Source organism: Noviherbaspirillum massiliense JC206, from assembly GCF_000312045.1.
In the GTDB taxonomy this organism is placed as follows: Bacteria; Pseudomonadota; Gammaproteobacteria; order Burkholderiales; family Burkholderiaceae_D; genus Noviherbaspirillum; species Noviherbaspirillum massiliense.
In genome coordinates, this window is the sequence record NZ_HE978634.1 from 303192 (window position 1) to 530487 (window position 227296).

The 227296-nt window shown below is 59.9% G+C and carries 216 protein-coding genes, 7 tRNA genes and 1 other RNA gene (1 of these 224 running past the window's edge); 87 read left to right on the forward strand and 137 right to left on the reverse strand.

Annotation, left to right across the window (positions count from 1 at the left end; translation table 11 throughout):
- Positions 1-74: 74 nt before the first annotated feature.
- The 4 genes from HGHM_RS01525 to HGHM_RS01540 all read right to left on the reverse strand — a co-directional run bounded on the left by HGHM_RS01525 (position 75) and on the right by HGHM_RS01540 (position 1545).
- Positions 75-149, reverse strand: a tRNA-Thr gene (locus HGHM_RS01525).
- Positions 150-191: 42 nt separating this feature from the next.
- Positions 192-265, reverse strand: a tRNA-Gly gene (locus HGHM_RS01530).
- A gap of 52 nt (positions 266-317) precedes the next feature.
- Positions 318-403: transfer RNA gene (locus tag HGHM_RS01535), tRNA-Tyr, on the reverse strand.
- A gap of 155 nt (positions 404-558) precedes the next feature.
- Positions 559-1545 (reverse strand): gamma-glutamyl-gamma-aminobutyrate hydrolase family protein, encoded by a 987-nt coding sequence (locus tag HGHM_RS01540; protein WP_026075600.1) that lies wholly within the window; start codon positions 1543-1545, stop codon positions 559-561.
- 261 nt (positions 1546-1806) lie between these two features.
- On the opposite strand from HGHM_RS01540, the gene arsC reads away from it, so the two are divergent.
- Positions 1807-2166, forward strand: a complete 360-nt coding sequence (arsC, locus tag HGHM_RS01545; protein ID WP_019139738.1) for an arsenate reductase (glutaredoxin) — start codon at positions 1807-1809, stop codon at positions 2164-2166.
- Between the two features lie 11 nt (positions 2167-2177).
- Here the strand turns inward: arsC and HGHM_RS01550 are convergent, their stop codons facing one another.
- The 4 genes from HGHM_RS01550 to HGHM_RS01565 form a co-directional block, all read right to left on the reverse strand.
- Positions 2178-3608: a DHA2 family efflux MFS transporter permease subunit gene (locus HGHM_RS01550; protein WP_019139739.1), complete on the reverse strand. Its 1431-nt coding sequence runs from the start codon at positions 3606-3608 to the stop codon at positions 2178-2180.
- Between the two features lie 18 nt (positions 3609-3626).
- A complete protein-coding gene (locus HGHM_RS01555) occupies positions 3627-3824 on the reverse strand; it encodes a DUF2905 domain-containing protein (protein ID WP_019139740.1) in 198 nt (65 codons plus the stop codon).
- 40 nt (positions 3825-3864) lie between these two features.
- Entirely contained in the window at positions 3865-4062 is a 198-nt protein-coding gene (locus HGHM_RS01560) for a DUF2905 domain-containing protein (protein ID WP_026075601.1), read from the reverse strand.
- Between the two features lie 76 nt (positions 4063-4138).
- Complete coding sequence (locus HGHM_RS01565) at positions 4139-5296, reverse strand: class I SAM-dependent methyltransferase (protein ID WP_019139742.1); 1158 nt, start codon at positions 5294-5296, stop codon at positions 4139-4141.
- Between the two features lie 107 nt (positions 5297-5403).
- Here HGHM_RS01565 and HGHM_RS01570 point away from each other — a divergent pair, with 107 nt between their 5' ends.
- The 3 genes from HGHM_RS01570 to ttcA are packed head-to-tail and all read left to right on the forward strand — an operon-like array spanning position 5404 to position 7546.
- Complete coding sequence (locus tag HGHM_RS01570) at positions 5404-6177, forward strand: SDR family oxidoreductase (protein WP_026075602.1); 774 nt, start codon at positions 5404-5406, stop codon at positions 6175-6177.
- Between the two features lie 12 nt (positions 6178-6189).
- Positions 6190-6582 (forward strand): dihydroneopterin aldolase, encoded by a 393-nt coding sequence (locus tag HGHM_RS01575; protein ID WP_019139744.1) that lies wholly within the window; start codon positions 6190-6192, stop codon positions 6580-6582.
- 10 nt (positions 6583-6592) lie between these two features.
- Positions 6593-7546 (forward strand): tRNA 2-thiocytidine(32) synthetase TtcA, encoded by a 954-nt coding sequence (ttcA, locus tag HGHM_RS01580; protein WP_019139745.1) that lies wholly within the window; start codon positions 6593-6595, stop codon positions 7544-7546.
- Positions 7547-7605: 59 nt separating this feature from the next.
- Here ttcA and HGHM_RS01585 read toward each other — a convergent pair whose 3' ends face one another.
- Positions 7606-8442 carry a DUF6279 family lipoprotein gene (locus HGHM_RS01585; protein WP_019139746.1) on the reverse strand — a complete coding sequence of 279 codons (837 nt, stop codon included), beginning with the start codon at positions 8440-8442 and terminating at the stop codon, positions 7606-7608.
- Positions 8443-8517: 75 nt separating this feature from the next.
- Here HGHM_RS01585 and glmU point away from each other — a divergent pair, with 75 nt between their 5' ends.
- Positions 8518-9876 carry a bifunctional UDP-N-acetylglucosamine diphosphorylase/glucosamine-1-phosphate N-acetyltransferase GlmU gene (glmU, locus tag HGHM_RS01590; protein ID WP_019139747.1) on the forward strand — a complete coding sequence of 453 codons (1359 nt, stop codon included), beginning with the start codon at positions 8518-8520 and terminating at the stop codon, positions 9874-9876.
- Between the two features lie 78 nt (positions 9877-9954).
- On the opposite strand, the gene HGHM_RS01595 is transcribed toward glmU, so the two are convergent.
- Positions 9955-10428 (reverse strand): Lrp/AsnC family transcriptional regulator, encoded by a 474-nt coding sequence (locus HGHM_RS01595; RefSeq protein ID WP_026075604.1) that lies wholly within the window; start codon positions 10426-10428, stop codon positions 9955-9957.
- Positions 10429-10590: 162 nt separating this feature from the next.
- Between HGHM_RS01595 and glmS the strand changes: the two genes are divergently transcribed.
- The 4 genes from glmS to HGHM_RS20340 all read left to right on the forward strand — a co-directional run bounded on the left by glmS (position 10591) and on the right by HGHM_RS20340 (position 14481).
- On the forward strand, positions 10591-12408 hold the full coding sequence (gene glmS / locus HGHM_RS01600) for a glutamine--fructose-6-phosphate transaminase (isomerizing) (protein ID WP_019139749.1): 1818 nt from the start codon (positions 10591-10593) through the stop codon (positions 12406-12408).
- Between the two features lie 499 nt (positions 12409-12907).
- Positions 12908-13051, forward strand: a complete 144-nt coding sequence (locus HGHM_RS22985; protein WP_154652072.1) for a hypothetical protein — start codon at positions 12908-12910, stop codon at positions 13049-13051.
- Positions 13052-13118: 67 nt separating this feature from the next.
- On the forward strand, positions 13119-13757 hold the full coding sequence (locus tag HGHM_RS01615) for a hypothetical protein (protein ID WP_019139752.1): 639 nt from the start codon (positions 13119-13121) through the stop codon (positions 13755-13757).
- Positions 13758-13833: 76 nt separating this feature from the next.
- Positions 13834-14481, forward strand: coding sequence for a hypothetical protein (locus HGHM_RS20340; protein ID WP_034348354.1), 648 nt, complete (start codon positions 13834-13836; stop codon positions 14479-14481).
- Here the strand turns inward: HGHM_RS20340 and HGHM_RS01625 are convergent.
- A complete protein-coding gene (locus HGHM_RS01625; RefSeq protein ID WP_019139754.1) occupies positions 14474-15196 on the reverse strand; it encodes a Crp/Fnr family transcriptional regulator in 723 nt (240 codons plus the stop codon). The genes HGHM_RS20340 and HGHM_RS01625 overlap by 8 nt on opposite strands.
- A gap of 359 nt (positions 15197-15555) precedes the next feature.
- On the opposite strand from HGHM_RS01625, the gene HGHM_RS01630 reads away from it, so the two are divergent.
- Positions 15556-16683, forward strand: coding sequence for a sensor histidine kinase (locus HGHM_RS01630; RefSeq protein WP_019139755.1), 1128 nt, complete (start codon positions 15556-15558; stop codon positions 16681-16683).
- Here HGHM_RS01630 and cadR read toward each other — a convergent pair.
- Complete coding sequence (cadR, locus tag HGHM_RS01635) at positions 16680-17162, reverse strand: Cd(II)/Pb(II)-responsive transcriptional regulator (RefSeq protein WP_019139756.1); 483 nt, start codon at positions 17160-17162, stop codon at positions 16680-16682. The genes HGHM_RS01630 and cadR overlap by 4 nt on opposite strands.
- A gap of 79 nt (positions 17163-17241) precedes the next feature.
- Here cadR and HGHM_RS01640 point away from each other — a divergent pair, with 79 nt between their 5' ends.
- Positions 17242-17880, forward strand: a complete 639-nt coding sequence (locus HGHM_RS01640; protein WP_026075606.1) for a cation transporter — start codon at positions 17242-17244, stop codon at positions 17878-17880.
- Here HGHM_RS01640 and HGHM_RS20345 read toward each other — a convergent pair.
- The 3 genes from HGHM_RS20345 to HGHM_RS22100 form a co-directional block, all read right to left on the reverse strand.
- Positions 17877-20642: a bifunctional diguanylate cyclase/phosphodiesterase gene (locus tag HGHM_RS20345; RefSeq protein ID WP_081583509.1), complete on the reverse strand. Its 2766-nt coding sequence runs from the start codon at positions 20640-20642 to the stop codon at positions 17877-17879. The genes HGHM_RS01640 and HGHM_RS20345 overlap by 4 nt on opposite strands.
- Entirely contained in the window at positions 20629-23109 is a 2481-nt protein-coding gene (locus HGHM_RS20350; protein WP_019139759.1) for a sensor domain-containing protein, read from the reverse strand. The genes HGHM_RS20345 and HGHM_RS20350 overlap by 14 nt, the downstream gene beginning before the upstream one ends.
- A gap of 203 nt (positions 23110-23312) precedes the next feature.
- Complete coding sequence (locus HGHM_RS22100) at positions 23313-26252, reverse strand: sensor domain-containing protein (protein WP_019139760.1); 2940 nt, start codon at positions 26250-26252, stop codon at positions 23313-23315.
- Positions 26253-26531: 279 nt separating this feature from the next.
- On the opposite strand from HGHM_RS22100, the gene HGHM_RS01660 reads away from it, so the two are divergent.
- On the forward strand, positions 26532-27572 hold the full coding sequence (locus tag HGHM_RS01660; protein ID WP_019139761.1) for a GGDEF domain-containing protein: 1041 nt from the start codon (positions 26532-26534) through the stop codon (positions 27570-27572).
- Positions 27573-27595: 23 nt separating this feature from the next.
- On the opposite strand, the gene HGHM_RS01665 is transcribed toward HGHM_RS01660, so the two are convergent.
- Positions 27596-29194 (reverse strand): amidase, encoded by a 1599-nt coding sequence (locus HGHM_RS01665; RefSeq protein ID WP_019139762.1) that lies wholly within the window; start codon positions 29192-29194, stop codon positions 27596-27598.
- 126 nt (positions 29195-29320) lie between these two features.
- Here HGHM_RS01665 and icmF point away from each other — a divergent pair, with 126 nt between their 5' ends.
- The 8 genes from icmF (at position 29321) to HGHM_RS01705 (ending at position 40001) form a co-directional block, all read left to right on the forward strand.
- Entirely contained in the window at positions 29321-32599 is a 3279-nt protein-coding gene (icmF, locus tag HGHM_RS01670; RefSeq protein WP_019139763.1) for a fused isobutyryl-CoA mutase/GTPase IcmF, read from the forward strand.
- 227 nt (positions 32600-32826) lie between these two features.
- A complete protein-coding gene (locus tag HGHM_RS01675; RefSeq protein ID WP_026075608.1) occupies positions 32827-33867 on the forward strand; it encodes a glycosyltransferase family 9 protein in 1041 nt (346 codons plus the stop codon).
- On the forward strand, positions 33864-34967 hold the full coding sequence (locus tag HGHM_RS01680) for a glycosyltransferase (protein WP_019139765.1): 1104 nt from the start codon (positions 33864-33866) through the stop codon (positions 34965-34967). The genes HGHM_RS01675 and HGHM_RS01680 overlap by 4 nt, the downstream gene beginning before the upstream one ends.
- Positions 34951-35751 carry a hypothetical protein gene (locus HGHM_RS01685; protein ID WP_019139766.1) on the forward strand — a complete coding sequence of 267 codons (801 nt, stop codon included), beginning with the start codon at positions 34951-34953 and terminating at the stop codon, positions 35749-35751. The genes HGHM_RS01680 and HGHM_RS01685 overlap by 17 nt, the downstream gene beginning before the upstream one ends.
- A 4-nt stretch (positions 35752-35755) precedes the next feature.
- Positions 35756-36442 (forward strand): Dph6-related ATP pyrophosphatase, encoded by a 687-nt coding sequence (locus HGHM_RS20360; RefSeq protein ID WP_019139767.1) that lies wholly within the window; start codon positions 35756-35758, stop codon positions 36440-36442.
- A gap of 129 nt (positions 36443-36571) precedes the next feature.
- Positions 36572-37456, forward strand: coding sequence for an EamA family transporter RarD (rarD, locus tag HGHM_RS01695; protein WP_019139768.1), 885 nt, complete (start codon positions 36572-36574; stop codon positions 37454-37456).
- A gap of 65 nt (positions 37457-37521) precedes the next feature.
- Entirely contained in the window at positions 37522-39189 is a 1668-nt protein-coding gene (gene ettA, locus HGHM_RS01700) for an energy-dependent translational throttle protein EttA (protein WP_026075609.1), read from the forward strand.
- 188 nt (positions 39190-39377) lie between these two features.
- Positions 39378-40001 (forward strand): hypothetical protein, encoded by a 624-nt coding sequence (locus HGHM_RS01705; RefSeq protein ID WP_148415288.1) that lies wholly within the window; start codon positions 39378-39380, stop codon positions 39999-40001.
- A 35-nt stretch (positions 40002-40036) separates the two neighbouring features.
- Here HGHM_RS01705 and HGHM_RS01710 read toward each other — a convergent pair whose 3' ends face one another.
- The 4 genes from HGHM_RS01710 to HGHM_RS01730 all read right to left on the reverse strand — a co-directional run bounded on the left by HGHM_RS01710 (position 40037) and on the right by HGHM_RS01730 (position 43840).
- Positions 40037-40270 (reverse strand): hypothetical protein, encoded by a 234-nt coding sequence (locus tag HGHM_RS01710; protein WP_019139771.1) that lies wholly within the window; start codon positions 40268-40270, stop codon positions 40037-40039.
- 93 nt (positions 40271-40363) lie between these two features.
- Entirely contained in the window at positions 40364-41668 is a 1305-nt protein-coding gene (locus tag HGHM_RS01715) for an NCS2 family permease (protein ID WP_034348355.1), read from the reverse strand.
- A 392-nt stretch (positions 41669-42060) separates the two neighbouring features.
- On the reverse strand, positions 42061-43401 hold the full coding sequence (locus HGHM_RS01720; RefSeq protein WP_019139773.1) for an OmpP1/FadL family transporter: 1341 nt from the start codon (positions 43399-43401) through the stop codon (positions 42061-42063).
- A gap of 223 nt (positions 43402-43624) precedes the next feature.
- The gene (locus HGHM_RS01730; protein WP_019139775.1) at positions 43625-43840 is read right to left on the reverse strand and encodes a hypothetical protein; all 216 of its coding nucleotides are present in this window, start codon (positions 43838-43840) and stop codon (positions 43625-43627) included.
- Between the two features lie 285 nt (positions 43841-44125).
- On the opposite strand from HGHM_RS01730, the gene fusA reads away from it, so the two are divergent.
- The 4 genes from fusA (at position 44126) to HGHM_RS01750 (ending at position 47383) form a co-directional block, all read left to right on the forward strand.
- Positions 44126-46174, forward strand: coding sequence for an elongation factor G (fusA, locus tag HGHM_RS01735; protein ID WP_019139776.1), 2049 nt, complete (start codon positions 44126-44128; stop codon positions 46172-46174).
- Positions 46175-46296: 122 nt separating this feature from the next.
- A complete protein-coding gene (locus tag HGHM_RS01740; RefSeq protein WP_026075610.1) occupies positions 46297-46542 on the forward strand; it encodes a GlsB/YeaQ/YmgE family stress response membrane protein in 246 nt (81 codons plus the stop codon).
- A gap of 120 nt (positions 46543-46662) precedes the next feature.
- The gene (locus HGHM_RS01745) at positions 46663-46977 is read left to right on the forward strand and encodes a hypothetical protein (protein ID WP_026075611.1); all 315 of its coding nucleotides are present in this window, start codon (positions 46663-46665) and stop codon (positions 46975-46977) included.
- 166 nt (positions 46978-47143) lie between these two features.
- Positions 47144-47383 (forward strand): hypothetical protein, encoded by a 240-nt coding sequence (locus HGHM_RS01750; protein ID WP_019139779.1) that lies wholly within the window; start codon positions 47144-47146, stop codon positions 47381-47383.
- A gap of 18 nt (positions 47384-47401) precedes the next feature.
- On the opposite strand, the gene HGHM_RS22105 is transcribed toward HGHM_RS01750, so the two are convergent.
- Positions 47402-48721 (reverse strand): HD-GYP domain-containing protein, encoded by a 1320-nt coding sequence (locus HGHM_RS22105; protein ID WP_019139780.1) that lies wholly within the window; start codon positions 48719-48721, stop codon positions 47402-47404.
- A 230-nt stretch (positions 48722-48951) separates the two neighbouring features.
- On the opposite strand from HGHM_RS22105, the gene lpxO reads away from it, so the two are divergent.
- Positions 48952-49851: a lipid A hydroxylase LpxO gene (lpxO, locus tag HGHM_RS01760; protein WP_026075612.1), complete on the forward strand. Its 900-nt coding sequence runs from the start codon at positions 48952-48954 to the stop codon at positions 49849-49851.
- A gap of 171 nt (positions 49852-50022) precedes the next feature.
- On the opposite strand, the gene HGHM_RS01765 is transcribed toward lpxO, so the two are convergent.
- The 5 genes from HGHM_RS01765 to HGHM_RS01785 form a co-directional block, all read right to left on the reverse strand.
- A complete protein-coding gene (locus tag HGHM_RS01765) occupies positions 50023-51189 on the reverse strand; it encodes a zinc-dependent alcohol dehydrogenase (protein ID WP_026075613.1) in 1167 nt (388 codons plus the stop codon).
- Positions 51186-52217 carry an SRPBCC family protein gene (locus tag HGHM_RS01770; RefSeq protein WP_019139783.1) on the reverse strand — a complete coding sequence of 344 codons (1032 nt, stop codon included), beginning with the start codon at positions 52215-52217 and terminating at the stop codon, positions 51186-51188. The genes HGHM_RS01765 and HGHM_RS01770 overlap by 4 nt, the downstream gene beginning before the upstream one ends.
- Positions 52218-52420: 203 nt before the next feature.
- Positions 52421-53605 carry a DNA topoisomerase IB gene (locus HGHM_RS01775; RefSeq protein WP_019139784.1) on the reverse strand — a complete coding sequence of 395 codons (1185 nt, stop codon included), beginning with the start codon at positions 53603-53605 and terminating at the stop codon, positions 52421-52423.
- A gap of 59 nt (positions 53606-53664) precedes the next feature.
- A complete protein-coding gene (locus HGHM_RS01780; protein WP_019139785.1) occupies positions 53665-54204 on the reverse strand; it encodes a DUF421 domain-containing protein in 540 nt (179 codons plus the stop codon).
- 122 nt (positions 54205-54326) lie between these two features.
- Positions 54327-54629, reverse strand: coding sequence for an antibiotic biosynthesis monooxygenase family protein (locus HGHM_RS01785; RefSeq protein ID WP_019139786.1), 303 nt, complete (start codon positions 54627-54629; stop codon positions 54327-54329).
- Positions 54630-54798: 169 nt separating this feature from the next.
- On the opposite strand from HGHM_RS01785, the gene HGHM_RS01790 reads away from it, so the two are divergent.
- On the forward strand, positions 54799-55899 hold the full coding sequence (locus HGHM_RS01790) for a DUF748 domain-containing protein (protein ID WP_019139787.1): 1101 nt from the start codon (positions 54799-54801) through the stop codon (positions 55897-55899).
- 83 nt (positions 55900-55982) lie between these two features.
- A complete protein-coding gene (locus HGHM_RS01795; protein ID WP_019139788.1) occupies positions 55983-56750 on the forward strand; it encodes a phytanoyl-CoA dioxygenase family protein in 768 nt (255 codons plus the stop codon).
- 22 nt (positions 56751-56772) lie between these two features.
- Here HGHM_RS01795 and HGHM_RS01800 read toward each other — a convergent pair whose 3' ends face one another.
- Positions 56773-57075: a hypothetical protein gene (locus tag HGHM_RS01800; protein ID WP_148415290.1), complete on the reverse strand. Its 303-nt coding sequence runs from the start codon at positions 57073-57075 to the stop codon at positions 56773-56775.
- A complete protein-coding gene (gene lon, locus HGHM_RS01805) occupies positions 57059-59470 on the reverse strand; it encodes an endopeptidase La (RefSeq protein ID WP_019139790.1) in 2412 nt (803 codons plus the stop codon). Before lon ends, HGHM_RS01800 begins: the two co-directional genes overlap by 17 nt.
- 207 nt (positions 59471-59677) lie before the next feature.
- On the opposite strand from lon, the gene HGHM_RS01810 reads away from it, so the two are divergent.
- Positions 59678-60289, forward strand: a complete 612-nt coding sequence (locus HGHM_RS01810; RefSeq protein WP_019139791.1) for a type 1 glutamine amidotransferase domain-containing protein — start codon at positions 59678-59680, stop codon at positions 60287-60289.
- Positions 60290-60310: 21 nt separating this feature from the next.
- Here HGHM_RS01810 and HGHM_RS01815 read toward each other — a convergent pair whose 3' ends face one another.
- Together HGHM_RS01815 and HGHM_RS23445 are read right to left on the reverse strand one after the other, a co-directional pair.
- The gene (locus HGHM_RS01815; protein WP_019139792.1) at positions 60311-61054 is read right to left on the reverse strand and encodes an MgtC/SapB family protein; all 744 of its coding nucleotides are present in this window, start codon (positions 61052-61054) and stop codon (positions 60311-60313) included.
- 390 nt (positions 61055-61444) lie between these two features.
- Positions 61445-61738: a hypothetical protein gene (locus HGHM_RS23445; protein ID WP_019139793.1), complete on the reverse strand. Its 294-nt coding sequence runs from the start codon at positions 61736-61738 to the stop codon at positions 61445-61447.
- Between the two features lie 176 nt (positions 61739-61914).
- On the opposite strand from HGHM_RS23445, the gene HGHM_RS01825 reads away from it, so the two are divergent.
- Both HGHM_RS01825 and HGHM_RS01830 read left to right on the forward strand, forming a co-directional pair.
- Positions 61915-62436: a class IV adenylate cyclase gene (locus tag HGHM_RS01825; protein WP_019139794.1), complete on the forward strand. Its 522-nt coding sequence runs from the start codon at positions 61915-61917 to the stop codon at positions 62434-62436.
- 16 nt (positions 62437-62452) lie between these two features.
- A complete protein-coding gene (locus tag HGHM_RS01830; protein ID WP_019139795.1) occupies positions 62453-63052 on the forward strand; it encodes a DUF924 family protein in 600 nt (199 codons plus the stop codon).
- A gap of 15 nt (positions 63053-63067) precedes the next feature.
- Here HGHM_RS01830 and HGHM_RS01835 read toward each other — a convergent pair whose 3' ends face one another.
- Positions 63068-63370 (reverse strand): DUF1330 domain-containing protein, encoded by a 303-nt coding sequence (locus HGHM_RS01835; protein ID WP_026075616.1) that lies wholly within the window; start codon positions 63368-63370, stop codon positions 63068-63070.
- Positions 63371-63654: 284 nt separating this feature from the next.
- Here HGHM_RS01835 and HGHM_RS01840 point away from each other — a divergent pair, with 284 nt between their 5' ends.
- Complete coding sequence (locus tag HGHM_RS01840; protein WP_019139797.1) at positions 63655-64242, forward strand: hypoxanthine-guanine phosphoribosyltransferase; 588 nt, start codon at positions 63655-63657, stop codon at positions 64240-64242.
- Positions 64243-64389: 147 nt separating this feature from the next.
- On the opposite strand, the gene HGHM_RS01845 is transcribed toward HGHM_RS01840, so the two are convergent.
- Complete coding sequence (locus tag HGHM_RS01845; protein WP_019139798.1) at positions 64390-65352, reverse strand: NAD(P)H-dependent flavin oxidoreductase; 963 nt, start codon at positions 65350-65352, stop codon at positions 64390-64392.
- A 147-nt stretch (positions 65353-65499) separates the two neighbouring features.
- On the opposite strand from HGHM_RS01845, the gene HGHM_RS01850 reads away from it, so the two are divergent.
- Positions 65500-66357 (forward strand): enoyl-CoA hydratase-related protein, encoded by an 858-nt coding sequence (locus HGHM_RS01850; RefSeq protein ID WP_019139799.1) that lies wholly within the window; start codon positions 65500-65502, stop codon positions 66355-66357.
- A gap of 133 nt (positions 66358-66490) precedes the next feature.
- Positions 66491-67393 carry an SDR family oxidoreductase gene (locus HGHM_RS01855; protein WP_026075617.1) on the forward strand — a complete coding sequence of 301 codons (903 nt, stop codon included), beginning with the start codon at positions 66491-66493 and terminating at the stop codon, positions 67391-67393.
- Positions 67394-67485: 92 nt separating this feature from the next.
- On the opposite strand, the gene HGHM_RS01860 is transcribed toward HGHM_RS01855, so the two are convergent.
- Complete coding sequence (locus HGHM_RS01860; protein WP_019139801.1) at positions 67486-67827, reverse strand: YkgJ family cysteine cluster protein; 342 nt, start codon at positions 67825-67827, stop codon at positions 67486-67488.
- A 394-nt stretch (positions 67828-68221) separates the two neighbouring features.
- On the opposite strand from HGHM_RS01860, the gene HGHM_RS01870 reads away from it, so the two are divergent.
- Entirely contained in the window at positions 68222-68410 is a 189-nt protein-coding gene (locus tag HGHM_RS01870) for a hypothetical protein (RefSeq protein ID WP_019139803.1), read from the forward strand.
- A 220-nt stretch (positions 68411-68630) separates the two neighbouring features.
- Here the strand turns inward: HGHM_RS01870 and HGHM_RS01875 are convergent, their stop codons facing one another.
- The 26 genes from HGHM_RS01875 to HGHM_RS02000 all read right to left on the reverse strand — a co-directional run bounded on the left by HGHM_RS01875 (position 68631) and on the right by HGHM_RS02000 (position 92985).
- The gene (locus HGHM_RS01875) at positions 68631-69182 is read right to left on the reverse strand and encodes a hypothetical protein (protein WP_148415292.1); all 552 of its coding nucleotides are present in this window, start codon (positions 69180-69182) and stop codon (positions 68631-68633) included.
- A gap of 157 nt (positions 69183-69339) precedes the next feature.
- Positions 69340-70248 (reverse strand): MBL fold metallo-hydrolase, encoded by a 909-nt coding sequence (locus HGHM_RS01880; protein ID WP_019139805.1) that lies wholly within the window; start codon positions 70246-70248, stop codon positions 69340-69342.
- Entirely contained in the window at positions 70245-70694 is a 450-nt protein-coding gene (locus HGHM_RS01885; RefSeq protein ID WP_019139806.1) for a hypothetical protein, read from the reverse strand. The genes HGHM_RS01880 and HGHM_RS01885 overlap by 4 nt, the downstream gene beginning before the upstream one ends.
- A complete protein-coding gene (locus HGHM_RS01890) occupies positions 70691-71329 on the reverse strand; it encodes a 2-hydroxychromene-2-carboxylate isomerase (RefSeq protein WP_019139807.1) in 639 nt (212 codons plus the stop codon). The genes HGHM_RS01885 and HGHM_RS01890 overlap by 4 nt, the downstream gene beginning before the upstream one ends.
- Positions 71330-71440: 111 nt before the next feature.
- A complete protein-coding gene (locus HGHM_RS01895) occupies positions 71441-71641 on the reverse strand; it encodes a DUF1289 domain-containing protein (RefSeq protein ID WP_019139808.1) in 201 nt (66 codons plus the stop codon).
- Positions 71638-72066 carry a thioesterase family protein gene (locus HGHM_RS01900; protein WP_019139809.1) on the reverse strand — a complete coding sequence of 143 codons (429 nt, stop codon included), beginning with the start codon at positions 72064-72066 and terminating at the stop codon, positions 71638-71640. The genes HGHM_RS01895 and HGHM_RS01900 overlap by 4 nt, the downstream gene beginning before the upstream one ends.
- A 2-nt stretch (positions 72067-72068) precedes the next feature.
- Positions 72069-72566: a YbaK/EbsC family protein gene (locus tag HGHM_RS01905; RefSeq protein WP_026075619.1), complete on the reverse strand. Its 498-nt coding sequence runs from the start codon at positions 72564-72566 to the stop codon at positions 72069-72071.
- Positions 72567-72624: 58 nt separating this feature from the next.
- Positions 72625-73923 (reverse strand): TIGR03862 family flavoprotein, encoded by a 1299-nt coding sequence (locus HGHM_RS01910; protein WP_019139811.1) that lies wholly within the window; start codon positions 73921-73923, stop codon positions 72625-72627.
- Between the two features lie 5 nt (positions 73924-73928).
- Complete coding sequence (locus tag HGHM_RS01915; protein WP_019139812.1) at positions 73929-74519, reverse strand: uracil-DNA glycosylase family protein; 591 nt, start codon at positions 74517-74519, stop codon at positions 73929-73931.
- 63 nt (positions 74520-74582) lie between these two features.
- Entirely contained in the window at positions 74583-75491 is a 909-nt protein-coding gene (locus HGHM_RS01920; protein WP_019139813.1) for a hydroxymethylglutaryl-CoA lyase, read from the reverse strand.
- Positions 75492-75663: 172 nt separating this feature from the next.
- Entirely contained in the window at positions 75664-77670 is a 2007-nt protein-coding gene (locus HGHM_RS01925) for an acetyl/propionyl/methylcrotonyl-CoA carboxylase subunit alpha (protein WP_019139814.1), read from the reverse strand.
- A 153-nt stretch (positions 77671-77823) separates the two neighbouring features.
- Complete coding sequence (gene bioB, locus HGHM_RS01930; RefSeq protein WP_019139815.1) at positions 77824-78852, reverse strand: biotin synthase BioB; 1029 nt, start codon at positions 78850-78852, stop codon at positions 77824-77826.
- 22 nt (positions 78853-78874) lie between these two features.
- Entirely contained in the window at positions 78875-79591 is a 717-nt protein-coding gene (gene bioD, locus HGHM_RS01935) for a dethiobiotin synthase (RefSeq protein ID WP_019139816.1), read from the reverse strand.
- Between the two features lies 1 nt (position 79592).
- Positions 79593-80774, reverse strand: coding sequence for an 8-amino-7-oxononanoate synthase (gene bioF / locus HGHM_RS01940; protein WP_019139817.1), 1182 nt, complete (start codon positions 80772-80774; stop codon positions 79593-79595).
- Positions 80775-80776: 2 nt separating this feature from the next.
- Positions 80777-82117 carry an adenosylmethionine--8-amino-7-oxononanoate transaminase gene (bioA, locus tag HGHM_RS01945; protein WP_026075621.1) on the reverse strand — a complete coding sequence of 447 codons (1341 nt, stop codon included), beginning with the start codon at positions 82115-82117 and terminating at the stop codon, positions 80777-80779.
- Positions 82118-82184: 67 nt separating this feature from the next.
- Positions 82185-82970, reverse strand: a complete 786-nt coding sequence (locus tag HGHM_RS01950) for an enoyl-CoA hydratase/isomerase family protein (protein WP_026075622.1) — start codon at positions 82968-82970, stop codon at positions 82185-82187.
- A gap of 2 nt (positions 82971-82972) precedes the next feature.
- Entirely contained in the window at positions 82973-84580 is a 1608-nt protein-coding gene (locus HGHM_RS01955) for a carboxyl transferase domain-containing protein (protein ID WP_019139820.1), read from the reverse strand.
- Positions 84577-84987, reverse strand: coding sequence for a YchJ family protein (locus HGHM_RS01960; protein ID WP_019139821.1), 411 nt, complete (start codon positions 84985-84987; stop codon positions 84577-84579). Before HGHM_RS01960 ends, HGHM_RS01955 begins: the two co-directional genes overlap by 4 nt.
- Positions 84984-85634, reverse strand: a complete 651-nt coding sequence (locus HGHM_RS01965; protein ID WP_019139822.1) for an HAD family hydrolase — start codon at positions 85632-85634, stop codon at positions 84984-84986. The genes HGHM_RS01960 and HGHM_RS01965 overlap by 4 nt, the downstream gene beginning before the upstream one ends.
- Positions 85634-86029: a rhodanese-like domain-containing protein gene (locus tag HGHM_RS01970; RefSeq protein ID WP_019139823.1), complete on the reverse strand. Its 396-nt coding sequence runs from the start codon at positions 86027-86029 to the stop codon at positions 85634-85636. The genes HGHM_RS01965 and HGHM_RS01970 overlap by 1 nt, the downstream gene beginning before the upstream one ends.
- Positions 86030-86165: 136 nt before the next feature.
- A complete protein-coding gene (locus HGHM_RS01975) occupies positions 86166-87296 on the reverse strand; it encodes an acyl-CoA dehydrogenase family protein (RefSeq protein WP_019139824.1) in 1131 nt (376 codons plus the stop codon).
- A 22-nt stretch (positions 87297-87318) separates the two neighbouring features.
- Positions 87319-87987, reverse strand: a complete 669-nt coding sequence (locus tag HGHM_RS01980) for an SDR family oxidoreductase (protein WP_019139825.1) — start codon at positions 87985-87987, stop codon at positions 87319-87321.
- Between the two features lie 84 nt (positions 87988-88071).
- Positions 88072-89253 carry an acetyl-CoA C-acetyltransferase gene (locus HGHM_RS01985; protein ID WP_019139826.1) on the reverse strand — a complete coding sequence of 394 codons (1182 nt, stop codon included), beginning with the start codon at positions 89251-89253 and terminating at the stop codon, positions 88072-88074.
- 13 nt (positions 89254-89266) lie between these two features.
- Positions 89267-91072, reverse strand: a complete 1806-nt coding sequence (aceK, locus tag HGHM_RS01990) for a bifunctional isocitrate dehydrogenase kinase/phosphatase (protein ID WP_019139827.1) — start codon at positions 91070-91072, stop codon at positions 89267-89269.
- 142 nt (positions 91073-91214) lie between these two features.
- Positions 91215-92399: an isovaleryl-CoA dehydrogenase gene (locus HGHM_RS01995; RefSeq protein ID WP_019139828.1), complete on the reverse strand. Its 1185-nt coding sequence runs from the start codon at positions 92397-92399 to the stop codon at positions 91215-91217.
- A 124-nt stretch (positions 92400-92523) separates the two neighbouring features.
- Entirely contained in the window at positions 92524-92985 is a 462-nt protein-coding gene (locus tag HGHM_RS02000) for a MerR family transcriptional regulator (protein WP_019139829.1), read from the reverse strand.
- Positions 92986-93117: 132 nt separating this feature from the next.
- Between HGHM_RS02000 and HGHM_RS02005 the strand changes: the two genes are divergently transcribed.
- A complete protein-coding gene (locus HGHM_RS02005) occupies positions 93118-94182 on the forward strand; it encodes an MBL fold metallo-hydrolase (RefSeq protein ID WP_019139830.1) in 1065 nt (354 codons plus the stop codon).
- Between the two features lie 242 nt (positions 94183-94424).
- Positions 94425-94826: a hypothetical protein gene (locus HGHM_RS02010; protein WP_019139831.1), complete on the forward strand. Its 402-nt coding sequence runs from the start codon at positions 94425-94427 to the stop codon at positions 94824-94826.
- A gap of 26 nt (positions 94827-94852) precedes the next feature.
- Here the strand turns inward: HGHM_RS02010 and HGHM_RS02015 are convergent, their stop codons facing one another.
- The 8 genes from HGHM_RS02015 to HGHM_RS22990 all read right to left on the reverse strand — a co-directional run bounded on the left by HGHM_RS02015 (position 94853) and on the right by HGHM_RS22990 (position 103165).
- Positions 94853-95671, reverse strand: a complete 819-nt coding sequence (locus HGHM_RS02015) for a helical backbone metal receptor (protein ID WP_019139832.1) — start codon at positions 95669-95671, stop codon at positions 94853-94855.
- Positions 95672-95756: 85 nt separating this feature from the next.
- Positions 95757-96443, reverse strand: a complete 687-nt coding sequence (locus tag HGHM_RS02020; RefSeq protein ID WP_019139833.1) for a thiol:disulfide interchange protein DsbA/DsbL — start codon at positions 96441-96443, stop codon at positions 95757-95759.
- A gap of 12 nt (positions 96444-96455) precedes the next feature.
- Positions 96456-97091, reverse strand: a complete 636-nt coding sequence (locus tag HGHM_RS02025; RefSeq protein WP_019139834.1) for an SPOR domain-containing protein — start codon at positions 97089-97091, stop codon at positions 96456-96458.
- Positions 97091-98824, reverse strand: a complete 1734-nt coding sequence (gene argS / locus HGHM_RS02030) for an arginine--tRNA ligase (RefSeq protein WP_019139835.1) — start codon at positions 98822-98824, stop codon at positions 97091-97093. The genes HGHM_RS02025 and argS overlap by 1 nt, the downstream gene beginning before the upstream one ends.
- 95 nt (positions 98825-98919) lie before the next feature.
- The gene (locus HGHM_RS02035) at positions 98920-99315 is read right to left on the reverse strand and encodes a gamma-glutamylcyclotransferase family protein (protein WP_019139836.1); all 396 of its coding nucleotides are present in this window, start codon (positions 99313-99315) and stop codon (positions 98920-98922) included.
- A 31-nt stretch (positions 99316-99346) separates the two neighbouring features.
- Positions 99347-100606, reverse strand: coding sequence for a GGDEF domain-containing protein (locus HGHM_RS22110; protein WP_019139837.1), 1260 nt, complete (start codon positions 100604-100606; stop codon positions 99347-99349).
- A gap of 124 nt (positions 100607-100730) precedes the next feature.
- The gene (locus HGHM_RS22115) at positions 100731-103004 is read right to left on the reverse strand and encodes a S8 family peptidase (RefSeq protein WP_019139838.1); all 2274 of its coding nucleotides are present in this window, start codon (positions 103002-103004) and stop codon (positions 100731-100733) included.
- On the reverse strand, positions 103004-103165 hold the full coding sequence (locus HGHM_RS22990) for a hypothetical protein (protein WP_019139839.1): 162 nt from the start codon (positions 103163-103165) through the stop codon (positions 103004-103006). Before HGHM_RS22990 ends, HGHM_RS22115 begins: the two co-directional genes overlap by 1 nt.
- Positions 103166-103504: 339 nt before the next feature.
- On the opposite strand from HGHM_RS22990, the gene HGHM_RS02060 reads away from it, so the two are divergent.
- From HGHM_RS02060 to HGHM_RS02075, 4 genes are all read left to right on the forward strand, one after another.
- On the forward strand, positions 103505-104767 hold the full coding sequence (locus tag HGHM_RS02060; protein WP_019139840.1) for a PQQ-dependent sugar dehydrogenase: 1263 nt from the start codon (positions 103505-103507) through the stop codon (positions 104765-104767).
- Positions 104754-105101: a c-type cytochrome gene (locus tag HGHM_RS02065; RefSeq protein ID WP_019139841.1), complete on the forward strand. Its 348-nt coding sequence runs from the start codon at positions 104754-104756 to the stop codon at positions 105099-105101. Before HGHM_RS02060 ends, HGHM_RS02065 begins: the two co-directional genes overlap by 14 nt.
- 142 nt (positions 105102-105243) lie before the next feature.
- The gene (locus HGHM_RS22905) at positions 105244-105693 is read left to right on the forward strand and encodes a hypothetical protein (RefSeq protein WP_019139842.1); all 450 of its coding nucleotides are present in this window, start codon (positions 105244-105246) and stop codon (positions 105691-105693) included.
- Positions 105694-106054: 361 nt separating this feature from the next.
- A complete protein-coding gene (locus HGHM_RS02075; protein ID WP_019139843.1) occupies positions 106055-106732 on the forward strand; it encodes an SOS response-associated peptidase in 678 nt (225 codons plus the stop codon).
- A 97-nt stretch (positions 106733-106829) separates the two neighbouring features.
- Here HGHM_RS02075 and HGHM_RS02080 read toward each other — a convergent pair whose 3' ends face one another.
- From HGHM_RS02080 to ssrA, 3 genes are all read right to left on the reverse strand, one after another.
- Positions 106830-107108 carry a hypothetical protein gene (locus tag HGHM_RS02080; protein WP_019139844.1) on the reverse strand — a complete coding sequence of 93 codons (279 nt, stop codon included), beginning with the start codon at positions 107106-107108 and terminating at the stop codon, positions 106830-106832.
- 157 nt (positions 107109-107265) lie between these two features.
- Positions 107266-107517: a YkvA family protein gene (locus HGHM_RS02085; protein WP_019139845.1), complete on the reverse strand. Its 252-nt coding sequence runs from the start codon at positions 107515-107517 to the stop codon at positions 107266-107268.
- A 195-nt stretch (positions 107518-107712) separates the two neighbouring features.
- Positions 107713-108089: a transfer-messenger RNA gene (ssrA, locus tag HGHM_RS22535) on the reverse strand.
- A gap of 198 nt (positions 108090-108287) precedes the next feature.
- On the opposite strand from ssrA, the gene HGHM_RS02090 reads away from it, so the two are divergent.
- Both HGHM_RS02090 and HGHM_RS02095 read left to right on the forward strand, forming a co-directional pair.
- A tRNA-Ser gene (locus HGHM_RS02090) sits at positions 108288-108378 on the forward strand.
- Positions 108379-108783: 405 nt separating this feature from the next.
- Entirely contained in the window at positions 108784-109566 is a 783-nt protein-coding gene (locus tag HGHM_RS02095; RefSeq protein WP_019139846.1) for a helix-turn-helix transcriptional regulator, read from the forward strand.
- Positions 109567-109802: 236 nt separating this feature from the next.
- Here HGHM_RS02095 and HGHM_RS22995 read toward each other — a convergent pair whose 3' ends face one another.
- Entirely contained in the window at positions 109803-109943 is a 141-nt protein-coding gene (locus HGHM_RS22995; protein ID WP_154652073.1) for a hypothetical protein, read from the reverse strand.
- 39 nt (positions 109944-109982) lie between these two features.
- On the opposite strand from HGHM_RS22995, the gene HGHM_RS02105 reads away from it, so the two are divergent.
- The 3 genes from HGHM_RS02105 (at position 109983) to HGHM_RS02115 (ending at position 112126) form a co-directional block, all read left to right on the forward strand.
- Positions 109983-110447, forward strand: coding sequence for a FixH family protein (locus HGHM_RS02105; protein ID WP_019139848.1), 465 nt, complete (start codon positions 109983-109985; stop codon positions 110445-110447).
- Between the two features lie 12 nt (positions 110448-110459).
- Positions 110460-111713 (forward strand): cytochrome-c peroxidase, encoded by a 1254-nt coding sequence (locus tag HGHM_RS02110; protein WP_026075624.1) that lies wholly within the window; start codon positions 110460-110462, stop codon positions 111711-111713.
- 62 nt (positions 111714-111775) lie between these two features.
- A complete protein-coding gene (locus HGHM_RS02115) occupies positions 111776-112126 on the forward strand; it encodes a DUF3703 domain-containing protein (RefSeq protein ID WP_019139850.1) in 351 nt (116 codons plus the stop codon).
- A 175-nt stretch (positions 112127-112301) separates the two neighbouring features.
- Here the strand turns inward: HGHM_RS02115 and HGHM_RS02120 are convergent, their stop codons facing one another.
- Together HGHM_RS02120 and HGHM_RS20385 are read right to left on the reverse strand one after the other, a co-directional pair.
- Positions 112302-112919: a carboxymuconolactone decarboxylase family protein gene (locus tag HGHM_RS02120; protein ID WP_019139851.1), complete on the reverse strand. Its 618-nt coding sequence runs from the start codon at positions 112917-112919 to the stop codon at positions 112302-112304.
- Positions 112912-114138, reverse strand: a complete 1227-nt coding sequence (locus HGHM_RS20385) for a YbfB/YjiJ family MFS transporter (RefSeq protein ID WP_081583513.1) — start codon at positions 114136-114138, stop codon at positions 112912-112914. The genes HGHM_RS02120 and HGHM_RS20385 overlap by 8 nt, the downstream gene beginning before the upstream one ends.
- 65 nt (positions 114139-114203) lie before the next feature.
- On the opposite strand from HGHM_RS20385, the gene HGHM_RS02130 reads away from it, so the two are divergent.
- The 4 genes from HGHM_RS02130 (at position 114204) to HGHM_RS02145 (ending at position 117637) form a co-directional block, all read left to right on the forward strand.
- Complete coding sequence (locus tag HGHM_RS02130; protein WP_019139854.1) at positions 114204-115124, forward strand: LysR family transcriptional regulator; 921 nt, start codon at positions 114204-114206, stop codon at positions 115122-115124.
- A gap of 175 nt (positions 115125-115299) precedes the next feature.
- Positions 115300-115995 carry an RNA polymerase sigma factor gene (locus HGHM_RS02135; RefSeq protein WP_019139855.1) on the forward strand — a complete coding sequence of 232 codons (696 nt, stop codon included), beginning with the start codon at positions 115300-115302 and terminating at the stop codon, positions 115993-115995.
- 63 nt (positions 115996-116058) lie between these two features.
- Positions 116059-116853, forward strand: a complete 795-nt coding sequence (folE2, locus tag HGHM_RS02140) for a GTP cyclohydrolase FolE2 (RefSeq protein ID WP_019139856.1) — start codon at positions 116059-116061, stop codon at positions 116851-116853.
- A gap of 58 nt (positions 116854-116911) precedes the next feature.
- Positions 116912-117637 carry a ferredoxin--NADP reductase gene (locus tag HGHM_RS02145; RefSeq protein WP_019139857.1) on the forward strand — a complete coding sequence of 242 codons (726 nt, stop codon included), beginning with the start codon at positions 116912-116914 and terminating at the stop codon, positions 117635-117637.
- Here the strand turns inward: HGHM_RS02145 and HGHM_RS23000 are convergent.
- Positions 117628-117804, reverse strand: a complete 177-nt coding sequence (locus tag HGHM_RS23000; RefSeq protein ID WP_019139858.1) for a hypothetical protein — start codon at positions 117802-117804, stop codon at positions 117628-117630. The genes HGHM_RS02145 and HGHM_RS23000 overlap by 10 nt on opposite strands.
- On the opposite strand from HGHM_RS23000, the gene HGHM_RS02155 reads away from it, so the two are divergent.
- On the forward strand, positions 117803-119119 hold the full coding sequence (locus tag HGHM_RS02155) for a c-type cytochrome (RefSeq protein ID WP_019139859.1): 1317 nt from the start codon (positions 117803-117805) through the stop codon (positions 119117-119119). The genes HGHM_RS23000 and HGHM_RS02155 overlap by 2 nt on opposite strands.
- A 77-nt stretch (positions 119120-119196) precedes the next feature.
- Here the strand turns inward: HGHM_RS02155 and mctP are convergent, their stop codons facing one another.
- The 5 genes from mctP to HGHM_RS02180 form a co-directional block, all read right to left on the reverse strand.
- Positions 119197-120714: a monocarboxylate uptake permease MctP gene (gene mctP / locus HGHM_RS02160; RefSeq protein ID WP_034348636.1), complete on the reverse strand. Its 1518-nt coding sequence runs from the start codon at positions 120712-120714 to the stop codon at positions 119197-119199.
- The gene (locus tag HGHM_RS02165) at positions 120714-120893 is read right to left on the reverse strand and encodes a DUF3311 domain-containing protein (protein WP_026075625.1); all 180 of its coding nucleotides are present in this window, start codon (positions 120891-120893) and stop codon (positions 120714-120716) included. The genes mctP and HGHM_RS02165 overlap by 1 nt, the downstream gene beginning before the upstream one ends.
- A 589-nt stretch (positions 120894-121482) precedes the next feature.
- The gene (locus HGHM_RS02170) at positions 121483-123021 is read right to left on the reverse strand and encodes a fatty acyl-CoA reductase (RefSeq protein ID WP_019139862.1); all 1539 of its coding nucleotides are present in this window, start codon (positions 123019-123021) and stop codon (positions 121483-121485) included.
- 55 nt (positions 123022-123076) lie between these two features.
- Positions 123077-124084, reverse strand: coding sequence for a DUF2156 domain-containing protein (locus tag HGHM_RS02175; protein ID WP_026075626.1), 1008 nt, complete (start codon positions 124082-124084; stop codon positions 123077-123079).
- Between the two features lie 42 nt (positions 124085-124126).
- Positions 124127-124774 (reverse strand): class I SAM-dependent methyltransferase, encoded by a 648-nt coding sequence (locus HGHM_RS02180; RefSeq protein ID WP_019139864.1) that lies wholly within the window; start codon positions 124772-124774, stop codon positions 124127-124129.
- Positions 124775-125828: 1054 nt separating this feature from the next.
- Between HGHM_RS02180 and HGHM_RS02190 the strand changes: the two genes are divergently transcribed.
- From HGHM_RS02190 to HGHM_RS02215, 5 genes are read left to right on the forward strand one after another with little or no spacing between them, the layout of a single operon-like run.
- Positions 125829-127187: a tyrosine-type recombinase/integrase gene (locus HGHM_RS02190; protein WP_019139865.1), complete on the forward strand. Its 1359-nt coding sequence runs from the start codon at positions 125829-125831 to the stop codon at positions 127185-127187.
- A 3-nt stretch (positions 127188-127190) separates the two neighbouring features.
- Complete coding sequence (locus tag HGHM_RS02195) at positions 127191-127751, forward strand: ATP-binding domain-containing protein (protein WP_019139866.1); 561 nt, start codon at positions 127191-127193, stop codon at positions 127749-127751.
- Between the two features lie 11 nt (positions 127752-127762).
- On the forward strand, positions 127763-129025 hold the full coding sequence (locus HGHM_RS02205; protein WP_148415298.1) for a hypothetical protein: 1263 nt from the start codon (positions 127763-127765) through the stop codon (positions 129023-129025).
- Entirely contained in the window at positions 129022-131055 is a 2034-nt protein-coding gene (locus HGHM_RS02210; RefSeq protein WP_019139869.1) for a phospholipase D-like domain-containing protein, read from the forward strand. Before HGHM_RS02205 ends, HGHM_RS02210 begins: the two co-directional genes overlap by 4 nt.
- A complete protein-coding gene (locus HGHM_RS02215; RefSeq protein ID WP_019139870.1) occupies positions 131055-134528 on the forward strand; it encodes a DEAD/DEAH box helicase family protein in 3474 nt (1157 codons plus the stop codon). Before HGHM_RS02210 ends, HGHM_RS02215 begins: the two co-directional genes overlap by 1 nt.
- Before the next feature lie 181 nt (positions 134529-134709).
- On the opposite strand, the gene HGHM_RS20390 is transcribed toward HGHM_RS02215, so the two are convergent.
- Both HGHM_RS20390 and HGHM_RS23580 read right to left on the reverse strand, forming a co-directional pair.
- Positions 134710-135552 carry a hypothetical protein gene (locus HGHM_RS20390; RefSeq protein ID WP_218918028.1) on the reverse strand — a complete coding sequence of 281 codons (843 nt, stop codon included), beginning with the start codon at positions 135550-135552 and terminating at the stop codon, positions 134710-134712.
- On the reverse strand, positions 135540-135839 hold the full coding sequence (locus HGHM_RS23580; protein WP_218918029.1) for a hypothetical protein: 300 nt from the start codon (positions 135837-135839) through the stop codon (positions 135540-135542). The genes HGHM_RS20390 and HGHM_RS23580 overlap by 13 nt, the downstream gene beginning before the upstream one ends.
- 356 nt (positions 135840-136195) lie before the next feature.
- Here HGHM_RS23580 and HGHM_RS02225 point away from each other — a divergent pair, with 356 nt between their 5' ends.
- From HGHM_RS02225 to HGHM_RS02240, 4 genes are all read left to right on the forward strand, one after another.
- Entirely contained in the window at positions 136196-137062 is an 867-nt protein-coding gene (locus HGHM_RS02225; protein WP_019139871.1) for a hypothetical protein, read from the forward strand.
- A 202-nt stretch (positions 137063-137264) separates the two neighbouring features.
- On the forward strand, positions 137265-137483 hold the full coding sequence (locus HGHM_RS02230; RefSeq protein ID WP_019139872.1) for a hypothetical protein: 219 nt from the start codon (positions 137265-137267) through the stop codon (positions 137481-137483).
- On the forward strand, positions 137480-137896 hold the full coding sequence (locus HGHM_RS20395; RefSeq protein WP_019139873.1) for a hypothetical protein: 417 nt from the start codon (positions 137480-137482) through the stop codon (positions 137894-137896). Before HGHM_RS02230 ends, HGHM_RS20395 begins: the two co-directional genes overlap by 4 nt.
- A complete protein-coding gene (locus HGHM_RS02240) occupies positions 137896-139347 on the forward strand; it encodes a YfjI family protein (RefSeq protein ID WP_019139874.1) in 1452 nt (483 codons plus the stop codon). The genes HGHM_RS20395 and HGHM_RS02240 overlap by 1 nt, the downstream gene beginning before the upstream one ends.
- 678 nt (positions 139348-140025) lie before the next feature.
- On the opposite strand, the gene HGHM_RS02250 is transcribed toward HGHM_RS02240, so the two are convergent.
- Positions 140026-140736: a MobA/MobL family protein gene (locus tag HGHM_RS02250; RefSeq protein WP_019139876.1), complete on the reverse strand. Its 711-nt coding sequence runs from the start codon at positions 140734-140736 to the stop codon at positions 140026-140028.
- 647 nt (positions 140737-141383) lie between these two features.
- Here HGHM_RS02250 and HGHM_RS02255 point away from each other — a divergent pair.
- The 4 genes from HGHM_RS02255 to HGHM_RS20400 all read left to right on the forward strand — a co-directional run bounded on the left by HGHM_RS02255 (position 141384) and on the right by HGHM_RS20400 (position 144715).
- The gene (locus HGHM_RS02255) at positions 141384-142343 is read left to right on the forward strand and encodes a DUF932 domain-containing protein (protein ID WP_019139877.1); all 960 of its coding nucleotides are present in this window, start codon (positions 141384-141386) and stop codon (positions 142341-142343) included.
- Between the two features lie 75 nt (positions 142344-142418).
- A complete protein-coding gene (locus HGHM_RS02260; protein WP_019139878.1) occupies positions 142419-142811 on the forward strand; it encodes a hypothetical protein in 393 nt (130 codons plus the stop codon).
- A 365-nt stretch (positions 142812-143176) separates the two neighbouring features.
- Positions 143177-143398 (forward strand): helix-turn-helix transcriptional regulator, encoded by a 222-nt coding sequence (locus tag HGHM_RS22540; RefSeq protein ID WP_075111677.1) that lies wholly within the window; start codon positions 143177-143179, stop codon positions 143396-143398.
- 894 nt (positions 143399-144292) lie between these two features.
- Positions 144293-144715, forward strand: coding sequence for a hypothetical protein (locus HGHM_RS20400; protein WP_019139879.1), 423 nt, complete (start codon positions 144293-144295; stop codon positions 144713-144715).
- Positions 144716-145216: 501 nt separating this feature from the next.
- Here HGHM_RS20400 and HGHM_RS02270 read toward each other — a convergent pair.
- Both HGHM_RS02270 and HGHM_RS02275 read right to left on the reverse strand, forming a co-directional pair.
- Complete coding sequence (locus HGHM_RS02270; RefSeq protein WP_019139880.1) at positions 145217-150001, reverse strand: DUF3883 domain-containing protein; 4785 nt, start codon at positions 149999-150001, stop codon at positions 145217-145219.
- Positions 150002-150402: 401 nt separating this feature from the next.
- Positions 150403-150999, reverse strand: coding sequence for a helix-turn-helix domain-containing protein (locus tag HGHM_RS02275; protein ID WP_148415300.1), 597 nt, complete (start codon positions 150997-150999; stop codon positions 150403-150405).
- A 90-nt stretch (positions 151000-151089) separates the two neighbouring features.
- On the opposite strand from HGHM_RS02275, the gene HGHM_RS02280 reads away from it, so the two are divergent.
- Both HGHM_RS02280 and HGHM_RS02285 read left to right on the forward strand, forming a co-directional pair.
- Positions 151090-153456, forward strand: coding sequence for a DEAD/DEAH box helicase (locus HGHM_RS02280; protein WP_281004493.1), 2367 nt, complete (start codon positions 151090-151092; stop codon positions 153454-153456).
- Positions 153457-153458: 2 nt separating this feature from the next.
- A complete protein-coding gene (locus tag HGHM_RS02285; RefSeq protein ID WP_019139883.1) occupies positions 153459-154343 on the forward strand; it encodes a tRNA-guanine transglycosylase in 885 nt (294 codons plus the stop codon).
- A 79-nt stretch (positions 154344-154422) separates the two neighbouring features.
- Here the strand turns inward: HGHM_RS02285 and HGHM_RS20405 are convergent, their stop codons facing one another.
- The 11 genes from HGHM_RS20405 to HGHM_RS02340 all read right to left on the reverse strand — a co-directional run bounded on the left by HGHM_RS20405 (position 154423) and on the right by HGHM_RS02340 (position 170652).
- A complete protein-coding gene (locus HGHM_RS20405) occupies positions 154423-155628 on the reverse strand; it encodes a PD-(D/E)XK nuclease family protein (protein WP_161603760.1) in 1206 nt (401 codons plus the stop codon).
- Positions 155629-155635: 7 nt separating this feature from the next.
- Positions 155636-157969 (reverse strand): UvrD-helicase domain-containing protein, encoded by a 2334-nt coding sequence (locus HGHM_RS20410; RefSeq protein ID WP_019139885.1) that lies wholly within the window; start codon positions 157967-157969, stop codon positions 155636-155638.
- Between the two features lie 104 nt (positions 157970-158073).
- The gene (locus HGHM_RS02300) at positions 158074-160338 is read right to left on the reverse strand and encodes a DEAD/DEAH box helicase (RefSeq protein ID WP_081583514.1); all 2265 of its coding nucleotides are present in this window, start codon (positions 160336-160338) and stop codon (positions 158074-158076) included.
- A gap of 15 nt (positions 160339-160353) precedes the next feature.
- On the reverse strand, positions 160354-162177 hold the full coding sequence (locus HGHM_RS02305; protein ID WP_019139887.1) for a hypothetical protein: 1824 nt from the start codon (positions 162175-162177) through the stop codon (positions 160354-160356).
- A gap of 2 nt (positions 162178-162179) precedes the next feature.
- On the reverse strand, positions 162180-163994 hold the full coding sequence (locus HGHM_RS02310; protein ID WP_218918030.1) for an ATP-binding protein: 1815 nt from the start codon (positions 163992-163994) through the stop codon (positions 162180-162182).
- Between the two features lie 10 nt (positions 163995-164004).
- A complete protein-coding gene (locus HGHM_RS02315; protein WP_019139889.1) occupies positions 164005-165222 on the reverse strand; it encodes a hypothetical protein in 1218 nt (405 codons plus the stop codon).
- Positions 165222-167264: a tRNA-guanine transglycosylase DpdA gene (dpdA, locus tag HGHM_RS02320; RefSeq protein WP_019139890.1), complete on the reverse strand. Its 2043-nt coding sequence runs from the start codon at positions 167262-167264 to the stop codon at positions 165222-165224. The genes HGHM_RS02315 and dpdA overlap by 1 nt, the downstream gene beginning before the upstream one ends.
- Positions 167265-167567: 303 nt before the next feature.
- A complete protein-coding gene (gene queE / locus HGHM_RS02325; protein WP_026075628.1) occupies positions 167568-168203 on the reverse strand; it encodes a 7-carboxy-7-deazaguanine synthase in 636 nt (211 codons plus the stop codon).
- Positions 168200-169294, reverse strand: a complete 1095-nt coding sequence (locus HGHM_RS02330) for a 6-carboxytetrahydropterin synthase (RefSeq protein WP_026075629.1) — start codon at positions 169292-169294, stop codon at positions 168200-168202. Before HGHM_RS02330 ends, queE begins: the two co-directional genes overlap by 4 nt.
- 282 nt (positions 169295-169576) lie before the next feature.
- Positions 169577-170077: a VUT family protein gene (locus HGHM_RS02335; protein WP_019139895.1), complete on the reverse strand. Its 501-nt coding sequence runs from the start codon at positions 170075-170077 to the stop codon at positions 169577-169579.
- Positions 170078-170576: 499 nt separating this feature from the next.
- Positions 170577-170652: transfer RNA gene (locus tag HGHM_RS02340), tRNA-Arg, on the reverse strand.
- A gap of 189 nt (positions 170653-170841) precedes the next feature.
- On the opposite strand from HGHM_RS02340, the gene HGHM_RS02345 reads away from it, so the two are divergent.
- On the forward strand, positions 170842-171756 hold the full coding sequence (locus HGHM_RS02345; protein WP_026075630.1) for a c-type cytochrome: 915 nt from the start codon (positions 170842-170844) through the stop codon (positions 171754-171756).
- Between the two features lie 69 nt (positions 171757-171825).
- Here the strand turns inward: HGHM_RS02345 and HGHM_RS02350 are convergent, their stop codons facing one another.
- Together HGHM_RS02350 and HGHM_RS02355 are read right to left on the reverse strand one after the other, a co-directional pair.
- On the reverse strand, positions 171826-172554 hold the full coding sequence (locus HGHM_RS02350; protein WP_019139897.1) for an OmpA family protein: 729 nt from the start codon (positions 172552-172554) through the stop codon (positions 171826-171828).
- Between the two features lie 290 nt (positions 172555-172844).
- Entirely contained in the window at positions 172845-173156 is a 312-nt protein-coding gene (locus tag HGHM_RS02355) for a DUF883 family protein (protein WP_019139898.1), read from the reverse strand.
- A gap of 280 nt (positions 173157-173436) precedes the next feature.
- On the opposite strand from HGHM_RS02355, the gene HGHM_RS23450 reads away from it, so the two are divergent.
- From HGHM_RS23450 to HGHM_RS02375, 4 genes are all read left to right on the forward strand, one after another.
- Positions 173437-173646, forward strand: a complete 210-nt coding sequence (locus HGHM_RS23450) for a hypothetical protein (RefSeq protein WP_019139899.1) — start codon at positions 173437-173439, stop codon at positions 173644-173646.
- Between the two features lie 12 nt (positions 173647-173658).
- On the forward strand, positions 173659-174261 hold the full coding sequence (locus HGHM_RS23455; RefSeq protein WP_173390511.1) for a hypothetical protein: 603 nt from the start codon (positions 173659-173661) through the stop codon (positions 174259-174261).
- Between the two features lie 426 nt (positions 174262-174687).
- Positions 174688-174763 (forward strand) — tRNA-Val (locus tag HGHM_RS02370).
- A 30-nt stretch (positions 174764-174793) separates the two neighbouring features.
- Positions 174794-174870: transfer RNA gene (locus HGHM_RS02375), tRNA-Asp, on the forward strand.
- A 286-nt stretch (positions 174871-175156) separates the two neighbouring features.
- On the opposite strand, the gene HGHM_RS02380 is transcribed toward HGHM_RS02375, so the two are convergent.
- The 3 genes from HGHM_RS02380 to HGHM_RS02390 form a co-directional block, all read right to left on the reverse strand.
- Positions 175157-176062, reverse strand: a complete 906-nt coding sequence (locus tag HGHM_RS02380) for a recombination-associated protein RdgC (protein WP_019139901.1) — start codon at positions 176060-176062, stop codon at positions 175157-175159.
- A 39-nt stretch (positions 176063-176101) separates the two neighbouring features.
- Positions 176102-177187, reverse strand: a complete 1086-nt coding sequence (dinB, locus tag HGHM_RS02385) for a DNA polymerase IV (protein ID WP_051155304.1) — start codon at positions 177185-177187, stop codon at positions 176102-176104.
- A 169-nt stretch (positions 177188-177356) separates the two neighbouring features.
- Positions 177357-177755, reverse strand: coding sequence for a hypothetical protein (locus HGHM_RS02390; RefSeq protein WP_019139903.1), 399 nt, complete (start codon positions 177753-177755; stop codon positions 177357-177359).
- 82 nt (positions 177756-177837) lie between these two features.
- On the opposite strand from HGHM_RS02390, the gene HGHM_RS23010 reads away from it, so the two are divergent.
- The 3 genes from HGHM_RS23010 to HGHM_RS02400 all read left to right on the forward strand — a co-directional run bounded on the left by HGHM_RS23010 (position 177838) and on the right by HGHM_RS02400 (position 179560).
- Positions 177838-178044: a hypothetical protein gene (locus HGHM_RS23010; protein ID WP_148415306.1), complete on the forward strand. Its 207-nt coding sequence runs from the start codon at positions 177838-177840 to the stop codon at positions 178042-178044.
- 10 nt (positions 178045-178054) lie between these two features.
- Positions 178055-178489 (forward strand): hypothetical protein, encoded by a 435-nt coding sequence (locus tag HGHM_RS20420; protein ID WP_019139904.1) that lies wholly within the window; start codon positions 178055-178057, stop codon positions 178487-178489.
- 156 nt (positions 178490-178645) lie between these two features.
- Positions 178646-179560, forward strand: coding sequence for an NAD(P)/FAD-dependent oxidoreductase (locus HGHM_RS02400; RefSeq protein ID WP_019139905.1), 915 nt, complete (start codon positions 178646-178648; stop codon positions 179558-179560).
- A gap of 33 nt (positions 179561-179593) precedes the next feature.
- Here the strand turns inward: HGHM_RS02400 and HGHM_RS02405 are convergent, their stop codons facing one another.
- Both HGHM_RS02405 and HGHM_RS02410 read right to left on the reverse strand, forming a co-directional pair.
- Positions 179594-179902 (reverse strand): DUF2288 domain-containing protein, encoded by a 309-nt coding sequence (locus HGHM_RS02405; RefSeq protein WP_019139906.1) that lies wholly within the window; start codon positions 179900-179902, stop codon positions 179594-179596.
- A 55-nt stretch (positions 179903-179957) separates the two neighbouring features.
- Positions 179958-180167 (reverse strand): SlyX family protein, encoded by a 210-nt coding sequence (locus tag HGHM_RS02410; protein WP_034348654.1) that lies wholly within the window; start codon positions 180165-180167, stop codon positions 179958-179960.
- 185 nt (positions 180168-180352) lie between these two features.
- Between HGHM_RS02410 and HGHM_RS02415 the strand changes: the two genes are divergently transcribed.
- Positions 180353-180634: a hypothetical protein gene (locus HGHM_RS02415; protein WP_019139908.1), complete on the forward strand. Its 282-nt coding sequence runs from the start codon at positions 180353-180355 to the stop codon at positions 180632-180634.
- Between the two features lie 66 nt (positions 180635-180700).
- On the opposite strand, the gene HGHM_RS02420 is transcribed toward HGHM_RS02415, so the two are convergent.
- The 5 genes from HGHM_RS02420 to HGHM_RS23585 form a co-directional block, all read right to left on the reverse strand.
- Positions 180701-181498, reverse strand: a complete 798-nt coding sequence (locus HGHM_RS02420; protein WP_019139909.1) for a fumarylacetoacetate hydrolase family protein — start codon at positions 181496-181498, stop codon at positions 180701-180703.
- A 113-nt stretch (positions 181499-181611) separates the two neighbouring features.
- The gene (locus tag HGHM_RS02425; protein WP_020693807.1) at positions 181612-182079 is read right to left on the reverse strand and encodes a hypothetical protein; all 468 of its coding nucleotides are present in this window, start codon (positions 182077-182079) and stop codon (positions 181612-181614) included.
- 132 nt (positions 182080-182211) lie between these two features.
- Positions 182212-184236 carry a UvrD-helicase domain-containing protein gene (locus HGHM_RS02430; protein WP_019139911.1) on the reverse strand — a complete coding sequence of 675 codons (2025 nt, stop codon included), beginning with the start codon at positions 184234-184236 and terminating at the stop codon, positions 182212-182214.
- Between the two features lie 413 nt (positions 184237-184649).
- Positions 184650-185636 carry a Vgb family protein gene (locus HGHM_RS02440; RefSeq protein WP_148415308.1) on the reverse strand — a complete coding sequence of 329 codons (987 nt, stop codon included), beginning with the start codon at positions 185634-185636 and terminating at the stop codon, positions 184650-184652.
- A gap of 148 nt (positions 185637-185784) precedes the next feature.
- Positions 185785-186573, reverse strand: coding sequence for a CAP domain-containing protein (locus tag HGHM_RS23585; protein ID WP_218918031.1), 789 nt, complete (start codon positions 186571-186573; stop codon positions 185785-185787).
- A 389-nt stretch (positions 186574-186962) separates the two neighbouring features.
- Between HGHM_RS23585 and HGHM_RS02455 the strand changes: the two genes are divergently transcribed.
- Positions 186963-187436, forward strand: coding sequence for an SRPBCC family protein (locus tag HGHM_RS02455; protein ID WP_019139916.1), 474 nt, complete (start codon positions 186963-186965; stop codon positions 187434-187436).
- 88 nt (positions 187437-187524) lie between these two features.
- On the opposite strand, the gene HGHM_RS02460 is transcribed toward HGHM_RS02455, so the two are convergent.
- Both HGHM_RS02460 and HGHM_RS02465 read right to left on the reverse strand, forming a co-directional pair.
- The gene (locus HGHM_RS02460) at positions 187525-188802 is read right to left on the reverse strand and encodes a YsnF/AvaK domain-containing protein (protein ID WP_019139917.1); all 1278 of its coding nucleotides are present in this window, start codon (positions 188800-188802) and stop codon (positions 187525-187527) included.
- Positions 188803-188888: 86 nt separating this feature from the next.
- Entirely contained in the window at positions 188889-189518 is a 630-nt protein-coding gene (locus tag HGHM_RS02465) for a YsnF/AvaK domain-containing protein (RefSeq protein ID WP_019139918.1), read from the reverse strand.
- 227 nt (positions 189519-189745) lie between these two features.
- Here HGHM_RS02465 and HGHM_RS02470 point away from each other — a divergent pair, with 227 nt between their 5' ends.
- Complete coding sequence (locus HGHM_RS02470; protein ID WP_051155306.1) at positions 189746-190342, forward strand: hypothetical protein; 597 nt, start codon at positions 189746-189748, stop codon at positions 190340-190342.
- 72 nt (positions 190343-190414) lie between these two features.
- Here HGHM_RS02470 and HGHM_RS02475 read toward each other — a convergent pair whose 3' ends face one another.
- The 4 genes from HGHM_RS02475 to HGHM_RS02490 all read right to left on the reverse strand — a co-directional run bounded on the left by HGHM_RS02475 (position 190415) and on the right by HGHM_RS02490 (position 195209).
- Positions 190415-190651: a hypothetical protein gene (locus HGHM_RS02475; protein WP_019139920.1), complete on the reverse strand. Its 237-nt coding sequence runs from the start codon at positions 190649-190651 to the stop codon at positions 190415-190417.
- Between the two features lie 59 nt (positions 190652-190710).
- A complete protein-coding gene (locus tag HGHM_RS02480) occupies positions 190711-192753 on the reverse strand; it encodes a primosomal protein N' (RefSeq protein WP_019139921.1) in 2043 nt (680 codons plus the stop codon).
- Between the two features lie 774 nt (positions 192754-193527).
- Entirely contained in the window at positions 193528-194616 is a 1089-nt protein-coding gene (hemE, locus tag HGHM_RS02485) for a uroporphyrinogen decarboxylase (RefSeq protein ID WP_019139922.1), read from the reverse strand.
- Between the two features lie 92 nt (positions 194617-194708).
- The gene (locus tag HGHM_RS02490; protein ID WP_019139923.1) at positions 194709-195209 is read right to left on the reverse strand and encodes a hypothetical protein; all 501 of its coding nucleotides are present in this window, start codon (positions 195207-195209) and stop codon (positions 194709-194711) included.
- Positions 195210-195408: 199 nt separating this feature from the next.
- On the opposite strand from HGHM_RS02490, the gene glpK reads away from it, so the two are divergent.
- From glpK to HGHM_RS22545, 3 genes are all read left to right on the forward strand, one after another.
- Positions 195409-196905, forward strand: coding sequence for a glycerol kinase GlpK (glpK, locus tag HGHM_RS02495; RefSeq protein WP_019139924.1), 1497 nt, complete (start codon positions 195409-195411; stop codon positions 196903-196905).
- A 76-nt stretch (positions 196906-196981) separates the two neighbouring features.
- Complete coding sequence (locus HGHM_RS20430) at positions 196982-197230, forward strand: hypothetical protein (RefSeq protein WP_019139925.1); 249 nt, start codon at positions 196982-196984, stop codon at positions 197228-197230.
- Positions 197231-197421: 191 nt separating this feature from the next.
- Positions 197422-197919: a suppressor of fused domain protein gene (locus HGHM_RS22545; protein ID WP_245549234.1), complete on the forward strand. Its 498-nt coding sequence runs from the start codon at positions 197422-197424 to the stop codon at positions 197917-197919.
- Positions 197920-197969: 50 nt separating this feature from the next.
- Here the strand turns inward: HGHM_RS22545 and HGHM_RS20435 are convergent, their stop codons facing one another.
- Positions 197970-198761 carry a DeoR/GlpR family DNA-binding transcription regulator gene (locus HGHM_RS20435; protein ID WP_173390512.1) on the reverse strand — a complete coding sequence of 264 codons (792 nt, stop codon included), beginning with the start codon at positions 198759-198761 and terminating at the stop codon, positions 197970-197972.
- 134 nt (positions 198762-198895) lie between these two features.
- On the opposite strand from HGHM_RS20435, the gene glpD reads away from it, so the two are divergent.
- The 7 genes from glpD (at position 198896) to HGHM_RS02545 (ending at position 206448) form a co-directional block, all read left to right on the forward strand.
- On the forward strand, positions 198896-200452 hold the full coding sequence (gene glpD, locus HGHM_RS02515) for a glycerol-3-phosphate dehydrogenase (protein WP_019139927.1): 1557 nt from the start codon (positions 198896-198898) through the stop codon (positions 200450-200452).
- A gap of 35 nt (positions 200453-200487) precedes the next feature.
- Entirely contained in the window at positions 200488-201588 is a 1101-nt protein-coding gene (locus HGHM_RS02520; protein ID WP_026075635.1) for an ABC transporter ATP-binding protein, read from the forward strand.
- Positions 201589-201590: 2 nt separating this feature from the next.
- The gene (locus tag HGHM_RS02525; RefSeq protein ID WP_019139929.1) at positions 201591-202682 is read left to right on the forward strand and encodes an ABC transporter ATP-binding protein; all 1092 of its coding nucleotides are present in this window, start codon (positions 201591-201593) and stop codon (positions 202680-202682) included.
- A 1-nt stretch (position 202683) separates the two neighbouring features.
- Positions 202684-203553 carry a carbohydrate ABC transporter permease gene (locus tag HGHM_RS02530; protein WP_026075636.1) on the forward strand — a complete coding sequence of 290 codons (870 nt, stop codon included), beginning with the start codon at positions 202684-202686 and terminating at the stop codon, positions 203551-203553.
- The gene (locus tag HGHM_RS02535) at positions 203553-204356 is read left to right on the forward strand and encodes a carbohydrate ABC transporter permease (protein ID WP_020693809.1); all 804 of its coding nucleotides are present in this window, start codon (positions 203553-203555) and stop codon (positions 204354-204356) included. Before HGHM_RS02530 ends, HGHM_RS02535 begins: the two co-directional genes overlap by 1 nt.
- A gap of 1 nt (position 204357) precedes the next feature.
- Positions 204358-204642, forward strand: coding sequence for a DUF2160 domain-containing protein (locus HGHM_RS02540; protein WP_019139932.1), 285 nt, complete (start codon positions 204358-204360; stop codon positions 204640-204642).
- An 81-nt stretch (positions 204643-204723) separates the two neighbouring features.
- Entirely contained in the window at positions 204724-206448 is a 1725-nt protein-coding gene (locus tag HGHM_RS02545) for an ABC transporter substrate-binding protein (protein WP_026075637.1), read from the forward strand.
- 175 nt (positions 206449-206623) lie between these two features.
- Here HGHM_RS02545 and HGHM_RS02550 read toward each other — a convergent pair whose 3' ends face one another.
- From HGHM_RS02550 to HGHM_RS02635, 18 genes are all read right to left on the reverse strand, one after another.
- A complete protein-coding gene (locus HGHM_RS02550) occupies positions 206624-207394 on the reverse strand; it encodes an SGNH/GDSL hydrolase family protein (RefSeq protein ID WP_019139934.1) in 771 nt (256 codons plus the stop codon).
- A 79-nt stretch (positions 207395-207473) separates the two neighbouring features.
- Positions 207474-207908 (reverse strand): CoA-binding protein, encoded by a 435-nt coding sequence (locus HGHM_RS02555; protein WP_019139935.1) that lies wholly within the window; start codon positions 207906-207908, stop codon positions 207474-207476.
- A 64-nt stretch (positions 207909-207972) separates the two neighbouring features.
- Positions 207973-208395, reverse strand: a complete 423-nt coding sequence (locus HGHM_RS02560; protein ID WP_019139936.1) for a F0F1 ATP synthase subunit epsilon — start codon at positions 208393-208395, stop codon at positions 207973-207975.
- 66 nt (positions 208396-208461) lie between these two features.
- Positions 208462-209862, reverse strand: a complete 1401-nt coding sequence (gene atpD, locus HGHM_RS02565) for a F0F1 ATP synthase subunit beta (RefSeq protein ID WP_019139937.1) — start codon at positions 209860-209862, stop codon at positions 208462-208464.
- Between the two features lie 37 nt (positions 209863-209899).
- The gene (gene atpG / locus HGHM_RS02570) at positions 209900-210769 is read right to left on the reverse strand and encodes a F0F1 ATP synthase subunit gamma (protein ID WP_019139938.1); all 870 of its coding nucleotides are present in this window, start codon (positions 210767-210769) and stop codon (positions 209900-209902) included.
- 22 nt (positions 210770-210791) lie between these two features.
- On the reverse strand, positions 210792-212327 hold the full coding sequence (gene atpA, locus HGHM_RS02575; RefSeq protein ID WP_019139939.1) for a F0F1 ATP synthase subunit alpha: 1536 nt from the start codon (positions 212325-212327) through the stop codon (positions 210792-210794).
- A 61-nt stretch (positions 212328-212388) separates the two neighbouring features.
- The gene (locus HGHM_RS02580; protein WP_019139940.1) at positions 212389-212922 is read right to left on the reverse strand and encodes a F0F1 ATP synthase subunit delta; all 534 of its coding nucleotides are present in this window, start codon (positions 212920-212922) and stop codon (positions 212389-212391) included.
- A gap of 2 nt (positions 212923-212924) precedes the next feature.
- Positions 212925-213395, reverse strand: coding sequence for a F0F1 ATP synthase subunit B (locus HGHM_RS02585; RefSeq protein WP_026075638.1), 471 nt, complete (start codon positions 213393-213395; stop codon positions 212925-212927).
- Between the two features lie 84 nt (positions 213396-213479).
- The gene (gene atpE / locus HGHM_RS02590; RefSeq protein WP_019139942.1) at positions 213480-213725 is read right to left on the reverse strand and encodes a F0F1 ATP synthase subunit C; all 246 of its coding nucleotides are present in this window, start codon (positions 213723-213725) and stop codon (positions 213480-213482) included.
- A 91-nt stretch (positions 213726-213816) separates the two neighbouring features.
- Positions 213817-214644, reverse strand: coding sequence for a F0F1 ATP synthase subunit A (gene atpB, locus HGHM_RS02595; RefSeq protein ID WP_026075639.1), 828 nt, complete (start codon positions 214642-214644; stop codon positions 213817-213819).
- Between the two features lies 1 nt (position 214645).
- A complete protein-coding gene (locus tag HGHM_RS02600) occupies positions 214646-214984 on the reverse strand; it encodes an ATP synthase subunit I (RefSeq protein WP_026075640.1) in 339 nt (112 codons plus the stop codon).
- A gap of 187 nt (positions 214985-215171) precedes the next feature.
- On the reverse strand, positions 215172-215750 hold the full coding sequence (locus tag HGHM_RS02605; protein WP_019139945.1) for an RBBP9/YdeN family alpha/beta hydrolase: 579 nt from the start codon (positions 215748-215750) through the stop codon (positions 215172-215174).
- On the reverse strand, positions 215747-216631 hold the full coding sequence (locus HGHM_RS02610; protein WP_019139946.1) for a ParB/RepB/Spo0J family partition protein: 885 nt from the start codon (positions 216629-216631) through the stop codon (positions 215747-215749). Before HGHM_RS02610 ends, HGHM_RS02605 begins: the two co-directional genes overlap by 4 nt.
- A gap of 9 nt (positions 216632-216640) precedes the next feature.
- A complete protein-coding gene (locus HGHM_RS02615; RefSeq protein WP_019139947.1) occupies positions 216641-217411 on the reverse strand; it encodes a ParA family protein in 771 nt (256 codons plus the stop codon).
- A 6-nt stretch (positions 217412-217417) separates the two neighbouring features.
- Entirely contained in the window at positions 217418-218050 is a 633-nt protein-coding gene (gene leuE / locus HGHM_RS02620; RefSeq protein ID WP_019139948.1) for a leucine efflux protein LeuE, read from the reverse strand.
- A complete protein-coding gene (rsmG, locus tag HGHM_RS02625) occupies positions 218047-218715 on the reverse strand; it encodes a 16S rRNA (guanine(527)-N(7))-methyltransferase RsmG (RefSeq protein ID WP_019139949.1) in 669 nt (222 codons plus the stop codon). The genes leuE and rsmG overlap by 4 nt, the downstream gene beginning before the upstream one ends.
- A 13-nt stretch (positions 218716-218728) precedes the next feature.
- Complete coding sequence (gene mnmG / locus HGHM_RS02630; RefSeq protein WP_026075642.1) at positions 218729-220654, reverse strand: tRNA uridine-5-carboxymethylaminomethyl(34) synthesis enzyme MnmG; 1926 nt, start codon at positions 220652-220654, stop codon at positions 218729-218731.
- Between the two features lie 246 nt (positions 220655-220900).
- Positions 220901-221662 carry a TSUP family transporter gene (locus HGHM_RS02635; protein ID WP_019139951.1) on the reverse strand — a complete coding sequence of 254 codons (762 nt, stop codon included), beginning with the start codon at positions 221660-221662 and terminating at the stop codon, positions 220901-220903.
- A 238-nt stretch (positions 221663-221900) separates the two neighbouring features.
- On the opposite strand from HGHM_RS02635, the gene HGHM_RS02640 reads away from it, so the two are divergent.
- Positions 221901-223076: an iron-containing alcohol dehydrogenase gene (locus HGHM_RS02640; protein ID WP_019139952.1), complete on the forward strand. Its 1176-nt coding sequence runs from the start codon at positions 221901-221903 to the stop codon at positions 223074-223076.
- A 57-nt stretch (positions 223077-223133) separates the two neighbouring features.
- Here the strand turns inward: HGHM_RS02640 and HGHM_RS02645 are convergent, their stop codons facing one another.
- The 5 genes from HGHM_RS02645 to HGHM_RS02665 all read right to left on the reverse strand — a co-directional run.
- Positions 223134-224111: a branched-chain amino acid ABC transporter permease gene (locus tag HGHM_RS02645; protein WP_019139953.1), complete on the reverse strand. Its 978-nt coding sequence runs from the start codon at positions 224109-224111 to the stop codon at positions 223134-223136.
- A gap of 11 nt (positions 224112-224122) precedes the next feature.
- Positions 224123-225007 (reverse strand): branched-chain amino acid ABC transporter permease, encoded by an 885-nt coding sequence (locus HGHM_RS02650; RefSeq protein ID WP_019139954.1) that lies wholly within the window; start codon positions 225005-225007, stop codon positions 224123-224125.
- Positions 225008-225131: 124 nt separating this feature from the next.
- The gene (locus HGHM_RS02655) at positions 225132-226340 is read right to left on the reverse strand and encodes an ABC transporter substrate-binding protein (protein WP_019139955.1); all 1209 of its coding nucleotides are present in this window, start codon (positions 226338-226340) and stop codon (positions 225132-225134) included.
- Positions 226341-226392: 52 nt separating this feature from the next.
- Complete coding sequence (locus HGHM_RS02660) at positions 226393-227100, reverse strand: ABC transporter ATP-binding protein (RefSeq protein ID WP_019139956.1); 708 nt, start codon at positions 227098-227100, stop codon at positions 226393-226395.
- Positions 227100-227296, reverse strand: the 3' portion of a protein-coding gene (locus HGHM_RS02665) for an ABC transporter ATP-binding protein (RefSeq protein ID WP_019139957.1). It continues 574 nt past the right edge of the window; only the last 197 of its 771 coding nucleotides appear in the window; its start codon lies beyond the right edge, outside the window — the gene reads right to left on this strand; its stop codon occupies positions 227100-227102. The genes HGHM_RS02660 and HGHM_RS02665 overlap by 1 nt, the downstream gene beginning before the upstream one ends.

The window sequence follows — 227296 nt, forward strand, 5'->3', positions numbered from 1 at the left end:
CTCCTAACTATTTGATGAGAATGTCCAGGCACGCGCCCGACTGTCTAACTATTTGATAACAACTGATAAATCCATGGTGCCCTTGACGTGGATTGAACACGTGGCCTCTCCCTTACCAAGGGAGTGCTCTACCACTGAGCTACAAGGGCATATTGGCCGACCCGCAATGCGGATCACCCAATTCAAAAACCTGGAGCGGGTGAAGGGAATCGAACCCTCGTCATAAGCTTGGAAGGCTTCAGCTCTACCATTGAGCTACACCCGCAAAAGTAACTTCCATCCACCCTACAATCACTCGCCTGAACGACCAAGAAACTTGGTGGAGAGGGCTGGATTCGAACCAGCGTACTCGTTAGAGGGCAGATTTACAGTCTGCTGCCATTAACCACTCGGCCACCTCTCCGCAGGGAACCCCAAACTATAGTAGAACAAGTTCACCCTGTCAACCGGAAAATGCGATTGGACAGTATTTTTCTTGGGAAACGAGAGCGGGCAAGCAGCGGGGCGACAAAATCGGTTGTATTGCCGTCTGGGCAGTTAATTTCTTCTAGGAGAGATTCAGAACCGGGTCTCCCGGGCGGCGCCGAGAAATTCGTCCAGGATGGGAGTGCAGTCGAGCAATTTCGCCCCGCCGGCACGGTGAAATTCCGGATGCCATTGCAGTCCCATGACGAACCTTGCCTTGCGGTAACGGATTGCTTCGACAATATTGTCACTACCGGAATAGGCCTCTACCACGAGATCCCGGCCGAGATCCTTCACGGCCTGGTGGTGAATCGAATTGACCAGCGCCGTGGAATGATCAGGGAACAGGGACCGGAGGGAGGAGCGCTCCGGGAAGTGGATTTCATGGAAATGGCTATCGTACAAGTCGCTTACATGCTCGATTGCGGCGGGCACATCCGATGCGATGTCCTGGTAGAGCGTCCCACCCAAGGCAACATTGATCAGCTGACAGCCCCGGCAGATGCCAAGCACCGGCTTGTCGGCCTCGATGAATTCATGCAACAGTTCGAGCTCATAGACGTCACGCGCCCGGTCGCCGCTCCACTCGGGTCGAGTGGCCACTTGTGAATAGGTTTGCGGGGAGACGTCAGCACCGCCCTGCAACACCAATCCATCCAGATGCTTAGCATAATCCCGCAGGCGAATGCTGCTTGAATGGATCAAGCCATTGTTGTTGACCGTCGGGATCATGAATACCATCACATCGCGCGCCATGACCCACTGGGCGATCGACTCTTCCAAGTATTGCAGGGTCTTGCTGCGCAAGCCCGTAGCACCAGGCTCGGGATGGTAGATACGTGCCGAAATGCCGATTTTCAGTGTGCGCTGAGTCAGACGCCGCGCCGCCCTGTCGGAAATCGAGCGAAAGCGGGCGGAAACGATCCTCCATGTCTGCCCCCAGGGCGTTTCTTCGCGCCTAACACCCTGCGGAGGGGCAGCACCAGCCCCTGATGGGCTGATGGTTGATGCAGCAGGCTCTGGGGCTGGCACGGAGGAAGAATTAGGCGTGTTGGAATCTGGCTGTTGCGGCTCTGACATGATCGTAAGTATAAAAGGTCAACGCGGCGCGCCGCTCGGGACATCGCCAATTTCGGATATTACGTTGCTGCGTCGGATCAGGCTTGCGGGCGACGTTTTCCTGTCTGACACAAAGTCGCCCTGTCTGGTTCAATGAAGCAAGCCGCGCAGCTCCGTTGGCGCAGCATGTGACAACCTGCCAATTCCCCGCCTTAACGGGGTACTGGCGCATCAATGCTATTCTGCTGTCATTCCCGGTTTCGTCAGCCTTTTCCGAAAGTTATGATTACCATTTATCACAACCCGCGCTGTTCCAAGTCGCGCGCAGCCCTCGAACTGGTGCAGCAAGTTTCCCAGGAGCGGGGCTTGCCGCTGACTGTCGTTGATTACCTGAAAACACCTCTAACCGCAGCCCAGCTGACCGCGCTTCATCGCCAGCTCCGCACGCCGGCACGAGACATGGTGCGTGAGAACGAAGAAGAATATGCGGCGCTAAGCCTGGACGAAGCGGACGATGAAGCCCTGATGCAAGCCATCGCCCAGCACCCACGCCTGCTGCAGCGGCCTATCGTGGTGTACCAGGCGCGGGCCATGGTGGGCCGGCCACCCGAGAAATTGCACGCCCTGTTCGAAGCGAGCTGAAACTCTTCGCATCAGCCAGTCTTGGCCGGTGCTGCCCGCATGCGCCAGGCTGCCAGCACGGCAACGGCACACATCAGCGCCACCATCAGGAAAGTCTCGTTGAACGCGGCCGCTCGGCCGCCGCCCTCCTGCTCCGCCTGTGCCAGACCAGTGTGATGCGCCGCGAGACGCCACTCCAGCATAATGCCGACCAGACCGACGCCGATGGCACCGCCTAACTGGCGCAGGAAATTGATCGTACTCGCGCCCTGGGCAATCAGACTGGCATCCACGCCGCGCATGGCACCGAGGCTCAGCGCCGGCAACACGAAACCCAGGCCGATGCGGCCGACGATAGCCCACAGGATGAGGGTGGCATAGCCGGTAGCGGAAGAGCCCCGCCCCATCAGCGCGAACGATAGCGCCAGCAGGCTCAATCCGATCACCACCAGGATGTTCGGCGCGAATCTGTCGGCCAGCCTGCCGGCCCAGACAATCGTCAGTGCCAGCACGATTCCGGCTGGCAGCAGAACCAGGCCGGCTTGCGAAGGCGCGTAATGCATCGCCACCTGCATGTACACCGGCAGCAGATAAGTCGATCCGAACAGTCCGGCACCGTAGATGAAAGCGACGAGCGCCCCCATTGCAAACTGGCGGTAGCGGAACAGTGCCATGTTGATCAATCCATGCTTCGCACGCATCTGGTACAGCACAAAGACGACAAGGCTGGCCACGCCGACGAGCAGCATCATGGCTGCCGGCACCAGATCCCCATGCAAATGCACCAGGCCATTCAGCAGGCTGAGGGTGCACACACCTGCCAGCAGCAAGCCCTTCCAGTCCAGCGGCCTGGCCTCTCCCATCATGGAAGAATTCACAGGCAGCAGACGCCGCACCAGGGCCAGAACCACCAGGCAGAACGGCACTACCACGAAGAAAATCGAACGCCAGCCGAACTGCTCGACCAAAAAGCCGCCGACACTCGGGCCGATCGCCGGCGCCAGCACCACGCCGAAGCCGAAGATGCCCATCGCCCTGCCCTGCTCGCGCGGTTCAAAGGCGCGCAGTATGACGATCGCGGGAATCGGTTGCAGGATGCCGGCGGCCAGGCCTTCCGCCACCCGCATCGACAGCAGCATCGGGTAATTGAGACTGAACCCGCCGATCAGGCCGCCAGACAGAAGCAGCAGGATAGTGCCGGTATAGGTCCGGCGCAGGCCATAGCGCAGCAGCAGCCAGGGTGTCGTCAGCATCGACAAAGTCATGGCCAGCATGAATCCCGCCGACACCCATTGCGCCCGCTCCTGTCCGAGCGCGAAATCGCGGCTCAGGTCGAGTACCGCGACATTGACGATGGTCGATGAGAGGATCGACGCCATGCTGCCGATCATGACGGTCATCAGCACCAGCCACTTGTAGCGGCTGCCGTAGCGCTCGCGAAGTTGTTCCAGCGTGGGCTGCATGCGGAACGGTGGTGGGAATCAGCGGGTCAGGCCGGCGATCACGAAAGCGACCACCGACCACAGCACGGTCGAGCCGAAGGGCAAGCAGAATATCACGCCCCTCAGCCTGAACCGGATGTCGCCCGGCAGGCGTCCGACGAAGAGCCGGTCGAGCCAGGGCAGGAGCGGATAAAAGATCATCAAGCCGAGGAAGATGACGGCGGCCCAGCGGATCATGGATTGCCTTTCACGGAAATCGACACGGCAGCATGCCGGCTCAATGCAGCAAACGGCCCGCGAGGGCAACCAGCATCGACAGCAGCAGGGTCGAAGCGAATGGCAGGAAGAATTCCTTGCCGAAGATCTTGAAGCGCAGGTCGCCCGGCAAGCGCCCTATTCCCAGCTTTTGCAGCCAGGGCAGCAGCGCCGAGAACACGATCAGAGCAACGAAAATGGTCAGAACCCAGCGTATCATGGCGAGCCTTGCGAAATCCCTCGATGGTAGCGGCGCATGCACAAAGCCGTATCTGCATTCGGGCCGCCGGCCGCCATCATAGCCTGTGGCTGCGGTCATTGCGCGCAAATTTTTCAGGCAGTTGCACGCCGCTGCCGACGATCAGCACCTTGAACAGCTCACCCATCTCCGCCGGCGAAATCAGTTTTTGCAAGGCATTCGCCTGCGGCAGGTAGTGCAGCGGATCGGCCGGCGAAGCGCGCAACAGCAGGTCGCCGATGCCGGCAGCCAGAAGGAAGGAGGCCTGGCTGGTGTAGCCGAGCAGGTCCGTCCTTTCTTCCAGCGCGGCGCGCGCCGTCGCAGTGAAGTCGACATGCGCGGTAATGTCCTGCAGTCCCGGCAGGTAGAACGGATCGGGATGGGCGTGATGCCGGTAATGGCACATCAGCGTGCCCTGTGCGCGCTGGTCGAGGTAATACTCATGCGCGGGGAAGCCGTAATCGATCAGGATCGCGGCAGCGCCCTTGCCGCTCTCTTCACGGCCTTTGCGCAGCATCGCTGCCAGGGAATGCATGAAGCCGCTCGCCACCGGATGCACTTCGGTCAGGTATCCGTCCGGCAGGACATCGGCATCCGGGATCTGCTTCAGGAGTGCGTCGTCGCACGGCCGGTCTTCGAACACGAAGGCATCCGATGCGGACAGGCCGACGCCGCGCTCGCGCCAGCCCTGCCCGGTTTTATGCACGAGATGGACCGGCATCGCATCCAGCACTTCATTGCCGATCACGACGCCGGAAAAGGATTCGGGAAGCCGGTCGAGCCAGACGACTTGCGGAAAGTCGCGCAGCATCTGTTCCTGCCGCGCACGCAATTCGCCCGACAGTTCGACGATGCAATAACGATCGGGCTGTATGCCCATTGCCGCCAGTTCGGTCAGGAGGTCGTGCGCGAGCTTACCGCTGCCGGCGCCGAATTCGAGTATCTGCGGCGCAGTTTGCTGCATCACATCGACGGCGACATGGGCCAGTGCGGCGCCAAAAAGCGGCGTGATTTCAGGCGCGGTTGTAAAATCTCCGTCTTTACCAAGTTTCGCCGCCCCGCCGCTGTAGTAGCCCAGCCCAGGGGCATACAGCACCAGTTCCATATAGCGGGCGAAGGAAATCCAGCCGGAATTGCGCCGAATGTCATCGGCAATCAGCCTGTGCAGCGCATGCGACGCGGCCAGGGCGTCGGGAGTAGGTTGGGGCAATTGCATAGCCGGTATTGTATTTTGAAATCCGCCTCGGGGCGGAAAGCGCATTCACCCATAACGGTCCAGCAAGTACGGAGCATCTACGCCGCTTCGGCCGGAAAGCACGCACCATGACGACAGACACGCAAAAAGTTGCGCTGATCACCGGCGCTGCCAGGCGCATCGGGCGCGCGATTGCGCTCGCCATGGCGCAGCGCGGCTGGGACATCGTCGTGCATTACCGGCAATCGGCGGCCGAGGCGGAAGCCACCGTGCGCGAGATCCGGGCCCTTGGGCGTCGCGCCGTGGCGGTACAGTGCGACTTGGCAGATGAATCTGCGGTGAAGGCGCTGCTGCCGCAGGCCATGGGGACGATGGGTGCATCATCGATCTCCTGCGTGGTCAACAATGCCTCCCTGTTCGAACAGGACAGCGCTGCGGATTTCTCTCTCGCCAATCTGGATGCCCACATGCATGCGAACCTGGCTGCCCCGATTCTGCTGGCCCAAGCTTTGCACGCAATGACGCCGGAGGATGGGCAAGCCGTCGTGGTGAACCTGCTGGACCAGAAGCTGTTCAACCTGAATCCGGATTTCCTGTCCTACACCCTGTCCAAGGCGGCGTTGCAGACTGCGACAACCATGCTGGCGCAGGCGCTGGCACCAAAGGTGCGGGTGGTGGGTGTCGCGCCCGGCATCACGATGGTATCCGGCAATCAAAGCGCCGAAGGATTCGCCAAGGCGCATAAAAAAACGCCGCTTGGCCGTTCCAGCACGCCGGAAGATGTGGCGGCGAGCGTATGTTTTGTTGCAGAATGCCCGGCCATTACCGGCACCACCCTGCTGGTCGATGGCGGCCAGCATTTGATTCCCTTGCAGCGGGACGTGATGTTCCTTGCAAAATGACTTTTTGAAAACATGCTTTCCTTTCTCTCGCACCCCACTCTGTCCGACTGCCGTCGCCTGTTCCTGCGCAACTATGAAGTGCTGATCAACATCGGCGTGCATGAATTCGAAAAGAAGGGCGAGCAGCGGGTGCTGATCAATGTCGACCTGTTCATTCCGCTGGCGGAATCGACGCCGAAGGAAGACCATCTGGTCGAAGTGGTCGACTATGACTTCATGCGCGACACCATCGCGCGGCGCATGGCGCAAGGCCACATTCACCTGCAGGAAACCCTGTGCGACGACGTGGCGCGCGCCATGCTCGCGCATCCCAAGGTGCGCGCGGTGCGCGTCTCTACCGAAAAACCGGATGTCTATCCGGACTGTCAATCCGTCGGCGTGGAAGTGTTCCACACCAAGGCATGAGGATAGGACGATGAACGACTTTGCTTCTCAGACCGTGATGAGCGATACGGAAGTGGCGCCGCAGGACAACGCCGCCGTCAGCCTGAAGAAGGCGGAAAAAATCGCTTACGAAAACAACAAGCTGCACAAGCGGCTGTGCCGCCTGGTCGGGCAGGCGATCGGCGACTTCAACATGATCGAGGATGGCGACCGAGTGATGGTCTGCCTGTCCGGCGGCAAGGACAGCTACGGCTTGCTGGATATTCTGCTCACGCTGCGCGAACGCGCGCCGATCAAATTCGACATCATCGCCGTCAACCTCGACCAGAAGCAGCCGAATTTCCCGGCCCATGTCCTGCCGGAGTACCTGACGAAGATCGGCGTGCCCTTCCATATCGAAAACCAGGATACCTACAGCATCGTCAAGCGTGTGGTCCCGGAAGGCAAGACGACCTGCGCCCTGTGCTCCCGCCTGCGGCGCGGCATTTTGTACCGGGTCGCGAGCGAACTGGGCGCCACCAAGATCGCCCTCGGCCACCATCGCGATGACATCCTGGAAACCTTCTTCCTCAACATGTTCTTTGGCGCCAAGCTGAAGGGCATGCCGCCCAAGCTGCAATCCGACGACGGCAAGCACATCGTCATCCGCCCTCTGGCCTACGTAAAGGAAGCCGACATGGCGCGCTATGCCGAGGTCAAGCAATTTCCGATCATTCCCTGCGACTTGTGCGGCAGCCAGGAAAACCTGCAGCGCAAGCAGATCAAGGCCATGCTGCGCGAATGGGAAAGGAAATTCCCGGGCCGCGTCGAAAACATCTTTTCCGCGCTGTCGACCGTGACCCCCTCGCACCTGATGGACCGCCAACTGTTCAACTTTGCCGATCTGAAGACTGGCGAAGCCGTGCCCGATGGAGATATCGCTTTCGATGAAGAACCCTGCGCGCCTCCGGCAAATGTGGTGAAGTTTGAAGGCCTGTCGGATTGAATCGGATCAATTAAGCATAAACCCGGTGCCCGGCAAGTCCATGCCCGGGCGCCGAATGTCTAATGCTTCGGCGCGGACAGGCTGCGGCAATCCTCTATCCACTGCTGCATCTTTTTATAGGCATGCTCCTTTTGCGCCGGGGTGGCGATGTTGACGATCTGCGCCACCATCCGCGCCGCGCCATCCCGGGACGCATCGAGAAACGGCACTTGGTCGGGATTGCCGTAATGTTCGAAATTGGTGTCGACATACCGCCTGAGCAGCGAAATCGTTTCGTTCCTGCTCGGCTTTTCCCGCTGAATCTTCCTCAGTACGGCCAGCAGATCCTGCTGCCGCCGCACGCGGATGGCCATCCACACTTCATTGTTCAGCGGGCGGGCGTCGGATGCTGCACGGATCTGCCTTTCCTGGTCCCTGGAGAAATTGCCGAACCAGTATTCCGCCTGTTTCATTACTTTCTTGTAGCGGTTGAGTTGACGGTCCTCAAGATCACCACGCAGATTGTCCTTACGATAAGCCTCGTTGTTGGAAGCGAATTTCTTTTCGATGTTGGCAATCTGATGCGGCTGAAGCGTCAAGGCCAGGTCTGCGAAATAAGGCAGGGCTTGTTCGACCGATAACATGAAGCGCTTGCGGAAAGCTTCGTAATCGGCCAGCACGTCGGCCTGCGTGAGATTGCGCGGGAGCCGCTTCTGCTCACTCATCACCAGCTGCGCATATTCCGGCAACTGGTTCTGGCGGTGCCAGGCAAAAAAGTCGGCAATATGCTGCTTGACCATGGGCCGCTGGTCCTGCTCGAAGTCGATATAACTGTTCAACCACCAATACGCGACACTCTCACCATTGCTGTAGCCAAGCTTGAGCGCGCTGCAGCCGGCCAGCCAGCACATCATCATGAGAATGCATACTCTCGACGCAAAAGTACGGTAGGCTCGCATGTTAGAATTTTGCTCCACTTCAATTCGTTGCCTATGAACGTAGTCATTCTTGCAGCCGGCATGGGAAAGCGCATGCAATCCGCGCTGCCGAAAGTCCTCCACCCTCTCGCTGGCAAGCCCCTGCTCTCGCATGTCATCGATACCGCCCGCGGCCTGTCGCCTTCGCGCCTGTGCGTCATTTATGGCCATGGCGGCGAGATCGTGCCCGAGCGGATGCAGGCTTCCGATCTCGTCTTTGCCAAGCAGGAACCCCAGCTGGGTACCGGACATGCAGTCATGCAGGCGCTCCCGCATCTGGACGAGGAAGTGCCGACCCTGGTGCTGTATGGCGATGTGCCGTTGACCACAAGCAATTCGCTCCAGCAATTGTTGGACAGCGCCGGCAAGGATAAGTTGGCAATCCTGACCGTCGACCTCGACGACCCGACCGGTTATGGCCGGATCGTGCGTCAGGACGGCAGGATCGTGAGCATCGTCGAGCAAAAGGATGCGAGCGCCGAGCAGCGTGCCATCCGCGAAGTCAACACCGGCATTCTGGTGGCGCCCACCGCGAAACTGAAGAAATGGCTGGCGACGCTGTCGAACGACAATGCCCAGGGCGAGTATTACCTGACCGACATCGTGGCGCGCGCCGTTGCCGATGACGTGCCAGTGGTGTCGGCCCAGCCAAAGGCGGTATGGGAAACGCTGGGCGTCAACAGCAAGGTGCAGCTGGCGCAACTCGAACGCATCCACCAGCGCAACATCGCGGACACGTTGCTCGAACAGGGCGTGACCCTCGCCGACCCGGAACGCATCGATGTGCGCGGCAGCCTGTCCTGCGGACGCGATGTGAGCATTGACGTCAACTGCGTGTTCGAAGGGCGGGTGGAACTGGAAGACGGCGTGTCCATCGGGGCGAACTGCGTGATCAAGAATGCACGCATCGCCAGGGGCGCCAGCATCAAGCCCTTCTGCCACATCGAGGATGCCGTTATCGGCGCCGACGCCGAGATCGGCCCCTACGCGCGCCTGCGTCCGGGCACGGAGCTGGCTGAAGAAGTACACATCGGCAATTTCGTCGAAGTAAAGAACAGCAAGATCGCCGCCAAAAGCAAGGCCAATCACCTGGCCTATGTCGGCGATGCGACAGTCGGCTCGCGCGTCAACATCGGCGCCGGCACCATCACCTGCAACTATGACGGCGCCAACAAGTTTCGCACCATCATCGAAGACGATGCCTTCATCGGCAGCGATACCCAGCTGGTCGCCCCTGTGCGTGTCGGCAAGGGCGCGACTCTGGGTGCCGGCACCACCCTGACCAAGGATGCACCGGACGGCAAGCTGACCGTTTCGCGCGCCAGGCAAGTGACGATCGAAGGCTGGCAGCGGCCGGTGAAGATCAAGAAGTAATCCGGCCGGCCTGGCTGCTTTTTCCTGCGGGGCGCATTTCGATGCGCCCCGCTTCGTTTCTGGCCGATGTTCAATGAGTCACAGCGCGATCCGCGTTTCGAACTTGCTGCGATGCATGGAAAAGAAGCTGCGCACATTGCGCACGTTCGCATGCGAGGCGAACAGCCGGTGCGCCAGCGCATGATAGGCCGGCATGTCGGCCACCTGCACCACCAGTACGAAGTCCGGGCCGGGCGACACGCGGTAGCACTGCAGCACCGCCGGTTCATTCGCCACCAGCGCTTCGAATTCCGTCATTTTCTCTGCCGCCTGATGGTCGAGCGTGATTTCCACGATCGCAGTCAGCCCCGCCCCCACCTTGTCCGGAGCGACCAGCGCCACCTGCCGGGCGATCACGCCGGCATCGATCAGGCGCTTGACCCGTCGCAGGCAGGTCGGCGGCGAAGCATGCACCTTCGCCGCCAGCTCGTTGTTGGTCTGCGATGCATCCTCCTGCAAGGCGTTCAGAATGCGGCGATCCAGTTCGTCGAGTAGCAATTCCGTTTCTGTCATGAAATTGAATTTCAAAGTTCCTATGATTTTGAAATTGTATTTCGCATTTTCATTGCATGGAAATAATAATTCAATTTCTCTGAAATTTCGCAAACTTATTTCACGTCCGCTCTTCTACGATAGAGCCCTCTGTTAATCAGAATCAACGAACAAGGAGCTCCCATGTGTGGCATCGTCGGCGCAGTCGCGCAGCGCAATATCACCCCCATCCTGTTGCAAGGACTGAAACGGCTGGAATATCGCGGCTATGACTCCTGCGGCGTTGCGCTGCATGTTGACGGCCGGCTGCAGCGCTCGCGCAGCACTTCGCGCGTGGCCGACCTGGAAATGCAGGTCGAAAAGGCCGGGCTGTCCGGCTTCACCGGCATTGCCCACACGCGTTGGGCCACGCATGGCGCCCCGGCCTCGCACAATGCCCATCCGCACTTCTCGCGCGAACGCATCGCACTGGTCCACAACGGCATCATCGAAAACCACGACGAGCTGCGCGCCGAACTGCAGGCGGCCGGCTATGTCTTCGAGAGCCAGACCGACACCGAGGTGATCGCCCACCTGGTCGACCACATGTACAACGGCGACCTGTTCGACACCGTGCAGCAGGCCGTCAAGCGCCTGCACGGCGCCTACGCGATCGCGGTGTTCTGCCGCGACGAGCCGCACCGGGTGGTCGGTGCGCGCCAGGGTTCGCCGCTGATCGTCGGCGTCGGCGAAGGGGAGAATTTCCTGGCGTCGGACGCGATGGCGCTGGCCGGCACCACCGACCAGATCATCTATCTGGAAGAAGGCGACGTGGTCGACCTCCAGCTGCGGCGCTACTGGATCGTCGATGCCGACGGCCGGCCGGCCGAGCGCGAAGTGCGCACCGTGCACGCGCACAGCGGCGCCGCCGAGCTGGGACCCTACCGTCACTACATGCAGAAGGAAATCTTCGAGCAGCCGCGCGCCATCGGCGATACGCTCGAAGGCGTGACAGCGATCATGCCGGAACTGTTCGGCGACAAGGCTTACCAGGTCTTCAAGAAGATCGACTCGGTGCTGATCCTTGCCTGCGGCACCAGCTACTATGCCGGGCTGACCGCGAAATACTGGATCGAGTCAATCGCGCAAATCCCGGTCAATGTCGAGATCGCCAGCGAATACCGCTACCGTGACAGCGTGCCGAATCCGAATGCGCTGGTCGTCACCATCTCGCAAAGCGGCGAGACGGCCGACACGCTGGCCGCCCTCAAGCATGCCCGCGCCAAGGACATGGTCAACACCCTCACCATCTGCAACGTCGCCACCAGCGCCATGGTGCGCGAATGCATGCTGTCCTACATCACCCGCGCTGGCGTCGAGGTCGGCGTCGCTTCGACCAAGGCCTTCACCACGCAACTGGCCGCATTGTTCCTGCTGACGCTGGCGCTGGCGCAGGTGCGCGGCCGCCTGAGCGAGGAACAGGAAGCATGCTGCCTGAAGGAGCTGCGCCACCTGCCGGCCGCGATCACCGCAGTGCTGGCGCTGGAGCCGCAGATCATCGCCTGGTCCGAGGAATTCGCCCGCAAGGAAAATGCGCTCTTCCTCGGCCGCGGCCTGCACTATCCGATCGCACTCGAAGGCGCACTGAAGCTGAAGGAGATTTCCTACATCCACGCCGAAGCCTATCCGGCCGGCGAGTTGAAGCACGGCCCGCTGGCACTGGTGACGCAGGAAATGCCGGTGGTGACGGTGGCGCCGAATGACGCCTTGCTCGAAAAGCTGAAGTCGAACATGCAGGAAGTGCGCGCCCGCGGCGGCCAGCTGTACGTGTTCGCCGATGCCGACTCGCACATCACGTCCAGCGAAGGCGTCCATGTGATTCGCCTGCCGGAACACTATGGCAAGCTGTCGCCGATCCTGCACGTGATCCCGCTGCAGCTGCTCGCGTATCACACCGCACTGGCGCGCGGCACCGATGTCGACAAGCCGCGCAACCTGGCGAAATCAGTGACGGTGGAATAATCCACGACATGCGTGGCTCGTATCGGTGCCGATAGTGTTTGCAGGGCCGTGCGGCAGCCGGCCCGGACTTGCCGTTTCAACACTGTCGTACCGCGATCTTGAAGATGCGAGCCACGGCGCTACAGTTCCAGTGCATCGGGGTCTGAACTGGAAGCAGTGCGTCCCCCGCTCCTCTCCTCGCCCCGCATCAGTTTTCTCCAGTCTGCTGCCGGGCGTTGCGAATTGACAGACTTCATCGGATCACCTACATTTGCGGCCATGGCAATTCCCAATCAACTCGTCCGCATGTCCGCAACCGGCCAATCCCTGATGGCCGGCATGCTGTCGCACATGCTCCATCCGACGGACGCTGCGGGAGTCTGCCAGCCGGCTGCAGACTCCTGAGCCCGGCGATACTCCTCCCCTTCTCATTAGCGCAAATCATCTATCGCCGGGCCTGAATCAGGCGCGATAGCAGCCATACCTTTTTCGGGTCTGGTTGCGCTTTTGGGAGCATTTCATGCCCACGCTCATACACGGCAAGCCAGCGCCTGCCGACTTCGATTCCATCCGCTTGCCCATGCGGGGCTTCGGCCTGCTGTCCATTGATCTCGCCGACAGGTCGTGCCAGAAATCGCGCATGGGACGCCCATTTCCGCACTGAGCGCTCTCGCAGAACGCCGAGCTTGATTCGGGCGCACTCCGCTTTCCTTTCTCTCATCTGAATCGCCATGGACCTCACTCGAGACTTCGTCAAATCCAAGCGCCCCTGCTCCTCCGGCCTTCGCTGGTTTCTCCGCAATTATGAAAAAGGCAGCGACTATCAGCCTCTTCTGGATGCCCTGGTAAGCGCTGGCCGGGTCGATGATGCCTGCTGGCTCCTTACGCAGTTCGGCCCCACCGATGCGGTATTGAGCGTCGACTCGATCGATGTCGACGCCATTGTCTTCGCCGGGACGCTGGAAGTGCGCGGCAGTATCGAAGCCGATTCGATTGTGCGGGCGGGCCGCACCATACAGGCCGACGGCGCAATCCGCTGCGGCAAGAATCTCAGGGCCGGCGGATCGATCACCAGCCTGGACTGCATCTGCGCCGGCAATGGGATCGAAGCCGGTGCGACGATTCTCTCCCACAGGCACCTGGAAGCGAACTGGGGCATCAGAGCGGGCAAATCCATCATTGCCCACGGCGCCATCAAGGCTGGCGAAAGCCTGCAGGCGGAGGAAGACATTCGGTCGGGCGACGGCTACGGGATTTACGCCGGACTGGACGTTCAGTTTGATGCCTGGGAAGCAAGCGCCCGGGTACGCGCCCGGTCAAGGCCCGAACGCCTGATGAGCGGCTGGTGGACCGGCACTTGTCCAGCCTGATGGGCTCTTGCCGCCCTGGCAAACGAAACTCATTTGCGTGAAACCCTGACCGGAGATTGCCTTGCACAGTCTAGTCATGCCCTTTCCATACATTCCCTGGCAACCTCGTGCTGCAGAATTGCGTATCGATGTTGAGCACCCGCCATCCGAGCTCGAAAGCGAACTCGACGCACTGCATCGCCGTCTGAATCGCCCCGGCGATGCGCTTCACGGCCTTCCCGTGGTCTGCGTCAAGTTCCCGGGCCTGATCTTCCGCTATCGCGAGGCGGACGGAGAGCACTACATCTATGTCGAAGACCCGGCACGCCGCTGCCTGGCCGGCTACACCGTGTTGAATCGACTGGTCGAAGTCAATCGCCGCACCGATCCCCATCTGCGCGCGCCGCATTCCAAGTACGCTCCCGCGTATCAACGCCGCGGCATCGCGACAACGATCTACCGCTGGTGGCTGGAAGCCGGGCGCTGCCTGATCACCGGGGCACGCCAGTCCATGGGCGCCAACCTTCTATGGCATGCACTGGGCAAGCGCCATGATTTGATTTATGTCGATCTGCGCAACAAGAACCTGCGTTATCTCGGCCGTCAGGTCAGTCGGCAAACCCTGGAGGACCTGCACACGCGCATGATCCTGCTGGGCAGGGGCTGGGACAAGGAGCGGCTGGCAAATCAGGCTGGAATGCTGATGGCCGGGCATAAGCCGAGTCTTTTTGCCCGACTTAACTGACACTCTTGCCGATGGTCCGCTCGAACTGCTTCCTGACCACGCCATAGCATTCGCAGCAGGCTTCCTCGATGCCGGCCCGATCCAGAATGGTCACGACGCCACGGTTATATTTCAGGAGGCCCGCTCGCTGAAATGTCCGTGCGACCAGGCTGACGCTGGGGCGATGCACGCCCAGCATGTCGGCCAGGAATTCCTGGGTCAGCTGGAATTCGTCTCCCGGCGCGCGATCATGGCTCATCAATATCCAGCGGGCGAAGCGCTCTTCCGTGCTGTGCAGCCGGTTGCAGGCGACCGATTGCGATACCTGGGCGAGGTAAGCCTGCAGGTAGCGGTAGACCAGCCGGCGCAACTCGTTTTCCCCGTTCAGGATTTCCCGGAATTTGGCTGCGTCCATGCGCAGGCTTTCTCCCGGAATCTGGCAAATGGTGGTTTCGATCGCCAGCTCGCTGCCGGTCAGGATTTCCACGGTCGAAAATCCTTCATTGCCAAAGTTGCCCACCTCGACCATCGCCCCGCCTTCCATGATTGACAGCACGGAATGCGCGCCGCTGAGCGGAAAGTAGACATACTCAATCTTCTTGTCCCGCTCGAACAGGACCATCCTCAAGGGCGTGGGAACCCAGGTGAGATGCGGTTTCAATGCCTGGTACTCCTGCTCCGGCAAGCGGGAGAGCAGGTGGTTGGCGCACTCCTGCGCCGATGCGGGAACCGCCATGGCTTTTCCTCCTGATAAATCCGCCCGGAAAACGACAGGCGGACGTTCAATTCGGTGTGCTGCTTCTTTGCGATGAATTCATGTTCTTTTTGCATCCGTGCTGATCAGGGACAGCACCTCGCGACTGGAATTCCTGCACTCTGCTTGAGGGAGACCAAAGGAACTTTCGGTTTCCGCCAAATGCTGCCGAACCCGTTACGGAAATAAATGCAGGCCTCTGTAACAAACCATACAGACGACCAGCTTGCGAGGGACGTACATTCGCTGCCGTCTGGGAACTGCCGCATGTGCAGCCAGCAGGGAACGCTTCGTACTCCTGTCGATAAAAACGAGGCACTTCGAACCAAGCTGAAAAATTTATGCGCCTGGCAAGCTTTATCCTCGCCAACATGGAGCTGCTGCTCCAGGAATGGGATGATTTCGCCCGATCCATCCAACTGGTCAACCGGACCCTGAACCTCGCCGAACTGCGCGATCATGCAGAAGAAATGCTGCGCGAAATCGCGGAAGATCTCGGCAACGAACAAACCGAGCAGCAACGCCTTGAAAAGTCGAAGGGGCGCGCTCCCAAGAAAGACCAGGACTCGGCTGCCGAAATCCATGCCGAAGCCCGCCTCAGATGCGGATTCACCATCGACCAGCTGGTGTCGGAATACCGGGCGCTACGCACCAGCGTGTTGCACCTCTGGTCCCGCCGCACCAAGACGGCGACCTGGTTCGAGCTGGAAGACATGACCCGCTTCAATGAAGCGGTGGACCAGGCCCTTGCCGAATCGGTGGCACGCTATTCCAAAATGATCAGCCAGGCACAGGACATTTTCCTGGGCGTGCTCGGGCACGACATCCGCACTCCGTTAAACGCGATCAGCATCGGCGCCGAAGTCCTGATGCGGTCGGAGACGCTGGACAGCCTGAACATCAGAGTGGCATCGCGGATCTACGACAGCAGCGCGCGCATCGGAGAACTGGTCGACAACCTGCTTGACTTCACCCGCATGCGGTTTGGCATGACGATCTCGCCCACGCCGGGCAATCTCGGCATGATCGGCGAAAGAATCGTCGAGGAAATCCGCTCCGCCCATCCAGATAAAAAGATCGCGCTGAAAGCGTCCGGCAATCTCGATGGACATTGGGACAGCGGCAGGATCAGCCAGGTGTTTTCCAACCTGATCGTCAATGCCCTGCAACATGGCTCGCCTACCGAACCGGTCTCCGTCGTCCTGGCCGGCTCGAAGGACAGCGCAGTGCTGACCGTCCACAACGCCGGCGAGCCCATCCCCGCAGAAGAACTCGGGCATCTTTTCGAGCCGCTGCGGCGCTACGCCAGAAGCCCGGATAACAAGTACGGCGCGCATTCCAACCTCGGGCTGGGACTGTACATCGTGCGCGAAGTAGTCATGGCCCATGGCGGCACGGTCGAAGTCAGCTCGAACGAGGCAGACGGCACGATGTTTACCGTGACACTTCCCAGGAACGCGGACTGTTAAACCGGCTTCCGGCCGGCCACGCCGTGGACGTGGCCGACATGGGACTTTTCAGCGGGAGAGTCGGGCAGCGCCGGGGCTTCCGTCGCCAGCCCCTGCAGGATGCCGCAATCCCGCGCCGCCTGGGCTTGGCTGCACAGGCAGCGCAGCCGCCTCAACTGCTTTTCCAGCAACTTCAGCTCGGCAATGCGCGCCTCGACATGGCCGATATGCTCGTCCAGCAGTGCATTCACTTCGCCGCAATTCTGTTCCGGTGCATCGCGGAAGGCGAGCAGGGTGCGGATTTCATCCAGCGTCATGTCGAGCGAGCGGCAATGGCGAATGAATGTGAGCCGTTCGACATGCTCGCTGCCGTACAGGCGGTAATTGCCGTCGCTGCGCGCCGGTTCCGGCAGCAATCCTTCCCGCTCGTAATAGCGAATCGTTTCGATGTTGCAACCGGTGCGGGCGCCAAGTTCACCGATCTTCAATCCAGACGGCATGCCACTCCTTCCATGTTCCGCTTGACCCTGTAGCAGCTACAGGGCTTTTAATGCCGACTATAACGGAAAGGAGAAATGCATGTCTGCCTGCTGCAGTGGAGGGTGTTCCCCGGAAAAACCGCCAGTGGATGCGCGCTATCGCCGCATCCTGTGGATTGCCCTGCTCGTCAACGGCGGGATGTTCGGCGTGGAGTTGATATCGGGCTGGCATGCCGGGTCGGTCTCGCTGCTGGCCGATGCACTCGATTTTTTCGGCGACGCGGCCAACTACGGCCTGTCGTTGTTCGTGCTGGCGCTGGCACCGGTCTGGCGTTCGCGTGCCGCCCTGGTCAAGGGCCTGAGCATGGGCGGCTACGGCCTGTTCATCCTCGGCACGGCGGCCTGGAATTTTACGTATGGCACCGTGCCGGAAGCTTCCACCATGGGCAAGATCGGCTTGCTCGCCCTGGCCGCCAACCTGTCGGTCGCCGCCCTGCTGTATGCCTACCGGAATGGCGACGCCAACATGCGATCGGTCTGGCTGTGCACCCGCAATGATGCGATCGGCAATATTGCCGTGATGCTGGCGGCGCTCGGCGTGTTCGGTACCGGTTCGGGCTGGCCCGACATCGTGGTGGCGGGCATCATGGGCAGCCTGGGAGTGAGCGCCGCCGTGTCCGTGGTCCGGCATGCGCGCGAAGAAATCAGGGCCGGCGCATTCGTCCTGAAAAAAACCTAGGCGGTTCGCTCAGGTGCCTGCCGGTCGGCGCCTGCAGGCAGGATGAAGCGTTGCTGCAAAAGCCGGGGAATCTGGTCTGCGGGCAGCGGCCGCGAGATCAGGTAGCCCTGGATCTCGTTGCAGGAAATCGCCTGCAGGATGCGCAGCTGCTCCATGGTCTCGACGCCTTCCGCCACCACGCGCAGGCCGAGCACATGCGCCATCGACACGATGGCCATGAAGAACACTTCGCCTTCCCTGCCGTTGTCGAGCTGGGCGGTGAATGCCCGGTCCACCTTCAGCACATCCATGTCCAGCCGCTGCAACTGCGACAGCGAGGAATAGCCGGTGCCGAAGTCGTCGACCGCGAGCTTGAAACCTAGCGCTTCGATCGCAGCCAGTTCCGCCGTCACCTTGTCATCCTCGCCCATCATGCAGGATTCGGTGATCTCGATTTCGATCAGGGATGGCGCGATGCCGTGACGAGTCATGCATGAGGCGAACAAGTCGCTCAGCCCGCCTTCGTTGAACTGGCGCGGCGAGACATTGACCGACACCGTCACCACCGGCAGTCCCTGTTCCTGCCATTGCGCGATCTGGGCGCAGGCCTTCCGGATGACCAGTTCGCCCAGCTTCACGATCAGCCCGGTTTCCTCGGCGACGGGAATGAATTCCTGCGGCGGCACCAGCCCCTGCTCCGGGTGCATCCAGCGCACCAGCGCTTCCATGCCGCGCAATTCGCCGCTCAGCGTATCCACCCGCGGCTGGTAATGCAGCACGAATTCGTCGCGCTCGATCGCCTCGCGCAGCGCCTGCTCCTTGTTCAGGCGCACCATCAGCCTTTCCGAGAACAGCGGCTGGTAAAACTCGTAACCCCCCTTGCCGTTCGCCTTGGCCGCGTACATGGCGACGTCGGCATGCTTCAGCAGGGTCTCGCCATTGTCGCCATCTCGCGGATAGATGCTGATGCCGACCGAGGCCTGCACCATGTGGCGGCGATCGCCCGGCAGGATGAAAGGCACGGCAAACGACTTGATGATGCGCTGCGCCACCCGGGCGACATCCTCTTCGCCTTCGACCCGCTCCAGCACGATGTTGAATTCGTCACCGCCCAGGCGCACCACGCTGTCCTGCGGGCGGACCACCGATTTCAGCCGCAGCGCCACTTCCCGCAGCAGTCCGTCGCCGGCGGCGTGGCCGAGCGTGTCGTTGATGTTCTTGAAGTCGTCGAGGTCGACGAACAGCAGTGCCAGCATCGCCTTGCCTGCCTCTGCCTTGTCGATCGCGCCCGGCAGGTAATTCATCAGCCAGTGGCGGTTCGGCAGCGTCGTCACGGAATCCGCATTGGCCATCCTGTCGAGTGCCTGCGCATGCGCCTTGGCCTCGGAAATGTCGCGCAGGGTGACGGCCAGCCCTTCGCCGGAGCGCACCAGCCTGCGGTGGATCCACGTCGGTTCCAGCGGGCTCTGCGGCGAGACATTGAATTCGTCTTCGTGATACCCGTTTTCCAGCGCGCACCGGAAGATGTTCAGGACCTGTTCCAGGTAGGGCCCCGATGAAAAATCGGCAAACCGCCTGCCGATCAGGCCGGTGCGGGTCGTGCCGTAGTAGGAAGCGCCGCGTTCGTTGCAATCCTCCACCAGGAAATCGATGACTTCGTCATCCCTGCCGTACACCGGGCGGACCATGTAAAAGCCTTCGCGCGCGCCATCGGTCGCAAGGCGATAGGTGTTCTTGACTTCATCTTCCTGCTGCTTGCGCCATGCGAGCCGGGACGACACGTAGAGGATGATCAATGCGACGAACAGCAGCCCGACGCTGCCGGCGAGGGCAAAGCGGCGGTAATCCCCGGCTATCGCTTCGTACTGCGCAAAGACGTCCTCCTCCGACAGGCCGACGACCGACACCAGCGGATAGTTGTCCAATGCGTGCCAGGCAACGATGCGCGCCTTGCGGTCGATGAAGGCTTCCTCCGGGAAGAGCATGACGCCTTTGCTTGCCCCGAATTTCGGCGGCGCGCTCCACACCCTTGGATGCGCACGCACGGTCTCACCCATTTTCGTGGCGAGCAACGCGCCGTTGTTCATTCTGACCGAGAGGAAGTCGTTCTTGCCCAGGCTGGCTTCATCGGTGAACGAAGCCAGGTAAGCCGGCTCGACCGCAAGCGAAATGATGCCGCCGAACCTGCCATCGGACGCTTCCAGCCGGCGGGTGAAGCGGATGATGGTCTTGCCGATGCGCGGAGTTCTTTCGGGCGGAATGATGACTAAGCCACTGGCGCGGCCGGCCTTGTGCTCCTGGAACCATGCCCTGTCCCCGATGTTGAGCCGCTGCGCGCTCTCGAAGGTACTGCTGATCAGCTCTCCGCGGGGGTCCATGATGCCGACATGGAGCAGCGCCGTTTTCGAGTACAAGCCCTGCCTCAGCTGTTCCTCCAGGTGCAAGTCCCCGCGGTATTTCTGCCAGTAGTATTTCAGGTTCAGCGCTACGTAGTCGAGCTGCTCGACCGTGCGCGCCAGCTGGTTGGCATAGGCCTTGGACAGCGATTCCGCCTGCCTGAACGCGCCTTCCCGAAGCGCCGCCTTTTCCCCGCGCAGCCTGGATTCGGTCCCGCCCCACAACAGGGCGATCAGGAGCAGGCAGCCGCCGAGGCAGGCAATGACGCTCCTGCGCCGGTTGTGCTGCAAAATGCCGAACGCGCGCCGGCTCCTGAGCCGCCTTCTCCCCGGGCTACCCGGCACTGCCTGACGAACCGGCGCGCCCATCCTGTCAGGCGCCTTCATGGCTCAAGCGAAGCGGCAATGCGCGCGCTTCCCCTTGCAGCAGCGTTTCGAATTCGCCGGCGGGCAAGGGCTTGCTGATGCAAAAGCCCTGGATCTCGTCGCACCGGGCTTCCCGCAGGAAGTCGAGATGCTCGCGGGTTTCCACCCCTTCGGCCACCACCGACAGGTTCAGGGTATGCGCCAGGTTGATGATGGCTTCTGCCAGCTTCAGCGGGCTCACGTCTTCCGGATGCAGCTGCAGGAGGAAGGAGCGGTCCAGCTTCAGGCAGTCCAGCGGAAAGCGGCACAGATAGGCAAGCGATGAATAACCGGTGCCGAAGTCATCCACCGACAGGTGCAGGCCGAGAGCCTTGAGCTCCTTCAGCAGATCTGCCGCCAGTTCCGGATCTTCCATCAGGCCGGTCTCCGTCAGTTCCAGCTCCAGCATCCGCGCCGGCATTCCGCTCTTTTGCAACGCCTGCCGGACGGAGGCGACCAGCTTCTTGCTGCGCAACTGACGAGCCGAGAGGTTGACCGAGATCCGGAGCTCCCGACCGTAACGCACCATCCACTCCCAGGCCTGGCTGCTTGCCTGCTGCAGCACCCATTCGCCGATATCCTCGATCAGCCCGGATTCCTCGGCCAGCGGGATGAATTGCGCCGGGGAGACTGCTCCCATTTCCGGATGGGTCCAGCGCAGCAGCGCTTCCATGCCGGTCATCTCCAGGGTTGCGAGGTCCACCCGCGGCTGGTAATGCACGGTGAATTCATTGCGCTCGAGCGCATGGCGCAAGGCTACCTGCAGCATCATGCGCTGCCGGGAAGCCGCGCCCATTTCCAAGGTATAGAAGCGGTAGGTCTTGCCGCCGGCCGCCTTGGCGCGGTACAGCGCCGTGTCCGCATTCTGCAGCAGGCTTTCGCAGCTGTCGCCATCCTGCGGCGACAGGCTGATGCCGACGGAAGCGAGCGGATTGATTTCATGCCCGCCAAGCATCACCGACTCCTCGATCGCCGCGCACAGCTTCTCGGCGATCCTGGCGGCGGACGTGCTGCCGTACTTGCATTCGGCCACGATCACGAACTCGTCGCCTCCCAGGCGTGCCACGATATCGTCCGGCCGGACGGACCGCTTGAGCCGCCCGGCGATCTCCTTCAGCAAGGCATCGCCTGCCGGGTGGCCGAGGGAATCGTTGACTTCCTTGAAATTGTCGAGGTCGATGAAGAAAACGGCTTGCGCAACGCCTCCCCGCCGGTCGTTGAGCCGCTGTTTCAGACGGGCTTCCAGCCGAGCCCGATTGGGCAATTCGGTGAGGATGTCGCGCGTAGCCAGGCGTTCGAGCTCCTTGGCCTGCCGGACCTCCCGGGTGACATCGCGGGTGATGCCCCGATAACCGCAAAAGACGCCGTTCTCGCTGAAGGGCTCTCCCGAGACGCGCAAGAAACGGACGATGCCCGGATGGGTCAGCAGCTCGACCGGGTAAATGGCGTCACGGAACGGTTGCCGATTCTGCATGCAGTCAAGACAGGCGGCGAATCCGGGTTCTTCACGGTCAGTCACCGTGGCCTCGAACCGGAGTCCGAGCAGCTCCTGCGGATTCAGCCCGAGACGGTTCCGGATGCCTTCGGACAGGAAGGTGAAGCGCAGTTCGGCATCAGTTTCCCAGTACCAGTCGGAAGACAGGGAAGTCAGGCTGCGGAAGCGTTCCTCCCGCCGCGCCAGCTCGCGTTCGGCCATCAGTTGCGCAGTGATGTCCCGGGCAACCGAGACAAACCCGGTCCTCTCACCGGTCTGAGGATTCCTGATCGTGCTGGTCCGGGCGCCCAGCCAGACCCAACTGCCGTTCTTGTGCCGGAAGCGGAGATTGTCCAGGCCGGAGTGCCGTTCCCGGCCCGCGTGCTGCGTGCGGATCCTTTCCACGTCTTCCGGATGCAGGTAGTCAAGAATGCGCGTGCCGATGAGTTCCTGCGGCTCGTAGCCGAGGACATCCTTGTGGGAAGGCGAGGCATAGAGATAACGATTGTCGGCATCGCTGTGGGAGATCAGGTCGTGCGCATTCTCCGTGAGCAGCCGGTGTTCAGCCTCGCTGCGGGCCAGCCTGGCGCGGGACTGCTGGCGCTCGGTGATGTCGATGATCGTGCCGATGTAGCCGGCGAGGCTGCCATCGGCGGCAAGACGCGGCGCGCCGGTGCCCAGGAACCAGCGGGTTGATCTGTCGCTGCGCAGCACGCGGTATTCCACCTGGTATTCCTTCCGGGCGGCCCTGGCATCCTGGAAGATGCGCAGTGCTTCGGGAAAGTCTTCCGGATGGATGAAGCGGAACCAGTCGGCAATGTCGAACGCGAGCGGCGTCGGCACGTCCTGCATGGAAGCCGGATTCAGGTAAATGCAGCGGCCTTCGGCATCCAGTTCCCAGATGATGATCGATGCATGGTCGGCCAGGTGGCGCACCGCTTCGCGGGCAGTTTCGGCGCCGCTTGCCCGCGTCATGGCTTCCAACCCTTTCTGCGCGTCCGCAAACTGGGCAAGGCTATGGTGATCATGGCAGGGCGTCCGGGGTTTTCTTTGCAGGAGGGCTGATCTTACCTCAGACCTTAGCATTCTTAGTTGCCATTCAGCAACGTAATTCCCGGTCAATGACTCAATTTGACTGGCTTGCATGATCTCCAAGCCGGTACCGCTGAGTGCTCGCATCAGTGGAGATTTCCGAAGGTGTCGGACAGGTCGAAGGGTGGCAGCCGGTTGATGCGCGACCAGCTGCCGCTCATCACCAGCTCTTCGAATTTGTCGGCAGAAACCGGCGGGCTGAAAATGAAGCCCTGGGCGCTGGTGCAGTCGCGCGCCTTCAGGTAGGCCAGCTGCTCCGCGGTTTCCACGCCGCCGGCGATTACGCCCACCCCGAGGTCGCGCCCGAGGCTGATGATGGCGGAAGTGATGGCCGAATCCTCGCGCCGGTGCGGAAGGTGCTGGACGAAGGACTTGTCGATCTTCAGGGCATCGACCTCGAAATCGACCAGTTCCATCAATGCGGTATGGCCGGTGCCGAAATTATCGATCGTGATGCGGATGCCGAGCGTGCGCAGTTCCGACAGCTGTTGCTTGATTTCCGGGCGCTGCGCCAGCATGGTCTCCGACACTTCCAATTCCAGGAAGGCCGGCGCCAGTCCGGTGCTGGCGAGAATGGAAGGAATCACCGCGACGAAGCGCGGATCGCTGAACTGGCGTGCCGAGCAGTTGACGGAAATGCGCAGGTCCGGCAAGCCCTGCGCCTGCCATTTGCGCACCTGCTCGCACGCCTGGCGCAGGGCCCACTCCCCGATTTCCACGATCACGCCCGTCTCTTCGGCCACGTCGAGGAAATCCACCGGCAGCATCATCTCCAGTTCCGTCGCCTGCCAGCGCAGCAGGGCTTCCACCGTCGAGATCTTCCAGTTCGTCAGGCTGACCTGCGGCTGGTAGTACAGCTCGAACTGGTGGTCGCGCAGCGCGCGCCGCAGGGCTTGCGCCTGGTCCTTCTTCCAGTCGGTTTCCGCGCCTAGGTCCGGCGTGTAGAACTGGAAATTGTGTCGCCCCGTATGTTTGGCCCGGTACAGCGCGAGATCGGCCTTCTTCAGCAGCTCGACCGAGTTGTTCGCATCCTTCGGATAGATGCCGATGCCGATGCTGGTCCCGCTGAACACTTCCTGCGCATCCAGCTCGTAGGGCTGGCCGAGACGCTCCACCAGCTTGCGTGCCAGGGTTTCCGCCGCCTTCGGCTGGGCCACCTCGGACTGGATGATCACGAATTCGTCGCCGCCCAGGCGCGCCACGAAGTCGGTTTCCCGGATCGATGACAACAGGCGCAAGGCGACTTCCTTGAGCAGCAGGTCGCCGGTATGGTGGCCGAAGGTGTCGTTGACATGCTTGAACTTGTCCAGGTCCAGCAGCATCACTGCCAGCGGCATATGGGTGCGGTCGGACAAGGCGATGGCCTTGTGCAGCTGGTTGCTGAAGCTGATCCGGTTCGGCAGGCCGGTCAGCCCGTCATGATTGGCAAGGAAGTGGGTGCGCTCCTCCTCCATCCGCTGCGCGGTCTCGTCGCGCATGATCTTCACGTAGCCGCGCAGGCTGCCATCCTCGTTCCAGAGCGGCGTCACCACGCCACTCGCCCAGAAGCGGGTGCCATCCGGGCGGAGATGCCAGCGCTCGTCTTCCGAGCGGCCGAGGGTTCGCGCTTCGTTCAGTTCGCGCACCGGCTCGCCCATTTTCCGGTCTTCGCCGGTAAACAGGATGGCGCTGTCGGACCCGATCGCACTTTCGGCCGACCGTCCCAGAATCCGCTCGGCGCCGGAGTTCCAGCTCACGATTCTGCCCTGCGGATCCATCATGAAAATCGCATAGTCCGTCGCGCCTTCGACCAGCAGGCGGTAATTTTCCTGGGCAAGCATCAGGGCGCGCTCGGCCTGGACGCGCTGGGTGACGTCGGTATTGGTTTCGAGAAAGCGCAATGGCCGTCCCGCGTCATTGCGCTCGAGCACCCATTCGCTGAGCACCGTGAGCTTGTGCCCATCCCGGGTGGTATGCACCAGCTCTCCATTCCAGTAGCCATTGCGGAGAACCGCATCCTCGATCTGCTCCAGAGGCTGGCCGAGTTCGGTCTTGAGCAAGGAATGGCTGACCTGGCCGACTGCCTCTTCCCGGCTGTACCCGTACAGCCTCTCCGCGCCCCGGTTCCAGTAGGTGATGACGCTGTCTTCCACTTGGCGCACCAGGATCGCGTCATGGGTCAGGTCGAGCAGACTGGCCTGCTCCTTCAGCACACGGGACTGGCGCACCGCCGCTTCCTGCCTGTCCTTCAATTCCGTGATGTCGTGCAAAACCAGCACGGCACCGATCAGCCCGCCTTCGTTGTCCCGCAGCGGCCGTGCGTTGGTGCGTGCCCACATGCCACCGGATGCATCCGGGGAGCGCAGGAAAACCACCATCCCGTCCACGCTCTCGCCACGCAAGGCTCTCGGAATGGGTCGCTCCGCATCGGGATAAGGCGTCTGCCGGTCAGGCTTGAACAGGGTAAAGGAATGAAAGGACTGGCCGGGATCGGCTTCGACCGGCCTCAGGCCGAGCAGGCGCTGCGCGGCGGGATTGATCACGATCAGGCGCTCGAACCGGTCCGCGACCACCATCGCATCGGCCATGCTGTCGAGGATGGTCCGGTTGATGTTGGCCTGCCTTTGCAAGGCGGCTTCGATTTCCTTGCGCCTGGAAATGTCCTGGATCGAGGCAGCGAAAATCGTGCGGCCGACGGTGGGGATTGCGGTAATGGCGAGTTCGACCGACAGCTCGGCCCCGTCCTTGCGACGTGCAATCAGTTCGGAATGCCGGTTCAGCAGGCGGCCTTCGCCGGTTTGAAGAAATCGCCGCATTCCGGCGAAGTGCTGCGCGTGATAGCGCTCCGGGATGATGGTGTCCGTCAGGAGCTTGCCGAGCGCCTCTTGTTTGCTCCAGCCAAAGGTTTCCTCTGCCTTCCCGCTCCATTGGATGATCCGGCTGTTTTCATCGATTGCCACAAAGGAATCCAGCGCATTGTCGAGGATCAGTCGGTACAGATCACTGGCTTGAGCGAGTTCTTCCGGCAATAGTTGTATGGGCACCATCGAATTGCCAAAGGGCGAAAATGGAGGACGGAAGTCTGACAACATTCTTGACGGCTGGTTTCTTCCGCACGCTTGCTTTTGAACAGCATCTGCCGTGCTACCGTCTTGCATGCAAGCGAGGCCAGCCGGCAACAATGTCCGCAGCGGGAAATGCGAGGCCGGCGAACAAACCGCGCTAGAATGGCTTCCCGGCAATTTGCTCGCCGCAAGTCACGCGATGCGCGGTCTTCGTCCCGGCCGACTTTCCTTCAACCGGAAACAACCTGCAAGAAAGCGATAATGGAAGCCCTGTTCCGGCACCTGATCGACATTACCCGCCACCGCGACCACCATTTGCTGGATCGCTCGATCGTATCGGCCCTGCACGAACTGACAGGCGCCGGGCACGTCAGGATGCTCGAACTGTTCCAGTACCGGGATGCGCTCCTCGTCCGGCCGCGCGCCTGGACCCGCGACGGCAAGGTGGTGTCGATGGAAGAATCGCTGGAAGCCGAACGGCCCGGCGAGCCGGTGGCGGATTATCCCGGGCTGGTGGAGAGCATCCGCCAGCGCAAGAACTGTTTCGAGGAAATCACTGCAAGCGGGGAGCGCATTCTGTGGCTGCCGATCTGGCTGAACGACAAGGTGAGCGCCTGCTTCGAAGTGAAGGATGCCGCCCCTGACCGGTCGGACGGCATGCAGGTCATGGAAGGCATCGTGAATGTCTACCGCAATTACCTGACCCTGCTCGATGACAGCGAGCGCGATTCCCTGACCGGTTTGCTGAACCGGAAGACCTTCGATGAAAAGTTTTCCCGGATGCTCGCGCCTATGGCGCCGGCAGCACTACCGGCTGGCGGGCAGGAACGCCGCAGCCAGACCGCGGCCGGCCAGCACTGGCTGGCGGTGATCGACATCGATCATTTCAAGCGCATCAACGACCAGTTCGGCCATCTCTACGGCGATGAAGTGCTGATCCTGGTCGCCAACCTGCTGCGCTCGGCCTTCCGTTCGCAGGACCGGATATTCCGCTTCGGCGGCGAGGAATTCGTGATCCTGCTGCATTCGGCCACGCTGGAGAATGCTCACAAGATTTTCGAGCGCCTGCGCGCCAGCATCGAAAAGCATGATTTCCCGCAGGTCGGGCGAGTCACGGTCAGTCTCGGCTTCACTGCCATCAGCGCCGAATCCCCGGTAGTCAACCTCGGACATGCCGACCAGGCGCTGTATTACGCCAAAGCCCATGGGCGCAACCGCGTCTGCCATTACGAGGAACTGGTGGCCGGCGGCGAACTGCATTCCCAGGCGGTCAACGATTCCGCCGAGTTCTTCTTCGAGTAAGTCCGAGGTACAGGACGTGCCGTTCAGCACGGAACGCGCGGCGTGAACGGGAAATCCGGCTGCTGCCGCGCCACCCGTTCGATTTCCTGCATCGCCGCCAGCGCCACATGTTCGCGCCAGGGCCGCGCCACCACCTGCACACCGACCGGCAAGCCGGCACTGCCTTCTTCCGTCTTGCGCGCCGCCCGCTGCACCAGGTCGGCCGAGGCCGGCCGGTCCGATTCCTCGTTGGCGCGCACCCTTGTCACCGGCACCACGCCGGCGGGATAGCCGAGCAGGTTGTACAGGATGGAATAGGCGCCGCCCAGGGTCAGGTCGCGCGCCGCGCCATGCTTCCAGGCCGGCAGCGACATCGCCGGGCACAGGATCAGGTCGAAAGGTCCGCCCTCGTCCTGATCGAGCGCCGCCCGGAACCGCTCCTGGTAATCGATCTGCGCCTCGACCAGCTTCCAGTAATGCGCGGTATCGCCATGGCCGAATGCTTGCAGCCCGCCGGCCAATCCATGCTGGCCGAACAGACGCAGCAGCCCGCCCAGCGCACCGAGGGTGAAGCGCGAGCGCGCCGCCAGGGCGACCAGCATGGCAATGCGCGGATCGCGCTTGTTGCCGCCGAGGGTTTCGCGAAAGCCGGCGCCGCAGTCGGCGCTGAACAGGCCGAGGCTCAGCTGATAGGCATGCGGCACGGCGGGCGGCTGCCATGGCGTCACCCGGGCGCCGGCGTCGGAAAGGATGGTGGCCGCTTCCTGCACCGCGCGCCGCACGGCCGGCGCCACCGGGAACAGGCCGTCATCGAGATAGCAGGCCACGCGCAGGCGCGACACGTCGACTGCGGTCCAGTCATGCAGCGGCATGGGCGGCTCCGCCGCCGGCTCGCGCCCGCCGTTGGCGACTTCCAGACCAAGGGCAACGTCGGCCACGTGGCGCGCCAGCACGCCGACCTGGCTGACGATGGCGCGCTGGCCGAACGGCATGCTGTGGCGGCCGGCATCCGGCAGGCGGCCGGCGGTCGGCTTCATGCTGGCGATGCCGCAGAAGGCTGCCGGCGCGCGCACGCTGCCGCCGATATCGGTGCCCAGCCCGAGGGCCGCGCCGCCGGCGGCGATGATCGCGGCTTCCCCGCCGCTGCTGCCGCCCGGCGTGCGCTGCAAGTCCCAGGGATTGTTGCTGCGGCCGTAGAGCGGATTGTCGCTTTCGACGAACATCAGGAGCTGCGCCACATTGGTCTTGCCCAGCACGATCGCGCCGGCTGCGCGCAGGCGCGCCACATAGGCATCGTCCTGTTCCGCCCGCATGCTGGCGCGCGAAGGCAGGCCGAAGGTGGAAGGCGTGCCGGCCAGGTCCAGGCATTCCTTGACCGAGACCGGCACACCGTGCAAGGGGCCGAGCGCCTCGCCCTGCAATCGCCGCCGGTCCGCTTCCCGCGCCTCGGCGCGCGCTTCTTCATAACGCTTGACCACGACCGCGTTCAGGACCGGATTGACGGCTTCGATGCGCGCGATGTGGGCTTCCACCAGCTCCAGCGAAGATATCTTTCCCTGACGCACCAGGCTGGCCTGTTCGGTGGCGGACAGCGCGGTCAGATCCGTTTCAATCTGCTGCTGGGCGGAAGTGGCGGCTTGCATGACGGCGTCTCCTGAAGACTTGTAATTGGTAATTGGTCAATTGTAGAGCCGGAAAGGCTGATTTACGTTAACGTAAACGTTATATACTTTTCCCGACCCTTTCCGCCGCCCTGCCGAGGACCGACCATGACCGATCTCTCCATCGCCGACAAGCTCACCGGATACAAGCCTGCCAACAAGGTGCGCTTCGTCACCGCGGCCTCGCTGTTCGACGGCCACGATGCTTCGATCAACATCATGCGCCGCATCCTGATGGCGAATGGCGCGGAAGTCATCCACCTCGGGCACAACCGCTCGGTCGACGAAATCGTCACGGCGGCCCTGCAGGAAGACGTGCAGGGCATCGCGGTGTCCAGCTACCAGGGCGGGCATGTCGAGTATTTCAAGTACATGATCGACCTGCTGAAGGAGCGCGGCGGCGCGCATATCAAGGTCTTCGGCGGCGGCGGCGGCGTGATCGTTCCGCACGAGATCGAGGAACTGCATGCCTATGGCGTGGCCCGCATCTTCAGCCCGGAAGATGGCCAGCGCATGGGCCTGACCGGCATGATCCTGTCCATGATCGCGGCATGCGACAGCGATCTGTCGGCCCATGCACCGACGACGTTGGATGCGCTGAAGAGCGGCGACTTCCTTGCCCGCCAGGCCCCGCTTGCCCGGCTCATCACCGCGCTGGAAAACGGCAAGGCGGCGCCGGTACTGAAGACCGAACTGCACAAGGCAGCCGACGCCATCCGTACGCCGGTGCTCGGCATCACCGGCACCGGCGGCGCGGGCAAGTCCTCGCTCACGGATGAGCTGATCCGGCGCCTGCGGCTCGACCAGGACGATGCGCTCAATATCGCTGTCATTTCCATCGATCCGTCGCGCCGCAAGTCCGGCGGGGCCTTGCTGGGCGACCGCATTCGCATGAATGCGATCAATCCCTGGAACGGCCAGTCGCGCGTGTTCATGCGCTCGCTCGCCACCCGCGAAGCCGGCTCGGAAATCTCGCAAGCCTTGCCGGACGTGGTCGCCGCCTGCAAGGTCGCGGGATTCGACCTGGTGGTTGTCGAGACTTCGGGCATCGGCCAGGGCGACGCGGCGATCGTGCCGCATGTCGATGTGGCGATGTATGTCATGACGCCGGAATTCGGCGCGGCGTCCCAGCTGGAAAAGATCGACATGCTCGATTTCGCCGACTTCGTCGCCATCAACAAGTTCGACCGCAAGGGCGCGCAGGATGCGCTGCGCGACGTGGCAAAACAGGTGCAGCGCAACCGCGAACTGTGGAGCCAGCGGCCGGAAGACATGCCGGTGTACGGTACGCAGGCTTCGCGCTTCAACGACGATGGCGTAACCGCGCTCTACCAGGGCTTGCTGCCGAAGCTGCAGGAATTCGGACTGAAGGCGAAGCTGGGCAGGCTGGCGCCGGTGAACGTGCGCTGCTCGTCCGGCCGCAATGCCATCGTGCCGCCGGCAAGGTCGCGCTACCTGGCCGAGATCGCCGATACGGTGCGCGGCTATCACCAGCATGTAAGGAAGCAGGTCGCGCTCGCGCGCGAGCGCCAGCACCTGCAGGAAGCCCGACGCATGCTTGCGGCTGCAGGCAGGGTTGCCTCTTTCGACGACCTCATCCTGGAGCGCGACGGCGCGATGGATGCCGCTGCGAAGAAGTTGCTGGCGAACTGGCCCGACATGCAGGCCGCCTATGGCGGCGACGAATACGTGGTAAAAATCCGCGACAAGGAATTGCGCACCGGCCTCACCTACCGTACGCTGTCCGGCAACACCATTCGCAAGGTCGCGCTGCCGAAATTCGAGGACCACGGCGAAATCCTGCGTTGGCTGATGCTGGAAAACGTGCCGGGCTCCTTCCCCTATACCGCGGGCGTGTTTCCGTTCAAGCGCGAGAATGAAGACCCGACCCGCATGTTCGCCGGCGAAGGCGACCCGTTCCGCACCAACCGGCGCTTCAAGCTGCTGTCGCACGGCATGCCGGCCAAGCGCCTGTCGACCGCCTTCGATTCGGTCACGCTGTACGGCGCCGATCCGGCGCTGCGCCCCGACATCTACGGCAAGATCGGCAACTCCGGCGTATCGATCGCGACGCTGGATGACATGAAGGCGCTGTACGACGGCTTCGACCTGTGCGATCCCGCGACCTCGGTATCGATGACGATCAACGGCCCGGCGCCAACCATCCTCGCGATGTTCATGAATACCGCGATCGACCAGCAGATGGACAAGTTCCGCGCCGAGAACAAGCGCGAGCCGAGCGCCGAGGAGACTGCGCAGATCAAGGCATGGGTATTGCAGAACGTGCGCGGCACGGTGCAGGCCGACATCCTGAAGGAAGACCAGGGCCAGAACACCTGCATCTTCTCTACCGAGTTTTCGCTGAAAGTGATGGGCGACATCCAGGAATACTTCGTGCGGAACCAGGTGCGCAATTTCTACTCGGTGTCGATCTCCGGCTACCACATCGCCGAAGCCGGGGCCAATCCGATATCGCAGCTCGCCTTCACGCTGTCGAACGGCTTCACCTTCGTCGAAGCCTATCGGGCACGCGGCATGCACATTGACGATTTCGCGCCCAACCTGTCGTTCTTCTTTTCCAACGGGATGGACCCGGAATACACGGTGCTCGGCCGGGTGGCGCGCCGCATCTGGGCGGTGGCGATGCGCGACAAGTATGGCGCCAACGAGCGCAGCCAGAAACTCAAGTACCACATCCAGACTTCCGGCCGCTCACTGCACGCGCAGGAAATCGACTTCAACGACATCCGCACCACGCTGCAGGCGCTGATCGCAATCTACGACAACTGCAATTCGCTGCATACCAATGCCTATGATGAAGCGATCACCACGCCGACCGATGAATCGGTGCGCCGCGCGCTCGCGATCCAGCTGATCATCAATCGTGAATGGGGCCTGGCGAAGAACGAGAACCCGAACCAGGGCTCGTTCATCATCGAGGAACTGACCGATCTTGTCGAAGAAGCAGTGCTGCAGGAATTCGAGCGCATCGCCGAGCGCGGCGGCGTGCTGGGCGCGATGGAGACGGGTTATCAGCGCGGCAAGATCCAGGAAGAGTCGATGCATTACGAACACCTGAAGCACGACGGCACCGTGCCCATCATCGGCGTGAACACCTTCCGCAATCCGAAGGGACAAGCCACGCCGCCAATGCTGGAACTGGCGCGCTCGACCGAGGAAGAAAAGCAGTCGCAGCTGAAGCGCCTCGCCGATTTCCAGTCGCGCCACGCCGCCGAGGCGCCGAGCATGCTGGCTGCCCTGCAGCAGGCGGTGATCGAGGATGGCAACGTGTTCGCCGCCTTGATGGATGCGGTGCGCGTCTGCTCGCTCGGGCAGATCAGCAATGCGCTGTTCGAGGTCGGCGGGCAGTACCGCCGGAACATGTGAACCCGGGTTAAGCGGACAGCCAATCCCTCGTTCGCAGGCGCAAGCGATACGCTGTCGCCCTGCTTCCCTGTGGCCCCGGCGCCATTCCCCCAGGCGGCTTCCCGGCAGCCTCACGCGCGCGCGTTTATAATGTCCCCCCTCTGCACGGCACATTGCCCTGCCTGGCCGTATCGTCAATGCACGATTGCCAATACCGGCCGCGTATTTCCAATTCCGAAAGCATCCGCTTGAAACGTGTTCTGATCATCCGCCCGTCCGCGATCGGCGATGTGGTTTTCGCATCAGCTTTTCCGACCGCGATTCGGCGCAGCTATCCCGATGCCCATATTGCATGGCTGATCGAGCCGGGAATCGAGCAGCTCATCGCCCATGATCCCGACGTGGATGAACGCATCCTGCTGCCCAAGGCCGAATGGAAGGCACTGTGGAAATCCGGGCAGCGGATGGAAGTGCTGCGTCGTGTCGCGGCATTGCGCCGACGCCTGCGGGATGGACAGTTCGACACCGTGCTGGACTTGCAAGGCTTGCTCAAAAGCGGCCTCTTCGCCTACCTGACGGGCGCGCCGCGCCGCATCGGCCTCGGCTCGCGCGAGGGCAGCCAGTGGCTGATGAGCGAAGTAGTGCCGCGCGGCGGCGATGCGGCGCGCATCAGTTCGGAATACCTGCATCTTGCGCAACATCTCGGGCTGGATTGCAGCGATTTCCTGCCGCACCTGCACCTCGACCCGCAGGCGGAAGCGAAGGCGCTGGCGCGCCTCGCCGACCACGGCCTTGCGCCGGGACGCTATGCAGTGTTCGCCGCCTTTACCACGCGCCCGCAGAAGCACTGGTTCGCCGATGCCTGGCAGGAGCTGGCTTCGCTGGTGCAGCAGCAGACCGGCCTCGTGCCGCTGCTGCTGGGCGGCCCCTCGGACCGCGAAGCGGCCGCCTCCCTCAGCGCCGGCGCGCCCGGCCTGATCAATCTCGCCGGCCAGACCAGCCTCTCGGAAAGCGCGGCGCTGATCCGCCACGCCGGCGCGCTGGTCGGGGTGGATACCGGCCTGACTCACATGGGCATCGCGTTTTCCGTGCCGACGGTTGCAATCTTCGGTTCCACCTGCCCCTACACCAAGACCGGGCGCGACAATGCGCGCGTGATCTGGCTGGGCCTGTCCTGTTCGCCATGCCGGCGCAATCCGACCTGCGGCGGCGCCTGGACCTGCCTGCGCGACATCCGCCCGCAGCGGGTGATGGGTGAACTGAACGTGGCATTGAGGCAGGCAGCATGAAAATCTTGCACGTCGAAGCGGGAAAGCATTATTACGGCGGCGCGCGCCAGGTCGCCTACATCATCGAAGGCCTGGCCGCACGCGGCGTCGAGAATGTGCTGGCCTGCCCGGTCGGCGCCGACATCGCCACTGCCGTGGGTGCGAACGCGCAGGTGCATCAGCTGAAGATGCGCGGCGATGCCGATATCGGCATGACCTCGCGCCTCGCGCGCCTGATCCGCGCCGAGCGCCCGGACATCGTGCACCTGCACAGCCGGCGCGGCGCCGATCTCTGGGGCGGACTGGCGGCGCGCCTGACCGGCACGCCCTGCGTGCTGTCGCGGCGCGTCGACAATCCGGAAGCGCGCTGGCAGGTCGCCCTCAAGTACAGGCTGTACGACCACGTCATCACCATCTCGGAAGCGATCCGCCAGGTCCTGCTCTCGGAAGGGCTGGCGCCGGAAAAGGTGAGCTGCGTGCGCAGCGCGGTCGATGCCGCACCCTATCTTGCGCCGGTGGACCGCGCCGGCTTCCTGCGCGAGTTTGCGCTGCCCGATGCATCGCTGGTGATCGGCATGGTGGCGCAACTGATCCCGCGCAAGGGCCATCTTTACCTGATCGAGGCGGCCGACACGCTGCGCCACGACTACCCCGGCCTGCGCGTTCTGCTGTTCGGCAAGGGCCCGATGCAGGCCGAGCTCGAAGCCGAGATCGCGCGCCGCGGCCTGTCCGACATCATCCGCTTCGCCGGCTTCCGCACCGACCTGCCGAAATGGCTGGGCGGGCTCGACATCCTCGCGCATCCGGCCGACATGGAAGGCCTGGGCGTGTCGCTGCTGCAGGCCTCGGCTGCCGCCGTGCCGATCGTGACCAGCCGTGCCGGCGGTTTGCCGGAGGCGGTGATCGATGGCGTCAACGGCTTGCTGATTCCACGCGGCGATGTGGCGGCGCTCACCGCCGCCCTGCGCCGCCTGCTCGATGATCCCGGCCTGCGCCGCCGGATGGGCGAAACCGGCCGGGCGCGCATCCTGTCCGAATTTTCCGTTGACGCCATGGTCAACGGCAATCTTGCGATTTACAACACTCTATTGAAGGAACGTCGTTTTGAAGCTTCGACCTGATTCACTGCGCTTTACCCCCTCGGATGGCCGCGTCACACTGGCCATCTTCCTCTACATCCTGCTGCTCATGGCGCTTCCGCTGGTGCTGGCGGAACCGACTTTCCACTGGACCTTTTCGGAAGAAGGGCCGTTCGAGCAACTCTCGATCGTTGCCTGGCTGTTCACGGGAGCCTTGATCCTCCTGCGCATCCGCCCGCTCGGCGCGCGTGCAGGAGCCTTTGCGCTGCTGTGCGTGGTGTTCGCCGCCCGCGAAGCCGACCTGCACAAGGCATTCACCGCTGCCAGCATCCTGAAGACCAATTACTACCGGCACATTCCCGCGCCGTTTGCGGAAAAGCTGATCGCCGGCTGCGTGGCACTGGCAGCGATCGGTGTGGTGATCTATGTCGGACTCGTGGTGGCGCGCTTCCTGTTCCTCGAAGGCGGCTGGCGTTCGCGCTCCGGTATCTGGCTCATGCTCGGTACGGTGCTGGTATTGCTCGGCAAGGTGCTGGACCGGGCGCCGGCGGTCTTGTTCAACAATTACGGCATCACGCTGTCGCCGGTCATGAACCTGTATGCGGACGCCTTCGAGGAAGGGCTGGAAATGATCCACCCGCTGATCCTGGCATGGTCGGTATGGGTCAGCCAGACCGAGAGGCGTTATCTGTCGGTGGAACCTGTGCTGCGAAAGCTTGCAATCCCGGTGCCGCTGACCGTGCACACTCCGGCACCGGTGAGCGCGAAAAAGCCGGCCCCGGTCAAGGCGGCAAGCGCGAAGATCCTGGAAGAAGAGGTGCTATAGCATCATGCCGTCCCCCGCCGCGCCCTCCGCGCTCGTCTCCTGGAGCGGTGGCAAGGATTCCTGCCTTGCCATGTGGCGCGCGCGCCAGGCCGGCGTGGCGGTTCACCGCCTGATCACCGCCATGGATGAATCCGGCGCCAGTTCCCGCTCGCACGGCCTCGCGCCGGAGCTGCTGCGAGCGCAAGCCGGCGCGCTCGGGCTGGAACTGCAGTTCTATCAAGCTTCCTGGAAGACCTACGAAGAACGATTCATCGGCGCGCTGCGGGCGGCACGCGCGGATGGCTTCACCCATGCCATCTTCGGCGACATCGACCTGTTACCGCACCGCGAATGGGAAGAAAAGGTGTGCGCTGCGGCCAGCCTTGAAGCCAGCCTGCCGCTCTGGAACGAGCCGCGCGAAAAGCTGGTGCAAGAATTCCTCGCCAGCGGCTTCAAGGCGGTCGTGGCATGCGTCAACGGCAATCACCTCGGCGAAGAATTCTGCGGACGCGAATTCGACGACGCCTTCCTTGCCTCGCTGCCGCCGGGTGTCGATGCCTGCGGCGAGAACGGGGAATTCCACACCTTCGTCTACGACGGCCCGGCCTTTGCCCGGCCGCTTGCCTTGCGGCGCGGCGCAAAGCTGCGCTACCAGGCTCCGCCGGAACTGGGCGGCGCGGTGTATTACTTCCAATCGCTGCAAGCTGCATAGCGACATCGTTCCCTCCTGCCGCCATCGTCGAATGCTGAGATAATTGCCGCGCCGCAGCCTTGCGGCACGCAATCATTTTCCATTCCGATTCGATTTCCAACTCAAGCCTATTCCAGTCGATCACCTGCCATGCAAGCCGGAATCCTCTACGCCGCCCTCGCCTATGCCATGTGGGGCTTGTTCCCTGTCTATTTCAAAGCCTTGCAGGAAATACCGGCGCAGGAAATCCTGGTGCACCGGATGCTGTGGTCGCTCGCCTTCCTGCTGGTCGTGCTGACCTGGCGGCGGCAGTGGGCGTGGCTGGGCAAGGCGCTGCGCCAGCCGCGCGTGCTGGGCGGCTTCACCGCGAGCGCGCTTCTGCTGTCAGGCAACTGGTTCATTTACATCTGGGCCGTCAATGCCGGGCATGTGCTCGATGCCAGCCTGGGCTATTTCATCAATCCGTTGGTGAATGTGATGCTGGGTTTCATTGTCTTGAAGGAACGCCTGCGCCCGGGACAATGGCTGGCGATCGCGCTGGCAGCTTGCGGCGTTGCCTGGCTGACCTGGCAAAGCGGCCATCCGCCCTGGATCGCGCTCTCGCTGGCAGCCACCTTCGGCATCTACGGGCTGTTGCGCAAGACGGCGGCACTCGGGCCGCTGGAAGGCCTGGCGCTGGAGACACTGGTGCTGTTTCCGCTGGCGCTTGCCTATCTCGTCTACCTTACGCTTGCCGGCCACAATCATTTCGCCGGCGCCTCGCTTTCCGCGAAATGGCTCCTGGCTGCGGCCGGCCCGATCACCGCGATTCCGCTGCTGCTGTTTGCCGCCGGCGCGCGGCGCATTTCCCTGTCGCTGCTCGGCCTGTTGCAATACATCGGGCCGACGCTGCAGCTGCTGCTCGGCGTCTGGCTCTACAACGAGCCGTTCGGCGGCGCGCGACTGGCCGGATTCGCCCTGATCTGGGCGGCGCTGCTGGTGTATTCGCTGGAAGGCTTGTGGCAAGCCTGGTCGGGCAGGAAGAGCGCCGCCTGAACCGTCCGGCCTCCGATTCTGTCGTATCCTAGTCAACTTTTCTTTTCGATCCTCCAGGAGCATTCATGGCTCAGTACGTATACACAATGAACCGCGTGGGCAAGATCGTTCCGCCCAAGCGCCAGATCCTGAAAGACATTTCGCTCTCCTTCTTCCCGGGCGCCAAGATCGGCGTGCTCGGCCTGAATGGTTCCGGCAAATCGACGCTGCTGAAGATCATGGCCGGCGTCGACAAGGACATTGAAGGCGAAGCCGTGCCCATGCCCAACCTGAACATCGGCTACCTGCCGCAGGAACCGGAACTCGATCCCGAGCAGACGGTGCGCGAAGCGGTGGAATCGGGGCTGGGCGAAGTGGCGCAGGCACAGGCCAAGCTGGACGCGGTCTATGCCGCGTATGCCGAACCGGATGCCGACTTCGATGCACTGGCCGCCGAGCAGGCGCGGCTGGAAGCAATCATCGCCACCTCCGGCGGCGGCAACCTCGACCAGCAGCTGGAAATCGCGGCCGATGCACTGCGCCTGCCGCCCTGGGATGCGAAGATCGGCGTCTTGTCCGGCGGCGAAAAGCGCCGCGTGGCACTGTGCAAGCTGCTGCTGTCCAAGCCCGACATGCTGCTGCTCGACGAGCCGACCAACCACCTCGACGCGGAATCGGTGGAATGGCTGGAGCAGTTCCTGCAGCGCTTCCCCGGCACCGTGGTCGGCATCACCCACGACCGCTACTTCCTCGACAACGCCGCCGAATGGATCCTCGAACTCGACCGCGGCCACGGCATTCCCTGGAAGGGCAATTACAGCTCCTGGCTGGAACAGAAGGAAGCGCGCCTGAAGCAGGAAGAGGCGAGCGAATCGGCGCGGCAGAAGACGATCGCGAAGGAACTCGAATGGGTGCGCCAGAATCCGAAAGGCCGCCAGGCCAAGAGCAAGGCACGCCTGGCCCGCTTCAATGAACTGTCCGAATTCGAATATCAGAAGCGCAACGAGACGCAGGAAATCTTCATCCCGGTGGCCGAGCGCCTCGGCAATGAAGTGATCGAGTTCAAGAATGTTTCCAAAGCCTTTGGCGACCGGCTCCTGATCGACAACCTTTCCTTCAAGGTGCCGGCTGGCGCGATCGTCGGCATCATCGGCCCCAACGGCGCCGGCAAGTCGACGCTGTTCCGGATGATCGCGGGCAAGGAGAATCCGGACAGCGGCGAAGTCATCCTCGGGCCGACCGTGAAGCTGTCGCTGGTCGACCAGTCGCGTAACGAACTCGACAACAAGAAGACGGTGTGGGAAGACGTCTCCAACGGCGCCGACATCCTGACGGTGGGCCGCTTCGAGATGCCTTCGCGCGCTTATCTCGGCCGCTTCAACTTCAAGGGCGCCGACCAGCAGAAGATCGTCGGCAACCTGTCCGGCGGCGAGCGCGGTCGCCTCCACCTGGCGAAGACCCTGCTCATGGGCGGCAACGTGCTGCTGCTGGACGAACCGTCGAACGACCTCGACGTGGAAACCCTGCGCGCGCTGGAAGACGCCCTGCTGGAATTCGCCGGCAGCGTGATGGTGATCTCGCACGACCGCTGGTTCCTCGACCGGATCGCGACGCACATCCTCGCCTTCGAAGGCAATTCGCAGGTGGTGTTCTTCGACGGGAATTACCAGGAATACGAAGCGGACAAGAAGAAGCGCCTCGGCGAGGAAGGTGCCAAGCCGAAGCGCATCCGCTACAAGCCGATCACGCGCTGATGATGTAAAGCTGCTGCGGGCGGATGAGCACAGCCTCATCCGCCCGCCCTCCTCTTCTCTTCCCTTACGATTTTTCACACGATTCGGCATGGCGGTTTTGCAACACTGCCATCGCGCCTCCCTGGAAAGCCGATAGAATCCGCCGGGCACATGCCGCCCGGCATGTCGCATATTTTCAGGGAACGATAATGAAAAAAACCTTACTGTTGAGCCTGGCGGGCACCGCGCTTGCTGCGCCGTTTCTCGCGCATGCGGCCGACCCCAATCCCGGCGTGCACTTCATCCTGACCGGTGGCCTGACTGACGGCGGCGACACCATCCTCACAGCGCGCTACAGGAACGGCTATTCCGACAACATCAAGAGCGGCGGCCTGGTCCAGCTCGGCGCCGGCGTGCTGGTGCAGATGAAGGATGTGCCGCTCGCGACCTCGTTCACCGTCAATTACCACGTCGACGATGCTTCGGCGCGCAACGGCTCGCTGCGCTTCGAACGGGTGCCGCTGGAACTGCTCGCCTTTTATACCGGCGTCGAACGCTGGCGCTTCGGTGGCGGCGTGCGCTTCGTGCAGTCGCCGAAGGCGACCTCCGATGTGGACGACGAGAAGGAAACCCTGAAATTCAAGAACACGACCGGCGCGGTACTGGAAGCCGGCTTCGGCATCACGCCGAGCGCCTGGATCAATGTCCGCTATGTGTCGGAGAAATACCGGCCGAAGCGCTTCACGGCGGCCAATGGCGTCACCACCGATGTCAGCGGCGAGCCCTCGATCGACGGTTCTCACTTCGGCGTGAATTTCCTCTATCAGTTCTGAGCACGGCGGCGGGCCGGCTTGTTCAGCGCGAAGGCCTAATCCACCGCATCCTGATCGCGCAGCCATTGCACCAGGCGCTGCAGGTTGGATTGGTTGATGGAAATCGAGCTCGAAACCAGGCCGCTCCCCGGCACGTCTTCCCGGATTTCAATGTCCACGGAAGAGTCGCTTCCGGGATGCAGGGTCACGACGAGTTGCTCGGTGCCGGTTGCGGTCGCATTCCGGATGACGGCTTGCCCGGAATCGGATGCCTGGAATATCGATTGCATAGCGCCCTCCTGAAGTGTGCATACGCTTCAGATGCGACCCGGGCGCAAGCCGTTCCCGGGCCGCCATTGGCGGGCAGCCCGGGGATCGGTCCGTCAGCCGCCGGAACCGATGTAGATGAACTTGAAGATGAAGAGGGCGGCGATGATCCAGACCACCAGCGGCACCTGCTTGGCGCGGCCGGTGAAGAGTTTCAGGCCGGCATAGGAAATGAAGCCGAAGGCGATGCCGTTGGCAATCGAGTAAGTGAACGGCATCAGCAGCGCAGTCACGACTGCGGGCACGCTTTCCGTGGTGTCATCCCATGACACATCGGCCATTTCGCGCAGCATCAGGCAGGACACGTAGAACAGCGCGGGCGCGGTGGCATAGGCGGGAACGACGCCGGCCAGCGGAGCGATGAACAGGCAGGCCAGGAACAGGACGGCGACGGCGATCGCGGTCAGGCCGGTGCGGCCGCCCGCCTGCACGCCGGCAGCGCTTTCGATATAGGCGGTGGTGCTGGACGTGCCGAGGAAGGAACCGGCGACGATCGCGGTGCTGTCGGACATCAGAGCCTTGTTCAGGCGGTCCATCTTGCCGGATTTCAGCAGGCCGGCCCGATTGGCCACACCCATCAGGGTGCCGGTGGCGTCGAACACTTCCACCAGGAAGAACACCAGCACCACGTTCAGAATGCCGACCGACAGTGCAGCGGAAATATCGAGCTTGAACAGGGTCGGCTCAATCGAAGGCGGCGCGGACACGATGCCAGCGAACTTGTTGCCGGCGAAGAAGAAGCTCAGTACGGTGACGGCGACGATGCCAATCAGGATGGCGCCCTTGACCTTGAGCTTGTCGAGCGCAACGATCAGGAAGAAGCCGAGAACCGCCAGGATCGCCGGCGCCTGGTGCAGGTCGCCCAAGGTGATGAAGGTGGCGGGATGGGCGGCGACGATGCCGGCATTCTTCAGGGCGATGATGCCGAGGAACAGGCCGATACCGGCGGTGATCGCGGTGCGGATCGAGTGCGGAATGCCGTTGATGATCGCTTCGCGTATGCGCAGCACGCTGATGATGAGGAACAGGCAGCCGGAAATGAAGACTGCGCCCAGCGCCGCTTCCCAGGAATAACCCATGCCCTTGACCACACCATAGGCGAAATACGCGTTCAGACCCATGCCGGGTGCCAGCGCGATCGGATAATTCGCATACAGGCCCATGATCAGGGTACCGATGGCTGCTGCCAGACAGGTCGCCACGAACACCGAATCCTTGGGCATGCCGGCATCGCCGAGGATGGATGGGTTGACAAAGATGATGTACGCCATCGTCAGGAAGGTGGTCAGGCCGGCAAGCAGCTCGGTCCGCACATCCGTCCCCTGTTCCTTCAGTTTAAAAACCCTCTCCATCAAACTCATCTGCTTCCTCCGGTGTTTTATGTATGAATGGGTACTGCGTTAAAAAAAAGCAATTTTACAGAAACATGACGCAATTCTTTCCACTTAGCTATAGATAAACCGGTATATGAACATATCGAAATCCGGATAGGCGAAGTAGTTTGCAGGTTTCTGCCATGTGCAGGTCGGAAGTGTTGGTGACAAGGATCTTGCCCGGTGGCGGAAGGATTCAGGCGAAGCCCGGAATGGTCGCAGGTGCGCGGAACCGGACTTGAATTGAGGGAAGTACGGGGCCGGCGGCAAGCCGGAATGCGGCGCCAGGAAGCAAGCCTTCCTGCTTTGACCTGCGCTTGCGCCCCGGGTTGCAGCAGGAAGGCTTGCGCGGCCGGCCGTGCTGGCCGGCTGATCGATGCTCAGAAGGACTGGCTGTACTGCACGCTCAGGATGTTCACATCGCTGTCGTAATCGCCGATCAGGGTTCCGCCCACCGGCGGTTCGGACTTGTTGAGCGAGGCATTGTTGACGAACAGGTGGGCATAGCCGACGTCGATCGCGCTTTGACGCGAGAGTTTGTACTGGGCGCCAAAAGCCAGCCAGATACGGTTGGCATCCGGTACGCGCGGGGTGCGCAGATCATTTCTCACCGGCGACTGGTCATAGGCGACGCCGGCGCGCAGCTTCCACATGTCGTTGTAACGGTAGTTGGCCCCGAGCGACACCCGCCAGGTGTTGCGCCATTCCTCCGGCGTCACGCTGTCGGGCGCGCCATTGGCGAAGCGGACCCGCAGCTCCTTGAACCGGCTCCAGTGCAGCCACTGCAGGTCCGCCATGACTGACCACTTCGGATCGAGATCCACGTAGCCGCTGAGGTTCACCGATTCCGGCAGGTCGAGGCTGGCCCGGGCATCGGTATCGGTAAACGTTGGCGAGGCGGCGATCGCCCCGGGCAAGCCTGCCGGCTTGTCGAAATCCGCATCGCCGCGCAGAGTGTGGCTGATCTTGGAACGGTAGGTGACGCCGAAGCGCATGTCCGAGCGCGGCGTGAACATGGCGCCGAGGTTGTACCCGAAGCCCCAGTCATTGCCGCTCACCGTCACCCGGCCATCCCGCGTCTGCGGCAGGAAGCCGATCGCTCCGCACGTGCCGGCACCAGCGACACCCACGCACACGCTGCCGAAATCGATGGCGCGCGAAAGTTCGACGTCAATATATTGCGCGCTGACCCCGCCCCCAACGGATACGAGATCATTGACGCGGTAGGCGAGCACCGGATTGATGTTGACCGTCTTGAGGTCGGACTTGAGTGCCTGGTAGCGCCCCACCCAATCCCTGTCGTAGCTCGTCTTGAGCCCGAAGGGTGTCTGCACGCCAATGCCGAAGCGCATGTCGCGATTGATGTCCATGGCGTAGTACAGCGACGGCACGAAGGCCCAGCCGCCGGCGTCGCCGCCATTGCCGCCGGTCAGCGGACCGGATGTGGTACGCGAGCCGCGGTTGTCGAATTCCGCCGAGGGGCGGATGCCGGATGCGGAGGCCGCGAATTGCCGTCCCTGCATGCGCATCAGGCCGGCCGGGTTGTAGAAAATGGTGCTGGCGTCTTCTGCCAGGGCCGCGCCGCCAGCGTGGGCGTTGCCGAGGCTGCCGGCGCTCATCTCATTGAGCGCGAAACCGCCTGCAAGTACCTGGCCGGAGACAAGCAGCATGCCCAGCAGGGGCAGGGTGGAGGCGGTGCGGGTATGGCGGGGACGGGTCATGGATTTCCTCTTCTTCCTCTTCTTTATGTGGATGGAAATGCCCGATGCACAATGCGGGCAGTGCACATGCGAGCGGAAGAAGTGGACAAAGGTTCAACGCCATGCCCCTTGATTTGACGTAAGTTGATCCCCCTCAAGAGCGGCAATGCCGCGCGGTCCGGGTGGCTCAAACGATGTCAGGCCGAGCGTGATGGTCGCGGGAGAAGGACAGGAGGATGACCCATTACTCATCCATGCCGTTGAGCGCCTCGATATCGCCTATGGCCAGGCGCAGCATGAGATCGGGAGTGGCCTCGCGTGGAGAAATGCCCGTGGCCATGGCATCCGGCACCGACCTTTTCAGCTGGCCGTCGCGGAAGATGAAATATTCACCCTTGTCATATTCGATGGTGTAGGTGAGACGCTGCCCTGTCCGGCGTCTGTATTCCTGAATTGGCATTGTCGCTCCTGTGCAATGTTTCCCGTTTCCGGATCTTCCTGGCTCACTGCGGCACGGCAGCGGCGCATCCGCAAATGCCGCACCCGGATGTAATCCACACCTTAGCATGCATGCGCAAATCGCCATGCGGACTGCATCAAGTTTCGGAGCGCATGCACTTCAGCCCTGTGCTTTTGTGTTACCTCAATTTGCCGCCGACACTGGCACGGACAATAATGAAACCGGGGCATCAATACGATGCTTCCCACTCATATTTGTTCGATAGCTTTCGGAAAGGGGCTGCCGATGCCTTACAGCACCGAAGCGATCCGCACCGTCGCCCTGCTCGGGCATACCGCCAGCGGCAAGACGACCCTGGCCGAAGCATTGCTGGGCAGCGCCGGAATGATCGAAGCGCCGGGCAGCGTGGAGCGCGGCAACACCGTGTGTGACTATGATCCGCTCGAACGCAAGTACCAGCATTCCCTGCACTCCGCGCTCGCGCACCTCGATTACCGCGACACCCGTATTCACCTGATCGACACGCCCGGTTATCCCGACTTCATCGGCCAGGCCATCAGCGCCCTGCCGGCGGTGGAAAGCGCCGCCATCGTGATCAATGCCCAGACCGGCATCGAGATGATCACCGTGCGCATGATGGAGTTGGCGCAGCAGCGCAAGCTGTGCCGCATGATCATCGTCAACAAGATCGATGCGGAAAACATCGACCTTCCGGGACTGGTCAAGCGCATCCAGGAAAGCTTCGGCAAGGAATGCCTGCCGATCAACCTGCCGGCTGCCGGCGGCAGCAAGGTGGTCGACTGCTTTTTCAATCCTGCGGGGGAAGCCGATTTCTCTTCTGTCGAAGAAGCGCATCGCGCGCTGGTCGACCAGGTGGTGGAAGTCGATGCCGACCTGATGGCGCTCTATCTGGAACAGGGTGAAATCGCGCCGGAGCAATTGCATGCGCCCTTCGAGCAGGCACTGCGCGAAGGACATCTGGTGCCCATCTGTTTCGTGTCGGCGCGCAACGGCGCCGGCATCCGGGAATTGCTGGATGTGTTCGTGAAGCTGATGCCGAATCCGACGGAAGGCAATCCGCCGCTGTTCTACCGCGACGACATCAGCGGTTCCGAGGAGCAGCGCGAAATCCGCTCGGTGCCCGACCCGGCGCAGCATGTGCTGGCCCATGTGTTCAAGGTGACGGTCGATCCCTTCATCGGCAAGCTGGGCGTGTTCCGCATCCACCAGGGTACGGTGATGCGCGACAGCCTCTTATATGTCGGCGACGGCAGGAAGCCGTTCCGGGTCGGGCACCTTTTCCTGTTGCAGGGCAAGGAACAGGCGGAAGTGGCGCAGTGCGTGCCGGGCGACATCTGCGCCGTGGCCAAGGTGGAAGACATCGCCTTCGACGCGGTGCTGCACGATGCAGCGGAAGATGCGCATATCCATCTCCGCCCCCTGCCCTTCCCGCTGCCCATCTATGCCCTGGCGATCGAGCCGAAGCGGCGCGGCGACGAACAGCGGATGTGGGAAATACTGCACAAGCTGACGGCGGAAGACCCGTGCCTGAAGGTCGAGCACATGGCCAGCACCAATGAAACCGTGCTGCTCGGCCTGGGCGAACTGCACCTGCGCTGCGCGCTGGAGCGGATGACCGAGGTGTACAAGATCGACATCGCGACGCGGCCGCCGAAGATCGCCTATCGCGAAACCATTGCCGGCAAGGCCGAGGGCCATCACCGGCACAAGAAGCAGAGCGGCGGCGCCGGCCAGTTCGGCGAAGTGTTCCTGCGGGTGGAAGCGCTGCCGCGCGGCAGCGGCTTCGAATTCGTCGATGCCGTCAAGGGCGGCGCGATCCCCGGACAGTTCATTCCCGCCGTGGAAAAAGGCGTGCGGCAGGTGCTGGAAGCGGGACCGCTGGCCGGATTCCCGATGCAGGATGTGCGCGTCACCGTGTACGACGGCAAGAGCCACCCGGTCGACTCCAAGGAAGTCGCCTTCGCCACCGCCGGCCGCAAGGCTTTCATCGACGCGGTGTTGAAGGCGCGGCCCATCGTGCTGGAGCCCATCGTCAACGTCGAGATCGTCGCGCCGGAAGAAAACATGGGCGACATCACGGGCGACATTGCCGCCAAGCGCGGCCAGATCAGCGGCATGCAAACCGCGCAAAGCGATACCGTGGTGATTGCCGGGCAAGTGCCGCTGTCGGAACTGAACGGCTACCAGTCACGCCTGCACGCGGCAACCGGCGGACGCGGCAGCTACACCATGGAGTTCAGCCACTATGACCTGGTGCCGCCGGCCCTGCAGCAGAAAATGGCCAGCCAGCACCGGCCCATGCCGGAGGAGTAGAGAGAGCCATCGCTCCCGCCCGACGCGCCCTGTGGCTGCAGGGCGGCAACGAAAAACATTGACGAACTTTCATTGCCTGCATGGATCATATCCATCAAACGAACACGTTTGAGGAGAAGAAAATGGAATTGCTATGGTTCATCATCGTCGGTCTGATTGCGGGATGGCTGGCCGGCGCGCTTGTGGGCGGCGGTGGGTTCGGCGTTATCGGTGACATCATCATTGGCATTGTCGGTGCTTTCATTGGCGGCTACCTGTTCCGGTATTTCGGTCTTTCCGCAGGGGGCGGCTTGCTTGGCAGCATTGTGGTCGCGACCGTAGGCGCGGTGGTGCTGGTGCTGCTGCTGCGTCTCGTCCGGCGCGCCTGATCCAGGGCTGCCGGGGTGCGCGCATCCGGCGTGACCGGCTTTCGTGCATGGCACGTCGCATTGCCTCATCTTCGGCCGGAGCAAGGCGTCCCGAACCATCAACCCTTTGGCAAGAACATCATGACTGAACATCAACTGCTGTCAAACGGCGAATACGATCCGAACCGCCTGCTCGATGCACTGATCGAGAAGATGCAACTGAAAAACGATGCGGCCCTTTCGCGCGTGCTGGAAGTTGCGCCGCCGGTCATCAGCAAGATCAGGCACCGGCGCCTGCCCATCGGCGCGTCGCTGCTGATTCGCATGCATGAAGCAACCGACATGAGCATTCGCGAACTGCGCGACCTGATGGGCGACCGGCGCGGGAAATACCGTGTCAGCAGCACTTATGGCAAACCGACAACGTCGGAACAGCAACACAGCGGAACCGAATAAGGCCTTGCCGCGCGCAAGGAGTTGACAGCACATCATCAAGCTGTCGCTGGCTTGCCACGTCTTGCGCAAGAAACGCCTGCTTGCGCTTGCTTTTTACCCTTTTGGCATTTCATTCCGAAATAGGCCCCTCTTACAATCCAGAGACATAAGAGGGGGGCGGGGAATAATGAAAAAGGAAGATGCCATCGAAATCATGCATCATCTTGCAGCGAAGCTGGAAGATGTGCTGGCAGTGGAAGACCTGGTTTCCGCCTTCGCGGAATTCATGGTCCATATCCAGTCGGAAGTGAGCGAAGAAGACTTTGCCTTCCTGGCCACAGTCGGGGCCATGATCTACCAGAAAGGCGCGCGCCACTACGACTCCGGCGTGCAAACCGATCTGCTCCTGGAAAGGCTGCGCAAGTAGGTCGGAGGTTCCTGCGCATCAGGCTGCTGCGGCAGCCTCGGCCGGCGCTGCCGGGCTCGGGTCCCTGCGCAGCAGGCCGGTGAATTCATCCACCATGTGCCGGTTCTGATCGTCGAGCGCGAGGGTACGGCGCTCGATCTCGTTGGCGATGTCATTCATCAGCCAGCGCAACTCATCCAGCGTTGCCTGCAGTTCGTTCAGTACGCTGTCTTCTTCACGGGCAATCTCCAGCAGCGTCTTTGCGTCCTGCGGATCGATGCCCGCCTGCAGCAGCAGCGAACGCAGCCTCGCCATCCGTTCAGCCAGGAATTCGAGGCGGCCGGATGCGGCTGCCTGTTCTTCAAGCCGGCCGCGCAAGGCATCCCAGGCGTGCAGGACGTCGCCCAGGTGGCTCAGCTTCAGCATCGCGTCGGCATTGGCGGGCTCCGGGTGCGTCCGCGCGGCATCGGCGCGAAGCAGTTCGTGCAAGGCGCCGGCCGCGGCCGGGTCGAGGCGATGCCGGTTCAGGCGCAGCAGCACATCCAGCCGCTGCAGGTCGGCACGGCGCCCGACGGTTTCCATCAGTTCCGCCACGCAGAGAATGTTTGCCAGCGGGTGTATCTGTTCGCCGCCCAGGCCATAGGGATAACCGCTGCCGTCCAGACGCTCATGGTGGTGCAGCACCGCCTGCAGGACGGCCGGGGGAGCGGCATCGAGGTCACGCAGGAGCACATAGCTGGTGATCGGATGGACATGGACAAAGCGCCGCTCCTGCGGCGTGATGCGATGGCCGGGCGCAAGCAGGTCCGGGTCGGTATGCATCTCACCGAGGTCGTGGCAGATCGCAGCCAGCAGAAGTTCCTGCCGCTGCCGCTCCGGCAGGCCGAGCCGCACCGCGAGTGCATACGACACCAGCGCCGTGCGCAGGGAATGGGCAAACAGGCTGGCGCGCCGTTCGCGCATCACGGTCAGCCGGAAGGCAAGCGGCGTGGACAGGGATAACGCACCCAGCGCCGGCCTGAAGCCGAACGGATCGCCGGACCGCTCCACCAGGCGCGCGATCACCGGCTCGTCGGCGAGCAGCCTGCCGGCTTCGGAAGCGAGATGCGCGGCATCGACCGGCCGCTCGGTCGAAAGCACCATATCGAGCGGTGCGCACAGCTTGTGCAGGTTCAGGCGTTCGCACTGGCTTTTGTTGATGCGCGCGCCCCTGGCCAGCAGCTTCATCCCGTTGGCGGCGTAAATGTCTTCCTGCGCAAGAACCTCGCACTGCTCCCCCATTTCGGTGACGGCGTTGATGTAGTGGGGATTCTGGGGTGTCGCATCCGGGGAACCGGTTGGCGCAGGCGGGGGATGCATGAACGAGTGAGGCGAAGATAGGCTGAAAAGTTGTCTGATGGTAACAAAATCTTGCCACACCCACCACAGCACTTGGCGCAATTAGCCACAGCCTGACGCCTTGCAAAAGCCGGGAATAATTTGATCTAGCGTAAAATGCGGGACATTCCAATGCGGCGGCGCTTGCCTTTTTCATGACACGATGGCGAGAGGACAACAGCGACCGCTTACATCCCACACGAGGTAGCGTCATGAAATGGACCATAGTGGCCCTGTATTTCCTTTCCGTCTTCCATGTACATTTCCGCGGCCGGGTGCGGCTGCCCTTCTTCCGCCAGCTGTTCGACCATTCCTCGATCATGGCGCCGATCAACATGTTCATGCATGCCTTCTCCGGCGTGCGGAATTCCCCTTTCCTGCCCACCTCCGATTTCCGCGACCTGGAGCTGCTGGAAAAGAACTGGGAAATCATCCGCGAGGAAGCGGTCGGCCTGATCGAGCTGCAAAAGATCAAGGCGGCGGAAAAGAATGACGACGCCGGCTTCAATTCCTTCTTCAAGACCGGCTGGAAGCGCTTCTACCTGAAGTGGTACGACGCCAGCCATCCTTCGGCCGAACGCTTCTGCCCGAAGACGGTGGCGCTGCTGAAGAGCATCCCGAGCGTGAAGGCGGCGATGTTCGCCGAACTGCCGCCCGGCGGCAAACTCAACAAGCACCGCGATCCATTCGCCGGCTCGCTGCGCTACCACCTCGGCCTGGTCACGCCGAACGACGACCGCTGCTTCATCGATGTCGACGGCCAGCGCTACAGCTGGCGCGACGGCCAGGGCGTGGTATTCGACGAAACCTATATCCACTGGGCGCAGAATGCGAGCGACAGCAATCGCATCATCCTGTTCTGCGACATCGAGCGCCCGATGCGCTATCGCTGGGCGCAGACGATCAACAAGTGGCTCGGCCGCACCATGATGACGGCAGCCAGCTCGCCCAACGAAACCGGCGACCAGCTCGGCGGCATCAACAAGCTGTTCCGCTTCGTCTGGCAAGGCGGCCAGTACCGCCGCAAGTTCAAGGCCTGGAACAAGACGGCCTACAAACTGACGAAAGCTGCGCTGATCATTGGCGTCGCCGCGCTGATCATTTACGCGTAAGGGAAAAAGGCCGCCGCATCATGCGGCGCTCAACCCTGCCAGGTCAGCTTCCAGGGATTCCGGAAAACACTGTCCCCGCCCGGCGCAGCCTCATATGGCTGTACCCGGCGGGGACAGTGCCATTCAGGCAAGCCGTTTGCCCCTCCCGCCGCCGAACGACGGGGGGAAGATTCACGGCTTGAGCACCACCTTGACGCACTCGTCCTGCTTGTCCCGGAAGATGTGGTAGCCGTACGGCGCATCGTCCAGCGGCAGCCGGTGGGTGATCATGCAGGTGGTGTCGACCTCGCCCTTCTGGATGCGCTCCAGCAGCGGCCGCATGTAACGCTGCACATGGGCCTGGCCGGTCTTGATGGTGAGCGAGCGGTTCATCACGGAACCCATCGGGAACTTGTCGACGAAGCCGCCGTAGACGCCGACGATCGAGACAGTGCCGCCGTTGCGGCAAGCCATGAGCGCTTCGCGCAAGGCATAGGGCCGGTCGGTTTCCATCTTCATCGCCTGCTTGACCCGGTCGTATGCACCGATCATGCCCAGGCCGTGTGCTTCCATGCCGACTGCATCGATGCAGGCATTCGGCCCGCGGCCGCCGGTCATTTCCTTCAGGGCTTCGAGCACATTGACTTCTTCATAGTCGAGGGTTTCCGCCTTCAGGCCGCGCGCCATGCGCAGGCGCTCCGGGAAGCGGTCGATCGCAATCACCCGTTCCGCGCCAAGCAGGTAGGCACTCTGGATCGCGAACAGGCCGACCGGCCCGCAACCCCAGATCGCCACCACGTCGCCCTGCTTGATGTCGCAGTTCTCGGCCGCCATGTACCCGGTCGGCAGGATGTCCGACAAGAACAGCACCTGGTCGTCGGTCATGCCGTTCGGGATCTTGATCGGGCCGACATCGGCGAACGGCACCCGCACATATTCCGCCTGGCCGCCGGCATAGCCGCCGGTCAGGTGCGAATAGCCGAAGATGCCGGCCGGTGAATGGCCCCACATCTTTTCCGCCATCCAGGCATTCGGATTGGAATTCTCGCAAACCGAATACAGCTTCTCCTGGCAGAAGAAGCAGTTGCCGCAGGCGATCGGGAACGGCACCACCACCCGGTCGCCCACTGCCAGGTTCTTGACGTCGCGCCCGACTTCGACCACTTCGCCCATGAATTCATGGCCGAGGATGTCGCCCTTTTCCATGGTCGGTACATAGCCGTCCACGAGGTGCAGGTCCGAGCCGCAGATCGCGGTGGAGGTGATTTTCAGGATCGCGTCGCGCGGATTGAGGATTTCCGGGTCCGGGACGTTCTGGACGCGCACATCGTTTTTTCCCATCCAGCAAAGTGCTCTCATCCCGGTTCTCCTTTCCTCAGCAAGACTCGTGACATCATGTCGCGCGGCCCCGACGGCTGTCCGATCGTCGTCGGAATTTCACCGGTTTCGATCAGCCACTTGAAGCGGCGCAATGCCTGATCGATCTGCAGCGTCGGCTCTTCGCCGAACAGCTTGGCCACCATTGCGCCCGCCTTGCCGCCGGGCGGGTTGTATTCCATGTCCACCCGGACGATGGTGCCGTGGCCGCCGGGCGCACGCTCGAAGCGCACGCTGCCGATGTTGTCGACGTCCGCACCCTCCACCGAACGCCAGGACAGCATCTGGCCCGGCTGGTCAGTGGTGATTTCCGCATCCCATTCCACATGCATGCCCGCCGGCCCCTTGGCTTTCCAGTGCCAGCGGTTGCCTTCCTTCCTCTGCACCGAATCCAGGTGCTTCATGAAGCGCGGGAAGTTTTCGAAGTCGCGCCAGAAGCGGTAGCACTCGTCGGCCGAACGATTGACGGTGATCGTCTTCTCCACCCGCAATGCGCCGGTTTCCGACTCGCTGGTCCCGGCATTGCTTACCTTGCTGTTCTGCAGGCTCGACAGCAGGTCGAGCACGGTGATGCCGGCAACCGCCGCCGTGGCCAGGCTCATGCGCCGCCGTGCGCCATTGGCCGTGCGGCGCGATGCCATGCCCAGCATGGCGAGATCCATCGCATCGCCGGCCACGCGTGCCCACAGCCAGGGAGTCGCCTTGCGCTGGCTGAGCAGGCCGACGCCGGCTGCGATCTCGCGCGCGCCGACTGCGCGCATGAGCGTCGGATGGTCTTCCGCCGTGCCGACCATCCTCGACATTCTGCGCGGCGCCAGCAGCTGGGCGGCACCCAGGCCAATGCTGAACCAGCCAAGCGCTTTCACCAGCTTCGCATTGCGGTTGGCGTCATAGGATTTGTAGCGAGAAGAGCTTGTCTGACTGTCCGGGGAAAGTCCGGGGGAAGCGACGGGTGGTGCAGGACTGTGTGGCATGTCCTGCCGGCCGTGGCTTGCAACCTGTTCTTGCATATTGGTCTCCGTTGCACCGTCCCGCCTTCCGGCAGGACCGGCGCCTGATTGAACTGCATCACACCGGCAGGGCGTCCTGATTTCGTTCAGCGCAGCAAGTTCATCAGGAGCAGCAGCCGGCCACCAAACCGTAAAAGGACAAGTTAGTCGTGATTTTTATGCAAGTAGTTCCACTCCATCAGTGGCAGTCGGCGAAATTGCGGTCAGGCATGTGCCCGATGCCGCTGTTTCGACGCCGGGCGAGCCGGGCGGGCTTTCTTTGGCGCAGCTTTTTTCGGCTTCGGCGCGGCCTTCCGCGCCTCCCCCTTGGCCAGCCTTTGCTGCAGCAATGCAAGCACCGCCGCCTCTTCCGGGCTCAGCGCATGGATGTCGTTGACGAGTTCTTCCCGCGCACGCTGCTGCAAGGCATGCAGGATCGTGCCGTCGAGATAGGCCTCGATGACCGCGGGATGCACATAGCATTTGCGGCAGATGGTGGGCGTGTTTCCCAGCTTTTGTGCCACTGACTCGATCGCCTGGACGATGTTCTTCTTGGCTTGCGCTTCGGAATCGAATTTCTGGAATTCCTGCAGTGCCAGCGCGGCCAGCATGGTGCCGGCCCAGGTGCGGAAATCCTTGGCGGTGTAATCCTCGCCGGTGATCGAACGCAAGTAGTCATTCACATCCGCCGAATCGACGGTTCGCTGCTCGCCGTCTTCATCCACATACTGGAACAACTCCTGGCCCGGCAGATCGCGGGATTTCCTGATGATGCGCGCCAGCCGCGGATCGTCGACCTTGATCTCGTGCTGGACGCCGCTCTTGCCTCGGAAGCGGAACAGCACTTCGCTGCCGTCGATGCGCACATGGCGGTCGCGCAGGGTCGTCAGGCCGAAGGAGCGGTTGGTGCGGGCATATTCTTGGTTGCCGATGCGGATCATCGTGGCTTCCAGCAACTGGACGATGGTTGCAAGCACCTTTTCCCGCGGCAGGCCCGGCAGCTTCAGGGCGGCATCGACCTGCCTGCGGATCTCGGGCAAGGCCTTGCCGAAGCTGATCATCCGCTCGTACTTGGATTCGTCTCGCACATTGCGCCAGCGCGGATGGTAGCGGTATTGCTTGCGCCGCTTCGCGTCGCGCCCGGTGGCCTGGAGGTGTCCGTTCTCCCAGGGGCAGACCCAGACGTCGGTCCATGCCGGCGGAATGGCGAGGGACTTGATGCGGGCCAGCGTCGCCTCATCGCGGACAGGCTCGCCATCCGGGTCGAGATAGCGGAAGCCGTCCTTCCAGGGCTTGCGGGCAATGCCGGGCATGGCATCGCTGACGTAGCGCAAGCCGACCGCCTTCGCGCTGTTCAATGCATCGGCATCGGCGATTGGCGCTGCTGCCGGAGAAGCTTGCTTGTCCATCCTCTTCCCTTTTCCTGTGCCGCGAGCGGCAAACATGAGGGAACCTGAGGCTGCGGCAACTAGCGTTTCACGATGCTGAGCTTGCCGTCGGGTTCCAGATAGATATGTTTGACCAGGGAAAGGTCGTCCGTGTTCAGCACCTGGCGCAATGCGGAGTGCAAATCTTTTTCCGTGATGTCGTGCTTGCGCATTTCATCCCAATCGACCGTGCCATCCTCGACCAGCAGCTTGGGCTCGCCTTCCACGAAGGCCCTCCAGCGCCCGGAATGCATGCTCATCCACGCGACGAAGCGATGGATCAGGATCAGGGCAATGCTGGCGGCGAGCGTGGGCAGCATCGGTGCGGTGCCGTTGATCGCGCGGCTGATCACGGAGCCGAGGATGATGATCATCACGATGTCGAATGCGGACCCCCTGCCCATGAAGCGCCGCTTCGCGGCCTTGATCGCCAGCAAGCAGAACACGAAGACGACGCATGCGCGCAAGACCATTTGCAGGGCATCGAGATCCTGCACCTGCTGGTCCAGGCCGAGCGCGGTCGAGACCCCGCCCATCATGTCCATCACGGTTTGCCGGTAAGTGTCGAGCCAGGAAATCATGCGCCCATTATGGGCAAGGCAAGGCGGGGCCGTACTGATGCGTCCCCAATACGCGCGTGAGCCAGCTCAATCCGGAGGGAGATCCGGGTGCCGGCAGGGATGCGGAGACTGGCAGCGCGGTATCAGGCCGATTCGGCGAGCAGGTTGAAGTGTTCCACCACCGGCGGTACGGCGAAATGGGGACCGACGATGGCGCGCCATTCCTGGAAGGCCGGCGACTGGCGGAAATCGACGGTGTGATTTTCCAGCGTGTCCCAGTAAATCATCAGCACGTAACGCTCGGGCGACTCGATGCCCTTGTTGACCTTGAAGCCCTTGAAGCCCTTCGACTTCGAAATCACCTGGGCAATGCCGCGCTGGATGGCTTCGTCGAATTCGGCCTGCTTGCCGGGCTGGATGCGGATGTCTGCGAGTTCGAGAATCATGATGTTCGTTCCATGTATGCAATCGGTCGGCAATTATCCCATTTCACCCGGCGGCTTGCGCTGCCGGATTGGTCCGACAACTATTGCCGCAGACTCATTCATGCAATAAAGTCTCGAGCTCGCGGGCCGTCGCCATTGATGCGGTCCGCCACGAATCCTGACAGCACGCATGAAAAACATCACACTCGGGCGCAAAGCCAGGCTCGGGCTCGCAGCGCTTGGCATCATCATCGTCATTTCCTCGGCCGGCATGCATTTTGCCGCCAAGAGCCTCAAAACCCAGGTCGAACAGGCGCTCGGCGAGGAAAGTGCCGTGGGCAGCATGTCAGTCGGCTTTTCCTCCATCGAACTGCGCGATGTCGTCATCCGTGCGCCCAAGGGCTGGCCGGCGCAGGACACCCTGCGTGCGGAAAGGGTCGTGATCAAGCCCGACCTGCTCGGGCTGGCAACGGCCAAAATCCGGGTCGCGCGCATCACGGTCGAGCAACCCTACCTGTCGGTGCTGCGTACCCGCGACGGCCGCCTGCGTCTCTTGCCCAGCCTGCTGGAAAGGAAGAAGCCGGCCGGCGGCAAGAGCAGCAGCGCGCCCGAAGTCGGCATCGGCAGCGTGGAATTGCACGGCGGCGTGCTCGAATTCTTCGACGCCAGCGTCAAGCAGCCGGCGCACAAGCTGCGCCTGGAACAGCTCGAAGCCTCGGTCGAGGACTTGCATGTGCCGGACCTCGCCAGCCGCACCCGGTTGCAGATCGCAGGCGTGGTCAAGGGCGCGCAGCGCAACGGCCGCCTGTCGATCGACGGCTGGGCCGAAATCGCCACCAGGGATTCCGAGGTCACAACCCGGCTCTCCGGCGTCGACCTGACCGCCTTCGAGCCCTACCTCATCAAGGCGTCGGAAACCGGCGTGCGCAAGGGCACGCTCGACATGCAGATCAAGTCCACGGTGCGCCACAACCAGCTGCGCGCACCCGGCAACCTGTCGCTGACCGGGCTGGAACTGAGCGCGGGCGGCGGCGCGCTCGGCACCTTCATGGGCGTGCCGCGCCAGGCCGTCATCGCCTCGCTCCGTGACCGCGACAACAGGATCAGCATCGATTTCACGCTGGAAGGCAACCTGAACGATCCGAAGTTTTCGCTGAATGAAAGCTTTGCCAGGCGCATCGGCGCCTCGATCGCCGACAGCCTGGGCGTGAGCCTGGAAGGATTGACGCGCGGCGTGGGCAGCGCGGCGGGAGGCCTGGGCGGCGCGGTGCTGAAGATGTTCGGGAAATGAGCTTCGCCGCCCGCATGCCCGCAGCAAAACATGCGCGTTTCGGTTAAGGTATTCCCGGTACGCAGAGAAGGAACATCAAGCCAATGGAACTACCGCTTTCCGTCACCCAAATCGAAGAATTCCGCGACAGGGGCTACCTGGTATTCCGGAACATGGTACCGGCCCTGGCTTGCGAGCTGATGCTGTCGGTGACGCAGCAGCAGCTGCATGCTGCCCAGCCCCCGCTCGAATACGAGGCGGTACTCGGCTATCCCGGCGCGCCGGCTTCGCTCGATGCGCCCGGGGGCAGAACCGTGCGCCGGCTGCGCGATGCCTATCGCCGGCATGAATGCTTCCGGCTCTTTGCGGAAGACAGGCAGGTGGTGGCGCGGCTGGAGCAGCTGTTCGGCGAACCCGTGCGCCTGAACCTCGCGCATCACAACAGCGTGATGACCAAGCATCCCAACTTCGGCACCGCTACCGGCTGGCACCGGGACATCCGCTACTGGTCATTCGCCAGCTCCGACCTGATCTCGGTCTGGCTGGCGCTGGGAACCGAAAACGCGGCCAGCGGCGGGCTGAAAGTGATTCCGGGTTCGCACCGGATGACGATCCTGCCCGCGCAGCTCGACGAACTCGATTTCCTCAGGCCGGACAATGCCGACAACCAGAAGCTGTTTGCCCAGGGCATTCCCGTCGAGCTGAACAAGGGTGACGTGCTGTTCTTCCACAGCCGGCTGTTCCATTCCGCGGGGCGCAACACGACACCCGCGATCAAGACATCGGTGGTGTTTGCCTACCATGGCGAGAGCAACCAGCCGACAGCGGGAACCCGGTCGGCGGCGGCGGGAGAAGTGGCATTGCGCGCCTGAGGGATTTCGTTCTCCGGGCGCCTCAGAACAGTTTCAGGAAATTCGCGAGCCGGTTCAGGAAGTATCCCTGCACCTCGCGCACCATGCCGTCATAGGCAGTGCGGTCGAGCATGCCTTCGCTTTCTTCCGATGTCAGCTTGCCGTCCGCATAGCGGGTTTCCCTGCGCTTGACATGGATGCCAGTGCCCTGCGTGGAAATCTCGGTGCAGGAATAGCGGAAGGTGAACATCCCGCCCGTATTGTCCAGGCGCTGTGCGATGTCCGGCATCTGCTCGTCCCTCCGGGCGAGGCGGGAAGGCTTTACGGTATCAAGCTCTCTGCTCATGGGTGATCTCCTTGAACAAATGGGGAATGATCAGGCCGGGCGTATCGCCCAGCGCTTCCTGTACCGCATCGTCGACGGTGTCGAGCCAGATGAACTGCAGTTCGCGCCGGGCCTGCTCCGGAATGTCGTCCAGGTCCTTGCGGTTGCGCGCCGGCAGCAGCACCACCTTGATGCCCGCCTGCAGCGCAGCCAGCACTTTTTCCTTGATGCCGCCTACCGGCAGCACCAGGCCGCGCAGGCTGATTTCCCCGGTCATCGCGCAATCGTTGCGCACCGGAGTTTCGATCATCAGCGAGGTCAGCGCGACGAACATGGCGATGCCGGCGCTCGGGCCATCCTTGGGCAGCGCGCCGGCCGGGACATGGACATGGATGTCATGCTTGTCGAAGGCTTCCGGCTCGATCTGCAGCGGCGCGCAGTGCGACTTGACCAGGGTGAGGGCCGCCTGCGCGCTTTCCTTCATCACGTCGCCGAGCTGACCGGTCAGGATCAGCTTGCCGCTGCCGGCGGTGCGGCTGGCTTCGATGAACAGGATGTCGCCACCGATCGGCGTCCATGCCAGGCCGGTCGCCACGCCTGAAAGGCGGGTGCGCAGCGCGAGCTCGCTTTCGAACTTCTTCGGCCCGAGGATATCCGGCAGATCGCGCGCCTCCACCTGCATCTGCGCCATGCCTTCCTCGGCCACGCGCATGGCGACGTGGCGGAACACATTGCCGATCTCGCGCTCGAGATTGCGCACCCCGGCTTCGCGGGTGTAGTCGCGGATGATCGCGCGGATCGCCTCATCGCTGATGCCGCACTGCTGCGGTGTCAGGCCATCGGTCTCCAGCTGGCGCGCCACCAGGTAGCGGCGCGCGATCTGGGCCTTCTCTTCCTCGGTATAGCCGGGCAGGCGGATGACTTCCATGCGATCCAGCAGTGCGCCGGGCACGGTGTCGAGCATGTTGGCAGTACAGATGAACATCACTTTCGACAGGTCGAAGGGCACGCCGAGGTAATTGTCGCGAAAGGCGAAGTTCTGCTCCGGATCGAGCACTTCCAGCAGGGCGGCGGAAGGATCGCCGTGGATGCCGGCGCCGAGCTTGTCGATCTCGTCGAGCATCATCACGCAATTGCGCGAGCCGGCCTTGCGCAGCGCCTGCAGGATATTGCCGGGCAGCGCCCCCACGTAAGTCCGGCGATGGCCGCGGATCTCGGCTTCGTCATGCACGCCGCCCAGGCTCACGCGCGCGAACTTGCGGCCGGTGGCGCGCGCGATGCTCTGACCGAGCGACGTCTTGCCCACGCCCGGCGGGCCGACGAAGCACATGATCGGGCTCTTGCCGTTCGGGTTGAGCTTGCGCACCGCGAGGTGTTCGAGGATGCGGCGCTTGACCTTGTCCAGGCCGAAATGGTCTTCATCCAGGATGCGGCGCGCCTGCGCGATATCGATGCGGTCTTCGGTGGTGGACGACCAGGGCAGCTCGGCCAGCCATTCGAGGTAGGTGCACAGCATCGAATATTCGGCGGCCGCTTCCGGCATCCTTTGCAGCCGGTGCAGTTCCTTCTGGGCGTGGGCTTCGGCCTCGGGCGGCAGGTCCGCCTTGGCGATCGCTTCCGCCAGGTCCTCCAGCTCGCTGTTGCTGCCATCGAATTCGCCGAGCTCGTCCTGTATGGTCTTCAGCTGTTCACGCAGCAGGTACTCGCGCTGCTTGTCATCCATCCTTTCCTTGGTCTGCTCGTTGATCTCGTTCGACAGCTGCACCACCTCGATGCGGCGCACCAGCAGGCTCAGCACCTTGTCGAGCCGGCGCTGCAAGTCCAGGGTTTCCAGCACATCCTGCTTCTGCTGCGGCGTCAGTTCCAGCAGGCCCGCGACGAAGTCCGCCAGCGAGGCCGCGGAAGTGATGTTCTGCGTCGCGCCAACCAGTTCCGACGGGGCTTGCGGCAGCAGGTCAATGATTTCCGCGGTGCGCTCCTTGAGCTGGATGAAGCGCGCCTGGATGTCTGCAGAACGTTCATCCGGGTCGGGCAGCGACTGGACCCGGGCCGCGTAATACGGATAGCCGTCCAGGTATTCGATGATGCGAAAGCGGTGCTGTCCCTGGCACACGATGTAATGGGAACCGTCCTGGGCGGTGATGTAGCGCAGCACGCTGGCGGCGGTGCCGATGCCGTAGAGCTGTTCGCGCGCCGGCATGTCGTTTTCCGGATCGTGCTGCAGCAGCAGGCCGACATTGTGTTCCGCGTTCACCGCTTCCTGCGCGGCGGCAATCGAAATATCGCGCCCGAGGCTGATCGGCGCAATCATGCCCGGGAACAGGACAAGATTGCGCAACGGAATAATCGCCAGCGCGTCTTCCGGCAGCTTCTTCGCGCCAGCATCCTTGGCCTTGCCTGCTTCCCTCGTTTTCATTGCAGCACCGTCGTCGATGGAGTTCCGGGTTTTGCCTTCCCGCTTGGACAGGAGGCCTTCGGGGGCGTTCCGGCGGAATGACAGGAGCCGCCCCGGGCATGCGCAGCGTCCTCTTCGGGGCCGAAATATCGGCCGGCGTGCGAACTTTTGCCATGCAGTTCAATCAACCTTCTTTGTTGAAAGCTTACTTGGAAAAGGAGAGGGAACATGGTGGATTTCGGCCACACACTGACGGGAATGCAGGTGGCGATTCTGGTGATGGATGGCTTCGAACAGGTGGAATTCACCGGGCCGCGCGCAGCCCTGGAACAGGTGGATGCAAGCACCAAGGTGGTGTCTGCCGACAAGCATGGCAAGGTGCACGGCTACAACCATGATGTACAGGCCGACGAGTTCGATGTCGACCTGAGCTTCGCGGAAGTCGACACCAAGGACTTCGACGCGGTGCTGCTGCCGGGCGGCGCGCTGAATGCGGAGCGGATCCGCAACAACCCGGAAGCGCAGCAAATCGTGCGCGAGATGAGCGAGGACGGCAAGCCGATCGCGGCAATCTGCCACGGCGCCTTGCTGCTGGTATCGGCGGGACTGGTGGAAGGCCGCACCCTGACCAGCTGGCCGAGCCTGCAGGACGAGGTCCGGAAGGCGGGCGGCAACTGGGTGGACCAGGAAGTGGTGGTCGACGGCAACCTGATCAGCAGCCGCAAGCCGGACGACATTCCCGCCTTCTGCGACAAGATCAGGGAAGTGCTGCTCGAACGGCTGAATGCCAGCGCACGCGGCACGCGCGACGAGCAGAGAGGCGTCGGCCTCGCCGGCTAGGCGCCGGCGGAACCACGCGCCTTAATTGCGCGCGTGCGACAACTGGAAGCTTTCCACGCCTTCGAACTGCGACAGCTCGCGCGCCAGATCGCTGATGGGCGCGCCGCTGCGCTTGTTGTAGGCGACCGCGACGAAATGCCATTCTGCCTTGCCGCCCTGCATCGAGATGGTAATGGTGCCTCCGGCGATTTCATAACCGCGCTTCAGGGCTTCACGGCGCAAGGCATCTTCACTCGGCTTGAATTCCCGGGCAAAGCGCAGCACGACCGACACTGCCTGGCGCGAGGGCAGCCAGGCCGCCAGGCGCGGCACACCGATCATGCACACTGCCGACATCAGCGCCAGCAGCATCGCCGACAGGTAAAAGCCGACACCCACCATCACGCCGATCACCGAGGCGGCCCAGATCGAGGCGGCCGTGGTCAGGCCGCTGATGTTGAATCCTTCCTTCATGATCACGCCGGCGCCGAGGAAGCCGATGCCGGTCACGATCCCCTGCATCACCCGGGTCGGGTCCGCGCCCAGCCCGAAGGCGACATGGCCGCCATACCAGTCGGCCGGATAGCCTGCAATCACCGTCAGCGCGGCGGATGCCATGCAGACCAGGCCGTAGGTGCGCATGCCCGCCGCCCGGCCGCGGTAAGAGCGCTCGTACCCTACCAGCAATCCCAGCAGCAGCGCACCGAACAGGCTGAAGAACACGATCAGGTTGGTCGCGACGACCGGACCGGACCAGAAGGCTGCCAGGGATTCCAGTGTGGGCATGGGTATCCTTTGCAATCAAGGGAAGCGGCTCGGCATTGGCCGCGAAAAGATGATGCAAGCCATTGTAAGCGCAGATGCTTGGCGGATAGCAAATCCGTGCCGCAACAGGTGCTTTCCAGCACAGTGCGCGAGCCATCTGTCTCGGGAATGACGCACAGCAGCGGGATGAAGGACACGCAGGCCGGGCATGGGCGGTGCACGCATGTTTCTGCGGGTAGCGCTGACTGCCAACGAGGGAAGGCCGCAACCGCGACAACCCACGACTTCTGGCAGCTTGCAGCCTAGCCGCACTACGCTGCGGCGCGGCGGCAAGTCAGCCGAAGATGGGTACAGTGAGGAATGTGAATCGGAATGCGGTGCGCGGTGGCGCCTGCATCACCACGGTGATGGCTATTTCTTTTTCTTGTCCCCGCCCAGGGAAGTACGCTTCACGATCCGGTCCTGGAGGTTTTCCGGGACATCGTTCACCACCGCATCCACGCCGTGGGTTTCCCGCAGGTCGGTATCGACCTGTCCGTTCTGCAAGTCGTCGTAAGCTTGCTTGATGTCCCTGCGCACCGGATCGCCACCCGTGCGGTCGACGGATTCATCGCGTTCATGCGGCATGCGCGGGGCTGTCACGCCCGGTACCGGGCCCTTGGTCCGCACTTCTTTCTGCTTCAGTTTGCTGTCTTTCGCGGTCATTCTGCTCTCCGTGGCAATAGTCGTTCGAGCCGCCTCGGACTCAAAAATTCCCCGGCATTGGTATATTCCGGTCAACAAGCCGGATCCGCGCCATGTTCCCTTGCGCTCCTGCACGGGACGGCGACCAAGAAGCAGACTTGCGCGATACCACTGCGCCTCATCAACTACTCCCATCCATGGCACGCAATATCGAAATCAAGGCACGCATCGACAGCGTCGAAACCATCCTGCCACTGGCGGCCCGCATTGCCGATCAGGGACCGACCGAGATCCATCAGGACGATACGTTCTTTGCCTGTCCGAACGGCCGGCTGAAGCTGCGCGCCTTTTCCGCTCAGGAGGGCCAGCTGATCTTTTACCGGCGTCCCGATGCGGCCGGGCCCAAGGAATCGTTCTACGTGATTTCTCCCACCAACTCGCCCGATACCCTGCGCCAGGCATTGGCACTGGCTTATGGCGAAACCGGCCGGGTGCGCAAGCAGCGCACCCTGTTCCTGGCCGGGCGCACCCGCATCCACCTCGACCGGGTGGAAGGACTGGGGCATTTCCTTGAGCTGGAAGTCGTCCTGGCCGACAGCGAGCGGAGCGAGGATGGCATTGCCGAGGCCCACGCGCTGCTGGAGCAACTGGCGATCGGGCCCGGGCAGCTGATCGAAGGCGCCTATCTCGACCTGCTCCGGCAGGCCGGCACCCGCTGATCTCCAAAGGACAGCCATGGAAAGCATTGCCAGCATCCATCGATTCTGGTTTGGCGACCATCCGGACGATGCAGTCGTCGCACGCCAGCAGTCCCGGCTGTGGTGGAAGAAGCAGCCGGAAACCGACAGCATGATCCGGCAGCGCTTTGCACCATGGACGGCAAAGGCGGCCGCACGGGAACTCGATGACTGGCTGGCGACGCCGGCCGGGCGGCTCGCGCTGATCCTGCTGACCGACCAGTTCCCGAGGAACATGTATCGCGGCACGCCGCAAGCCTTCGCCTTCGACGAGCTGGCTCGCACATGGGCGAAGGAAGGGCTCGCGCTGGGCGTGCAGCACTCATTGCGCCCGATCGAGAGGGTCTTTCTCTACCTGCCGCTGGAACATTCGGAATCGCTAGAAGACCAGGACCGGTCGCTTGCCCTGTTCGAGGAACTGGCGGCGAATGCGGCGCCGGCGCAGAAGCCGGCGTTCGACGGCTTTCTGGATTTCGCGCGGCGGCATCGGCAAGTGATCGAACGCTTCGGCCGCTTCCCGCACCGCAACGCGATACTCGGTCGCGCCTCGACGCCGGAAGAACTCGCCTTCCTGAGGAAGAAAGGCTCCTCCTTCTGACCGGGCCCGGCGGGCTTACACGCCTTCCACGATGAACAGCCGCCCGATCGAATTGGCGACGCGGATTTCCTTCGCCTTCTGGTATTCGGCGGACTCGTACCAGTCCTGCGCCTGTTTCAGGGACGGGAATTCGATGATCACCGTGCGCCAGGCATCGCTGTGCGCAACATCGTGACCTTCGCGCTGGTCGCGCTTGCCGCCGCGCGCAATGAAATTGCCGCCATGCTGGGCGACGGAAGCAGTCGACAATGCGCGGTAACCTTCATAGGCGGCGGGATTGGATATCAGGACTTCGGCGACGACATAGGCTTTTGGCATTTTCGGACCCAGGGAAAAGTAGCGAGGAAAGCGGAGGCATTCGATAACGTTTTCCATTGTAGTCAATGCCGCCATCCGCGCACATCGGGCCGCCCGCATGCCGCGGGAAAACGATATCCCATTGCCGATCTGCCAAGATTCCCCATCGCGGGGATTGGGTTAGGATAGGCAAAGCATCTGCGTCAGGATGCGGAGCGCCTGCGGCTTGTGATATCTTCTTGCCCGCGCCGCGTCACCGCACCGGTCGCAAAGCCCGTCGAAATTTTTCCCCGAGGTCTGGCACCATGCCAAGCAGTGATTCCCTATCCCATCGCACCAAAGCCCAGGCTTTGCTCTCCGATGCAGAACAGATTTTTGATGCGGCGGCCGTGCAGCAGGCGGTCGACAAGGTCGCGCAACAGCTCAACCAGCGCTTCAATCAGGAAGCCGGCGCCGCCTTCCCGCTGGTGCTCGGCGTCATGGGCGGTGCGGTGGTCTTTTGCGGGCAGTTGCTCACCCGGCTGAAGTTCCCCCTCGAATTCGACTACATCCATGTCACCCGCTACGGCAGCAAGGACCATGGCGGCAAGATCGAATGGAAAGTGGAGCCGCGCGCCGACGTGAGAGGCCGCACGGTGATCGTGCTGGACGACATCCTCGACGAAGGCGAAACCCTCGCGCATGTGAAAGAGCGCCTGCTGGAAATGGGTGCGGATGAAGTCCTGCTGGCAGTGTTCGCCGACAAGGACATCGGCAAGACCAAGCCGGTCGCGCCGGATTACACCGGCCTGGTATTGCCGAACAAGTTCGTAGTCGGCTATGGCATGGATGCCTACGGCTACTGGCGCAACCTGCCGGATATCTGGGCGATAAAGACTACTTCCGGAGGTTGAGCAGTCACGAAGGGTCTGGAGCAGAACGGCGCCTTCCCCTTCAAGGGTGAAAGCTGGAATGGGAAGTAGGGTGCGCCGTGCGCACCGGAATTGCATGGCGCGCTCGGCGCACCCTACTTCCTTTCAGGCTTGTGGGAGCGCTCCAACTTACAGCGCCAGCCGCTTGCGGGCAGCCGCATACTCCGCCTTCAGCCGCTCCACCATTTCCGCCACGCTCGGCACGTCATCCATCAGGCCCACGCCCTGCCCCGCGCCCCAGATGTCGCGCCAGGCCTTGGCCTTGCTGCTGCCGCCGGAGCCGAAATTCATCTTCGACTTGTCGGCAGCCGGCAGGTTGTCGGGATCGAGGCCGGCAGCGACGATCGACTTCTTCAGGTAGTTGCCGTGCACGCCGGTGAACAGGTTGGTGTAGACCACGTCGGCGGCGCTCGATTCCACGATCGCCTGCCGGTAGCCGTCCTCGACATTCGATTCCTTCGTCGCCAGCCAGCGCGAGCCGATATAGGCGAAGTCCGCGCCCATTGCCTGCGCGGAGAGGATCGCGTCGCCGGTCGCGATCGATCCGGACAGCGCGACCGGCCCCTTGAAGAACTTGCGCACTTCGCCAACCAGCGCGAACGGCGACAGCGTGCCGGCATGGCCGCCCGCGCCCGCCGCAACCAGAATCAGGCCGTCGACGCCGGCTTCCAGCGCCTTCTGCGCATGGCGGATCGAGATCACGTCGTGCAGCACGATTCCGCCATAGCTGTGGACCGCATCCAGCATTTCCTTCGGCGGTGCGCGCAGGCTGGAAATGATGATTGGCACCTGGTGCTTGACGCAGACTTCCACGTCATGCGCGAGGCGGTCGTTCGACTGGTGCACGATCTGGTTGACCGCGATCGGGCCGACCTTGGCGCCCGGATGTTCCGCCTTGTAAGCTGCGAGGTCCGCCTGGATTTCGGTCAGCCAGGTATCGAGCATTTCCGCCGGGCGCGCATTCAAGGCCGGAAAGGAACCGACGATGCCCGCCTTGCATTGCGCCTTGACGAGCGCCGGGCCGCTGGCGATGAACATCGGCGATGCGATGACGGGGAGACTCAGATTCTGCAGCACCTGGGGCAATGCCATGTAGACCTCGCAATGACGGAAAAAAGGAAATCGATTATAGGGCATAAAAAGCACGGTCGTGCTAGATTGCGGCATCCAATCCTTCAACAAAGTGCTCGTTCATCCCCTCCGCTTCCAAGCGGGAAGAATTCATCCTGAGGAGACACCATGACCTACCAATGCTTCAGCCTCACCATCGAGAACAAGATCGCGCATCTGGTCCTGAACCGGCCGCAGGCGCTCAACACCATGCAGCCCGTGATGTGGCGCGAACTGGCCGCCATCCTGCAGCAGCTGCAGCGCGACGCGCCGGCGCGCGCCCTCGTGATCTCGTCCACCGGCAAGCATTTCACCGCCGGCATGGCACTCGATGTGTTCGGCAACGATGCCGGCATCACGCTCGATGAAGCCAGCGCGGGCGGCCGCGCCAACATCGCGGCCCAGCTCACGGACATGCAGCGCGCCTTCAGCCTGATCGAGCAGTTGCGCATGCCGGTCATCGCCGCGATCCAGGGCGGCTGCATCGGCGGCGGCGTGGACATAGTGGCGGCTTGCGACATCCGGCTGGCGACGGCCGATGCCTTCTTCTGCATCCAGGAAATCAACATCGGCATGACTGCCGACCTCGGCACCCTGCAGCGCCTGCCCAAGCTGATCCCGGAAGGCATCGTGCATGAGCTCGCCTACACCGGCCGCCGCCTGCCGGCGCAGCGTGCGCTCGCCGTCGGTCTGGTGAATGAAGTGTTCGAATCGCATGAAGCCATGCTGGCCGCCGCAATGCAGATGGGGCGCGAAATCGCGGACAAGCCGCCGGTCGCGATCTGGGGCAGCAAGCAGGCGATCCACTATGCGCGCGACCATTCGACGCAGGACGCGCTGCAGCAGATGGGCTGGTTGCAGTCCGGCATCTGGCAGTCCGGCAATCTGCTCGAAGCCTTCCAGGCCAAGCAGCAGGGACGTGCGCCGCAGTTTGACGACCTGCCGCCGCTGCGCTCATTCGAAGAATCGGATTACACGCTGAAGTAAGTTTTCCTGATTTCGCACAAGCGCCGGCCCTTCAGTGCTGGGATGCTTTAGCTTTCGAAACCAGCATGACGAGAACGCCTTCATCGAGTCGGCGCACGCTGTGATCGATGAAGCGATTTCCAAGGAGATGACCATGTTCCAGCCCAAACTGCTGCAAGGCAAACGCATCCTCGTCACCGGTGGCGGCACCGGCCTCGGCCGCGCCATGGCGGAAAAATATCTGTCGCTCGGCGCCGATATCTACATCTGCGGCCGGCGCAAGCCGGTGTGCGACGACACCGCCAAGGAATTGATGGCGAAGCATGGCGGCAGCGTGAAAACCTTCGGCATCGACATCCGCGATGCGGCAGCAGTGGACGACATGGTGGAACAGATCTTCGCCGAAGGGCCGCTGACCGGGCTGGTCAACAATGCCGCCGGCAACTTCATCTCGCCGACCTCCGCCCTGTCGCCGCGCGGCTTCGACGCGATCGCCAACATCGTTATGCATGGCACCTTCTACGTCACCCACGCCGTCGGCAAGCGCTGGGTCGAGATGGCGATGAAGGGCCAGTGGAAGCCGGAAGACGGCTACCGCAGCGTGATCTCCATCATCGTCACCTGGGTGCTCAACGGCGGCCCCTTCGTCGTGCCTTCGGCAATGAGCAAGTCGGCCATCCATGCAATGACCATGTCGCTCGCCACCGAATGGGCGCAGTACGGCGTGCGCCTGAACGCCATCGGCCCCGGCGAAATCCCGACCGAAGGCATGAGCAAGCGCCTGAACCCGGGCGAACAACCGGGGGCGCGCTCGGCCAAGGTCAACCCGATGGGCCGCGCCGGCAGGATGGAAGAGTTGCAGAACCTCGCTACCTTCCTGATGGCCGACGGCTGCGACTGGCTGACCGGACAGGCAATCATGATGGACGGCGGCAGCCACCTCGCCACCGGCGGCAATTTCTACGAACTGCGCTCCTGGACACCGGAGCAGTGGAAGGAAGCGCGCGACCGGATCGAAGCGCAGAACAAGAAGGATAGGGAGCAGCGCACGACGTGACGGTTAGGGTGCGTTTCATGCACCACGCGTTAATGCCTGCTGCGAAAGTATGGGAAGGCGGTGCCTGAATCGCACCTTGCTTGCTGCGCCCCCTATGCCGCCTGTGGTTCTGAATAAAGCGGTGGCAGCCCATGCCGGATCCGCGCCCTGTTGCACTTTTCGTCACCCGCCTGCAGCTCACGGCAAGGCGAGGGGCGATGCGCATAAACGCCGCAGACGACTTCTTCGCCCACTTTTCCATCCAGTGCCTGGCAACGCGGCGATGCCTTGTTGGTGCCGGCCATGCAGCTGTAAAACGGATTCAGTTTCTCGGTCAGGTGCTCCGCCAAGCCCTGCACTTCGGCTTCGGCCCAGTAGAAAGAAACCCGGAAAGTAACGCAGCAGGCGCCGCAGCTCAGGCAAGGATTGTCAGTGCTGGAATGAGGCATGCTCATCGGTAGTACTGCTTGTGGAATGGAAAGGAAACGGCTTGGAAGGATATCTATTGCGCGGCGATTTGAAAAGAATCGGCCGCTTGTTATGTCGGTTGCCGTCGTTGGGGTAGCACGCGGGAGGCGCTCTGCCCCACTGTCGGACGCCTGCTGACTTCAATGAGAATTGTGTTGGCCGCAAGCGAACAGTCCGACAAGGCCGTCGCCCGGGAAAATCGCCCGCCCGTCGCCGCAATCAAAGCAAAGCTCTATATTTTTCAATGAGTTGAAGCATAAGCTCAGAGCTCAAGCCGCACCTGGCACAGCCATTGCGATAGTAGGTGCGTAGAGCGAAAAGCTCACATCGCCGACAAGGCAACCTCACCCAACTCATCTTGATCATCGAAGGAGAATTGCAATGACTACCCTGACCATCAAAGAGCTGCCCATCACGGAAGAACTGGATTCGAAAGCAATGGCCGAAGTGCATGGCGGCGAGCGCAAGAGCATGAACCAAGTCATCGCCGAGACCGCCCAGATGCTGCAAGACATCGGCTCCGGCAAGTGCGAATTTTCGAACACCGGCAAGTCCTATGTTTGCTACTGATCGATTGGCACAGAAAGCAAAGGCCCTCAGATGTTATGAGGGCCTTTGCGTTTGCGATGGTGGTTATCGCTCTTGGATGTTTTGAAGAACTCGCTGGGTAGGGTGCGCTATGCGCACCGGTTGGAAACACATCTCAGAATACCGAGCCAATTGTAGAGATTGGATTGGCGCGCAGAGCGCACCTACGCTTGCTAAAACAGTGCAGCAGGGTTCGCGCCCTTCACATGGTTTTCAGTCCGGATACAAGTGCTGCGGCTGCAGTGATCGCGAGCAACGCTTCGCTTAAAACTAGCAGCGCCTGGGCCTGCGATAGTTTTGCAATCAAACGTGCGCTCGCAACAATATCACCGGACAGGGCCTTCTTCATTGTCCGCTGAGCCACCCACCGTTGGTAGGGAAATAGGCCTCGCTCAAATTCACTGATAAACCTAGCGACGTCGAACTTCTCGCCGGCTTGAACATGCTGTTTGAAGAGAGCGGTGCTTGCGTCATGACTACCAAGTGCAGACGAAACTATTGCGGAAAGCAATCGAGCAAAGATAGAAACAATAAGGCCTATGACAAGCAACAAAAGGGCAGCTTTGATGTTCGAAACACATACGAATCGGCTAACGGTTTCGTAGCTTCCAAGGAGAAGGGTGAATGCACCACCAACTCCCGCAATTAACCACCCAGAGAACGAACCAAGGGATTCATTAACTTTTCTAGCAGCGACGATAAGTCCTGCGATTGCCATAGTTTGTGCATTACGTACTTCTATCGATTCTTCCATCGAATGTCTCCCCCTAGTCGCCAAATCGCAGACTTAATGGCTAAGTTAGCTAACCTGCGCACGGCCGTTCACAGCTCTTGCTCGTACTGTAAGTTAAACGCATTCTTAATCTACTACTATCCACACTCCTGACGTATCACGATGTACCCTACCCGCATCAATTCTTGTTCATCAGGCGATCACAAGCAACCTCCGCCGCCCCCGCACGCACCAGCTGCGCCACTGCCCATTCCGCAAGCTCGGCCACAGACTTGTTCAGATACCGCCGGTTCGTCTCATGCACCAGAGGCAGCCCAGACAGCAGCGGCTCAACCTGCGGCAGCGGAATATCCTGCCTTTCCAGCAGCAGAAACTTAAGCAGCACCTTGATCGCATTCTGCGCATTGCGCACAGGATCGGCCTCGAAATAATCGATGCGGGAGAAGGCGGTGGCGAGGGCCTTGTCGACGTCTGTGAAGGGCGCGCCATGCCCGGGGATGACGAGCTTCACGTCGAGCCCGGCGATCAGTTCCAGCGTGGCGCGCACTTCGGCGAAGCCGGGCTCACCGGCCAGCTCCGGGAACACTACACCGAATCCGTTTTCCCACAGCGCGTCGGCGGAGATCAGGATGCGTTCTTCGGGGCAGTAGAGGATCAGTGAATGCGGGTCGTGGCCGGGGGCGGCGAGTGCCTGCCAGTGCAGGTCGCCGAGCGTGAGCGTGTCGCCGGGTGCGATCGTGCCGTCGAAGCCGAAGCGCTCGCACTGCTGGCCGGTGGCCTTGTAGCTGAGCGCATCCTCGTCCCATGCACGCACCTTGTCGGCTTCGGCGGCGGGGATCAGGGTGCGGCAGGAGAAGGTTCGCTGCAGCGTGGCATTGCCGCCGCAGTGATCGGAATGCAGGTGGGTATTCACCAGCAGGTCGAGCGGTCTGCCCTGCAGCGCATGCGACACCAGCGCGACGGTCTGCGGCGCATGGGTGAGGTAGCCGCTGTCGACCAGCGCGGTCTGCTCGCGGCCAAGGAACAGGATGTTGTTCGACGACAGCCAGCCGCGCTCGAACACGCGCATGATCGATGGAAGCTTCATGGCTTCATCTGGTAGGCGAGCGAGATCTTGGCGAACTCGATCAGCAGTTCGCGCGTGCCGCCGTTGAAGGTGGTGAAGGAATTCCCGGTGCGCACCACCAGCCGCGGCGGGAAAATCCATGACAGGAAGGGAATGCCGATCATCTTGGCGCTGCGGATGTCGCGCCACTCCACCTGCCGGTTGTAGAGCCCGGTCTGGACAATGCCTTTGTCGCCGATGCTGGTGACCGAGCGCAGGAACCAGAAATAACTCAATGCCAGCATCAGCGCCGAGCCGAAGACCAGCAGCTTCACGCCGAAGCTGTATTGCATCAGCGGGAAGCCCAGCCCGACCTTGACGGCATAGGCGGCCAGCGCGGCCGTGACGAGCGTGGCCAGCAGCTTGAACCACATGCCGTAGGCGGGGCCGCTGACCGGTTTTTCGGGCTTGTAGAACTGCAGTTTCATGTTGCCTTGTTCCTGTTCCTTTGTATGCCTTGCGGCAGATTTTGTGCCTGCCTGAACTGCTCCGACTGGAAGAATGGGTCGCCGCGCAGGCAGGCACTCAGCATGTCGGTCGCATCCACGCCCCAGAAGCGCTGATTGCCCACCACCGCCGTCGGCACGCCGAAGACGCCGGCGGCAATCGCCTGTTGTCCGTTGTCGATCAGCTGCTGCTTCACTTCCGGCCGGTCCAGCATGTCGCTCGTGGCGTTCAGTTCTTTCAACAGCGCCTGCCAGTGTTCTGTCTCGGTCGGCAGCCTGCCCTCGCGCCAGACATAACGGAACAGCCGATGCACCACCTCGGGCGTATTGCCGAGCGCGATGCACAGCCGCAGCAGGGGCAAGGAATTGAAAGGATGGTGTGCCGGCAACTTCAGCGGAATGCCGTATTTGTGCGCGAGCCAGGTGCAGTGCTCGAAGGTCCAGATCCGCTTCGGCTCGATTTCCGCCGGGCCGACATTCTCCCAGTGATTGAGCAGGCCCGCGAGCAGCACCGGCCTGAACCGGATTTCCGTTCCGGCAGGCAGCTTGCCGAGCAGGCCGCTTTGCAGGTAGGAGTAGGGGGAGACGAAATCGAAGTACCAGTCGATCTTGTTCATAGCGAAGCTCCGTTCTCACCTTCCCCTTTATGGGGGAGAAGCCTTCTTGAAAATTCCCTCCCCTTCAAGGGAAGGGGGCCATTCCTGTCATGGTATATCTTCCATGATTACTTAGAACAACTCATCCCGCCGCTTCCTGATCTCCATCCACACTTCCCGCTTCCGCTCCTCGCTCGCGGTGCTCCACTGCGCGATCTCTTCGATCGTGCGCAGGCATCCTTCGCACAGGCCCGTCCGCGGGTTCATGCTGCAGACGTTGATGCAGGGCGACGGCACCTTGCCTTCGTCATGCAGCGGGTCGAATTCCGTCATTGCGCAAGCTTCGCCTTTTTTTCCGCCAGCCGGGCATTGAATTTTTCCGGCTGGATGATGATGCGTTCATGCACGCCTTCCGTGATCTTGTCGATGCCATCCCATGCTTCCACCCGAAACTTCACGCGCCGCCCTTCGACTTCGATCACTTCGCCCCTGATCGTCAGTCGCATGCCGGGCGGCGTCGCAGCCAGGTGCGAGAAGCTGACATGCACGCCGAGGCTCTGCTCCCGCGGCCAGTCGACGTAGGGCATGATGCCGTTGACGCAGGCCAGTTCCATCATGCCGACCATGTAGCCGGTGGCGAGCACATCCGGCATCTCGCGGCAGAAAGCCGTGTCCTGATACAGGTTCGGCACGGTCGCGCGTTCGGGCACGACATAAGACCATTCAAAGACGAGGCCGGGCTTGAGATCAGGACTCATGGTCAATTCTCCCCGCGCAACGCCACGTCAGCCACCGGCGCGCCGGTCAGCGCGAGCAATTGCTGCGGCGTCAGGTTGAACACCGCATGCGGATGGCCGGCGGCGGCCCAGATGCTGTTCAGCTTCAGCAAGTCTTCATCCACCAGTATCACCGTCTGTTCCAGATGGCCGACCGGGCACACACCACCGATCGCATAGCCGATGCGCGTCTTGACGAATTTCGCATCGGCCTTGCCCAGCTCGCCAACGATGGCGGCAACCTTTTTCTCATCGACGCGATTGGCGCCGCTGGCAATGACCATCACCGGCGCATCGTCGGTCACGCGGCGGAACACGATCGACTTGGCGATTTCGGCAACGGTGCAGCCGAGGCCGGCAGCCGCTTCGGCGGAAGTCTTGCCGGTTTCCGGCAGCATGACGACCGGCTTGTCGTGGCCGAGGGACTTGAGAAGGTCGGCCACGCGCTGGGCGGTATCGGGGAGGCTGGTTTCTGTATGCATGGTTTTTATAAAGAATCGATCATTGTTGTTCGCGGTCGGCGCTTCATTCATTCTACGATCACTGCGTCTCCTGCAGCCAGTGTAACGCGCCGAGGCCGGCGGTGCGCCCGCTCGCAAAACAAGCGGTCAGCAGATAGCCGCCGGTCGGCGCTTCCCAGTCCAGCATCTCGCCGGCGCAGAATACTCCGGGCGTGTTCTGCAGCATCAGCCGTTCGTCGAGCGATTCGAAAGTGACGCCGCCCGCGCTGCTGATGGCTTCATCAATGGGGCGCGGCGCAACCAGCCGCAGCGGCAAGGCCTTGATCGCGGCGGCAAGCCTTGCCGGATCGGCGAAGTCGGACGCGGGCAGACATTCGCGCAAGAGGCCGGCCTTCACCCCGGCGATACCGACACGGCTTTGCAAATGGCTGGACATCGAACGCGACCCGCGCGGATGCGCGACTTCCTCGGTGATGCGCGACAGCGGTTTGCCGGGCGCGAGGTCGAGATGAATGACGGCTTCACCGGCGGCGGCGATTTCATCGCGCAGGCGCGCCGACAGCGCATAGATGAGGCTGCCTTCCACGCCGGTTTCGGTGATCACGAATTGCCCCTGACGCCAGCGCAGCGTGCCCTGCGGATCAGGCAGTCCGATTGCTACCGACTGCAGCGGATGGCCGGCGAAACGGGTGCGGAAGTGCTCGCTCCAGCCCACGTCGAAACCGCAGTTGGATGGCTGCAGCGGCGCGACCGCGACGTCGTGTTGCTGCAGCAGCGGCACCCAGGCACCATCGGAGCCCAGCCGTGCCCAACTCGCGCCGCCCAGTGCCAGCACGGTCGCGGCCGGCTGTGCGTGGATCTCGCCTTCAGGCGTGGCAAAGCGTAATTCTTGTCCGCCGTCGCACCAGCCGAGCCAGCGATGCCGCATATGAAAATGCACGCCGGCCTCCCGCAGGCGGTGCAGCCATGCGCGCAGCAGCGGCGCGGCTTTCATGTCGGTCGGGAAGACGCGGCCGGAAGTGCCGACAAACGTATCGATGCCGAGCCCGTGCACCCAGGCGCGCAAAGCGCCCGGGCCAAAATCCCTTAGCAGCGGCGCGATCTGCGCGCGGCGCGCGCCATAGCGCGACAGGAAAGGCTCGATCGGCTCGGAATGCGTGATATTCATGCCGCCCTTGCCCGCCAGCAGAAACTTGCGGCCGACCGAAGGCATGGCGTCATACACGTCCACCCGCGCACCGCCCCGGGACAGCACTTCCGCCGCCATCAGGCCGGCGGGACCGCCGCCGATGACGGCGACTGCGTGCTGCTGGGGACCGGGCGAGGAAGTCATGGATGAATCGTGCGACATGGATGGATACGGCATGTTGTCCGGCATGGCGTTCATGCCGCCAGCGCGGCTGCGGTCCGCTCGCGCAACACCGGCAGCACCTGCGCTTCGAACCACGGGTTCGCCTTCCACCATGACTGGTTGCGTGGGCTCGGGTGCGGCAAGGGCAGGTAATGCGGCAGGTACTCCCTGAACGCAGCGACGGTTTCGGTCAGCGTCGGCTTGCAGCGTTCGCCGAGGGCGAATTCCTGTGCATAGCGGCCGACCAGCAAAGTCAGCCGGATATCCGGCAATGCCTGCATCAGGCGCGGATGCCACAAGGGCGCGCATTCCGGGCGCGGCGGCAAGTCGCCGCTCTTTCCCTTGCCGGGATAACAGAATGCGGTGGGAATGATGGCAACGTGCCGCTCGTCATAGAACACGTCGCGCGATAGGTTCAGCCACTCGCGCAAGCGGTCGCCCGAGGGATCGTTCCAGGGAATGCCCGTTTCATGCACGCGCCGCCCCGGCGCCTGGCCGATGATCAGGAGCGTAGCCTGCTCGCTCGCCTGCACCACCGGCCTCGGGCCGTGCGGCAGATGCGCCTCGCACACCTGGCAGGCGCGGATTTCGGACAGCAACAGGGGAAAGCTTTGCTTCTTCACTATCGTTTCAATCGGGCAGGGAGAGCCGGAACTGCCGCCCCGCCTTGCTTTCAAATTCGCGACTTATGCCTGCCGCTTTGCCGCAATCGCATTCCCGGCACGGCTCACCGCCTTGCGGCCGAGGTGCTGCGAAATGAACTGGCCGGCATCCACCACCGCGTTCAGGTCGATGCCGGTTTCGATGCCGAGGCCCTGCATCATGTACAGCACGTCTTCGGTCGAGACATTGCCGGTTGCGCCTTTCGCATACGGGCAACCGCCGAGGCCGGCGACCGAGGAATGGAAGATTGAGATGCCGACTTCCAGGCTGGCGTAGATGTTCGCCAGCGCCTGGCCGTAGGTGTCGTGGAAATGCCCGGACAGGCGCTCGATCGGGAATTCCCTGGCCGCGCGCTCCATCACGGCTTTCACCTTCTGCGGCGTGGCGACGCCGATGGTGTCAGCGATATCGATTTCATCGCAGCCGAGGTCGCGCAGGCGGCGCACCACATCGGCCACGGCTTCCGGCTCGACTTCGCCCTGGTAGGGGCAGCCGAGCGCGCAGCTGATGCTGCCGCGCAGCCGGATCTTGTGCTGCTTGGCGGCCTGCGCCACTTCGCGGAAGCGCTCGATCGATTCCGCGATCGAGCAGTTGATGTTCTTCTGCGAAAACGCTTCCGACGCGGCGCCGAAGATCACCACCTCGTCGGCCTTCGCCGCGAGCGCAGCCTCGAACCCCTTCATGTTCGGCGTCAGGACCGAATAGACCACGCCCGGCTTGCGGCGGATCTTTTCCATCACTTCCGCCGAGGTGGCCATTTGCGGCACCCATTTCGGCGACACGAAGGAAGCCGCTTCGATATTGGCAAAGCCGGCATCGGTCAGGCGGTTCACCAGTTCGATCTTGATATCGGCGGGGATGGTTTCCTTCTCGTTCTGCAAGCCGTCGCGCGGACCGACTTCGACGATTTTGACTTTGTGAGGGAGAGTCATAGCTTCCTCTTTCGCTAAATCTTGCATATTCACGTTCCTTTCCCCTAACAGGGGGAAGGTTAGGATGGAGGTAGTGAGCCTGAATCAAATGCTGCGGCAGCACAAGCTCACCACCCCCTTCCTAGCCCTTCCCCTTGCAAGGGGGGGAACCACTTATTTCACCGCTACAAGCTTATGCCGCCTGGAACACCAGCAGCTGTGCGCCTTCCGCGACCTGGTCGCCGACTGCGTACAGGAAGTCTTCCACCGTGCCATTTGCCGGCGCCGCGATCGTGTGCTCCATCTTCATCGCTTCCATGATCAGGAGCGGCGCACCCTTGTCGACCTTGCTGCCCTTGTCGACAAGCATTGCGACGATCTTCCCCGGCATCGGCGCCGTCAGCCGGCCGCCTTCGGCTTCCGCTTCACCGGCGTGGGCGAGCGGATCGTTGTAGCTTAACGCAGCATGGCCGCCTTCGTGGAAGACATGGAACGTCTCGCCGTCGCGCACCACCGTGCCGCGCACCGTCTGCCCATCCAGCTTGACGACCAGGTCATTTCCTTTCTGGCTGACCAGAATCATCGTTGCCGCCGCCGTGCCCTGCTGCACGGTCCAGCCGTCCTGATGATAGCTGACCACGACCGGATAACTGCCGGCGTCGTCGGCGAATTCCAGTGTGCGCTTGAGCACGCCGTTCATGCGCCAGCCATTCGTCGATCCCCACGGGTCATTCGCAGCCGCCCTGCCCTCCGATGCGAGCAGGCTGGCCGCGGCCAGCGCCAGAACCGGCAGCGCTGCCGGTTGTACACGCGGAAACAGGGCATCCTGATGGCGCTCGATCAGGCCGGTATCCAGATTAGCCTGCGCGAAGGCCGGGCTCTCGACCACGCGCTTGAGGAAAGCGATATTGGTGGCCAGGCCGACGATCTGATATTCCGACAAGGCCTGGGCCATGCGCGCCAGGGCCTGCTCGCGATCCTTGCCCCAGACGATCAGCTTGGCGATCATCGGGTCGTAGAAGGGAGAGATGGCATCGCCTTCGCGTACGCCGGAGTCGATCCGGACAGCGGCCGCTTCATCCTGCTCGGCATGCCCCGTTTCGAATGCCGCTGCCTGCGGCGTACGCAAATGCTTCAGGGTGCCGATCGACGGCAGGAAGCCCTTTTCCGGATTTTCCGCATACACCCGGGCTTCGATCGCGTGGCCGTGAATCGCCAATTCTTCCTGCCGCAAAGGCAAGGGCTCGCCGGCCGCCACGCGCAACTGCCATTCCACCAGGTCCAGCCCGGTGATCATCTCCGTCACCGGATGCTCCACCTGCAGCCGGGTGTTCATTTCCATGAAGTAGAAACTGCCATCCTGATTGGCAATGAACTCTACCGTCCCGGCGCCGACGTAGCCAACGGCCTTTGCCGCCGCGACCGCCGCCTCGCCCATGGCGCGCCGGCGCTCTTGCGTCATCCCGGGCGCCGGCGCTTCTTCCAGCACTTTCTGGTGGCGCCGCTGCACCGAGCAATCGCGCTCGAACAGGTAGACGCAATTGCCCTGGGTATCGGCAAACACCTGGATCTCGATATGGCGCGGGCGCGTCAGATATTTCTCGACCAATACCTTGTCGTCGCCGAAGCTGCTGATCGCTTCGCGCTTGCAGGAGGCAAGCGCCGCCTTGAAATCCGCACTCTTGTCGACGATGCGCATGCCCTTGCCGCCGCCGCCGGCGCTGGCCTTCAGCAGCACCGGATAGCCGATGCGGTCAGCCTGTTCCTGCAGAAAATCCGGATCCTGGTCGTCGCCGTGATAGCCCGGCACCAGCGGCACCTTCGCCTTTTCCATCAGCGATTTTGCCGCCGACTTGGAACCCATGGCGCGGATGGCGGATGCGGGTGGACCGATGAACACCAGCCCTGCCTTCGCGCAGGCGTCGGCGAAATCCTCGTTCTCGGAGAGGAAGCCATAGCCGGGGTGAATCGCCTGCGCGCCCGTGGCCAGCGCGGCTTCGATGATGCGGTCGCCGCGCAGATAGCTTTCCTTGGCAGGCGCCGGCCCGAGATGCACCGACTCGTCGCATGCCGCCACATGCTTGGCATTGGCATCCGCGTCCGAATAGACGGCGACGGTCTTGATGCCGAGGCGGTGTGCAGTCGCAGCCACGCGGCAGGCGATTTCACCACGGTTGGCGATCAGGATTTTCTTGAACACGGGGTCTCCTTTATTGCGCGAGAGTTCTTGTAGTTTGCCACCTGCGCTGAGAATATCCTTGGCAAGTTCCCTCCCCCTCGCTGGGGGAAGGAATGTCCAGTAATCTTTCAAATTCGCTGAGCAAGCAGGACGACTCAATCAGCGCGATTTCCCTTACCCCGTCACCTCGCACTTTGCATCATGCGTCACATGCCTCGAGTGCATGCCCAGCTTGTCGAGCAGCGCGCGGTCCGCGTCGGCGTCCGGGTTGCCGGTGGTGAGCAGCTTGTCGCCGTAGAAGATCGAATTCGCGCCGGCGAGGAAGCACAGGGCCTGGATCGCTTCGCCGAGCTCGCGCCGGCCTGCCGACAAGCGTACCCGCGCCTTCGGCATGGTGATGCGCGCTACCGCAATGGTGCGCACGAATTCCAGCGGATCGAGCGGCTCGGTGCCGTGCAGCGGCGTGCCCTTGACCTGCACCAGGTGGTTGATCGGCACCGATTCCGGATAGGGATCGAGGTTGGCCACCTGCGCGATCAGGCCGGCGCGCTGCAGGCGCGATTCACCCATGCCGACGATGCCGCCCGAGCAGACCTTGATGCCGGCATTGCGCACGCGCCCCAGCGTGTCGAGGCGGTTCTGGTAGTCGCGGGTGGTGATGATATTGCCGTAGTATTCCGGCGAGGTATCGAGGTTGTGATTGTAGTAGTCGAGGCCGGCATCCTTGAGGCGCTGGGCCTGGCCTTCACCCAGCATGCCGAGCGTGGCGCAGGTTTCCAGGCCGAGCGCCTTGACTTCGCGCACCATTTCCTCGACATGCTCGAGGTCGCGGTCCTTCGGCTCGCGCCAGGCAGCACCCATGCAGAAACGGGTGGCACCATGCTCCTTGGCCTGGCGCGCCGCTTCCAGCACGGTATCGAGCGGCAGGATCTTCTGCGCCGTCACGCCGGTGTCGTAGCGCGCCGCCTGCGGGCAGTAGCCGCAATCTTCCGGGCAGCCGCCGGTCTTGATCGACAGGAGGGTGGCAAGTTCGACTTCGGTCGCGCTGAAGTTTTCGCGGTGCACCTGCTGGGCGCGGTACAGCAAATCGTTGAACGGAAGCTCGAACAGTGCATGCACGTCTTCCACGCTCCATCCGCCTGCGGCAGGTTTGGCTGCCGCCTTGGCGGACGAGGGGAAGAAGGAAATCGGTTGCGACGACATAGGCAAATCCTTTGTATCAGGGTCAGACAGAAAGTGTCGGGCGACCACTCGGCCAGCCCGGCAAAAGCGAAAAATCGATATGGGCTGCTGCCGCGGCAGCCGTCGGTTGCGGCAGGCGCGGCACGCAGCCGAGCAGCGGCGCCGGCAGACGTGCGCGCAAGGCATCGACGTTGCCTTGCATGTGCGCCATCGCCGGGTCGACCAGGTTGCCGACCCAGCCCGCCAGCTTGAGACCACGGACAGCCAGCGCTTCCGCGGTCAGCAAGGCATGGTTGATGCAGCCGAGCCGCAGGCCGACGACCATGATCACCGGCAACTGCAGCAAGCGCGCGAGGTCGGCGGTATCTGCTGCATCCGACAGCGGGACGCGAAAGCCACCTACACCTTCGACCACGACCGCATCGGCCATCTGCACGACCTGATCATAGCAGGCGCGGATGCGGTCCGTGTCGATGTGCACACCTTCAAGTTCGGCGGCGATATGCGGCGCGGCCGGTTCGCGCAGCAGGTAGGGCGTCATCAGTTCCAGCGGCAAGGAGGCACTCGCGGCTGCGGCAATCGCGTCGACATCTTCGTTGTGCAAGGCACCGTCGCGCATGACAGCGCCGGCCGCGACCGGCTTCATGCCGGCTGCGCGCAAACCGGCCTGCCCCAGCGCATGCAGCAGCGCGCTGGAGATCAGCGTCTTGCCGATTTCAGTATCGGTGCCAGTAATGAAATAAGCCAGTTGGGCGTTCATCTCAGTTCATCCTTTCCAGCCGGTTCAATGCTTCGGCCAGTTGCGTGACTTCCTCGGCGGTGTGCGCGGCAGACAGGGTCACGCGCAGCCGGGCCGTACCCACTGGCACGGTAGGCGGCCGGATCGCCGGCACCCAGAAGCCCTGCTCATGCAGGGCCGCGGCCGCCTTCAGCGCTTCATCATTGGGGCCGATCACCACCGGCTGTATCGCGGTATGCGAAGGCAGCAGCTTCCAGCGGCGCAGTGCCAGGGAATTATGGAATTGCGCGCGCAGTGCCTGCAGGCGCATGCGCCGCATCCTGCCTTCTTCGCCGTCGATCAGGTCCAGGCTGGCCAGCAAGGCATGAGCCAGCGCCGGCGCGCTGGCAGTCGTGTAGATGTAAGGCCGCGCGCGCTGCAGCAGCCAATCGATCACGGTCGCATGCGCGGCGACGAAGGCGCCGCCCACGCCGGCCGCCTTGCCCAGCGTGCCGATGTAGATCAGGTAAGGCGAGCGCAGGCCGAAGTGTTCGAGCGCGCCGCGCCCATGCGTGCCCAGCACGCCGAAGCCGTGCGCATCGTCGACCACCAGCCATGCGCCATGACGCTCGCACAGGGCAAGCAGATCCGGCAAGGGCGCAAGATCGCCGTCCATGCTGAACACGCTGTCGGTCACGACCAGCTTCGTCTTCGCGGTGCTGGCCGCCAGGCCGTCTTCCAGCAGGCGCAGGTCGGCATGCGGGTAGACCTTCACATTGGCGCGCGACATGCGCGCGCCGTCGATCAGCGAGGCATGGTTGAGTGATTCCGAAAAGATGTCGGCATCGCGGTCGGCCAGTGCGGTCAGCACGCCGACATTCGCCATGTAGCCGGTGCTGAAGTACATGGCGCGCGCGGCTTCCAGGTTGGGCGCGAGGAAGGCGGCGAGCCGCTCTTCCAGCAATTCATGCGCACGCGAATGGCCGCTGATCAGGTGCGAGCCGCCGCTGCCGACGCCATAGCGCGTGGCGCCCTCGCGCAGCGCTTCCACCAGTCGCGGATGGGCGGCGAGGCCGAGATAGTCATTGCTGCAGAAGGCGAGCATGGCGCGGCCGTCGACCTGCACCCGTGGCGCGCATGGCGTGTCGGCGGTGCGGCGGCGGCGGCGCAGGCTTTGCTCGTCCAGGCGGCGCAGTTCGCGATCGAGCGCTTCAATCAGTTCCACGTTCAGGCTCCGATCACTTCTTCGAATGCAGCGCGGGTCGCGGCAGCCAGCCGCACGGTCTCTTCCTCGTCAAGGACATACGGCGGCATCAGGTACACGGTGCGGCCGATGGGACGCAGCAGCAGTTCCCGCTGCAGCGCGGCGGCGAAGAAGCGCTGCGGGAAACTTGCTGCGGCGGCCGCGTCGCCGATCACCGCATCGAAGGCCCAGATCATGCCCCGGTTGCGGAAATGCCGCACCTTAGGATGTTCAGCCAGCGGAGCGAGTGCTTCAGTGATGCGCGCGGCGCGCTGGCGGTTGCGGTTCAGCACGTCGTCCTCGTCGAAAATCGCGAGGGTTGCCAGCGCCGCGCGGCAGGCGAGCGGATTGCCGGTATAGGAATGCGAGTGCAAGAAGCCGCGCCGCACGTCCGCATCGTAGAAGCCCTGATAGATGGCGTCGCGCGTCATTACCAGCGAAAGCGGCAGGTAACCGCCGCTGATGCCCTTCGACAGGCAGAGGAAATCGGGCCAGATGTTGGCCTGCTCACAGGCGAAGAAGGTGCCCGTGCGGCCGCAGCCGACCGCGATTTCATCGGCTATCAGGTGCACCTGATAGCGGTCGCACAGGGCGCGCACTTCGGACAAATAAAGGGGATCGTACATGGCCATGCCGGTGGCGCACTGCACCAGCGGCTCGACGATCACCGCGGCGATCTTGCCGGCACGCTCCTGCAGCAAGGCTTCCAGCTTGCCCGCAGCGCGGCGCGCCACGTCCGCAGCCGTCTCGCCTTCCCGGGCCTGGCGGAAATCGGGGGATTCAATCACATGCGCGCGCTGCAGCAGCGGGCCGTAGGCATCGCGAAACAATGCCACATCGGTCACCATCAGCGCGCCGATGGTTTCTCCGTGATAGCTGCCCTTCAGGCAAACGAATTCCTGCTTCTCGCCCTGCCCGCTGTTGCGCCAGAAATGGAAACTCATCTTCAGCGCGATTTCCACCGCCGAAGCACCGTCGGATGCGTAGAAGCAGTGCCCCAGCATATTCCCGGTGCGGGCTGCCAGCTGCTCCGACAGCCGGATCACCGGTTCATGGGTGAAGCCGGCCAGCATCGCATGCTCAAGCAGGTCGAGCTGGTCCTTCAGGGCCGCGTTGATGCGCGGATTCGCATGACCGAACAGGTTCACCCACCAGGAACTGATCCCGTCCAGGTAGCGCCGCCCCTCGGCATCGAACAGCCAGGCGCCTCGGCCATGGCTGACGGGTATCAGCGGCAGCGTTTCATGATGCTGCATCTGCGTGCACGGATGCCAGACGCTCTTCAGGCTGCGCGCTATCCATTCACTTTGGTTACTTGATTTCACAACTGCTCCAAAAATCTTTCAGCACGTGTCAATCCTTCCCCCTTCGGGGACGGAGTGCATTCTCGGATCAGCCCAGCCATCCCGGCTTGCGCTTCTCCAGAAACGCCCGCACGCCTTCCTTTCCTTCCTCCGACGCGCGAATATCCGCTATCCGCTGTGCCGTATCCGCAATCAGTTCGTCATCCAGCGGCGCACCGCCGATCTCGCGCACCAGGCGCTTGGCTTCCTTCACCGCGTTCGGGCTGTTTGCGACCAGTGTCTTCAGAATCCCGGCAACAGTCTCATCCAGCCCATCTGCCGGCGCCAGTGCATGGACAAAGCCGATGCGATGCGCTTCCTGTGCGGAAAAGCGTTCCGCCGTCAGAAAATAGCGGCGCGCGGCATTTTCGCCCATGGCCTTGATGACGTAAGGCGAGATTGTCGCAGGTATCAGGCCAAGCTTCACCTCGCTCAGGCAAAAATGTGCGGCATCCATTGCCACAGTGATATCACAGGCCGCCACGAGCCCCATGCCGCCGGCATAACAGTCTCCTTGCACTTTTGCCACGACCGGCTTCGGGCAGGCGTAGATGGTGCGCAGCATCTCGGCCAGCTGGGCCGCGTCCGCACGGTTTTCCTCGTGCGTGTAGCTTGCCATTTTCTTCATCCAGTTCAGGTCGGCGCCGGCACAGAAAGCCGGACCGCGCGCGGCAAGGACGACGGCACGGATACCGACATCGCCCCCCAGCACCCGGAAAGCCTGCGTGAGTTCCGCGATCATCGTTTCATTGAAGGCATTGCGCACATCGGGGCGGTTCAGCGTGAGCGTCGCCATGCCTTGCTCTTTTTGCAGCTCCAGTGTCTGATAAGTCATGATCACATCCGGAAAACGCCAAACTTCGTCTCGGGGATCGGCGCGTTCAGGGCCGCCGACAAGCCCAGGCCGAGCACCATGCGCGTGTCGGCGGGATCGATGATGCCGTCATCCCACAGGCGCGCCGTTGCGTAGTAGGGATGACCCTGGTGCTCATATTGTTCGCGGATCGGTTGCTTGAACGCTTCCTCTTCCTCTTTCGACCAGCTGCCGCCCTTGGCTTCGATGCCGTCGCGCTTGACGGTGGCCAGCACGCTCGCAGCCTGCTCGCCGCCCATCACCGAGATGCGCGCATTCGGCCACATCCACAGGAAGCGCGGCGAAAAGGCGCGGCCGCACATGCCGTAATTGCCGGCGCCGAAGCTGCCGCCGATGATCACGGTGAACTTCGGCACCGCCGCAGTCGAGACCGCAGTGACCATCTTCGCGCCGTTGCGCGCGATGCCTTCGTTCTCGTACTTGCGCCCCACCATGAAGCCGGTGATGTTCTGCAAAAACACCAATGGGATCTTGCGCTGGCAGCACAGCTCGATGAAATGCGTGCCTTTCAGGGCAGATTCCGAAAACAGGATGCCATTGTTGGCGATGATGCCGACCGGCATGCCGAAGATGTGCGCGAAGCCACACACCAGCGTGGTGCCGTAGCGCGCCTTGAATTCATCGAATTCGCTGCCGTCGACGATACGGGCGATGACTTCGCGCACATCGAAGGGTTTGCGGGTATCGGTCGGAATAACGCCATACAATTCGCGCGCATCGTATTTCGGCTCGACCGGCTCGCGCAGCACCAGGGAGTGCTCCTTCCTGCGGTTCAGGTTGGACACGATCTTGCGCGCCAGCGACAGGGCATGCATGTCGTTCTGTGCGAGGTGATCGACCACGCCGGACAGCCGCGTGTGCACGTCGCCGCCGCCCAGGTCTTCGGCGCTGACCACTTCGCCGGTGGCGGCCTTCACCAGCGGCGGGCCGCCAAGGAAGATCGTGCCCTGCTCCTTCACGATGATCGATTCGTCGCTCATCGCCGGCACATAGGCGCCGCCGGCCGTGCAGGAACCCATCACCACCGCGATCTGCGGAATGCCCCTGGCCGACAGATTCGCCTGGTTGTAGAAGATGCGGCCGAAATGATCGCGGTCGGGAAAGACGTCATCCTGGTTCGGCAGATTGGCGCCGCCGGAATCGACCAGATAGATGCAGGGCAGGTTGTTCTGCTCGGCGATTTCCTGGGCGCGCAAATGCTTCTTCACCGTGACCGGATAATAGGTGCCGCCCTTCACCGTCGCGTCATTGCAGACGATCACGCATTCCTGCCCGGCGACGCGGCCGATGCCGGTGATGATGCCGGCCGCGGGCGCGGCATTGTGGTACATCTCGTAAGCGGCGAGCTGCGAGAATTCGAGGAAGGGCGTGCCGGGATCGAGCAGCATCTGCACCCGGTCGCGCGGCAGCAGCTTGCCGCGGGTAGTGTGCTTCTTGCGCGCATCCTCGCCGCCGCCCAGTGCCGCTTTCTGCACCTTCGCCTTGAGGTCGTCGACCAGGGCCTGCATCGCGGCGGCATTGGCCTGGAAGTCGTCGGAGCGTGGATTCAGTTTTGATTCAAGTATGTTCATTGTTTTTCTGTCTCCGGAAAACTGCCATCTACGTAATACCAGCGCCCCTCTTCGCGCACGAAATTGCTGATTTCATGCAGCCGGTGCGCGCGCCCGCCGATCTTGAAGCGTGCAACGAATTCGACCGTCGCCCGCTCTCCCGCCGGCACATGGCGCCGCACTTCGAGGCCCAGCCATTTGGTGCTCTCTGTGCCGTCGTCCGCCGCCAGGTCTTCCACCGGGCGAGTGCTCGGATGCCAGGTCGCCTTCAGATAGTCCTCCTTGCGAAGAACGTAGGCGGTATAGCGCGAGCGCATCAATTGCTCGGCCGTCTGCGGCAATTCGCCGCCTTCGATATACCGTCCGCAGCAAGCGGCATAGCTGCTCCCGCCGCACGGGCAGGCCGCGGAGTGCGCCTTCGCCTTCACAGCACCAGCTCCGGCAATTGCGCCATGTCGTCGAATACCTGCACGGCGCCGGCGTCGAGCAGTGCCTGCGGTGCCATGCGCTCGGCATAGCCGAAGACAATCATGCCGGCTGCCACGCCTGCCGCCACCCCGGTCGGCGTGTCTTCCACCACGGCGCAGCGCTTCGGATCGACACCCATCGTCTCTGCCGCCAGCAGGTAGACATCGGGGGCTGGTTTGGTGCGCGCGACTTCCATGCCGGAAAACAGCTTGCCCTCGAACCAGCGCAACAGGCCGGTCTGACCGAGCGTGAGCCGCATCTTCGCGCGGTCGGCGCCGGACACCACGCAAAACGGCATTCCGCGCGCGGACAGCGTCTCGATAGCGGCACCGACATTGCGCACCGGCGCCACACCCTGTTCCAATGCCGCATTGCGGCGCGCGACGAATTGCAGATAGAAATCTTCCGGCACCGGGCGCGTGGCATGGCGTTTTATCATCGGCACTTCGTCGCGCACCAGTCGCCCGACGAACAGGCGCATGGTTTCTTCCAGGGAGACCTGCCAGCCGACTTCATTGAGCATGTCGGCCAGCACGCCGCAGGTGATCAACTCGGTATCGACCAGCACGCCGTCGCAATCGAATGCGACCAAATCGAAACGCGCCATCAGCTCTTCTTCGCCTTCTCTTCAACCGGCGCACCGCTCTTTTTCCATGCGCCAAAGCCGCCGTCGATGTGGGCGACCCGCTCAAGTCCCATGTCCTGCACCGTCTTGGTGGTCAGCGCGCTGCGCCAGCCGGCTGCGCAGAAGAAGACGAATTCCTTGTCCTCGCCGAACACCGGCTTGAAATACGGCGAATCGGGGTCGACCCAGAACTCGATCATGCCGCGCGGCGCATGAAAAGCGCCTGGAATGACGCCCTCCCGCTCCAGCTCGCGGATGTCGCGCACGTCGATGAATTGCACGCCCGGATCATTCAGCCTGGCCTGCGCCTCTTCGACGCTGTAAGTCTTCACCTGTGCCATCGCCTCGTCGACGAGTGCCTTGTATCCTTTTTTCATATGCTCCTCTGCAGGACTCTTCCCCCCTTGCAGGGGGAAGGTTGGGATGGGGGTAGGGTCTCCGAAAAAACTACTGTGTTCGATTAACCTCTCTACTCCCACCCTAACCCTCCCCCTGCAAGGGGGAGGGAATTTTTTATTGCAGCGCCCGTGCGATCAATATCTTCTGGATATCGCTGGTGCCTTCGTAAATCTGGCATACCCGCACGTCGCGATAAATCCGTTCCACCGGAAAATCGCTGACATAGCCGTATCCGCCGTGGATCTGGATCGCGTCGGAACAGACGCGCTCCGCCATTTCACTTGCAAACAGCTTCGCCATCGCCGCTTCCTTCAGGCAGGACTTGCCGGCATCCTTCAGACTCGCTGCATGCAGGATCAACTGGCGCGCCGCTTCGATCTGCGTTGCCATGTCGGACAGCCTGAACTGCACTGCCTGGTGTTCGAACAGGGGCTTGCCGAAGCTGGTGCGCTCCTTCGCATACGTCAGCGCCGCCTCGAATGCGGCGCGCGCCATGCCGACTGATTGCGCGGCGATGCCGATGCGCCCGCCTTCCAGCCCGGACAGGGCGATCCGGTAACCCTGGCCTTCCTCGCCGATCAGGTTAGCCGCAGGGATGCGGCAATCCTCGAACAGGATCTGCGCGGTGTCGGAGGAATGCTGGCCGAGCTTGTCTTCCAGCCGCGCAACCACATAGCCGGGCGTATTGGTCGGCACCCAGAAGGCGCTGATGCCTTTCTTGCCCGCCGCCTTGTCAGTGACCGCCATCACAATCGCAACGTCGGCGTGCTTGCCGCTGGTGATGAATTGCTTGACGCCGTTCAGCACGTAATGGTCGCCATCCCGAATCGCCGTGGTGCGCAGCTCGGCCGCATCGCTGCCCGCATGCGGCTCGGTCAGGCAGAAGGCGCCGAGCATCTCGCCGCGCGCCAGGGGCTTGAGCCACTGTTCCTTCTGGCGCTCGTTCGCGTAGGTCATGGCAATGCTGCATACCGGGCAGTTGTTGACCGAAATGATGGTCGAGGTGCCACCGTCGCCCGCGGCGATTTCCTCCAGCGCCAGCGCGAGCGAGACATAGTCGAGTCCGGCGCCACCCCATTCTTCCGGCACGGTGATGCCAAAAGCCCCGAGCGCAGCCAGGCCCGCCAGCTCTTCCTTCGGGAAATGATGCTCCCTGTCCCAGCGCGCCGCATGGGGAGCAAGTCGTTCCCGGGCGAAGCTGCGCACTGCATCGCGAATCATTTCATGCTGTTCGGACAGGACCATGTGTGTCGATTTCCTCTCTTGCTTACCAGGGCAGCTGGCGCCCGGCGTAATTGCGGAAGCTGCCGTTGTCGCTCTTGTCCAGGCCGCCGATGACGCGCAGCAGGCCGCTCACGCTTTCATCGACCGCGATCGAGGCATTCGGCCCGCCCATGTCGGTGCGTACCCAGCCGGGGCAGAGGGCGACGAAGGTCGCGCCCGGATAATCGAAGGAAGCGCTTTTCACTGCCATGTTGAGCGCAGCCTTGGACGCGCGGTACAACCAGCCGTAACTCGATTCCGCTTCGCCGATGCTGCCCATGCCGCTGCTGATGAAAGCGAATTTCCCCTGCGCCGCTTCCACCATCGGCGCCACCAGCGGAATGGCCTGCATCGCGCCGAGCACATTGGTATGCATCACGTGATCGAAATCCGCGACTGTCGGCGCTGTCCGCTGCTGGTGCTCCGGCCCGTAGACGCCGGCGACATAAACCGCCAGGTCCAGCTTTTCCCCGTCGAGCTGCCAGCCGAGCCCGGCCAGCGATTCGGGCCTGGCGACATCAGCCTTGAGCGCCTGGGCACCTTCGGAGCGCAATTGTGCGAGCGCCGCATCGTCACGGGCAGTCGCAAACACTTTCCAGCCTTGGGCGAGAAGCTGGCGCACGAATTCGCGGCCGATGCCGCGGGATGCGCCGATGATGAGTGCGGTGGGCATGATGAGAGTCGTTCAGGATTTTCTGTTAGTAGCTCCTTCTCCCTTGCAGGAGGAAGGAGCTTTCTAGCGATCGTTTTAAGTCATTCACACCAACTCAATCGCCATCGCCGTGCCTTCGCCGCCGCCGATGCACAGCGAGGCGACACCCTTCTTGCCGCCGGTTTTCTGTAATGCGCCGATCAGGGTCACGATGATGCGCGCACCGGAGGCGCCGATCGGGTGGCCGAGGGCGCAGGCGCCGCCGTGGATGTTGACCCTGCTGTGCTCGATGCCGTGTTCCTTCATCGCCGCCATCGGCACAGCCGCGAAGGCTTCGTTGATTTCGAACAGGTCCACATCCTTGGTGCTCCAGCCGACCTTCTTGTACAGCTTCTCGATCGCGCCGACCGGTGCGGTGGTGAACCAGTTCGGTTCCTGCGAATGCGTGGCGTGGCCGAGGACGCGGGCGATTGGTTTGCAGCCGAGCTTCTTCGCGGTCGATTCGCGCATCAGCACCAGCGCGGCGGCGCCGTCGTTGATCGAGGAAGAGGATGCGGCGGTGATCGTGCCATCCTTCTTGAAGGCCGGCTTCAATGCCGGGATCTTGTCCAGCTTGGCCTTGAGCGGACCTTCATCCTTGTCGATCACTACGTCGCCACCCTTGGCAGCCACCGTGACCGGCGCGATTTCCCACTTGAAGGAGCCGTCGTTGGTGGCGGCCTGCGCACGCTTGACTGACTCGATCGCGTATGCATCCTGGGCTTCGCGGGTGAACTGGTATTTCGCGGCGCACTCCTCGGCGAAGGTGCCCATCGAGCGGCCTTTTTCGTAAGCGTCTTCCAGGCCGTCGAGCATCATGTGGTCGTACATCATGGCATGCCCGATGCGGTAACCGCCGCGCGCCTTCGGGATCAGGTAAGGCGCATTGGTCATCGATTCCATGCCGCCAGCGACCACCACTTCATTGCTGCCGGCGATGAGCGAGTCGTAGCCGATCATGGCTGCCTTCATCGCGGAGCCGCACATCTTCGACAGGGTGACGGCGCCTGCGGAAACTGGCAGACCGGCCTTGATCGCGGCCTGGCGTGCAGGCGCTTGGCCCTGGCCTGCCATCAGGCAGTTGCCGAACAGGACTTCGTTGACATGCACCGGTTCCAGGCCGGCCCGCTCGACGGCGGCGCGGATCGCAACTGCGCCGAGGTCGTGCGCCGACAGCGCAGAAAAGTCGCCCTGGAAGGCGCCCATGGGAGTGCGGGCGGCACCGACGATGACAATGGGATCGTTCATTTCTCTCTCCAATTTATGCGGCTCGCGCCGCCGGGTTCAAAGGAATGGGCGCGACAGCCTTGTAGCTGAAGCGGACTTCTTGCGGATACGGGAACACGTCTTCGATCTGGCCGTCCAGGATGCGCTGCTTGGCGCTTTGCCAGTACTCGGGCGTCAGCAGGTCAGCATGATGTTTCAGGAAATATTTTTTCACCAGCGTATTGCCGAGCAGGAAAGTGCCGAACTGTTCCGGGAACACATCGTTCTTCGCCACCGGATACCAGGGTTCGGACGCCATTTCCTCTTCCTCGTTGCGCGGCGCGGGGATGCGGCGGAAATTGCAGTCGGTGATGTACTCGATTTCGTCGTAGTCGTAGAACACCACGCGGCCGTGGCGGGTCACGCCGAAGTTCTTGAACAGCATGTCGCCCGGGAAGATGTTGACGCCCACCAGTTCCTTGATCGCATTGCCGTATTCGCGCACGCCATGCTCCACCGCAGCCGTGTCGCCGCGCTGCTCGGCCTGCGCCAGCCAGATGTTGAGCGGCACCATGCGGCGCTCGATGTAGAGATGCCTGATGATGATTTCGTCGCCGTCCTCTTCCACCACGGACGGCGCGACTTCCTTCAGCTCCGCCAGCAGTTCTTCCGAGAAGCGCGCGCGCGGGAAGGCCACGTTCGAATATTCCAGCGTATCGGCCATGCGGCCGACGCGGTCGTGGTTTTTCACCAGCAGGTATTTTTCCTTGACGATGGCGCGCGTGGTGTCCTTCGGCGGCGGGAAGTAATCCTTGATCACCTTGAACACATAGGGGAAGGACGGCAGCGCGAATACCACCATCACCAGGCCGCGGATGCCGGGCGCCGGCTCGAAGCAGTCGGAGGAATGCCTCAGGTGATGCAGGAAGTCGCGGTAGAACGCCGCCTTGCCGAGCTTCTGCAGGCCGAGGATAGTGTAGATCTCGCTGCACGGCTTGTTCGGCAGCAGGGTGCGCAGGAAATGCACATAGGCCGACGGCACCTCCATGTCGACCATGAAGTAGGCCCGGGTGAAGGAGAACAGGATCACGATCAGGGTCGGATCGAACAGCACCGTGTCGAGCACCAGCTCGCCCTTGCGGTTGTAGAGGATGGGCACCACGAAGGGGTAGATGCGGTTGCCGTTGATGCCCTTGCCCACCACGTAGGCACCCTTGTTGCGGTAGAACAGGCTGGCCAGCACATGGATCTGGTGGTTCGGTTCCATCACCGCATTGCCGAACATCGCGTGCAGGCGGGTTTCGACATGGCCGATGTCGCGGTCGAGATCGGCAAAGCGCCCCTGAAGTTGGAAATTCGTGATGATGCGCTTCAGGGTGTAGCGCAAGCCGTCCTTGGCGGGATAGTAGACGCGGTAGGTCGGTTCGAGCTCGTCGGTCTCGATGTACTCGGTGGAGACTGCAGGCCGCACGAAGATGAAATCGTTGTGGAAGTAGGTGCGGTGCAGGATGTGGGTGCAGACCGAATTGAAAAAGGTTTCGGCCAGTTCCGGCTGCTTGTGATTGAGCAGGAGACCGATGTAATGCAGCTTGACCTCGCGCCAGACGTCGTCGCTCAGTTCATCCGGCGCGTATTCGTCTTCCAGGATCTGCACGCATTCCTGCACCCGCTGGTCGTAAAAGGCGATGCGTTCCCGCGCCTTGACCTGGGCCGTTTGCCAGTCGCGCGTTTCGAAGTAGCAGCGCGCATCCTGGCTGGCCTGGCGAAACAGCCGGTAATGCTTGTCGAATCCATCCAGGATCGTGCGTGCGATATCGAACGCGATCTGGGAAGACAGCAGTTTGGGGAAGGCTGTGCGCATGGTTGTCATCGGCCGGGGTCAGGCTCCAGTGTATCCAAATACGGAATAGGCAAAGAACGCCATTGTAAACGGCCGCATGCGCCACACGCCAACATGCCTGCCTTGCCAGGCTTCTCACCGGCAATGCAGGCAGCAGGCTTCATCAGCGGGTTTCGGCAAACAGTTCGCGGCCGATCAGCATGCGCCGGATTTCGCTGGTGCCGGCGCCGATTTCATACAGCTTGGCATCGCGCCACAGGCGCCCTGCCGGATAGTCGTTGATGTAGCCGTTGCCACCCAGCGCCTGGATGGTTTCGCCCGCCATCCAGGTGGCCTTTTCCGCCGAATAGAGAATCGCGCCGGCCGCGTCCTTGCGCAGCGCACGTACCGCATCCGGCGTCCTTGCGCGGTCGCAGGCCTGCCCGACTGCGTACACATAGGCCTTGCACGCCATCATGGTGGAATACATGTCGGCGAGTTTGCCCTGCATCAACTGGAATTCACCGATCGGCTGCCCGAACTGCTTGCGCTCGTGAACATAGGGCACGGCCACATCCATGCAGGCTTGCATGATGCCGAGCGGTCCGCCGGAGAGAACGGCGCGCTCATAATCGAGGCCGGACATCAGCACGTTCACGCCCTTGCCCAAGCCGCCAAGCACGTTTTCCGCCGGCACCTCGCAATCCTGGAACACCAGTTCACCGGTATGCGAGCCGCGCATGCCGAGCTTGTCGAGCTTTTGCGCCACCGAGAAGCCCTTGAAATGCTTTTCGATCAGGAAGGCCGTGATGCCGCGCGGGCCGGCTTCCAGGTCATTCTTCGCATACACCACCAGCACATCCGCGTCCGGGCCGTTGGTGATCCACATCTTGCTGCCGTTCAGCACCCAGCGGTCGCCCTTGAAGTCGGCGCGCAGGCGCATGCTCACCACATCGGAGCCGGCATTCGGCTCGGACATGGCGAGCGCGCCGACATACTCGCCGGAAACAAGTTTCGGCAGGTAGCGGGCTTTCTGTTCTTCCGTGCCATTGCGGCGGATCTGGTTGACGCACAGGTTGGAATGCGCCCCATAGGACAACCCAACCGAAGCCGACGCGCGCGAAATTTCTTCCATGGCGATGATGTGCGCGAGGTAACCCATCGCGGTGCCGCCGTATTGTTCCTCCACGGTCACGCCAAGCAGGCCGAGGTCGCCCATCTTCTTCCACAAGTCCATCGGGAACTGGTCGCTGCGGTCGATCTCGGCCGCACGCGGCGCAATTTCCGCCTGCGCGAACTCTTGCACGGTGGCGCGCAAGGCGGCGATGTCCTCGCCATGGTCAAAGCTCAGTCCGGGCAGATTCATCATAAGGTCCTCGCAATGGTGGACGCGCCACCTAGGTTCAGGGAAATTCCGGAAAAGGAAGCAAAATCATAGCCGCAGTTGCCGTTTACGTAAACGTAAAGCGCCGGCCGCGGCTGAGCTGGCTCAATCAGGCCGCGTCCTTCAGTGCCCGCGCGCCTTCCTTGCTCCGGCGCGCCGGCGCCTTGGCGGCGCCAGCCTTTGGCGTCTTGCCGCCATTGGCCAGCAGGCGCTGGCATTCGGCCTCGTGCGCGGCGATTTCCGCCAGCGTCACTTCGATGTCTTCGCGCTGCTGCTCCAGCGTTTCGCGCTGCTGCGCCAGCACCTGCAGGAAGCGCTTGAGCTGGGCGCTGGTGTCCTTCGGCGATTCATACATGTCGACCAGGTTCTTGATTTCCGCCAGGCTCAGGCCGAGGCGCTTGCCGCGCAGCGTGAGCTTCAGCCGGGTGCGCTCGCGTGCGCCATAGACGCGGACGCGGCCGCCGGCGCCTTCGCGTTTCGGACTGAGCAAGCCCTGGTCTTCGTAGAAGCGGATGGCGCGCGGCGTGATGTCGAATTCGCGCGCCAGTTCGGTGATGGTGTATGTCGGCATGGGGTCTCGCGTGCGCGGTCTTTCAGCAATGAAAGCCGATTGTGTTTAGAATTCCGAAGGAACAGTTTACGTTAACGTCAATCGCATTGTAGGTCCGTGCGCCGCAATTGTGAACCGCCTGAAAGCCTCCCGATGAATCCGTTCGAATCGCAACTCGCCTATCCCTTCGGCGACACCCTTCCGCAACCCGGCACTGTGCATGAAGTCGCGCCCGGACTCCTGTGGCTGCGCATGGGCCTGCCGTTCGCGCTCGACCATATCAACCTGTGGCTGGTGCGGGATGAATTCGTGACCGATACCGGCGTGCGCAAGGGCTGGACCGTGATCGATTGCGGCATCACGAGCGATGCGACCCGCGCTGCGTGGGAAAGCATTTTTTCGGATTGCCTGCAAGGCTTGCCGATTTGCCGGGTGATCGTGACCCATTGCCATCCCGACCATGTCGGACTGGCACACTGGCTGTGCGAGCGCTGGCAGGCGCCGCTGTGTATGACCACCGGCGAATACGGCTTTGCACGCATGATGTCGGCCGCCCTGCCCGGCGTGGATGGCACGGCGATGCTGCCGCATTTCCAGCAGCATGGCCTGATCGATCCGGCGATGTTGGAAAAGCTGCGGGGCCGCCGCAGCTATTATCCGACGCTGGTACCGGCGGTTCCGACAGCATACCGGCGCATGCAGGACGGACAGGTGCTGCGCATCGGCGGGCATGGCTGGCGCGTGATCACCGGCTTCGGCCATTCGCCGGAACATGCCTCGCTGTACTGCGAGGAGCTGAACGTGCTGGTTTCCGGGGATATGGTGCTGCCACGCATTTCCACCAATGTCTCGGTGTTCGCGGTCGAGCCGGAAGCGAACCCGGTCAAGCTGTATCTCGATTCGCTGGAAAAATTCCGCGGCTTGCCGGAAGACACTCTGGTATTGCCTTCGCACGGCAAGCCCTTCCGCGGCCTGCATACGCGCATTGCGCAATTGATCGATCATCACGAGGCACGCCTGGCGGAAGTGCTGGCCGCCTGCAGCACACCGCGCTCGGCAGCGGACATCGTGCCCATCATGTTCCGCCGCCCGCTCGATGCCCATCAGCTCACCTTCGCGCTCGGCGAAGCGCTCGCGCACCTGCACAAGCTCTGGCAGGATGGCGCACTGCGTCGCGTCACCGGCAGCGACGGCGTCATCCGCTTCAGCGTCGCATAGCCAGCTGCACTGCAGCGCAGTGCAAGGTTACCTGCAAGCGGAAACTATCGGTAATCCATCAACTCCAAGTTGTTTCTGGGTGTTTTCCGATGCAGCATTGTGAAACGGAATGTTTCATCGACTTTCATGTGCGCCTTGGAAGCAAGGACATGAAAGACATGAACCAGCCTTTGCAGTTCAATCACGAAAGTTTCCGCGGTAGAGACTGACTATCACGGCGCGACATGGAATAGTGCGCGGTCATGAACCCATCCATTGAACGAGAAGGTTTTAGCCAGCGGCTTCAGCAGGCGCTAAGAAACGCTGAATACTCGCCCGACAGTCCCACCCAGTTAGCAAGGGAATTCAATCTTCGCTTCGAAGGACGGCCGATCACAGTCCACGCAGCCCGCAAATGGATCGTCGGCGAAGCCATTCCCACTCAGGAAAAATTACGCACTCTCGCGCAGTGGCTGGGCGTGCCTGCCGACTGGCTGCGCTTTGGCGGCGAGCAAGCCGCGGGCGCGGAAGGCGGCGGCGTACCGAACCGCTTCGAATCCGCCGATGTGAAGCTGATCGCCGACCTGCAGCGGCTCGACGAGCATCATCAAGCCATCGCACGCGAATTCATCCGCTTGCTGGTGCGCATCAACCGCAAGAAGTAAAGCCCGCCGCGCTTTCGAAGCAGCGGTCAGGCGGATTCCGCAGCCAGCCGGCGCAGATAGCGCAAACCTTCAATGGCGCGGCTGCCGTACCAGGACAGCATTTCGCCATCGACCAATTGCACCGGCTTGCCGATCTGCCGCTCCAGCGCATCGGCATGTGCTTCAGTAAATCGGTAGGGCTCGGTCGACAGCAGCACGGTGTCGATGCCGTCCATCATATGATCCGACCAGGAAAATGCTGGATAGCGCAGCGGCGACCCGGCCGCATCTGCGGCCTCCCAATTGCGCCAGCCGATTTCCTCCAGCATGCGTGCGATATAGGTATTGCGCGAGATCGTCATCCACGGATCTTTCCAGATGCAGTACAGCACGGTGCGCGGCCGGGACGGCATGACTGACTGCTGCTGCAGCAGCGCAGCGTACTCGCGCTCGAATTCGGCGCACAGTGCTTCGGCCCTTTCCTGCACGCCGAAGATGCCGCCCAGCAGGCGATACAGGCCGGGATTGTCGCGTGGTGCGAGCGGGTGGGTAACGATGATGTGGGGAACGAATTGTGCCAGCGCATCGACGGTCGGCTTTTCGTTTTCATCGATGTTGACGATCAGATGCGTGGGCGCGAGCGCACGAACCTTGTCGAGCCGAACATCCTTGGTGCCGCCGACTTTCGGAATCGCGCGCACCTCCTCAGCCGGATGAATGCAAAACCCGGTGCGGCCGACGAGGTATTGCGCGAGGCCCAGGTCGCACAGCAATTCGGTAAGGGAAGGCACCAGGGACACGATGCGCGGCGCCTTGCCCGGCGCCACCGGCTGGTGTTCCTGACCAATCGCATCCAGCAGCTTCATGTTTTCAGTTCCGGTTGAAAAGCACGGCTGAAAAAAAAAGTCCGTCCTCTTGCGAGTGACGGACTCCTGGCGCAGGTGCGCCGGCTTACTTGGCGGGCTTGGCGCCGCTGCGCTCGGCTGCGGCCCTGGCCACCAGCGCATCCATCACCTGCAGCGTGGCCGACTGCAGCACCGGCTCCGGCTGGCGTCCCATGCTGGCGCCGACGATCGACGGCGATGTCAGGTAACGGCCATTGATGGCGATCAGCGGCACGCCGTCGACTTCATAGGCGGACTGCAGCTGGGTAGCGCGGCGGACCTTGCTCTGCACGCCGAAGGAGTTGTACAGCTCCAGGAATTTTTGCTTGTCCACGCCCTGGCTGGTCACGAAATCGGTGACCGCGGCATCGGTATCGAGACTTTTGCGCTCGACATGGATGGCATTGAAAATCTTCTTGTGCAGTTCATCGAGCTTGCCCATCGCTTCGAGCGCATAAAACATTTTCTGCTGCGGGATGAAGGACTCGCGGAAGTTCACCGGTACGCGCTTGAAGGCAATGCGGTCGCCCTGCTTCTTCACCCAGTCACTGAGCGCCGGATCGAAGGCATAGCAGTGCGGGCAGGCATACCAGAAGAATTCGATGACTTCGACCTTGCCGGTGGAATCGGTCTGCTGCGGCGTGGCGAGCGTGCGGTAATCGACGCCGTTCTGCGGATTGGCGGGCGTGGCGCTCGCGCTTGCTGCGATCAGGGTCAGGCTTACTGCGGCCAACAGGTGTTGAAACAAACGCATACTGTTCCTTTCTTATTTAGCAGTTCGTACGACAGCGGCATCTATCCCGTTTTCGGACAGCTTGCCGCGGACGCGGGTCATGGCGTCGAGTTGCGCGAAGGGGCCGATCCGCACGCGATAGAGTGTACCGTTTTCGGACTGGCGTTCCGTGATCTGGGCATCGACGCCCAGCAGCGCGAGTTTACCGCGAACAGCTTCGGCATCATTCTGCTCGCGGAAGGCGCCCGCCTGCAGAAAGTATTGCCACTTGTTGTCGCCACCCGCTGCCTTGCCAATCGCTTCCTTCGGATCAGGCTTGGCATTCGCCTTCTTCTGCTCTTCGACGGCGGCGAGCAAGTCCTGCTGTGCATTTCCCTTGCCCTTTCCAGCTGTGGCATCCGCAGGCGGCAGGGTTTTCTCGGGCTCCTTGATGAAGTCCTTCGGTGGCGCCTTGCCATACAGCGGCTTGTTCGGATCGGAAACCTGTCCAGGCGCCGCTGCCGCCGGCTTTTCGATGCGAGCCGACTTGACCGGGAACAGCATTGGATTCTTCGTGACCGCCAGTGCCACGACCAAAGCGATGCCGAGGCCGATGACCAGGCCGATGATGATGCCCAAGAGGGTGCCGCCGTGCTGCTTCTTCATTTGCTTGAAACCCATTTCTTTCATTACATCCTTGCCGGCGTGGAGACGCCGATCAGTGCCAGGCCATTGCGCAGCACCTGCCGTGTGGCCTGCAGCAGCGCCAGGCGCGCCATCTTCGTCGGCTCATCGTCGACCAGCACGCGCTCGGCGTTGTAGTAGCTGTGCAGTTCGGCAGCGAGGTCGCGCAGGTAGAAAGCTACCTGATGCGGGCCGAGTTCGTCGAGCGCTTTCTGCAGCATTTCCGGGTATTCGGCGAGCTTGGCCAGGAGCGTCGCCTCGCGCGGCGATGTCAATGGTGCAAGATCGACGCCTTGCAGGGCCGCTTCATCGCCGCCCCACTGCGCAAACACCGAGCAGATGCGGGCATGTGCATACTGCACGTAATACACGGGATTCTCGTCCGACTGCGACAGCGCGAGGTCGACGTCGAAGGTGAACTCGGTATCGGCCTTGCGCGAGATGAGGAAGAAGCGCACCGCGTCGCGGCCGCGCGTGAGGTCGCGCTCGCCGCTTTCACTTCTCGCGTCGCCCGCGGACCATTCGATCAGGTCGCGCAGCGTGACATAGGAACCGGCACGCTTGGAAATCTTCACTTCCTCGCCATTCTTCATGACGGTGACCATCTTGTGCAGCACGTAGTCGGGATAGCCTTGGGGAATGTCGAGGCCGACTGCCTGCAGGCCGGCGCGCACCCGCGCGATGGTGCCGTGGTGGTCGCTGCCCTGCACGTTGATGACCTTGCCAAAGCCGCGCCGCCACTTGGCGATGTGGTAAGCCACGTCCGGCACGAAATAGGTATAGCTGCCGTCGGACTTCTTCATCACGCGGTCCTTGTCGTCGCCGTACTCGGTGGTGCGCAGCCAGAGCGCGCCGTCCATTTCGTAGGTCTTGCCGGCCTTGACCAGCGCATCGACCGTGGCTTCCACCTTGCCGTCGTGGTACAGCGAGGATTCAAGGTAATAGTTGTCGAACTTCACGCCGAAGGCCTGCAGGTCGAGATCCTGCTCGCGGCGCAGGTAGGCGACCGCGAACATGCGGATCGATTCGAGGTCGTTGGGATCGCCGCTGGCGGTCACCGGGCCGCCGTCGCTGGCGGACACGGTTTTCTTCGCGAGGAAGTCGGCGGCGATGTCGGCGATGTAGTCGCCGTTGTAAGCCGATTCCGGCCAGTGCACATCGCCCGGCTTGAGGCCGCGGGCACGCGCCTGCACCGAATAGGCAAGGTTGCCGATCTGGGCGCCGGCGTCGTTGTAATAGAACTCGCGCGTGACATCGTAGCCCTGGGACTGCAGCAGTGCCGCCAGTGCATCGCCGAGCGCACCTTGGCGGCCGTGGCCGACATGCAGCGGGCCGGTCGGGTTGGCGGACACGAATTCCACCATCACCTTCTTGCCGGCGCCGATATTGCCTTTCCCGTAAGTCTCGCCCTGCTGCATGATGGCATGGACGACCGCCTGCTTGGCGGCAGTGGCTACGCGCAGATTGATGAAGCCGGGGCCGGCGACTTCGGCGGATTCGATCAGGCCTGCGCATGCCGGGCTGGCCAGCAGCGCGGTGACGAGGGATTGCGCGAGTTCGCGCGGATTCTTCTTCAGGGGCTTGGCCAGCTGCATTGCAATATTGCAGGCAATGTCGCCATGCGAGGGATCGCGCGGACGTTCGAGAACGACATTCGGTTGCAGGCCGGTTCCTGCCACGACAGGAGCAAGTGCCGCCTGGAACAGGTCGGCAATCTGTTGTTTTTGTGAAGCGAGCATGGGGTTATGGGATGTCGGCCAAGCGGCCTTGGATTGAAGTTGCAGAATAGCGGAATTATACCGGCTTGCCTGCCCCGGACTTGTTATCGACTGTTTCAGGCGCCAGGGCAATAAGCTTGCAGGAAACGGTGCAGCTGAAACGCTTCCGGATTCCAGGGCAATGCCGACAGGCGGCCTGGCAACAGGTAAATAAAGGCGCCGGCAGACAGGCTGGCGCCCGAGGCAAGCACCGCTTCCACCATGTCGCGCCGGTACTCGCTGCCTTCGAATGCATCGAGCACCGCGACATCGTCCGGTGCCACATCGAAATACACGATGCCCTCCACCCGGTCATCGGCATTGCGCACCATGCCGGGATAAGTCGCGCCGGCAACGGCGTAACGCGCATGCCCGGCAACGCTGGCCGGCGCAGAGCGATAGCGGCCACGCACCACGCGCTCCCATACTTCGGGAAACATCAGCGAGCCGTAGGTGAAGACATGGATGGTCATGCGAAATGCGAAGGATCTCGGACGGGAAGGCTCAGGCGCGCCGCGCCTGGTGTTCCCGGGGCACCTGCACGGCGACCTGATTGCGCCCGTTCAGCTTGGCCCGGTATAGCGCAGCGTCGGCGTCGGCCAGCAACTGCGCTGGTTCGGTCTGCAACGCGGGCAGCGCCGCAGCCACGCCGAAACTGGCGGACACCACCGGCGCCACCGTCGAGGCAGCATGCGGCATATTCAATTCCAGCACCGCCTGGCGCATGCGCTCGGCGACTTCCGCGGCGTCCTCGAGTGCAGTAGCCGGCAGCAGCACCACGAATTCCTCGCCGCCGAAGCGCGCCACCAGGTCGGACGAGCGCTGCGGCACCGCGCTCAGGGCGATTGCAATCTGCTGCAGGCAGCTGTCGCCGGCGGGATGGCCATAATGATCGTTGTAATTCTTGAAGCAGTCGACATCGATCAGGATCATCGCCAGCGGCTGCGACTCGCGGCGGGCGCGTCCCCATTCGAGCTTCAGGCGGTAATCGAGTTCGCGCCGGTTCGCAATCTGGGTCAGGGCATCTTCGGCGGAAAGTTTTTGCAGCAACTCGACCGCATGACTCAGTTCCTCGTTGCGCTCCCGCTCGCGCGCGCGTGCGAGATGGGCAAGCCGCCGGTCATGGTTCATCTGGTAATTGGCGAGCAGGCTGATCACCGCGGCCGCAAAAAATAACAGCCAGCTGTTGAAGCGAACTGGCGCAGCGCCTGGATTGAGTCTGATCAGATAAAAGCCATAGACGACGGATAGCGCAACGGAAGTGACCAACGCGCCGCGAAAGCGCTGGCCGAGGGCAATATTGCCGAACAAGACCACCAGGATGATGCCGGCATGGTAGTGAACGGCGTTCGGATGCCGGCTGAGTCCGGCGATCCACGCGACACTGACGCCGACGAGAACAATGGCCACCGATACGATGATTTCGCGCATCAGCTTGCCAGGCAGGCGGATTCCGCCGAGGATGCCAAGAACAAGCAGTGGCAGGACCGTCATGCGGATCTTCCAGGCTTGCCAGTACGCGTCAGGCATCATCATGAAATCGCTGATCGCGAACAGGCCATAGAGGAGCAGGGCCACCAGGCCGGAGCGCCGCAACTGGCGGACCTGCATTGCATCCATGTCCGCCTCGAAGGCGGCTTCCACGCGCGCGGAAAATCCGTCTGCCGGCGCCTGACCGCTCTGTGCTGCAGCCGGCTGCGCAGGGGCTGCCTCCTCTGGCGGGGAAGGTTCGTTAGCGATCAGGATTTCCGGCGTTCCGGCCATATATGCACTGCGTGAGGAATTGGTTGCGCAATGTTGGGATGATACCCGCAAGCGGCGCAAAATGTTTCCTCAGCGCAATCATTTTACCGATTCGATCCTCCCGAAGACCGCAACGAGTCAAGCCTCAGAACTGCCTCGTATACCGCAAGGCGAGCAGCGCTTCCGGGGGCGCATCGGCCAGGTTGTTGGGTTCGTGCCGCCACATCAAGGTCGTGCCGATCGAGGAATCATGGTCCAGGGGCGACTGGTAATTCAATTCCGCGCGCAATTCGCGCCCGGCCGGCGCCATGGGCAGCACCACGCGCTCGCGCACCGCGTTGCCTTCGCCGTCGACGCTGGCCACGGTATCGAGCACCATCCTTCCGGAATAGGTGCGCATCGGCTGCGACAGCGCGAAGCTGAAGCGGTCGCCTTCCGCCATCCGGTTGGAAGTGACCAGCGCCAGGGAAAACGCGTTGGTCCTGGTTTCACCGATTTCCGCAATCAGGCTGCCCGGGTTCGCGCTGCCCGGTGTGCTGCCGAAGGCTGCCTGCCCTGCCAGCGCCCAGTGCGGCGTCAGCAGCAGCGCGCCGGCCAGCTGCACCGAGCTGGTGGTCGCATGCGGGCTCAAGGCGAGCGCGCCGCTCGACTGCGAACCAAGGAATGCATTTTTTTCACTGGTCTGCAGGAAGGACATCGACAGCGCCGCGTGTTCAAAGGATTGCGACAATTCAAGCAGCGCGGAATCCGCTCTCGGTCGTGTGCTCGGCAGGCCGGGCGGCGTATAGGCAACATCCTGCGACTGCAGCATCTCATTCACGCCGGAACTGAGCATGCCGAACTTGATCTTGATGCCGCCCGCGCTGTAGGCCGCGGCGGCGTGCGCGGCAGAGGGAATCAGGCTGAAATAGGGGTTCGACAACGCGGAAACCATGCCCAGCCCCAGGCCCTGCGCAATCTCCAGGCCGCCCGCACCGAAATAATTCGCGGCCATGCCGCCGATGCCGAATGCCGCTTCCGCACCATCGGCGGTTTGCGAAACCAGCGAAAACGCCGCCAGCCGGTCGGCATAACTGCGTTCGCCGTACCCATATCCCTTGCCTGCGACCGGCAGAGCGTGCTCATAGGCCGCCATCAGCTGCGCACCGTTCGGCAGCACGGTTTCCGCCACTTCGATGCGGCGGTCGAGAGAGCCGAACACGTCCTGCACCGACAGGGTGGGCGGCCGGGACACCGACTGGCCGAGGTCGACCGAGTAATCGCGCTGGTAGTCGTCGAACCCCAAGGCGCGCAGCCGGCCCGACAGCGCCAGCCGCCACAACTGGCTGGTGGCGGCCGACGGCCGGGCAGAACCCAGCAGGATGCTGACGGTCGAGCCGTCGAAGGCCGTCGTGCTCAGCGTGCCGATCGGCTGCAGCGCTTTTTCGACGTTCAGCAGGCCGCGTCCGTACACCGCGTCGATGCCGGGCGCGCCGAGGTCGGTCGCGGTCGTGAATAGAATGTTGGCGATTTGATCGGCGCTCAGCCGCGGCCAGCATTGCTTGATCAATGCCGCCGCGCCGCTTACCACCGGCGTGGCCATCGACGTGCCGCTCATGTAGGCATACTGGCCGTTCAGGTAGGAGGACAGGATGCTGGTGCCGGGAGCGACCAGGTACCACTGTGCGGTATCGCCGGCCAGGTTGGAATACGGCGCGATCTGCTTGTTCGCATCGACTGCGCCGACGGCGATGATCTGGTTGTTCGCCCACGATTCCTTGGCAAAGCGCGCGGGCCAGTTCGGATTGGCTGCGCTCTCGTTGCCGGCGGCGGCGACGATCAGCATGCCCGCGGCAACTGCTTCCTGCATCGCGGCGGAGCTGTATCTGGCCTCCGCGCCGAGGCTCATGTTCACGATGGACGCGCGCCCGATGGCATAGCGCAGCCCGGCATCGAGGTAAGCGGTCGAACCCTTGCCGTCGTCGCCAAGTACCTTGATTGGCAGGAGTTGCGCATCGAATGCGAGGCCGAACGTGCCCTTGCCATCGCGCGCGGCGCCGATGATGCCGGCGACATGCGTGCCATGCCCGGCGTAATCGGTGACATCGGTGGAACCGTTCAGGGTATTGAAGCCGCGCAGCAGCTTGCCGGCTTCCCGGAATTCGTCATGGCCGGCCGTGATGCCGGTGTCCAGGATCGCGACCGTCACGCCTCTGCCGGTGATGCGATGCGCATAGGCGTAATCCGCATTGAGCGGTGTAACTGTGGCTGCCGAATTGACATGCTCGGGGTCGTATGCGCCATCGACGGGAAAGTACAGCTGGGCCGGGCGCACAACGATATCGCTGTTGGCGGCTTCATCGGCATGAACGGGAATACTGAAGACCGCAGCCAGCGCAAGCGCCATCAGGCTGGGTCGGAAACAATCAAGCTTGAACATCAAATGCCGTCTGGGTATTTCTTGAGCAGAAAGGGCGGCGCGATCACGGATACCTGCGCTGGAACCAGCGACAGCTGCGGCCCCGCTGCCTCGCGATGCTCAGTCGCGAAACCCGGAAGCTTTTCGTCCCCGCCCTTGTGGATTGGTAGTTGCGTTTCCATTGTGCATTTAAATTTTTCGCTTGGAAACTTTTTGAAGAGTAAATCGCGAGAGCCAGTCGCCACAGCGCGACAGCATGCCAATGTGGAAAGGCCGCCTGATGCCGAAGCGGCAAGAATTCGGCGTGTTGCGCGCCATGCCGAAGGCCACGCATGCGCCTGATGCATGAAAGGCACGGCAAGGAAGAACGGTGACCACTGTCACGTGATGTATCCGTGACGGACGCATCAGTACTGATGTAGAGCAAATCGCCTTGTGCGAACTGCGGTATTAGTGGACAGGCCGAGCGCAGTTCCCGCCCGCGCTTCCCACCCTTCCAAATAAAAGAAAAGGAGACAGAAATGCATGATTCCCACAGGCTGATTCCGGCCGCCGTCGCTGCTGCATGCATCGCCCTCGCAGGCACGGCCGCGGCGCAGGACAATCTCAAGAAACTGGAGGACTTCAAAAGCACCGGCACGTCGCTGAACCTGGAGACCATTCCCCAAACCGGTCCGAAAGCGGATGCATTGAAGGCCAATCTGCAAAAGATCAAGCTGCCGCCCGGCTTCAAGATCGACTTGTATGCAGTCGTGCCCGACGCGCGCCACATGGCGATCGGGCCATCCACCGGCATCGTCTTCGTCGGCACGCGCAAGACGAAGGTCTGGGCCGCCACTGACCGCACCAAAACCCGCGTGGCCGATGAAGTGAAAGTGTTTTCGCCTTCCATCAACTTCAAGGTGCCCAACGGCGTCTGCTTTTCTCCGGACGGCATCCTGTATGTGGTGGAACATAACCGGGTGCTGAGTTTTCCGGCCGCCGAATTTTTCTATGAAGGTCCGGATGTCGCCGCTGCGCCGGTCGTTCCGCAAGGCCAGCTGATACCGACAGAGGAAGAAAGCTTCAACCACGGCGCGCGCACCTGCCGCATAGGCCCGGACAACAAGCTGTACATCACCCTGGGCAATCCCTTCAACGTGCCGCCCAAGGAAAAACTCGCCCTGTACAACAAGGTCGGCATGATGGGCATCATCCGTATGGATCGCGACGGCAAGAACCGTGAAGTGTTTGCGCATGGCGTGCGCAATTCGGTCGGCATGGATTTCAATCCGAAGGACAAGACCTTGTGGTTCACCGACAACCAGGTGGATGGCATGGGCGACGACATCCCGCCGGGAGAAGTCAATCATGCAACCAAGGCCGGCCAGAATTTCGGTTTCCCCTGGTACGGCGGCGGCAAGATCCGCACCGAGGAATACAAGGCGGAAAAGCCGCCGGCGGACGTCGTGTTCCCGCAGGTGGAAATGGCGGCCCATGCTGCCGACCTCGGCATGGTCTTCTATAACGCGAAGATGTTCCCGGCGAAGTACCAGGGCGGCATCTTTGTCGCCGAGCATGGTTCCTGGAACAGGACCACGCCGATCGGTGCGCGCGTGATGTATGTGCCGGTGAAATCGGATGGCACGGCAGGCAAGGCGGAAGTGTTTGCCGAAGGCTGGCTCACTCCCACCAATGAATACCTTGGCCGCCCGGTGGACGTGGCCGTACTGCCTGACGGTTCGATGCTGGTTTCGGATGACTATGCCGGCGCCATCTACAGGATTTCCTATGCCGGACAATAAGCGCAGCAGCCTGCGCGACGGGATGGCAGCAGCGCTGCTGTCCCTGTCGCTGCTGAATGCCGCGCCGGGTTGGGCGGCGGATGGTCAGGCCGGCAAGTCGAAGGCGACCCAGTGCGCAGCCTGCCACGGCATGGATGGGATGGCCAAGGCGCCGGACGCGCCCAATCTCGCCGGCCAGAACGAAGCTTATCTGGTCAAGGCGCTGAAAGACTTCAAGTCCGGCGCGCGCAAGCATGAGGTCATGTCGATGATGGCACGCAACTTGTCGGATGCGGATATCGAGCAGCTTGCCGCTTACTACAACGGGATTGCAGTGACGGTGAAAGCGCCTTGATGCTTGGGTGCAAGGCGTTTCGGCATCGGCCCGGCGCAAGAGATGGCTTTCACATGGATTTCCCTTTGACCGGCATCAACCGAATCCTGCTTGTCCGGTCTAATGTGATTCGCTATATCCGAAGCATTGACTGGAGACCGAGATGATGAAGAGACTGATCACGCGAAAATCATGCAGCGCACTGGCACTGCTTGCCATCATGTCAGGCGCGGCACTGGCGCAGCAATCCTCGGGCGCAGGCTCCCCTGCCCCGGACGCCAATCAAACGCCCGGCACCGGCCAGGGCAATACCTTGACCGGCGGCTCCGAAGGCAACCCGACCGACAGCGCCACCAGTGGTTCCTCCACGGGCAGCGGTGCATCGTCCGGCACCAGCGGCACCGGGCAGGCCAATACCATGAGTGGCGGCGCCGAAAACAAGCCCACCAGCGAAACCAGCGGCGCGGCCGGCAGTTCGTCCAGCGGCGCCTCTTCCTCCGATGCCACCAAGCCCGCCGGCACCGGCCAGGGCAACACCTTGACCGGCGGCTCCGAAGGCAGCCCCACTTCCGGCGACAGCGGATCAACTCCGGACAAGAGCGCACCGAAATAGCCGGAACAACGACGCGTCCGGGAGATGCAAAACAAAAACCCGCGTAAACATGGTTGCTTACGTGGGTTTTGGGATTTCTACGGCTTCAAACAACCAGGTGAGCGGCGGGAAACGAACCATTTACCGGAAACCTTGTTCTTAGTCGTCATTACAGGCACAGGCGAGGTCTCATCATAAAACCAGGCACAACTTAGCCCCTCACCGCTCTGCCATCCCGATCCTGTTGAAGCACTTGTATAAATAAGCCGATAGGAAAGCTGCCGCCGGTCAGGGCTGACGGTCTGCCACTTAATATATGCAGCGCAATTCGGATATGCATCCTGGGCAAAGAAGCAACTTTCTTTTTACCGATCGCCCCCCCATGTGCTCGAACTACCGCCCCGCAAGCCGGAAACAGCTGGAACAGGATTTCGGTGTGGCTGCGCCCGATTCCGACTATAAGGCCGAAGCCTATCCCGGTTACATGGCGCCACTGATCCGCCTGCCGCGCGCCGACGCCGGCATGGGAGACCGGGCCTGCGCCCTGGGGATGTTCGGGATGGTCCCGCACTGGGCAGATCTCAAGCTCGCGCGCCAAACCTACAATGCCCGGACCGAGACGATCGCCACGAAGCCGAGTTTTCGCAGCGCCTACAAGCACGGCCAGTTCTGCATCATCCCCGTCGCTTCCTTTTACGAGCCTAGCTACGAGACCGGGAAAGCGGAGCGCTGGGAAATTGCGGACGCGGAGGGTTCCCCGCTGGGGATCGCCGGGATCTGGGAGCGCAAGCAGGACGGCCCGAACGGCTTGCCGCTCCTGTCTTTCTCGATGCTGACGGTGAATGCCGATGGCCACCCGCTGATGCAGCGCTTCCATAAGCCGACTGATGAAAAGCGCATGCTGGTCATTCTTGCCCCGGACCAGTACGACGGCTGGCTGCATTGCCCGGTGGAAGACGCGCCCGACTTCTTCGCGCAATACCCTGCCAGCCGCCTGGCTGCACATCCGGCACCGAAACCTGGCCGCTCAGGCGCGCAGAAATCGCTTCCGGATCTTTGAGAGTCCCATCGATATACAAGGGAATTGCCGATTCGACGCAAAAAAGCCAAGACGGCAATCCAGCCGTCCTGGCATTTTTTACAGTACTGAAGCCCCGTTATTTATTGTTATTGGTCGGCGCAGGTTGTTGAGACGGCGTGGATTGGGCAGGCGCAGCAGCATTGTTTTGGGCGCTCTGCTCCTCCTTAGCCTTTTTATTCGCCTTATGGTGACCAATTGCACAGCCTGCCGCAGCACCCGCAACGCCATGCTTGCCTGCGACATGGCCGGCGACGCCGCCAACGGCGGCCCCCTTCACACATCCTTTGGCGCTGGCGAAGCCAGATACCGATACCAATGAAACGAAAAGCGACACGGCAATCACATGATTTTTCATTGACGATTTCCTTAAAAAGAGGACCACTCTTCTAAGAAAGCTTGCCGTGCTATCAGTTCCCTTGCAGCCAGATCCTGAATGCGCTTGTGGTCTTCCCCGCCTGCCAGGCAATTGCGTTACAACAATTCAGCTTTAGCTCTGAATGCCACACGGCCTGTCACCTGAAACCATGCACGACTGTCGGTGGCAATAACTTCAACAGGAAATGCAGCGCCAAGGGCACTAGCACCATGTCATCAATAACGCCTAGAAGAGGAAGTGCCACGTTAAACGGGGACAGCGCATATAGCGCGAGACCTATGGCAGCCGGCAACAGCCATCGTGGCCGGTCTTTATGCTTGAGGGCAAACCATAACAGGCGCAGGTCTTCTTTACTCATGCGCCACAGGACATAGAAAAACTTTTTCACTCATCACTCCTTGCTGACATCAAGCGTCTGGATATAGCTATCGCGGATACCCCAGCCATGCTTATCCCCGTAGTGCGATTTTGGCTGCCGCGTTTTTACTGTAGAGCCAATTCTGGCTGTGCTGGACCAAAAGTGCGTGCCCGGAATGAAAAACGCCGTCACGTGGACGGCGTTGGATGAAACTGGGGGTATTGATGGTGGAGGCGGCGGGAATCGAACCCGCGTCCAGAAGCACTCTACAGACAGTTCTACATACTTAGTGCTGCCAATTGGTTTTAACCCAGCCGACGCGGACGCACACGCTTCGTCTAGGCGAGTCACCTAAATTTAACGTTACGCCAAGTGACCCGACGCAACGCGATTCCCTGTATATGACTCTGCTGCTGTTACCAGCCCACCCCAGGGAAGAGATGGTGCAGAGCTAGAAAGTTCTTAGGTTCCTAGTGGTTTACGCTGCGAGAGCGTAAGATTCATCGTTTGCATTTAAGCATTTCCGGTTGGATTTACGAGGTGATCGGTCCTCGGTATGCCCTGCGCTGCTTTGCAACCCCTGTCGAAACCAGGTCGCCCCCATAAGCAGATCAGCTATTGTAGCCGATAGATGCGGACAGGAGACCGGGTTTCAAGAGACCAGGCAAAGTATTTCGCTCGCAGTCAGCGAGTGATGACCGCCTTGCAATTCCTCAGGTTTCCGAACTAAAACTTCCCTTCTTCCGGCGAAATTTGCTATCATTCCGGGTTCCGCAGCGCCATAACGAATGGCAATTGCAGGAGAGATGGATGAGTGGTTTAAGTCGCACGCCTGGAAAGCGTGTATAGGTTAATAGCCTATCGGGGGTTCGAATCCCCCTCTCTCCGCCAGGAATCAAAAAGAAGGCCTCCAATCGGAGGCCTTTTCCAATTGCGCTCCAGATTTCGTTTGCGCTATTGGAGTTTAAGTCAGCAAGTCTTTGGTCAGAAGCTGCAATCTTGCAATGCTTGAAGTCCAAAGGGTTGACTTAAACTTAACGCCCTCTTATCTAACAGCGGTATTTGCCAAGCTAATTGCCCTATCAACCGAAGTCGAGCGATGAACGACCAATAGGTCACTCGGTCTTTGTCAGTTCAACTGCACGCTTCAAATCTTCAAACCAGTGTGAACCGATATAGCGAGATCTGAGCCTCTTGCAATATTATTCTCGCCACAAGAAGGCACTTGAATCCGAACGAGTCAAGCAAGGATCCTGACAATGTCGGCGTCAATAGCGAAATCAAAGAGGCGATACGATGACCGAGGCAGGAACGGGAGGCAGCAGGTCTTTCGGAACCGGAAGGATCGTGTTCTGGCGCGGCGGAAGCGTCTGGATCGGACATACGGTGGAAGAAACGGGATTCCACGACCATCATGCAATCCAGACCACGCTCTCGCTGTCGGGCGGCGCGGTGCGCTTCCGCCGTCCCGGGGAAGACTGGATTTCTTATGCGGCGGCCACCGTCGCTGCCCATCAATCGCATGCGTTTGAAGCGCGCGGCGAACTCGTTGCGCTGATCTTCGCCGAACCCGAGTCGCGCGAGGGAAGAGTGCTGCGCGCGCACTACCGCGAGGGCGTGGCGGCACTCGATGCTGCCACCCTGGCCAGCGAAGCCGCAGAACTCGCCTCCGCCTATGCACGCCGGGCTGCCGACGAAGAACTTGCCGCCTGCGCCCGGGCAGTGACGGCGAAGCTCACTTCTCTCCAGGCCTTGCCCGCCAAGCCTTTCGACAAGCGGATCGAGCGCGCCATCGACGCGTTGCGAGAACGGCTTGGCGAGTCGGTCACGATGGCCGAGATCGCCGACGCAGTCCATCTTTCTCCCGAACGCTTCCGCCATCTGTTTCTGGAAGAAACCGGCATTCGCTTCCGGCCCTATGTACTCTGGCTGCGCCTCGAAGTCGCAGTTGCTGCCTATGCAGCGGGCAACAGCCTGACCCACGCTGCGCATGCCGGCGGCTTTGCCGACTCTGCCCATTTTTCCCGCACCTTCAAGCGCATGTTCGGCGTGCCGGCAGTCGGCGTCCACCGCGCCTGACCGAACCTCACTTTTCCTTCGCGACCGCCGCACGGTCTGGCCCGGCTTACCTGTCACCGGCGTTCGGCATACGGCTTGTGCAGTTAGCCGTTTCATTCAAGTCGCGGCGGGGGCCACCCTCCTACACTGGCATCTCACTTCCATCCGAAAGGAGAAATGCCATGAACACCGCCATCCAGACCGAATGCACATGCAACACCTGCCCTGGTGCCGGCTGCGCCTGCGGCTGCCAGGACTCACAGCTTTTGCAGGGCCGACAGAAAGCCTGTGCCTGCGGCCCGCAGTGCCAGTGCGGCTCGCAATGCACCTGCGCGACGGCTGATGCCTGATCCGGCGCCGGGCCGCGTCACGATGAGCTGGCCCGGCATCTTACTCATTCCGTTATTCCCGAAACATTCCAACGAAGGAGCAATGCCATGCTTCGAAAATTTCTTTCCCCGCTTTCCTTTGCCGCACTCGCATCCGTAACGGCCTGCATGTCCCCGCCGTCCGGGCTGAACCTGTCGCTGGATCGCCCGAGCGCACACGACAAGTACGAGGCCTCGATCCATCCTTTGGCCGAGCCAGTTGCCATCAACAGGATGCACGCATGGGAAATCCAGCTGCGTACGCCCTCTGGCGAGCCGGTGACGGGTGCCCGCATTGCCGTCGGCGGTGGCATGCCGCAGCACGGCCACGGCTTTCCGACCCAACCCAGGGTCACGAAAGAACTCGGCGGTGGCCGCTATCTCATCGAGGGCATGAAATTCAGCATGCCGGGCTGGTGGGAAATCAAGCTGACAGTAGACGCGGCGCCCGGCATGGACGAGATCACCTTCAATACGATCATCCCATTGCGGTCCGATTCAAAGGTGGCGGCAAACAACTCCACCACGCATTGATTCCGGTCGATCATGAAACCCAAGACAGGACTGATGCCCTTCCTGCTGGCCGCAGCATTGCTTGCAGGCGCAGCACTGGCAGGACCATTCAGCATCAAGAGCTTTGACGGATGGGATGCGGAAGAGATCGCGGTTTTATCGTCGATGCGCTTGCGTGAACTGCCGCCCGCGCCGAACGATCCGTCAAACGCGTACGAGGCATCGCCGGCCGCAGTGAGCCTCGGACAGCGCATATTTTCCGACCGCCGCTTCAGCAGCAACGGCGCGGTCTCCTGTGCGAGCTGCCATCAGCCAGGCAAGCAGTTTCAGGATGGACTGCCCTTGGGGTTAGGCGTAGCCACCGGTGCCCGACGGACCATGCCAGTGGTCGCGGCCGGCCACAGTCCATTTTTGTTCTGGGACGGCCGCAAGGACAGCCTCTGGTCGCAAGCTCTCGGTCCCCTGGAAGACCCGGCCGAACATGGCGGCAATCGTCTGGCTTATGCGCATCTTCTCAAGGCGCATTATCGGGCTGAATATGAATCGATCTTCGGCGCCATGCCGGACTTGAGCCGGATGCCCAAAGCGGCAAGCCCGCTGGGAACGCCAGCGCAACAACTCGCCTGGAGCACGATGAGCGAAGATGCGCGCCGGGAAGTGTCGCGAGTGTTCGCCAACATGGGCAAGGCACTTGCGGCTTATCAGAAGACACTGGAGTACGGTGAGTCACGCATGGACCGGTATATCGAAGGTGTGGTCAGGCGCGATGCGGAAGCATCCCGAATCCTCAATGCAGTGGAAAAGAACGGACTGCGAATTTTCATTGGGAAGGGCCAGTGCATCACTTGCCATAACGGCCCGCTGTTGACGGACCAGCATTTTCACAATACCGGCATTGCCCCGCGCGAGGCCGGGCAGCCGGATCATGGCCGCCTTGCCGCCATTGCGAAGGTGCGCAGCGATGAATTCAATTGCCTTGGCCGCTTCAGCGATGCCAGGCCGGAGCAATGCGAAGAGCTGCGCTTTCTCGCCGCTGACGACCATGCCACGGAAGGCGCATTCAAGACGCCAAGCCTGCGCAATGTCGCCTTGCGTGCGCCCTATATGCATGCCGGCCAGCTCGCCACGCTGGCCGATGTGGTTCGGCACTACAGCAAGGCGCCTGCGGCAGCGACCGGACACAGCGAACTCAAGCCAGTCCAGCTGTCTGAAGCCGAAGTGCGGGATCTGGTCGCGTTTCTCGGCACCCTGTCCGGCCCCGTCGTTGAACGGGCCCAGCGAAAATGAACTGGGGCGATGCAAGGCCCATGCGCTTTTCCCTTACATAACTCTTTGGAAGAAATCTCACCATGAAGACTGAATTGATGCTCGCGTTCGAGGCGGAAATGACCGCAGCGTGGCGTCTGATTGATGCAGGGCGCCTGGATGGCGCAATGCGGCATCTGGAACGGGCCCACGTGCTGGGGCAGAACCATGTCGTGCCGCATGTCCGCTCCCATTGGGCCATGCTCTGCATTGCGTTCAAACGCCATTCGCTTGCTGAAAGTTTGGGACAAGCGATCCGGATCATTCTGGGAGCATTGGGCTCAGCCGTGGGAGTGGTCCCGACTGGCAATACCGGAGGCACGAACATCAGCATGTTTGCGCGCCTGCCGATCGATCATGATCTTGCGGCGATCATCAAGTGGGACCAGAGATGAGCTGAGTCCTCTGCTTTGGAAATTCACTGATACCTTGAATATCCTGCAGAAACGGATTCATGGCGAACTGCCAGCACCCCAAAGAATGAAAAAGGCCTCCGATGGGAGGCCTTTTTATTTGCATTTTCCCAATCGCAATACGTTGGGTGATTCGATATGCCTTGCCAGATGAGATTTATCGCGGAAACGCCGACAAGCCCGGCGCTTTGGCCTCGCTTGGTCCCGGCGTGCGAGCCACGTTCATGATCCAGCAGACCATGACAAAGTAGCCGACCAGGGCGGTGAGCTCCACCGTGCCCGCCTCTCCAAAGCGCGAAGCAGCGTCGGCATAAGTTTCATCGCTGACGCCATGCCGCCGCATCAATTCGTTCACAAAATCGAATATGCACGCTTCATCGCCTTCGAGGCTGCGCGGATGCCGGCCAGCGGCGAGCGCATCGATGGCGTCGGGCGGGACACCTGCCTTGATGGCCAGCGGGGCGTGGGTTTGCCATTCGAACTGGTTGTGCGTTTCCCGTGCCACGATGCAGATGGCGAGTTCCCGGACGCGATCGGACAGCGTGCCGCCGAAGCGCAAGGCTGCGCCGGTGTTGCCGATATGTTCCATGATGGCCGGGGTCTGCAACAGGGGAACGAAGGGGCCGAAGATGGCCTTGCGCGGGCCATTGATGATGGCGTCCGCCGCTGCGCGCTGGGCGTCGCTCATGGCGCTGCGCTCGGGAACCGGCAAGCGCTCCGATTGCGATGGGCCGAATCCTTGCGGTGCGGCCGTGACGGGTGTCGGGTTATCCATGCCGATGCTCCTTGATGAAGTGTTGATGATGTTCCTCGCGCCACAGGTAGATGGCGCTGATGATTAAACCGACGGCGGCAAGCTCCAGGGCATAGGTCAGGGCCGCAGAAAAATCGGCCGTCAGACGCCCGATGGCGGCGGAGACGACCGGGCCCATAAGCTGGCCCAGGGCAAAACCGGCAGTCATGCGGGCCAGGATGCCGGTGGCCTGTCCCTTCGCTCGTATCCGTCCTTCCTGCATGGCGACCATGGTGATGACCATGAAGGTTCCGCCTACCAGCAATGCGGCGATCACGATGCTGGGGAGGGACACCCAGATGGCCGGCAGCAATACGCCGGCCGCCATCAATAGATGGGATGTTGCCCACACCTGCACGCGATTGGCCTTTTTCAGCCCCCAGGAAACCAGGATTGTCGACAGCGCTGCTGCAATGCCAAACACTGGCCAGGCCCAGCCGAATACTTTCGGGTCGTCCACTAGTTGTCGTGCAAGAACCGGCAAATAGGTGGCGGGAAGAATGTAGCCGAATCCAAACAGGCTGTAGCAGGCAACCAGGCCGGCCGTGTTGCCGGGCGCGTTTCCCGCTGCGTCTTGCACAATCTCTGCCGTGGCCGGAGTGCCGGGATTGGGAAGCCGCCGGCCCACGAGCAAGGGAACAAGTGCCGCGACTGCCGCCAGGACAGCGAGTTCAACCCACATCCTGTCGGCAGAGACGTCGGGCCGCGCCTGGATGACGCAGAAGACGCCGACCGCCGCAATGCCGGTGCCGACGCCGGCAAAGATCACTCCGGCAAGATGTGGCCGCCCAAGAAAGGCCAGCCAGCCCAAACCCCATGCACTCGTCGCAACCAGTGCCCATGCGCTCAGCACGCCGGCCACAAAGCGCAGCAAGGCCCAGACCGGCAGCGAAGCCGTCCAGCCTACCGCCGCCGTCACGACGACCGTGCAGAGCAGGCTCAGCGCCAGGAGAGTCGCCGGCCGCAGGCGCACCCGGGCGGCGAACAAGGCTCCCAGCAAGTAGCCGAGGTAATTGCTTGCCGCAAGCCAAGCGCCGCCTTCGCTGTTGAGCTGTCCGTCCCGAACCATCAATGGAAATAGCGGGGTGAAGGCGAACCGCCCGATGCCCATGGCCACGGCCAGGGAAAGCAGTGCAGCGCAGCAAATCACTGCAGCCAAGGGGAGCGACCGGGCATTGGGGGAGGAGATCGAAGTCATCATGGACCTTATTACAACGCAAGCCGAGTTTGCTGACAAATGAATAAATGTGAACTACGATTCTCGATATGAGAACAATCGACTTGGAATCCCTGGCGATCTTCCGCGCCGTGGTCGAGGAAGGTGGCGTGGTCCGGGCCGCGGACAGGCTGCACCGCGTGCCTTCCAACGTGACCACCCGGATCAGGCAACTCGAAGAATACCTCGGCGTCCGCCTGTTCCGGCGGGAGGGCCGCATGCTCAGCCTGTCCGCGGAAGGCCGCACGCTGCTGAATTATTCCGTGCGGCTGCTTCGTCTTGCCGACGAAGCCGTCAACGAATTGCGCACCGGACGACCGCATGGGGCATTCCGCCTCGGTTCTCTGGAAAGCACCGCCGGGAGCCGGCTGGCGCCGATCCTGTCACGCTACCATGCCGAAAATCCGGGCGTCGTCGTGGAACTGGTTACCGGGACGACGGGCGCTCTCATCAACCGGGTTCTGAATTTCGAGATCGAAGCGGCGTTCGTTTCCGAACCCTTCACCCCCACGGGACTTGCCACCCTGCCTGTATTCCGCGAGGAACTGGTCCTCATTACCTCGAAACACGTTGAAAAGGTGCGAACGGCCAAGGACCTGGGGCGCAGCACGATGATTGCGTTCGCGCACGGATGTTCCTACCGCAAGCGGCTCGAAGACTGGCTGGGCGGCGAAAATGTCCTGCCTGCACGCGCGCTCGAGTTTTCGTCCTACCAGGGCATGATTGCCTGCGTCGCCGCCGGGACGGGATTTGCCATCGTTCCCAAATCCGTGCTGGTGGCATTGCATGCCACGGAAAAGGTGAACCAGCATGCGCTGCCCAAGCGCATTTCCGCAAACCGGACCCATCTCGTCTGGCGCGGCGAACCTTCTCTCGCCCTGGAGGGGCTGATCAACTTAGTGCAGGCTGAATCGCCGTTGCCGGCCGCCCTCCCGGAGCGCTCCCCGGTCGCAAAGAGCAGAGTTGCATAAGCCGCAGAAGCTGCAATGCGGAAACCATCTGGTGCTCGTACGGTCGATGCCTGACCGACGTCTATCATCACGAACGCCATTCTGTTCCTGGGCCTCGCTGACGCGGGAACGCGCCCGTTTGCCGTTTCATCTAATGTCGTGAAAACAATGCACAAGGACGATGGTCATGCACTCAATGACTCAACAGGCGGCCACGGCAGGCATGTCCGATACGGAACTCGCTTCCAGGATCGCAGCAGGCGACCAGCAAGCCTTCGTGCTGCTGATGCGGCGCCATAACCAGAGCCTCTATCGCACCGCGCGCAGCATTCTGAAAGACGATGCGGAGGCCGAGGATGTGGTCCAGGATGCGTATCTGCTGGCTTATCGCGGCATCGACAAATTCCGGGGCGATGCGAAGCTGTCGACCTGGCTGACGCGCATCGTGGTCAATGAAGCGATTGCGCGCGCGCGCAAGAGCAGCCGCAGGGCCGAGGTGATCCGATTGAACGATTCCCCGACAGGCATCGAGACAACGGAAGAAGCCATGACTGAAACCCCATCCGAACAGCCGGAGCAGTCTGCGGTGCGCGCCGAAATGCGCCGCATTCTGGAGCGAAAGATCGACGATCTTCCGGAAGCCTTCCGCACCGTGTTCGTGCTGCGCGCGCTGGAAGAGATGACGGTGGAGGAAGTCGCCACCTGCCTGTCGATTCCCGAAAACACGGTGCGCACACGCTTCTTCCGCGCCCGCGCCTTGCTGCGGGAAGCCTTGCTGAGCGAAGTCGACTTCGCCTTTGCAGATGCCTTTTCCTTTGCCGGCGCACGCTGCGACCGCATCGTCGCGGGCGTCCTGGCGCGGCTCGATTCCATGCAGGCGGGCGATTCCTGATTCCTTCGGCCGAGTGCCTTGCCGCGCCGGCCAACCATATCCATCAAAACCGGGAGGACCAGCATGAATGCGCCCGAGAGACTCGCGCTACCCGACATCCAGTCGCAACCTGACAGGCGCAACATCCACATCGACGCAGTCGGCGTGAAAGAGCTGCGCTATCCGGTGTCGATCCGAAGCCGTTGCAGGACGGTTGCCACCATTGGCACATTCACGATGACTGTGGGCTTGCCCGCCGCCGCCAAAGGCACGCACATGTCGCGCTTCATCGAAGCGCTCGAGGCGCAGGACGCGCCGCTGGACCAGGAACGATTCCGGGCAATGCTGTTCGCCATGCTGGAACGGCTGGATGCGCACAGCGGCGCCATCGAGATGCGGTTTCCCTATTTCGTCAATAAGGCCGCGCCGGTATCCGGCGTGCAGGGCATGCTGGATCACGAGGTGTGCTGGCGCGCCAGCAGAGCCCCTTCGGGGGAGTACGCATTCAGCATGCAAGTGACGGTCGCGGCGACCAGCCTGTGCCCGTGCTCGAAGGAGATATCCCGCTACGGCGCCCACAACCAGCGCTCGCACATCACGATCGAGGCCCGGCTGGGCGTCGCGATGGAGATCGAGGAGCTGATCGCCATCGCCGAGCAAAGCGCGTCCTGCGAGGTGTATGGATTGCTCAAGCGCGCGGATGAGAAATACGTGACCGAGCGTGCCTATGACAATCCGAAATTCGTGGAAGACCTGGTGCGCGACGCGGCGCTGGCGCTGAACCGGGATAAGCGCGTGCTTGCGTATGTGGTGGAAGCGGAGAATTTCGAATCGATCCACAACCACTCGGCCTTTGCCCGCATTGCCCGGGAAGCGTGAACGGCCGATCTCGCTATCAGCGTCGCCGCGAGCAGGCCATTCTTGCAAGGAGAGTCACATGGCCGCGCATGAAACCAACCTTGAGAAAAGCCGGGAAATCGCCGAGGGCACGATGGCATTTCATTTCAGGAAGCCGGCCGGCTTCCGCTTCAAGCCCGGCCAGGCGATCGATCTCGTGCTCCCCGACCGGGAAAATCCGGAAGCGGACAGCCTGCGTCATGCCTTTTCCATCGTCAGCGCGCCCCATGAGGAGGAACTGATCATTGCGACGCGCATGCGCGACAGTGCATTCAAGCGCGCACTGCGCGCCCTCCCCGTAGGCTCCCCGGCAGGGATCGAAGGTCCCTTCGGTTCGCTCGGCCTGCATGGCGATGCGGCACGGCCGGCAGTCTTCATCGCCGGCGGCATCGGCATTACGCCTTTCATGAGCATGCTGCGGCACGCTGCCCACGAACGCCTGCCGCATCGCCTGCTGCTGCTTTATGCAAACCGGCGGCCGGAAGATGCGGCATTCCTTGATGAACTGCTGCAGCTTGAAAAGCGCAACGGGCGATTCCGCCTGATTGCGGCGATGTCCCGGCTGCACAATTCCTCGCGGCCATGGGAAGGAAGGACGGGATATATCGATGAGACCCTCATCCGCTCTGTCAGCGCAGATCTGCCGGTGCCGGTGTATTACCTGGCCGGTCCGCCCGGCATGGTGGATGGCATGAACTCATTGCTGCTTCGCATGGACGTGGCGCCGGAGCATATCTGCAGCGAATCCTTTTACGGCTATCCGTGACTGCCCTGATCAATGCCACCCTGCGCCGGAACGCGCCAGATTCTCGATTCATCTAATGTGGCGAGGCGAAGGAAGATGGGCTGAACCTTCGCATTGACCAGAATTGCATCGAGGCCGGCGGGAAAGAATGCTGCCGCTGGCATGTCACGACCGGAGGCGGAGATCATGGAACATTCCCTTGTATCTTCAGAGACAGGCGCTGCGCAGGCAGTTCATCACCCCAAATACTGGTCACCGGCAGCATGCCGGGCGGCGCTATGCTGCTCCATCGCTGGCGCCCTGCTCTCGGCGTGCGGAAGCGGCGGGATCGAGGCAGGAGCAAACCTGGCAACGGCACCCGCGAACCAGGCGGCAAGCCCGGCACCCGACCCTGCCCTTGTCGCGCTGGGCAAGCAGATCTTCCGCTTCGATACCTTCGGCGATGAAACGCAATGGACCGACAAGCTGCGCATGCATGAAGTCATCCGCAGTGCGGTCGACCCGACGACGGCGTTGTCCGTCGGATTGAAAGTGGATTCGGAAGCCTTGCCACCGGCAGTGGTGCAGGGCATCAAGGATGGCACGATCGACCTGAAGAGCCCGGACACGACCGTCGCCCTGCTCAAGCTCAATGCGGTGGTCGGCCTGCAAGGCAAGGTCGAGGTCGTCAATGGCAAGGATACGCTTACCCGTGTCGGCGTCACCTGCGCCCTCTGCCATTCCACCGTCGACGATTCCTTCGCGCCCGGCATCGGCAAACGCCTCGACGGCTGGCCGAACCGCGACCTCAATCCGGGAGCGATCATCGCCCTGTCGCCGGCGCTGGATGCAGCAATGAAGAAGGTCTACAACTCTTGGGGCAAGGGCATGTACGATCCGCGCTTCAACCTCGACGGGAAGAACGGCCCGGTAGCGATTCCGCCCGCCTATGGCCTGGCCGGCATCCATCGCATCACCGTAACCGGTGACGGCGACGACATCGCCTACTGGAACCGTTATGTGGCAGTGACCCAAATGGGCGGACATGGCAGCTTTGACGAACCGCGCACGGGCGTCCACGTGGTCAACGGCACGGACGACCAGGTGAGCGCGAAACTGCCGGCGCTGCAGGCTTACCAGCTCACGCTGCAGGCGCCTCCGCCACCGCCCGGCAGTTTCGATGCGGCTGCAGCCACCCGCGGCAAGCTGCTCTTCAATGGCGCCGGCCGGTGCTTCACCTGCCATAGCGGCGCCGAGCTGACCGACGCCAACACACGCCTGCACTTTCCCGCGGAAGTGGTCAGCGAGCCGGAGCCGAACGGCGCGCCCAGCTATGCTTCCCGCAGCGCGACCGGGCAATACCGGACCGCACCGCTGCATGGGTTGTGGCAGCATCCGCCCTACTTCCACAATGGCACGGCCCCGACCTTGCAGGCCGTTGTCGAAACCTATAACAGCAAGCAGGCGCTTGGCCTGACACCGCAGGAAATTGCCGACCTGGCCGAATACCTGAAGGCCTTATGAAGGGAGCAGTCGTGCGCGTGCCGGCCCGCGCGCTCCCATCTGGGCCCGCCGCATTCATGTACTCAAGTATTTGGGGGTCAGGCCGATGGTCCGACGTCTTGTGCCTGCCTTCCGGGGTAACCGGCTCCGCGCTTCCCGAGCAGGACCTGCAGCACGACCGTTACCGCGATGTTGAGCACCAGTGCCACAAGCCCGGTATATATCGCATGACTGGCGCCGCCCAGCACGAAGGTATGTACCGGCTTGATGCCATCAGAAAACGCGAGCCAGCTGCCGCTGACCATGCCGACAGCCCAGCCTGCCAGCAGGGCGGGGGCGCGGAACCAGCGAGCAAACACGGCAAACACGACGGACGGAAACGTCTGCAGTATCCATACGCCTCCCAGCAGCTGCAGGTCGAGCGCGAACTTGGTGGGCAGGAACAGAATGAACCCCAGCGCACCGATCTTGACCACCAGCGACACCAGCTTCGCGACCTTTTCTTCCCCCGCATGCGTGATGTCCTGGTTGACGTAGGGTTTCCAGAAATTGCGCGTGAAGAGATTGGCGGCACCAATCGACATCACGGCAGCAGGTACCAGCGCGCCGATGGCGATGGCGGCGAAAGCGAATCCCGTGAACCAGCTCGGAAACAGCGCATTGAACAGCGCCGGCACCACATCGTTGTTGTTCTTCACGCTGAGCTTGGCGGCGTAAGCCATGAAACCGAGCATCGCGATCAGCCCGAGCAGCACGGTGTACGCCGGCAGGAAGATCGCGTTCTTGCGGATGGTGTCGGCGCTTCTTGCGGCAAAGATGCCGGTCAGGGTGTGCGGATACATGAATGCCGCGAGGGCCGATCCCAGCGCCAGGCTGGAGAACGCAAGCATCTGCTGCGGCTTCAGGACAAGACCGGTGGTGCCTCCCTTGGCAAGGAATGCCTGGTTCGCCGCCTCGAATACGGCGCCGTAGCCGCCCAGTTTCATCGGCACCAGGACGATCGCGACTAGCACGACGATATAGATCATGAGGTCCTTGACGAAGGCGATCAAGGCCGGTGCCCGCAAGCCTGCGGAATACGTGTAGAGCGCAAGGATGATGAAGGCCGCCGCCAATGGTACTTCCCCGGACAGGCCGAGCGCCTTAATGACGACCTGCATGCCGACCAGCTGCAGCGCGATGTACGGCATGGTGGCAACTACGCCTGTGAGCGCTACCGCAAATTCCAGCGGGCGCGAACCGTAGTTGCCGTAGACGACGTCGGCCGCTGTTACATAGCCGGCCCGGTGCGCGGCATGCCACAGTTTCGGCATGATGAGGAAAACGATCGGATAGACGATGATCGTATAAGGCAGAGCGAAGAAGCCATAGGCGCCGACCGCATACACCAGTGCCGGAACGGCGATGACGGTGTAAGCGGTGTAGAAGTCGCCGCCGATCAGGAACCAGGTGATCCAGGTGCCGAAACTCCTTCCCCCAAGGCCCCACTCATCCAGGTGCGCGCCCTTGTGCGCGCCGCCGCGCTGCCAGCGGGATGCGGCAAATCCCATGATCGTGACCAGGGCGAAGAAGAAGATGAAGATGGACAAGGCCATCCAGTTGATCGGAGCATCCATCATTCGACTCCCTTGCGCGCGTCCTGGCGATACACGATCCACACGAGCAACGATGTGACCGGCACCCAGAGCAGCTGGTACCAGTAGAAGAAGGGAAAGCCGAAGAGCTCGGGCAATTCGCGGTTATAGAAAGGCACCCAAAGCAAGCCGATGAAAGGCAGCAAGAGCAGGATCCGCATGATGACCTCCACAGGCGAGGCGTGCGCTGCAAGAAAACCGATTCAATAAAAGATATCCATCCAAAGACGGGCCAATCTCCCCGAGCCGGCTTTTCTTCCCGCAGCACATGGAAAGAGCCTTTCGCTATGGGACGGGACCGGCAGAGCACGTCGGTCCAGCGCTCCGCCATCCGTTGGCCGGGCCTGCCGATTCCATTGCTTGCCTTCATTTCCTTCGATGAGTGGCCGAATCAATGGAGGGCTCGGGTGGAGCTTCCTTTTCACATTCCGGTCCCGACGGTCCAAGCTTCAGTTGCGGGTTGGATCGTAGAAATGCGAACTCAGCAGCAATGCGTCCCATCAGCAAACGGGGTCGAGCCTGTCTCGAAGGCAGAATGATACGGAGCTGCGGATAGAAGGCATAGTCGGGAAAGTCTCAGACCTTCTTCATTGACTTTGGCAAGTCTTTTCTAAGCCGTATCGATATAAATCAATGCCAGTCGAATTCCCGAATCAATAGTCGGATTTGGCAGTTCCGAAGGGGCTCTCCTGTCCGGGTGCGTTGCCGAAAGTTGCCTTGCCCTAGTGGAAGGGATGCGTCCTGCGCCCTCTAACGCAGCACTTGCGGCGCGGGCAGTGCAGTCGTGGCGGCCACCTCAACCTTGGCTGCCTCCTTGCGACGCAATGCGTACCGATTGAGTCCAGCCATGTGGATGCGGCACAGGTAATCCTGCCAGTCGATCAGGCGCGCATCCACCGGGAACAGGGTGCTGTCCTGCGCCCGGAAGCGCCGCGCCAGTTCAAGCAGCTTCGCATTATGGAAGCGATAGCGCGGCAGGGTATAAAAGGAGAAGGTGATCGCCAGGGTTTGTGTGGTGCGCAGTGCTTCCAGTGATTTCGCTTCGCCGGTTACGCCGAGCAGCTTGCGCATGCCGAGCCAGAAGCCGACTCCAGCACGCATGGCGCCGAGCAGCAGCCGGAAGGTGCCGTGATCCACTACGCGGAAGTCGCGCTTGGGCTGGGTGTAGAACAGCTTGTCGTAGGCTTGCCAGTTGCGTTTTGCTTCATCCTGCAGCAGGCGGATTACCTCGCCCACCTGGATTGGATTTCCGGAGCCGCTGCAGCATTGATAAATACGATGTCTGTCCGGTTCCGCAAGGGCCTCGGCAGTTGCGAGCAGGATGCCGTTGGCCACCAGGTCAGCCGGGATGATGTCGATGATTTCGTCGACCTTGGCCGGGAAAAAGCTGGTTTTCCCACGGGCATAGGCAAGGATGATGGCATCGGCCACCTTGACGCCTTCGATCCAGCCCGGCGCCGGTTCCTGCAACGTGCTTTCAATGATGGACGGGCGGACGATGGTGAGCGGTCGCCCGTGCATGCCGCGCATGGCGAGCTGCTCGCCCATCCACTTGGTGAAGGTATAGGTATCGTTCCAGCCATAGCGGTTCGCCTCGCGGATGCCGAGTTCGGTCAGACGACGTTCGCGCAGCTTGGGATCGCTGGCATGGGCCTTCACCTGGTCGATCTTCTGCTGCAGGCGCGCGATCAGCGGCTCGACATCGTAGTAGCCGTCGCGATGACGTGGAATCGCCGAACTCGTTGGCTGCACGATCTCCTCGCGCATCTCGCCGCGGTTGTAGCCGTTGACGTAGCAGGTGGAGACCTGGATGAGCGGTGCATTTGCGGCGCGGGTGAGCGCAGTGAGATGCTGCAGGCTCAGGGCATTGATTGCCAGAGCCTGGTCCAGCGGCTCGCGGAAATTCACGCTGGCCGCGGCATTGATCACCACATCGACCCGGGAGGCGAGTTCGACGAACTGGGCGGCCGGAAGACCGAAGCCGGGCTCGGTGACTTCTCCGGCCAGGCATTCGATCTTCTCGGTGAACACATGCGCCAGGAAATCCGGCTGCTCCGCACGCAGCTTGTCAAAAACCGAGGAGGTGGCGACTTCCCGCTCGAATCGCTCCCGCACGCTCATGCCATCCCGGCCCGGGCGAATCAGGAGAATCAGCCGGCCGACATCCGGGACGGTCCTGATCAGCTTTTCCAGCACCACCTTTGCCAGAAAGCCGGTGGTTCCCGTCAGCAGAACGCGCTTTCCGGACAGTTCCGTCTGCACGCTCAGGTATTCGGCTGCTTGTTTCATCTTGTCTTCTCCCGCAAGGAAGTGCTGCTCGAATGCATTGCCCGACGACCTGCCTTCAGATGATGCGGGTCAGGCGGAACATGGCTGTCATCGCGAGAGCCGGTATGGCATTGCGGTGGCAGCAGTAAGTCTTCTCGACGACGCCCTGGAAGCGCGACTTGGCGAATTCCAGTCCCTTGAAGTTGTACAGAAAGTCCATGCGTTCGCGGATGACCGCCATCATGGTGCGCAGCAGGCGCGACTCTTGCGGCTCGACGCCATTCGCCAGCATCAGCGGCACCAGCCCGAGGTCGATGTATTCCACGCCTTCGGCCTTGAACACTTCCATCGCATGCGCCATCAGGGCATACCACAAGCCCTGGCGGAAGTTGGCGGACGAGCGCGAGATATTCGGCACATAGCTGACCAGCTTGCCATTCTGGTAGATCGGATCGAAGAAGATGAAGCCGACGGCTTCGCCATTGAGGTAGGCATAGAAATAGCGCGTGCCTTCCCGGTAATCGATGAGCATTGGCCGGATCAGGAAGCGGATCTCATTGTTCTTGCAGCGGCGCGTCTGGATCCAGGCTTGCGAAATCTTCTTGACGTCATGGTCGAAGCCGCTTTCCCGGATTTCGATGCCCTGGTTGCGCGCCTGGTTGACGGCAGTGCGGATGATCTGCTTCTTTGAGCCGCGCAGCGACCAGGTGGCGAGGTCGATTTTCGATTCGCTGCCGAACTGGGTGCCGTAATAGCCGTGCTTGTGGTGGAGATGGTCGACCACTGCCTTGCTGACCTGGACGAACAGCGCGCCCGGGTATTCGGCAAGAAAGCGGTCGAGCATCAGCTCGCGGTGGCGGGGATGGCAGACCGGATCGGCCAGCACGAAGCGCATGCCCCAATGCTTCGCATAGGCCACGTAGCCGATTCCCGGGATATCGAAATACGACATGTCCGGCTGCATCGTCGAGAAGGCCATGGAATGCGAGCCGAACTGCTTGAGGCAGGCGATCCGGCGCGCCGTTTCAATCTGGGTAGCGCCGGAACCGAGGACGCCATCCAGCGCAAAAGCGTGTTCACTCAAGTCAACCTCCATGTGTGGTGTAAGGCGGGAACAGCAATTGCGTCAGACGGGTTTTCTTCCGAGCACGGACCAGTAGCAGTTCAGCAGGAACAGCTGGTAGTACTTCTGGTCGTGAATATGCAAGCCGAGCTTCTTCATCGATTCCGGATAGTTGTAGATCTTGTGGACGGCGTTGCCCGCAAAGGCCCAGAAGAACAGGACCGCGCCATACCAATAGGCGACCTTGAAGGCTCGGCTGAGAAGATTCCCGGTGGGATAGGAAAAGTCACCGACGACCACATGTGCGCCGGGCTTGCCGAGCTTGATGAGATGCTCCAGCACGCGCACCATCATGGCTTCATCGAACACGTTGAGGAAGAAGTTCGCGACAACCATGTCGTACTGCTCGTATTCCTCCACCTTCATGATGTCGCTATGCACCTGGCGAATCTTGATGGTGATCCCTTCCTTATCCAGATTGGCCTGGAATTTCTTCAGCATGGTTTCGGAAAGATCGACCACCGTGACCTTGGCGCCGAGCTTGGCTGCATGCACCGCATCCTTGCCATGGCCAACGCCAGCAAACAGCACCTTGTCGCCCGGCTTGAGGCGGTCGAGCATGGCCACCTTGCAGCGATGAATCGATTTGCCGCTGTAGACGGCGCTCAGCCAATCGTAGATCGGGCCTACCAGCTTGTACTTGTCTTTCATTGCTTGTCCCCTTAGTTTTTCCACGCTCATGCTTGTCGCAGCCATCCGCAAACAAGACACCAGCGGGCCCCCTTGATATGAAGGCAACCACAAATTCCGAGAGAGCTTTTCAGAAGCTTCTTGTATGCCACTCATCCCTGCAGCGCGGCTCTTGGCGGCCTTGAATGCAGGATGAAGCCTTGCCGTACTACGCCGCGGTAAGTCGCATCAAAGCGCCGCGCGACGGGGATGGTTAGATTAGCCAATATCGAATTCGGGAATTGCCTTCGCTCTTGGCTTGGGAGTGCCAAATTTGTGACCTTGAAAGTCAAGTCGGAAGATTGTTCCCATGTGGAATTTTTATGCTCGCAAACGTTTCCGAATTGAAAGAGTCGGCTTGCGTGCTGCGGTGTTAATGTTTGATTTTCCGCAAGACAGTGATGCGGGAAAATAATTGAAGGAAGGGGTTGAACAAAGGGAGGGAAACGTTACGCTATTACGCGATTTCCCGCTACTGCATCGCAGGTGTTACATGTAGGACTCTGGAATTCCAGCGACCCTCTGATTCAACCAAAGTGTGCAGTCGGCACGGTGCGCGAATGGTCATATTGAAAGAAGATGCGGCTGCAGGGTAGTCCATTTCTTCCAGTCCCATCTCGCCGCCAAGCAAGCTGATGAGCTCAGGCCAAGTCAGGCTTGTGCGTCCTATGAATACGTCGAAGACCACATTTACTTTTTAAAGATACAAGCTTGCCATCTCCGGATAAGAATCCAGCATGACCGCATGCCGAAGGAGATTCTGCAAGACATATAGAAGCTGTCTTGCGCGGGAAAAACTGCTGAAGAGCAGCTTGGAATATGGCGCGGCTGGCGGGGATCGAACCCACGACCCTTGGCTTCGGAGGCCACGAAAAACCACGTTTCTCGGCGTTGACCAGCATCCCCACCAAGCTTAATTTCATATAAAAATCAATAACTTACGCAAAACCCGCTTTTCCTTGTGTTGACTGACATTGCCTGATATCCTCGCAAAAGGAGTACACAGCGGGTACACGGAGTCACGGGAAAGGTTCACATGGCAAAGGTCAGGTTCACGGCAGGACGGGTGCGCGACTTCCAGTGCGCGCCCGGCAACCGCCCCGCGTTCTTGTGGGATGCCGGCGCGCCCGGGCTGGGATTGCGCGCCACGCCGGGGGGCAGCAAGGCCTACATCTTCCAGGCGAAGCTGCGCGGCAACGTCATTCGGCTTACCATCGGCGACCCTGCCACCTGGGACATCGCGGCGGCGCAGGCCGAGGCCACGCGCCTGCGCATGATGATCGACAACGGGCAGGACCCTCGCCAAGTCAGGGCGGACGCACTGGCCGCCGAGCAAGCCACGCGCGAGGCGCGGCAGGCTGCCGAAGCTGCCGCGCAAGCCGAGCGGGCGCGCCTAGCGCAGCTGGAAATGCTCGAGAACAGGAAGCGCGCGCTCCTGGCCCGTGTCGCCTGGGACGCCTACCTGGCCGCGCGGCGCGGCAAGTGGGGCCAACAGCACTACGTTGACCACGTGATAGCTGCCAGTGAAGGCGGCACCCGGGCGAAGATCGGCGACCGGCAGACCAAGGCGGGCCCGCTCGCCACCCTGCTCGACCGGCCGCTGCATGCGATCACGGCACCTGTCGTGCGCGAGTGGCTGGCCGCCGAGTGCCAGCTACGACCGACCTTCGCCCATAACGCCTACCGGAAGTTCCGGACCTTCATCCAGTGGTGCACCCGGCAACCGTCCTACCAGGACATCGTCCACGTAGACTGCTGCGTGACCGAGGAAGTCAAGGACGTCGTCCCCACCAAGAAGACGAAGGACGGGGACTGCCTGCAGCGCGAGCAACTGCCGGCCTGGTTCAGCGCCGTGCGGCGCCTGTCCAACCCCGTAATCAGCGCTTACCTGCAGGGCTTGCTGATTACCGGGGCACGGCGGGAAGAACTGGCGCAGTTGCGCTGGACCGACGTCGACTTCCAGTGGCGCAGCCTGACAATCCACGACAAGGTCGAGGGGATGCGCACGATCCCGCTCACGCCCTACCTGGCCACCCTGCTGGACGCTCTGCCCCGCCGCAACGAGTGGGTATTCAGCAGCCCGACCGCCAGCACCGGCCGGCTGGCCGAGCCGCGCATTGCGCATACGAAGGCCCTGGCCGAAGCAGGACTGCCGCACGTGTCGCTGCATGGCTTGCGCCGCTCGTTCGGCACGCTCTGCGAGTGGATCGAGATGCCCAGCGGCGTGTCAGCCCAGATCATGGGCCACAAGCCGAGCGCGTTGGCCGAGAAGCACTACCGCCGCCGGCCGCTCGACCTGCTGCGCATGTGGCACGACAAGATCGAGGCATGGATGCTTCAGCAGGCGGGCATTGCATTTTGGGTCGACGGCACCTTGCAATCATTAAAAGGTTAGGACTTGAGCTATAACCCCTACACAGAGCCTTGCAAGGCTCTGCTCAAGAAGATAGAAGGCATTGACCTAGTACGGCGTACACGGGTTAACAAGCTCGACCAACACGACCAGTTCGACCTGGACGCGACGCATTCGGCAGTGTCCAACGCCTACTGCATAAAGCAATGCTTCGTTCAGGACTGGCTGCTGATTCTGGCCTGCACGCCACCATGCTCCGGAAACAGCGCTGGCGTAAAGTCCAAGCACAGTTCTCCCGGCATGGAAACCGGGATCCGGACGATTGCGCCGGCTGGACTCCCTGACCATGAAACCGCGTTTGCAATGACGATTCACAAATCTCAAGAATCGGAATTTGACCGCGTTATGCTCATCTTGCCCGACAAGCCCAGTCGTATTGTCACGCGCGAGCAGCTTTATACCGGCATTACCCGTACGCGCAAGCACCTCCGGATCGTCGCCTCAAATGCAGTACTTACCCAAGCGATCACCTGTGCGACTAAACGGCACTCCGGATTAATCGACCGTCTCAGGGAGATGGGCGATGTCGCAACGTCCCATCATTAACTTCCTTTCTCATGCCATATTTCTTTACGCTTCTTGATGAAAGCCTGCGTCCCCGGGGTAGTCGCGATCCCCTTGGCGCAGAGCTGATCTGGTCCGGCGCAGGCCGTGAATTGGTCGGCAACCTGACTACCGTCACTGCGCACCTGGACAACTTTGTTTTTGCGTTACTTGGTCTTCATTTGGCCAGCGATGATAGAAGCGCTCCGGAATGGCGCCACTTTCAGCGGTTTGAGCAAGTTACCGGGCATGTGCGCGTTCGTCTCGGCAAACCAGACGGCGTACTTGGGCGTCGCCGAATCCAAGAGCGCGTGTCGACCGATTCGATTGATCTTGGGCCCAGAGCGAAAATCCTTGAGAACCAACGTCAGGCAGGAATGTGGGGCTTGTATTCAAGTGCGCTGACGGTAACAGGATTGATCAAAGAAGACCGGAGTCTGACTGCGGCAGGTAGACGTCTCGCCGAGCAATTCCTGGCGAAAGGCACCGATCTCGCGTGGTTAAGCCGTTTATGGACGGCGCAAAGCATTGCAGGCAATGATCTAGAAGCAATTACACATTTTGTTCGCCAAATGCTAAGCAGCCATAAGGCGCGTCGCGAACTCGCGAATCAATTGCTTACCGGCGGAGAGAAGGCGCCGTTATGGCAAAAAGAAGTCTATGACCAGGCTCGGCAGTTTTTACAAAGCACGCCTGCCGGCGCCGGGGCAAGGCAATTCCTTATCCATCTTAAAAATCATTCAAGCGTAGTGGGAGAGTTCGCATCGCGCGTGGAAAAACTGGATAACGCATTGATCCTGGCGGACGTGATTTTTTCTATGTTGCTTGGCAAGCATGGGGTCGGTGAAGAGAAAATATTTCAGGCAATGGAAGGTTTACTCGACTGGCCGCAGCGCACAGAAATGCGCGTTCCACACTTCCCTGAAGTCCACAATAAAGAATTGCACACCCGCCTCGGCCGGCTTCGGGAGTTTGTCATGGCGTTTGCAGCGGGCGATCTTGCCAAGGCAACCGGATTACTCCTCAATCATCATGAAAAGGTGGCGATCCAGCGTGGCGGCGTAGCCTGGTGCTTCTGGGAGAACGGAAAACTCAAGGTGGTGACCAGCGAGCATGCGAAACCTTTGCCTGGCAAACAAGACCTGGAGCAACGATTCGGGGACTGGGCAGCTAAACGGACCAATGGGTTTTTCCTGACGTCTTTTCTGGCGGTATTGGCGCAATCAGGCATAACAAAACAGATCGCTGCACAAACTAACCCGGAGGCCGTAACATGACTCACCCGCGATGGGAAACACTGGCCGACGGACTGGCCAAGCAACTCGAAGGACAGGAAGTCACGCATGCGGTGTTCACTACCTACGCGTTCGAGCCCGAATTCTTCGAGTCCAGTATTTTCCCGCTACTCCTGGCAGAAAAGGCAGAAGGATTGTCGCTGCATTCTGCCATCCGGCGCTTGCAACTCGAGCAGATACTACGTGACGCACCCATTCCAACGGACGTCTATTTTGACGCTACCGTAGCTGTACCAGGGGTGCCGTGGTTACCGTACTCCTTGCACCCGGTTCGCCTCCAGGGCGAGTTCCACGGCAAGATTATCCTGCTGCGACTGAGGGAAGAAAAAAGCAGCAAAATCCGCTGGCTGCTTGGCGCAGGTTCAGCCAATTTAACCAAGGCCGGGTGGTGGGAAAACATCGAGGTCTGGCATTTCGCCCCCTTATTTGATCCGGGCTCGATCCCGCACGGAATCGAGCCCGGCTTAAGATCTCTGCTGAACTTCTTATCCAAAAGTCAGGCCAGGTTCAACAACGCTGCACGACAAGTCTCTGCAGTCCAATTCATGACCAAAGAAATTGCCAAGGCAAGCACTAGGCGGCGCCTTACTGGTGAAGCTAAATTCGGCGTATTCCTGCCCGGCGGCGAGCGGTTCCCTACCTGGATTCATTCGCAGTCGCCGGCGCATAACGAAACGACTGCGGAGGTCGTCTCCCCGTATTTCGCCGACAATGACCACGCCCGGCTGATCGATGAAACACAGTCGGCCTTGGGCACCTCCCAATTGCAAGTCTGGCTTCCCCATGATCCCTGGGAAGCAGGAAACGCTGTCTTGATGCGAGAGGACCAGTATCACGGAATTGAAAAAGGTGCCACATGGTGTCAGTTTTCAGAGGCGACTCTGGCCGCCAAAAGAAAGCCTTCCGAGGTACCGCGTTTTTTGCATGCCAAAGTGTTTCGCGTGCCCGGCGTATTTAGCTTTATCGGCTCGGTCAACTTTAGCTTCAAAGCGTTTTATCAGAACTATGAGGCTGGATTTTTAGTCAAGGATACCACTCCCTCATGGCTTGAACCTACGACGCTAAGGCCTGGCCAATTCATAGCGCCGCCGGACGCTGCGCTGCAACGCGAAGAAGCGACTTCTCTTGGCATCATTGGCCTTTTCGACTGGAAAACTTGTTCCCTTACGATTCAGTTTTCCAAAGCAGCGCTGAAACAATACGCGGGTCAGCGGGTTGCCATCCTCGATTCCAATGGTCAAAAAGCGACCGGGGCGACGATCCCCGAAGAGGGCAATCTGGATTTTTCCTTCAAGTGCCAGGAGCCGCTTTGCGAAGCCCTACGCCATTGCACCTGGATTACTCTTTCCTTCCCCGATGCTTCGTCTCTGGTTTGGGTACAGCAGATCGGCTTGGAATACCGTCCTCCGCCAGCCGAGCTCCGGCCCGATGCCTGGCGCATCCTCGATTTCTGGCGCAGCCTCATCGGTGGAAAACCCGGCTCGCATCCTGACGTATTTCACAACCTCGAATTTCAGCTGACAAAAGATGGAGACCGCGGCGAAGAGATACTGGCCGGATCGCTTTCCAAGGATGTCTTTACCAGCATGGCTGTGGCGCATGGAAGTTTCCATGCCCTCAGGGAAGCGCTGGCCCGTCTCAAACGAGAAGAGAACTTGCCACGCCGGCTGTATTACTTTGCCGCTGACCGCCCCGATACGCTCCATAGCCTCATTAGTCGTCTGCAGGAATACTCGATAGCCGCGGATGCCACTACCAACTCTGAAATTGATCCGGTTGATGCCTGGACCATGCTCAACTGGGTGCGGCAGTTATGCCTGGAGCATGCCGATCTTCCGGAAGCGAAAAAAATATTAAGGCAGGCGAAGCATGTAATGGACACGCTTGAATCCAGAGATCCCTTGGCTTCCGTCGAAAAAGAATGGCTAGCCTGGACGGCCGCCATGTTCATCTGCAAGCCCGGCAAAGAAAGCCTGACGACAAAACGTCTGTTAAATAAGACTATCCAATAATGTCACACGCATTCCCTAAACAACGATATTGGTCGAAAGAAGCTGCCGCAACTTTGCTTAATATGGCAGGAGACATCGAAGGCTTTGCAGAATTAGGGCAAAAGCAACTGGAAGCGGCAGTCGCACTTCAGCATATGCTCCTGGAGCATGGCGTAGCGTACCTGGCGGACGAAGTCGGCATGGGAAAAACCTATGTCGCTCTTGCCGTGGTGGCCATGATGCGCCATGTTCAACCGGACTTTAAAGTGTTGTACCTGGTCCCGTCGAAAAATGTCCAGAGCAAATGGCGCGATCGCGAGCTGCCTGCCTTTATTCGTGACAATATCCGAATTGACGGCCCGGCAAAGCGGTCAGGCAGCGCTGATCCCGCCAGTGCAGTTGCCTGCTCCAATGTCGAAGAGTGGGTTCACACCGCGCGGACGCAGCGCCATGTACGCGACACCTTTTTGCGCTTCTCGGCGCTGAGCTTTGAGCTAAGCGAAGACCAAGACAAGCAGCGCCAACGTGTGGCCAAGCTCGCTGAGATTGCAGGCATCGATATCAACCTGGGAAACACCACGAAAAAAGGCCGCTTCAAAGCCCGGGCAGCGGAAATCGTCAATGCCGTGCTTCCGCGCTACGACCTAATCGTCGTGGATGAAGCGCACCTCCTCAAAGACGGCACCGGATTAAACGCATCCGATCGCGCCCAATTCATGGCCCGCTCGCTTGGCGCGCTTGGAACAGGCGGCCGCAGGCGATTTCGGGGCGCCCTACTGCTTTCAGGCACGCCATTCGATCGCGACCTGAAGCAGTTCTCGCGACAGCTACAAGTATTTGCGCTTTCCGATAACCGCAACGCGCCATACAGGCAAATTGAAGATTTGGCGGACCAACGGCGCCAGGGAATGAAATGGCACGATATCCACAAAGGGTTGGCACCGTTCCTGGTTCGGCGGGTGCAAAAAATGTTAATCGGCGGGACACTCCTTAGCCGCAACCAATATCGCCGCGAACACCGTGAGACAGCGGCAATTTCTTTGCTCAAGTCCGCATCCGATCCCAAAGCCGCCAAGCAACGGCTCTTTACCGCCCTGGTGCAGAAACGCTTAATTGACTATCTCGGCAACGAGTGCGCCGGCCGTTTTCCCCAGGCCATGTTTGCTTCCTGGGAGGCTTATACGCCCCCTCAACATGCGTCTTCGAATGCTGAAACGAAAGCCGCAACGGACGAAGCCATGGACACGGACCATAAAGGGGTGCCGGCAAAAGAGACAAAAGCCATCGACAGCGCCTGGATCCAAACCCTGGTTGGTTGTCACAAAGATCGGTTCGACGGCGACTTACCCCCTCATCCTAAGCTCGAAAACGAAGCACTCAGGCTGGGAATGGACACGTTTTCAAAAGGCCATAAGCAGTTGGTGTTCGTCAGGCGACTGGCCAGCCTGGGCGATCTGTATTGGCGGATAAACCGCGAATACAACCGCCACCTTGCAACGTATCTTGAACAAGAAGGCGTGCTGACGGCAAAAAACTGGCACGAGGCAACGAAAAACTTTCTGAAGGGCGAACGAGAGCCCCATGCCACTCCGCCACCACCCCAGAAAAGCCCGGGCGAAGAACAGCATGCCCTAGACCAGGAAGAACTCGAAGCCACGAAGGATACCCTATTTAGCTGGTTTTTCAGAGGAAAGCTCGATGCTGCTGGCGTCCGGTTTGCCGACCGCCATAAATTGCCTCCGCCTTCGATCCTGCGAACCAGGCTGCGCACGCCGGAAGACTGGGAGTGCATGATTGGCGAATTAGACTGGCGAGGGTATTTGCTGCGACGCGTTGGCCTCGAGGTCGATATCGGCTTCGACGCTCTGGCCCGTGAAGCCTCTGCCATTAAGGGCCCTGACGATCGGGTTGACCGCTACCGCCGCCTGCAATATGCATTTTTGAAGCTGGCAAGTGAACAGTGCCAGGGTGCGCAAGCCAATGCATTAGCGTGCATCGCAACGTATTACCGCGACCATGTGATCGGAAAAACAGGCGCTCATTCTGCTGAAATGAAGGTCGGCACGGCCAAAGAGTTGCTTGAATGCCCAACGATTGCATTGTCGCTCGCGCTAGACGAAAAAGGCCGGGAGGCGATCTCCGACTGGGACGAGACCTGGAACGCGGTAATGGACATCGATAATCCGAAACGGTTGCGCCAGCTCCAGTCGCTGGATCTGCATGTCGAAGTACTCTTTTCTCTTTTACGGCTTGATCATCCATTTATCGATCTCTATATTGGCTGGCTCCCATTGGCAGGCGAGCATGGCACGCAAAAGGTGGCCGCTGCCTTAGTCCAACGAATCACCAGCCTTTTTCGGACCAGCATGTATGGGTTTGGAACGGTAAGGATTCTCCTGAATCTCGCCAGTGGTTGGCCCCAGGTGTTAAAAACCAATTTTGCAAACTTGATAAATAGTGATAAGCCGGCACAGCGCTTAGCGTGGCGCCAGCAGATTCAGCAACTCGTTGGAACCGAAGGGCCCGTCGAATGGGCCAGTGGCGACAAATCGGCCAGCCGCAATGCCGTGGCGCGCCGGTTCCGCATGCCAGGCTACCCAATGGTTCTGATTGCGACGAGCGTGCTGCAGGAGGGGGAGGACCTGCATGTATTTTGTGACCGCGTAACGCACTTTGGTATTACGGGCAGCCCCATAGGCATTGAACAAAAGAATGGCCGAGTCGATCGGATCGGGGCGCTCGCGCAGCGCAATCTGATGACAAATCCTTCCGTGGAGGACGCCGGGATCCAGATCTGGTTTCCCCATTTAGCAGAGAGCCTGGAGTGGTACCAGATCCGCGAGCTCTGCGCACGGCTAAATGAATATCTGCATTCCATGCACACCGTAATGCCCGCTGCGCGCGCTGGAAGCGATCAGCTTCTTAACGACGTCATTGCCAGCGGCTCGCCCATCCCGGCGCAATTAGACGAAACACTTCATTCGCCTTTCGAACCACTGATACAGGAAAAAGAAGGCGCGATAACCAGCAACGAACTGGCAGCATGGGGCGAAGAAACCAAACTACAACCTAACGCCATCTCAGGAGCAGGCAGTGCAATCGCCTGCTTAAACAATGCGTCGTCCCTGGTTTCTCATCTTGATGGAACGCCACGAATTTCCAGTATCTTGCACGCCCATTCTTTGCAACTTCGGCAAACCAAGTCCGGGAAATCAATCGCCGTTATTAACAATGAACCTGCTTTTAAAAAGCGGTTCAAGACGGACCGGATGGCAAAGTTAATCAATAACGAGCTCTATATCACGCTCCCTGCTCTTCATAAGGTGGCTCATCATCTTATAAACCAAGTACAGCAACCGCTGCTGACGATTACCTCATCAAACAGCAATCGGCTTGGCATGGAATATCCGGGCTTTGATACCACAAATTGTTCCGAGGAACAGTTAATCTACTTAGTTAAGGAACTGATGTCGGCGGCGAACCAGGCCAATTGATCCGGGCCGCGACAAGAATCCGCGCTACCAAAACCGTGGATTCTTGTCACTCTGGGAACGATGCGTCGTCGCAGCAAACGGCAGCGTTTTGGCGCCAAGCCACCGCTTCGCTTGCTGATGACGTACCTTGGCGGACCACTACAAGGGAAAAGGGACCGGTCTTCATTGCCCCTTGCTGCCGTCAGTCCGTGCAATTGATTTGGCTGAAGATGTCCATTGCCGCCTGCCGGGCCAGCGTATCCCGTTCGACATCGAGCGGCGCGAGCTTGACGCCGCCAAGGCCATCAACATAGACCGCCCCGCCGACGTCGTCATCGTAGGGCGAGCCGCCTTCATGGACGGCGTGATAATCATCCGCGGTCAGGTCGGTGCCTAGCAATTCAGCGAGATAGATCCACGTCCAGCAGCGAGACGAATCGCCGGCATCGTGGGTGTCGATCAACTCGCGCATGGCGTCCGTGTCTCCTGCTTGCGCTGCCAGAGTGAGCCACTTGCCTGCATCGCCTTTGCGCCCCAGGCGTTGGGCAAGGTCAGCCACCCAGGCCGGATCGGCATCGACGTCGGAATGTCCCTGCTCGAAGAATGCCGGATCACCGGACTGGTCCGCGAGGTCGAGCAACGCAAGGGGCTCGCCGAGGCGGGCTGCCTCAAGGAGATGGTGTGCATGCTTCGCGGTTCGGGCAAGATGCGCTGCGTGCGCCTCGGCCCATTCCTTGGGCACTCCGGTCAGCACCTGCCCTTGCTGTGCCCGGGCATACCAGTACGCGCTCCCGGCCTCGTGCGAATTTTCGTTGTGGTTCGGGTCATGGATCAGCGCTAAGGCGTAGTGTGCCAGCCCAATGCCTTTGTCTGCGGCGGCTTCCAAGCCCTCGAGCAGGATGGGATTGACCAAGTCGCGCGGAGCCGTCCAGCGACCCTGCGGCAACCCATCCCAGGTATTTTCATCGTTGCCGTCATCGGGATCATCATCCAAATCGACGAATACATCCCGTAATTTGCCGACCAACTCGGCTAGGCCCAGCACTGTAATCCGCCTGCCAGGAAGGTGGCTAATGCGGAACCGGCCTGGTCCGCAATGGCGGGTGGGTAACCGAGGTCGAGGTAGCGCTGGCGGACAGCCGCACTACTGGGCAACGTCCCGCCGCTGCCATGCGGCCGTTGCGCGAAGACGGCGTGGGTATTCAGCGCCGCGTAGGATTGGAAGCCGAACGAGGCGGCAATCAGTTCATAGAGGTGAGTCCGCTTGAAAGACTGGCCGGTGGCGGCTTGGAGATGCTGCTGGGCAGCGTAGGCGACGGCCTTGAGAGTCATGATCAACCTTTCTTTAACGTCGCGCCAGTATCAGGGCAAGCGCACACGTTTAAGACCCCCGTGACGCGGATCAAAGAGAAGTGGTCAATGACAGAAAATCGAAATGCCTATTTTTACTCGTGTGCAAGTAGGGTGGGCACCGTGCCGAATTCTAGCTTGCACGTATGGTTCTGTCCATGCACCCTTCCAGTAAGAAGGTGTCGAATGCGAAGTTGCTTATGAACAACATGCTGTATGCGATAAAATCGGAGTGGAATGCTGGAAAGAGTTTCGAACCGCCCCCGTCTAAATTTAGGAACAGGCACGTGTGCGTTGACTGTCTTCCCAGCTGCTGATGAAGAACTGGAGAAGCGCCAATGCAAATTAATTTTGTCTCACTATTTGACGCCGTTAGGGCGATCGCCCCCAGGATCGAAGTTTCGCAAGGCGAAGTGGACCTCTATGCAGATCTGCCTGGTGAAGACGACTCCTTTGGACGGCTACTTGCCCAAGCGTCGTTACGTCAATTCTTTCAGAAGTCAAGAGCAGCCTTCAGACTCTTGAATTGCCTTTTTAATACGCCGGCTGCAATTCGGTGGTTCGACATCGCCCTAACGGGATTCCCGCTGCAATCGGAGGACGCGCGGAAGGAAGGACGGGACGAATTGGTGCGCTGGACCAAACAAGAGCAAGAGTTCCAGGCGAACGTCGATCGCATGCGCCGTCTTTCCCCACGCTGGCGCGATGCCACTCCCGATACCACAAACGAAAAGTCGCTCAGCCTCAATCCGCCAAAGAGCCCCCGCTCCTGTTCCATTGGATTCGACCGGATCGAGTTGATCCGAATCCTGGACCAAAATACCATTCCTCACAACCTTGGCGAGCTCCCGCCTTTTATCAACGAGCATATCGACGACAGCATCGCCGTGCCGCTAGTCGCAGCAGATACTCCAACAGCGGCCGAACCCTCAGCCTCAACGCAAAAGAAGCGTCGGCAGTTCAGAGGCCCTCTGGCAGAAGTCTTGAAAATGGCGCAGGAAGCTGCCAAAGATCCCGACGACCCTCAGTCCGTCTGGATAGCACTTGTGAATATTGCCCGCCGCAAGGACCGTCCCCTTCCAATCCTTGGGTATGTGGATAACGAAAACGTAGTTCAGTGGGAGGATGAAGGCGCGAAGGCGGACGAAGAGAAAGTACGGTACTTCGGCAGAAGCGACATGACGCGGCGCTTTCGGCAATCGTAAAACGGGACTGCCATGGATCACCAATCCATAAATCACCATAACTATCCATAAATTGCCATAACAAACAACGGTAAATTCTGTGCCATTAGCCTTGCTTCCAGCGATTCGCATTGCATTGCTGTGAGCGAGGTAGACAGGCGTTGACCAACTCCCAGCCAATGCGGGGCGCGAAACCCCTTTTTTAATTAGCTTGGAGTTGAACATGAATTTCACTGGCAGTACTCCTCCACACACGTCCATCGGACGTCACCTCACCACTGAGGAACTTGCGCATTTCCTCTCGCTGAAGTCCCAGTCCATCCGCAAGCGCTATTCCCTGACCGGCAGCTACCACGGTGTGCGCCCGATTAAGCTGCCGAACCGCCGCCTGCTCTGGCCGGCGGATTCGCTGGAGCAGCTTGCTAAGGAGGGCCAACAATGAACGCCTTTCATAGTCAGGAGCACGCTGACGGCAAAAAGTTCGCCAGCGGCGCCGAAGATCTGCTGACTGCACTCGATGCGTTGCATCCCGCAGAGCAGCAACAGAAACATGATCTCTTTGCCAAGGCCTACCCGGGAATCATGCGGGCCATCGCCCGCAAAGTCCCGCAGAAGGACATCCTCGCCGCGCTGAGCCGCAGCGGCTTGAAGCTGCACCCGGTGCGCTACCGGGAGATGCTCGCGGAAGAACACAAGCACCGCGGTGAGAACGGCGAGCGCGTCTGCTGTGAAGCCTGCGGGGCCGCGCTGACTCCCGGCGAGCAGCCGACGCCGGCAAGCTCGGCCGAGGGCAATCCACCGGGCAACGGCACCACGATGAGTCAGGCTCTGGGCACGCTGAAAGGGGACAAATAATGAATGCAATTGTTACGCCCCCGTATCCGCTGGGTGCCTTCCACTTGATCATCCGAAATGCATTGGAAGAAGTATGCCGGCACGTGCAGGCACCGGATGCACTGGTCGGCATGGCATTTCTTACCACCCTGTCGGTGTCGTGCCAAGGACTGATCGATGTCCGCCTGCCGAGCGGTCAAGTGCGCCCTGTTTCGCTTAATATCAAGACGGTAGCGGACTCAGGCGAACGCAAGTCCGCAGTCGACAGCCTCGCTTCAGCACCGATCTATGCTTACGACGAGGCGCGCGCGAAGAAATACGAAGCCGACCTCGCAGAATACTACGTCGAGCTGCGATTCTGGAGGGCGGTGGACGCCGGCATCCGCCACCAGGTCACAAAGAGGACACAGAAAGGCGAGCCGGTGGATGACCTGCACCGACAACTGTCCGAGCACGCGGCAAAAGCACCGCGCAAGCCCCGCCTGCGTCGGATTATGCGCCACAACGCGACGGAGCGGTCCATCATGGAGGCGCTCGAAGGCGATGGCGAGTCAATCGCGTTCATGAGTGACGAAGGCGAAGTCATCCTGAAGGGTGGAGCAATGAATCAAACTGGCCTACGCAACAAGGGCTGGGACGGCGCACGACTGCTGGCATTCGACCGTGCCGATGCAGAAAGCATCATCGCGCGCAACCCGCGGGTGACGGTCGCATTCATGGTCCAGCAGGCGGTGCTCCGGGCGTTCGTCGAGCGCCATGGGGACGTGGCCCGCGGATCCGGCCACTGGGCAAGGTATCTCGTCGGCTGGCCATCTTCGACGCAGGGCATGCGCTTCATGTCGTATGCCGACCCCGTGTGGGTGCATCTTCCGGCATTCCATGCACGCGTGACCGAGATGCTCGAAGAGTACGGTCGCAGTATCGACGCGGGCAAAGTGGAGCGGACAGTCGTGGAATTCTCCGACGAGGCGAAGGCGCGCTGGATTGACATGGTCAACACGACGGAATCGATGGTGCAGCCCTGGGGCTACCTGAACGACATCAAGGACTTCGCCTCGAAGGCGATGGAGATCGTCGCGCGCGTCGCCGCCCTGCTCCACTGGTTTACGCAACAGGAAGGAAAGCTCTCGCTCGACACACTTAACCGCGCGCTGACGATTGTGGAATGGCATATCCACGAATTCAAGCGGATCTTTTCCCCACAATGCGCGATACCGCAGGTTCAGGTCGACGCGCAGGCACTGGAGCACTATCTTTATACGCATTATTGGTGCAACCACTTTACGATCGCACCGAAGAACGACGCGCTGAAGAATGGCCCAGTCCGGCCGAGTCAACGGTTTGAGACTGCACTCGAGTATCTCCGTGCGCTGGGTCGCGTCTGGATCACCGCGGATAACAAGCGCAAGCGGTACATTAATCTCCATGCGCAGCACTTCGGCAGCATGCCTGGTGCAATTCAAGTCGTGTAAGGGCAACCTGTATTAGATGCGGAACCGGCGGGAGCGATGACGCGTTGCTCCCGTATTATTTTTCAACGACGGGCGGCAAGCAAGAGAAATCAAAGACGGGCAACCAAGATGCAACTGCAGGGCAAGAGGATTCCGTCCTCAGGCAGCCATCAGCCCGGCCTAGGCCATCTTGCAGCCCATGTCGCGATTACCCTAGCATGCCGATGCGCTTCCTGTCAGCCAGGCACGGCGTCTCTGCAGTTCCCGCAGACAATCCTGCCGGAAACACGATAGTTTGCTCAAAAATCTTTCTAGGCCCGTCAATCTTGATGCGATTCATGCGACTAATCGCATGAATCGCCTTTCTCTGGCCTCGTTGTCCATCATTTTATTCCCCGAGACGTGACTGGACTCGCCCGAAGCGGGGACAGGGATCAGACAAACATGAGGCAATGATGGCAGGGAAAATTAGTGCGCAACCAAGAATGAGTATCCAGGCCAAAGTTTCTTCCTGCAACCGCCCCCCCGCTAGGCCGATTCCCATCGTAGACGGGAAAGAACGGTCCCCGTCGACAGGCGACCTTTGTCCACCGCGTTGTCGACACCGGCTCGCTTCAAATCGGCGTCAGCCTGACCTTCCTTTCATCCAGCATGTACTTACAGGGCCCCGTGTCGCCCTTCGTTGACACCGCCTCGCTATCATTCTTGGCTTTGTCGTGCTGCGACGTATCGCTCCTTGTCCGCGGGCGACATGTTCCTGATACGCGCCGGGCCTAGGTGCTGCTCCGGCATTCGGTTGATACTCTGCTGCTTGAGCGTGCGATGGTCGACGCGGGCGGCGTGCCCGTGCTTGGCCAGCGCGACGTTCTGTAGTTCAGCACACTTCCTGCGTGTCTCGATGACTTCATTCCGCAAGACCAACGAGTTCTTTCCACCACTATCCTTCCTGCATCCACCAAGATCGGGATGCTTTCCGTTATACCGGCTGAACGTTTGTTCAGGCGATCGTTCTATCCCATCCTGCATCCGGTCCGCATACATCAGGTGCAGGTGCGTATTGGAAGCGCCTCCAAGCGCGGAACTGGGCGCATGTATGGCGAACTGGAACGGCTTGTCGCCCACGAGCGCTGCAATAAGCTCGTCAACCAGTTCTTTCTGCTGATCGCGCGTGAGTTCGTCCGGAAGTGCAATTTCGTGTTCACGGTAGACCGCGCCATTGGCGCGCTCATGCCTGTCTGCTGTTTTCCAAAAAGAGGACGGAGCGTTCTCCGCCCACTTCGGCATGTTGCCGTAACCTGTGCAGACCAGGTCTTCTCGCTGGCTGTGCTTGCCCTGCCGGGCGATATAGGCCGCGTGGTCAGCAGCTGTTCCTTTCTTGCCGCTCTTGATACGATGATGGAAACTCGCCATGGTGCACTACCCTTTCTCTACGGTGCATAAAAAGTGCCAGTGAAACTAGTTTCACTGGCCATGGAAGAGACGTGTAATTCCGAGATTGCGTTGGCCGGAACAAGAAACGGTAAGTGCGCATTCCTTATTCTCCCCTTCTCTACAACTCTCAATCAATTACAAGGACATCTCTCCCACATAGCATGCGTAACGCAGTAAAAAAATATATCGATAACAGTAGACGAGGGGCAGTGCATACGGGAGAACGGCTTCAGGATCGAATTGCAGAGCGCTACGACCAGGTGGCGAAGTACGGTGTCATCCACCAAACAAGAGCTCCGATGCACTTGTTTCTGTACTCCGGCCGATTGCAAGAAATCTCAGCCCTATATTCTTGTAACGAGGCAGGGTAACGGCTGATTCCGCAGCCACGGAAATCTTTACTGGGCTTGAACGAGACTGAATTTCCTACGAAACGACGCCGCTTCGCTTTCTTCACGGCGATGCTTCCGCTTCGCCTCCATGTTAAGCACCTTGTGGCGCCTTTCGAAGGTGAGCACTTTCACCTTCCTACCCTTTCTTCACCTTCCCAGGACGCACGGATTCCTGCTGCGACCTCGTTCGCACCGGGGGCTGCCGTGTGCAACATAATTGTTAGGAGATTTTTTATGACACACCTGGTTGAAACCATGGCGTATGTCGGCGCCACACCATGGCATGGCTTGGGGAATGCGCTTCTTGCCGGTCAATCCATCGATCTCTGGGCCAGGCAAGCCGGCATGGATTGGGAAATCCACGAAGCACCGGTGCAGTTCATGATCGACAACACTGACCGCGTGGACACTGCTGCATCCTTTTCGGGGTACAAGGTCCTATACCGTTCCGACACGCACGCGCCGCTGTCGGTGGTCAGCCAGCGCTTCCAGGTCGTGCAGCCACGTGACATCCTGGAGTTCTACCGGGACCTGACAGAGCTGTCCGGCTTCGAGTTGGAAACGGCGGGAGTGCTGAAGGGCGGCCGCAAGATGTGGGCCTTGGCAAAAACGGGACAGTCGGCCGCATTGAAGGGCAACGACGTGACGAAGGGATACGTGTTGCTGGCCACCGCCTGCGATGGCACGCTGGCGACCACCGCGCAGTTCACGTCAATCCGGGTGGTGTGCAACAACACCCTGGCCATCGCCCTGGCAGGCAACCCCGGTGCCGTGAAAGTGCCCCACAGCACAGCCTTCGATCCACAAGCGGTCAAGCAGCAACTCGGCATCTCCGTTTCTGCCTGGGATACTTTCATGTACCGGATGAGGCAACTCAGCGAACGGCCGGTGACGTCGAAGGAAGCCATAAGTTACTTCGTGCGCGTCTTTACCTGTCCGTACGAAACTGCGAAGCGTCACGTGACCCAACGCAGCCTGTTGCAAGCCATGACCTTGTTTGACGCAGAGAACCGTGGAGCGCAACTGGCATCGGCAAAAGGCACGGCATATGGCTTGCTCAATGCCGTGACCACGTATGTCGACCATGAGCGGCGGGCAAAGAGTACCGACCATCGGCTGGACTCGGCGTGGTTCGGCCAGGGGGCGCGCCTGAAGCAAAGAGCCCTCGACCACGCGCTGCTGCTGGTCTCCTGAAAACTCTATTCCCTGTATCCAGGCCCGGACGAGCTGATCGCTTGCCGGGCCTTTTTCATTTTTGAGGAGCAAGACATGTCTTATGCCTGGAGTAAACTGCGGTTGGCTGTGCGCTGCCTTGCAGATGCCGGATCCCCACGGGAACGGCTGGCGTTGGCGATTGCAGAGCACCTGGTCTGCCTGCGGCCGAAGGACTTGCCGTCGGCTTGGCGCGCTGAATTCGCGTCGGTGATCAATCGCCTCTGCCTTCGCCGCGTAGTGGAGCAGGATGCCTCGGTCCAGCGGATGGTCGAGGTGCTTGACGATGCCGAAGTCGGTGCCATGATTGCTTCCATCCTCCGCCTCTACGATGCGGTGACGCGATATCAGCCGATGCAATCGACGATCGAAATACCGGAATCAGCCACCACTCCGCCCCCACCGTATAAAAACTCTATGGTGGCCTCTAGTAAAAAAATACTGGACTAGCCCATGATCTGTCAGTGGGAGGGGTCCGCACTGGCCACCCGGTAAAACGAGGCGAAAAATGGGGGCGGAGCCCTGTGTGTGTTATTACTCTTATTCTTAGGGAGGTATGGAATACCTCCCTCACTTCAGGAGTTGAAGCATAGCTTCATTAGACAACACGAGAGACGAAAACGAGAGAAAGATGACAAAGAAGAGTAGCCAGGAAACATTTAACCGCAGACTCCGTGTCGATAGCTGACTAAATTGGGTAGCAGCCCCTTAATCAATCCAGTATCTCAACCTGTCTTGCGCATTCCCCGTCGTGGTTCGTACCCAGACGAACCTGACGTTGTCCCCTATCTTCAAGAAAGAGAAAGCCAGGTACTATGTCTGAAAAACACTCAAAGGATGGTCTCCCGGTTACCGGATTTATCCGATTAGCCCAATTGGTCCCACACATTATCCCGATAGGCCGCTCAACACTGTGGCTGAAGGTGAAAACCGGGGAGTTTCCACAACCTGTCAAATTATCCGCGCGTATCACGGCTTGGCGCGTAGAAGATGTTCGGGCGTGGATGGATTCGCGTAAATCACACTCTGAAGGGTGACTTTGGCAAGAATTGATAGCATTGGTGCAGCGCAGTAAAATTCAGTAAGTGGCTAATGCACTAAGGAACGTGTTTGACATGAACTTCCCGGCAGGCAAACTTACTGCCCCGTTTTGCCAAGTTCTCAAAGCACTTACCCGTACTGGTGGATCCAGTTTTCCATAAACTTCGACAGAAAGGTGAAAAGACAACTTGTATAACGTCCATATAAAACTGATGAATAGAAAGTTGTGCGCCCACACCTAAGTGGCGGCAGTGAAATTGGTGCGCGGAGTACACTTGACGAGTTTATCCAGGCGATCGGATCCACAGCTTGAAATTGATTTTTCGACAGTCCCTTTTCTCTCTTGGGAACTTTTATTCGTGAAATATCGGATGCGAGCCCACTCCAGAAAGTAATACCGGCGTAGTTTCCAAGCTGCTAAAGCAAAGACGTAGCAATTCAGGGCATAGAGAATGAGGCAAATTGCCGCCGGCAGGCCGGACCAAAGCGGTAGGGCTGCAATGAAATCGCTGTCTAGTCGTAGATAACCGGCTTACATTCACAGAGACTGCACGGATGGTAACCGCTGCGTCAAAAGCGATCATATATGCCACAAGATGAGATAGTAAAGTATGCGTTGGGCGTACCGGCAATACTGACGGTACAGCATCTAGTCCCGTTGTCCAAACACTGGGATTCACCTACGAGTCGGTCTTAATCCCCGCTATAAAGAGGGTACTATGGCTGAGCCATGCGAGATCAACGCGCACGACTTGGGCTGAAGAATTTCAGCTGTAACATTGTTTCTGAGCACTGTAATCGCACGGGCTGGATTCAGTGATGATTATCCCAATTATCGGCCTTACTTTGCCGGCCGGGACAAACAGTTAACCATTAGCAAAAAGTACATCATGAAAGCACGCAGTGAAGACCAAGCGTTTTCTTCCGCAGAGAAAGTGGCGGCAGTTGCCACAAAAATTGTGTTTCTTCTAGACAAGGTCCACGAGGCGCTCAGACAGCTCTCGTCAAATAACGTAACAAGCCCCCTTATTACTCCATATGCGCTCTTAACCGAAGAATACGCCCTAAGATTTCGAGCGAATATTCTGAGAACGGATGCCGCAAGGTTTGTGATGTCAGATTTTGAAAAATCGCACGACGAGCTGATGAACTCTCTATCGGCGATTGAAGCGAAACTGAACAAGGTCACTAATCCCGACGATTTATCTGATCTCCTAAATAGTTTGATGCTATTTTCAAATTCCATTATCTCCAAGAAAAAGCAAATCATTTCTCTGCTATTTGAGAACTTGGTTGATGCGACAGCTCATTAACGTTGCGCTGTTCCTTAACGATTCAGGATAATGAAGCAAGACGAGCCAACATTACGTTCTTGGATCAAGAGGTCGTTGATAGTCACTTCTGATGATTTGGTTACGCAGTGCGGTGCAGGACATGTCCATGCGCCTTAAAAAGTGAGGTGGCGCTTTACATCCCGACGCAAGTTGACCTGTTTGACGCATGAGTGGAACTTGGGGCCCAAGCTGCCTGCCCTAGGGACTTTACTGAAAGAAAAGGCTTGAGGATTCGCGGTTTATAACAATACTGCGGTAGGATTGCAGAGGAGTGTGTGAGGCATGCTGCGCAGCTTCTTTTACTTCAAGATAACAGGCGACGAAATCAGTTTAGCCGCCCTTGGCCTGTTCTCCTCTTGCCACAAAATCCACCCGACCTGAAAGAAAACGACGAAGTCAGGTGGAAGGCCATCCTACAATGCGCAGTAGACCTTTGCTTCAGCCTACGGTGGCAGGTCAGCAAGCTGAGCGTCATTCAGTTCAGGAATGATAGTTCGCATCGTCTTCCTCAACCACCGCCATCGCCTGTAAATTCAAAGTCACTGTGCGTCGACCGATGGTCTCAAACTCGATTGACATGACACGTGTCGATCCTGTTATTTCCATCGATTCGATCTGACCAAAGCCATAATGCTGATGCTTCACCCTGGTGCCTGTGATGAAGGCAAGCGAAGGGTCAGCACGTTCATCAGTGGCTACATCGCGCCAATTGCCATCGAACATGAATGACGTAACTTGTGCTGCAGGATTGCGGATCGCATGAACGCGTGTGTGTTCTGGATCCGAAGCAAATTCAACCACATACAACCAGTAACGCTCACCGTACTCTTGGGCGTTGCTGAACTGGAGCCTCGACAGACCAACACCGGTCTGATTCCACTCCCCGTTGACACCTTTCACCTCAATGAACCGGTCTTCACCTGTCAATGGATTGCGGCTGATGATGTCATAACCAGGGTGCGTTTGGGCCATCTGCTCAGCAACACGACCTCGTGCCTTTTCATAGGTGCAGACAGCGGCGCGGGCCACCGCTTCAACAGCCAAATTGTGCTCCGAGCGGTTATCTTGTTCGTCAGCATGCGCAGCTTCTTCTCGCTTCTTCCGCACGTAGGAGAGCAGTCGCCGGTCCCACTGCTCTTTATACTTTGGGCGTGGCTTCTTCATGCGCTCTTCGCTCGCCAAAGTGCCCGTATTGTCACTGTGCCTTAAAGGTTGGCTATTTTCTACAGCCTGTTTCTCTTGCGTGCCCGCAGATTTTGTCTCAAGTCTTTTCTGATCTGAGGAAGCATTATTCTTAGTACTAACTGGAGCCTCACCAGGCGGTCGACTCGTGTTATGACGGTCCGATGAATGGTGTTGGCCGCTTTGCCCTTCGTCTAGCGTGCTCTCCGATTCGTTCTCGGGCTGGTGGGCTGAGTCGGTCGTGCTCCCTAGGTCATCGATACTCGAAGAGGTCAAATCACCTGTCTGTCCGTATTCGCTTTCGGTATCCATATAGGGAATGCCTGCCTCGGTCAGCTCGCGGTGAGCCTCTTCGATTGGCATACTCATCAGTGGGCGAAGCATGAGCGTCAGTTTCGAGATCTCGCTTCCTGGTTCCTCTGGCATCAATTGGTGAAAGATGGCATTTAAGACATGCGGCCAGCTCCGCTCGCTCACGGGACGCGCAAGGATCAATTGATGTTTACCGATATCGTAGAAGGCGTGAGCTGTCGTAGGTGGCGCCGATACACGGTCCCCACCGACGTGCACAGACGCTTGAATCCGCAACAGCTCGTAGCTGGTGGCCTCCAGTGCCGAAAGAGCCTTGCGGACCTTTCGTCTGACCATGGTCGGTTTGTCGTGGAGCAGTCGGGCAAGGATATCGATCCTTTCCATTAGCTTCTCGGCGATCTGCGGCTCTTCAGACCTGATGCCATCGACGAACTCGAGCGCAACTTCGGCACACTCGCTGAGGCGCCTAACGCCTAATTTTTCGATGAACGGCCAGAGTTCTGGAGCAGGTTTGCACAGCGCACTGTCGAGCTCGCCATTGAAAAATCCTACGTGCCATTCACTATCTTGGAGGAGTACTTCGTCCAGATGCGTCGGCTGTCCCAGGAGATTCAATATCGATGGAGCCTCCTGCAATTTTCGAATGTCAATAGCATGAATTTGCTCGTGGTCGTCTGCAATAGATGAGCCGATCAAGCAGGCGTCATAGACAGATCGATCCGATCCAGTAACGCGCTTGGACTGTTCGAAGTGTTCCCCAGCGATATCCAACAGGATATCAATGAAGTCTCGACCCTCGGGAGCGTTCTTCACACCAATTGCGGAGAACAGCGGTTTAAACCCTTCTAGATTCCCAGGAATGGTGAAGGCGTATCGACCAAGCTGCTGTGGCGACCAGTAAACCTGATTTGGCCGTACGAAAGTCTTCTGGCTCTCGGCGTAAATACATCTCGAGCCCGCCAATGTCGAGATCAGCGGATCGCCCCGCTGAGCCCGCTCATTCAGAACCTGATAGGTCGATACATGGGGTTGGACGCCCGTCTTGACACAGTACTGCAGATGGTCGATCACCAACTGCGTTTCCGGGTTGATGGTGACGCCGAGATCCTCCAATAGCTCCGTTTTCAAGCGTGCCGTGTTCCTGAAATCGAGGATGTTCGCCTGTGAACGGAATGCCTCCGCGCGATAGGGCGCATAGAGTGAATCCGCCGAGTGCCAGTTCTCCGCATCGCCTTCGGCTGGGAAGCACACCGCCCCTCGGAGTTCGGCGATAGCATCCTGAAAGAACGTCCTTTCCTTCCATTCCTCGTAGTGGTCGCAAAGGACATAGAAAGCCTCACTGCTTGCACGCTTTGCCTCGTCTGTCGGTAAATACTTTTCTGCGATGAAGAGCATCCGGTCCACCAGATGTCTCGCGATGGGCGAGCGACGAATCCCGAGGCTGTCGATGAAGGTGTGGACCGAACGGGCGCTCGGCATTCGACTGGCGTCCAGCCAAAGGTGCGTTGCGTCGCCGAGAACCTTCACCAAGTCCTCTGTACGTCTATAGGTATTGTTGGGGCTCGACCACCGTCCATCTTGCGTCGGTACGATGGGGAGTGCTCCTAACAGTCGTCGGATATCTTCATCGTTCACGAGCGCTGGGTGATTGGAAAGTTCACCGATGAGTCGGGCGTACTTTTTCTCATTCAGAGGTCCGGCTTCAGTGAAGAACCTCGGCAGCACGTTCTGTACGAACGTCTCGATCGTCTGAGTGTGAACACCAAGCTTGCTCACCATGAATTCTCGGACTGAATCGGTCAGGATGGACGTGTCTAGGAGATCGGCCAATCCGGTAGGATCGCTGAAGTTGCCAGGAATAAAAGCTTGGTTTGCTTTGATCAAACCTTCACTGGAGAGCCAGATCGGCAGGTTCCGAAGCGCTTGATACACCGCCTTTTCGACATTACCTTGGCGATCCAGCTCCGCGAACATGGCATACAGGTCGCGTAATTCGTGCTTTTCCACACCGATGATGTTTTCGATGCGCTCGGTGGTGCACATCGTGTTGATGTGATTGACGACGGCACCGAGTTCGAGTGGTTGGATCAGCCGCGCAATCTTTGGGAATCCCAGCATGTGCTGCGCCGCAATCGCCAGCCTTGGCACCAATGAAGCGACTTGACCAGCATCCAACGAGGCAGGCGACGCGAAGGACTCGTTGATCGTAACGACGTACCGATCCTCCGTGAGGATGAAGGGGATGGCCAGCAATCGCCGAATGGCCGCCTTTGCTCCTGCGTTCGGAGCAACCGCTTCCGGAAGCAAATCATTGACCATGCCCCAAAGTGGCTGGTAGAAGCTCTCGAGCTTTTCCTCTTCGACTTGCTGCGCTCCAGGAGCCTGTTGCGCCATGGCTTGCTCAAGCAGTGTTACCAACCGCTCAAATGTCAATAACGGCGCCCCCAGTTGGTTAATGGCCGTTCGGAACTGGCGTAACTCTTCAACGACAACACTTCCTCCCATTTCTTGCAGGGCCTTCACCTGGAATGGAGTCAGCGCCTTGTCTGGGAAAAAGACAGCGCTAGGGCATTGTAAACTTCCGTCCTGAGCAAGAGCAATCCGTGCTTGAGAGGCGCTCACCACCAAGCGTTCCCAGAAGCGCTTAAAACAAGCCGGGTGGTTCAATGGCTTCGAAAGGTCAAACGCACGCCCTAAGATCTGCCAGAGCTGCACGCTGCCGAGTATTTGCAACAAGCCCTCCGGGTCTCGCGAAAGTTCAGCGGCAGCGACGTCGATGAGCATTTCGTTCCACGCCTGCTCGTGCTGGTGGCCAGCAAAGATAACCGCTTTCCGATCGGATTCGGGAAAGAAGTCAGCATTGATATGGATCGGCAGCCCAGTCGACTGCTCCGTGGGCAGGAACGCGTAAAGTACCCCCTCAGTGAGAGGCATAGGGTCGATCCGCAGCCCGATACTGATCTTGGTCCCACGACCAAGCGACTCAAGACGAGGATGAGTAGCATACAATTGCGCGGCAGACTCCGCAGCATCAGCTCGCAAGATGTGCCAATGCTCGACCTCGCCGCTTGGTCGAAAACTGACGATCAAGTCGGATCCATCGCCGCGGTCTAGATCACATGCTAAGAGCAGCTCACCGTTTCGCCGAACTTCCGCCTTCTCGACGTGACGCAGGAACAGCAGGCTCTTTCGAAGGACCTTTTGAAAGTCCTCCGTGAGCTGATCGATATGAACGGCGCTGATGTGCGACGTCCCAAGTGCAAGCCGAGCTTCGGTATTAGGGTCGTTTGCCCAAGGCAAGAAGAAAGTGGTGCCGTTAGATTGATCAATTTGCTCGATGAACCATTGCCCTACTTCCGGGTGGAGTGTCAGCTTAACGCCAGAGGACCGGATCTCCGGATGGTCGGTAACTTGATACGTTGAAACGAAACCAATCCCGAAACGTCCGATGTTCTCCCCGCGAGAGAGCTTTCCTCCACTTCCTACGTCCGCAATGCGGTGGTAGTCACAGCTATAGTTGTGGCTGGTGAGGAAGCCACATGGGCGGGTGTGCAGGTCGCCGCAGTAGGTAAACGTGGCGCTGTTAGTGACAAACAGGCCGCGGTCGGTGATGTCGAAAACGATTGATTCTGCTTTGGCGTCATCCGCGTTCTGGATGAGTTCAAGGGCCATCACGTCGTAGCCTTGCAGTGCAGCGAGATGGCTTTTGATGTTTCCGAGTAGGTTTGCGGTGTACGAACCACTTCTGCGGAATGGGGTTTTCTCATCCATTGTAGTTATAAGCCTTATCCCTGTCGAACTGCTTCAAACGAAGCACTTGATCTACGACATAAATTCGCTATCCATCTACTCTACTTGGGCGCTATTCCTAAACCGTGATGCGGTTCAAACCGATGGAGCCATAACGAACATCACCTACTCAGATGTTGAGTCGTTATCATCGCATGTTGTCGGCAATAAGTGGAAACGGTGTATCTGCTTGGATCAGCCTAACCAGTTCGCATGAAGTGCTTGTTGGCGGTAGAGGTATCCTTGCCTTGCCCCCATAGCGTATCCATTGGGTTAAGTTCCGGTGCAGGGTCATCATGTCCGAAGATTGGTCACGCATTGCGCTTGCGGGACATGTTCATGCAGCCTCGCGATCAAAAACAAGATAGTTTGTCGCTTGAATGCTAGTCGAGAAGTTTTTTTAGAGCCGGAAAATATTTCGACAGAGATTCCTCCTCCATCGCGTCGATTTTCTGGCGCAACCAAAGCTTCTTTGCCTGAGTTCCAATGGGTTCACGGACCAAAAATAACGGATCAACCGCAAGATTAACTGAGGCATCCAGACCGAAGAAACGCAACAAACCTTCACTATGTTTGGCGGAGGGTCTTTGCTCGCCCCCCTTCCATTTATAGACAGTAATCGGTGTCACGCTTAGGTAAGCCGCAAGGCGTGATTTTCCTCCGTGCTCCAGCGAATTTAGGAGAAACTTAAGATTTTCCAGAAAGATATCTACTCCTTCCAGAAGATCTCCAAACACGATTTGTTCGGAATCGACCTGAGCGGCCGTCGCGATCAACTGCAGTTCGCGATCAGAGACTTGCTTGCCTCCAGACAATATCTGCCGGGCCCGATCCACCCCGCATTCACACCAATTTGCTAGATGGTTTTCCCACTGGTCGGGCACGACATTATCCCTCCACAGTAGGCATGCAAGGTTTCTCGGAATGTTTGCAAGTTGGGACATATCGCGCACGTTGCCATAAGCTAACAATTTCGTCAAAAGTATTCTGCAATCAGCACGTATTTTCTGGATTTCTTCTATACTGCTTATGGCGATTTCATTCCTTTTTTGGTTTATAACGGCATATTTGTGACAAGCTTTCTTCCTCGTGGCCTTACTCCGCCGCAGCAGCAGATCATGGACATGGGGCTATTGGACTCAGGGTTCAATTGTGTATTACAAATGAGCACTGGGAGCGGTAAGACATGGCTGGCCGACCGCACCATCGAGAAGACGCTAAATGACGGGCGGCGAGCGATCTACGTGTGTCCAACGCGCGCTCTTGCTGCAGAGCGATATGAACACTGGCATGAGCGGAGCCATGGGTACCAGGTTGGCATTTTTACCGGTGATTTTGGGAAGTCCGGATCTGCTTATCCGGTCAGCTTTTCAGAAGCGCACCTCCTACTTATGACACCGGAACGGCTCGACAGCTGTACTCGGAACTGGCGTAGCCATTGGGATTGGATTCCAGAAACTGACCTCGTCGTCATCGACGAATTCCATCTTATTGGCGATGGATATCGCGGTGCTCGCCTGGAAGGCGCGCTCATGCGACTCCGACGACTAAACCCATTTCTCCGTATCGTGGCGCTGTCCGCCACATTTGGGAATCGCGAGGAACTTGCCGAGTGGCTTGACGGCGTCGATTACGTCGCCAATTGGCGACCAGTACCTCTCACATGGAAATACGTTCACTACAAGCGCGCCGAAGAAAAGCCCGATTTACTGGTCCAAGAGGTTCACCAAACAACGCGTCACGGCGGAAAGAGCCTCGTCTTTGCCCAAAGCCGGCGACGCGCTGAAGCTCTGGCAGGTCATCTTAAATTGAACGGATTTCGAGCAAGTCATCATCATGCAGGATTGGAATATGACACGCGACGAAAGATAGAGCACCAATTCCGGGGGACAGACATCGACATTGTTGTCGCGACATCGACGCTGGAGGTCGGCCTGAATATGCCGGTAAGGCAAGTCGTGCTTTACGATGTTCAGCAGTTTGATGGATCAGATTTCGTACCATTATCCAAGACCAAAGTATGGCAAAGGGTGGGGCGAGCAGGACGCTTTGGCTTAGATACTAGAGGAGAAGCGGTTCTCTTCACGCCTTCGTGGGGAGGCAAAGGCACGGACTATGAACAACAAAGCTTTGAGCCATGCCAATCTTCATTGGCAAATCCTCGAGCGCTTGCCGAACAGATTGTCGCTGAGCTTGCGAGCGGACTTTCCCGCACAAGAACTGAACTGCGACGCACATTGAGCGAATCGCTAGCGTCCTTCCAAAATCGCTTAGCCAATGTAGAGTCGCTTTTGGACGACATGCTCAAAGGTGGGTTACTCACTGAGCACGACCGGACTAATCAGAATGAAAAGGAATTTCGGCTAAAGCTAACCAAAATTGGCCGGATCGCTTCGCGCCATATGCTTTCACCGCAAACGGTTCTGATGTTTCGAACGCTACTGGGCCGCTGTGAATCGCCGACCTTCTTCGACCTCCTGATCATAGCTTGCGTGTCCGATGATTGCGATCCAGTTCTTCCGGTTTCCTTTGAGGAAATTCCCTCACTTTCGGACCAATTGGCTTGCGAGAGGTCTTCATTACTGAACCGCGGTCCTCATGAACTCCCGGTCTTGTGCGGTATCTCGCCTCGCCGCTTTTTGGCAGCACTGAAGATGGCGCTCGCGGTTCGTGGATATACTCGTTGCGGTGAATGTGAAGACGTGGCGGAAGGGCTGGACTGTTATCCACTGGAGATTAAACGGGTCTGTGAATCGGTAGAACGACTCCTAACCGCGATGGCTTCGATCGCTGAACTGACCATCACGACCTCTAACGAGATCGATGTATTCACGAGCCCTGCGGAAGTGCCCAAAAAGATTAGGTTACTGACCCAAATGGTCGGGGCTGGCTTGAACGAAGAAGAAATTAGCCTGACTTTTGTACCGGGGATTGGTACCACATGGGCTAAACGGCTTGTCGGCGTAGGGGTCAGGCATGTTGAGGACTTGGCGCAATGCCGCGAAGACGATCTCATTGCACTTGGTGGTATTTCCAGGAATCGGGCAAAGCAGTGGGTCGAACAGGCAGCCCACTTAATGGCATCGGACGACATATATCTGCTGCGTGACGTTGGAGAAAAAATTGGCCAACGCATGTGTGATTGGCCAAGTGAAATTGATCCCTACCGGTTGAGGCGCGCGCGCTCGCTTGCTGTGAGACGAGCGGAACACCGAGAGTTTGTTGTTACAGGCGGCTCTGATCCACATAAAGTGGTTAGAGGCGCGGGGAACATTTACGAATGCGATTGCATTGACTTTGCAAAGGGATATCGCTGCAAACATCTTCTTGCCGTGCAGTCGCATGTAGGTGATAAGGAGGTTATGCGCGCATCATCGCTGATGTCGGACAGCAGCCAATCGCCGACGATCGATCTTTTCCAATTGTGGATGTCATAAGCATGGCAAGGTCAATAAATACTCGTAAGGGAGAAATACGTTTCCCCGCTTACGTCCCCGTGACAACGTTCGGGAAAAAATATCCGCTGGACGAATTGGTTCGCCCATACTTGACTCGGCTCGCATCTGCTGTGATGGTCTCGTATCACTACGCGAAGCAACAGAAAAGTGCGATCCGCCTCCCGATGATGATTGATTCGGGTGGCTTCGCCAGCCTCTTTGAGAATGCAAGAGTCGTTGAAGTCAATGGCCTGGGCATTATCGAGATTAAGACGGACACGGGCATCGAAACAATTACCCCGAGCGAACTGCTCGAATTTCAGGAGCAAAACGCGGAAATCGCCTTTACTCTCGACTTCCCGATTCCGCCATCACTCGACCTTGAACGGGCGAAAGAGAGGCAACGACTCACCATCGAAAATGCTTACTGGGCGATTGAGAATCGCAGACGCCGAGACATGCCTCTTTACGCTTGTATTCAAGGCTGGGATTTAGAATCGTTTCTTGCGTGTGCCAGGTCATTTGTTGACTGCAAATTCGATGGTGTAGCGATCGGTGGACTGGTTCCACGCGCGAAAGATAGAGATTTCCTGAGATCGGTTGTACGTCAAACCCGCGAGATCGTCGGCGAAACGCCGATACACGTCTTCGGAATCGGCAAGCCAGAACTCGCTGACCTCGTATTTCGCGCTGGCGCCGATTCGGTAGACTCTAGCTCATACTTGAAATTAGCTGCGGACGGTAAGCTCTGGGGGGCGGATACAGTGACTATAACTAATCCAACGCCGACGCAGCTTCTCCACCTAGCGCTATGTAACCTCGCAAACGCAACTCGAGGAAGCCTCCCTCTTTCCGTCTCACCGCATCTCCGGAGAAATTACTTTTGATTCATGGCCCCGACCTTGTGCATCAACACTTAAAACTTCACAAAGTGTAATAAAAAACTTCAGCCACCAAAGCCGTAGCTCAATCACGAGATGAGTGCCCCCAGCCTTCCTCTTTAGATTTAAAACCGGGCAGCTTCGGATGTGTTTCCCCAGTTTTCCTCCCAAACGTCTTCTGAAAATCCGGGCAATAGGTGCGCGAATCGCAAACGGTACAGGTGTTCTCATCCGACGCGTTCCGCTCCCACGCATCCATAACAGGCAACCCTTTTGCCTCTTTCCCCTTGCACGTTTCTATTCGCTTAACTACTTCGTCAAACGCATTCAACGCGTCCGCAATTGATTCATCGTTGATAGGTAAGGCGCGCAAAGAGCGCTGTAGCCGATAATCGAATGGTAGCAACGGTGCTTCCTTTTCCTTCGATGGCCAACTCTTGAGAATTGCTTCCGCCTCGCTTCCAAGTTTGGGCGGAATATCGGTCTTACCTCTTTTTACCTCGCGTCTGATAGTCTCAAAATCAGTCTTGGTCGGATAAAGTTCATTCAGGTAGACAAGCACACCCGCCGCGACTGGCAACGCGTCGGGCTGTCTTCGTCGCAACTCTCCATACGTCTGAAGTTGCCAAGCATACTGAGCCCAATAACTACCCCCACTTACCGGTGGCCGGCGCATTCCTTTGTAATCGATGATAACTTCAAAGTTTTCTACAGGCATCTTCGGCAGGGAAGCGAGGACCGCCCTGACGATGGGATTATCTTGATGCTTCGGGTCTTGCAATTCGACATGTGTCACGACATCGATAACTCCAACCATTTCGTAGCGGTCAGCCTCCCGGAATTCCCACGACTTGTCGATACTCGGTAGCGCACGAGCGCCGTACAGTCGGACTTCTGCGCGATGAATCAACGGAAAAAGGTGCGGCCCCATTTCCTGAATCGCTGCAGTAGCACGTAAATCACCAAGTCGCTCCAAGTCGTCGTCCCATGGCACCAATCCTCGAGCAGAAAGGCGCTTCTTGATGAGCTCAAAGATGCTATTCAATTCATCAGCCGCCCATGGTGGCAGAGCATGCTCACCCTTTTTGAATCGTTCTTGATAGCGACGAAACGCTTCTTCAAGCACCCCATGGATGAACTCACCGAACCATAGCTGTACAGGGCGAGAAGAAGGCAGCTTGCCGATTCTGGTGTAACGATACTGAAGTCCACACCTCAAATATCCCAGTAAATCTCCAGTTAGGCTATACGAAGGGAGGGAATAAACTTTCGGGCGCACTGATAGTTTCATAAGAGCCTCAAATCTTGGTAAACGGCAGATTCTTGCCCGCCCAATGGCACACGCCGATGCGATCCCACCCGGTCGCGACGTTCGCAACATTTCCACCGGGCAGGGTAGGATTTATGCCAACAAGAATCAAGACATCTTGTGGACGACTGAAAGCGACAAAAAACTGACGATACAAGTCGTCGAAGGCGCGATCACGCGGTGATCTCGTTGGCGGGCCAAGTGACGAATGACGACGAAGCATATCTTCCATCCGATGAGGCGGCCCGCCGTCACTCGGAAAACGCTTGAAACGTTGCGCCGCGTAGTTGCCTTTAAAGTCAGATCCCACATCGACAATCGTAAGAGGAAACTCCAACCCCTTGGACTGATGAATTGACAATACGCTAAGTTGATCTCGAGGAAAGGATTCGATTAATTCTTCATCTACTGACGTCGTTCCAGCCGCTATCGGGCCGAAAAAATCACGCAATAATTCTTTAATGGAAGCCTGGCCCAACCCTGGATCATCAGCGTTGTATGCCATTCGTCCTTTAAATTTCCCTGTTTGCTCACAAGCCGCTAACTGCCGCGTAAACACCTCCAGATAGACTTGCCCCTCGGCTGTGTTGTGAAGGGATGGGAAGTAATGAACAACCCCGTAGATCAGTTGGATGATCGAAATTGACTTGGGCCATTCGTATCCTGCTCGGCCCGGGTCACGGGCTGCCCATCCAGCGATGTATTCTGTCAGTCCCTTTGGCACTTCTCCCAAGCTCACCAAAGTATTTGCAGAGTCTACCCAGTCTCGCAATTTGTCTGAAACGTTCTGAGGAATCCCGGAAACACCGGCATTAAGCACCGTACAATCCGGATCAACTGCTTTCAGCAGAAACCCGCCGAAGTTCTGCACGAGCGGGATGCTCGCAATATCTTCCCCCCGCGGATTGAACACCTCGACTGGTCGTGGCTTCACTGCCAACGCTTGCCGCAAAAGAAGCGGCAAGCGCTCCTTACCGCCACTGGAATACTCAGCCGGACTACTACACAATAATGCACAATCCCCGATGTCTCCCCCGCTATCGCTGTCACAACTAATGTGGCCATGTCCCGGAACTGAGAACCCCTTTCCGCGAAAAACATCGTAAATCAAGTCGGCGAGGTCGTCGGCCAGTTCACCAACGGTCGGTCGAAACATGCCCAAAACCGGCACCCCGTCATTCGCGAACGAGGGATAAGCCAACTGCGGTTTGCCTTTGACGCGGACCGACTGGTAGCCTGCGTCAAGCCCAGCATAGGCATTGACGAAACTAATAATGGATTTCGTAGAACGATAGTTATTGGCCAGAAATTCCTTCTCCGCTGCTTTTCCGTAGGTCGTTCTATAACGCGATTCAAAGTCTCGAAAAAGATCGACTGTGGCACCGCGAAAGCGATAGAGGCTCTGGTCGTCGTCCCCAACAACGCAGAGCGCTCCATTGCAAGATTTCGCCAACTGAAAGTAAATCTGCTCTTGAAGCAGATTGGTATCCTGGTATTCGTCTACCAAGACAACCCGCAGACCTTGACGAAATTCATCCAGTTGCCCGTTACGCAGTCTCTGCAATACCTCGAACTCAAGGAGCGCAAAGTCCACCATTCCTCGATCCTGCAACGATTTGTGATAATCACTGACAATGTCGCCGAGGATTTGCCGCGCCTTAACTTGGTCGGCTGGGGATTGGGAAAGGAGGTGTTCCCAATCGACCAGATCATTAAAAAGTCGCCCCCAAAGCGATTGAACAAGATTTAACTTGGCGCTCAGGTTGTAGCCATACCCACCACCACCTTCTGAGTGCAGCGCACGGAGTAGCGCGTCGAGATCGTCATCGTCGTAGCGATGGCCTGCAAACATACCGTCGCGTAGTAGTAAGGTTCTTGCGACGAATTCATCTGCTAGCACGGGCGGTTGTGTTCCGGGCGGCCGATGGTCGCGTAACAACTGTTCGCAGAGACTGTCGATTGTTCCGGTCCAGACTTGGTTAATGTCGAGCCCAGCAAGTTTTTCGTGCGTTTCCGGCCCTATCCTGCTATCTGCAAGCAGACGGTCCAATATCTGAAACCCCCACCCTAGAACACGAGAACGTAATTCTTGCGCTGCCTTCTTGGTAAAAGTCGTCGCTACGATACCAGGAGGCGGGACGCCATCGACTAGTACCAGTTTCAAAATACGAAGCGTTAGTACTGTTGTCTTTCCAGATCCTGGACCTGCGACGATCATCAGCCCGCAATCAACAGGTTTCTCGATTGCACGCTTTTGTTCATCATCGGGTTCGTGACCACGGAACGCCTTAACAGCACGATAAAGCTCAGCAAGTTCAATCATGATTTCTTCTAGTTCTCCCCCTGAACTGAAGAATATAGCAGCAATTTAACTTCTGGCAACACGAAGCAACTACTGCTCACCTCCCTTTTATCTGATCGCGCCGCTTACATAAGTCGCTTCCTGGTAAACGACGCTATCCTCTTGGCAATATCACGTCGAATCCCTCTGGCGATCAATCCTTCATAACCTAGTTTTTGTAGCTCACTAAACGAGGTCACTCCTGCTTCTTCGAGCTTGCGTATGGATTGAATTCCGACTCCGGCGCGCCCGCCTGCGGAGCGTTTGAGTTGCTTGAGTAACGGACCTAATGCTGAGCAATACTTGATTTGCTCTTGCATATCGAATGTCTCGTGACGCATTTTTCCGAGTAAGCGTTTGACACGTTGGATCCGCTCTGGAGATGCTTCGCAAGTTTCTTTAAGATGGTAGAAAAACACCTTGATGTCCAGCATGCGGCTTACGCCACCAAGCAACCACAACAACCCGTCGCGCCATCCCTCTTCAATTCCTTCGAAATTTTTGATGCCGTACTGTTTCTCGATGGCGTCGTTGGAGGTTCCCATAGAACGCTCGTGTAACACGATCGCCAGAAAAGTTGCTTTGTACGCTTCCTTGCGTGCAGCTTCCTTTCGAGCATCGAGACTTTTACCTTCGACCGAAACACCTAACGACCCGAGGATTTCGTGAGCTGATGAGTAGCCCTTTCCGCCCCTCACCCACTTTTGAAATATGTGGGGCGCAAACTGCGCGTTGCGTTCGGCCCATCCATCGACAAATTTAGCGAGCGCTTCGCTGAACGGCCGCAATGATGGCGTACGGTCATAGAGAAGGTTAAGGCATATGAGATGATCCAGGGGCTTCCAGTTGGTGAGGATGTGATCTTCACAATCACCCTCCAACAAATCCCGAAGCAGACGGGCGTACCCTGCGGCTAATGCAGATGGTAAGACGCTGAGCGCTGTAGTTCGCCCAAGCGCCGTCAACTTATAATGCACACGCTCATCCGAGTATGCCAGCTTGCGTGTCTCCAACCAATTGAGAGCCTCACCTGTCAAGGCGGCTAGATGCTGCCCACCGAACGAGCGCAGGAAGAACGCCTCAATATCTGACCGGGATGCACCCGCATCACTCTTGCGTGAAAGCAGGGATAGCACCTGTGTGGTTCCGGCTGGCAGGTCGCCCCCCTGTTCTGCGCATATAGCAAATGCAGAGCGAAACTCCGGGAGCCGTTCCTCGTCCAGCATCCGCTGTAGTTCGCAGACCGCCCATCCATCACTGGGTTTACATATAGCGATTGCGGTACCGGATTGATCGCCGCGCCCAGCCCGTCCCATCATTTGCAACAGGTCCCCAACTTCTGGGGAGTCTGCGTTAGGATATGTGAGATCGCGGACTACTACGTGCGTTGCTGGAAGATTCACGCCCATCGCAAGCGCACTAGTTGTCACCACCACGCGACACGTCCTATTTAAGAACGCCTGCCGCGAAAGATCCCGTTGTGCGACACTCATCTTACCGTGATACACCATTGCGCCGGCTATTCCAGCCGATTCCCCGAGGGATGCCGTCAACTGCCTCGCCAACTTTTCTGTCGAGGCCGTCTGATACACAAACACCAAAGCTTGGTGCTGCTGTTCCTGCAAGACCGCTCTCAACCATCGCGTCACAGCGTCATCAGCTGTCTCACCGGCGCCGACTTCTACGACCTGTTTCGTTAGCGGTGGATAACGCTCTGACACCTGAACCACGTCGCACGGTTCCAGCCATGACTTGGCAGCCTCAACATTACCCAGCGTCGCGGACAATAGAAAAAGGCGGGGTGGCGCTGGCAACGCAAGAAAACTGGTGATCAGATACTCGAGTGTCGGCCCCCTTCGTGGGTTGGAAATCAGGTGTGCTTCATCGACACAAACGGCACCGATGGTGTCGAGCCAGGATGCGTGATCGGGATTGCGAAGGATCGCCTCCAGGCGTTCCGGCGTGGCGATGATCAACTCCCCCCCGGGGGCCGGGTCGGCGTACGACTCGTCGTCCAGACGATAGTCACCGGTCGTGACCTTGACGTTGAATGTCCAACCAAGAGACTTCTTGAGATCGGCAGCCAGACGTTCGATCTCTTCACCCTTTTCACGAGCCAGGGCGCGCAGCGGTTCGAGCAAGATTGCGCGCTTGCCCCGATGGACGGCCTGGAGCAACCCGATCAAACCCACCAAACTCTTGCCGCTGTTCGTCGGCGCAGCAACGACCATGTTTCGTCGTCCGGAACACAAACCGTTGGCAAATGCTCGTTGTTGAACGACGCGCTGGGCTCGCTCTCCAAGCAATTCAGTCTCTACTTTGTTCCAGTCAGGAAAGGCTGTCTGGGTCACAGGTCTACTAACCTTCTAAACAACAACCAGTGAGGTCGGAGCTCCTGTACTCGCCGACGTTTTCACATCGCTCAAGAAGGCAGCCAATTTATCTATCTCGTCGGGATAAAAAATCCCATCGGCGCCCGCTTCGACGAGACGCTGGATGTGTGCAGCAGACCAAGTGCCGTCGATCACCAGAGCAACCTTGCCTACATCACTCTTGGGGATCAACCCACCCTTGGCCGCCCGAGTCACGCGCAGCATGCCAATGCGCCCCATGAGCTCCTTTGTTTTGTGTGCAACCCCCTTGTCACTAGCGGATTGCCAAACAATCATCTTGTTCCCAGCGTGCATCACATCTGTCGTTGCGACTCCCTTCTTCCCAAGCACTTCAGTGAGCAGAGTTGGGGTCCGCTTGTTGCGAGTCCCACTGGCCTTGCCGAGATGCCGAACAATCAGTAACGCAAGCGGATCGAATGCTGCGATTTTGTAGATCTTGTCTTCAAATAGTCCGCGCAAATAAAACCCAGCAATATCTATGTAGGCTCCGGGAATCCAACCACTCAATCCGCCAATCCGCTTAGATAACGCCTTTGAAATTCCATCGAGGATGTCTTTTGGCAGTGGTTTGCGCCGCTGAAGATAAGGTGAGAGAACAACCCCGGCGGTTGCGGCAATCTCAAATCGGAAGCCGCTTTCATCCCCAAGACGGGTATACCCATACCCCTGTTGCTTACCTGTGCTTGCCTTGATTGCAACCATCAAGTATTCGAATAACCAATTACCTTGCTGAGCTGGGTTGCTCAGACCCAAATTCTCGCCGAGCACGTTGTCTGGATTCTTGTAGCAGTCTTCCAGCGCGGTTCTGAGTCCAGACATTGTTGAGAGCTTCGCGACATTCTTCGCAACGAACTGATGGAACTTTGGAAAATCATTTGACTGAGCTATCGAGAACGATGCTTGGCGTAGCGCCTGAGAAATTTTCTTGGTGTCGCGCCAGAGAGCAACCACCTCATCGTCAGTAATGATCTGGCACAACCCTACAATTTCTGGGTCCTCGATACGGTGCTTCTTCCCGCCAGCAACTGGGCTAGCGAGCCCAAGCGCGACCATATACGGCGGAACGTCAATCGGTGACTGAGAACGGATTGCCGCCAAAAGTTTGCGCAAGTCTGTCTCATCTGAGATCGGCAACAACCTTCCAAGGCCACGTCTGACCGACGTGATACGACGCGCCGGAATACGCGGCGTAGGTCGGGTCTTATGCATGGCCTGCGATGCACCGAACCAACCTGAAGACAACTTCGATGTCGCGGATAGTGTTTTCTCGAGCTCAGCAGCGAAAGACTGAACTGTTTTCTTCGCCTTCGGATTTGCCTTGAGTTCGCCCCGAACGAACGCAACGCGGTCGACCTTTGCAACCTTCCCCTTTTTGACGCGAGCGGTCAGATCCTCGCCAAGCTTGAGCAAATCATTCCCATAGGCTGCGCGATCCGCTTCGAGGAATCCGTCGAACAACGCCTCGCTTACGACCGCTAGCTGCCGCTTTTGACCGGAATCGAAAACGATGTTCGCAATAATGGTCTTGAAGCCAAGTGCCAGACGCGCATCGACGAACTCACCGATATTGCGCCAGAACTTCTTTTCAGATGCACGCTCAGCATTGGTGTGACTTATCTGAAGGATGATTCGTGGATGGTCTTTATCGACACCAATTGTGAGGTCGGGCTTGATCGTGATGCCCTTCGGCTTCTGTTCATAGAACGCCTGCTCGCCCTTCTTGAAAACCTTGGTGCTGTCCTCAAGGGCAATCTGTGTAATGACTTCGTAAATGTGTCCAAGAACTTCGTTAGCCATAGTTAATCACCAAGTAGATCGTAATCGGGAACTTGAATTGGCAATGGTACGTCTCGGTACGAAGCAGTAACGATCACTTGCCCCTTCCCCATCACCTGCAACTCTTTTTCGAATCCTGCAAGATCAGCGGACGCATTCCTAACCGCTTCGCGCCGTTCCTGCTCATTACCCAACGCCATGTTGAGTTCTGTATTGAGCTGTGTGAGCACCCCGGAATCGATTTCGGTCACCTGCTGCGAGACCACCGTTAGCCCAATGCCAAACTTCCGGCCTTGCCGCGAAATGTCCCTGAACACCGATCCAAACCGCATCCGTGCCGGGTTGAGGATGCTGGGCGCTTCCTCGACGACCACATTGACATAGGGCAGCTTGTCCTGGGCGATGGGTTTGCCGTCCTGGATGTACGGGAGTTCGCCAGATTCCATCTTGGCCAATAGCACCTCAACCAACGCCCGTTGTCCCGGGGAGATTTCAGAACCGTCTTCATGCAACTCATTGCCAAACGCGGCACGGATCGCAGTGGGCAGTTCGGCCACGGTCTCGACGCTGCGCAATGCTCGCCTCAGGGTGAATAGGGTCCGAGCAACGATGGTTGTCACCAGGAACTGCTCCAACTCGCTCATCAACGTGGTATCGACGACCAAAATACGGCCACGCTCTAGCGCGCAGATGATCTCGGGCAGCAAGGATTCGTAGTCGTAACCCTTTTCAGGGAAATAGGCGGAGAAGACCCGCGTCGAACCCGTGGCTAGGAACCCCAAACGACGCTGAACTGCGCCCACGGTGCCTTCCATATAGTCGGGTCCGTCGCCATCGTCATCTTCGCGACGCAGTTCATTGTTGAGGACACGCGTCACCCATTCGTGGCCCCAGTTGCCGAACTGCTGGTTGGCAAAGGCTGTTTGCTGCTCGCTGAACTCGGTTATGCTGACGAGGTCTTGCGGCAGAACATCCGCGCGGGACAGCACTATCTGCCGTGCCATGTCTTCGTCAGTAATCGTCCTTGCGGTGAGGTAGTAGAACGGTTCGACCAGGGCGTTCTTTTCGTCCTGGCTCATCGCGCCGACCATGCCCGCCATGCCGTCTGCGCCGCCGGTCCGGTTGGCATGCCAACGCCGGAACTCATCGTGAGGGTCGATGGCGAAGAGACTGGCCGCCGGTTCGCTATTGTCTTTAGTCACCCAACGCTGCCGGTTGTAGTCGAGCACGGCGCGGATCAGCACCATCATAAGGTTGCTCTTACCAACGCCGGTACGTCCGAAGGCTCCAATGTGATGAGAGAGAGCGTATGCCGGCAGAAACACCTTGACGCCATTGAGTGCTTGTTCGCCCGCGAGCAGGTCGCCGATATACAACCCTTTCGATCCGAGCTGCGATTCAAACAACAACTGGATGACTTCGGCCGACTCGCTACTTTCCGGGTCAATCCGATAGACATTGGTCAGGTGCTCCGGAAGCCGGCGCGGACGACGGAAGACCCATTTCTCACCCTCAAACTCGGCGTACCCCATCACGACACCCTTGAGCTCGATGAGTTGCTCTTCGATCAGATCTTCACTGCGATAGGAATCCGGCATCGTGAGTTTGTTACGCGCCACGTCGCCGATGTCGATGGCCCGATTGAGGACGTTGGCGTACTCACTGGTGCGAAAGACGTAGAAGCGCTCCTTGCCACCCCGCCGACTCGGCATGAGGAATAAATCGCCCACGGCCACGTCGCCGTTGTGCGCCACGACCGTCAGTTGATGAGTGTCGCTCTGCGCCAATACGCCAAACTCGCGCCCTAATTTGCCGATGAGATCATCGTATATCGTCACGTGTGCCTCCCTATGCATGCCCGGTGGCAATGGAAACGTCTTTGAACAGCGTGCGTTTCATGCCTGCGGCCACCGCGGCATCGATAATCTGTTTTCTGAGTGCGACCCGCTCGGCCATCTTCATGGATGTGCGGTCATGGCACGCCTTGATCGGATACGGGTAGCCAAATGCCCGTTGATCGTGGCTGGCGTAGTCCAGGTCGCCAAACGCTTTGGCTTCGTTGGCCGACGTGGCAGCGTAATCCGAGCCGCGTAGATACTGCTGCCAATAGTTGAAGTCGACATCGAGGCGCATGATTGGCGTGTTGCGATGGAAACGCACCAAGTAACTGACCGCACCATAGGGCGGCACCCGCTTTCCATCTGGCAAAGGGAAGGCCCATGGATCGACGTTGGGAATTGGCAGGCGGATAAACCAGTGCTCGGCATGTGAATTGCCCATCGCCATGGCTTTATCGCGAACGAGGGCATCGACCTGCTCGACCGATGGCAAGCCATGGGACTTACTCAACGCAAAAAAGCCAATCCCCCGCTTGGTGGCCTCAACACAGCATAGACGCTTGAGATGCTCGAAGAACAGTGAACCAGATTGCGTCACTAACGGTAGTGACATGGTGGTATCAACGAGCACATAGTTGGGGCGTTGGTCGCTACAGATTAATCGCAATGCAGCGCCCATCTCGGCCGTTGTGCGCAACTGGATCCCAAGATTCCCAGCATCTGTTGGGTGAGGCAGTATCAGCCCGTCAAATAATTCGTCGACGGTTCCCGATCTGCGCCCTGCGGTTGCGCGGAGCTTCATGTAATCTGATTGTGCGATGACTTCCTTGACATCGCTTCCAGCCAGATAGGCGAATGCGTCAAGCAGTACTTCCTTGCGCTTAGTTTCGTGCTCAGGGATCCAGGTTACGTGCACGACAGGGTCTGAGAGCACAGGAAGTTCCTTGAGCCCGGTATCAATCGTACTTTCGTACACCACGCCCTGCGCAACTGTGAAATAAACAGCACAATCGGCATAGGTAAGCGCCGGGAAGTCGCCACTACCGTCGACTCCCCCATAGCGCATTGATTGGCGTTGTTTAGTGTGTTCGAAGAAGCAAATGCGCTGGTTGATAGCCTCACGTTCTTTTTCTCGCAGCGTAGGGTCGGTTTCCCACGCCTTCATCTCCTGAGCCACCTCGGAAATTTGACGTTTTACAACCTCTCGCAGATGCAAGTCAAAGCGCATTAGCCAACCTCTTCGGCCGTCAAATCGAGATTCATTTGAGAATCTGGATCATCGCTTCTGAGCGAAGAGGCAATGACCTCGCCAGCCAGTGCACGCTGCATCAACCTATAAAACGCATATGTGTTGTGAAAACCGCGGCGGCGATTACGGTTGTTACCACGGAAAATGACGACATCAATACCATGCTTACGGCAAATGTCGCAAGGACAGGATTTCCATGGCTTAGCTTCAAGTGTCTTTCGGAGGTATTTACGATTGTCTTGACGTTCTGGTGTAATAAGTTGGTCGTATTCGTATAGGACTTCCAGGACATGATCAACCGAATGCTCTCCCCGATCAAAGGCATGCAGTATGTCGATGCATGCACGTTCGAGCTTTCGTACTTGGTCAAGTGTGGCACGCCCATCAGACACCATGCGCTTTGCTCTGAAGCTCTTTTCAGCCTCTGGAATGCGAATGGCCCCATATTCGACGCCGTCCACCGTCAAATAGTTATTGCCAGAGCCGCCTAACCATGCCTTACGTAAGCATGAGGCACTATCAGCAGAGTTGACACCTGCACGAGCCAAATCATTAATCGCATTTAATCGTGCAACACCAAACAAATGCAACTTCGTTTCTGCAGGAATGACATTGCGTACCGCTTTTACGATCGACAAGATCTCTGGAGTACGACGACGCACCATGGCACCAACCGCGATGTATCGATATCCCATCGCCGCATACTGTTTTGCAGCCTTGGCGAAGCTCGCTTCATCCCAGCCTTGAAGTGCGCCTATCGGAGTCCAATTGAGCCCAAGTTTGTTGTGCTCCGCGATGAAGTCTCGCGCATTCTCAATGGTCAGCTCATAACGCCTCTTACGATCCGCGTCCTCGCCAATTGCGAAGTGATCGATCGAAACCCCATAGTCGAAATCCAGGCGAGTGTAGTACTCGAGGATTTCATTGGTCGTAAAAGGCGGTTCGTAATCATTGATATAGCCAAACGCACCGCAGTCCCCCATGATCGGAAAATCGCGTGGCACTCTAAGATGGCGATGCACTCCTAGTTGGTTGATTCGTTCCGCTTTTTTCTTGCTCTGTTCTGCGACAATCTTCGAAATCAGTATGCCGTCGTAGTTTGGTTCCTTGAACATCTGGTGGGCATATACCTGATTCGACCAGTCACCGGTCCCACCGGAGTGTGTGTCAGTTTCAAAATCGAAATCAGGATCAACTTGATCGTCCCAATCTGGAATGAAATAAGCAAGCTTGGATCGGTGTACTTTATTACGCCATGAATTAGGGAGGTCAATCACACGGTCAACCTCCGGTTTTGCATGTCCAGCGCTTCGTGTTGTCTTTGAGCTTGCGGCTCCACCTACCAGTAGGCTGAGAAGCTCCTCCCCTGAATGAAGAAACTCATTCAAGCGGCTGGGCGCAGCTGACAGTTGTTCAAGGAGTCGAGCAGCTAATTCGCCCTTTATACCCACCATACCGCACGAAAAGCGTGTGGCATCACTATTAGCCAGCACGGTCATGTGCATGCCTTCTAACTTAGGTAACTTCTTTGCAGTCGCCTTTCCACCAAAGAGCAGTGTTGGGCCTCCAAGCTTCACTGACTCGTCCAGCTCGCACGCAGCCAGGTAGTCCTCGCCCAGCAAAATAAGTCCGAGATCATATGGCTCGGCGAGTGTCCTGCGGATGGCCTCCGGCACGCCCAACTGCCTTGCCCACTTTTTTAGCTCTACAGACTTCATTGTCGCGAAGGTGACTTCATACGGTGCGACCTTACGGTCATGCGGAACAAGACCATACCCCGCTGACAGAATTCGCAAGTCACACTGCACTACGCCGCTCTGGCGCGCCACCTTTACACCACGCATCAATCGTTGATGCTGCATACCAGTGTAAAGATCTTCCGCGGGAACAAGCTTATGCTTTAATTTCTTCTCTCTTGCGGTAACATGGGCCGCCCCCTGCGCAAAATCATTCAGGGTGAGTTGAAGGTCATCCTCGACGCTCTTCTCGCCAGTACAGGACGTAATAACCAAAATACGCAAAACAAAACTCCTCGTTCAGTTCTTTAATGCCGGATTCAACGACACATAACTTTATTCAATCAATTGGTGCGGCGAGTAAGAAATTTCTGTTCACGACCGTAGCGCACACACCTTTTTCCCAATATAAATCTCATGGCTCAAACACACGTATCGCGAATAGCAGCCGATCCTGAAATCTTGGACGAGTAGCATCTTCTTGTCGGGAAATGCATACATATTTACTAAGCAAGTATATTGCATGAAGGCATCTTTCGACCACCGGTTAGAAGAGTAAGCACGCAGCCTTACTTGATCGAGATCAGTTCAAGCGATTCCGATCACTTTGTGCATCTGAATGCCAAGGCGCCATTTGGGATGGACTTGGCAATATTCGATGGCGAGCCGCGTGTTCTTCTCCCGATCGGGTCCATCCATCGGCTGCAGAAAAAAATGCCGAAAATCGAGCGCTTCGAATTTCTCCGGCGTTGCATCCTGCTGGGGATAGACGAGCTTCAATTCGTCGCCCGATCGAAGAACCACCTCGGCAATGCCTTTTGGGCTAACACAAATCCAGTCGATTCCTGGCGGCGCACTTTGCGTGCCATTCGTTTCAACGGCCACTTCAAATCCACGCTCGTGCAGCGCATCGATTAACGGTTCGTCGAGCTGCAGCAACGGCTCCCCGCCCGTACATACCACCAGGCGATTGATCGCTTGGTCACTAGGCCAGTGCCGGCTAATCGCGTCCGCGAGATCCGCTGGGTTTTTGAATTTTCCGCCACCGACGCCGTCCGTGCCGACGAAGTCGGTGTCACAGAACCGGCAAACTGCTGCTGCGCGATCGCGCTCTAAGCCGGTCCAGAGATTACATCCCGCAAAGCGGCAAAATACCGCGGAGCGACCTACATTCGCCCCTTCCCCTTGCAGAGTATAGAAAATTTCTTTGACGCTGTAAGTCATATCGGTAACGCCGGACCTGCTGCGCCCCAAGACAGGATCACGCCACAACCTTTCGTTTCGTAGAGATCGATGCGATCCAGCTGCGATAGATTGGGCTGCGTTTGTTCACGAATCCATTTTGCCAAGCTTGCCGTATCCGCATCGTGGTCCCCGACGATTTCATGCAGCGGGTGATGATCGAGCTGCTTAAACACTGGATTGAAAATTTCTTTCACGTCACCGAAATCAACGGTCCAACCCATGACTTCATCCAGCGGGGCGTGCAAGTGCAATCGCAAGGTATAGGTATGTCCATGAATGCGGCGGCGCGGATCCCCTACCGGTGCATGTTTCAAGCACACTGAGCTATCCAGCGTCATTTCCTTCCAAATTCGATGGTGCGTGCCATCAAAATGCGCTCCACAACTCGCTGTCTCATAGACCGTCACCCATGACAGTTCCGGCAGCTCGGGCTTGAGGCGCTGCCATATCCAACGCGAGATCACTTCACTTGTGGGATTTTCGAGTCCGGGGATGTCATTAAGACAGGCAAAATTCAGTTCCGCGTTAATGGGTGCCCAAAGCTTATCCAGGCAATCGTAATCAATCCCGATTTCCCGGCCGCCGAGATCTTGGTCGGCATGCAAAATCACTTCAAACCCATGACCGTGCATCCGCCCGCATTTGTGCCCTAATGGCACGTTCGGCAATTGATGCGCCGATTGCAGCAGGTATCGGCGCCAGATATGTGCATGGTCATTACTGGAAAGATCGACGCCTTCATCTTGCGTACTTTGAATACCGACTGCATCAATGCCTTCCAGGTCCAAACGAGCCCGCACCCACCGCGACAAATTCTCGTCAGTTGGCTGGTCAAGTAGGCCATTTAAATGCGCGTAATCGAGCGGAGACACGGCCGCAACCAAACGTTCCCGCAATTTCACCACCTCGCCTCCTTGGAAATCTGCCCAATTGTTGGGCAACGCGACTCGCACATTTGCAAGGAAACTATGCCCATGGAGGCGACGGGAACGATGACCTTCTGGCAGCAGATCTACCTGACGTGCCGCTTCGAAGTTGATTGCAGCAGCATAAAGAAGATGTTCAGTCATTTTTATTCTTTACAAAGTACTAAGTGTGCAGATTGATGGCACCTGATTGAAGTAATTCTCATTTTCACAAGAGACAGAAGTGGCGCTAATGACAAGGTTAGCCGTCAAGACCATGGTGGTAAAAGCTCCAGGGCCGGATATTCGAAGACTTCGCACAACAGATACAGCGTTGTTACCGTATTGTTTACGGACAGTAGGCAACGTCCAGACTCCCACAAAAAATTGCCTCACGAATGTCCGGTGCATTCGTGAGGCAAGTTGAGTCCCAAGTTGATTGGGTATTTATAGTTTTGTGCTAATTGTGCCTCTCGCTTTATCTAGCAAAAATGCCCAGAAAACTCCCCCACAAGTCTTCGCCAAAAACTGAGCAATGACGATCTGTGGCAGCAGCACGCCGAATGCCAGGGTAGGAAACATCACCGAATCAACTGCAGCTCCCACAACATTGCTTCCGATGCTTCGCCGCATCCACGTGCCACCAAGCTTAGAAAAGGCGATCCAGTCTGCGACCGCGGCAAATGCAAAACTGAGGGCGCTTGCAAGGGCAATCGTTTGTGCCGCCGGATTAAGAATGTATGTCAAGACGCCCGAAAATCCGATTAACGCACCCATCTGCCAAGGGCGCATTCTCAAATGCAGCCAATCTCGCAGGCTCAGATCCAATCCAATAAAAAGGAACGCTAAAATCGGTGTAATTGCAGGCCCGAATTGAGCAACAAGCAGGTTAGAGGCGATAATTGTTCCGGTATAAACAGCAAGGGCAAGATAGAGGGAAATTTGCATTTTTGGAAAGGTTTAGTAGCGAAGGGAAGCACGCCATAATCTTGACATTGTCCTGCCACGAGCAGGTGCTATTGTAAGGCGCCAGGAATTTTTTTCATAACGCAATACGAATGTTCATTGCGCTGCGAGTATGCTATTAAAATTGCGTGGTGCCGACCGAAACTAACGTCGACAGACACCGGTCGTCGCAATAGCCAGCCCAATCACCTATCGCCTCCATGCTATTGCGTTCAAAGCGGAGCAATCACTTCACGACTCTAAATTGCATGGTTGACCCTACCATTGTTCTGAGGTGCAGCCCAATGTCTCTTTCCTAGCGGCGTTACTTGTCAGTGCTGATTCTTACGTAAGCACGAGAACGTGCCGCTCTGTGCCCAACAACGCCGAAATAGCAAGGCCACGTTCCTTCAAATGGGGTACATGCGGGGTACACGAAGCAGCAGAAACAACGAGTCAGCGAAAAACCGGATGAGATTTTTTCCTAACCTATTGATTTAATTGGCGCGGCTGGCGGGGATCGAACCCACGACCCTTGGCTTCGGAGGCCAATACTCTATCCACTGAGCTACAGCCGCGTTGGAAGAATGGTGAGAGGCATGAAGGATACCGGTTTTCCGTGTCGGCGTCCACGCAATGTGCCCGGTTTCCATGCCACAGGGTTAAGTTTACGTCTATAATCAAGGGTTTTTGCGAGGTATTGCGTTGCGGCAGCAATGCGCGATGCCGACCTCGCGGCCGGTTTCGAAAATTGCATTGAGGGAATAATGAGCAACGCACATAACGAACACGAATCCGTGATCAAGACGCCCAAGCAGCTCGTCGCAGCAGTGGTTGCCGGCTTTCTGGTCCCCATCATTTGCATCATCTTGCTGGTGCAATATGTCACCAGCGAGGAAAGAACCGGTGCCGGTTCGCAAAGCCAGTCTCCCGAAGCGATCGCTGCACGTCTGAAACCGGTTGCAGACGAAGGATTTACCCTCAAGGATGTTAACGCGCCGAAGCAGTTGCAGGCCGGCGATGCCGTGTACAAGGCAGTTTGCGCCGCGTGTCATGCCACTGGCGCGGCCGGTGCACCGAAGGTAGGCGACAACGGAGCCTGGAGCGCCCGTATCAGTCAGGGCTACAACACCCTCGTTTCTCATGCCGTCAATGGTATCCGTGCCATGCCGCCCAAAGGTGGGAACCCCGATCTGGATGACGTGGAAGTTGCGCGTGCCGTCGTGTACATGGCTAACCAGTCGGGAGCCAAGTTCAAGGAGCCGGAAGTGAAAGGCGCCGCGCCTGCGGCAGCCGCTGCTGACGCCGGTTCCGCCAGCGCGCCTGCTCCGGCTGCCGGTGCGCCGGCCGCGCCCTCTTCGGAGCCGCCGGCTTCGTCAGCCCAGGCTGCAAAGGGCGCAACGAATGGCGCAAGTGGCGGAACTGTATCTGCCGACGCAGGCAAGAAGGTGTATGAAGCCACCTGCCAGGCTTGCCATGGCGCAGGCATTGCCGGCGCACCAAAGTTCGGCGACAAGGCCGCATGGGCGCCACGCCTGCAACAGGGCAAGGCTACATTGTATGACCATGCAATCAAAGGCTTCCAGGGCAAAAGCGGCATGATGCCGGCCAAGGGCGGTTCCTCCGCCTCCGATGAGGAAGTCAAGGCAGCCGTCGATTACATGGCAGCAGCTGCGAAATAAGCCAGCCCATCAAGCAAAAAGCCGACCCGGAGGTCGGCTTTTTTTATGCCCGTTCAAACCGGGAGGCGCTTATCTGGCCGGAGGGGGAGGTGGCACTTGCTGCATCTGCTGCTGCGTAGGCTGGGGAGCCTGGGCGGTCGCCTGCTGCTCGGCGACAAAGATTTCGACGCGCCGGTTTTTTGCGCGGTTGGCCTCGGTATTGTTCGGTGCCACCGGCTCATGCGAGCCGCGGCCGTCGATGCTGATGCGATTCGAAGCGACGCCCCGGTCGACCAGGTAATTGCGGGTGCTGGCAGCGCGGTTCACCGACAGGGGATTGTTGATTGCATCGCTGCCCGTGTTGTCGGTGTGGCCGATGATGTTAACGTGCGTATAGGGGTTCTCGACCAGCGTCGTGGCGAACTTGTCGAGCACCGGCCGGAAGTTGGGCTTGATATCCGAGCTGCTGGTGTCAAAGGAAATATCGGACGGGATGTCGAGCTTCAGGCGGTTGTCTGCAGTCTGGGTCACCTGGACTCCAGTCCCCTGGGTCGCCTGCTGCATCTGGCGCTTCTGCGCTTCCATGCGGGCCGACCAGATATTGCCGATCACTGCGCCGGCAGCGCCGCCTATGGCAGCACCGGTTGCGGTCCTGCGCCCGCCGCCCCCTCCGGTTGCTGCGCCAAGCACGCCGCCAAGGCCGGCACCGATTCCGGCGCCCGTGGCGGTGCCGCGCTGCACCTCATTCATATTGGCGCACGCACTCAGGGTCAAGACTGCGGCAAGGGTTGAAACAACAAATTTTGTGTGCATCTGCATCCTCTTCTTCATAAGTATTGCGTCCAACGTTGGCTCTGAAGATCCTGCGCCAGGAGAACAAGCTGCCGTTGCCATTTGAACCGGATCACCGCGCTTATACCCATTTGGCCCGGTTAAAAAGGCACGTCAATGAACTCGGACGGCCAATTGCGGAGCCTGCACGGCCGGCGGCTTTTCAACATGGCTGCGCATGCCGTCTGTCAGTTACAAAGGGAAATGCGAACCGGGGAATCGTCCGTGCCCGCCTGGCATCGAGCCAGCCCTCCGCCGCCTCATCAATTATAGAACCATCAAGCGTTATTCCTGCGTGCAGCCAACAGGCCGACGCACAATCCCAGACCAGTTGAAATCGCAACCGCCTTCCACGGATTCTGACGCACATACTGATCCGTGTTCTGCGCCACTTCCCTGCCCTTTTCCACCGCAATTGCCTGCATTTCCTGTGCCCGTTGCGTAGCGGTGTCGAGCAGGACGAGACTCCTCTCGCGCAGCTCCCCGGCTTTCATACCGGTGGAGGACGTCGCTTCACGGAACAGGTCCTGTGCATCTCTGAGCAATGTCCGCATATCGTTTCTTACTGTTTTGATGTTCGGTGTCAGCATCGTGATACTCCTGTGAAAAAATGGAAACGGCATGCATGCCTGGTCTGGATGTATTGCGGCGTGGCATTTAGCCCCGGCTCGATTATTCACTGACAATAAATTGTTTATTTGGTGCCATGCAAAATGCAATTGGTATCAATGTCCGTTCTGTGGCGGGGCCTGTCCGGGTTAACTTATCAAACGGGAAAAGCCCGCATTTGAGCAATCTGCAATCCAGTGAAGAAACAATCAATTCAGTAATTAACGATGGCGGAAGGGCAATCGGAGTCTTATCTGCGGGATGAAGATGTGGTGTCAGACCGACGAAAAAAAGCGGCCCGAAAGCCGCTTTCTTGAACTACAGAACGTTCCTGCTTATTTTCCTGAGCCGTCGGTTGCGCCACCTGCGCCGCTGGCGCCACCGGTACCCTTGGTGCTCGTGCTGCTTTCACCGCCGCCGGAAGCAGCAGCGCCGGAACTACGTTTTGCCTTCTTTTTCTTTTTCTTGTGAGTGGTGCTCTTGGTGGTGCCGGTATCGGACGAGCCAGAGCTGGCTGACGGGCTGGAGCTGGCGCCGGATGTGCCGGAAGCGCCGCTGGTGCCTGATGAGCCGGACGAGCCCGAGGAACCGGAAGTACCGGAGGAACCGGACGAGCCGCCGGAGCTGCCGCCCATTGACGAAGAACCACCGGACGAACCCGAGGAACCGGATGAACCCGAGCTGCCGGACGAGCCGCTGGAGCCGGATTTGTCAGTGGACGAGCCGGACGAGCCGCTTCCCATTGAAGAAGAGCCCGAGGAACCTCCCGAGCTTCCCATCGACGAGCCTGACGAGCCTGACGAACCCGAGGAGCCCGATGAACCGGACGAACCCGAGCTGCCGGACGAGCCGCTGGAGCCGGATTTGTCGCTCGAAGAACCGGATGAACCGCTGGAACCGCCGCTCGACGTGCCGGACGAGCCGCTGCTGCCGGAGCTTTGCGCAATGATCAAGGGCTTCGAGGTCTTGCCTGTATCACCGAGATCGCTTCCAGCCGCCAATACAACCGACGACGCCGAAGCAATCACCACGAAAGACAGCGAACGGAGAGTAGTTTTCAATGTCATGAGTACCTCCTGTAGTTAAAGGAAAAGCATCATCGATGCAGCTACTTGGACGCAGGCATTTCGCTGCCGTTCATTGGTTTTCTGTCAAACTTCCGCAAATTCTCATAGAAGGTTTGCAAGTCTTTGAATCGCAAAGAATTATCAGAAGTGTAAAATTCTGTAACCACTAGTTTGCGATCGGCGCGACGCACCGGATGCGAGCTCCGGCCAGCCCTGATCAATGCCATGAAAAGATTCCTCGCAGCTTCGACCGCCAGGCAGAATTGCCCGCGCAGTCATCCATGAGCAGGGAAAAGCACCTGCAGCAGCATCCGCCCCCCGAAAAACCGCTTGAGCGCATGCAGAATTGCGAATGGGCTAGTCAAATTCAGAAATCTGCTGTACACTTCGCCCCCTTCAGCGTGGTGACAAACGCGAAGTGTTTGATTGGCTAAGTTTGCGGTACGGGTGCTTAGCTCAGTTGGTAGAGCGGCGCCCTTACAAGGCGTAGGTCGGGAGTTCGAGCCTCTCAGCACCCACCAGACAATCAGGCAGATGCAGTACCGGTTTCAGGAGTGGTAGTTCAGTCGGTTAGAATACCGGCCTGTCACGCCGGGGGTCGCGGGTTCGAGTCCCGTCCACTCCGCCATAGCAAAAACGCCCGCGCAAGCGGGCGTTTTCTTTTTTGAAGTGGAGTCAGTCCCCTGCGGGGCTGACGGCGGGACTCGAAGGGAATCCCTTGCAAGGGATTCCGCGGCCTGCGACACGTAGGCGAGTCCCGTCCACTCCGCCAATATCAAAAATGCCCGCGCAAGCGGGCATTTTCTTTTTCTCGACTGGAATCAGTCCCTGCGCGACTGACGGCAGGCATTAGAAGCTGCAAATATAAAAAAGACGAACCGAGGTTCGTCTTTTTTATTCGCCAGTAGGCACCATCAATGCGGTTCGCGGGCTTCGCCCCCGAGCGCTTCCACCAGGTCATTCAGCAGCTTGCTCAGCTCGCCGGTCATCAGGGTCATGTCCGCATCGAAGCGCTCATCCTCGCCGAATGCGCTCTTGTCCGCATCCTCCTTCAGGACATCGAGCGGGGCCAGCCGCTTGACCGCGAGCGACTCGGTCAGCACGAAGGAAACCCGGTCGGCCCAGGTCATTGCCAGACGCGTGCATTGCTTGCCGGCGGCGATATGGCGCTGCACGTCCTCGGCTTCGAGCGCGTGCCGCACATAGCGCACGGTTGCCTTGCCTTCGGTGACGGCGCGCAGCTCGGTATCCTGGTCAATGGTGAAGCCGGACGGCGCTTCATCCGCGGACAGCCAGTCGGTCATCGCTGCCTGCGGCGAACGTTCCGTGCGCAGGTTCTGTACCGGCAGCTTGTCGATCGCTTTCAGCAGCAGCTTGAAGACTTCATCCGCCTTCGCTGTGCTGGCTGCATCGACTACGAGCCAGCCGTTGACCGGATCGATCCAGACCCGGGTGCTGCGCCGAACGCTGAAGGCGCGCGGCAGCAATTCATCGGTCACCTGCTCCTTGATTTCCTTCATCTGCTTGCGGCCCGGCGCAAAGCCCTGCTGCTCTTCCAGTTCCGCAGCACGCGCCTTGGCGACCTGGTTGATGACGGTGGACGGCAACAACTTCTTCTCGGTGCCCAGCATGAGCAGCATCTGCTTGTTGACGGTGTGGACCAGCATGCCGTTGTCGCGCGGAGAAACCCAGCCCTGACTTTGCATGTCGAGATTGGCGCAGGGGGCGAAGGACTGGGCAGCGAGGCGTTCTTCCAGTTGTTCAGGCGTCACTGTCCATGGAGCGGACAGGCGATAGATCTGCAGATTCTTGAACCACATGGCGCGGAGAAAAAAGGGGCCATTCTACACGCCGCATCCTCATGCGTCTGTCGTTTCGCGTGCGCTTGCTATTTCGGCACCGAACAGGCCGAGCTGATTGACATCGTCTTCGTCACTGAGTCTGATGCCGGCACCGAGCAGGCGCACCGGCTTGCGGCCGCGCTGGTATGCGGTGTACAGCAGCTTGCCGAACTGTTCATAGTCGAGCACGGTACCGACACATTCGGCGGTGGTGCGACGAAAGTCGGCGAAGCGGATCTTGATGAACAGCTTGTGAATGTGCCGCTCCGCTTTCGCCCTGCGCACCCGCTCTCCCAGCTTGTCGAACAGCGCCGGCAATTGCGCGAGGCAGGCAGCGAGGTCGGGCACATCGGTGACGAAGGTTTCTTCCACGCTGATCGACTTGCGCTCGCGGCTGGGACTGACTTCGCGCAGATCGATGCCGCGGCACAAGCCATGCAGGCTGGCGCCGAACTTGCCGAAGCGGCGCTGCAGTTCGACGATCGACCAGCTTCGCAGATCGGCGCAGGTGGATGCGCCGAGTTTTTTCAGCTTGAGCGCGGTGACCTTGCCGACGCCGAACAGCTTGTCGACTGGCAGCGCGGCGACGAAGGCATCCACTTCCTGCGGGCGGATGACGAACATGCCATCCGGCTTGTTCCAGTCGCTGGCAATCTTGGCAATGAATTTATTGGGTGCAACGCCGGCAGACGCGGTGATGCCGACGTCTTGCGCAATGCGAGCGCGGATGTCTTGCGCGATCAGGGTTGCACTGCCCTTGAAATGCGGGGAATGGGTAACATCGAGATACGCCTCGTCCAGCGACAGCGGTTCCACCAGGTCGGTGTAATCGCGATAGATGGCAAGGATCTGCTTCGAGGCGGTGCGGTACTTGTCCATCGCCGGCGGCAGCACGATCAGATCCGGACAGCGCTGCAATGCCTGCGCAGTCGACATGGCGGAGCGTATGCCGAACTTGCGCGCTTCATAGTTGCAGGTGGCAATCACGCCGCGCTGGTCGGGGCGACCACCTACTGCCAGCGGCCGACCGCGCAAAGAAGGATCGTCGCGCATTTCCACTGCGGCATAAAAACAGTCGCAATCACAATGGATGATTTTTCGAATAGGCGGCTTCACCGGTGCGGCAGCATGCGTGCAATGAGAGGCTGCTCATTTTACCGATGCGTTGTAAATGCGCGCAGCATTTACATGAGGAAAAATCAAGATGCCCGGGCGCGCCGAATTGGCGCTGCTGCCCGGGACGGTGCTGCGTGGTGCGCTTGCTGTCTGGTACTTACTTGCTCCCCCCCGAAGTTGCTCCGCTTGAAGGTGTGGCGCTCTTGAGGTCGATATTCTTTTCCTGGTCGGAACGCACACCGGATGCCTTCAATTCCGCGTTGGCTTCCTTCTTGGATTGCCGGTATTCCTTCCTGGCCTCTTTCTTGGCTTCTTTCTGGTCTGCCGAAGCCGCTTTCTTCTTGGCGCGGTATTCGGACCGTGCCTTGGCCTTTTCCTCGCGGCGCTCGACGAAGGGATCCTTGGCAGTGCCGCCGGTGGTCGTTGCGGAAGATGAACCGGCAGGCGCAGCGGTCGAGGAACTGGCGGAAGTACCGGTAGCGGAAGTTTGCGCATAAGCGAAGCCCGCCAGCGCGATCAGTGTGGATCCAAACAAGACTTTGTGCAATTTCGACATGTGAGCTCCGTAAGAAATAGGTACAGGGACTTGCATCAGCACGCGGAAAGCTTTACAGCAATGGCAAGCTTTCGTTAATGAAATGACAAAGCCTGCAGGAAAAGGTTCACCTGCTCTCGAAAAACAATTGCAAAAAAATATTTCCTGCCTTGAAGAGAGACTCAGTGCTGTTGAGGCATGGATATTGCAAAAGACAAGTACGACGCGTTGGCGCATTCCTGCGCCATCACTTGAGCAGCGCCGCATTGCCGCCAGACTGCAGCACTTGCGGCGAGCGCAATTCAATTAAGGAGAGAATCATGTCAGCAAGTTTTCTGGACCCGGACAACACGCCTGAACGCGACCGCAAGCTCGGCAGCGGGCATGGAACGAGCGCCCTCGGCCCCAGCGATACTTCGGATAGCGGCAGCGATGTCCAGGGCGGCCCGGGCTTTCTTCCGGACGAGATGGGAATAGGACTGGATCGCGGCACCACGTCCGACCCGGACGGCAAGCGTGCGGACCGCACTGCCGGACCGGATGTCGGTGACGCCGCGCTCGACAGCGACAGCGATTCCAGCGGCACTGGTGAACGTGCTTCCGCGGGAAGGGATACCACTGTTGAAATGGGCGGCGACATCGATGTCGACCAGATCGAGGCGATCGATCCGGACATGGACGAAGATGACCAGCGTGCCGACACCGCAGTGCCGCCGCCGCGCCAGGAAGGGCAGATACGGCAGGGGCAGCGCTGATTCACCGCTACATGCAAGAGGGTTCAGCCAGGAACCATCTGCATGCCCTCAGGCTTGACTTGCCCCTCTAGTGTCCCCTGAACGGGCCGACTCATGGATGAGCCGGCCCGTTCCGCGCAAGGGGCGGTGCAATGAATACAGGAAGTAGGTACGAACTTGATTTCCAACCCACAGGAGCTGGATTGCATCATCATCGGCGCAGGTGCCGCCGGACTGACAGCGGCCACCTATCTCGCGCGCTTTCGCCGGCAATTCATCACAATCGATGCTGGCCAAAGCCGCCTGCTGTCGATTCCGACTTCACACAATTACCCGGGCTACCCGGCCGGCATCCATGGCCATGACATCCTGGATCGCATGCGCAGCCAGATGGTGCATTACGGGAAAAGCGTGGTCGCCGACAAGGTGCGCCGGCTGGAGAAGCGGCCCGATGGCAGTTTCATCGCCTCGGGTGAGCACGGGGAATGGCATGCCCGTACCGTCATTCTTGCCACCGGCGTGGTCGACGTGCCGCCGGATTTTCCCGATGTACAGGATGCGATCGCCCGCGGTTGCCTGCGCTACTGCCCGATATGCGACGGCTACGAAGCGATCGGCAAGAAGGCAGCCGTGATCGGCAAGGGCAAGGGAGGCTTGGGCGAAGCCATCTTCGTCAGGCATTTTGCGGCGGAAGTCACGCTGCTCTCGCTGACCGAAGCCCTGGACCTCTCCGAAGAGGACCGCCAGCGGCTGGCGCATGCCTCGGTGCGCGTCATCCATGAGCCGGTGTCATCCATGCGCCTGCGTGAGGAAGGCATGATCGAAGTGCAGTTGCGCGATGGCGGGCAGGAGCGCTTCGAAGTGGTATACGCGGCCCTGGGCACCCGCGTCAATTCCGAACTGGCACGCTCCCTGGGCGCGGCTTGCGCTCCCAATGGCGAATTGCGCGTCGACGAACATCAGCAGACTTCCGTCGACGGCCTCTATGCCGTGGGCGATGTGGTCGCCGGCCTGAACCAGATCACGGTAGCGATGGGACATGCCGCGATCGCCGCCACGGCGGTCCATAACCGGCTCAGAGAGCGGGACTAGCGCTTGCCCCAGCCACAGGCCGGGATGCCGCGCTCATGACGCTCTCAGTTGCACCAGAATCCAGGGCTTGACCACCACCGCCCACAAGGAAGCGTCCATCTCCAGCCAGGTGGCAGCCTGCGCATCGCTGACCTTGCCGACCCGGCTTTCCGCCATCCACTGCGCCACCACATCCTTGTCATCGTTCGCAATGCATGCTGCCACCTCTATCAGGTCGAGGTCATCGCTGACGGCAATTACGACACCGCCTGCGAAATAGCGCAGCAGTTCCTTCCATGGCATACGGGAAGTTTCGAGATTGAGCTTGGCGCGAAGCAATTCGGCCTGATCCTTCGAGGTCATCACCCTACCTTCATGGCAAAAGCCGCAGTGTAGCAGGACGAACCATGCGCGCAGGCTAGTAATGCGGAGGCTTTTCCAGTGCCGTGCCAGCCTCGCTCGCGCCTTCCTGCAAGTCCTTGATATGCCTTGCCATGGCGGAGCAAAGGGTTTCCAGCTCGTCGATTTTCTTCTGCTGCTGATAAACCGTCCGGTTGAGGGTTTCAAGCATGTCTTCCTGCGCAGCGATCTTGATTTCGATATCGACTATGCGGTCTTCATTAATCACCTTGGGTTCCTCCATCAGGCAGAAGTACATGCATGTGATGCAGCCTGCGTGCATGAGTTCGCTACAATACATGACTGTATCCACGCATCATTACCTTGCAGCAGCATAATCCAAGCTTCGTGAACGAAAAGACGCGCCAGCAATCAACATAGCGCATGCCGTTTCGATTTTGAATCCCGTCCCTCATGAGATCCACCAAAGCCAGCGCTGCCCTTGCCCGCCTCAATGCCCGCGACACCAGCCACCGGTATTCGATGGGCATGACCGCCAGCGGATTCTTTTACCTGCTGCGCGCCTCGGAATCCGGCACGCTGGAAAAGATCAGCGGCGACCTGACGCTGGAAGAATTCGTGCAGCACGTCAACCAGACTGGCCCGCAGAAAAAGGTGAAGGTCAGCAAGCTGGATGCCGCCTTTGAAAAGCAGCTGGGCGCCAAGGCAAGCGGCGCAGACAAAGCACAAAAATAAAAAGCGGCGGGCCACATATGTCCGCCGCTTTCTTCCTGGCCGGTAAAAGCGTCGACCCTTACACCCTTACACCACTTTTACCAGCAGGTTGGGCAGGCCGTCGATATGGCCTTCCATGACGTCGCCGGGCACGACCGGCCCGACATTTTCCGGCGTGCCGGAGTAGATAATGTCGCCCGGCATCAGTTCGAATGCTTCCGACAGTTTGCTGATCTGCTCTGCAACCGACCAGATCATCTGGCTGAGGTCGGCTTGCTGCCTGGTCTGCCCGTTCACTTTCAGCCAGATATTGCCCTTGGTGAAATGCCCGATCTGGGCAACCGGATGCAGCGGTCCGATTGGCGCAGAATGATCGAAGCTCTTGCCGATCTCCCAAGGCTTCTTCTGCTCGCCCATGCCGCGCTGCAGGTCGCGCCGCGTCATGTCGAGCCCGACTGCGTAGCCGAAGACATGCTGCAGGGCTTGGTCGACCGGAATATTGCGGCCGCCTTTGTTGAGCGCTGCCACCAGTTCAATTTCGTAATGGTAGTTTTTCGTCAGCGGCGGATAGGGATGATCCGTAGTCTGGCCCGGCGCTACGAACTGCACCGCGTCGCTCGGCTTCTGGAAAAAGAAGGGCGGCTCGCGCGTCGGATCCGAGCCCATTTCCCGCGCATGCGCCGCGTAGTTACGGCCGATGCAGTAGATCCGGCGCACCGGGAATTGTTCGCTTGTGCCGACGATCGGAATGGTCGCTTGCGGCACGTCGAAAATCGTCTTTGCGCGACTGCTGTTCGCGGTCACCGGCACGGCACAGCCGGCAATGGCACCCATGGCCATGGCACCGGCGGTTTGCAGGACACCGCGGCGATTGATCTTTTCCATGTGTCTTCCTCCTCAGCTTTTTCTTATATTGGAACTTCAGAAGTGCGAATCGGGCGAACATAGATATCCGCCCGGTCTTTCAGCTGGTGGCAGGAGAATTCCTGCCAGCGTCCTTACTCCTCGAAGCAGGTGCCCTTGGCATCCACCGCAATCCGGATCAATTCGTTGCCGCCGCCGCCAAACACATTGCCGCCGGTATAGGTCAGGCAACCTTCACCCTTGTAGAGGGTTTGCAGGCGCTGCGCATCATTGCCGAAATAAAACGGTATCCAGCGCTTGCCGGTTTCATGACGGATCATGTCGTTGGGCGTGCCGATCAATTCATTGACTTCGCGCATCGTCATGCCGATCTGTACCTTGGCAAACTTGCTCTTGGGTGCCGGATTACCGATGATCTCGCCCTCGAACTGCCCGTTGCGCGATTTGACGATACGTGCGCCCGGGGTCGATGGCTGGGTCTTTTCAGACGCCGCCTGCGGCGTTGCATCCGCAGTACCCGATTGATTGGTCGTCTTCTGGCTGGCGCAACCGGCGATCAGTACCGCCAATGCCAACGCACCCATGCTTGCTTTTGCTGCCATGCTTTTTTCTCCCTGATTGGATGTAGCCTGCTTTAGAGGATCGCGTCCGTATTAACAATGCGGAAATGCGACACCGTATATTGCCACCACCCCATACCGGAAGTCAGCAATGTCCGTGAGACTCCGTGTCGTTCACGCCACTTTCGGTTTCTGCAGCAAAGCCTTCAAGTTCGCCAGCCGGTTCTGGGGCGTGAGCACTTCCTCTTCGGCCGGCACCGCATCGCCCTCATCCAGCTTCATCTCCTTGATGAAGCGCGAGACGTCGCAATGCACGCTTTCGCGCGCGCGCTTGCGCTTCTTGCACCAGGAAATGTGCAGGCTGCGCTGCGCCCGGGTGATGCCGACATACATCAGGCGCCGCTCTTCCTCGATGCGCGCGCCCAGCGTATCCGCCGGCGCATCGGGGTCGCCCTTGTGCGGCAGGATGCCCTCTTCCACGCCGACCAGGAACACATGCGGGAATTCCAGTCCCTTGGAAGCATGCAGGGTCGACATGCGTACTGCATCCGGTTCTTCATCGCGGCCCTCGAGCATGGTCATCAAGGCCACCATCTGCGTCAACTCCAGCAGGCTCTTTTCCGCATCGGTGCCATCCTTGCCGCCCTTGCCCTTGTCCTTCAGCCAGGTGGTGAAGTCGATCACGTTCTGCCACTTGCTCTGCGCCTGGCGCTCGTCGAAGGTGTCGTACAGGTAGGCTTCGTAATGGATTTCCTTCATCATGTCGTCGAGCAGCTGCGCCGCATCCTCGCCGCGCTTGCTCGCGCGCGCTTCGAGCTGGTTGATGAAGTTGCAGAAATCGCGCAGCGGCGTGAGCTGGCGGTCGGCGAGTTTCGATTCGATGCCGCCCTTGAATACCGCTTCGAACAGCGAGCATTGCCACTGGCCGGCGAAAGCGCCGAGCGTTTCCAGCGTCGATTGCCCGACGCCGCGCCTGGGCGTGGTCACTGCGCGGATGAAAGCGGGATCGTCGTCGGCATTCGCGACCAGGCGCAGATAGCTGATGATGTCCTTGATCTCGGCGCGGTCGAAAAAACTCTGACCACCGGAAATCGTGTAGGGAATGCGTTCCTTGCGCAGCGCCTGTTCGATCACACGTGCCTGGTGGTTGCCGCGATAGAGGATCGCGTAGTCGGAGAATTTCGCGCGGCGCTCGAAACGGTGCGCCGACAGCATGATCGCGACCTGCTCGGCTTCCTGTTCCTCGTCCTGCATCGCCATCACCTTGATCGGATCGCCCAGGCCATGCTCCGACCACAGCTTCTTCTCGAACAGCTTGGGATTGTTAGAGATCACGGCATTCGCCGCCTGCAGGATGCGGGTGGTGGAACGGTAGTTCTGCTCCAGCTTGATGACCTTGAGGTCGGGGAAATCGATCTGCAGCTGCTTCAGGTTTTCCAGCGTCGCGCCGCGCCAGGCATAGATCGCCTGGTCATCGTCGCCCACGGCGGTAAACATCGGTTTCTTGCCGATGCCGGTCACCAGGAGCTTCACCAGTTCATACTGGCAGGTGTTGGTGTCCTGGTACTCGTCGACCAGCAGATAGCGCAGTTTGCGCTGCCACCTGTCGCGCACCGCTTCGTTGTTGCGGAACAGTTCGACCGGCAGCCGGATCAGGTCGTCGAAGTCCACTGCCTGGTAGGCATTCAGCGTCGCGACATAATTGCGGTAGATGCGCGCGGCCTGCGCCTCGTCTTCGGTGGCAGCCTGCTTGATCGCGGTTTCGGGATCGACCAGGCCGTTCTTCCACAGCGACATCGCGGTCTGGATGCGGCGGATCGCCTGCTTGTCGGTGGTGGCCGACAAGTCCTGCACCAGCGCGAAGCAATCGTCGCTGTCGAGAATGGAGAAGCGGTCCTTCAATCCGAGTTCCTTCGCTTCGCGCCGCAGGATCTGCACGCCGAGCGAGTGAAAGGTGCAGACGGTGAGCTGCTTGGCTTCCTTCGGTTCCTTCAGCAGCTTGGCAATGCGTTCCTGCATTTCAGCTGCCGCCTTGTTGGTGAAGGTGACGGCGGCGATGTTCTTTGCTTCATAGCCGCAGTGCTCGATCAGGTGCGCGATCTTTTGCGTGATCACGCGCGTCTTGCCGGAACCGGCACCGGCCAGCACCAGACAGGGACCATCCATGTAGTGCACGGCTTCGCGTTGCGGGGCATTCATACCGGAGTGCGTGGGATGGGACATGCGGAAACCTGGAACGACGAAAGCGGCTCATTGTAGCAGCGCAAGCCGATGCCCATTACGCGTGTGCAAGTTTTGCGACGGTAAAAACTGCTGCCCTTTTCGGAAGCCGGTTATTTTGCTAGTGATTGCGGCGCGTCGCCAATGCAAGATTGGCATCGCCTCGGATGAAAGCGACTTGACGGACGACTTGCGACATGCCTGCGCAAGCCGGCATATGAAGACTACCGATGCCGTGCCCAGGGCTGCTTTCGCCAGGCGCGGACGCGCCCGGGTCGCCGGTTATGCGAAAGGCTAATACATCTGGCCTTGCCCAAAGCAGGCACTGTGGTCAGGCGTACGCTGCACCATGCTGCCGAGCCTAGTCGGCTCAGGCCAGCGCTTTGTGCACCTCACTCCACCACGCCCAGCTTGCCGCTGTGGCTGCCCATGTACCACAGGCGCCCTTTGGCATCGACGATCATCTTGCGTATGCCTTCGTTTTTGGTGGGCAGGGGAAATACCTGGAAGCGTTCGCTGGCAGGGTCGAACAGCGTGACGGTATCGGTGCCGATTTCATTTGCCCAGACCTTGCCCGCGCCGTCGACCGTCACCGCATACGGATTGCCGTTTGGGCCCGCAGGCATGTCGTAGCTCTTGATGATACGTGATGTTCCGGCGTCGATATGGGTGAGCTTGCCGTCCCCGTAACGCACCACCCACAGGGTATTGTCGGGCGCTGCTGCAATGCGGCGCGGGTTGGAACCGTCACCAAGGTCCAGCTCGGTGATTTTGCCGGACCGCGCGTCGATGCGGCCCACGCGTCGGCCGCTGGCCTGGCAGAACCAGACATTGCCGTCACGGTCCATCGCCAGGCCATAAGGCCCGTCGCGTGTGCTGAACTCCGACATCTTTTTGGTGCTGCGGTCATAGCGGGTCACCTTGTCCGCCGACTGGTTGGTGAACCAGAGCGCGTTGCGACCATCGGAAATGATCGTGTGCGGACTGCCGCCAGAAGGCGTTTTATGCGCGACCATCTTTCCCGGCTGCCCCTCCTCGAAGGGAATTTCGAGCAGAGTGCCATTGCCGTTGCCGGTCATCCAGACCGTGCCTTGTTCATCGACCACCAGCCCGTGCGGGCGTGTGCCGGCCGGCAGGTCCCATTCCTCGAATTTCTGGGTCGCAGGATCGAAACGCGCAAGCTTGTTGCCATGCATGACGGCGATGTAAATCTTGCCGTCGGGGGCGGCAGCCGGGTCGCGCGCAAACTTCGGTGTCGGCACCGGCCACTCGCTGATCTTGCCCGTGGGCTGCGAAATGCCGGGCGTGATGGTGTAGTTGGAGCCGCCCGCGAGCGCAAGCGCGGGCAGTAGCGTCGCTATCGGCAGCATCCTTCGCATGGCGCTCTCCTTTCGATGATCGCCTATTGTGGCGCGACCGGACCGCACTTGCGCATCCAAGAGACCGCGCTTTGGAGGCAAATCAAAACATCTGCACCCTACGCATGCGCCGTTTCGCCTCGGCTCGTGATGCCCGGGCCAGAATGCCCTATCGCGGACGGGCGAGGTCCATCGTCCAGTATTGCTTGTAGGAGGATGCGTCGTTGCTGACACAGGACACACCCACCTCGGTGAAGCTGCCGTTCATGATGTTGGCGCAGTGTCCCGGGCTTTGCAGCCAGCCATTCATCACATCCTCCACCGTGCGCTGGCCGGCCGCGATGTTTTCTCCCACGGCGGACCAGGCATAGCCGGCGTCGCTGATGCGCTGGCTGAAGCTTCTTCCATCCTGGCTGGTATGGGAAAAGTAGTTATTGTTCGCCATGTCGAGCGAATGACCAGCGGCGGCGTCGAATAGTTTGCCGTTCCAAGCGAGCGGCGCTGCGGCCTGGTACAGCGTGTTGCCGCACATGCGGCTGGCGGCACGGGCCTGATTCAGGCGATTCAGGATTTCCTGCTGAAAGTTGGACAGGCCACAGCTTGTCACCGCCGGCACGGTCGGTACCGATGGTGTTCCGGAAGTCGAGCCGGATGTCGAGGCCGTCGGTGACGAGTTCGGCGCTGAGGCCGGGCTTTGCGTCGCTGCGGGTGATGTGCTGGGTGCGGGGACCGGATTGGATGTCTGCGTCGACGTGGATGATGAAGCCGGAGCGGGAGTTGGCGTCGAAGTTTGCGCGGAGGCCGGGGCCGATGCGGAAGCCGAGGGGAGGGGCGAGTCCGTGGCCGGCACGGATGTGGCCGCCTGTGCCTCGGATTGCGAGGAACTGGAGCCGCCTCCGCCGCATGCGGCAACGGCGAGCGTAAGTGAACAAAGGGATAAGCGGGTGATGCGTTTCAAGTTGGGCTCCTGCAAGCGGAATATGGGACTGCCGCCCGTCGTGACTACGTGGCGGATGGCGCGACATCATTCTTGATCCGAAGCGAAGCGTGCTCCGCGTTTCCGCCTTCTCTGATGCGGTTTCCTGAAAGACATTGCAGGACTTCAACGAGTTCCGAAAGGAAATAATTTGTTTCACAAAGCCTATTGCCTGAACCGAGACATAACCCGCATCCGACAGGGATGCCGCAAGCGGCTTTTTCCTTGTCTGGAACACAACGCGATAATGCGTGCCCGGGAGGAGACGGGCAATTCGGGCGTTGGCGCAGTTTCGCGGCAGTCAATGTTCACAGTGCGTTTGATATGGGTTTACACTGGACGGCTTTCCTTCCCAGTGAGGCCACGCAGTCATGAAGTTTGCCCACCTTGTTGAAATCAACGACCCGCTCAATCCCCTCATCAGCCGCCTGACGCGCGAGCAATTGTGGCGCGGGCTGGTGGCGCGCGCAGAATCACCCCAGGATTTCATTCCATCTCTGGATCGCTGCCTGCTGCATGAGCGCACCGAACTCACGCTCGCGCGCGAGCTGCACTTCGGAGACTTGGTGGTGCGCGACCAGGTGACGTTCCTGCCGCAGCACCAGGTGCGTTACCAGGTGCCGAAGCAAAAGGACATTTCGGCATCGAGCCTGACGATGACCATCGAGGAGCCGGAACCGGATATCTTCTTCGTGCGCTTCGAATATGACGACGGCAACGAACCCGTATCGAGTGCCGAAGCCTTCTATGATGAATTCCGCCGGTCGGCATACCAGGAAGCGGACATCGATACGATCCGCATCATCCGGCAAATGGCCGAGGAAGGCCTGCTCGACGGCGCATAGAAAAAAAGCCTGCCGGCGCGGCGAACCGGCGCCGGCAAGCGAGAGAAGCCTGCCTGTGGCCAAGGGCAGGCAGGCCATGATGAAAGGACTAGTGGCGTCGTTGGCCGGTCACACGTTCCTTGCCGTAGCGGACCGCATCCTTCACCTTTTCCCAGGCGGTTTCAGGATGATTGCGTTCCCAATCGCTGCGGATGTCCGCTTCCGAATCGTTCCAGCCAGAAGTCTTGTAGCGATCATTATCGGCGAGCGTCGATCCGTAGCGGTAGGCGGATGCATAGTCGTCGTAGTTGCCACCCTGCTGACCATAGGCGCTTTGCCAGTGCTTGCGGTAATCGGCATCATCACCCATGCCCATAGTATCCGCCGTCGTGCCACGCATGCCCGCGGCTCCGGTTGTAGCGGTCTTGCCGCTGCCGTCCGCGCCGAGTTCCTCGACTTCGACGTCGGTCCTGCGTACGGTGTCCTTGACATCTTCCGTGCGCTGCGTGACTTCCTTGCCGACCTGGACTTCCTCGACGACGCGCGCCGTCTTTGAGACTACCGGCTCTTCCGCCATTTCGCGCATTTCAACCTGGCCTTCCTTGAAGGCAGCGAGATCGGCTTCGGTTGCCGGCTTGTCGACCGGATGGCGTTCGACGTTGACGTGCTCTTCACGCAGCGTCACCGATTCATTGACAGGCCGTTCGCTCACCCGCTGGAACACACGCACGCCACCGCGCTGCACCTCGCGCTTGCCGACACGCAGCTCTTCCTCGACCACCGGGATCGTGGTGCCCTCCTTGGTCTTGCGCATGTTCTTGTCCGACGTATCCGACATATCCGACGTGTCCCTATCCCGGTCCATGTTCATGCTTGCGCCGGTGGTCGTATCGGCGCTTGCGCCGGTAGTCGCGCTCGTCCCCCTGTCCCTCGCATACATGCTGCGGTCCTGCTGGATTTCGCTGTCGCTCATCATGGGTGCATTGGGGTCGTATCCGGTCCATCCCTGGCTGCGCCACTGGGTCGAACGCTCGTCCACATCGACCGGATCATGCCGGTTCATGATGTCGATGGCGCGATCGCGCTGCTCTTCGCTGTCGGCGTTGACTGCCAGCACACAGCTTCCGCGACGCACTGCTTCGGAATAGATGTCGCTGTGCTGAGCGTCATCATCCATGCCAAACAGCGATCGGAAGAAGTTGCCGATCGCAGATCCGTGATGCTCTTCATGTGTTGCCGGTGCAGCAGTGGTGCCACCGGCGGTCGAGCGATCGCTGGTCGGATTCAGTTGCACGCTGTCTCGGGAAAAGCCGGCATTGAGCAATTCATCCATTGCACTCTGAGCGTGCGTAGAACTGTCATATACGGCAATGACTGTGTTTTCCATGGTTCATTTCTCCTTAAACATGAAAGCGGCATAAGCCGGCCGTGGTACTGAGCTGGAGGAGCAATCTTTTGCATAAGCCGTGCCTGCTATGGAGTGCGTTCGTCGAAACGCTCCACCTCGACTTGCTCCCGGCGTAGCTGCACGTTCTGCGGCTCATGGACCTGTTGCCGCTTGCGCGTGATGCGCACTTCCTCTTTCAACATGAGCTGCTTTTGCACGACCAGCACTTCCTCCAGCACAGGCACCACGAAGGTATCGCCTTCGTAATGTGCCTCAGGCGCCTCTCCCGACACGACCTGCCCGATGGGTACATGCTCGACGTTCAGTTCCTCCCGCAACAGCGGCAGATCGGCCTGCTGTGTTTCCTCGATCACCGCCTTGTGCAACCGGACGCCGCGGCCCGTGTCTACCAGCCGCTTGCCTACCTGCAGTTCCTCTTTCAGGACCGGCACGGTGATGCCACCTTTTTCTCCCTGCGCGGTCACGTTATCGAATGCGAACGGCAGGCGGTAACTGTCTTCACCTTCGGGAATCAAGAGGTGGACCGGCACGATCACCTGAGGGCCGCTGTCGCTGAGCTGGATGCAGGCCTGCAATTCCGCTTCGCCATCTTGCACCGACAGGATGGATGCACGATGACCTGCTGCATCCACCAGCCGTGCGCGGGTCAGGCGGCTGGCACTCGTGGCAGCGTCGTCTGCCGGGGATTGGCTCATGGGTAGTCATGCTCCGTTTAGGAAAAAAACGAGCAATGCAAGTTGTGGGCCGGGCAGCTGCGCAGCGAACTGGGAGGACCGCATGGGCGGGCAATCCGATTTTTACCCGTTCGCAGAAAGAATTACAGGGGTCGGATGTGAGAGGGTGTCAGCCGCCGGCGAAAGAACTAATGGAAATGCATGGGCTCTTATTCTTGTTCAATCAATGCAATTTCAAGGAGGCACTTATGCCAAGGATTATTGCCGGGCGATTCGAACTGCAGGAGCAGGCTCAGGATGTGGTTGATGAACTGGTGCAAGCGGGGTTTGCACGCGAGCATGTCACTTCGTTTTATTTGAATCCAGCCGGACGCCATGATGAGTATCCGATAGGCGGCGATCAGGCAGTCTCGCCAGGTGCGAAGGATACCGGCAAGAGCGTTGCTGCCGGTGTTGCCGCGGGCGCGGCAGCAGGCGTGGCGGCAACACCCGTGCTCGGCCCCCTGGGGCCGGTGACTGGTGGCTTGCTCGGTGCCCATCTGGGCGGACTGGCGGGTGGGCTCTCGGGCATGAAGGATGAGGGTGATGCGGGAAAGAATGAACAGGACGCGGAAAACGCGGCGCCGGCGCGCAAGTCGGGAATGATGGTCGGCGTCGAAGTCGACGATGAGGAACAGGAAGACCGTGCAATCAGCCTGCTGCGCTCGATGGGCGGCATGGATATCGAACGCGCGGAAGGCCGGATTGCCGAAGGCGACTGGAGCGACTTCAATCCGCAGTCGATACCGGAACTCATTGCGGAAGCGCCGGGGCAGCAGCGCAGCGATCCGGCGCAGCGGGCCTGATTTGACGCGGTTTGAATGCCGCCGCCCTCAGCAGCCCAAGGGAGGCGCGTTCAGCCGGTTGGCAGGCAGGCGCTAGCGTCTTCTCTTCTTCCAGTTGTATCCCGGGTCGGGATCGGCTACGCCTGCCGGCCCGACCGAGTTCGGATTCTCCGATGCCATGGTGACGAAGCAGATCTGCTCGCCCTGCCTTTGCCTCGTTCTCAGCTCTTCCATGAATTTCATCGCCGAGACCATGTCGCTCGTATCGAACTCCCTGGAGTAGGCGACCTTCAGGGCATGTTCGACGACCGTCCAGTAGACCATGTACATAGTTGTCTCCACGTTCTGCCGCAAAGCAGCCTGATGCTCCTCTAAGTGCGAAAGCCGGATCAGATTTCCACCGGATCGACTTCCAGCGACCATTTCACCCGGGTCTTCATCACCCGCAGCTCCGCCATCCAGCTTTTCAGGAATGCCTGCAGGGCCGGACGCGAATGCGATTCGACCAGCAATTGCGCGCGCTCGACATTCGCGATGCGGGTCATGGTCATCGGGATCGGGTCGTTCATGATGATGCCCGGATGCTCCATGCAGGTGGCCGCCTGCTGCAGGAATTCGATCGCGATCTGTAGTTCGCGTGCCTCGGCGCGGAGCAATGCTTGGTAAATGAAGGGCGGCAAGCCTGCCTGCTGGCGCTCCTGCAGGAGCACGTCGGCGAAGCGTTCGTAATCGTGCCCCATCACCGCGGCATACAGCGGATGCTGCGGATATCGGGTCTGGATCAGCACTTCGCTCGGATTGCCGCCTTCCTTGCGCGCCGCGCGGCCGGCGCGGCCGGAGACCTGCATCAGTTGCGCGAACAAGCGCTCGCTGGCGCGGTAGTCCTGGGAAAACAGTGCGGTATCAGGATTGAGCACGCCAACTAAAGTCAGGTGCCGGAAATCGTGACCCTTGGCGACCATCTGCGTGCCGATCAGGATGTCGACCTCGCCGCGGTGCACCGACTCGAAGGCGGCCTGCGCAGTGCCCTTGCGGCGGGTGGAATCGGCGTCGATGCGCATGATGCGCGCATCGGGGAAGATCTGCTGCAAGCCCTCCTCCACCCGCTGCGTGCCGCGCCCGAGTGGTTGCAGGTCGATGTTGCCGCAGGTCGGACAGGCGCGCGGAATGCGCTGCTCCAGGCCGCAATGGTGGCAGCGCAGGCGCTGGTCCGGCTTGTGCAGCACCATGAAGGCGGTGCACCGGCTGCAACTGCTGACCCAGCCGCAGGCATCGCAGGCGATCACCGGCGCGTAGCCGCGCCTGTTCAGGAACAGCAGCGATTGCTCGCCGCGTTCGAGCCGCAGCTTCAAGGCGGAAATCAGGTTGGAGGTGAGGCCGGCGGATGGCTTGTCGCGCTCCATGTCGATCAGCTTCACCTTCGGCAGCACCGCATCCTTGACTGCCCGCTCGCGCAATTCCAGCCTGCGATAACGTCCCGACTGCGCATGCTGCCAGGTCTCGAACGAAGGCGTGGCCGAACCGAGCACGATCGGAATGGCAAGCTGGTGCGCACGCCACACGGCAAGGTCGCGCGCGGAATAGCGCAAGCCTTCCTGCTGCTTGTAGGAAGGATCGTGCTCTTCGTCGACGATGATCAACTTCAAATGCGGCAGGGAAGCGGTAATCGCCAGCCGGGTGCCGAGGATGATGCGCGCCTGGCCGAGATGCGCCATCAGCCAGTTGGTCATGCGCTCGCCTTCGGCCAGCCCGCTGTGCAGGGTGGCAATCGCCACGCCGGGAAAGCGCTGGCGCACATTCTGTTCCAGCTGCGGCGTCAGATTGATTTCCGGGACCAGGATCAGAATTTGCGCCGGTGCTTGCTGCTGCGCGCTTTCCTGCAACACGCGCGCGGCGGCCTGCAGATAGACCTCGGTCTTGCCGCTGCCGGTAACGCCATACAGCAGCAGCGGCGCGAAGCCACGGGCGTCGGCGATGGTATCGGCGGCCTGCCGCTGCGCCTCGTTCAGCACGGGGGCATCGGCCGGCGCGGGATCATGCAGCACCGTCGTCTTGGCCAGCTTCTTCAGGGCGCGGTCGAGGGAGGTGGATTGCAGTGCGCGCAGGTTTTTCGGCAGGGCTGGCACGGCGACTTCACCAAACGGGCGCTGATAGTAATCGGCCGCAAAGCCGCACAAGGCCATCCATTGCGGCGGCAGCGGCGGCAACTGGGTCCGCACCGCCAGCACGTCTTTCACCTTGTCCGCGGGGAGATCACTGCTGTCTTCGATGGCCACCACGATGCCGACGATGGAGCGGCGCCCGAAAGGGACCAGTGCTAGCTGGCCTGGCGCCGGCAGTGACGGCATCTCCGGGCTTTCAGTCCAGCGGTAATCGAAATACCGGTCCAGCGGGGTATCGAGGGCAATCTTGAGAATTCGGGTGGTCGCCAACTTGATATTCGGATTAAGGAACCGGGCTAAACCACGGTTTTATAAGTATTTTTTCAACTATCCACAAGTCCTGTGGATAACTTTGTGGAGAAGGCTTTCTTTTCCTTTTGAGCAGGAAGTTTCTGTATGGGCGCAACAGGCGGCACAAAAGAATGGTCAAAAATATTCTTCTTTAGAATCAGTAGTTTAGCGAATTCTGCTCGCCTGCGCAAAATTACATCCTCTTACAAAGTTGTTGCTTTGTATCGAAAACTATGTTTGCCGGTTTTGTGAATAAGTAAGTTTTGGAGGAATAAAAAAGCCGGATGTCAACAGTGAGAAGCAGAAAAATAATGGGCCGGACATTGCATGCTGCAAGGCACACAGGGAGTCAAGGGGCCTACCGCCGGCAAAAGGATGTCGGACTGGCATCTTTTGCCGTCCTTCCGTCCCAAAACTTAATGTCTTTTTTTCAAAACTGGAGCTAAGCCCCAGTTTTGTAAACGCTTTTTCAGCTATCCACAAAAACTGTGGAAAACTTTGTGGACAAGGCCTGCTTGACAACCGAAAAACCCAAGCGCCATGCGGGTTCCGGGGCGATGATGAATCGAAAAGCAGAAAATAGTTTGTGTAAAATCAAGGACTTAAAAATCGGTACACTCTAGAAAGGTTTACCTAAAAAAATTTTTTTTGATGCTTTGCACAAGCGCCGTTTTTGTGAATAAGCCGCTGCCCGAGTGGACGTGCAGCAGCCTTTTTCATGCGCTTCCGGAATGAATGGCGGTCGATTCGGCCTTAGTCAGCCCTGCGCATGCTGCGGCTTACTTCATGCACGGTATCGACGAGGACTGTCACTGCTTCAGGCGGCGTGAACTGGGAAATGCCGTGGCCGAGATTGAACACATGGCCGGCTCCGGCCTCTGGCGCACCAAAGGCCTGCAACACCTTGGTCGCTTCCGCGCGAATCTGCTCCGGCTTTGCAAACAATACCGCCGGATCGAGATTGCCTTGCAGGGCGACCTTGCGGCCTACCCGGGCCCGCGCATTGGCAAGATTCACCGTCCAATCCAGCCCCACCGCATCGGCGCCGCTATCGGCGATCTGTTCCAGCCACAGGCCGCCACCCTTGGTAAAGACGATGGCGGGAATGCGCACGCCTTCATGCTCGCGCTTCAGCTGGCCCAGCACCTCCCGCATGTAGCGCAGGGAGAACTCCTGGTACACGCCATCAGCCAGCGCCCCACCCCAGGTATCGAAAATCATCACTGCCTGCGCGCCGGCATCGATCTGGGCATTCAGGTAGCTGGCGACCGCATCGGCATTGGTCTTCAGGATGTGGTGCATCAGGTCCGGCCGGCTGTAGAGCATGGTCTTGACGGTGCGGAAATCATCCGAGCCGCCGCCTTCCACCATGTAGCAGGCGAGCGTCCATGGGCTGCCGGAAAAACCGATCAGCGGCACGCGGCCGTTCAGCGCACTGCGGATCTGGGTGACCGCGTCGAACACATACTGCAACTCGCCGAGATCGGGCGCCCGCAGGGCGAGGACGGCCTGCTCGTCGCGCAGCGGGCGCTGGAATTTCGGCCCCTCCCCTTCGGCGAAATACAAGCCGAGGCCCATTGCATCCGGCACCGTCAGAATGTCGGAAAACAGGATGGCAGCGTCGAGCGCATAACGGTCGAGCGGCTGCAGCGTGACTTCGGTCGCATAGTCCGGATTCTTGGCAAGGCCAAGGAAGGAACCGGCGCGCTTGCGGGTCGCGTTATATTCCGGCAAATAGCGGCCGGCCTGTCGCATCAGCCACAGCGGCGTGTATTCGGTAGGCTGGCGCAACAGGGCGCGCAGGAAGGTATCGTTCTTGAGAGATGCGAATCGGGATGACATGACGGGCTTTCAATAAGCCGCCATTATCGCCGATGCACGGCACTTGTTCCAAACCGGCAGAAACGCCACGGCCAGGAGGAGATGACAAGCCGTCAGGCTGGCGTGGTGAGTTTGGCCACCCGCTCCTCGTCAGCGACGCGCCGGATGTAGGCGGCAAAGTCCGGATCCTCGCCGCGCAGCAGTTGCGGCAGCAGGAAGTAAAAGTCTTCTCGCCGGCACCACTCGCGCATGTAGTCGTCCCAGGACCGCCAGCGCCGCAAGGCCACGCCCTTCAGATCGGGTTCGTAGGAAACGATGTAGGCGCGCTCGAACAAGGCAATCAGCATTTCGAAAATGATCAGCATCCGCTCGCGCTGTTCCGGCGTCATGTCCGTCCGGGCCGTGGCGCTGCGCAATTGCAGGTCGGGATTGTCCAGCACGATTTTCAGGAAATCGTTGTAGGCATTCTGCAGCAGCTGGTAAGCCTCTTCATCTTCCGCATCTCTTTCCTTGCGTTGCTCGAACAGGAACACGGAGATGGCGAACGGCAAGCCGATTACGGTCACCATATAGCTGGCGACTTCCCAGAGGTCATGGTTGAGAATGAAGTTCATGGCTGTTTTTCAATCCGGGGCGTGCAGGGAGCTACAATCTGCAGCATCAACATTGCCATACTGTATCGTATTGGACCTCAACGGCGAGCCAGGATGCTTTGCGCTGTTGTAAGGATTCTTACACCGCCGCTGCCATAATGAACCGGGCCGCCACGCCGGGCCAGCGGTTGTACCTGTTCCATCACATGCCGGAGACCACATGGACAAATACATACTCGCGCTTGACCAGGGCACGACCAGTTCGCGTGCCATCCTGTTCGATCATTCCGGCAAGATCCGCGGCACGGCGCAGCAGGAATTCCGCCAGATTTTTCCCCGCCCTGGCTGGGTGGAGCATGACGCCAACGAAATCTGGCAATCCCAGCTCGCCGTGCTGCAGCAGGTGCTGCGCGAGAACCACGTCAGCGCATCCGATATTGCCGCCATCGGCATCACCAACCAGCGTGAAACGACGGTCTTGTGGGACCGCGCCAGTGGCGAACCGGTGGCGCACGCCATCGTCTGGCAGGACCGGCGCACCGCGGACTTTTGCGAACGCCTGCAAGCGGAAGGCCGCACCGGCGTGTTCCAGCACAAGACCGGCCTGATCATCGACTCCTATTTTTCCGGCACCAAGCTCAGATGGCTGCTCGACAATGTGCCAGGCGCACGTCTGCGTGCGGAGCGCGGCGAGCTGGCTTTCGGTACCGTCGATGCCTGGCTGATCTACAAGCTCAGCGGCAGGCATGTGACCGACGTCAGCAATGCGTCACGCACCCTCCTCTTCAATATCCGGACCCAGCAGTGGGATGAGCAGTTGCTGGAACTCCTGGACATTCCGCGTTCGCTGCTGCCGGACGTCGCACCGAGCAGCGGCATCGTGGCCCACACCCGTGCAGACATACTCGGCCGATCGCTTCCCATCGCCGGCATCGCAGGCGACCAGCAGGCGGCGACCTTCGGCCAGGCCTGCCATCGACCGGGAATGGCCAAGAATACTTACGGCACCGGCTGCTTCATGCTGATGAATACCGGCAGCGAAGTTATCTCCTCGCATAACAATCTGCTGACGACGATAGGCTGGACCATGGGCGAGCGCCTGCCCGGCAAGACCGACTACATGCTCGAAGGCAGCGTGTTCATGGCGGGCGCGACAGTGCAGTGGCTGCGCGATGGACTCGGCATCATCAACAGCTCCGCCGAGGTGGAAGCGCTCGCCACCAGCGTACCGGACACCGGCGGGGTGATGTTCGTGCCGGCCTTCACCGGACTCGGCGCGCCCTACTGGGATGCCCACGCGCGCGGCACCGTCGTCGGCGTGACACGCGGAACGACCAAGGCGCATATCGCGCGCGCGGCGCTGGAAAGCATCGCCTACCAGACGGTCGATGTGCTGGAAGCGATGCAGCGCGATTCCCTGATCGAGCTGACCGAACTGCGGGTCGACGGCGGCGCTGCGCGCAACGACTTGCTGATGCAGTTCCAGGCCAACATCCTTGGCGTGCCGGTAGTGCGTCCGGTGGTCACCGAAACCACCGCGCTCGGCGCCGCTTATCTTGCGGGCCTCGCGGTCGGCTTCTGGTCATCGCAGCAGGAGATCGCGGCGCAATGGCAGATGGAGCGGCGCTTCGAGGCGCGCATGTCAGCGGAGGAGAGACAGCAGCGGCTCGCGGTGTGGCGGCGTGCGGTGGAGCGGGCGCGGGGGTGGAGTGAGTGAATTGGCGGGTGATGCGGCAAATGAATACGGCTCTGCGGATTGCCGACGCTAACGTGCCAAATGCGAAGAGGGTTTAATGAATAACGTTATCACTTGTTCAAGGTGCAACTATCAAGGCCAAATCAAAAAGCTTCGCATCAAGCGCCTTGAGCAAGAGGTTCCGGTATGCGAAGAATGTGATGCTTTATGGCTTACTCCTTTACGGGAGGAGCCGGTGTACGGAGTGGACTTTATTGATTTCAAATCTTTCTTGGAAGGGCAAGGTGTGAAATACGATGCGTCCGAATGGGAGCCGGTAGATGCAGGTAGCGCAAGCAAAATTTAAGTTCACTTTTAGATATCCAATTCAGGCAACCCAATGACTGGCAGACTTGGTTTCAGGCCGCTTGGCATGAGCGTGAGGAGTCGATTTACTCTTTATTATTTGGTGACCTAGGTCCCGGAATTTACCCGCTCGATTTCGATCTATTCAACTCCTGCTTTGGCAACCCAGAGATCGATCCTCGCTGGCTGCATATCGGCGTATTTGAGTCTCCACCTAATCAACGTCGAAATGGCTGGCTCTACGTATCGTCCGGCTTGTCAAATGCATGGGAGGCGGAGCAGCCAGATTCAAGCTCATGGTCTGGCCTCGGATTAGAGTTAGTTATCCAATGCAATCAGCAGGCCCCTTGGGCGCTTTCGCTGTTACGCAAGCTTACTGCTTATCAGCTTCTTCTCAGCGCAGGTCATTTTGGTGACAAACCACTACTGGATTTTTGGGACCGTATGCAGACAGGAGGCCCGGTTGATAGAGAGTCGAGTGAGTTGCGTGCCCTGCTATTTGCCCCATCTGTCCAGTTTGCCGGAGCACATCAATTACTGTCAGGGCGTTTTGAATTTCTTCAGGTCGTTGGCATCACGATTGCCGAACTTGAGTACGGTCGAACCAATGGATATGACGAGTTGCATCAAAAATTACTTGCTGCAGGTGCATCTCCGGAAATCGACGCGTTGAGGATGTCAGTTGTTTGAAGTGCTTGGTACCTGACACTATCAGTCCTCGGAAGTGCTTTTGTGAGCTACTACCCTGCCGCCCCATGCGCCGGCGCCGGCGCCGGCGCCACCACCACCTTCACCTGCGCCTCCTTCAGCACCGTCGACAACGGCTCCGGCGGCCGGGCATCGGTGAACAGCACATCGATCTGCGAAACATGCGCCATGCGTACCAGGGCCTGACGGCTGAACTTGTTGCTGTCAGCGGCCAGCCAGACTTCCCGCGACTGCTCGATGATGGTTTGCGCGACCTTGACTTCGCGCGGGTCGAAGTCGCGCAGGGTGCCGTCGGGTTCGATGCTGGAAATGCCGATGATGCCGATGTCGACCTTGAACTGCCGGATGAAGTCGATCGTGGCTTCGCCGACGATGCCGCGGTCGGGTCGGCGCACCACGCCGCCGGCCAGGATCACTTCGCTGTGCGGATTGTCGGCGAGGATGGCCGCGACATTCAGGTTGTTGGTCACCACATGCAGGCCCTGGTGATGGACCAGCGCGCGCGCCACTTCTTCTGTAGTGGTGCCGATGTTGATCAGCAGTGAGCAGCCGGGGCGCACGCGCGCGGCAACCGTGGCGGCGATGCGGCGCTTGGCGTCGGCATGCAGGAGCTGGCGCTGGCGGTAATCGATGTTTTCCACCGACGAAGGCAGGCCGACGCCGCCGTGATAGCGCGCCAGCAGCTTTGCCTCTTCCATCTGCTTCAGATCCCGCCGCACCGTCTGGGGCGTGACGTCCAGCGCCCGCGCCAGTTCTTCCACTGAGATCGTCAGCTGCTGCTGCACGAAGCCGAGCAGTTTTCGTTGCCTTGGGTTAAGAATCATGCCTCACCTGACTGCAAAACGAACAAAAACGAACAATATCAAACAAAGTAATTGTTGATTTGATTTCTTATTTTGTCGTATCGTATGCTTGTCTAAATGCTAATTCAATCTTAGTTCTCTTACGGCGCAATCCGATGGAACAGGCATCCGGAACGATCGAATGCGATCTGCTGGTCGTCGGCGGCGGCATCAATGGCGCCGGGATTGCGCGCGACGCGGCCGGGCGCGGCCTGTCGGTGGTCCTGTGCGAGAAGGATGATCTCGCTTCGCATACTTCTTCTGCCTCCACCAAGCTGATCCATGGCGGCCTGCGCTATCTCGAACATTACGAATTCCGCCTGGTGCGCAAGGCTCTGATCGAGCGCGAAGTCCTGCTGCGCTCGGCGCCGCACATCATGCGGCCCTTGCGCTTCGTGATGCCGCATGACCAAGGCCAGCGCCCTGGCTGGATGATACGCGCCGGCCTGTTCCTGTACGACAGCCTTGCGCGGCGCGAACTGCTGCCGGCATCGCAAGGCGTCGACCTGCGCCGCCATGGTGCCGGCAAGCCGCTGAAAAAGGCCTATACCCGCGGCTTCGCCTATTCCGACGGCTGGGTCGACGATGCGCGGTTGGTGGTGCTGAATGCGATGGATGCTGCGGAAAAGGGAGCGCTGGTCCTGACCCGGACACAGTGCGAAGCGGCAGCGCCGCAAGACGGCTTCTGGCATGCGACCCTGCGCAAGCCCGACAGCCGGGCTATGCAGGTGCGGGCGCGCTGCATGGTGAATGCAACCGGACCCTGGGCTGCGGGATTCCGGCAGGCGGCAACCGGGCAGGCTTCGAGCCAGACATTGCGCCTGATCAAGGGTAGCCATATTGTGGTCAGGTGCCTGTTCGACCATCCTTATGCGTACATCTTCCAGCACCCGGACGGGCGCATCGTATTCGCAATTCCGTATGAGCGCGATTTCACCCTGATCGGCACCACCGATGTCGATTATGAGGGCGATCCCGACCAGGTGGTGATCGACCAGGAGGAAACGGCCTACCTGTGCGAGCTGACGAATCACTATTTCGAGAGACCTCTCACGCCCGCCGATGTGGTGTGGTCGTATTCCGGCGTGCGCCCCCTAGTGGAGGACGAAGCTGCCGACGCGTCGGAAGTCACCCGCGATTACCGGCTTGAATTCGAGGACCGTGGCGCACCGCTGCTGTCGGTATTCGGCGGGAAGATCACCACCTTCCGCAAGCTGGCGGAGGAAGCAGTCGACATGCTGGCCCCGGCGCTCGGCAATCGCCAAGGCGGCTGGACCGGGAATGCCTGCCTGCCTGGCGGTGATGTGTTCGGGCCGCAGCCATCCAACCGGGCGGTGCTCGAATTCGAGCGCTTCGTGCAGGACCTGCAGCAAAAATATGCCTGGATTGCGCCGCAGCTGGTCGAGCGATATGCCCGCGCTTACGGTACGCGAGTCGACAAGCTGCTCGCGGGCCGCTCAAGCATGGAAGACATGGAAGAGGAAATCGCGCCGGGACTGTTTGCCGTCGAGGTTGATTATCTGATGCGCCATGAATGGGTGCTGACTGCGGCCGACATTCTGTGGCGCCGCTCCAAGCTGGGCCTGCATCTGCCGCGAGGAGCCGAAGAAAAACTGGAAGCATGGATGGCGGCAAGCCGCGCTGTGGCCAGCGTGCCGTCCGGCACAAGTTGAAGCAGTGCGTGCAACACGATTCTGGGAGGAAGAGAGTGCGCCTGGCCTTACACGACATCAGCAAGAAACACGGCGCTGAAGATCATCTTTATCCGATGTCGCTGGAACTCATGCCCGGCGCCATCAATGTCCTGCTCGGGCCGACGCAGGCGGGAAAGACTTCGCTGATGCGCATCATGGCCGGCCTAGACCGCCCGAGCACTGGCCGGGTGCTGGCCGACGGCCAGGACGTTACCGGCGTGCCGGTGCGCGAGCGCAAGCTCGCCATGGTGTACCAGCAGTTCATCAACTATCCCTCCATGACGGTGTTCGACAATATCGCCTCGCCGCTGCGCATCCAGGGCATTCCCGAAGCACAGGTCCGAATCCGCGTCGCCGCCATGGCCGAGCGGCTGCATATCGCGCCCTTCCTGCAGCGCCTGCCGGCCGAACTCTCGGGGGGACAGCAGCAGCGCACCGCACTGGCGCGGGCCCTGATCAAGGACGCCTCGCTGCTCCTGCTCGACGAGCCGCTTGTCAACCTGGATTACAAGCTGCGCGAGGAGTTGCGCGAAGAACTGGCCGAGCTGTTCGCCGAAGGCCGGACCACCGTCGTCTATGCCACCACCGAGCCGCTGGAAGCCTTGCAGCTGGGCGGCTACACTGCCGTCCTTTCCGAAGGACGGCTGCTGCAATATGGCAGAACGCTCGATGTGTTCCATGCCCCGGGTTCGATCGAGGCAGCGCGCGTGTTCAGCGATCCGCCGATCAATCTCATTCCGGCAAGCCTGGAGACGAATGGCCTGGCGCACGCCGGCGCGGGCCTTGCCCTTCCCCTGACGGCGGACCAGCGCGCGCGCGCCAGCGGGCACCGGAGCCTGACGCTGGGACTGCGTGCGCACAGCTTGCGCAGCGAGCGCATGCATGCGGATGATTTTCCGATCGAGGTGGAAGTCGCCCTCTCGGAGATCAGCGGCTCGGAAACCTATGTGCACATGCATCGCGACAGCCTTTCGCTGGTCGCTCAGCTGACGGGCGTGCATGACATCGCGCTCGGTGAGCGTTGCACCATGTACTGCCGGCCGGAAGAAATATTTCTGTATACGGCGGAAGGCGCCCTGCTGTTCGCGCCGCATCAGCCAGCAGCGGGGGCCTGACCATGGCTCGCATCGATCTGGTCGACCTCGCCCATTCCTACAAGCCGAACCGGGCAGAGCCTCAGGATTACGCACTGCAGCCGATGAACATCCGCTGGGATGATGGCGGCGCCTACGCCTTGCTCGGACCATCCGGCTGCGGCAAGACGACACTGCTCAACATCATCTCCGGCCTTGTCAGGCCCTCGCAAGGCCGGGTGCTGTTTGACGGCCGGGACGTGACCGACTTGCCCCCGGAGACACGCAACATCGCTCAAGTGTTCCAGTTTCCCGTTATCTACGACACGATGTCGGTGTTCGACAATCTCGCCTTCCCGCTGCGCAACCGCGGCTGGAAGGAAGCCGAGATCCGCAAGCGCGTCGAGCAGGTGGCAAACATGCTGGAGCTGTCGGGGGAGTTGAAGTACCGGGCCAGCGGCCTGCCGGCCGATGCCAAGCAAAAGATTTCCCTCGGGCGCGGGCTGGTGCGCCCGGATGTGGCGGCGGTGCTGTTCGACGAGCCGCTGACGGTGATCGATCCGCATCTGAAATGGCTGCTGCGGCGCAAGCTGAAAGAAATCCACCATGAGCTGAAGCTGTCGCTGCTGTATGTGACGCATGACCAGGTTGAAGCCCTGACCTTTGCCGACAAGGTGGTGGTGATGACAAGCGGTGAAGTGGTCCAGGTGGGGACCGCGCAGGAATTGTTCGAAGCGCCGGCGCATACCTTCGTCGGCTATTTCATTGGCAATCCTGGCATGAACCTGCTGCCCTGCACGGTGCAGGATGGAATGGCGCGCATCGCCGGCGCGGCACCCATCGCCCTTTCACTAGAAGCAAAGGCCGCGCTCACCGGCGCAGGCGGCAAGCTCACCCTCGGCATCCGTCCGGAGTTCGTGGAGTGCCTTGCCTCGCAACAGGCGGATGCGGTGGAAGCGGCGGTGCTTGCGCTGCGGGATCTCGGCGTCTATCAGCTCGGCGAATTCCGGATCGGCTCGCAGACGGTGGTGGCCAAGATCCGGTCTCCGGTGCAGGCAGCAGCCGGCGCTCCGGCCTGGCTGCGCTTTCCGCCGGAACGTACCCTGTACTACCTCAACGACCAGCGGGTGGCCTAAGATGAAAACTCGGAATAATCGCGCGTGGTTCCTGGTGCTGCCGGTGATCATTTGCGTCGCCTTTTCGGCGATCCTGCCGCTGATGACGGTAGTGAATTACTCGGTGCAGGATATCCTCAGCCCGACGCAGAAGGTATTCGTCGGCACCGAATGGTTCCAGCAGGTGATGCGCGATTCCGACCTGCATGGCGCGCTGTACCGGCAGATCGTATTTTCGCTTTCGGTGCTTGCGATCGAAATTCCGCTCGGCATCCTGATCGCCCTGGCCATGCCGGCACAGGGCTGGAAGGCGTCGCTGTCGCTGGTGCTGGTTGCCCTGCCCCTGCTGATTCCCTGGAATGTGGTCGGCACCATCTGGCAGATTTTCGGACGCAGCGATATCGGCCTGCTCGGCTATGCCATCAACTGGATGGGCATCGACTACAACTATACCGGCAGTCCGGTGGATGCCTGGGTGACGGTGCTGGTGATGGATGTCTGGCACTGGACACCGCTGGTGATTCTGCTTGCCTATGCGGGACTGCGCTCGATCCCCGACGCCTATTACCAGGCGGCCCGTATCGACGGTGCGTCACGCTGGGCGGTGTTCCGCTTCATTCAGCTGCCGAAGATGCGCAATGTCCTCATGATCGCGGTGCTGCTGCGCTTCATGGACAGCTTCATGATCTATACCGAACCGTTCGTGCTGACCGGCGGCGGGCCCGGCAATGCGACTACCTTTCTGTCGCAATACCTGACGCAAAAGGCGGTCGGACAGTTCGACCTCGGGCCGGCGGCAGCTTTTTCCCTGGTGTATTTCCTCATCATCCTGTTGTTCTGCTTCGTGCTGTACAACTGGATGCAAAGGCTCGGCGCGGGAGAGACGAAATGATGAAGCGACGCTGGACCGGGCCGGTGCTGGTGGTTTATCTGATCCTGGCGCTGTTGCCGATCTACTGGCTGCTCAACATGGCCGTCAAGACCAATGAAGAGATTACCGGCGCGCTCACCCTGATACCCGAGCATTTTACGCTGGATAACTTCAAGGTGATATTCACCGATCCCTCCTGGTATGACGGCTACGTCAATTCCATGATTTATGTCGTGATCAACATGCTGCTGTCGGTGGCAGTGGCGCTGCCGGCGGCGTATGCGTTTTCGCGCTATTCCTTCCTCGGGGATCACCACCTGTTTTTCTGGCTGCTGACGAACCGGATGACGCCTCCGGCGGTTTTTTTGCTGCCCTTCTTTCAGCTGTATTCGACCATCGGGCTGATGGATACCCATATCGCTGTGGCGCTGGCGCACATGCTGTTCAATGTGCCGCTTGCGGTTTGGATACTCGAAGGCTTCATGTCGGGAATTCCGAAGGAGATCGATGAAACGGCGTATATCGACGGCTACAGCTTCCCGCGCTTCTTCATCAGGATTTTCCTTCCGCTGATCAAGTCGGGCATCGGCGTCGCCGCCTTCTTCTGCTTCATGTTCAGCTGGGTTGAGCTGCTGCTGGCACGCACGCTGACTTCGGTTGATGCGAAGCCGATCGGTGCGGTGATGACGCGCACTGTTTCCGCGGCGGGCATGGACTGGGGCGTGCTGGCGGCGGCGGGCGTGCTCACCATCCTGCCGGGCGCGCTGGTGATCTGGTTCGTGCGGCATTACATCGCCAAGGGTTTTGCGATGGGGAGGGTCTGACATGGAAAACGCGTTTGCATGGATGGCCTGGACGCCGCCGGTGGCAGTGTTTTTCATCGTGATCGTGCTGATGCTGATCGGGATGACGGTCTGGGAATTGAAATCGCCGACGATGGCACGCAAGGGTTTTCTGCCGATTCCGACCACCCGGGGCGACCGTTTGTTCATCGGCCTGCTGGTCGCTGCCTATGTGAACCTTGCATGGGCCGGAGTGACCGATCTGCCGCAATGGATCGCGGCGTCGATCGGTGTGCTGGTGCTGCTGATTGTGATGCGCTGGGGTTGACCTGCATCTCGGTGCGCGACCGCGTTCTTCCCTCCGTCGCGCGTCCATCTTGATGGGAAGGCAAAAAGAAGAGGAGAAGACATGAAACTACGACTGACAGTACTGGCGGCTGTGGCGATGCTGGTGTCTGGCGCTTCCTGGGCGGACATGCAGGCGGCCGAGAAGTGGGTGAACCAGGAGTTCCAGCCCTCGACGTTGAACAAGCAGCAGCAGCTGGCGGAAATGAAATGGTTCATCGATGCCGCCAGCAAGCTGAAAGCGAAGGGCGTCAACGAAATCAACGTGGTATCGGAGACCATCGATACCCATGTCTATGAGTCCAAGACGCTGGCCAAAGCATTCGAGGAAATCACCGGCATCAGGGTCAACCATGACATCATCCAGGAAGGCGATGTGGTGGAGAAGCTGCAAACGTCGATGCAGTCGGGCAAAAGCATTTACGACGGGTGGATTTCCGACTCCGACCTGATCGGCACCCACTACCGCTACGGCGCCATCATTCCTCTCTCCGATTACATGGCGGGTGAAGGCAAGGAATTTACCAATCCCGGACTGGATGTGAAGGATTTCATCGGCACCAGCTTCACTACGGCGCCAGACGGCAAGCTGTACCAGTTGCCGGACCAGCAGTTCGCCAATCTCTACTGGTTCCGGGCCGACTGGTTCGCGCGCAAGGACCTTCAGGACAAGTTCAAGGCGAAATATGGTTATGAGCTCGGGGTGCCGCAGAACTGGTCGGCCTATGAGGACATCGCCAACTTTTTTACCAATGACGTGAAAGAGATCGATGGCAAGAAAGTCTATGGCCACATGGACTACGGCAAGAAGGATCCTTCGCTCGGCTGGCGCTTTACCGATGCCTGGCTGTCGATGGCCGGATCCGCCGACAAGGGCATTCCGAACGGCATGCCGGTTGATGAATGGGGCATCCGCGTGGCGGACGACAAGTGCACGCCAGTCGGTGCGTCGGTGGCGCGGGGCGGTGCAACCAATTCGCCGGCCGCCGTCTACGCGCTGACCAAGTACATTGACTGGCTCAAGAAATATGCACCGCCGCAGGCCAGCGGCATGACCTTCTCGGAAGCGGGCCCGGTGCCGGGACAGGGCGATATCGCGCAGCAGATTTTCTGGTACACCGCGTTCACCGCACCAATGACGAAAGCACCGGCCGTCATCAATCCGGACGGCACGCCGAAGTGGCGCATGGCGCCCGGGCCGCACGGCCCCTACTGGAAAGACGGCATGCAGAACGGATATCAGGACGTCGGATCCTGGACCTTCTTCAAGTCGACGCCGCCCGAGCGTCGCGCGGCTGCATGGCTGTATGCACAGTTCGTGACTGCCAAGACGGTGTCGCTGAAGAAGTCGATCGTCGGAGTGACCTTCATCCGCGATTCCGATATCCGTCATGACTACTTTACGAAGAATGCGGCGAAGTATGGCGGCCTGATCGAGTTTTACCGCAGCCCGGCGCGGGTGGCATGGACACCAACCGGGACGAACGTGCCGGATTATCCGAAGCTGGCACAGCTTTGGTGGAAGAATGTGGCCACGGCGGTGACGGGGGAAAGGACGCCGCAGGCGGCCATGGATAACCTGGCGGAAGAAATGGATCAGGTGATGGCGCGGCTCCAGCGCGCGGGCATGAAGAATTGCGCCCCGAAGCTGAACGCGAAAGGCGATCCGAACAAGTGGCTGTCTGACAAGGGCGCGCCCTGGACGAAACTGGCCAATGAGAAGCCGAAAGGCGAGACGATTGCCTATGACAAGCTGCTGCAGGCCTGGAAGGAAGGCCGGGTGAAGTAATCCGGGCTTGGTGGCTCCGCCGGTATGCAGCTTTGCCGGCGATCCTGGAAAGGTTTTCCGACAAGACTCCGGTTTAACCCCCTTCCCTCTGCAAGGGTGGGGCTATGCCCGCTTTCCTTTCTTGACAAGGTATGCCTGCTGGTTGGCTTGCTTCAGCCGCCGGGCGTACCTGCATCTACGGGCCAGCTCCGAAAGTCTTTCCGCTTGCCGGATGCGCGAGCACGGCATCCAGCAGGCAATTTGCCCACAATGCGGCGCCGAGTGCCGAGGGATGATAGCCATCGGTGGCCATGAGGCCGCGATTGGTCAGCCGGGTAGGCATCGGCACATGGAGCATGTTGACCGACCCGGAGGTGAGCTGGCGGGCGCTTCTGTCGAGTGCTTGAGCCTTCAGGCCAAGCACGTGGCGCAATGGCTGGGGCAGTGCCGGAAAGATGTGGAGCGGCGGAACGCCGGAAATGATGACCAGCTTGGGGCTTGCGCTCGCGTCAAGATCATTGATCAATTCCTGAAGGGCGGCGCGGTAGCGGGCAACTGACCGGAATTCGGTGCTGTCGTTGACGCCGAATGCAACGAGGAGGATATCGACCGGATGCCGTGGAACGCTTGGCAGCAGCGTCTTCAGCGCACTGGTGACGGTGGCGCCATTTGCGCCGTACGCTTGCCAGTGTACTGGCCGCGCCATGCAAGCGGCGAGAACACGGGCGAATTGAGCAGTGATTGCTTCTTCATAGCTCGATACCCCGACGCCGGCGACCGGCGATTCGCCAATGGCAAGCAGACGCAGCGGGGTTGCAGCGGGCGCTCCCGCGGCTGGAAGCATGATGCCGCTGTGTGGCCCGCCGGCTTCCGGCAGCCGTGGCGTGACGCGTCGCGTGCGCCGGCCCTGAAGGAGCAGAAGCGGGAGTAGCGGGACCGCAAGCATCTCGGGCCACCAATGGCGCATCGTCGATCGTTCCTATGGCGAGCGGGAAGTACGGCTTGATGCAGTTGCCGGACGGGGACGAGTCAGGCAGGTTCGCCTGCTATGCGACACGGTATCCATGCTCGATCTTAATGCACTTGTCCATCACAACGAACAGTCCGGCGGCTTCAGCTTTTGCGGCGGCTTGGGGATCGCTGACGCCTAGCTGCATCCAGACGCAGCGCGCCCCGATCCTGATCGCGTCATCGACGATCTGCGGGATGTACTCGGATTTGCGGAAGCAGTCGACGATATCGATCTGCGTACCCTCCTTTTCCAGAGCGGCGGCGGCGTTTTCGAGCCCGGCGTAACATAGCTCACCGAGAATGTGAGCACCCGCACTCACCGGATTCACGGGGATGACGCGATAGCCCTGCATCTGCAGGTAGCGCGCTACGGTATGGCTTGGCCGGTGGTCCTTTTCGGACAGGCCGACCACGGCAATCGTGCGTGCTTGCCTGAGAATGGCAGAGATTGGGTCGTCCTGCTGTTCCATGTCATCCCTCTCGGAAACAAAAAAGGCAGCCGAAGCTGCCTTTCATTGTAGTGCGTACGACCGATCAGCGCTTTTGACGCAGCTTCTGGATTGCCGCGAGCTGAGCCATTGCTGCTGCCAGTTCCGCCTGGGCCTTCGCGTAGTCGATTTTCGATTCGCGATTGCTCAGGGCTTCTTCGGCCAGCCGCTTGGCTTCGCTGGCTTTCGCCTCGTCCAGGTCGGCACCGCGGATGGCGGTGTCGGCGAGGACGGTGACGGCATTCGGCTGCACTTCGAGCAGGCCGCCAGCAACGAAGACGAACTCGTCTTCGGCTTGGCCAGCGGTCTTGATGCGGACTGCGCCCGGCCGGATACGCGTGATCAGCGGAGTGTGCTGGGGATAGATACCCAGCTCGCCCGCCTCACCCGGCAACGCGACGAATTCCGCTTCGCCGGAGAAGATCTGCTCTTCGGCCGAGACGACGTCTACGTGGATAGTGTTTGCCATTGTGAGAACCCTTATGTCCGTCTGAAGACTTGGTACCGCAAGCGGCGCGTGGTGCGCCGCTCGGGGTTACTGGATCTTCTTGGCCTTTTCGATGGCTTCGTCGATCGTGCCGACCATGTAGAAGGCCTGTTCCGGCAGGTGATCCAGCTCGCCGGATGCGATCATCTTGAAGCCCCGGATCGTTTCCTTCAGGGGAACGTATTTGCCGGGTGAGCCGGTGAACACTTCAGCGACGTGGAAAGGCTGGGAGAGGAAACGCTGCATCTTGCGGGCGCGTGCCACCACCAGCTTGTCTTCCGGTGCCAGTTCGTCCATGCCGAGAATCGCGATAATGTCGCGCAATTCCTTGTAGCGCTGCAGAGTGCCCTGAACGGCGCGGGCGGTTTCATAGTGTTCTGCACCGACCACGTTCGGGTCAAGCTGGCGCGACGTCGAATCCAGCGGATCGACCGCAGGATAGATACCCAGCGCAGCGATGTCACGTGACAGAACCACGGTGGAGTCCAAGTGCGCGAAGGTAGTCGCCGGAGACGGGTCGGTCAAGTCGTCGGCAGGCACGTACACGGCCTGGATCGAGGTGATCGAACCGGTCTTGGTCGAGGTGATGCGCTCCTGCAGACGGCCCATTTCTTCGGCCAGCGTCGGCTGGTAGCCCACGGCGGAAGGCATACGACCCAGAAGCGCGGACACTTCGGTACCGGCCAGGGTGTAGCGGTAGATATTGTCGACGAAGAACAGCACGTCCCGGCCTTCGTCACGGAAGGATTCCGCAATCGTCAGACCGGTCAGCGCCACGCGCAGACGGTTGCCCGGCGGCTCGTTCATCTGGCCGTACACCATCGCCACTTTGGAGTTCGCCAGGTTGTCGAGGTCAACAACCTTGGAATCCGCCATTTCGTGGTAGAAGTCGTTACCTTCGCGAGTACGCTCACCGACACCGGCGAACACGGACAGACCGGAGTGCGCTTTTGCGATGTTGTTGATGAGCTCCATCATGTTCACGGTCTTGCCCACACCTGCACCGCCGAACAAACCGACCTTACCACCCTTCGCGAATGGGCAAACCAGGTCAATCACCTTGATGCCGGTTTCGAGCAATTCCTGCGAGGGGGACAGTTCGTCGTAAGCCGGGGCCTTGCGGTGAATCGCGGCGCGAACGTCGGTTGCGACCGGTCCACGTTCATCGATCGGGTTACCCAGCACGTCCATGATGCGGCCCAGAGTTGCCGGACCGACTGGCACCGAAATCGGTGCACCGGTACTTTGAATCGTCATGCCGCGACGCAGACCTTCGGAAGAGCCCAGCGCAATGGTGCGGACAATGCCGTCGCCCAGCTGCTGCTGCACTTCCAGGACCAGCTCGGAGCCTTCCATTTTCAGGGCATCGTACACCTTGGGCATCGCGTTGCGCGGGAACTCAACGTCCACCACGGCGCCGATACACTGAACGATTTTGCCATCAGCCATATTCGTTCCTTCAATATTTAATTTAGATTCTTTTCAGTTAAACCGCTGCCGCACCGGCGACGATCTCGGAGAGTTCCTTGGTGATCGCGGCCTGGCGGGTCTTGTTGTACACCAGCTTCAGCTCGCTGATCACATTGCCTGCGTTGTCGCTGGCGGCTTTCATGGCCACCATGCGCGCCGACTGTTCGGACGCCATGTTTTCGGCGACGCCCTGATAGATCAGCGCTTCGACATAACGCACCAGCAGATCATCGATTACGGTCTGTGCATCCGGCTCGTAGATGTAGTCCCAGGACATGTTGCCCTTGTCGACGGACAGCCGGTCGGCGGACAACGGAAGCAGCTGCTCCATCATCGGTTCCTGCTTCATCGTGTTGATGAACTTGGTGTAGCACAGGTATACCGCGTCGAGCCTGCCTTCCTGGTATGCATCGAGCAGTACCTTGACCGGGCCGATCAGCTTGTCCAGGTGCGGCGTGTCGCCGAGCTGGACTGCTTGCGACACGACCTTCGCGCCGATGCGATGCAGGAAGCCGAGGCCCTTGTTGCCGATGGCGACGGCTTCGACCTTCTTGCCCTGGCCTTCGACTTCGCGCATCTTGTTGGTCACCAGGCGCAGCACGTTGGTGTTCATGCCGCCGCACAGGCCCTTGTCAGTCGTCACCACGATGATGCCGACCGTCTTGGAACCTTCCTGCTTGACCATGAACGGATGCGTGTACTCCGGATTGGCCTGCGACAGATTGGAGGCGATCGTACGAATCTTTTCACTGTAGGGACGGGCCGCGCGCATCCGGTCCTGCGCCTTGCGCATCTTGGATGCGGCGACCATTTCCATCGCCTTCGTGATCTTCTTCGTATTCTCTACGCTCTTGATCTTGCCGCGTATCTCTTTACCTGCAGCCATGAGGTTTTACTCCTTCAGCGGCTCAGAATGTTTTCTTGAAGTCGGCAATCGCGGCGGCCATCTGTGCTTCGCCGTCCTTGTCGAGTTGCTTGGTCTCTTCAATCTTCTGCAGCAGCGCAGCGTGGCTGGTCTTCATGAAGTTATGCAGGCCGGCTTCGAATGCCAGCACATCCTTCACCGCGACGTCGTCGAAATAACCCTTGTTCACTGCGAACAGCGACACGGCCATCAGCGAGATCGGCAGCGGCGAGTATTGCGGCTGCTTCAGCAGCTCGGTCACGCGTGCACCGCGGTCCAGCTGCTTGCGAGTCGCTTCGTCGAGGTCCGATGCGAACTGCGCGAACGCTGCAAGTTCACGGTACTGCGCCAGGTCGGTACGGATACCGCCGGACAGGCCCTTGATGACCTTGGTCTGTGCAGCGCCACCGACGCGGGACACCGAAATACCGGCGTTGATCGCGGGACGGATACCTGCGTTGAACAGGGAAGTCTCGAGGAAGATCTGGCCGTCGGTGATCGAAATCACGTTGGTCGGAACGAAGGCGGACACGTCGCCAGCCTGGGTTTCAATGATCGGCAGAGCGGTCAGCGAACCGGTCTTGCCTTTCACTTCGCCATTGGTGAACTTCTCGACATAGTCGGGGTTCACGCGTGCGGCACGCTCGAGCAGGCGGGAGTGCAGGTAGAACACGTCGCCCGGGAATGCTTCGCGTCCCGGCGGACGGCGCAGCAGCAGCGAAACCTGGCGGTAGGCCACGGCCTGCTTGGACAGGTCGTCGTACACGATCAGTGCGTCTTCGCCGCGGTCGCGGAAGTATTCGCCCATCGCGCAGCCGGAATAGGCCGAGATGTATTGCATCGCTGCGGACTCGGAAGCGGAAGCGGCGACGACGATGGTGTATTCCATCGCGCCGTGCTGCTCGAGAGCGCGCACGATGTTCTTGATGGTCGATGCCTTCTGGCCGATCGCGACATAGATACATGTCATGTTCTGGCCTTTTTGGTTGATGATGGTATCAACCGCAACGGCCGACTTGCCGGTCTGGCGGTCGCCGATGATCAGCTCGCGCTGGCCACGGCCGATCGGCACCATGGAGTCGATTGCCTTCAGGCCGGTCTGCATCGGCTGCGACACGGACTGACGTGCGATAACGCCCGGGGCGATCTTTTCGATCGGGGAGGTCAGCTTGGTATTGACCGGGCCCTTGCCATCGATTGGCTGGCCAAGTGCATTGACCACGCGGCCACGCAGTTCAGGGCCGACCGGCACTTCCAGCACGCGGCCGGTCGTCTTGACCGTGTCACCTTCGGAAATGTGCTCGTATTCACCGAGAATAACGGCGCCAACAGAGTCGCGCTCGAGGTTCAGGGCGAGGCCGTAGGTGTTGCCCGGGAATTCCAGCATTTCGCCTTGCATTGCGTCGGACAGACCATGCACGCGCGCGATGCCGTCGGTCAGGGAGATGACCGTGCCTTGATTGCGAATCTCAGCGGTCTCGCCAAGGCCTTGGATCCGGCTCTTGATCAGTTCGCTGATTTCAGACGGGTTGAGTTGCATACTAACTCCTAAAATTGTTCACTCTGCTTAGCAGCGGAAGGATGGCGGGCTGGGCCGCCGATCACGGCGCTAAGGCTGCGTGCATCCGTTGCAGTTTGGCGCGTACCGAGGTGTCGAGCACTTCATCGCCCACCACCACACGAACGCCGCCGATCAGCGCTTTGTCCACAGTTACCGTAGGCTTGAGCTTGCAGCCGAATTTCTTTTCCAGCACCGCCACCAGATCCTTCAGTTGCGCATCGGACAATTCGAAGGCGCTCGTGACAATCGCGTCGGCCGCGCCTTCCTCAGCATTTTTCAATGCATGGAATTGCGCGCCGATTTCAGGCAGCAATGCCAGGCGGCCGTTCTGAACCAGCATCGCGACGAAGTTTTTCGCTTCAGGCGTGACCTTGGACTTCAGCAACGACAGGAAGGTGTCGGAAATCTGCTGATCCGAAAGTTTCGGGTTGTTGGCGAAGTTCTGGACTTCGGGAAGGGCCGCAACTTGCGCCATTTCCGATACGAGATCGGACCATGCCGCGAGGTTGCCGGACTGGGCCACGCGGAACAGGGCTTCTGCGTAAGGACGAGCAATCGTTGCGAGTTCGGCCATGATTACAGCTCAGTCTTCAGTTGGTTCAACAGGTCGGCGTGTGCCGCTGCGTTCACCTCGCGCTTGAGGATCTGCTCCGCGCCCTTCACTGCGAGGCTGGCGACCTCACCGCGCAATTCTTCGCGCGCACGGGTTACCTGCTGTTCCGCGTCTGCCTTGGCTGCAGCAATGATGCGTGCGGCTTCTTCGGCTGCGGTCTTCTTGGCTTCCTCGATGATCGACTGGGCACGTTTTTCGGCGTCATTGATCCGCTTCTGACCTTCATCGCGGGCTGAGGCCAATTCAGCCTGCGCACGCTTTTCGGCGGCAGCCATTTCTGCCTTGCCGCGGTCGGCGGCGGCCAAGCCGTTCGCAATCTTCTCGGCACGCTCGTCGAGCGCTTTCATCAGCGGCGGCCACACGAATTTCATCGTGAACCAGGCGAGGATGAAGAAGACCACGAACTGCGCAAACAAAGTTGCATTTAAGTTCACGGTGTTTTTTCCTTCTCAGAATAACGAGTGCCGAACCGCTTGGTTCGGCAGTTGAGAGTCGGCTAGCGCTGAGGCGCCAGGTAATTAGCCAGCGACAAACGGGTTCGCGAACGCGAACAGCATGGCGATACCGACACCGATCAGGAACGCCGCGTCGATCAGACCGGCCAGCAGGAACATCTTGGTTTGCAGGGTGTTCATCAATTCAGGCTGACGAGCCGAAGCTTCGAGGTATTTGCCGCCCATCAGTGCGATACCGATACAGGCGCCGATAGCACCGAGGCCGATGATCAAGCCGCAAGCCAGAGCAACAAAAGAGACGTCAGTCATGTCAATTCCTTCAAAAGGTTAAGGTTAAAAACAAAAATGAAAAACAAACTTCTTTACTTACTACTATCTTTCGATTCGTGACGCGGAATCCTTAGTGGCCCTCGTGTGCCTGGCCCATGTAGACCAGGGTCAGCATCATGAAGATGAAGGCCTGCAGGAAAACGATAAGGATGTGGAAGATCGCCCATGCGGAACCGGCAATTACCTGGCCAATGAAGCCGAAGGCAGTGGCGGTGGAACCGAGCAACGCGATCAGCAGGAACAGCAGTTCGCCGGCGTACATGTTGCCGAACAGTCGCATGCCGAGCGAAACGGCCTTGGCGAGGTATTCGATGATATTCAACAGCAGGTTGAACGGCGCGAGCCAGATGCCGAAAGGAGCGGCGAACAGTTCATGCAGCCAGCCGCCGAGGCCCTTGATCTTGATGCCGTAATAAAGCATCAGAGCCAGGACGCCGAGCGACATGCCGAGCGTGCCGTTCAAGTCGGCGGTCGGAACGACGCGGTGATGGATATCGATGCCCATCAGGCGGAAGATGCCGGAGAACAGGTCGACCGGGAGGAAGTCGAGAGAGTTCATCAATGCGACCCAGACGAATACGGTGAGCGCGAGGGGTGCGATAAAGGTGCGGTCGCCGTGGACGATGGCCTTGGACTGGTCTTCGACCATTTCGACAATCATTTCCACAAAAGCCTGGAAGCGACCAGGAACGCCGGAAGTGGCACGGCGGGCAGCCATCCACATGAAGAAACACGCGACTACACCCATCGCGACGGACCAGAACACGGTGTCCATATTGATGATAGAGAAGTCGACGATCTTTTCCTGATGATGAGTCGACAGGTGTCCGAGGTGGTGAACGATGTACTCGGACGCAGTTGGCGCGTGCGCCGCAGCTTCAGCCGTTTGAGATGACATGTCAGTGCCTAAATAATAAGATGATGTAACTCTTCAGCGCCACGATGAAGGCAGCGATCATCGCCAGCCAGTTCAAATCGCGGTACAGCCAAGCAACTGCGCCCAATAGCGCAATCGTCAACGCAATCTTGATGAATTCGCCGATGAAAAACGTCATCGGGTTCACCGTTCCCGGCTTGCGCGCGCTTATGAAAAGGCGCATTGCGAACAAGCCATTTGGCACCACACAGCACAAGCCGCCCAGCAGCGCCGAAATCAGCGCGTGCATTCCACCGAGGAGTCCTGCCACCAATCCGGCGGCGACCGTGGCCATTAATTGCAGGAGGACGACGCGCAGCATGTAAGTCAGGTGTCGTGCAATCCGTAGGGCCAGGATCCATGGCAAGCGCTACAGGCCGCAGTATGTCTCGGGAATGCTTCGTGGTGGTGCGTTTTGTGAAACCACGGGATTATAAGGGCTTTGTCGCACAGGCGTCAAACATTTGCCATGCCGAATTAAAAGTAAAAATCGCTGGTTTTTCAGTAGCTTAGCCGCTTGCCAACTGCGCGAGCCAGCGCCTTCCTTGCGGCCAGTCATGCAGGCCGCTGTCGGCGTTGATGTGGCCTTGTGCACCGATGGGACAAAAGCGCGCGCGCCAGTCAGCAGCCCAGGATTGCGCCCGCACCAGGTCGCACCAGGGGTCGTCGGATGATGCCGCGACGATCGCCGGGAAAGGCAAGGCAGCGCGCGGCATCGGGGCAAATCCGGAAGCGAATGCGGAAAACCCATCCCGCTCGACATCGGGCGGCGCAACCAGCAATGCACCCCTGACTTTCTCCGCATGGCTTTTGTGACCGTGCTCCGCGGCCCACCAAACAGTCAATGCGCATCCGAGGCTGTGCGCAGCGAGTATCACCGGACCATCCTGGGTTTCAATCGCTGCATCCAGAGTGGCTACCCAGTCGGAACGGCAAGGGCTGTCCCATTTCTGCTGTTGCACACGTTTTGCATTCGGCAGCATCGCTTCCCAATGGGTTTGCCAGTGGCCGGGGCCGGAATTGTAGAGGCCGGGAAGAAGCAGGATCGTCGCGCCCTCCAGGGCATTGCTTTCGAGGCCGGCGCTCATGCAGCGCGCAGTTTGGCGATCACGACGTCCAGCACGTCGAGGTTGGCGAAGTCAATGATCAACTGGCCCTTGTTCTTCGCGCCCAGCTTGATCGAGACGGCGGTTGCGAGGGTATCGGACAGTTCCTCTTCAAGGCGGGCGATGTCGCGCGTTTTCTCTTTCTGGACGCGGGCCTTGCCTGTTGTGTCCTGCTCGGTGGTGGCCCGCACCACCAGCTTTTCCGCTTCGCGCACCGACATGCGCTTGGCAAGGATCTGGTTGGCCAGGGTGATTTGAGTCGCGGCGTCGACGGCCAGCAATGCACGAGCGTGGCCCATGTCGATGTCTCCCGCCATCAGCATGGTTTGTACCGGCTTGGCGAGATTCAATAGACGCAACAGATTGGAGACGGCGCTGCGTGAGCGGCCGACTGCATTGGCCGCCTGTTCATGGGTGAAATTGAAATCGCTGATCAGGCGGTGAATGCCTTGCGCTTCTTCCAGCGGATTCAAATCTTCGCGCTGAATGTTTTCGATCAGGGCCATGGCAGCGGCGGCCTGGTCATCGACATCCTTGACCAGCACCGGCACTTCCGTCAGGCCGGCGATCTGGGCAGCGCGGAAGCGGCGTTCGCCGGCAATGATTTCATATTTGCCGTCGCCGTCGAGTGGACGCACCAGAATGGGCTGCATCAAGCCCTGTGCCTTGATAGATGCGGCGAGCTCATTCAGGGCACCTTCATCCATGCGCGTGCGCGGCTGATATTTGCCGGCCTGCATTTGCGTGACACTCAGCGTGGAAGGCGCGCCTGCAACACTGGGCACGGCCTCGGCGATGTCCGACGAGCCTCCGAGCAAGGCATCCAGTCCGCGTCCCAGTCCCTTGGGTTTTTTCATGGCCATGTCTGCCCCTTACATTGATTGGATGCGTTCCACCATTTCGGCGCCGAACTGGATATAGGCTTGCGCGCCTTTGGAGGTTGGGTCGAAGCTGACGCCCGGTATGCCGTACGACGGTGCTTCAGCCAGGCGAATGTTGCGCGGGATCAAGGTCTTGAATACCTTGTCGCCGAAGTGCTGCTCCAGTTGCTCGGAAACCTGTTGTGACAAGGTCATGCGCGGATCGAACATCACCCGCAGCAAGCCGATGATTTTCAGGTCGGGGTTGAGCTTGGCATGGACTTTCTTGATGGTATTGACCAGGTCGGACAAACCCTCGAGTGCATAGTATTCGCACTGCATCGGGATGATCACGCCATGCGCGGCACACAAGCCGTTGAGCGTCAGCATCGACAGCGCCGGCGGGCAATCGATCAGGACGAAATCGTAATCGGCGTCCACTTCTGCCAGGGCCGCCTTCAGGCGCTTTTCCCGGTTGTCGAGCTCGACCATTTCGACCTCGGCGCCGGCCAGTTCGCGATTGGCGGGCAAGACATCGAACTTGCCAGTTTCGGACGTGGCGCGCGCAGTCTTCACATCGGCCATGCCGAGAAGCACCTGGTACACCGAAGCTTGCAGCTCGGCTTTGTTGATACCCGCGCCCATGGTGGCGTTGCCCTGCGGGTCGAGGTCGACCAGAAGAACACGCTGCTGCAATTGAGCAAGGCCCGCCGCGAGATTGACGGCGGTAGTGGTTTTGCCGACACCGCCTTTCTGATTGGCGATGCAAAAGATTTTTGCCATGTAGTTTTAGTTGGTAGTGAGTTTGATTCCGAAGCCGATCAGGAAGATGCCGGCCGCCTTGGACGCGAAAGCCGCGAGGCGCTGGTGATGCGCAAGGCGCTTGGCGGCCGCATTGCCGGCCAGCACGAGCACGCTGCCGTAAAACAAGGTGCAACTTGAAATCATCAATCCCATAGTGAGAAAAGTCAGCGCCCCTTGATGCGTGGCCGGGTCAATGAAGAGCGGGAAAAAGGCCATGTAAAACACGATGGCTTTCGGATTAATCAGGGTGACGAACAGGCCACGGCGAAAATCGGCGAGATGGGAAAAGGGCACGGTCTTGTCGTTACCGCCCTGCTTCGCCGCTAGTAGCCTGATGCCGAGATAAGCGAGATAGGCGGCGCCGAGGTACTGCAGGCCTTTGAACAACAGCGGATTGGCTTGAAGCAAGGCTGCCACGCCGATCGCGGCAAGGAACATCAGGATGGCATCGCCCAGCATGAGGCCGAACAGCGAAGCATAACCTCCGCGCAAGCCGCGCTGGGCGCTGCAGGTCAGCACACAGAACGTACCGGGCCCCGGCAACATGAGGAACACCATGGTGGCTGCGATCAGTTGCCAGGCATCGGTGATGCCCAAGGCATGGAAGAACGGATTCATGGCCTGCTTCCTTCCGCTTTTTCAGTGGCTTCAATGAATACCAGATGCCGCTCGGCCTTCAGGCCGGGCACCGCCAACGGGTGCACTTCAAGCACTCGCCATTCCTGGGGCAAACGCGCAATCTCGTCTTTCGGCAGGATGCCCTTCATCGCAATGAAGCGTCCGCCCTCTTCCAGCAGATGGGCGGACCAGGTGACGAAATCGGCGAGTTCGGCAAAAGCGCGCGAGGTAATGACATCGAACTTGCGCGGCACCTTCAGCTGCTCCACATGCGCGGTATGGATAGTCACGTTTCCTAGTCCGAGCTCCGCTTTTGCCTGGGTCAGGAAGGCTGTTTTCTTGTGTACCGTGTCGACCATGGCCACTTGCATGTCCGGGCGGGCGATCGCGAGCACCATTCCGGGAAGACCGCCACCGGCGCCGACGTCCAGCACATTCATCGCATCAGCAAATGCCGGCACCACGGCGAGCGAATCCAGCAGGTGCTGCGTCACCATCTGCGCCGGGTCGCGTACGGCAGTTAGGTTGTAGACTCCGTTCCACTTGTGCAAGAGCGCAAGGTAATCCAGCAATTGGCCTGACTGCCGCTCGGTCAAGGCCAGTTGCATCTCAGCACTGCCCTGCTCCAGTGTGCGTAACAGCGCTGGCCGGTCAAATCCGCTCATGGTCTGCCGCCGCTCACGCTGCTGCCTGAGACGCGGCGAATTCCTTGAAGCCGCCCTTTTTCAGATGCACCAGCAACAAGGAAATCGCCGCTGGGGTCACGCCGGAAATGCGCGACGCCTGTCCGAGGGTTTCCGGACGGTGCTTGTTCAACTTCTGCCGAACCTCGATCGATAATCCTTTGACTTCCATGTAATCGAGTGCGGCCGGCAGTTTCAGGTTTTCATAGTAGTCATGGCGTTCGACTTCGCGCGCCTGGCGGTCAATGTAGCCGGCGTACTTCACCTGGATTTCCACTTGCTCGCGCACGGCTTCGTCCGTGACACCAGGCCCGGCCAGGTTCTGCCCGTCTGCACCCTTGAGACTCATCAGGCATTCATAGCTGACATTCGGCCGGCGAAGCAAATCAGTGAGCGCGTACTCTCGCTCGATTGCCTTTCCCAGCACGCGTTGCGCCTCTGCCTCGGGAACCAGACGGGGATTGACCCATGTCGATTTGAGGCGTTCGAGCTCCCTTGCCACCGCTTCGCGCTTCCTCTCGAATACTTCCCACTGAGCATCGCTGATGCAGCCGAGCTGGCGCCCGATTTCAGTCAGGCGCAGATCGGCGTTGTCTTCTCGCAAGCTCAAGCGGTATTCGGCACGGCTGGTGAACATCCGGTATGGCTCCTGCACGCCTTTGGTGATCAGGTCGTCAACCAGAACGCCAAGATAGGCTTCGTCGCGCCGTGGCGTCCACGCTTCCCTGCCCTGCGTGTACAAGGCGGCATTCAATCCGGCCAGCAAGCCTTGGGCGGCGGCCTCTTCGTAGCCTGTAGTGCCATTGATCTGGCCGGCGAAGAACAGTCCCTGGATCGCCTTGGTTTCCAGCGACGCTTTCAAGCCGCGCGGATCGAAATAGTCATACTCGATCGCATAGCCCGGCCGCAGGATATGCGCGTTTTCCAAGCCGCGAATCGAGTGCACCAACTCAAGCTGCACATCGAAAGGCAGGCTGGTGGAGATACCGTTCGGGTAAAACTCGTTGGTAGTCAGCCCTTCCGGCTCTAGGAAGATCTGGTGCGATTGCTTGTCGGCAAAACGATGGATCTTGTCTTCAATGGAAGGACAGTAGCGCGGACCGACGCCTTCAATGACGCCGGTGTACATCGGGCTGCGATCGAGGCCGCCGCGGATGATGTCATGGGTGCGTTCATTGGTATGTGTAACCCAGCATGGCAGCTGCTGCGGATGCAAGTCCACCGAGCCCATCACTGAAAACACCGGAATCGGATCGAGATCGCCCGGTTGCACTTCCATGACAGAAAAGTCGATGGTGCGACCATCGATGCGTGGCGGGGTGCCTGTTTTCAAGCGCCCCTGCGGCAGCTTCAACTCCTTCAGGCGCGCAGACAGGGAAACGGCCGGCGGATCACCGGCGCGCCCTGCCGAATAGTTGTTCAGACCGACGTGAATTTTTCCGTCGAGAAAAGTACCAGCGGTCAACACCACGGCACGACTGCGAAACCGGATTCCGACTTGCGTGACGGCCCCCACGACCCGATCGCCCTCCACCATCAGGTCGTCTACCGCCTGCTGGAAGAGCCACAGATTTGGCTGATTTTCCAGGCGTGAACGAATCGCTTGCTTGTATAGTATGCGGTCGGCCTGAGCACGGGTCGCTCGTACGGCGGGCCCCTTGGAGGAATTGAGGATGCGGAACTGAATACCCGCCTCGTCGGTGGCAATTGCCATGGCACCACCCAAGGCGTCGACTTCCTTTACCAAATGCCCCTTGCCAATACCCCCGATGGAAGGATTGCACGACATTTGACCAAGGGTTTCGATATTGTGAGTGAGCAACAATGTCTTCTGCCCCATTCGGGCAGAAGACAAGGCAGCTTCGGTGCCGGCGTGGCCACCGCCAACGACGATAACGTCAAACTCTGTAGGGAAAAGCATGATTTGGCCTGTGAAGAGATTGGGAAGGCACGTGAACAGGCAAAGCCTTGAAGGCGAAATTATACGGCGTTTTGCCGGCTTGCCGTTTGGGATCGCTTGACCTTAGGGGAATTGTTTCACGTGAAACCTTCTTGGGAGTGCAAAGCATCCCGTCCTGCCCCATCCTCAAAGGTAGCCAAATGCGGATGCATGTGCACGCCCTAATCAAAGCCAGACAAGAAATGTTTCACGTGAAACACAGAAACGCTATTTCAGGAAGGCGTCATAGCCCGTCTTGAGAATCAAGGAGCCCACCACTATCAAAAATAGTTTGCGCACAAAACCGCTGCCATGGCGTACCGCCAGATGACTGCCCACCATAGAGCCAGCGATATTAAAAGCCGCCATCAGGATACCCAACTGCCACAGAACATGCCCGCTGTAGCCAAACCACAGCAATGCGGCCAGGTTGCAAGCCACATTGACTACTTTTGCCACGGCTGACGCGCCAAGGAAATTGAAGCCGAAGAAGCGCACAAACAGAAAGACTAAAAAACTTCCCGTTCCCGGACCAAAGAAGCCGTCATAAAACCCGATCCCGCCCCCGACAATGACAGCCAAGACTTTTTCCTTCAGTCCGGTATGTACCGGAGCATGCAGGCTACCCAAGTCCTTCTTCTTCAACGTATACAACGCCACCAGAATCAAAATGAAGGGGAGCAGCTTGCGCATGAAATCCGGCGGAACACGGGTAACGGTATACGCCCCGAGGAAAGCCAGAACAAAGGCCGCCAAAGCGGCCGGCACAGCCGTACTCCACTCCAGCTTTACCCGGCGCGCCAGTGTCGCGGCAGCAGCACTCGTTCCCCAAATGCTCGCAAGCTTGTTCGTACCAAATAACGTTGCCGCGGGGACATTCGGCAAGGCGGTAAACAATGCCGGGATCTGGATCAAACCGCCACCACCGACAACTGCATCAATCAAGCCGGCTAGAAAAGCTGCCGCGCACAGGACGAGATAATCAACCATGCGCAACTCCGGCGAACGAACGTTCCCTGATGCGGGTGGAGAAAAAAATGGAAAGAATCATGCGATAACCTGAACAGAATTGGCGGAAAAACCTTCGGGGAAAGCCCGCCATTTTACCGCGCCAATAGAGCTGCCTGATTCCTTGAAGCAAGCAAAGAGTCCGATGCGACATCCGAGAACGGGTGGAGCGCAAGTGGTTAAAATGGCGTCCATACCCGTAAAAAATGAGGAGACAACCATGGCTACCGCTCAAACCCTTTCCCCCTTCAGCTTCAGCACTGTCCCGCACATCCTCTGTGAAGCTGGCGCCGCCAAACGCTTGGGCGAAGAGATCAGGATGCGCTTTTCCCAGGTGCGACGCGCACTGATTGTGACCGATGCCGGATTTCTGAAAACGGGTCTGGTTGATGCCCCGGTCGCCAGCCTGCGATCCAATAATATCGACGTCAGCATCTTTTCCGGTGTGCTCGCAGACCCACCGGAACAGATCGTGTTACAGGCGGCTGCGGAAGCGCGCAAATATGAAACCGACCTTGTTATTGGCTTGGGCGGCGGCAGCTCGATGGACGTTGCGAAACTGATTGCGGTCCTGGCGGGAAGCGGCCAGGACCTGAAATCGATGTACGGCATCGGCAATGTAAAAGGCAGCCGCTTGCCGTTAGTGCAAGTACCCACTACGGCCGGAACTGGCTCCGAAGTGACACCCATTTCCATCGTCACGACCGGGGAAACCACCAAGATGGGCGTCGTGTCGCCGCAGCTATACGCCGATTTGGCTGTCCTCGACGCCGAACTGACCCTTGGCTTGCCGCCCAAGGTCACTGCAGCAACCGGCATCGATGCCATGGTGCACGCCATTGAAAGCTATACCAGCAAGCACAAAAAGAATCCCTTGTCCGACCTGCTAGCGACAAAAGCGCTGGCATTGCTTTCCGAAAACCTTGTCGCCGCATGCGAAGACGGCAGAAATCTCGGGGTTCGGCAATCGATGCTGCTTGGCGCAACTCTGGCCGGCCAGGCTTTTGCCAATGCCCCGGTCGCGGCCGTGCACGCCCTCGCCTACCCGGTTGGCGGGATCTTTCATGTGCCCCACGGCTTGTCGAATTCCCTGGTCCTGCCTCATGTCCTGCGCTTCAATGCGTCCCACGCCGCACCTCACTACGCCGAGCTTGCCGAAATCTTGGTGCCGGACGCCACCGGCACGGCAGAGGCACGTACCCATGCGTTCATCGCGAAGCTTGAGGAAATTGCGGAACGGGTAGGAATCGAAACCCGGTTGCGTGAAGTAGGCATCACCGAAGCCGACATCGACCGGCTCGCGGACGATGCCATGCTGCAAACCCGACTGCTGACCAATAACCCGCGCGAAGTTACCCGTGAAGATGCCCGTGCGATTTATGCGGCGGCCTGGTAAGGGGGAATGACTTGCAGAGATTCCCGGGGCACATCGCCCCGGGGTTAGATGAACTTCTTACTTGGACTGCGCAGCCGGGCGCTTGAACAAAGCCCCGAGCTCGCCTACCAGTCCACGGCGGAAGGCGAGCACGCAGACGATGAAGATGAAGCCGGTGACAATGGTGACCGACTCCCCGATCGAACGGAACCATTCAATGTGAGTCAAGGCGGCGAGCCAGTTGCCGAGTTCACCCAGGCGGTTTTCCAGAGCCACGATCACAATGGCGCCGACGATCGGCCCTGCAAGCGTGCCCAGGCCGCCAACCAAGGTCATCAACACGACCAGGCCTGACATGGTCCAGTGCACATCGGTCAAGGTTTCAAAGCCCAACACCACTGTTTTGGTGGCGCCAGCCAGACCGGCGAGCGCTGCCGACAGCACAAACGCCAGCAGCTTGAAGCGGTCGGCGTCATAGCCCAGCGAAACAGCGCGCGGCTCGTTTTCCTTGACCGCTTTCAGAACTTGCCCAAAGGGCGAGTGAATGGTGCGCACGATCAAGGCAAAGCCGGCGGTGGCGATCGCCAGCACTACGTAGTACATCATCAAATCGCTGGACAGATCGACCAAGCCCAGTAATTTTCCTCGCGGCACTCCCTGCAAGCCATCCTCGCCACCGGTGAACGGCGCCTGCAGGCACACGAAATACAGCATCTGCGCTAACGCCAGTGTGATCATGGTGAAATAAATTCCCTGCCGCCGGATCGCCAATATCCCCATGACCAATCCGATGGCCGCGCCCGCTGCCGTTCCCAGCAGCATACCCAGCTCAAACGGCAATCCCATTGCCTTCAGGCCATAACCGGTCACATAGCCGGCGCCGCCGAAGAACGCAGCGTGACCAAAGGACAGCAAGCCGGTAAAGCCGATCAACAGGTTGAAGGCGCAGGCAAACAAGGCGAAGCACAGGATCTTCATCAGGAATACCGGATAAAGCACAAACGGTGCAACCAGCGCCAACAGGAAAGCAATGGCGTATCCCAGTTTCTTGTTCATAAATCCCACCTTTACTTTTCCCGGCCAAACAAGCCAGCCGGCCGCAGCATTAACACGATGGCCATGATGACGAATACCACGGTGGCCGAGGCTTCCGGATAAAACACGCGGGTAAAGCCTTCGATGACGCCCAGTCCCAGTCCGGTAATGATTGCTCCGAGGATCGAGCCCATGCCGCCGATCACGACAACGGCAAATACCACGATGATCAGATTCGAGCCCATCAGCGGCGACACCTGCACTACCGGGGCCGCCAGCACTCCGGCAAATGCCGCCAGCGCCACGCCGAAACCATAGGTGAGCGTCACCATCAGCGGCACATTGATGCCGAAGGCTTCCACCATCTTGGGGTTTTCCGTGCCGGCACGCAGATAGGCACCGAGCTTGGTCTTTTCAATGACGAACCAGGTTGCGAGACACACCACGAGCGACGCCACTACCACCCAGGCCCGGTACTTCGGCAGGATCATGAAACCCAGGTTGAACGCACCGGCCAAGGCTTCCGGCACCGAATACGGTTGCCCGGATACTCCATAGAAGGAGCGGAACAAGCCTTCGAGCATCAGGGTGATGCCAAAGGTCAGCAGCAAGCCGTACAAATGGTCAAGCTTGTACAACCAGCGCAGCATGCTGCGCTCGATGATGATGCCGAACACCCCGACCAGCAAGGGTGCCAACACCAGCATCACCCAGTAATTGATCTCGAAGTAGCTCAGCCCCATCCAGGCGAAAAATGCGCCCATCATATAAAGGGCGCCGTGCGCAAAATTAATAACGTTGAGCAAGCCGAAAATCACTGCCAGGCCCAGCGACAGCATGGCGTAAAAAGAGCCGTTGACCAGGCCGAGCAACAGCTGACTCAACATCGCTTGCAAAGGGATGCCGAAGATTTCCATGGCAGTATGCGAGAAGACTCTCTAGATGAGGGAAGAAAGCGGCCGTCGTCCGAACGCATCAGGCAATCCCGCGCGTTCGGACCAACTGCTTTAAATATTTATAGTTATCGCCTGAAGAACGCGCTTACTTCCAGAGCGCACACTTCGATTCCGCCTTCGTAGTGAATGCCTGATCACCCGGGATCGTTTGCAAGACCTTAAAGTAATCCCATGGGGCTTTGGACTCGGAAGGTTTCTTCACTTCCATCAGGTACATGTCATGCACCATGCGGCCATCCGCCCGGACCACTCCATTCTTCGTATAGAAGTCGCTGATCTTGTTCTTCTTCAAGTAAGCCATGACCTTGTCGGCGTCATCCGTACCGGTAGCCTTGACCGCGTTCAAATACTGAGTCGCTGCCGAGTAATCTGCCGCCTGAAGGCTGGACGGCATCTTCTTCATCTTGTCGAAATAGCGCTTCGACCACTTGCGGCTCTGGTCATCCTGGTCCCAGTACCAGCTGTCGGTCAGGTACATGCCTTGGGTCAGGTTCAGCCCGAGGGAATGCACATCATTGATGAACATCAGCAGGCCGGCCATGCGCATCGACTTGTTGATGCCAAACTCGTTGGCAGCCTTGATGGAATTGATGGTATCGCCGCCGGCATTGGCCAGACCCAGGATCTGGGCCTTGGAAGATTGCGCCTGCAGCAGGAAGGAAGAGAAGTCCGACGCCGACAGCGGATGACGGACGCTGCCCAGCACCTTGCCGCCATTGGCTTTCACCACGGCGGCCGTATCGTTTTCGAGCGAGGTGCCGAATGCGTAGTCAGCCGTGAGGAAGAACCAGGTCTTGCCGCCCTGCTTCACCACCGCCGAACCGGTGCCCTTGGCGAGTGCTACCGTGTCATACGCATAGTGGACGGTATAAGGCGAGCAGTCTTCGTTGGTCAGGCGAGCCGTGCCGGCACCGATCGAAATGAAGGGCTTCTTCTTTTCAGCAGCGATCTTCGCCATTGACAGGTTGGTGGCGGAATTCGTACCGCCCAACAGCATGTCGACGCCTTCCTGGTCGAACCATTCCCGTGCTTTGGAAGCGGCGATATCCGCCTTGTTCTGGTGGTCGGCTACGATGAATTCGATCTTCTTGCCGTTGATTGCGCCACCCACGTCGGCAATCGCCATTTTCACCGCTTCTGCTCCGCCCGCGCCGTCGATATCGGCATACAGGCCGGACATGTCGGTGATCAGGCCGATCTTGATCACGTCGCCCGAGATCTGCGCGTGTGCGGCGCCTGTCAGACCAACCGCTACGGCAGTGGAAACGGCAAATGCAATTGCTTTCAATTTCATGACGATCTCCTTTAAGGTGCAATGCGGATCCTTAGGTCTGCACTGCTTTTTGTTATACCCCGAGCAGCGAATGCAGCACGGGCATTTTGTTGCCCAACTCCGATGCAGCAAAGGTTTCGACAATCTGCCCATGCTCCATCACATAAAACCGGTCCGCCAGGGGGGCGGCAAACCGGAAATTCTGTTCCACCATCACGATGGTATAGCCCTTGGCCTTCAGCGTCGTGATCATGCGCGCCAGCGCCTGCACGATTACCGGCGCGAGGCCTTCGGAAATCTCGTCGAGCAGCAACAGCTTGGCGCCCGTGCGCAGAATACGCGCCACCGCCAGCATCTGCTGTTCGCCGCCCGACAAACGGGTACCCTGGCTGGACCGGCGTTCCTCCAGGTTCGGGAACATTTCGTAAATCTCGTCGATCGACATGCCGCGGTCGGTCTTCGATACGAAAGGCGGCAGCATCAGGTTCTCTTCCGCCGACAGCGAGGCAAAGATGCCGCGCTCTTCGGGACAATAGCCCACGCCGAGGTGGGCCACCTTGTACGTTGGCAAATGAATGGCTTCGACCCCATTGATCTTGATCGAACCCTTGCGTGTGCCGGTCAAGCCCATGATGGCGCGCAGGGTCGTCGTGCGACCGGCGCCATTACGGCCGAGGAGCGTCACCACTTCACCCGGTGCCACCGTCAGATTGACATCATGCAGGATGTGCGATTCGCCATACCAGGCTTGCAGATTCTTGATTTCCAGTGCCGCTGCCATCAATGCGCTCCTTCCAGCGCGCCGGTCGTGGTGCCCATGTAGGCTTCCATCACCTGCGGATTGCGCGAGACTTCCTCATAACTGCCTTCAGCCAGGACGGAGCCCCGCTGCAGGACGGAGATGCGGTCGCAAATACCAGAGACCACGCTCATGTTGTGCTCGACCATCAGGATGGTGCGGCCGGCTGAAACCTTCT

What these genes read in the sequence shown, in the direction of transcription:
- HGHM_RS01540 (WP_026075600.1), bottom strand. Translation starts at nt 1,545, where the DNA reads ATGTCAGAGCCGCAACAGCCAGATTCCAACACGCCTAATTCTTCCTCC.
- arsC (WP_019139738.1), top strand. Translation starts at nt 1,807, where the DNA reads ATGATTACCATTTATCACAACCCGCGCTGTTCCAAGTCGCGCGCAGCC.
- HGHM_RS01550 (WP_019139739.1), bottom strand. Translation starts at nt 3,608, where the DNA reads ATGCAGCCCACGCTGGAACAACTTCGCGAGCGCTACGGCAGCCGCTAC.
- HGHM_RS01555 (WP_019139740.1), bottom strand. Translation starts at nt 3,824, where the DNA reads ATGATCCGCTGGGCCGCCGTCATCTTCCTCGGCTTGATGATCTTTTAT.
- HGHM_RS01560 (WP_026075601.1), bottom strand. Translation starts at nt 4,062, where the DNA reads ATGATACGCTGGGTTCTGACCATTTTCGTTGCTCTGATCGTGTTCTCG.
- HGHM_RS01565 (WP_019139742.1), bottom strand. Translation starts at nt 5,296, where the DNA reads ATGCAATTGCCCCAACCTACTCCCGACGCCCTGGCCGCGTCGCATGCG.
- HGHM_RS01570 (WP_026075602.1), top strand. Translation starts at nt 5,404, where the DNA reads ATGACGACAGACACGCAAAAAGTTGCGCTGATCACCGGCGCTGCCAGG.
- HGHM_RS01575 (WP_019139744.1), top strand. Translation starts at nt 6,190, where the DNA reads ATGCTTTCCTTTCTCTCGCACCCCACTCTGTCCGACTGCCGTCGCCTG.
- ttcA (WP_019139745.1), top strand. Translation starts at nt 6,593, where the DNA reads ATGAACGACTTTGCTTCTCAGACCGTGATGAGCGATACGGAAGTGGCG.
- HGHM_RS01585 (WP_019139746.1), bottom strand. Translation starts at nt 8,442, where the DNA reads ATGATGATGTGCTGGCTGGCCGGCTGCAGCGCGCTCAAGCTTGGCTAC.
- glmU (WP_019139747.1), top strand. Translation starts at nt 8,518, where the DNA reads ATGAACGTAGTCATTCTTGCAGCCGGCATGGGAAAGCGCATGCAATCC.
- HGHM_RS01595 (WP_026075604.1), bottom strand. Translation starts at nt 10,428, where the DNA reads ATGACAGAAACGGAATTGCTACTCGACGAACTGGATCGCCGCATTCTG.
- glmS (WP_019139749.1), top strand. Translation starts at nt 10,591, where the DNA reads ATGTGTGGCATCGTCGGCGCAGTCGCGCAGCGCAATATCACCCCCATC.
- HGHM_RS22985 (WP_154652072.1), top strand. Translation starts at nt 12,908, where the DNA reads ATGCCCACGCTCATACACGGCAAGCCAGCGCCTGCCGACTTCGATTCC.
- HGHM_RS01615 (WP_019139752.1), top strand. Translation starts at nt 13,119, where the DNA reads ATGGACCTCACTCGAGACTTCGTCAAATCCAAGCGCCCCTGCTCCTCC.
- HGHM_RS20340 (WP_034348354.1), top strand. Translation starts at nt 13,834, where the DNA reads ATGCCCTTTCCATACATTCCCTGGCAACCTCGTGCTGCAGAATTGCGT.
- HGHM_RS01625 (WP_019139754.1), bottom strand. Translation starts at nt 15,196, where the DNA reads ATGGCGGTTCCCGCATCGGCGCAGGAGTGCGCCAACCACCTGCTCTCC.
- HGHM_RS01630 (WP_019139755.1), top strand. Translation starts at nt 15,556, where the DNA reads ATGCGCCTGGCAAGCTTTATCCTCGCCAACATGGAGCTGCTGCTCCAG.
- cadR (WP_019139756.1), bottom strand. Translation starts at nt 17,162, where the DNA reads ATGCCGTCTGGATTGAAGATCGGTGAACTTGGCGCCCGCACCGGTTGC.
- HGHM_RS01640 (WP_026075606.1), top strand. Translation starts at nt 17,242, where the DNA reads ATGTCTGCCTGCTGCAGTGGAGGGTGTTCCCCGGAAAAACCGCCAGTG.
- HGHM_RS20345 (WP_081583509.1), bottom strand. Translation starts at nt 20,642, where the DNA reads ATGAAGGCGCCTGACAGGATGGGCGCGCCGGTTCGTCAGGCAGTGCCG.
- HGHM_RS20350 (WP_019139759.1), bottom strand. Translation starts at nt 23,109, where the DNA reads ATGACGCGGGCAAGCGGCGCCGAAACTGCCCGCGAAGCGGTGCGCCAC.
- HGHM_RS22100 (WP_019139760.1), bottom strand. Translation starts at nt 26,252, where the DNA reads ATGGTGCCCATACAACTATTGCCGGAAGAACTCGCTCAAGCCAGTGAT.
- HGHM_RS01660 (WP_019139761.1), top strand. Translation starts at nt 26,532, where the DNA reads ATGGAAGCCCTGTTCCGGCACCTGATCGACATTACCCGCCACCGCGAC.
- HGHM_RS01665 (WP_019139762.1), bottom strand. Translation starts at nt 29,194, where the DNA reads ATGCAAGCCGCCACTTCCGCCCAGCAGCAGATTGAAACGGATCTGACC.
- icmF (WP_019139763.1), top strand. Translation starts at nt 29,321, where the DNA reads ATGACCGATCTCTCCATCGCCGACAAGCTCACCGGATACAAGCCTGCC.
- HGHM_RS01680 (WP_019139765.1), top strand. Translation starts at nt 33,864, where the DNA reads ATGAAAATCTTGCACGTCGAAGCGGGAAAGCATTATTACGGCGGCGCG.
- HGHM_RS20360 (WP_019139767.1), top strand. Translation starts at nt 35,756, where the DNA reads ATGCCGTCCCCCGCCGCGCCCTCCGCGCTCGTCTCCTGGAGCGGTGGC.
- rarD (WP_019139768.1), top strand. Translation starts at nt 36,572, where the DNA reads ATGCAAGCCGGAATCCTCTACGCCGCCCTCGCCTATGCCATGTGGGGC.
- ettA (WP_026075609.1), top strand. Translation starts at nt 37,522, where the DNA reads ATGGCTCAGTACGTATACACAATGAACCGCGTGGGCAAGATCGTTCCG.
- HGHM_RS01705 (WP_148415288.1), top strand. Translation starts at nt 39,378, where the DNA reads ATGAAAAAAACCTTACTGTTGAGCCTGGCGGGCACCGCGCTTGCTGCG.
- HGHM_RS01710 (WP_019139771.1), bottom strand. Translation starts at nt 40,270, where the DNA reads ATGCAATCGATATTCCAGGCATCCGATTCCGGGCAAGCCGTCATCCGG.
- HGHM_RS01715 (WP_034348355.1), bottom strand. Translation starts at nt 41,668, where the DNA reads ATGAGTTTGATGGAGAGGGTTTTTAAACTGAAGGAACAGGGGACGGAT.
- HGHM_RS01720 (WP_019139773.1), bottom strand. Translation starts at nt 43,401, where the DNA reads ATGACCCGTCCCCGCCATACCCGCACCGCCTCCACCCTGCCCCTGCTG.
- HGHM_RS01730 (WP_019139775.1), bottom strand. Translation starts at nt 43,840, where the DNA reads ATGCCAATTCAGGAATACAGACGCCGGACAGGGCAGCGTCTCACCTAC.
- fusA (WP_019139776.1), top strand. Translation starts at nt 44,126, where the DNA reads ATGCCTTACAGCACCGAAGCGATCCGCACCGTCGCCCTGCTCGGGCAT.
- HGHM_RS01740 (WP_026075610.1), top strand. Translation starts at nt 46,297, where the DNA reads ATGGAATTGCTATGGTTCATCATCGTCGGTCTGATTGCGGGATGGCTG.
- HGHM_RS01745 (WP_026075611.1), top strand. Translation starts at nt 46,663, where the DNA reads ATGACTGAACATCAACTGCTGTCAAACGGCGAATACGATCCGAACCGC.
- HGHM_RS01750 (WP_019139779.1), top strand. Translation starts at nt 47,144, where the DNA reads ATGAAAAAGGAAGATGCCATCGAAATCATGCATCATCTTGCAGCGAAG.
- HGHM_RS22105 (WP_019139780.1), bottom strand. Translation starts at nt 48,721, where the DNA reads ATGCATCCCCCGCCTGCGCCAACCGGTTCCCCGGATGCGACACCCCAG.
- lpxO (WP_026075612.1), top strand. Translation starts at nt 48,952, where the DNA reads ATGAAATGGACCATAGTGGCCCTGTATTTCCTTTCCGTCTTCCATGTA.
- HGHM_RS01765 (WP_026075613.1), bottom strand. Translation starts at nt 51,189, where the DNA reads ATGAGAGCACTTTGCTGGATGGGAAAAAACGATGTGCGCGTCCAGAAC.
- HGHM_RS01770 (WP_019139783.1), bottom strand. Translation starts at nt 52,217, where the DNA reads ATGCAAGAACAGGTTGCAAGCCACGGCCGGCAGGACATGCCACACAGT.
- HGHM_RS01775 (WP_019139784.1), bottom strand. Translation starts at nt 53,605, where the DNA reads ATGGACAAGCAAGCTTCTCCGGCAGCAGCGCCAATCGCCGATGCCGAT.
- HGHM_RS01780 (WP_019139785.1), bottom strand. Translation starts at nt 54,204, where the DNA reads ATGATTTCCTGGCTCGACACTTACCGGCAAACCGTGATGGACATGATG.
- HGHM_RS01785 (WP_019139786.1), bottom strand. Translation starts at nt 54,629, where the DNA reads ATGATTCTCGAACTCGCAGACATCCGCATCCAGCCCGGCAAGCAGGCC.
- HGHM_RS01790 (WP_019139787.1), top strand. Translation starts at nt 54,799, where the DNA reads ATGAAAAACATCACACTCGGGCGCAAAGCCAGGCTCGGGCTCGCAGCG.
- HGHM_RS01795 (WP_019139788.1), top strand. Translation starts at nt 55,983, where the DNA reads ATGGAACTACCGCTTTCCGTCACCCAAATCGAAGAATTCCGCGACAGG.
- HGHM_RS01800 (WP_148415290.1), bottom strand. Translation starts at nt 57,075, where the DNA reads ATGAGCAGAGAGCTTGATACCGTAAAGCCTTCCCGCCTCGCCCGGAGG.
- lon (WP_019139790.1), bottom strand. Translation starts at nt 59,470, where the DNA reads ATGAAAACGAGGGAAGCAGGCAAGGCCAAGGATGCTGGCGCGAAGAAG.
- HGHM_RS01810 (WP_019139791.1), top strand. Translation starts at nt 59,678, where the DNA reads ATGGTGGATTTCGGCCACACACTGACGGGAATGCAGGTGGCGATTCTG.
- HGHM_RS01815 (WP_019139792.1), bottom strand. Translation starts at nt 61,054, where the DNA reads ATGCCCACACTGGAATCCCTGGCAGCCTTCTGGTCCGGTCCGGTCGTC.
- HGHM_RS23445 (WP_019139793.1), bottom strand. Translation starts at nt 61,738, where the DNA reads ATGACCGCGAAAGACAGCAAACTGAAGCAGAAAGAAGTGCGGACCAAG.
- HGHM_RS01825 (WP_019139794.1), top strand. Translation starts at nt 61,915, where the DNA reads ATGGCACGCAATATCGAAATCAAGGCACGCATCGACAGCGTCGAAACC.
- HGHM_RS01830 (WP_019139795.1), top strand. Translation starts at nt 62,453, where the DNA reads ATGGAAAGCATTGCCAGCATCCATCGATTCTGGTTTGGCGACCATCCG.
- HGHM_RS01835 (WP_026075616.1), bottom strand. Translation starts at nt 63,370, where the DNA reads ATGCCAAAAGCCTATGTCGTCGCCGAAGTCCTGATATCCAATCCCGCC.
- HGHM_RS01840 (WP_019139797.1), top strand. Translation starts at nt 63,655, where the DNA reads ATGCCAAGCAGTGATTCCCTATCCCATCGCACCAAAGCCCAGGCTTTG.
- HGHM_RS01845 (WP_019139798.1), bottom strand. Translation starts at nt 65,352, where the DNA reads ATGGCATTGCCCCAGGTGCTGCAGAATCTGAGTCTCCCCGTCATCGCA.
- HGHM_RS01850 (WP_019139799.1), top strand. Translation starts at nt 65,500, where the DNA reads ATGACCTACCAATGCTTCAGCCTCACCATCGAGAACAAGATCGCGCAT.
- HGHM_RS01855 (WP_026075617.1), top strand. Translation starts at nt 66,491, where the DNA reads ATGTTCCAGCCCAAACTGCTGCAAGGCAAACGCATCCTCGTCACCGGT.
- HGHM_RS01860 (WP_019139801.1), bottom strand. Translation starts at nt 67,827, where the DNA reads ATGAGCATGCCTCATTCCAGCACTGACAATCCTTGCCTGAGCTGCGGC.
- HGHM_RS01870 (WP_019139803.1), top strand. Translation starts at nt 68,222, where the DNA reads ATGACTACCCTGACCATCAAAGAGCTGCCCATCACGGAAGAACTGGAT.
- HGHM_RS01875 (WP_148415292.1), bottom strand. Translation starts at nt 69,182, where the DNA reads ATGGAAGAATCGATAGAAGTACGTAATGCACAAACTATGGCAATCGCA.
- HGHM_RS01880 (WP_019139805.1), bottom strand. Translation starts at nt 70,248, where the DNA reads ATGAAGCTTCCATCGATCATGCGCGTGTTCGAGCGCGGCTGGCTGTCG.
- HGHM_RS01885 (WP_019139806.1), bottom strand. Translation starts at nt 70,694, where the DNA reads ATGAAACTGCAGTTCTACAAGCCCGAAAAACCGGTCAGCGGCCCCGCC.
- HGHM_RS01890 (WP_019139807.1), bottom strand. Translation starts at nt 71,329, where the DNA reads ATGAACAAGATCGACTGGTACTTCGATTTCGTCTCCCCCTACTCCTAC.
- HGHM_RS01895 (WP_019139808.1), bottom strand. Translation starts at nt 71,641, where the DNA reads ATGACGGAATTCGACCCGCTGCATGACGAAGGCAAGGTGCCGTCGCCC.
- HGHM_RS01900 (WP_019139809.1), bottom strand. Translation starts at nt 72,066, where the DNA reads ATGAGTCCTGATCTCAAGCCCGGCCTCGTCTTTGAATGGTCTTATGTC.
- HGHM_RS01905 (WP_026075619.1), bottom strand. Translation starts at nt 72,566, where the DNA reads ATGCATACAGAAACCAGCCTCCCCGATACCGCCCAGCGCGTGGCCGAC.
- HGHM_RS01910 (WP_019139811.1), bottom strand. Translation starts at nt 73,923, where the DNA reads ATGCCGGACAACATGCCGTATCCATCCATGTCGCACGATTCATCCATG.
- HGHM_RS01920 (WP_019139813.1), bottom strand. Translation starts at nt 75,491, where the DNA reads ATGACTCTCCCTCACAAAGTCAAAATCGTCGAAGTCGGTCCGCGCGAC.
- bioB (WP_019139815.1), bottom strand. Translation starts at nt 78,852, where the DNA reads ATGTCGTCGCAACCGATTTCCTTCTTCCCCTCGTCCGCCAAGGCGGCA.
- bioD (WP_019139816.1), bottom strand. Translation starts at nt 79,591, where the DNA reads ATGAACGCCCAACTGGCTTATTTCATTACTGGCACCGATACTGAAATC.
- HGHM_RS01950 (WP_026075622.1), bottom strand. Translation starts at nt 82,970, where the DNA reads ATGACTTATCAGACACTGGAGCTGCAAAAAGAGCAAGGCATGGCGACG.
- HGHM_RS01955 (WP_019139820.1), bottom strand. Translation starts at nt 84,580, where the DNA reads ATGAACATACTTGAATCAAAACTGAATCCACGCTCCGACGACTTCCAG.
- HGHM_RS01965 (WP_019139822.1), bottom strand. Translation starts at nt 85,634, where the DNA reads ATGGCGCGTTTCGATTTGGTCGCATTCGATTGCGACGGCGTGCTGGTC.
- HGHM_RS01970 (WP_019139823.1), bottom strand. Translation starts at nt 86,029, where the DNA reads ATGAAAAAAGGATACAAGGCACTCGTCGACGAGGCGATGGCACAGGTG.
- HGHM_RS01975 (WP_019139824.1), bottom strand. Translation starts at nt 87,296, where the DNA reads ATGGTCCTGTCCGAACAGCATGAAATGATTCGCGATGCAGTGCGCAGC.
- HGHM_RS01980 (WP_019139825.1), bottom strand. Translation starts at nt 87,987, where the DNA reads ATGCCCACCGCACTCATCATCGGCGCATCCCGCGGCATCGGCCGCGAA.
- HGHM_RS01985 (WP_019139826.1), bottom strand. Translation starts at nt 89,253, where the DNA reads ATGAACGATCCCATTGTCATCGTCGGTGCCGCCCGCACTCCCATGGGC.
- aceK (WP_019139827.1), bottom strand. Translation starts at nt 91,072, where the DNA reads ATGCGCACAGCCTTCCCCAAACTGCTGTCTTCCCAGATCGCGTTCGAT.
- HGHM_RS01995 (WP_019139828.1), bottom strand. Translation starts at nt 92,399, where the DNA reads ATGATGAATCTGCCCGGACTGAGCTTTGACCATGGCGAGGACATCGCC.
- HGHM_RS02000 (WP_019139829.1), bottom strand. Translation starts at nt 92,985, where the DNA reads ATGCCGACATACACCATCACCGAACTGGCGCGCGAATTCGACATCACG.
- HGHM_RS02005 (WP_019139830.1), top strand. Translation starts at nt 93,118, where the DNA reads ATGAATCCGTTCGAATCGCAACTCGCCTATCCCTTCGGCGACACCCTT.
- HGHM_RS02010 (WP_019139831.1), top strand. Translation starts at nt 94,425, where the DNA reads ATGAACCCATCCATTGAACGAGAAGGTTTTAGCCAGCGGCTTCAGCAG.
- HGHM_RS02015 (WP_019139832.1), bottom strand. Translation starts at nt 95,671, where the DNA reads ATGAAGCTGCTGGATGCGATTGGTCAGGAACACCAGCCGGTGGCGCCG.
- HGHM_RS02020 (WP_019139833.1), bottom strand. Translation starts at nt 96,443, where the DNA reads ATGCGTTTGTTTCAACACCTGTTGGCCGCAGTAAGCCTGACCCTGATC.
- HGHM_RS02025 (WP_019139834.1), bottom strand. Translation starts at nt 97,091, where the DNA reads ATGAAAGAAATGGGTTTCAAGCAAATGAAGAAGCAGCACGGCGGCACC.
- argS (WP_019139835.1), bottom strand. Translation starts at nt 98,824, where the DNA reads ATGCTCGCTTCACAAAAACAACAGATTGCCGACCTGTTCCAGGCGGCA.
- HGHM_RS02035 (WP_019139836.1), bottom strand. Translation starts at nt 99,315, where the DNA reads ATGACCATCCATGTCTTCACCTACGGCTCGCTGATGTTTCCCGAAGTA.
- HGHM_RS22110 (WP_019139837.1), bottom strand. Translation starts at nt 100,606, where the DNA reads ATGGCCGGAACGCCGGAAATCCTGATCGCTAACGAACCTTCCCCGCCA.
- HGHM_RS22115 (WP_019139838.1), bottom strand. Translation starts at nt 103,004, where the DNA reads ATGTTCAAGCTTGATTGTTTCCGACCCAGCCTGATGGCGCTTGCGCTG.
- HGHM_RS22990 (WP_019139839.1), bottom strand. Translation starts at nt 103,165, where the DNA reads ATGGAAACGCAACTACCAATCCACAAGGGCGGGGACGAAAAGCTTCCG.
- HGHM_RS02060 (WP_019139840.1), top strand. Translation starts at nt 103,505, where the DNA reads ATGCATGATTCCCACAGGCTGATTCCGGCCGCCGTCGCTGCTGCATGC.
- HGHM_RS02065 (WP_019139841.1), top strand. Translation starts at nt 104,754, where the DNA reads ATGCCGGACAATAAGCGCAGCAGCCTGCGCGACGGGATGGCAGCAGCG.
- HGHM_RS22905 (WP_019139842.1), top strand. Translation starts at nt 105,244, where the DNA reads ATGATGAAGAGACTGATCACGCGAAAATCATGCAGCGCACTGGCACTG.
- HGHM_RS02075 (WP_019139843.1), top strand. Translation starts at nt 106,055, where the DNA reads ATGTGCTCGAACTACCGCCCCGCAAGCCGGAAACAGCTGGAACAGGAT.
- HGHM_RS02080 (WP_019139844.1), bottom strand. Translation starts at nt 107,108, where the DNA reads ATGAAAAATCATGTGATTGCCGTGTCGCTTTTCGTTTCATTGGTATCG.
- HGHM_RS02095 (WP_019139846.1), top strand. Translation starts at nt 108,784, where the DNA reads ATGACCGAGGCAGGAACGGGAGGCAGCAGGTCTTTCGGAACCGGAAGG.
- HGHM_RS22995 (WP_154652073.1), bottom strand. Translation starts at nt 109,943, where the DNA reads ATGAGTAAGATGCCGGGCCAGCTCATCGTGACGCGGCCCGGCGCCGGA.
- HGHM_RS02105 (WP_019139848.1), top strand. Translation starts at nt 109,983, where the DNA reads ATGCTTCGAAAATTTCTTTCCCCGCTTTCCTTTGCCGCACTCGCATCC.
- HGHM_RS02110 (WP_026075624.1), top strand. Translation starts at nt 110,460, where the DNA reads ATGAAACCCAAGACAGGACTGATGCCCTTCCTGCTGGCCGCAGCATTG.
- HGHM_RS02115 (WP_019139850.1), top strand. Translation starts at nt 111,776, where the DNA reads ATGAAGACTGAATTGATGCTCGCGTTCGAGGCGGAAATGACCGCAGCG.
- HGHM_RS02120 (WP_019139851.1), bottom strand. Translation starts at nt 112,919, where the DNA reads ATGGATAACCCGACACCCGTCACGGCCGCACCGCAAGGATTCGGCCCA.
- HGHM_RS20385 (WP_081583513.1), bottom strand. Translation starts at nt 114,138, where the DNA reads ATGATGACTTCGATCTCCTCCCCCAATGCCCGGTCGCTCCCCTTGGCT.
- HGHM_RS02130 (WP_019139854.1), top strand. Translation starts at nt 114,204, where the DNA reads ATGAGAACAATCGACTTGGAATCCCTGGCGATCTTCCGCGCCGTGGTC.
- HGHM_RS02135 (WP_019139855.1), top strand. Translation starts at nt 115,300, where the DNA reads ATGACTCAACAGGCGGCCACGGCAGGCATGTCCGATACGGAACTCGCT.
- folE2 (WP_019139856.1), top strand. Translation starts at nt 116,059, where the DNA reads ATGAATGCGCCCGAGAGACTCGCGCTACCCGACATCCAGTCGCAACCT.
- HGHM_RS02145 (WP_019139857.1), top strand. Translation starts at nt 116,912, where the DNA reads ATGGCCGCGCATGAAACCAACCTTGAGAAAAGCCGGGAAATCGCCGAG.
- HGHM_RS02155 (WP_019139859.1), top strand. Translation starts at nt 117,803, where the DNA reads ATGGAACATTCCCTTGTATCTTCAGAGACAGGCGCTGCGCAGGCAGTT.
- HGHM_RS23000 (WP_019139858.1), bottom strand. Translation starts at nt 117,804, where the DNA reads ATGATCTCCGCCTCCGGTCGTGACATGCCAGCGGCAGCATTCTTTCCC.
- mctP (WP_034348636.1), bottom strand. Translation starts at nt 120,714, where the DNA reads ATGGATGCTCCGATCAACTGGATGGCCTTGTCCATCTTCATCTTCTTC.
- HGHM_RS02165 (WP_026075625.1), bottom strand. Translation starts at nt 120,893, where the DNA reads ATGCGGATCCTGCTCTTGCTGCCTTTCATCGGCTTGCTTTGGGTGCCT.
- HGHM_RS02170 (WP_019139862.1), bottom strand. Translation starts at nt 123,021, where the DNA reads ATGAAACAAGCAGCCGAATACCTGAGCGTGCAGACGGAACTGTCCGGA.
- HGHM_RS02180 (WP_019139864.1), bottom strand. Translation starts at nt 124,774, where the DNA reads ATGAAAGACAAGTACAAGCTGGTAGGCCCGATCTACGATTGGCTGAGC.
- HGHM_RS02190 (WP_019139865.1), top strand. Translation starts at nt 125,829, where the DNA reads ATGGCAAAGGTCAGGTTCACGGCAGGACGGGTGCGCGACTTCCAGTGC.
- HGHM_RS02205 (WP_148415298.1), top strand. Translation starts at nt 127,763, where the DNA reads ATGCCATATTTCTTTACGCTTCTTGATGAAAGCCTGCGTCCCCGGGGT.
- HGHM_RS02210 (WP_019139869.1), top strand. Translation starts at nt 129,022, where the DNA reads ATGACTCACCCGCGATGGGAAACACTGGCCGACGGACTGGCCAAGCAA.
- HGHM_RS02215 (WP_019139870.1), top strand. Translation starts at nt 131,055, where the DNA reads ATGTCACACGCATTCCCTAAACAACGATATTGGTCGAAAGAAGCTGCC.
- HGHM_RS23580 (WP_218918029.1), bottom strand. Translation starts at nt 135,839, where the DNA reads ATGACTCTCAAGGCCGTCGCCTACGCTGCCCAGCAGCATCTCCAAGCC.
- HGHM_RS02225 (WP_019139871.1), top strand. Translation starts at nt 136,196, where the DNA reads ATGCAAATTAATTTTGTCTCACTATTTGACGCCGTTAGGGCGATCGCC.
- HGHM_RS02230 (WP_019139872.1), top strand. Translation starts at nt 137,265, where the DNA reads ATGAATTTCACTGGCAGTACTCCTCCACACACGTCCATCGGACGTCAC.
- HGHM_RS20395 (WP_019139873.1), top strand. Translation starts at nt 137,480, where the DNA reads ATGAACGCCTTTCATAGTCAGGAGCACGCTGACGGCAAAAAGTTCGCC.
- HGHM_RS02240 (WP_019139874.1), top strand. Translation starts at nt 137,896, where the DNA reads ATGAATGCAATTGTTACGCCCCCGTATCCGCTGGGTGCCTTCCACTTG.
- HGHM_RS02250 (WP_019139876.1), bottom strand. Translation starts at nt 140,736, where the DNA reads ATGGCGAGTTTCCATCATCGTATCAAGAGCGGCAAGAAAGGAACAGCT.
- HGHM_RS02255 (WP_019139877.1), top strand. Translation starts at nt 141,384, where the DNA reads ATGACACACCTGGTTGAAACCATGGCGTATGTCGGCGCCACACCATGG.
- HGHM_RS02260 (WP_019139878.1), top strand. Translation starts at nt 142,419, where the DNA reads ATGTCTTATGCCTGGAGTAAACTGCGGTTGGCTGTGCGCTGCCTTGCA.
- HGHM_RS22540 (WP_075111677.1), top strand. Translation starts at nt 143,177, where the DNA reads ATGTCTGAAAAACACTCAAAGGATGGTCTCCCGGTTACCGGATTTATC.
- HGHM_RS20400 (WP_019139879.1), top strand. Translation starts at nt 144,293, where the DNA reads ATGAAAGCACGCAGTGAAGACCAAGCGTTTTCTTCCGCAGAGAAAGTG.
- HGHM_RS02270 (WP_019139880.1), bottom strand. Translation starts at nt 150,001, where the DNA reads ATGGATGAGAAAACCCCATTCCGCAGAAGTGGTTCGTACACCGCAAAC.
- HGHM_RS02285 (WP_019139883.1), top strand. Translation starts at nt 153,459, where the DNA reads ATGGCAAGGTCAATAAATACTCGTAAGGGAGAAATACGTTTCCCCGCT.
- HGHM_RS20405 (WP_161603760.1), bottom strand. Translation starts at nt 155,628, where the DNA reads ATGAAACTATCAGTGCGCCCGAAAGTTTATTCCCTCCCTTCGTATAGC.
- HGHM_RS20410 (WP_019139885.1), bottom strand. Translation starts at nt 157,969, where the DNA reads ATGATTGAACTTGCTGAGCTTTATCGTGCTGTTAAGGCGTTCCGTGGT.
- HGHM_RS02305 (WP_019139887.1), bottom strand. Translation starts at nt 162,177, where the DNA reads ATGGCTAACGAAGTTCTTGGACACATTTACGAAGTCATTACACAGATT.
- HGHM_RS02315 (WP_019139889.1), bottom strand. Translation starts at nt 165,222, where the DNA reads ATGCGCTTTGACTTGCATCTGCGAGAGGTTGTAAAACGTCAAATTTCC.
- queE (WP_026075628.1), bottom strand. Translation starts at nt 168,203, where the DNA reads ATGACTTACAGCGTCAAAGAAATTTTCTATACTCTGCAAGGGGAAGGG.
- HGHM_RS02330 (WP_026075629.1), bottom strand. Translation starts at nt 169,294, where the DNA reads ATGACTGAACATCTTCTTTATGCTGCTGCAATCAACTTCGAAGCGGCA.
- HGHM_RS02335 (WP_019139895.1), bottom strand. Translation starts at nt 170,077, where the DNA reads ATGCAAATTTCCCTCTATCTTGCCCTTGCTGTTTATACCGGAACAATT.
- HGHM_RS02345 (WP_026075630.1), top strand. Translation starts at nt 170,842, where the DNA reads ATGAGCAACGCACATAACGAACACGAATCCGTGATCAAGACGCCCAAG.
- HGHM_RS02350 (WP_019139897.1), bottom strand. Translation starts at nt 172,554, where the DNA reads ATGCAGATGCACACAAAATTTGTTGTTTCAACCCTTGCCGCAGTCTTG.
- HGHM_RS02355 (WP_019139898.1), bottom strand. Translation starts at nt 173,156, where the DNA reads ATGCTGACACCGAACATCAAAACAGTAAGAAACGATATGCGGACATTG.
- HGHM_RS23450 (WP_019139899.1), top strand. Translation starts at nt 173,437, where the DNA reads ATGAAGATGTGGTGTCAGACCGACGAAAAAAAGCGGCCCGAAAGCCGC.
- HGHM_RS02380 (WP_019139901.1), bottom strand. Translation starts at nt 176,062, where the DNA reads ATGTGGTTCAAGAATCTGCAGATCTATCGCCTGTCCGCTCCATGGACA.
- HGHM_RS02390 (WP_019139903.1), bottom strand. Translation starts at nt 177,755, where the DNA reads ATGTCGAAATTGCACAAAGTCTTGTTTGGATCCACACTGATCGCGCTG.
- HGHM_RS23010 (WP_148415306.1), top strand. Translation starts at nt 177,838, where the DNA reads ATGACAAAGCCTGCAGGAAAAGGTTCACCTGCTCTCGAAAAACAATTG.
- HGHM_RS20420 (WP_019139904.1), top strand. Translation starts at nt 178,055, where the DNA reads ATGTCAGCAAGTTTTCTGGACCCGGACAACACGCCTGAACGCGACCGC.
- HGHM_RS02405 (WP_019139906.1), bottom strand. Translation starts at nt 179,902, where the DNA reads ATGACCTCGAAGGATCAGGCCGAATTGCTTCGCGCCAAGCTCAATCTC.
- HGHM_RS02415 (WP_019139908.1), top strand. Translation starts at nt 180,353, where the DNA reads ATGAGATCCACCAAAGCCAGCGCTGCCCTTGCCCGCCTCAATGCCCGC.
- HGHM_RS02420 (WP_019139909.1), bottom strand. Translation starts at nt 181,498, where the DNA reads ATGGAAAAGATCAATCGCCGCGGTGTCCTGCAAACCGCCGGTGCCATG.
- HGHM_RS02425 (WP_020693807.1), bottom strand. Translation starts at nt 182,079, where the DNA reads ATGGCAGCAAAAGCAAGCATGGGTGCGTTGGCATTGGCGGTACTGATC.
- HGHM_RS02430 (WP_019139911.1), bottom strand. Translation starts at nt 184,236, where the DNA reads ATGAATGCCCCGCAACGCGAAGCCGTGCACTACATGGATGGTCCCTGT.
- HGHM_RS02440 (WP_148415308.1), bottom strand. Translation starts at nt 185,636, where the DNA reads ATGCGAAGGATGCTGCCGATAGCGACGCTACTGCCCGCGCTTGCGCTC.
- HGHM_RS02455 (WP_019139916.1), top strand. Translation starts at nt 186,963, where the DNA reads ATGAAGTTTGCCCACCTTGTTGAAATCAACGACCCGCTCAATCCCCTC.
- HGHM_RS02460 (WP_019139917.1), bottom strand. Translation starts at nt 188,802, where the DNA reads ATGGAAAACACAGTCATTGCCGTATATGACAGTTCTACGCACGCTCAG.
- HGHM_RS02465 (WP_019139918.1), bottom strand. Translation starts at nt 189,518, where the DNA reads ATGAGCCAATCCCCGGCAGACGACGCTGCCACGAGTGCCAGCCGCCTG.
- HGHM_RS02470 (WP_051155306.1), top strand. Translation starts at nt 189,746, where the DNA reads ATGCCAAGGATTATTGCCGGGCGATTCGAACTGCAGGAGCAGGCTCAG.
- HGHM_RS02475 (WP_019139920.1), bottom strand. Translation starts at nt 190,651, where the DNA reads ATGTACATGGTCTACTGGACGGTCGTCGAACATGCCCTGAAGGTCGCC.
- hemE (WP_019139922.1), bottom strand. Translation starts at nt 194,616, where the DNA reads ATGTCATCCCGATTCGCATCTCTCAAGAACGATACCTTCCTGCGCGCC.
- HGHM_RS02490 (WP_019139923.1), bottom strand. Translation starts at nt 195,209, where the DNA reads ATGAACTTCATTCTCAACCATGACCTCTGGGAAGTCGCCAGCTATATG.
- glpK (WP_019139924.1), top strand. Translation starts at nt 195,409, where the DNA reads ATGGACAAATACATACTCGCGCTTGACCAGGGCACGACCAGTTCGCGT.
- HGHM_RS20430 (WP_019139925.1), top strand. Translation starts at nt 196,982, where the DNA reads ATGAATAACGTTATCACTTGTTCAAGGTGCAACTATCAAGGCCAAATC.
- HGHM_RS20435 (WP_173390512.1), bottom strand. Translation starts at nt 198,761, where the DNA reads ATGATTCTTAACCCAAGGCAACGAAAACTGCTCGGCTTCGTGCAGCAG.
- glpD (WP_019139927.1), top strand. Translation starts at nt 198,896, where the DNA reads ATGGAACAGGCATCCGGAACGATCGAATGCGATCTGCTGGTCGTCGGC.
- HGHM_RS02525 (WP_019139929.1), top strand. Translation starts at nt 201,591, where the DNA reads ATGGCTCGCATCGATCTGGTCGACCTCGCCCATTCCTACAAGCCGAAC.
- HGHM_RS02530 (WP_026075636.1), top strand. Translation starts at nt 202,684, where the DNA reads ATGAAAACTCGGAATAATCGCGCGTGGTTCCTGGTGCTGCCGGTGATC.
- HGHM_RS02535 (WP_020693809.1), top strand. Translation starts at nt 203,553, where the DNA reads ATGAAGCGACGCTGGACCGGGCCGGTGCTGGTGGTTTATCTGATCCTG.
- HGHM_RS02540 (WP_019139932.1), top strand. Translation starts at nt 204,358, where the DNA reads ATGGAAAACGCGTTTGCATGGATGGCCTGGACGCCGCCGGTGGCAGTG.
- HGHM_RS02545 (WP_026075637.1), top strand. Translation starts at nt 204,724, where the DNA reads ATGAAACTACGACTGACAGTACTGGCGGCTGTGGCGATGCTGGTGTCT.
- HGHM_RS02550 (WP_019139934.1), bottom strand. Translation starts at nt 207,394, where the DNA reads ATGCGCCATTGGTGGCCCGAGATGCTTGCGGTCCCGCTACTCCCGCTT.
- HGHM_RS02555 (WP_019139935.1), bottom strand. Translation starts at nt 207,908, where the DNA reads ATGGAACAGCAGGACGACCCAATCTCTGCCATTCTCAGGCAAGCACGC.
- HGHM_RS02560 (WP_019139936.1), bottom strand. Translation starts at nt 208,395, where the DNA reads ATGGCAAACACTATCCACGTAGACGTCGTCTCGGCCGAAGAGCAGATC.
- atpD (WP_019139937.1), bottom strand. Translation starts at nt 209,862, where the DNA reads ATGGCTGATGGCAAAATCGTTCAGTGTATCGGCGCCGTGGTGGACGTT.
- atpG (WP_019139938.1), bottom strand. Translation starts at nt 210,769, where the DNA reads ATGGCTGCAGGTAAAGAGATACGCGGCAAGATCAAGAGCGTAGAGAAT.
- atpA (WP_019139939.1), bottom strand. Translation starts at nt 212,327, where the DNA reads ATGCAACTCAACCCGTCTGAAATCAGCGAACTGATCAAGAGCCGGATC.
- HGHM_RS02580 (WP_019139940.1), bottom strand. Translation starts at nt 212,922, where the DNA reads ATGGCCGAACTCGCAACGATTGCTCGTCCTTACGCAGAAGCCCTGTTC.
- atpE (WP_019139942.1), bottom strand. Translation starts at nt 213,725, where the DNA reads ATGACTGACGTCTCTTTTGTTGCTCTGGCTTGCGGCTTGATCATCGGC.
- atpB (WP_026075639.1), bottom strand. Translation starts at nt 214,644, where the DNA reads ATGTCATCTCAAACGGCTGAAGCTGCGGCGCACGCGCCAACTGCGTCC.
- HGHM_RS02600 (WP_026075640.1), bottom strand. Translation starts at nt 214,984, where the DNA reads ATGCTGCGCGTCGTCCTCCTGCAATTAATGGCCACGGTCGCCGCCGGA.
- HGHM_RS02605 (WP_019139945.1), bottom strand. Translation starts at nt 215,750, where the DNA reads ATGAGCGCCGGCCTCGAAAGCAATGCCCTGGAGGGCGCGACGATCCTG.
- HGHM_RS02610 (WP_019139946.1), bottom strand. Translation starts at nt 216,631, where the DNA reads ATGGCCATGAAAAAACCCAAGGGACTGGGACGCGGACTGGATGCCTTG.
- HGHM_RS02615 (WP_019139947.1), bottom strand. Translation starts at nt 217,411, where the DNA reads ATGGCAAAAATCTTTTGCATCGCCAATCAGAAAGGCGGTGTCGGCAAA.
- leuE (WP_019139948.1), bottom strand. Translation starts at nt 218,050, where the DNA reads ATGAATCCGTTCTTCCATGCCTTGGGCATCACCGATGCCTGGCAACTG.
- rsmG (WP_019139949.1), bottom strand. Translation starts at nt 218,715, where the DNA reads ATGAGCGGATTTGACCGGCCAGCGCTGTTACGCACACTGGAGCAGGGC.
- mnmG (WP_026075642.1), bottom strand. Translation starts at nt 220,654, where the DNA reads ATGCTTTTCCCTACAGAGTTTGACGTTATCGTCGTTGGCGGTGGCCAC.
- HGHM_RS02635 (WP_019139951.1), bottom strand. Translation starts at nt 221,662, where the DNA reads ATGGTTGATTATCTCGTCCTGTGCGCGGCAGCTTTTCTAGCCGGCTTG.
- HGHM_RS02640 (WP_019139952.1), top strand. Translation starts at nt 221,901, where the DNA reads ATGGCTACCGCTCAAACCCTTTCCCCCTTCAGCTTCAGCACTGTCCCG.
- HGHM_RS02645 (WP_019139953.1), bottom strand. Translation starts at nt 224,111, where the DNA reads ATGAACAAGAAACTGGGATACGCCATTGCTTTCCTGTTGGCGCTGGTT.
- HGHM_RS02650 (WP_019139954.1), bottom strand. Translation starts at nt 225,007, where the DNA reads ATGGAAATCTTCGGCATCCCTTTGCAAGCGATGTTGAGTCAGCTGTTG.
- HGHM_RS02655 (WP_019139955.1), bottom strand. Translation starts at nt 226,340, where the DNA reads ATGAAATTGAAAGCAATTGCATTTGCCGTTTCCACTGCCGTAGCGGTT.
- HGHM_RS02660 (WP_019139956.1), bottom strand. Translation starts at nt 227,100, where the DNA reads ATGGCAGCGGCACTGGAAATCAAGAATCTGCAAGCCTGGTATGGCGAA.